At 42.0% G+C, this 200,773-nt stretch carries 204 protein-coding genes, 1 tRNA gene and 3 riboswitches; of the genes, 85 read left to right on the top strand and 120 right to left on the bottom strand.

All coding sequences use genetic code 11. From position 1 onward, the window contains the following. Positions 1-184: 184 nt before the first annotated feature. From P8629_RS06010 to tsaE, 11 genes are all read right to left on the bottom strand, one after another. Entirely contained in the window at positions 185-1,507 is a 1,323-nt protein-coding gene (locus P8629_RS06010) for an adenylosuccinate synthase (RefSeq protein ID WP_278165222.1), read from the bottom strand. A gap of 23 nt (positions 1,508-1,530) precedes the next feature. After that, positions 1,531-2,700 (bottom strand): ATP phosphoribosyltransferase regulatory subunit, encoded by a 1,170-nt coding sequence (locus P8629_RS06005; protein WP_278165221.1) that lies wholly within the window; start codon positions 2,698-2,700, stop codon positions 1,531-1,533. A 10-nt stretch (positions 2,701-2,710) separates the two neighbouring features. Continuing rightward, positions 2,711-2,899, bottom strand: a complete 189-nt coding sequence (locus tag P8629_RS06000; RefSeq protein WP_278165220.1) for a DUF2065 domain-containing protein — start codon at positions 2,897-2,899, stop codon at positions 2,711-2,713. 118 nt (positions 2,900-3,017) lie between these two features. Then, positions 3,018-3,872, bottom strand: coding sequence for a protease modulator HflC (hflC, locus tag P8629_RS05995; RefSeq protein WP_278165219.1), 855 nt, complete (start codon positions 3,870-3,872; stop codon positions 3,018-3,020). A gap of 1 nt (position 3,873) precedes the next feature. Beyond that, the gene (hflK, locus tag P8629_RS05990) at positions 3,874-5,091 is read right to left on the bottom strand and encodes an FtsH protease activity modulator HflK (RefSeq protein ID WP_278165218.1); all 1,218 of its coding nucleotides are present in this window, start codon (positions 5,089-5,091) and stop codon (positions 3,874-3,876) included. A gap of 314 nt (positions 5,092-5,405) precedes the next feature. Next, on the bottom strand, positions 5,406-6,713 hold the full coding sequence (hflX, locus tag P8629_RS05985) for a ribosome rescue GTPase HflX (RefSeq protein WP_278165217.1): 1,308 nt from the start codon (positions 6,711-6,713) through the stop codon (positions 5,406-5,408). 193 nt (positions 6,714-6,906) lie between these two features. After that, positions 6,907-7,176 carry an RNA chaperone Hfq gene (gene hfq / locus P8629_RS05980; RefSeq protein WP_442908691.1) on the bottom strand — a complete coding sequence of 90 codons (270 nt, stop codon included), beginning with the start codon at positions 7,174-7,176 and terminating at the stop codon, positions 6,907-6,909. 162 nt (positions 7,177-7,338) lie between these two features. Further along, a complete protein-coding gene (miaA, locus tag P8629_RS05975; RefSeq protein ID WP_278165216.1) occupies positions 7,339-8,313 on the bottom strand; it encodes a tRNA (adenosine(37)-N6)-dimethylallyltransferase MiaA in 975 nt (324 codons plus the stop codon). Then, a complete protein-coding gene (gene mutL / locus P8629_RS05970) occupies positions 8,314-10,185 on the bottom strand; it encodes a DNA mismatch repair endonuclease MutL (protein WP_278165215.1) in 1,872 nt (623 codons plus the stop codon). It abuts the gene before it with no gap. Positions 10,186-10,377: 192 nt separating this feature from the next. Continuing rightward, entirely contained in the window at positions 10,378-11,904 is a 1,527-nt protein-coding gene (locus P8629_RS05965; RefSeq protein ID WP_278165214.1) for an N-acetylmuramoyl-L-alanine amidase, read from the bottom strand. Between the two features lie 33 nt (positions 11,905-11,937). Further along, on the bottom strand, positions 11,938-12,492 hold the full coding sequence (gene tsaE / locus P8629_RS05960; protein WP_278165213.1) for a tRNA (adenosine(37)-N6)-threonylcarbamoyltransferase complex ATPase subunit type 1 TsaE: 555 nt from the start codon (positions 12,490-12,492) through the stop codon (positions 11,938-11,940). Positions 12,493-12,561: 69 nt separating this feature from the next. Here tsaE and queG point away from each other — a divergent pair, with 69 nt between their 5' ends. Continuing rightward, entirely contained in the window at positions 12,562-13,776 is a 1,215-nt protein-coding gene (gene queG, locus P8629_RS05955; RefSeq protein ID WP_278165212.1) for a tRNA epoxyqueuosine(34) reductase QueG, read from the top strand. Positions 13,777-13,884: 108 nt separating this feature from the next. Then, positions 13,885-16,179, top strand: coding sequence for a bifunctional diguanylate cyclase/phosphodiesterase (locus P8629_RS05950; RefSeq protein ID WP_278165211.1), 2,295 nt, complete (start codon positions 13,885-13,887; stop codon positions 16,177-16,179). Here P8629_RS05950 and P8629_RS05945 read toward each other — a convergent pair. Next, positions 16,176-17,534: an anti-phage deoxyguanosine triphosphatase gene (locus P8629_RS05945; protein ID WP_278165210.1), complete on the bottom strand. Its 1,359-nt coding sequence runs from the start codon at positions 17,532-17,534 to the stop codon at positions 16,176-16,178. The two genes, P8629_RS05950 and P8629_RS05945, sit on opposite strands and share 4 nt — an antisense overlap. A gap of 267 nt (positions 17,535-17,801) precedes the next feature. Here P8629_RS05945 and P8629_RS05940 point away from each other — a divergent pair, with 267 nt between their 5' ends. The 9 genes from P8629_RS05940 to P8629_RS05900 all read left to right on the top strand — a co-directional run bounded on the left by P8629_RS05940 (position 17,802) and on the right by P8629_RS05900 (position 25,220). Then, positions 17,802-18,005 carry a hypothetical protein gene (locus P8629_RS05940; RefSeq protein ID WP_278165209.1) on the top strand — a complete coding sequence of 68 codons (204 nt, stop codon included), beginning with the start codon at positions 17,802-17,804 and terminating at the stop codon, positions 18,003-18,005. A 31-nt stretch (positions 18,006-18,036) separates the two neighbouring features. Further along, the gene (locus P8629_RS05935; protein ID WP_278165208.1) at positions 18,037-18,582 is read left to right on the top strand and encodes a hypothetical protein; all 546 of its coding nucleotides are present in this window, start codon (positions 18,037-18,039) and stop codon (positions 18,580-18,582) included. An 86-nt stretch (positions 18,583-18,668) separates the two neighbouring features. Next, on the top strand, positions 18,669-19,358 hold the full coding sequence (locus P8629_RS05930) for a YoaK family protein (protein ID WP_278165207.1): 690 nt from the start codon (positions 18,669-18,671) through the stop codon (positions 19,356-19,358). A 161-nt stretch (positions 19,359-19,519) separates the two neighbouring features. After that, positions 19,520-20,146, top strand: coding sequence for a PAQR family membrane homeostasis protein TrhA (gene trhA / locus P8629_RS05925; RefSeq protein ID WP_278165206.1), 627 nt, complete (start codon positions 19,520-19,522; stop codon positions 20,144-20,146). 102 nt (positions 20,147-20,248) lie between these two features. Next, positions 20,249-21,967 (top strand): proline--tRNA ligase, encoded by a 1,719-nt coding sequence (locus P8629_RS05920; protein WP_278165205.1) that lies wholly within the window; start codon positions 20,249-20,251, stop codon positions 21,965-21,967. A 261-nt stretch (positions 21,968-22,228) separates the two neighbouring features. Next, on the top strand, positions 22,229-22,456 hold the full coding sequence (locus P8629_RS05915; RefSeq protein WP_278165204.1) for a hypothetical protein: 228 nt from the start codon (positions 22,229-22,231) through the stop codon (positions 22,454-22,456). A 158-nt stretch (positions 22,457-22,614) separates the two neighbouring features. After that, complete coding sequence (locus P8629_RS05910; protein WP_278165203.1) at positions 22,615-23,439, top strand: CPBP family intramembrane glutamic endopeptidase; 825 nt, start codon at positions 22,615-22,617, stop codon at positions 23,437-23,439. A 101-nt stretch (positions 23,440-23,540) separates the two neighbouring features. Further along, positions 23,541-24,668, top strand: coding sequence for a serine hydrolase domain-containing protein (locus tag P8629_RS05905; RefSeq protein WP_278165202.1), 1,128 nt, complete (start codon positions 23,541-23,543; stop codon positions 24,666-24,668). A 255-nt stretch (positions 24,669-24,923) separates the two neighbouring features. Continuing rightward, positions 24,924-25,220 (top strand): DUF6172 family protein, encoded by a 297-nt coding sequence (locus tag P8629_RS05900; protein ID WP_278165201.1) that lies wholly within the window; start codon positions 24,924-24,926, stop codon positions 25,218-25,220. A 75-nt stretch (positions 25,221-25,295) separates the two neighbouring features. Here P8629_RS05900 and P8629_RS05895 read toward each other — a convergent pair whose 3' ends face one another. Together P8629_RS05895 and P8629_RS05890 are read right to left on the bottom strand one after the other, a co-directional pair. Continuing rightward, entirely contained in the window at positions 25,296-25,844 is a 549-nt protein-coding gene (locus tag P8629_RS05895; RefSeq protein WP_278165200.1) for a DUF2058 domain-containing protein, read from the bottom strand. Between the two features lie 83 nt (positions 25,845-25,927). After that, positions 25,928-27,928, bottom strand: coding sequence for a protein-L-isoaspartate(D-aspartate) O-methyltransferase (locus P8629_RS05890; RefSeq protein WP_278165199.1), 2,001 nt, complete (start codon positions 27,926-27,928; stop codon positions 25,928-25,930). Between the two features lie 181 nt (positions 27,929-28,109). Between P8629_RS05890 and P8629_RS05885 the strand changes: the two genes are divergently transcribed. Together P8629_RS05885 and P8629_RS05880 are read left to right on the top strand one after the other, a co-directional pair. Further along, complete coding sequence (locus P8629_RS05885) at positions 28,110-29,045, top strand: DMT family transporter (protein ID WP_278165198.1); 936 nt, start codon at positions 28,110-28,112, stop codon at positions 29,043-29,045. A 272-nt stretch (positions 29,046-29,317) separates the two neighbouring features. Then, positions 29,318-30,433: a choloylglycine hydrolase family protein gene (locus P8629_RS05880; protein WP_278165197.1), complete on the top strand. Its 1,116-nt coding sequence runs from the start codon at positions 29,318-29,320 to the stop codon at positions 30,431-30,433. Positions 30,434-30,568: 135 nt separating this feature from the next. On the opposite strand, the gene P8629_RS05875 is transcribed toward P8629_RS05880, so the two are convergent. After that, a complete protein-coding gene (locus P8629_RS05875; protein ID WP_278165196.1) occupies positions 30,569-31,831 on the bottom strand; it encodes an MgtC/SapB family protein in 1,263 nt (420 codons plus the stop codon). Between the two features lie 133 nt (positions 31,832-31,964). Between P8629_RS05875 and P8629_RS05870 the strand changes: the two genes are divergently transcribed. Beyond that, positions 31,965-33,224 carry an APC family permease gene (locus tag P8629_RS05870; protein ID WP_278165195.1) on the top strand — a complete coding sequence of 420 codons (1,260 nt, stop codon included), beginning with the start codon at positions 31,965-31,967 and terminating at the stop codon, positions 33,222-33,224. Positions 33,225-33,237: 13 nt separating this feature from the next. Here the strand turns inward: P8629_RS05870 and P8629_RS05865 are convergent, their stop codons facing one another. The 5 genes from P8629_RS05865 to P8629_RS05845 form a co-directional block, all read right to left on the bottom strand. Continuing rightward, positions 33,238-33,723: a cation-translocating P-type ATPase C-terminal domain-containing protein gene (locus P8629_RS05865; protein ID WP_278165194.1), complete on the bottom strand. Its 486-nt coding sequence runs from the start codon at positions 33,721-33,723 to the stop codon at positions 33,238-33,240. Next, entirely contained in the window at positions 33,720-35,855 is a 2,136-nt protein-coding gene (locus tag P8629_RS05860) for a cation-translocating P-type ATPase (RefSeq protein ID WP_278165193.1), read from the bottom strand. Before P8629_RS05860 ends, P8629_RS05865 begins: the two co-directional genes overlap by 4 nt. A 196-nt stretch (positions 35,856-36,051) precedes the next feature. Next, the gene (locus tag P8629_RS05855; RefSeq protein WP_278165192.1) at positions 36,052-36,675 is read right to left on the bottom strand and encodes a universal stress protein; all 624 of its coding nucleotides are present in this window, start codon (positions 36,673-36,675) and stop codon (positions 36,052-36,054) included. A gap of 249 nt (positions 36,676-36,924) precedes the next feature. After that, positions 36,925-38,613, bottom strand: coding sequence for a sensor domain-containing diguanylate cyclase (locus P8629_RS05850; RefSeq protein WP_278165191.1), 1,689 nt, complete (start codon positions 38,611-38,613; stop codon positions 36,925-36,927). 170 nt (positions 38,614-38,783) lie between these two features. Beyond that, positions 38,784-39,722: a DUF808 domain-containing protein gene (locus P8629_RS05845; protein ID WP_278165190.1), complete on the bottom strand. Its 939-nt coding sequence runs from the start codon at positions 39,720-39,722 to the stop codon at positions 38,784-38,786. 221 nt (positions 39,723-39,943) lie between these two features. Here P8629_RS05845 and P8629_RS05840 point away from each other — a divergent pair, with 221 nt between their 5' ends. Continuing rightward, on the top strand, positions 39,944-40,756 hold the full coding sequence (locus P8629_RS05840; protein ID WP_278165189.1) for a hypothetical protein: 813 nt from the start codon (positions 39,944-39,946) through the stop codon (positions 40,754-40,756). 352 nt (positions 40,757-41,108) lie between these two features. Here the strand turns inward: P8629_RS05840 and P8629_RS05835 are convergent, their stop codons facing one another. After that, the gene (locus P8629_RS05835) at positions 41,109-41,678 is read right to left on the bottom strand and encodes a hypothetical protein (protein WP_278165188.1); all 570 of its coding nucleotides are present in this window, start codon (positions 41,676-41,678) and stop codon (positions 41,109-41,111) included. 183 nt (positions 41,679-41,861) lie between these two features. Here P8629_RS05835 and P8629_RS05830 point away from each other — a divergent pair, with 183 nt between their 5' ends. Together P8629_RS05830 and P8629_RS05825 are read left to right on the top strand one after the other, a co-directional pair. Next, positions 41,862-42,092 carry a YrhK family protein gene (locus P8629_RS05830; protein WP_278165187.1) on the top strand — a complete coding sequence of 77 codons (231 nt, stop codon included), beginning with the start codon at positions 41,862-41,864 and terminating at the stop codon, positions 42,090-42,092. A 263-nt stretch (positions 42,093-42,355) separates the two neighbouring features. Next, positions 42,356-42,562, top strand: coding sequence for a cold-shock protein (locus P8629_RS05825; RefSeq protein ID WP_011370479.1), 207 nt, complete (start codon positions 42,356-42,358; stop codon positions 42,560-42,562). A 129-nt stretch (positions 42,563-42,691) separates the two neighbouring features. Here the strand turns inward: P8629_RS05825 and P8629_RS05820 are convergent, their stop codons facing one another. Continuing rightward, complete coding sequence (locus tag P8629_RS05820; RefSeq protein WP_278165186.1) at positions 42,692-43,012, bottom strand: hypothetical protein; 321 nt, start codon at positions 43,010-43,012, stop codon at positions 42,692-42,694. A 234-nt stretch (positions 43,013-43,246) separates the two neighbouring features. Here P8629_RS05820 and P8629_RS05815 point away from each other — a divergent pair, with 234 nt between their 5' ends. The 3 genes from P8629_RS05815 to P8629_RS05805 all read left to right on the top strand — a co-directional run bounded on the left by P8629_RS05815 (position 43,247) and on the right by P8629_RS05805 (position 45,428). Beyond that, entirely contained in the window at positions 43,247-43,486 is a 240-nt protein-coding gene (locus P8629_RS05815) for a hypothetical protein (RefSeq protein WP_278165185.1), read from the top strand. 115 nt (positions 43,487-43,601) lie between these two features. Beyond that, positions 43,602-44,549: a ribosome biogenesis GTPase YlqF gene (ylqF, locus tag P8629_RS05810; RefSeq protein ID WP_278165184.1), complete on the top strand. Its 948-nt coding sequence runs from the start codon at positions 43,602-43,604 to the stop codon at positions 44,547-44,549. A 30-nt stretch (positions 44,550-44,579) separates the two neighbouring features. Then, complete coding sequence (locus P8629_RS05805; RefSeq protein ID WP_278165183.1) at positions 44,580-45,428, top strand: 23S rRNA (adenine(2030)-N(6))-methyltransferase RlmJ; 849 nt, start codon at positions 44,580-44,582, stop codon at positions 45,426-45,428. 5 nt (positions 45,429-45,433) lie between these two features. Here P8629_RS05805 and P8629_RS05800 read toward each other — a convergent pair whose 3' ends face one another. The 6 genes from P8629_RS05800 to P8629_RS05775 form a co-directional block, all read right to left on the bottom strand. Further along, complete coding sequence (locus P8629_RS05800; protein ID WP_278165182.1) at positions 45,434-46,324, bottom strand: hypothetical protein; 891 nt, start codon at positions 46,322-46,324, stop codon at positions 45,434-45,436. Positions 46,325-46,329: 5 nt separating this feature from the next. Continuing rightward, complete coding sequence (locus P8629_RS05795) at positions 46,330-47,151, bottom strand: PilZ domain-containing protein (protein WP_278165181.1); 822 nt, start codon at positions 47,149-47,151, stop codon at positions 46,330-46,332. An 8-nt stretch (positions 47,152-47,159) separates the two neighbouring features. Further along, entirely contained in the window at positions 47,160-47,441 is a 282-nt protein-coding gene (locus P8629_RS05790) for a hypothetical protein (RefSeq protein WP_278165180.1), read from the bottom strand. An 82-nt stretch (positions 47,442-47,523) separates the two neighbouring features. Next, a complete protein-coding gene (locus P8629_RS05785) occupies positions 47,524-48,027 on the bottom strand; it encodes a TlpA family protein disulfide reductase (RefSeq protein WP_278165179.1) in 504 nt (167 codons plus the stop codon). Between the two features lie 71 nt (positions 48,028-48,098). Continuing rightward, positions 48,099-48,812 carry a DnaA regulatory inactivator Hda gene (gene hda, locus P8629_RS05780; protein WP_278165178.1) on the bottom strand — a complete coding sequence of 238 codons (714 nt, stop codon included), beginning with the start codon at positions 48,810-48,812 and terminating at the stop codon, positions 48,099-48,101. Between the two features lie 55 nt (positions 48,813-48,867). Beyond that, complete coding sequence (locus tag P8629_RS05775; RefSeq protein WP_278165177.1) at positions 48,868-49,917, bottom strand: DUF2066 domain-containing protein; 1,050 nt, start codon at positions 49,915-49,917, stop codon at positions 48,868-48,870. Positions 49,918-50,139: 222 nt separating this feature from the next. Between P8629_RS05775 and purM the strand changes: the two genes are divergently transcribed. From purM to apbC, 5 genes are all read left to right on the top strand, one after another. After that, a complete protein-coding gene (purM, locus tag P8629_RS05770) occupies positions 50,140-51,183 on the top strand; it encodes a phosphoribosylformylglycinamidine cyclo-ligase (protein ID WP_278165176.1) in 1,044 nt (347 codons plus the stop codon). A gap of 107 nt (positions 51,184-51,290) precedes the next feature. After that, positions 51,291-51,923, top strand: a complete 633-nt coding sequence (gene purN / locus P8629_RS05765; RefSeq protein WP_278165175.1) for a phosphoribosylglycinamide formyltransferase — start codon at positions 51,291-51,293, stop codon at positions 51,921-51,923. 4 nt (positions 51,924-51,927) lie between these two features. Then, complete coding sequence (locus P8629_RS05760) at positions 51,928-52,674, top strand: DUF3108 domain-containing protein (protein WP_278165174.1); 747 nt, start codon at positions 51,928-51,930, stop codon at positions 52,672-52,674. After that, a complete protein-coding gene (gene dcd, locus P8629_RS05755) occupies positions 52,671-53,294 on the top strand; it encodes a dCTP deaminase (protein ID WP_278165173.1) in 624 nt (207 codons plus the stop codon). Before P8629_RS05760 ends, dcd begins: the two co-directional genes overlap by 4 nt. 117 nt (positions 53,295-53,411) lie before the next feature. Next, positions 53,412-54,536, top strand: coding sequence for an iron-sulfur cluster carrier protein ApbC (gene apbC, locus P8629_RS05750; protein WP_278165172.1), 1,125 nt, complete (start codon positions 53,412-53,414; stop codon positions 54,534-54,536). Here the strand turns inward: apbC and P8629_RS05745 are convergent, their stop codons facing one another. Genes P8629_RS05745 through P8629_RS05730 form a run of 4 tightly spaced genes read right to left on the bottom strand, consistent with a single transcriptional unit; the run spans position 54,537 to position 59,387 of the window. Continuing rightward, positions 54,537-56,126, bottom strand: coding sequence for a PAS domain-containing sensor histidine kinase (locus P8629_RS05745; protein ID WP_278165171.1), 1,590 nt, complete (start codon positions 56,124-56,126; stop codon positions 54,537-54,539). Then, positions 56,123-57,373, bottom strand: coding sequence for a hybrid sensor histidine kinase/response regulator (locus P8629_RS05740; RefSeq protein WP_278165170.1), 1,251 nt, complete (start codon positions 57,371-57,373; stop codon positions 56,123-56,125). Before P8629_RS05740 ends, P8629_RS05745 begins: the two co-directional genes overlap by 4 nt. Then, entirely contained in the window at positions 57,363-59,066 is a 1,704-nt protein-coding gene (locus tag P8629_RS05735) for an ATP-binding SpoIIE family protein phosphatase (RefSeq protein WP_278165169.1), read from the bottom strand. The genes P8629_RS05740 and P8629_RS05735 overlap by 11 nt, the downstream gene beginning before the upstream one ends. Positions 59,067-59,084: 18 nt before the next feature. Then, a complete protein-coding gene (locus P8629_RS05730; RefSeq protein ID WP_278165168.1) occupies positions 59,085-59,387 on the bottom strand; it encodes an STAS domain-containing protein in 303 nt (100 codons plus the stop codon). Positions 59,388-59,754: 367 nt separating this feature from the next. Between P8629_RS05730 and metG the strand changes: the two genes are divergently transcribed. From metG to P8629_RS05685, 9 genes are all read left to right on the top strand, one after another. After that, positions 59,755-61,797 carry a methionine--tRNA ligase gene (metG, locus tag P8629_RS05725; RefSeq protein WP_278165167.1) on the top strand — a complete coding sequence of 681 codons (2,043 nt, stop codon included), beginning with the start codon at positions 59,755-59,757 and terminating at the stop codon, positions 61,795-61,797. 32 nt (positions 61,798-61,829) lie between these two features. Beyond that, the gene (gene rsxA / locus P8629_RS05720; RefSeq protein WP_278165166.1) at positions 61,830-62,408 is read left to right on the top strand and encodes an electron transport complex subunit RsxA; all 579 of its coding nucleotides are present in this window, start codon (positions 61,830-61,832) and stop codon (positions 62,406-62,408) included. Next, complete coding sequence (gene rsxB, locus P8629_RS05715; protein ID WP_278165165.1) at positions 62,405-62,977, top strand: electron transport complex subunit RsxB; 573 nt, start codon at positions 62,405-62,407, stop codon at positions 62,975-62,977. Before rsxA ends, rsxB begins: the two co-directional genes overlap by 4 nt. A gap of 11 nt (positions 62,978-62,988) precedes the next feature. Continuing rightward, positions 62,989-65,112 carry an electron transport complex subunit RsxC gene (gene rsxC, locus P8629_RS05710; RefSeq protein ID WP_278165164.1) on the top strand — a complete coding sequence of 708 codons (2,124 nt, stop codon included), beginning with the start codon at positions 62,989-62,991 and terminating at the stop codon, positions 65,110-65,112. Positions 65,113-65,183: 71 nt separating this feature from the next. Further along, the gene (locus P8629_RS05705) at positions 65,184-66,215 is read left to right on the top strand and encodes an RnfABCDGE type electron transport complex subunit D (protein WP_278165163.1); all 1,032 of its coding nucleotides are present in this window, start codon (positions 65,184-65,186) and stop codon (positions 66,213-66,215) included. Positions 66,216-66,217: 2 nt separating this feature from the next. Continuing rightward, entirely contained in the window at positions 66,218-66,874 is a 657-nt protein-coding gene (rsxG, locus tag P8629_RS05700) for an electron transport complex subunit RsxG (RefSeq protein ID WP_278165162.1), read from the top strand. Next, on the top strand, positions 66,867-67,598 hold the full coding sequence (locus P8629_RS05695; protein WP_278165161.1) for an electron transport complex subunit E: 732 nt from the start codon (positions 66,867-66,869) through the stop codon (positions 67,596-67,598). Before rsxG ends, P8629_RS05695 begins: the two co-directional genes overlap by 8 nt. A 16-nt stretch (positions 67,599-67,614) precedes the next feature. Further along, positions 67,615-68,247 carry an endonuclease III gene (gene nth / locus P8629_RS05690; protein ID WP_278165160.1) on the top strand — a complete coding sequence of 211 codons (633 nt, stop codon included), beginning with the start codon at positions 67,615-67,617 and terminating at the stop codon, positions 68,245-68,247. 117 nt (positions 68,248-68,364) lie between these two features. Then, positions 68,365-68,598 carry a DUF2789 domain-containing protein gene (locus P8629_RS05685; protein ID WP_278165159.1) on the top strand — a complete coding sequence of 78 codons (234 nt, stop codon included), beginning with the start codon at positions 68,365-68,367 and terminating at the stop codon, positions 68,596-68,598. Positions 68,599-68,612: 14 nt separating this feature from the next. Here the strand turns inward: P8629_RS05685 and P8629_RS05680 are convergent, their stop codons facing one another. Continuing rightward, positions 68,613-69,134: a hypothetical protein gene (locus P8629_RS05680; RefSeq protein ID WP_278165158.1), complete on the bottom strand. Its 522-nt coding sequence runs from the start codon at positions 69,132-69,134 to the stop codon at positions 68,613-68,615. A gap of 180 nt (positions 69,135-69,314) precedes the next feature. Between P8629_RS05680 and P8629_RS05675 the strand changes: the two genes are divergently transcribed. After that, positions 69,315-69,605, top strand: a complete 291-nt coding sequence (locus tag P8629_RS05675; RefSeq protein ID WP_278165157.1) for a hypothetical protein — start codon at positions 69,315-69,317, stop codon at positions 69,603-69,605. Positions 69,606-69,698: 93 nt separating this feature from the next. Here the strand turns inward: P8629_RS05675 and P8629_RS05670 are convergent, their stop codons facing one another. Next, a complete protein-coding gene (locus P8629_RS05670) occupies positions 69,699-70,313 on the bottom strand; it encodes an FKBP-type peptidyl-prolyl cis-trans isomerase (protein ID WP_278165156.1) in 615 nt (204 codons plus the stop codon). 133 nt (positions 70,314-70,446) lie between these two features. Here P8629_RS05670 and P8629_RS05665 point away from each other — a divergent pair, with 133 nt between their 5' ends. Continuing rightward, positions 70,447-71,055, top strand: coding sequence for a DUF938 domain-containing protein (locus tag P8629_RS05665; protein WP_278165155.1), 609 nt, complete (start codon positions 70,447-70,449; stop codon positions 71,053-71,055). A 58-nt stretch (positions 71,056-71,113) separates the two neighbouring features. On the opposite strand, the gene P8629_RS05660 is transcribed toward P8629_RS05665, so the two are convergent. From P8629_RS05660 to P8629_RS05605, 12 genes are all read right to left on the bottom strand, one after another. After that, positions 71,114-72,016 (bottom strand): sensor domain-containing diguanylate cyclase, encoded by a 903-nt coding sequence (locus P8629_RS05660; protein ID WP_278165154.1) that lies wholly within the window; start codon positions 72,014-72,016, stop codon positions 71,114-71,116. A 330-nt stretch (positions 72,017-72,346) separates the two neighbouring features. Next, positions 72,347-72,802: a hypothetical protein gene (locus P8629_RS05655; RefSeq protein ID WP_278165153.1), complete on the bottom strand. Its 456-nt coding sequence runs from the start codon at positions 72,800-72,802 to the stop codon at positions 72,347-72,349. 50 nt (positions 72,803-72,852) lie between these two features. Beyond that, positions 72,853-73,104, bottom strand: coding sequence for a GlsB/YeaQ/YmgE family stress response membrane protein (locus P8629_RS05650; RefSeq protein WP_278165152.1), 252 nt, complete (start codon positions 73,102-73,104; stop codon positions 72,853-72,855). 12 nt (positions 73,105-73,116) lie between these two features. Further along, positions 73,117-73,311, bottom strand: coding sequence for a DUF3185 family protein (locus P8629_RS05645; protein WP_278165151.1), 195 nt, complete (start codon positions 73,309-73,311; stop codon positions 73,117-73,119). 298 nt (positions 73,312-73,609) lie between these two features. Further along, complete coding sequence (locus P8629_RS05640) at positions 73,610-74,692, bottom strand: hypothetical protein (RefSeq protein ID WP_278165150.1); 1,083 nt, start codon at positions 74,690-74,692, stop codon at positions 73,610-73,612. 246 nt (positions 74,693-74,938) lie between these two features. After that, positions 74,939-75,148: a hypothetical protein gene (locus tag P8629_RS05635; protein ID WP_278165149.1), complete on the bottom strand. Its 210-nt coding sequence runs from the start codon at positions 75,146-75,148 to the stop codon at positions 74,939-74,941. Then, a complete protein-coding gene (gene parA / locus P8629_RS05630) occupies positions 75,145-75,777 on the bottom strand; it encodes a ParA family partition ATPase (protein ID WP_278165148.1) in 633 nt (210 codons plus the stop codon). The genes P8629_RS05635 and parA overlap by 4 nt, the downstream gene beginning before the upstream one ends. Before the next feature lie 243 nt (positions 75,778-76,020). Beyond that, positions 76,021-76,320 carry a hypothetical protein gene (locus tag P8629_RS05625; RefSeq protein ID WP_278165147.1) on the bottom strand — a complete coding sequence of 100 codons (300 nt, stop codon included), beginning with the start codon at positions 76,318-76,320 and terminating at the stop codon, positions 76,021-76,023. A gap of 136 nt (positions 76,321-76,456) precedes the next feature. Further along, on the bottom strand, positions 76,457-77,593 hold the full coding sequence (gene mnmH, locus P8629_RS05620; RefSeq protein ID WP_278165146.1) for a tRNA 2-selenouridine(34) synthase MnmH: 1,137 nt from the start codon (positions 77,591-77,593) through the stop codon (positions 76,457-76,459). Continuing rightward, the gene (gene selD, locus P8629_RS05615; protein WP_278165145.1) at positions 77,593-78,672 is read right to left on the bottom strand and encodes a selenide, water dikinase SelD; all 1,080 of its coding nucleotides are present in this window, start codon (positions 78,670-78,672) and stop codon (positions 77,593-77,595) included. The genes mnmH and selD overlap by 1 nt, the downstream gene beginning before the upstream one ends. Positions 78,673-78,882: 210 nt before the next feature. Further along, positions 78,883-80,889, bottom strand: coding sequence for a hypothetical protein (locus P8629_RS05610; RefSeq protein ID WP_278165144.1), 2,007 nt, complete (start codon positions 80,887-80,889; stop codon positions 78,883-78,885). A gap of 11 nt (positions 80,890-80,900) precedes the next feature. Continuing rightward, positions 80,901-82,127, bottom strand: coding sequence for an ATP-grasp domain-containing protein (locus P8629_RS05605; protein ID WP_278165143.1), 1,227 nt, complete (start codon positions 82,125-82,127; stop codon positions 80,901-80,903). Between the two features lie 540 nt (positions 82,128-82,667). On the opposite strand from P8629_RS05605, the gene P8629_RS05600 reads away from it, so the two are divergent. The 3 genes from P8629_RS05600 (at position 82,668) to P8629_RS05590 (ending at position 86,175) form a co-directional block, all read left to right on the top strand. Next, entirely contained in the window at positions 82,668-83,765 is a 1,098-nt protein-coding gene (locus tag P8629_RS05600) for a histone deacetylase family protein (RefSeq protein ID WP_278165142.1), read from the top strand. A 208-nt stretch (positions 83,766-83,973) separates the two neighbouring features. Further along, the gene (locus tag P8629_RS05595; protein WP_278165141.1) at positions 83,974-85,155 is read left to right on the top strand and encodes a DEAD/DEAH box helicase; all 1,182 of its coding nucleotides are present in this window, start codon (positions 83,974-83,976) and stop codon (positions 85,153-85,155) included. 126 nt (positions 85,156-85,281) lie between these two features. Further along, positions 85,282-86,175: an SMP-30/gluconolactonase/LRE family protein gene (locus tag P8629_RS05590; RefSeq protein WP_278165140.1), complete on the top strand. Its 894-nt coding sequence runs from the start codon at positions 85,282-85,284 to the stop codon at positions 86,173-86,175. A gap of 88 nt (positions 86,176-86,263) precedes the next feature. Here the strand turns inward: P8629_RS05590 and P8629_RS05585 are convergent, their stop codons facing one another. From P8629_RS05585 to P8629_RS05510, 16 genes are all read right to left on the bottom strand, one after another. Next, a complete protein-coding gene (locus P8629_RS05585) occupies positions 86,264-87,643 on the bottom strand; it encodes a dicarboxylate/amino acid:cation symporter (protein WP_278165139.1) in 1,380 nt (459 codons plus the stop codon). 216 nt (positions 87,644-87,859) lie between these two features. Continuing rightward, positions 87,860-88,207: a DUF488 domain-containing protein gene (locus P8629_RS05580; protein ID WP_278165138.1), complete on the bottom strand. Its 348-nt coding sequence runs from the start codon at positions 88,205-88,207 to the stop codon at positions 87,860-87,862. A gap of 159 nt (positions 88,208-88,366) precedes the next feature. Continuing rightward, positions 88,367-88,831: a hypothetical protein gene (locus P8629_RS05575; protein ID WP_278165137.1), complete on the bottom strand. Its 465-nt coding sequence runs from the start codon at positions 88,829-88,831 to the stop codon at positions 88,367-88,369. A gap of 124 nt (positions 88,832-88,955) precedes the next feature. After that, positions 88,956-89,558, bottom strand: a complete 603-nt coding sequence (gene wrbA / locus P8629_RS05570) for an NAD(P)H:quinone oxidoreductase (protein ID WP_278165136.1) — start codon at positions 89,556-89,558, stop codon at positions 88,956-88,958. 300 nt (positions 89,559-89,858) lie between these two features. Further along, entirely contained in the window at positions 89,859-90,536 is a 678-nt protein-coding gene (locus P8629_RS05565) for an MnmC family methyltransferase (protein WP_278165135.1), read from the bottom strand. Positions 90,537-90,749: 213 nt separating this feature from the next. Further along, positions 90,750-91,325, bottom strand: coding sequence for a hypothetical protein (locus P8629_RS05560; RefSeq protein ID WP_278165134.1), 576 nt, complete (start codon positions 91,323-91,325; stop codon positions 90,750-90,752). Between the two features lie 169 nt (positions 91,326-91,494). Then, positions 91,495-91,704 (bottom strand): DUF3820 family protein, encoded by a 210-nt coding sequence (locus P8629_RS05555; protein ID WP_278165133.1) that lies wholly within the window; start codon positions 91,702-91,704, stop codon positions 91,495-91,497. Positions 91,705-91,802: 98 nt separating this feature from the next. Continuing rightward, a complete protein-coding gene (locus tag P8629_RS05550; protein WP_278165132.1) occupies positions 91,803-92,579 on the bottom strand; it encodes a putative bifunctional diguanylate cyclase/phosphodiesterase in 777 nt (258 codons plus the stop codon). 33 nt (positions 92,580-92,612) lie between these two features. After that, positions 92,613-94,028: a sensor domain-containing diguanylate cyclase gene (locus tag P8629_RS05545; protein ID WP_278165131.1), complete on the bottom strand. Its 1,416-nt coding sequence runs from the start codon at positions 94,026-94,028 to the stop codon at positions 92,613-92,615. Positions 94,029-94,119: 91 nt separating this feature from the next. Then, positions 94,120-94,356, bottom strand: a complete 237-nt coding sequence (locus P8629_RS05540) for a DUF3820 family protein (RefSeq protein WP_278165130.1) — start codon at positions 94,354-94,356, stop codon at positions 94,120-94,122. A 76-nt stretch (positions 94,357-94,432) separates the two neighbouring features. Further along, a complete protein-coding gene (locus tag P8629_RS05535) occupies positions 94,433-95,212 on the bottom strand; it encodes a hypothetical protein (protein ID WP_278165129.1) in 780 nt (259 codons plus the stop codon). Continuing rightward, positions 95,205-95,723, bottom strand: a complete 519-nt coding sequence (locus tag P8629_RS05530; RefSeq protein WP_278165128.1) for a hypothetical protein — start codon at positions 95,721-95,723, stop codon at positions 95,205-95,207. The genes P8629_RS05535 and P8629_RS05530 overlap by 8 nt, the downstream gene beginning before the upstream one ends. A gap of 103 nt (positions 95,724-95,826) precedes the next feature. Next, positions 95,827-97,617 (bottom strand): dihydrolipoyl dehydrogenase, encoded by a 1,791-nt coding sequence (gene lpdA / locus P8629_RS05525; RefSeq protein WP_278165127.1) that lies wholly within the window; start codon positions 97,615-97,617, stop codon positions 95,827-95,829. A 12-nt stretch (positions 97,618-97,629) separates the two neighbouring features. After that, on the bottom strand, positions 97,630-98,961 hold the full coding sequence (aceF, locus tag P8629_RS05520; RefSeq protein WP_278165126.1) for a dihydrolipoyllysine-residue acetyltransferase: 1,332 nt from the start codon (positions 98,959-98,961) through the stop codon (positions 97,630-97,632). A 117-nt stretch (positions 98,962-99,078) separates the two neighbouring features. After that, positions 99,079-101,739 carry a pyruvate dehydrogenase (acetyl-transferring), homodimeric type gene (gene aceE, locus P8629_RS05515; RefSeq protein ID WP_278165125.1) on the bottom strand — a complete coding sequence of 887 codons (2,661 nt, stop codon included), beginning with the start codon at positions 101,737-101,739 and terminating at the stop codon, positions 99,079-99,081. A gap of 429 nt (positions 101,740-102,168) precedes the next feature. Continuing rightward, positions 102,169-102,666, bottom strand: a complete 498-nt coding sequence (locus P8629_RS05510) for an RNA pyrophosphohydrolase (RefSeq protein ID WP_278165124.1) — start codon at positions 102,664-102,666, stop codon at positions 102,169-102,171. Positions 102,667-102,963: 297 nt separating this feature from the next. Between P8629_RS05510 and P8629_RS05505 the strand changes: the two genes are divergently transcribed. Next, complete coding sequence (locus P8629_RS05505) at positions 102,964-103,620, top strand: HAD family hydrolase (RefSeq protein ID WP_278165123.1); 657 nt, start codon at positions 102,964-102,966, stop codon at positions 103,618-103,620. Positions 103,621-103,688: 68 nt separating this feature from the next. Here P8629_RS05505 and ffh read toward each other — a convergent pair whose 3' ends face one another. Continuing rightward, complete coding sequence (ffh, locus tag P8629_RS05500; RefSeq protein ID WP_278165122.1) at positions 103,689-105,068, bottom strand: signal recognition particle protein; 1,380 nt, start codon at positions 105,066-105,068, stop codon at positions 103,689-103,691. A 214-nt stretch (positions 105,069-105,282) separates the two neighbouring features. Between ffh and P8629_RS05495 the strand changes: the two genes are divergently transcribed. From P8629_RS05495 to P8629_RS05485, 3 genes are all read left to right on the top strand, one after another. Beyond that, positions 105,283-106,089 carry a cytochrome C assembly family protein gene (locus P8629_RS05495; RefSeq protein WP_278165121.1) on the top strand — a complete coding sequence of 269 codons (807 nt, stop codon included), beginning with the start codon at positions 105,283-105,285 and terminating at the stop codon, positions 106,087-106,089. Between the two features lie 102 nt (positions 106,090-106,191). Beyond that, a complete protein-coding gene (locus tag P8629_RS05490; protein WP_278165120.1) occupies positions 106,192-107,478 on the top strand; it encodes an HlyC/CorC family transporter in 1,287 nt (428 codons plus the stop codon). 12 nt (positions 107,479-107,490) lie between these two features. Continuing rightward, on the top strand, positions 107,491-108,291 hold the full coding sequence (locus P8629_RS05485) for an inositol monophosphatase family protein (protein ID WP_278165119.1): 801 nt from the start codon (positions 107,491-107,493) through the stop codon (positions 108,289-108,291). Positions 108,292-108,360: 69 nt separating this feature from the next. Here P8629_RS05485 and radA read toward each other — a convergent pair whose 3' ends face one another. From radA to P8629_RS05400, 17 genes are all read right to left on the bottom strand, one after another. Beyond that, complete coding sequence (gene radA / locus P8629_RS05480) at positions 108,361-109,734, bottom strand: DNA repair protein RadA (RefSeq protein ID WP_278165118.1); 1,374 nt, start codon at positions 109,732-109,734, stop codon at positions 108,361-108,363. Between the two features lie 51 nt (positions 109,735-109,785). After that, entirely contained in the window at positions 109,786-110,445 is a 660-nt protein-coding gene (locus tag P8629_RS05475; protein WP_278165117.1) for a cytochrome c1, read from the bottom strand. Next, positions 110,446-111,678 carry a cytochrome b gene (locus P8629_RS05470; RefSeq protein ID WP_278165116.1) on the bottom strand — a complete coding sequence of 411 codons (1,233 nt, stop codon included), beginning with the start codon at positions 111,676-111,678 and terminating at the stop codon, positions 110,446-110,448. Continuing rightward, complete coding sequence (gene petA, locus P8629_RS05465; RefSeq protein WP_278165115.1) at positions 111,678-112,286, bottom strand: ubiquinol-cytochrome c reductase iron-sulfur subunit; 609 nt, start codon at positions 112,284-112,286, stop codon at positions 111,678-111,680. The genes P8629_RS05470 and petA overlap by 1 nt, the downstream gene beginning before the upstream one ends. Positions 112,287-112,574: 288 nt before the next feature. Continuing rightward, positions 112,575-113,315, bottom strand: coding sequence for a Nif3-like dinuclear metal center hexameric protein (locus P8629_RS05460; protein WP_278165114.1), 741 nt, complete (start codon positions 113,313-113,315; stop codon positions 112,575-112,577). A 127-nt stretch (positions 113,316-113,442) separates the two neighbouring features. Beyond that, on the bottom strand, positions 113,443-114,744 hold the full coding sequence (gene hisD, locus P8629_RS05455; protein ID WP_278165113.1) for a histidinol dehydrogenase: 1,302 nt from the start codon (positions 114,742-114,744) through the stop codon (positions 113,443-113,445). A 94-nt stretch (positions 114,745-114,838) separates the two neighbouring features. Then, positions 114,839-115,465 (bottom strand): ATP phosphoribosyltransferase, encoded by a 627-nt coding sequence (gene hisG, locus P8629_RS05450; RefSeq protein ID WP_278165112.1) that lies wholly within the window; start codon positions 115,463-115,465, stop codon positions 114,839-114,841. Positions 115,466-115,544: 79 nt separating this feature from the next. Then, positions 115,545-116,801, bottom strand: a complete 1,257-nt coding sequence (gene murA / locus P8629_RS05445) for a UDP-N-acetylglucosamine 1-carboxyvinyltransferase (RefSeq protein WP_278165111.1) — start codon at positions 116,799-116,801, stop codon at positions 115,545-115,547. A gap of 3 nt (positions 116,802-116,804) precedes the next feature. Next, positions 116,805-117,026 (bottom strand): BolA family protein, encoded by a 222-nt coding sequence (locus tag P8629_RS05440; protein ID WP_278165110.1) that lies wholly within the window; start codon positions 117,024-117,026, stop codon positions 116,805-116,807. Positions 117,027-117,070: 44 nt separating this feature from the next. Next, the gene (locus P8629_RS05435; protein WP_278165109.1) at positions 117,071-117,838 is read right to left on the bottom strand and encodes an ABC transporter permease; all 768 of its coding nucleotides are present in this window, start codon (positions 117,836-117,838) and stop codon (positions 117,071-117,073) included. A 1-nt stretch (position 117,839) separates the two neighbouring features. Beyond that, the gene (locus P8629_RS05430) at positions 117,840-118,766 is read right to left on the bottom strand and encodes an ABC transporter ATP-binding protein (RefSeq protein ID WP_278165108.1); all 927 of its coding nucleotides are present in this window, start codon (positions 118,764-118,766) and stop codon (positions 117,840-117,842) included. Between the two features lie 83 nt (positions 118,767-118,849). Next, the gene (locus P8629_RS05425; protein WP_278165107.1) at positions 118,850-119,149 is read right to left on the bottom strand and encodes an STAS domain-containing protein; all 300 of its coding nucleotides are present in this window, start codon (positions 119,147-119,149) and stop codon (positions 118,850-118,852) included. 3 nt (positions 119,150-119,152) lie between these two features. Further along, positions 119,153-119,794, bottom strand: a complete 642-nt coding sequence (locus P8629_RS05420) for an MlaC/ttg2D family ABC transporter substrate-binding protein (protein WP_278165106.1) — start codon at positions 119,792-119,794, stop codon at positions 119,153-119,155. Beyond that, on the bottom strand, positions 119,791-120,267 hold the full coding sequence (gene mlaD, locus P8629_RS05415; protein ID WP_278165105.1) for an outer membrane lipid asymmetry maintenance protein MlaD: 477 nt from the start codon (positions 120,265-120,267) through the stop codon (positions 119,791-119,793). The genes P8629_RS05420 and mlaD overlap by 4 nt, the downstream gene beginning before the upstream one ends. A gap of 45 nt (positions 120,268-120,312) precedes the next feature. Continuing rightward, positions 120,313-121,098, bottom strand: a complete 786-nt coding sequence (mlaE, locus tag P8629_RS05410; protein ID WP_278165104.1) for a lipid asymmetry maintenance ABC transporter permease subunit MlaE — start codon at positions 121,096-121,098, stop codon at positions 120,313-120,315. Next, entirely contained in the window at positions 121,095-121,892 is a 798-nt protein-coding gene (locus P8629_RS05405; protein ID WP_278165223.1) for an ATP-binding cassette domain-containing protein, read from the bottom strand. Before P8629_RS05405 ends, mlaE begins: the two co-directional genes overlap by 4 nt. Positions 121,893-121,989: 97 nt before the next feature. After that, positions 121,990-122,595, bottom strand: coding sequence for a hypothetical protein (locus tag P8629_RS05400; RefSeq protein ID WP_278165103.1), 606 nt, complete (start codon positions 122,593-122,595; stop codon positions 121,990-121,992). Positions 122,596-122,707: 112 nt separating this feature from the next. Here P8629_RS05400 and P8629_RS05395 point away from each other — a divergent pair, with 112 nt between their 5' ends. The 7 genes from P8629_RS05395 to mgtE all read left to right on the top strand — a co-directional run bounded on the left by P8629_RS05395 (position 122,708) and on the right by mgtE (position 128,276). Beyond that, a complete protein-coding gene (locus tag P8629_RS05395; RefSeq protein ID WP_278165102.1) occupies positions 122,708-123,697 on the top strand; it encodes a calcium/sodium antiporter in 990 nt (329 codons plus the stop codon). A gap of 13 nt (positions 123,698-123,710) precedes the next feature. Next, positions 123,711-124,253 (top strand): KdsC family phosphatase, encoded by a 543-nt coding sequence (locus tag P8629_RS05390; RefSeq protein ID WP_278165101.1) that lies wholly within the window; start codon positions 123,711-123,713, stop codon positions 124,251-124,253. Positions 124,254-124,343: 90 nt separating this feature from the next. Then, positions 124,344-124,928 (top strand): LPS export ABC transporter periplasmic protein LptC, encoded by a 585-nt coding sequence (gene lptC / locus P8629_RS05385; RefSeq protein ID WP_278165100.1) that lies wholly within the window; start codon positions 124,344-124,346, stop codon positions 124,926-124,928. A 45-nt stretch (positions 124,929-124,973) separates the two neighbouring features. Beyond that, complete coding sequence (lptA, locus tag P8629_RS05380) at positions 124,974-125,522, top strand: lipopolysaccharide transport periplasmic protein LptA (RefSeq protein WP_278165099.1); 549 nt, start codon at positions 124,974-124,976, stop codon at positions 125,520-125,522. Continuing rightward, positions 125,523-126,245, top strand: a complete 723-nt coding sequence (gene lptB / locus P8629_RS05375; protein WP_278165098.1) for an LPS export ABC transporter ATP-binding protein — start codon at positions 125,523-125,525, stop codon at positions 126,243-126,245. Positions 126,246-126,401: 156 nt separating this feature from the next. Further along, entirely contained in the window at positions 126,402-126,740 is a 339-nt protein-coding gene (gene hpf, locus P8629_RS05370; RefSeq protein WP_278165097.1) for a ribosome hibernation-promoting factor, HPF/YfiA family, read from the top strand. Positions 126,741-126,914: 174 nt separating this feature from the next. Further along, positions 126,915-128,276 carry a magnesium transporter gene (gene mgtE, locus P8629_RS05365; protein ID WP_278165096.1) on the top strand — a complete coding sequence of 454 codons (1,362 nt, stop codon included), beginning with the start codon at positions 126,915-126,917 and terminating at the stop codon, positions 128,274-128,276. A 14-nt stretch (positions 128,277-128,290) separates the two neighbouring features. Here mgtE and P8629_RS05360 read toward each other — a convergent pair whose 3' ends face one another. The 5 genes from P8629_RS05360 to P8629_RS05340 all read right to left on the bottom strand — a co-directional run bounded on the left by P8629_RS05360 (position 128,291) and on the right by P8629_RS05340 (position 133,832). After that, positions 128,291-128,434 carry a hypothetical protein gene (locus P8629_RS05360; protein ID WP_278165095.1) on the bottom strand — a complete coding sequence of 48 codons (144 nt, stop codon included), beginning with the start codon at positions 128,432-128,434 and terminating at the stop codon, positions 128,291-128,293. Between the two features lie 95 nt (positions 128,435-128,529). Beyond that, positions 128,530-128,611: riboswitch (cyclic di-GMP riboswitch) on the bottom strand. 262 nt (positions 128,612-128,873) lie between these two features. Beyond that, positions 128,874-130,448: a peptide chain release factor 3 gene (locus tag P8629_RS05355; RefSeq protein ID WP_278165094.1), complete on the bottom strand. Its 1,575-nt coding sequence runs from the start codon at positions 130,446-130,448 to the stop codon at positions 128,874-128,876. Positions 130,449-130,962: 514 nt separating this feature from the next. After that, positions 130,963-131,037, bottom strand: a riboswitch (cyclic di-GMP riboswitch). Positions 131,038-131,130: 93 nt separating this feature from the next. After that, positions 131,131-131,811, bottom strand: coding sequence for a response regulator (locus P8629_RS05350; protein ID WP_278165093.1), 681 nt, complete (start codon positions 131,809-131,811; stop codon positions 131,131-131,133). An 11-nt stretch (positions 131,812-131,822) separates the two neighbouring features. Continuing rightward, positions 131,823-133,241, bottom strand: coding sequence for an ATP-binding protein (locus P8629_RS05345; RefSeq protein WP_278165092.1), 1,419 nt, complete (start codon positions 133,239-133,241; stop codon positions 131,823-131,825). Positions 133,242-133,286: 45 nt separating this feature from the next. Next, positions 133,287-133,832: a cytochrome b gene (locus tag P8629_RS05340; RefSeq protein ID WP_278165091.1), complete on the bottom strand. Its 546-nt coding sequence runs from the start codon at positions 133,830-133,832 to the stop codon at positions 133,287-133,289. Positions 133,833-134,132: 300 nt separating this feature from the next. On the opposite strand from P8629_RS05340, the gene P8629_RS05335 reads away from it, so the two are divergent. The 6 genes from P8629_RS05335 to P8629_RS05310 all read left to right on the top strand — a co-directional run bounded on the left by P8629_RS05335 (position 134,133) and on the right by P8629_RS05310 (position 139,384). Then, positions 134,133-134,540 carry a DUF1841 family protein gene (locus P8629_RS05335; RefSeq protein WP_278165090.1) on the top strand — a complete coding sequence of 136 codons (408 nt, stop codon included), beginning with the start codon at positions 134,133-134,135 and terminating at the stop codon, positions 134,538-134,540. A gap of 19 nt (positions 134,541-134,559) precedes the next feature. Continuing rightward, positions 134,560-135,432 (top strand): sulfurtransferase, encoded by an 873-nt coding sequence (locus P8629_RS05330; protein ID WP_278165089.1) that lies wholly within the window; start codon positions 134,560-134,562, stop codon positions 135,430-135,432. After that, a complete protein-coding gene (locus P8629_RS05325; RefSeq protein ID WP_278165088.1) occupies positions 135,429-135,641 on the top strand; it encodes a hypothetical protein in 213 nt (70 codons plus the stop codon). Before P8629_RS05330 ends, P8629_RS05325 begins: the two co-directional genes overlap by 4 nt. 61 nt (positions 135,642-135,702) lie before the next feature. Next, complete coding sequence (locus P8629_RS05320; protein ID WP_278165087.1) at positions 135,703-136,218, top strand: DsrE/DsrF/DrsH-like family protein; 516 nt, start codon at positions 135,703-135,705, stop codon at positions 136,216-136,218. A 59-nt stretch (positions 136,219-136,277) separates the two neighbouring features. Beyond that, a riboswitch (cobalamin riboswitch) is annotated at positions 136,278-136,503 on the top strand. A 166-nt stretch (positions 136,504-136,669) separates the two neighbouring features. Beyond that, complete coding sequence (locus P8629_RS05315) at positions 136,670-138,514, top strand: TonB-dependent receptor plug domain-containing protein (RefSeq protein WP_278165086.1); 1,845 nt, start codon at positions 136,670-136,672, stop codon at positions 138,512-138,514. A gap of 3 nt (positions 138,515-138,517) precedes the next feature. Next, the gene (locus P8629_RS05310) at positions 138,518-139,384 is read left to right on the top strand and encodes a cobalamin-binding protein (protein WP_278165085.1); all 867 of its coding nucleotides are present in this window, start codon (positions 138,518-138,520) and stop codon (positions 139,382-139,384) included. Between the two features lie 15 nt (positions 139,385-139,399). Here P8629_RS05310 and P8629_RS05305 read toward each other — a convergent pair whose 3' ends face one another. The 5 genes from P8629_RS05305 to P8629_RS05285 all read right to left on the bottom strand — a co-directional run bounded on the left by P8629_RS05305 (position 139,400) and on the right by P8629_RS05285 (position 144,229). Next, a complete protein-coding gene (locus P8629_RS05305; RefSeq protein ID WP_278165084.1) occupies positions 139,400-139,609 on the bottom strand; it encodes a hypothetical protein in 210 nt (69 codons plus the stop codon). Then, positions 139,610-140,389: a 3-deoxy-manno-octulosonate cytidylyltransferase gene (kdsB, locus tag P8629_RS05300; RefSeq protein WP_278165083.1), complete on the bottom strand. Its 780-nt coding sequence runs from the start codon at positions 140,387-140,389 to the stop codon at positions 139,610-139,612. A gap of 24 nt (positions 140,390-140,413) precedes the next feature. Continuing rightward, on the bottom strand, positions 140,414-140,617 hold the full coding sequence (locus tag P8629_RS05295) for a Trm112 family protein (protein ID WP_278165082.1): 204 nt from the start codon (positions 140,615-140,617) through the stop codon (positions 140,414-140,416). Positions 140,618-140,658: 41 nt separating this feature from the next. Beyond that, the gene (lpxK, locus tag P8629_RS05290; RefSeq protein WP_278165081.1) at positions 140,659-141,666 is read right to left on the bottom strand and encodes a tetraacyldisaccharide 4'-kinase; all 1,008 of its coding nucleotides are present in this window, start codon (positions 141,664-141,666) and stop codon (positions 140,659-140,661) included. A gap of 61 nt (positions 141,667-141,727) precedes the next feature. Further along, the gene (locus P8629_RS05285; protein WP_278165080.1) at positions 141,728-144,229 is read right to left on the bottom strand and encodes a DNA internalization-related competence protein ComEC/Rec2; all 2,502 of its coding nucleotides are present in this window, start codon (positions 144,227-144,229) and stop codon (positions 141,728-141,730) included. Between P8629_RS05285 and P8629_RS05280 the strand changes: the two genes are divergently transcribed. Next, positions 144,230-144,763 (top strand): DUF2062 domain-containing protein, encoded by a 534-nt coding sequence (locus P8629_RS05280; RefSeq protein ID WP_278165079.1) that lies wholly within the window; start codon positions 144,230-144,232, stop codon positions 144,761-144,763. Between the two features lie 4 nt (positions 144,764-144,767). On the opposite strand, the gene P8629_RS05275 is transcribed toward P8629_RS05280, so the two are convergent. Beyond that, positions 144,768-147,155 carry a Lon protease family protein gene (locus tag P8629_RS05275; RefSeq protein ID WP_278165078.1) on the bottom strand — a complete coding sequence of 796 codons (2,388 nt, stop codon included), beginning with the start codon at positions 147,153-147,155 and terminating at the stop codon, positions 144,768-144,770. A gap of 91 nt (positions 147,156-147,246) precedes the next feature. Next, positions 147,247-148,464: an ammonium transporter gene (locus tag P8629_RS05270; protein ID WP_278165077.1), complete on the bottom strand. Its 1,218-nt coding sequence runs from the start codon at positions 148,462-148,464 to the stop codon at positions 147,247-147,249. A gap of 106 nt (positions 148,465-148,570) precedes the next feature. On the opposite strand from P8629_RS05270, the gene P8629_RS05265 reads away from it, so the two are divergent. Further along, complete coding sequence (locus P8629_RS05265; RefSeq protein WP_278165076.1) at positions 148,571-149,515, top strand: 1-aminocyclopropane-1-carboxylate deaminase/D-cysteine desulfhydrase; 945 nt, start codon at positions 148,571-148,573, stop codon at positions 149,513-149,515. 64 nt (positions 149,516-149,579) lie between these two features. Here P8629_RS05265 and P8629_RS05260 read toward each other — a convergent pair whose 3' ends face one another. From P8629_RS05260 to hrpA, 3 genes are all read right to left on the bottom strand, one after another. Next, entirely contained in the window at positions 149,580-150,158 is a 579-nt protein-coding gene (locus P8629_RS05260; protein WP_278165075.1) for a c-type cytochrome, read from the bottom strand. 101 nt (positions 150,159-150,259) lie between these two features. Continuing rightward, positions 150,260-150,472: a hypothetical protein gene (locus P8629_RS05255; protein ID WP_278165074.1), complete on the bottom strand. Its 213-nt coding sequence runs from the start codon at positions 150,470-150,472 to the stop codon at positions 150,260-150,262. Positions 150,473-150,652: 180 nt separating this feature from the next. After that, the gene (gene hrpA / locus P8629_RS05250; RefSeq protein ID WP_278165073.1) at positions 150,653-154,639 is read right to left on the bottom strand and encodes an ATP-dependent RNA helicase HrpA; all 3,987 of its coding nucleotides are present in this window, start codon (positions 154,637-154,639) and stop codon (positions 150,653-150,655) included. A gap of 311 nt (positions 154,640-154,950) precedes the next feature. On the opposite strand from hrpA, the gene P8629_RS05245 reads away from it, so the two are divergent. Then, entirely contained in the window at positions 154,951-155,409 is a 459-nt protein-coding gene (locus tag P8629_RS05245) for a DUF302 domain-containing protein (RefSeq protein WP_278165072.1), read from the top strand. 148 nt (positions 155,410-155,557) lie between these two features. Beyond that, positions 155,558-156,964 carry an ATP-dependent RNA helicase DbpA gene (gene dbpA / locus P8629_RS05240; protein WP_278165071.1) on the top strand — a complete coding sequence of 469 codons (1,407 nt, stop codon included), beginning with the start codon at positions 155,558-155,560 and terminating at the stop codon, positions 156,962-156,964. Positions 156,965-157,013: 49 nt separating this feature from the next. Here dbpA and P8629_RS05235 read toward each other — a convergent pair whose 3' ends face one another. Together P8629_RS05235 and P8629_RS05230 are read right to left on the bottom strand one after the other, a co-directional pair. After that, positions 157,014-157,763 carry a slipin family protein gene (locus tag P8629_RS05235; protein ID WP_278165070.1) on the bottom strand — a complete coding sequence of 250 codons (750 nt, stop codon included), beginning with the start codon at positions 157,761-157,763 and terminating at the stop codon, positions 157,014-157,016. Beyond that, positions 157,760-159,151, bottom strand: coding sequence for an NfeD family protein (locus tag P8629_RS05230; protein ID WP_278165069.1), 1,392 nt, complete (start codon positions 159,149-159,151; stop codon positions 157,760-157,762). Before P8629_RS05230 ends, P8629_RS05235 begins: the two co-directional genes overlap by 4 nt. Before the next feature lie 193 nt (positions 159,152-159,344). Here P8629_RS05230 and P8629_RS05225 point away from each other — a divergent pair, with 193 nt between their 5' ends. Then, entirely contained in the window at positions 159,345-160,043 is a 699-nt protein-coding gene (locus tag P8629_RS05225; RefSeq protein ID WP_278165068.1) for an SDR family NAD(P)-dependent oxidoreductase, read from the top strand. A gap of 5 nt (positions 160,044-160,048) precedes the next feature. Here the strand turns inward: P8629_RS05225 and P8629_RS05220 are convergent, their stop codons facing one another. Beyond that, entirely contained in the window at positions 160,049-160,741 is a 693-nt protein-coding gene (locus tag P8629_RS05220) for a pseudouridine synthase (RefSeq protein ID WP_278165067.1), read from the bottom strand. A 289-nt stretch (positions 160,742-161,030) separates the two neighbouring features. Here P8629_RS05220 and P8629_RS05215 point away from each other — a divergent pair, with 289 nt between their 5' ends. Further along, positions 161,031-163,043: a copper-translocating P-type ATPase gene (locus P8629_RS05215; protein WP_278165066.1), complete on the top strand. Its 2,013-nt coding sequence runs from the start codon at positions 161,031-161,033 to the stop codon at positions 163,041-163,043. A 37-nt stretch (positions 163,044-163,080) separates the two neighbouring features. Continuing rightward, positions 163,081-163,395, top strand: a complete 315-nt coding sequence (locus tag P8629_RS05210; protein ID WP_278165065.1) for a hypothetical protein — start codon at positions 163,081-163,083, stop codon at positions 163,393-163,395. Between the two features lie 70 nt (positions 163,396-163,465). Here the strand turns inward: P8629_RS05210 and P8629_RS05205 are convergent, their stop codons facing one another. After that, positions 163,466-164,095, bottom strand: coding sequence for a hypothetical protein (locus P8629_RS05205; RefSeq protein WP_278165064.1), 630 nt, complete (start codon positions 164,093-164,095; stop codon positions 163,466-163,468). Positions 164,096-164,278: 183 nt separating this feature from the next. On the opposite strand from P8629_RS05205, the gene P8629_RS05200 reads away from it, so the two are divergent. Further along, positions 164,279-164,629, top strand: coding sequence for a hypothetical protein (locus tag P8629_RS05200; protein ID WP_278165063.1), 351 nt, complete (start codon positions 164,279-164,281; stop codon positions 164,627-164,629). Between the two features lie 30 nt (positions 164,630-164,659). On the opposite strand, the gene P8629_RS05195 is transcribed toward P8629_RS05200, so the two are convergent. Genes P8629_RS05195 through P8629_RS05180 form a run of 4 tightly spaced genes read right to left on the bottom strand, consistent with a single transcriptional unit; the run spans position 164,660 to position 166,029 of the window. Beyond that, positions 164,660-165,157, bottom strand: a complete 498-nt coding sequence (locus P8629_RS05195) for a hypothetical protein (RefSeq protein ID WP_278165062.1) — start codon at positions 165,155-165,157, stop codon at positions 164,660-164,662. A gap of 42 nt (positions 165,158-165,199) precedes the next feature. Further along, positions 165,200-165,466 (bottom strand): hypothetical protein, encoded by a 267-nt coding sequence (locus P8629_RS05190; protein WP_278165061.1) that lies wholly within the window; start codon positions 165,464-165,466, stop codon positions 165,200-165,202. After that, positions 165,448-165,732, bottom strand: coding sequence for a hypothetical protein (locus P8629_RS05185; RefSeq protein WP_278165060.1), 285 nt, complete (start codon positions 165,730-165,732; stop codon positions 165,448-165,450). Before P8629_RS05185 ends, P8629_RS05190 begins: the two co-directional genes overlap by 19 nt. Continuing rightward, entirely contained in the window at positions 165,733-166,029 is a 297-nt protein-coding gene (locus P8629_RS05180) for a DUF883 family protein (RefSeq protein WP_278165059.1), read from the bottom strand. A 199-nt stretch (positions 166,030-166,228) separates the two neighbouring features. On the opposite strand from P8629_RS05180, the gene P8629_RS05175 reads away from it, so the two are divergent. The 6 genes from P8629_RS05175 (at position 166,229) to P8629_RS05150 (ending at position 172,352) form a co-directional block, all read left to right on the top strand. Then, positions 166,229-167,482 carry a DUF2254 domain-containing protein gene (locus tag P8629_RS05175; protein WP_278165058.1) on the top strand — a complete coding sequence of 418 codons (1,254 nt, stop codon included), beginning with the start codon at positions 166,229-166,231 and terminating at the stop codon, positions 167,480-167,482. Between the two features lie 187 nt (positions 167,483-167,669). Further along, the gene (locus P8629_RS05170) at positions 167,670-168,044 is read left to right on the top strand and encodes a hypothetical protein (RefSeq protein WP_278165057.1); all 375 of its coding nucleotides are present in this window, start codon (positions 167,670-167,672) and stop codon (positions 168,042-168,044) included. Positions 168,045-168,215: 171 nt separating this feature from the next. Further along, entirely contained in the window at positions 168,216-169,199 is a 984-nt protein-coding gene (gene zntB / locus P8629_RS05165) for a zinc transporter ZntB (RefSeq protein ID WP_278165056.1), read from the top strand. An 83-nt stretch (positions 169,200-169,282) separates the two neighbouring features. After that, positions 169,283-170,689: a cardiolipin synthase gene (cls, locus tag P8629_RS05160; RefSeq protein WP_278165055.1), complete on the top strand. Its 1,407-nt coding sequence runs from the start codon at positions 169,283-169,285 to the stop codon at positions 170,687-170,689. A 17-nt stretch (positions 170,690-170,706) separates the two neighbouring features. Next, positions 170,707-171,450 (top strand): endonuclease/exonuclease/phosphatase family protein, encoded by a 744-nt coding sequence (locus P8629_RS05155; protein ID WP_278165054.1) that lies wholly within the window; start codon positions 170,707-170,709, stop codon positions 171,448-171,450. A gap of 212 nt (positions 171,451-171,662) precedes the next feature. After that, entirely contained in the window at positions 171,663-172,352 is a 690-nt protein-coding gene (locus P8629_RS05150; protein ID WP_278165053.1) for an MBL fold metallo-hydrolase, read from the top strand. An 81-nt stretch (positions 172,353-172,433) separates the two neighbouring features. On the opposite strand, the gene P8629_RS05145 is transcribed toward P8629_RS05150, so the two are convergent. Beyond that, on the bottom strand, positions 172,434-172,859 hold the full coding sequence (locus P8629_RS05145; protein WP_278165052.1) for an FKBP-type peptidyl-prolyl cis-trans isomerase: 426 nt from the start codon (positions 172,857-172,859) through the stop codon (positions 172,434-172,436). A 93-nt stretch (positions 172,860-172,952) separates the two neighbouring features. Here P8629_RS05145 and dnaQ point away from each other — a divergent pair, with 93 nt between their 5' ends. Together dnaQ and P8629_RS05135 are read left to right on the top strand one after the other, a co-directional pair. After that, the gene (dnaQ, locus tag P8629_RS05140) at positions 172,953-173,648 is read left to right on the top strand and encodes a DNA polymerase III subunit epsilon (RefSeq protein WP_278165051.1); all 696 of its coding nucleotides are present in this window, start codon (positions 172,953-172,955) and stop codon (positions 173,646-173,648) included. Between the two features lie 62 nt (positions 173,649-173,710). Beyond that, positions 173,711-174,286: a hypothetical protein gene (locus P8629_RS05135; protein ID WP_278165050.1), complete on the top strand. Its 576-nt coding sequence runs from the start codon at positions 173,711-173,713 to the stop codon at positions 174,284-174,286. 22 nt (positions 174,287-174,308) lie between these two features. On the opposite strand, the gene rnhA is transcribed toward P8629_RS05135, so the two are convergent. Continuing rightward, positions 174,309-174,746 (bottom strand): ribonuclease HI, encoded by a 438-nt coding sequence (rnhA, locus tag P8629_RS05130; RefSeq protein ID WP_278165049.1) that lies wholly within the window; start codon positions 174,744-174,746, stop codon positions 174,309-174,311. 4 nt (positions 174,747-174,750) lie between these two features. Next, positions 174,751-175,533 (bottom strand): class I SAM-dependent methyltransferase, encoded by a 783-nt coding sequence (locus P8629_RS05125; protein WP_278165048.1) that lies wholly within the window; start codon positions 175,531-175,533, stop codon positions 174,751-174,753. A 61-nt stretch (positions 175,534-175,594) separates the two neighbouring features. Between P8629_RS05125 and gloB the strand changes: the two genes are divergently transcribed. From gloB to P8629_RS05110, 3 genes are read left to right on the top strand one after another with little or no spacing between them, the layout of a single operon-like run. After that, a complete protein-coding gene (gene gloB, locus P8629_RS05120; RefSeq protein ID WP_278165047.1) occupies positions 175,595-176,401 on the top strand; it encodes a hydroxyacylglutathione hydrolase in 807 nt (268 codons plus the stop codon). Continuing rightward, positions 176,394-178,007 carry a lytic transglycosylase gene (locus P8629_RS05115; protein WP_278165046.1) on the top strand — a complete coding sequence of 538 codons (1,614 nt, stop codon included), beginning with the start codon at positions 176,394-176,396 and terminating at the stop codon, positions 178,005-178,007. Before gloB ends, P8629_RS05115 begins: the two co-directional genes overlap by 8 nt. 4 nt (positions 178,008-178,011) lie before the next feature. Next, the gene (locus tag P8629_RS05110) at positions 178,012-180,003 is read left to right on the top strand and encodes a lytic transglycosylase domain-containing protein (protein WP_278165045.1); all 1,992 of its coding nucleotides are present in this window, start codon (positions 178,012-178,014) and stop codon (positions 180,001-180,003) included. A gap of 206 nt (positions 180,004-180,209) precedes the next feature. On the opposite strand, the gene cysS is transcribed toward P8629_RS05110, so the two are convergent. Together cysS and P8629_RS05100 are read right to left on the bottom strand one after the other, a co-directional pair. Continuing rightward, positions 180,210-181,580 carry a cysteine--tRNA ligase gene (cysS, locus tag P8629_RS05105; protein ID WP_278165044.1) on the bottom strand — a complete coding sequence of 457 codons (1,371 nt, stop codon included), beginning with the start codon at positions 181,578-181,580 and terminating at the stop codon, positions 180,210-180,212. Continuing rightward, on the bottom strand, positions 181,580-183,259 hold the full coding sequence (locus tag P8629_RS05100) for a glutamine--tRNA ligase/YqeY domain fusion protein (RefSeq protein ID WP_278165043.1): 1,680 nt from the start codon (positions 183,257-183,259) through the stop codon (positions 181,580-181,582). The genes cysS and P8629_RS05100 overlap by 1 nt, the downstream gene beginning before the upstream one ends. Positions 183,260-183,556: 297 nt before the next feature. On the opposite strand from P8629_RS05100, the gene P8629_RS05095 reads away from it, so the two are divergent. The 3 genes from P8629_RS05095 to P8629_RS05085 all read left to right on the top strand — a co-directional run bounded on the left by P8629_RS05095 (position 183,557) and on the right by P8629_RS05085 (position 185,531). Then, the gene (locus P8629_RS05095) at positions 183,557-184,132 is read left to right on the top strand and encodes a peptidylprolyl isomerase (protein WP_278165042.1); all 576 of its coding nucleotides are present in this window, start codon (positions 183,557-183,559) and stop codon (positions 184,130-184,132) included. An 81-nt stretch (positions 184,133-184,213) separates the two neighbouring features. Further along, entirely contained in the window at positions 184,214-184,720 is a 507-nt protein-coding gene (locus P8629_RS05090) for a peptidylprolyl isomerase (RefSeq protein WP_278165041.1), read from the top strand. Between the two features lie 73 nt (positions 184,721-184,793). Beyond that, on the top strand, positions 184,794-185,531 hold the full coding sequence (locus P8629_RS05085; RefSeq protein WP_278165040.1) for a UDP-2,3-diacylglucosamine diphosphatase: 738 nt from the start codon (positions 184,794-184,796) through the stop codon (positions 185,529-185,531). 5 nt (positions 185,532-185,536) lie between these two features. Here P8629_RS05085 and dmeF read toward each other — a convergent pair whose 3' ends face one another. The 6 genes from dmeF to P8629_RS05055 form a co-directional block, all read right to left on the bottom strand. Further along, complete coding sequence (dmeF, locus tag P8629_RS05080) at positions 185,537-186,481, bottom strand: CDF family Co(II)/Ni(II) efflux transporter DmeF (RefSeq protein WP_278165039.1); 945 nt, start codon at positions 186,479-186,481, stop codon at positions 185,537-185,539. A 36-nt stretch (positions 186,482-186,517) separates the two neighbouring features. Next, a complete protein-coding gene (locus P8629_RS05075; protein ID WP_278165038.1) occupies positions 186,518-186,862 on the bottom strand; it encodes a hypothetical protein in 345 nt (114 codons plus the stop codon). 23 nt (positions 186,863-186,885) lie between these two features. Next, the gene (locus P8629_RS05070) at positions 186,886-188,148 is read right to left on the bottom strand and encodes a dicarboxylate/amino acid:cation symporter (RefSeq protein WP_278165037.1); all 1,263 of its coding nucleotides are present in this window, start codon (positions 188,146-188,148) and stop codon (positions 186,886-186,888) included. Positions 188,149-188,266: 118 nt separating this feature from the next. Further along, positions 188,267-188,563 (bottom strand): rhodanese-like domain-containing protein, encoded by a 297-nt coding sequence (locus tag P8629_RS05065; RefSeq protein WP_278165036.1) that lies wholly within the window; start codon positions 188,561-188,563, stop codon positions 188,267-188,269. 54 nt (positions 188,564-188,617) lie between these two features. Further along, complete coding sequence (locus P8629_RS05060) at positions 188,618-189,121, bottom strand: phosphatidylglycerophosphatase A family protein (protein WP_278165035.1); 504 nt, start codon at positions 189,119-189,121, stop codon at positions 188,618-188,620. A 43-nt stretch (positions 189,122-189,164) separates the two neighbouring features. Next, positions 189,165-190,373: an argininosuccinate synthase gene (locus P8629_RS05055; protein WP_278165034.1), complete on the bottom strand. Its 1,209-nt coding sequence runs from the start codon at positions 190,371-190,373 to the stop codon at positions 189,165-189,167. Positions 190,374-190,699: 326 nt separating this feature from the next. Here P8629_RS05055 and asd point away from each other — a divergent pair, with 326 nt between their 5' ends. From asd to P8629_RS05025, 6 genes are all read left to right on the top strand, one after another. Next, the gene (asd, locus tag P8629_RS05050) at positions 190,700-191,515 is read left to right on the top strand and encodes an archaetidylserine decarboxylase (RefSeq protein WP_336618920.1); all 816 of its coding nucleotides are present in this window, start codon (positions 190,700-190,702) and stop codon (positions 191,513-191,515) included. 98 nt (positions 191,516-191,613) lie between these two features. Next, positions 191,614-191,952, top strand: coding sequence for a P-II family nitrogen regulator (locus tag P8629_RS05045; protein WP_278165032.1), 339 nt, complete (start codon positions 191,614-191,616; stop codon positions 191,950-191,952). A 286-nt stretch (positions 191,953-192,238) separates the two neighbouring features. Then, complete coding sequence (locus P8629_RS05040; protein WP_278165031.1) at positions 192,239-192,535, top strand: hypothetical protein; 297 nt, start codon at positions 192,239-192,241, stop codon at positions 192,533-192,535. 34 nt (positions 192,536-192,569) lie between these two features. Continuing rightward, the gene (locus P8629_RS05035; RefSeq protein ID WP_278165030.1) at positions 192,570-193,397 is read left to right on the top strand and encodes a DUF6502 family protein; all 828 of its coding nucleotides are present in this window, start codon (positions 192,570-192,572) and stop codon (positions 193,395-193,397) included. Beyond that, on the top strand, positions 193,387-194,310 hold the full coding sequence (locus tag P8629_RS05030) for a DUF5666 domain-containing protein (RefSeq protein ID WP_278165029.1): 924 nt from the start codon (positions 193,387-193,389) through the stop codon (positions 194,308-194,310). Before P8629_RS05035 ends, P8629_RS05030 begins: the two co-directional genes overlap by 11 nt. 8 nt (positions 194,311-194,318) lie before the next feature. Further along, positions 194,319-195,086 carry a hypothetical protein gene (locus P8629_RS05025; RefSeq protein WP_278165028.1) on the top strand — a complete coding sequence of 256 codons (768 nt, stop codon included), beginning with the start codon at positions 194,319-194,321 and terminating at the stop codon, positions 195,084-195,086. 33 nt (positions 195,087-195,119) lie between these two features. Here P8629_RS05025 and P8629_RS05020 read toward each other — a convergent pair whose 3' ends face one another. The 5 genes from P8629_RS05020 to P8629_RS05000 all read right to left on the bottom strand — a co-directional run bounded on the left by P8629_RS05020 (position 195,120) and on the right by P8629_RS05000 (position 199,449). Beyond that, entirely contained in the window at positions 195,120-195,803 is a 684-nt protein-coding gene (locus tag P8629_RS05020) for a hypothetical protein (protein ID WP_278165027.1), read from the bottom strand. A gap of 105 nt (positions 195,804-195,908) precedes the next feature. After that, a complete protein-coding gene (ntrC, locus tag P8629_RS05015) occupies positions 195,909-197,372 on the bottom strand; it encodes a nitrogen regulation protein NR(I) (RefSeq protein ID WP_278165026.1) in 1,464 nt (487 codons plus the stop codon). A 37-nt stretch (positions 197,373-197,409) separates the two neighbouring features. Then, on the bottom strand, positions 197,410-198,492 hold the full coding sequence (glnL, locus tag P8629_RS05010; protein WP_278165025.1) for a nitrogen regulation protein NR(II): 1,083 nt from the start codon (positions 198,490-198,492) through the stop codon (positions 197,410-197,412). Between the two features lie 26 nt (positions 198,493-198,518). Beyond that, complete coding sequence (locus tag P8629_RS05005; protein ID WP_278165024.1) at positions 198,519-199,175, bottom strand: metal-dependent transcriptional regulator; 657 nt, start codon at positions 199,173-199,175, stop codon at positions 198,519-198,521. Positions 199,176-199,185: 10 nt separating this feature from the next. Next, positions 199,186-199,449, bottom strand: a complete 264-nt coding sequence (locus P8629_RS05000; RefSeq protein ID WP_278165023.1) for a hypothetical protein — start codon at positions 199,447-199,449, stop codon at positions 199,186-199,188. 184 nt (positions 199,450-199,633) lie between these two features. On the opposite strand from P8629_RS05000, the gene P8629_RS04995 reads away from it, so the two are divergent. Further along, a complete protein-coding gene (locus P8629_RS04995) occupies positions 199,634-200,401 on the top strand; it encodes a hypothetical protein (RefSeq protein WP_278165022.1) in 768 nt (255 codons plus the stop codon). Between the two features lie 176 nt (positions 200,402-200,577). On the opposite strand, the gene P8629_RS04990 is transcribed toward P8629_RS04995, so the two are convergent. Further along, a tRNA-Lys gene (locus P8629_RS04990) sits at positions 200,578-200,653 on the bottom strand. Positions 200,654-200,773: the final 120 nt, after the last annotated feature.

The following is a 200,773-nucleotide window of genomic DNA, read 5'->3' as shown; positions in this document are numbered from 1 at the left end:
TTTCCGAAACGAACCAGTTTTGATAAGGTCTCTCAGTTGGAAATAGATACGGTTGTTGAACAACTCAACAACCGTCCAAGAAAATGCTTAGGATACAAAACACCTAATGAGGTGTTTTGGAATAAGAACGTTGCACTTACGAGTTGAATGTATGCTCTAAAATGAAATCATTCATTCAGCGAATTCAAACATCAAATGGATCTTGTAAAATCAATGTTTCAGAGCGATCTGGACCCGTTGAAAGAATGGAAACATCAACCCCCATTTCTTTCTCCAAGAAACGAATATAGACTTTTGCTTCTTCCGGCAGAGCATCCCAAGATTCAATCCCAACCGTCGAGGTATTCCAGCCTTTTAATGTTTCATAATGAGGTTCAACCAAGTCGTACTCATCTGCACTGGATGGCGGTAAAAAGACATCTTTCCCATCTTTCAGGTACTTAGTACAAACTTTGATTTCTTTCAATTCATCTAAAACATCCAGTTTAGTTAGACAAACCCCAGTTAGCCCGTTGACTTGTGCTGAACGGCGTAAAGCCACTGCATCAAACCAACCACAACGACGCTGACGACCGGTGGTCGCACCAAACTCACGACCACGCGTTCCAAGTTCTTTACCAACGGCATCCCCCTTATCTGATGCAACATCATAAAGCAACTCGGTTGGGAAAGGTCCGCCACCAACGCGCGTTGCATAGGCTTTGGTAATCCCTAAAACATAATCTAATTGGCAAGGGCCTATCCCACTTCCGGAGGCAGCCCCACCAGCTGTTGTATTGGAAGAGGTGACATACGGGTAAGTTCCTTGATCGATATCCAACAAGGTGCCCTGTGCACCTTCAAACATCAAGTTTTTACCTTCTTTATTATAAAGGTCAATCAGGTTTGGAATATCGGCTAACATCGGGACAATCAGGTCAGCATAGGCTTGGCACTTTTCCCATAACGTTTCAAAATCAACAGGGTCAACGTTATAGTAGTTTGTCAGCATAAAGTTATGGTACTCCATTGCTGTTTGCAGTTTTTGCTTAAGCTGAGACATGTTTTTTAAGTCTCCAGCACGCAATCCGCGGCGCGCGACCTTATCTTCATAAGCCGGCCCGATACCACGCCCTGTGGTACCAATAGCTTTGTTACCACGAGCCAACTCTCTGGCTTGGTCTAAGGCAACGTGATAATCCAGAATTAAAGGACAAGCATCACTGATTTTCAAACGGTTTTTGACTTTTAGACCGGTTGCTTCCAGTTGGGTAACTTCTTTTTCTAACGCTTCTGGCGCCAGCACAACACCATTACCAATAAAACATTCCACGTCTTCACGCAAAATACCTGACGGAATTAAATGTAAAACGGTTTTTTTTCCATCAATTACTAAAGTATGGCCGGCATTATGTCCACCTTGAAAACGAACTACCGCAGCAACTCTATCTGTTAGTAAATCAACAATTTTTCCTTTACCTTCATCGCCCCACTGCGTACCGACAACGACAATATTTTTTTTAGACATTTCTTTCTCTTTATTCTAACGAATTATTTAACAGATAAAATCCACTGCGAGTCTTGCAGTGTCAAATAACGACTGCCTTTTTCCAAGGCATCGAACGCATAAAAACGTTTCACAATCGTTTTTTGCTGTTTCAATTTTTTAATTTCAGCCTGTAAAGCGGCATCATACACATTAGGCGCATAAATAACCTCTTTGTCTGCTTCTGCAGGCGAAGTCAGTAAGTCCAAAGCACCACGTAAATCCAAGCTAAAGCCGGTTGCCAATTGTGCGGAACCAAACTCTGACCCGATGCCATCGTAACGACCACCGCGCGCTAATTGATACATTTTACGGCCCGCAGCATAGCAACTGAAAATCATACCTGTATGGTACTGATACCCTCTTAAATCAGCTAAATCCATATGGATTTTCAAACCATCAAACCCTGCAAAATGATCTACAACCGACTGAAGGTGAGCCAAATGGCTTTGCATGGCTTCAGAAAGCCCTGCTAATGCTTGCATGTCTTTGGTGACTGTTGGAACTTCTCCACAAAGAGAAAGTAACAATTCGAATGCTTGTTTTTGAGCGTCCGTGACGGTCAATTCAGCAATAAAATCGGTGTACTCAGGAACAGCTTTACGTAACAGAATATCAACCAGCGTTTCTTTTTGAGAGGTTCTTAAGCCTGCAAGATTCATAAGCTCATCAACGACTGAAACATGTCCCAAACTCAATGTCAGATCTTGCAACCCGATGTTACGTAATGAAGAAACCATTAGTTCAATCACTTCGATATCGCTTTCAACGCCTGAATGACCAAACAATTCAGCCCCCACTTCGATTGGGCTGCGAGAGCCTTTCGCTTTGTTATTACGGGTTTTCAATACTTCACCGACATAACATAAACGCTGGATACCTGACTGCTTAATACGATTCGTCGCGATACGAGCAACCTGAGGCGTCATGTCCGCACGAACTCCCATCATCTTACCGCTTTCTTGATCGGTAAAACGGCAAGTATCTACTGCTAAATGTCGGCCTTTACCGGTCAATAACGAATCGGTAAATTCGGCAATAGGAGGAAGTACCAAGTCATAACCTGATAACTCGAAGCCGTCTAGTAATTGACGGCGATAGAACTCAAGCTTTTTTGCCTCTTCCGGCAATAAGTCTTCAATTCCTTCAGGAGTGAACCAAATATTCTGTTGCATTGAACTCTTCTTAACTAAAAATAAATAATAAAATCATACCGATGGTGATGCTGATCAACCCCATCATTCTTAATTTTCTGTCATCCATCTGAACCAGTTCTAGCATTGTTTTTCGCCATACACCAGGAAAAACAAACGGGAGTAACCCTTCTAAAATAAACACCAACGCTATCGCACTGAGTAAGGCTTCTACCAACATGAAGAGTCTCCAGACGGTTTCAAATGAGTCGTTAATCGATTTCTAAAAACTCGGCATAAAAAAGGTGGACTGAACCACCTTTTAAAGAATTAACCGAATTGTTTAGGATTCGTTAACATTATTTTTGCTGATTAAAAAACTTAAAGAAATCAGATTTAGGATCAACCACCATGACATCTGACTTATCTTTGAAGGCTTCTTGATAAGCGGCTAAGCTCTGATAAAAAGCATAGAACTCAGAATCTTTGGAATAGGCCTTAGCATAGATTCCAGCTGCCTTAGCATCCCCTTCCCCTCGAATCGTCTCAGCATCACGGAACGCATCCGCTTTAATAATCGTTCTTTGTCTATCCGCATCCGCTCGGATACGTTCAGCAGCTTCAGCCCCTTGAGAACGTAAATCCTTCGCAACACGGTTACGTTCTGCTTCCATACGCTGGTAAACAGATTCACTCACGTTTTGCGGCAAGTCGACACGCTTAATACGAACATCAATAATATCAATCCCAAAATCGGCAACTGATTGGCGCGTATCAGCCCGAATGTCTTTCACAATGACTTTACGATCTTGTGAAATCACTTCTTGCACTGTACGACTACCAAATTCGGCACGAAGACCATCTTTAATAATCTGAGCCAAACGCATATTCGCCAAACGAATATCTCCATTCATCGCCGTATAGAAACGTTTCGCATCACTGATTCGCCACTGAACAAACGAATCAACCAATAAGTTTTTCTTCTCACTGGTTAAATAACGTTCAGGATCAGCATCCAGCGTCTGTAAACGGGCATCAAATTTGCGCACATTGTTCACAAATGGCGTTTTAAAATGTAGCCCAGGTTTTAAATTATCTTCAACAATTTCACCAAAACGGAATACCAATGCCGTCTCACCTTGTTGAACCGTAAATAATGCGCTGCTTCCAACAAACAAGAGCACTGCAACTAAAATAGATAATGCTGCTTTCATCTTAACGTAGCTCCCTTGTTCTTAAATAATCACGAATATTCCCTTTTTGCTGGGTATTTGACTGTGTATTATTGCTGTTTGATGTATTTGAAGAAGACTGTGTAGTATCAGCCGGGACTCTGAATGGAACAGAATTACCAGACCCTCCAGTCACCATCTTATCCAACGGTAAATATAATAAGTTAGACCCGCTGTCTGAGCCGACAAAGACTTTCGACGTTGCACTCAACACACCTGTAATCGCATCAATATAAAGACGCTCACGTGTGACCTCCGGTGCTTTTTTATACTCACTTAAAATACTGGTAAAGCGGTTTGCCTGACCTGTTGCACGCGCAATCACTTGATCATGATAAGCGCGTGCTTCTTCAATCTGGCGTGCCGCCTGACCTCTTGCCTTCGGCAGGATATCATTGGAGTAAGCTTCCGCTTCATTAATCAGTCTTTCTCTATCTTCTCGCGACTTGACCACATCAGCAAACGCATCTTGAACTTCTTCAGGTGGCTGTGCATCCTGTAAGTTCAGTGAGGTAATCATCAAGCCTGTACTATAATTGTCTAGCTTTTCTTGCGTTAAATTTCTGACCTTATTAACAACCTCATCACGCCCTTCGGTTAAAACGAAATCCATAGTGTTTCGCCCGACAATTTCTCTTAATGCACTTTCGGTGACATCTCGCAAGGTCATGTCAGGTACTGCAACATCAAATAGATATTTCTTTGCATCACTGACTTTGTACTGAACCGCAATACGGATATCGACAATATTTTCATCTTTCGTCAGCATTAAAGCTTCTGATGGCACTGTGCCATTTCGATTACGACTATCAGAGCGGTATCCGATTTCAGCGGTACGAATCTGATCAATATTCACAATGGTGACCGTTTCAATCGGCCAAGGAATATGCCAGTGTAGCCCTGCTGTGGTTTGCTCAGAATAAGCGCCAAATCGTTTAATAACCCCTCTTTCCGGAGAGTCCACTGTGTAGATACCGCTTAGTAACCAAATGATGATTAAAGCAACAACAACCAGAAACGATCCTTTTCCACCTCCGAACTTATCATTAGAACCGCCTAAAAAATCCTGTGCTTTTTTTAAGATCTCTTGCAAGTCAGGATCTTTCGATCCATTTGGTTTTTTTGAATCATTAGGACGATTACCGTTCCCTGAGTTGCCCCAAGGATCTTGTCCAGGTTTTCCCGGCTCATTCCACGCCATTAGTTTCTCCAGAAGATTAAAAATCAGTTGGTCATTTTAAATTTTATCGAGCAAAATGTCATCAATTAATCCGGTCACCGCTAGGATTAATTTTTTCTATAGGGTATTTTGTCTATATTTTTAGGTTTTATCAAGCAACTTCAAAGAACTTTAAATCGAGAAACCGCATCAAATACCTTTTATATAACAGGGTTGATTTGCGCAGATAGAAAGACAAGTTCTTGTTTACTTAGGGCATCAACATAAAGTTATTTGCTGAACGTTGAGAGCAGTACGTCACACCTCATCAACGACCACTCATAAAATTCAGTGTATCAGGCGTCTTTAGCTAGTATTTTAGATTCTAAAATCTCATCCCACTGACGAACCTGTTTCCATTCATTTTCAGTCAGACTCATTTTAAAAACACTATTTCCCTCATCATCAAAGCCTTCCTCTAAAATTGTTCCCAGTGTGTACAGATTTGCACGTTTTTTTCCGGCTTTAACATCCAAAATTAACTCAACAGTGAGGAATTTGCCACGAAAATGTGCCGCCACGGCATCAAGCATTAGCTCAATCCCCTCTGACTCTTTTGCAGAAATCCAAACACGCTCCGGCAAACCCTGATCATTCAAATCAACATGCGGCCTGACATCAGAGTCACTCAAACAATCAATTTTATTAAAAACCGTCAGCTGAGGCACTTCATCTGCGCCAACCTCTTTGATGACTTCTTCAACATCTGACATTTTTTCAACACGATGCGGGTCTGCTGCATCCACTAAATGGATTAATAGATCCGCTTCACTGGTTTCTTCCAAAGTAGAGCGAAACGCAGCGACTAAATCATGTGGGATATGGCGAATAAACCCAACCGTATCCGCAAAAATAACCGGACCGGCTCCTGGAAGATGAACTTTTCTCAGCGTTGAATCCAAAGTCGCAAACAATCGGTCTTCTGCATAAACCCCTGCTCTAGTCATCTGATTAAACAACGTCGATTTTCCAGCATTGGTATAGCCAATAATCGTCACCGTCGGCAAGTCTGATTTCTTTCGTGAGCGACGGCCTAAATTTCGTTGCTGCCGTACCTTCTCGATACGCGCTTCCAGTTGCTTGATCTTACCTTGCACCAAACGACGATCCGTCTCTAGCTGAGTCTCCCCCGGACCTCGCGCACCAATCCCGCCTTGTCGATCCAAGTGAGTCCACCCTTTTACTAAACGCGTTGACATTCGTTTTAGCTGTGCCAGCTCCACTTGGAGCTTCCCTTCGTGCGAGCGAGCCCTTTGCGCAAAAATATCCAAAATCAACCCAACTCGGTCAAGCACCTGACAGTCGAGAAACTGGCTTAAATTTCGCTCTTGGGCAGGACTCAAGGCATGATTTACTATCACCACGTCCGCTTGATGCGTTTCAACGGCGTCTTTTATCTCTTCCGCTTTCCCTTTACCTATAAAGAATTTGGGATCGGGAGATTGGCGTTTCGTTGTAATCAACTCAGCAACTTCTGCCCCGGCAGAATCGACTAATTCATAAAATTCTTCTAAGACTTCGCGGTCTGCTTCATGATAGAAATCAACATGAACCAAGATTGCTTTTTCGAGTTGTTTTTGTTCAAGCCTACCAAATAATTCCATGGATATTGTCGGACACCTGTATTAATCGTAATAGTATTCTCCAGATTAAAAGCAACAAAAGCTTTTAAAAGAGATGTGTAGGGTGAGTATTTCGTACTTAAGAACCCTATATCAGATTTTAATATTTCATGATATAGGGAAGTAGTGGAGATAAGTCTTTAATAGCTGATATCAAAGAAAATAACAAAGAATGTTATTCAGAATCTTTTGCTTCTGTTCCCTGCGCATCAAATTCATATGCTTTTGGGTCGCGTGCAGGCACAATGGTTGAAATAGCATGTTTATAGACCATTTGCGTTACGTTACTACGCAACAGCACGACGAACTGATCAAAAGAATCCACTCGACCTTGAAGCTTAACGCCATTTACAAGGTAAATTGCGACATTAATTTTTTCTTTTCTTAGCGCATTCAAGTAAGGATCTTGTATTGGCAAAGCTTTAGCCACTTTTTTATTCTCCATGATTATTTCCTATATTTATTTTTTATTATTTAATGAAAGTGTTTTAAAAAAAACCGGGAACACTTTAGAACCGCCCTTTTTCATAAGCAAAGGGAAATACACTCTATCGATTAGTTTTCGACCCCAAAAACCATTGAAATCATAACATAAACATTCCATTATTTAAGCATTTTTCATCAAGCTAGACAAGTACGCTAAAACAGCTTCAACCCTATCGTCAACATTTGTTTTAAACGGATCCAGAACCAATAAACCCTGCTCTTTTCTTAGCCAGGTGATCTGGCGTTTTGCCAGCTGTCTGGTTGCCACAATACTTTTCTCTACAAAAGTCTCATAATCAAACTGTTGTGCAAAAAATAGCCAGGCCTGGCGATAACCCACACTGCGGATCGCCGGTAAATCAGCTCTTAACCCTTCAGAAGAGAATACTTTTTCAGCTTCTTTTAAAAAACCATTATTCAACATTTCGTGAAAACGCAGTTCAATCTGTTTATGTAATTTTTGGCGATTTTCAGGAATCAATGCGACCTTAGCCAACTTGAATTCACTCAATCCTGCTTGCTGTCCTTCTTTTTGCAGCTGAGTCAGCGGTTTGCCCGTCAGCTCATAGACTTCTAGAGCACGAATTAAACGCTGCGGATCATTTGGGTGAATGCGTTCCGCGGCTTCAGGGTCAACTTGTTTCAGTTGTTCATGAACCGCCTTTGGGTTTTCTTGCCAGGCCTGGTGAATTTTGGCACGTATCGTTTCATCTGCCGATGGCAGTTTCGCCATCCCCTGTTGCAAGGCATTGAAGTACATCATGGTTCCGCCAGCTAACACAGGTAAATTCCCTCTTAAGAAAATCTCTTTGACCAACTCATGCACATCTTCGACAAAATCGGCTGCTGAATAACTTTCTGTTGGCTCGAGAATATCGATTAAATGATGTGGCACGGCAACCTGCTCATCCAATGTAGGTTTGGCGGTTCCAATATCCATTCCACGATAAATTAGAGCTGAGTCCACGCTGATAATTTCAATTGGAAGATGTTTGGCCAACGCCATCGATAAGCCACTTTTACCTGAAGCCGTTGGCCCCATGATTGCCAGACAGACCTTTTGTTCAATGAGTTCCGCTATATTCACCGACTGCATTTATTGTCCTCTCATAAACAGCCCATCAAGCTGCTCCATACTTAGTTGAACCCAGGTTGGGCGGCCATGATTACACTGAGCAGAACTTTCAGTCGCTTCCATATCCCTTAACAAAGCATTCATTTCATCCAAGGTCAGATAACGGTTGGCGCGAACAGAGCCATGACACGCCATCGTACTTAAAATCGCGTTGATTTTTTCATCCACCAACTGGGTATGCCCAGCGACGGCCAAATCAGCAATCATATCGTTGATTAAGCGTGGAATATCGGACTTTGCCAACAAGCTGGGCACCATCGTGAATTTGAGTTGTTCCGGGCCAAAAGCTTCCGCATCAAAGCCAAGTTTTTGAAATTCATCTTGGTACGTCTCCCACACCTGCACTTGAGAAGACTCTAAGCTCACCACAATCGGCACCAAGAGCGGTTGAGAAATCAAACGATCTTGCTGCCATTGATGCTTCATACGCTCATACACAATTCGTTCATGCGCGGCGTGCATATCAACCAATACCAAGCCCTTTTCATTTTCTGCCAAAATAAAAACACCGTGAATCTGCGCTTTCGCATAACCAAGTGTTGGCGTGCCACCTTGCTGATTACCCTCTTCGCTATGAAAATGATTTTTAATAGATGCTAATGCTTGGTTATCGGGTTCCATTGCATAAAAAGGAACGGATTCCGAGATGCTTGTCCTGCCCATTGATGATGACGGCACTTGGAACTGCATAGCTGACTGAGAAGCTTGAGAACTGAGACGATTAGACTCAACAGGGTGTCCACTTGGGAAATTATTTGAAGGATTTAACGCCGCATTATGTTGATTGGAAGCAATTCCTACCGGCTTTGTGACCGCCTCGCGTACTGATCGGCGTAAAAAATCATACACCCAGCGCCCGTTGGCAAAACGTACCTCATATTTTGCAGGGTGCACATTCACATCCACTAAATCATGAGGGATTTCCAAAAATAACAAGTAGGCGGGATGACGTCCATGATAAAGCACATCGGCATACGCCTGCTTGACCGCATAAGACAATAATCGATCTCGCACGATACGCCCGTTCACAAATAAATACTGCATGTCCGTTTGGCTGCGGTTAAAAGTCGCCTGCCCGACCCAACCGCTCAGCTGGATATCTTGCGCCTCAAAATTCAGCTCAAGACTTTGATCCACAAAAGGCGTGCCCATCAGTTGCTTCAAGCGTTGCTTTAAGGCGGCCTCATCATGCGCAGCATGTACTTGACGCACCACTTTTTGATTGTGTACCAACTTCATGGAAATTTCCGGACGACTCAGCATCACGCGCTTAACCAGTTGGTCAATATGCATAAATTCTGTACGGGCAGCTCTTAAAAACTTCTTTCGCGCCGGCGTATTAAAGAATAAATCTTTAACTTCAACTTGAGTGCCTTGTGGATGTGCGGTTGGAGAAGGATCCGACCAGCGGCCTTCTCCTTCCCCGCTCAATTGCCAAGCCGCATTTTCTCCTTGGAATTTACTGGTCAACGTCAGGCGAGAAACAGAACTGATACTGGCCAATGCTTCCCCTCGAAACCCTAACGTGGAGACTGCTGCCAAATCTTGTACTGTGTGGATTTTACTGGTGGCATGCCGACTGACTGCCAGCATCAATTGAGACTGGCGAATGCCGGCTCCATTATCCGTCACGGAAATCAGTTTTTCACCACCTTCTTCAATCTGAATATCGATTTGAGTGGCGCCAGAATCCAATGCATTTTCCAGAAGTTCTTTCACAACGGAAGCAGGTCTTTCGACCACTTCTCCTGCCGCGATCTGATCGGCTAAATGCGAAGGCAATAAGGCAATATCGAGACTTTTTTCAGTATGAGTGTTAAACAATTGAGACACGGCTTTTCTTTAATGAACAGGTGAAAAAGAGATTTAAAATTAAATCGTAATGATCGATATTATAACGATTTATAACATGATTGATAGAACGGTTATCGGTGGCTTGTAACCAACATCCCCTCTAAACAAAAAACCACCAGGCCTGGTGGTTTTTTGTCAGAGTTTTGACAATACGGAATTAGACCATCAAAATCACAACGTTGCGATAACGTCTTCTGAAACAGGGATACGTAGCTTTTTACCAACGTATAAACGATCTGCTTTTCTAATCCCGTTAATTTTTTTCAACTTATAGGTTGAGATATTGTAGTTCTCTGCGATTTCAGACAACGTATCTCCGCTTTGAACACGATAGTGAACATAAAGCTGTTCTCCCCAGCGAGGTTTCGTTGCATTGTGTTTAACAAACTTATCTAATCCGCTGACGATAGATTTCGCCATTTGTGCTTGAAAGCGATCTGAACTCAACTTTCTCGCTTCAACTGGGTTTGAAATAAATGCCGTTTCAATCAAAAGAGACGGCATATCAATAGATTTCAACACCGCAAAGTCGGCTGATTGGACTGATTTTTTATGTAGCCGAACCGAACGCGCCATTTCACCAAGTACTGATTGACCTAGTTTACGACTGGCACGAATATTTGCAGAGCGTGTTAAATCAGACAAAACAAACGCAACATCCGCATCACGCCCTTTTAACTTCACATCCTGAAGCGAAGCATTTTCAGATTTTGCCAAAATACGCGCCATCACACTACTCGCTCCATTTGTCGACAGGATATAAACAGACCCGCCTCGAGCACGTGCATCCGGGAAAGCATCGGCATGCAAAGACAAGAAAATATCAGCCTCTTTTTTATGAGCGATACGCACACGTTTGTGTAGCGGAATAAAAACATCTCTATCTCTTGTCAAAACAGCACGCATACCCGGTTGCGCATCAATATATTTTTTCAATTTTTTAGCCAGTTTCAAAACAACCACTTTTTCACGCAAGTTGTCATGACCAATCGCCCCAGTGTCTTTTCCACCATGTCCGGCATCAATCGCAACAACCAACTCTTTATTTCTCACGCGAAAAACATCACTGCCGTTGTTTAACATGGAGCGCGTCGCATGATTGTCGGCAACATCCTCTTTGCGAGAGGTTTTATTTTCTTTAGGTGTAGTCACTTCAGCAATTTTGCGGGTCAACTGCTTAGCGGCTTCTTTTTTATTCGGTGCCTTTTTGGCAATGACTGTTTTCTTAACGACTTTCTTAACAGGTTTAACAGACTTTTTTGCAATTTTTGTAACGGCTTTACGATTCGACACATCAATAACAACACGTTCGGCACCGCTTTTGTTTTTGGCCAAGGTAAAATAATCATAATCAAAATCATCACGCAAATCTAAAACAACCCGAGTACGCTTAGATTGATTTTTGACACGCGCTTGCTTGACACGCGCATCCAGAAATTTCATTTTAGAAAACGTTAAATCATTTTTTGCTTTATAGAAATCAACCACAATTCTAGCAGGGTTTTTCAGCGTCGTAATTTCAAAACGGTGGTTTTGTTTAATTTCAAACACCACTCGAGTTTTATCTTCACCCTGTCCCATTCGCATCTTAACCAAAGTGGTTTTGGCGAATGCGGAAGAAGACATCACAACCCCTAACATGACCGCGGCTGCAATCATGAAAGTGTTAAAGCGATTTACGTTGTTTTTTCTGATCATGGTACTACCCACCGATATTTTGTTTTGATTATGCTAGTCATAACCAAATTTCATGCCAACTTTTTCTGTCAGCTTTTTGACGAAACCATTTGAACGTTCTCGGCAAGCTGAAATTCTCGCTTTTCGTGCCTCACCGACGACAATTAATTCAATTAAAACATCCGCTTCAGGAAGGACTCCCTCACCTTTAGTCGGCCACTCCACCAGGGCAACAAAAGGCGGGGTTAATAAATCCCGAATGGCTAAAAACTCCAACTCTTCTGGATCACATAAACGATAAAGATCAAAATGCTGAATCGTTCCCAAATCCGTTTGATAATTTTCCACTAACGCATAAGTTGGGCTTTTTACTTTCTGCTCAGGGAGAAAGGATTGCACAAAAGCGCGTGAAAAGAAAGACTTACCTGCACCTAAATCACCTTTTAAGTATATCATCCACCCCAAATCAAATGCTTTTTGTTCTTCGCACAACTGCGCAAAAACTTGCGCCAAATGCTGAGTTTGTGCTTCAGCTTCCAGTAAGAAACTGGCTTTGAGCGCACAAGCATCAGTACTTTCAGGGAGCGTTGTAGATTTGGTAAAATTCATCACTAGGGGTTCTCAAAAGCCACTAAAATAGAGTCATCATTCTTTATCATCGAACCAAAGCGATCCTCCATGCAAAAAAACGCTTCAAAACCAATGAAAAAATCAGCTGATTTGCCATTATACCAGCTTGCAGAAAAGATTAAACACTGGGCGATTTCGCTTGGATTTGCTGATATCGGAATCACCGATATTGACTTAAGCCGGTATGAATCTAGTTACTTTGAATGGCTAGAAAATCGCTTTCATGCCGACATGGACTATATGGTAAAACATGGCACCAAACGCACGCGTCCGCAGGAGTTGGAACCCGGCACCCGAAGAGTCATCAGTGTTCGCATGAATTATTTTGATTCAGAAGCCCAGTCCCCTATCACGCAACTGCAAGCCAGCGACCACGCTTACATTTCCCGTTACGCGTTGCACAAGGATTACCACAAATTAATGCGAAAACGCTTACAACAACTGGCTGAAAAAATTAATCAAGCGGTTGAAAAAGACTTTCACTACCGTGCATTTTGCGACTCGGCGCCGGTATTGGAGCGCCCGTTAGCTGAAAAAGCCGGGCTTGGTTTCATTGGTAAAAACAGTTTAATCATTCATCCTCGCGCCGGCTCTTGGTTTTTTTTAGGGGAGCTGTATACCAATCTTCCGTTACCCATTGACCCTCCTTTTGAGAAACAAGGTTGCGGACCTTGTACAGCTTGCATTCAAGAATGCCCGACTCAAGCCATTGTCGCAGATGGCGTGGTAGACTCTCGTCGCTGCATTTCTTATTTGACCATTGAAAACAAAGGCTCCATTCCAGAGTCTTTGCGAGAAAAAATGGGCAACCGTATCTATGGATGTGACGACTGCCAACTGGTCTGCCCTTGGAATAAATTCACCCAAGATACGCATGAAACTGCTTTCAAAGCCAACTCCTTACTAGATGCCAGCACATTACTTGAGTTATTTCACTGGTCTGAAAAAGATTTTCTCAAACAACTTGAAGGCTCCCCTATTCGCCGTATTGGCTTTGAACAATGGCAAAGAAACTTGTGCGTTGCTCTAGGAAATGCTCTCGAAACCCCTGCCCTCAGTCAAAAAATCATTACGGCTTTGGAAACACATCAAACGGATTCTGACTTGGTCAACGAGCATAAAAATTGGGCATTAAACCGTCAAAAGCACTTTATAGAGTCGCCTGAAAAAACAACCAGGCCTGGGCATTTTTCAACCCCTTCAAAACCGAATAAAGCCAAAAAATATTATTTACCTAAAACCATTCCTGTGCAGGAGCATTAACCCCCTAAAACTAAGGTGATAAGCAGCTTCTTATAATGCTTGAATATCTTTTCAATTAGGGTAAAGTTGCATTCAACAATTGAATCTACAAAATAGAACTTTTCATTTATGAACCAAATTAAAGCCAATATCTGGAGCTTGTTTTACCTAATTTCTATCAGCAGCTTAGGCTTGTTAATTTGGTTATCAATCAATACTTTTCAGCACGAAAAAAAAGAACTGCGCGACCACCTTTTAGTGGACACAACGTTCTTATCAAAAATGGCGCATGCCTCGCTCGCTGAAAAAGAACTTACCTTGCAAGTCCTCGGGGCTCGATTACTTGAAAACAATATCTATCTAAATAAAGAAGCCGCCCAAAAAATTCTCGACAAAACGCTAGAGCTAATGCCTACCTTAAATGGGTTTGGTATTTTTTATCCGAATGGTAGCATTCTTGCTAGTAGCTCCAACATTAAACAAGAAAACACCCCGAATCTTAAAACTCTTGCGGCCACTAAAGACAGTTTTGCGAGAGCGCTCCAAAGCGACAGAATGGTCATTGGAAAGACCTATTTTTTTACCCCCCTTAATGAATGGGTCATTCCAATACGAAAATCGCTCCGTGACTCTCAGGGTAACGTGTTAGCCGTGATGACAGCGGGATTAAGGTTAGGAAAAAAAGGGTTTGTTAATAAAGAATATACTTTGAAAAACCGTAACATTTTGGTTGTAAATGATATCACCAAGAACCGAGTCTTACTAACTGGCTTTTCTAACGATGCTTATCCAAAATTGTATCGTGAGCCAATATCTGATCAAACCTTAAAAAACGTCAATCAATATTTTAAAAAAGAATATAACTTGTCCATTGAAGACGTCAAAAAACGAACAAAAACCACTTTCTTAGAGTTTTACTCTGTAAACACAATGAATGAAGTTTCGGCGTCAACAATCTACGACCCTTATTATCAGATTTGGTATGTTCTGTTTGAAGACAAAACAAAACTATACAGAGATGTCTCAGAAACCATTCTTATTTATTTTTTAATATTTTTCGTTGTGATGATTTTGATTTATCAGTTATTTAGAATCATTGCGCGCAATGAGAAAGAGACGAAACAAAAATTGGTGCATCAATTAACGCATGACCGGTTAACAGGCCTACCAAACCGGGAATACCTTGATGTCGAATTGAAAGATCAACTGTCAAACCCGAATAATCATTATGATTTATTATTTTTAGATTTAGATAATTTTAAAGACATTAATGATAATTTTGGTCATGAAATTGGAGATCAAGTTCTGACGGAAGTCGCAAATCGTTTTAAAAAAGTTCTTGGCAACCAAGGTTGGTTAATTCGCTTCGGTGGTGATGAATTTGTCTTTATCAAACTCCCGGTCAAAACACGGCTTTCTTTCTTTGCCGAACAAGTCATTGCATCACTTGCTGCCCCTCTAATCATAAAGGACATGAGTTTTAATGTAGGTGCCAGTATCGGAATGGCCTCTTATCCCAGTGATACAGATGACCTCCAAACACTGTTAAGTTATGCCGATCTGGCAATGTATGACGCGAAAAAACATAAAAACACTTTTGCCCACTTTTCAGATCACTTACGTGAAGGTGCTTTACAAAAAGTGTTAATCGAACATTTATTGAAACAGGCGATTCACGATAATGAAATTACCATTGCCTATCAACCACAACTCAACGTAAAGAAAGAACTTATTGGTGTAGAGGCTTTGGTTCGATGGCACAATAAAACGTTGGGTGAGGTTCCTCCTTGCACTTTTATCCCCATTGCGGAAGAAACGGGAATCATGCCTGAATTAGGACGACACATTGCTTATTTAACCCTTTCGGAAATGGGGCGATTACAACAACAGTTACAAGAAACTTTTCAAGTGTCTATCAACATTTCCGTTCGTCAATTTATGTCTATTGGATTTTACGAGGACGTTACCCGACTGATTGATGAGAGCGCCATTAAACCAGAATCAATTATGATTGAGGTAACGGAGTCCATTTTTATGGAAGAGTTGGACTTTGTTATAAACATTTTGGAGAAACTAAAGTCGTATGGAATCATGCTTTCCATGGATGATTTTGGTACCGGTTTTTCATCTCTAAGCTTGTTGAGAACGCTACCTCTTAATGAACTTAAGATCGATAAGAGCTTTATCGATGATGTAGTACAAGAAGAAAAAAATCACGGACTGGTTGAAAACATCATTGAAATCGCGCAAAAACTGAATATGCAAACGGTGGCCGAGGGAGTCGAAAGAGAGGCTCAAGCCGAAGTGCTTGCGCAATTTGGCTGTGATATTTATCAAGGATATTACTTTTCCAGACCACTCAGCTATTCACAACTGGAAGTTTATCTAAAAACCACCCCTATTGGAAAACTCGGAAAACTTTAAATACGGTCGAAAATAGATCCTTGAGAGGCCGTAAAAAACTTCTCATACATCCTTGAAGCATAGGTATTGGTCATACCCGCAATATAATCAGAAAGCACTCTGAGTTGCTCTCTTTCTGATTCTGAACTGACAAATTTTTCATAGGTATTGCGTGGCAACAAAGCTTCAGGGTTAGCGCGTAGTGATTTAAATAAATCCAACACAATCAACTGGCCCTTATACTCCATTCCCTTCACTTCCGGCAAGGTGATTACATGCACATAAACAAATCTCTTCAACAGTTCGAGAACGGCCATCTCCGAGTCACCTAACTTAGCTTGGTAACGTAATAGAGGGTGTTCAAAAACCGTATTTTCGTCCATATAGATACTTTCCACCATAATCCCGACCATTTTACTGATGGCATGTTTTCGATCTTTTGAGCGTGAACTAAATAATCGTTCAGACATGGTGTTATCCCATAATGGATACTGTTTGAAAACCGGGTTTTCCATCACTTCAGCTTGCCATAAATCACGAGAAACCATTCCCATGGCAACGGCATCTTCCAAGTCATGAATACCATAGGCAATATCGTCTGCCAGTTCCATAACCGTGGTGTCCAACGCTTTATATTGAGTTTTATGAAAGCCTTTTTCATCCGGCTTCAATTGGGTAAATAACGTTTTATCTGCCTCAGAAAACATCCCCAGCACCCAGTCGAATTGTTCTTTTTCTTCTAAATACACGCTGGCTTTAGGTGGGTACCAGCGGCTCATATCTAAGGTGCGGAAATCAAACGCGTCTTTTTCCTGCATCTGAATCTGATAATCTTTATTCAATGCCACTACATCATCATAAATAGCAGGATACTTCAGCACGCCTAATGTCGCCCGACGAGACAAATCAATCCCGTTTTTCGGTGTATATTCTCCAAGTCGAGATAAAATCCGTAAGGTTTGCGCGTTACCTTCAAAGCCACCATGACGACGCATCATATAATTCAACGCCACTTCACCGCCATGACCATAAGGCGGGTGACCTAAGTCATGCGCTAGACAAATCGCTTCAATTAGATAGAAAGACGGCAACCAATCCATGTACGCCTTACCATCCCCCACGGTAATGAGTTGTTCAACCAACCCAGAGCCGATTTGCGCCACTTCCATTGAATGCGTTAATCGAGTTCGGTAAAAATCCGATTCATTCAATCCAAAAATCTGCGTTTTGGCCTGTAACCGTCGAAAAGAAGCGGAATGGATCACCCGTGCGCGATCTCGTTGATAAACGATTCGAGCTTCACGAGAAGGCTTCCCTTCCAAAAAATCCGTGTAACGTTGCGTCCAATCTCTTTCTTCTTGGTGCGCCTGATGCATTTGTGCACTCCTGGTACAAATCAAATAGAAGCTCCCATGCCTTCATCGACAAATACGGTCATTCCTATCGTGTTAAATTTCATTTCTGGCGTTATCATACTGAAAACACAGCCATTCCTCTAATTAAATGCATGGAATCCAGTCATCAAAACTAAAATTACCTTTTTCTGTAAAGAAATCAACCCACAAAAAATGAGTAAAAGTACTTGTTCACGTATGAAGATTTGTTAAACTTTATTTTCAACATAATCTATAAGAGTAAAGCCCATGAATCCAATCATGCTTCGTACCGTTTTTATCACCTTCTTTTTATCCAGCTTTTCTGCTTTGATGACAGGTTGTGGCAACCCAGAGTTAGATGACTGTAAAGCCAAAGCCAGTGCTTATTGGGACACCACAAAAGATAACCCGAAAGATAATAAAGCTTACTGGGATGCTATTCAGCGTTGTAAAGACAGATACGACAAATAATCCTTCTTAGTAGACACCTTAAAGCACTAACATGAAATCTTTTAATGGCATCATTCTCTATACGCTATCAGTTTTTGGACTGTCTATCGTCTATTTTTTATATGCCCGAAACACCCTTCCGCCCCAAGAATCAGAAACATTTCTCTCTGAAATTGGTGAAAGCTTTGGTGAAATCGCTTTATGGCTATTGCTGTTTATTTATGCCCGCACCCTACTCAAATTATTATTTGTAAAAGGTGCCCTACAAGACCGAATATTACCTAATGTTGTGTATGAGCCAACCCAAAGCTTGGTTCAAAAAATATTAATCCCGCTTGACCGCACACATGTTTATGTCGGGGTTGCGACTTTAGCCGTTACCTTTCTGCATATTGCCATGGTTGGGTTTCATTTCGAAATTGTGTTATTTCAAGTCGTGATGATTTTATTGATCTGGCAAGGCGTTTTCGGTTTTTTCCTCCGTTGGAAGTTCTCGCCAAAACAGCTCAAGAAATTTTCTTACTTGGTACACGCTCAATTTTTAACCGGCATTATGATCGGCATCTTCGCTTACGTCGGCCACTGGTTGGTAGACTAACCATTTCAACACAAGCGAATAATTAACTTTATATTATTTTAATAACCTATTAATATTAATAATTAATATCAAACATACAGAAAAATATGCCTTACCCCGCTACCGCCACAGAATATTCCAAACCAAAGGTCTTTGTCATTGCGTTTATGATGGCTGCCATCGCCGGTTACATCAACAGCATTATGTTGATTGAATTTGGTATGCCTGTCAGCCAAATGACCGGTATCGCATCTCATATCAGTGAAAGCGGATTTTATTTTGAATGGCAAACTTTAATCACCAGCTTGTTAATTCTGCTCAGCTTTATTGGCGGGGCATTCTTATCGGGATTGATTATCGGCCACAGTCAATACCAAGAAGATAGAAGTTATGGAGTGGCTTTGTTAATCAATAGCCTTGCTTTATTATTATCGACCCTGCTTGCATTTTATTTCAGTACGCTGGCGCTCATTTTCAGTGCCATTGCCTGTGGTTTGCAAAATGCCATGGTTGCTAGCTACAAAGGACTACAAGTTCGCACCACCCATATCACTGGCATTTCAACCGATATAGGGGTTCATCTGGCACACCGTTTTAAAAACAAAACCCCCTTTAATTGGAAAGCTTGGCTACTCTTTTGCATTTTAGCCGGATTTATTCTTGGTGGGTTTTTGGGGATTTTAGGCTTTCAAAGTTTCGATTATTTGGCCTTGGCGATACCTGCCATATCGAATGGTGTGCTCGCCTTACTCTATTTTCATTATCTCAGCACCACCTCAAAAGCCCAACAACGATAAACCAACCTCTTCGCGCCTGATAAAAATGACCAGGCCTGGCTATTTTTGACTTTAAATAGAAGATTTAATCATATGATTTCTTAGTGCTTAATACTTAACACTTTGTTACACTCATATCACATTTTAAACCGATGCTAGTTTATAAAGGTCGCTAAAGCGTTATGTATTACTCAGAAAGATTTAACAGCATTACTCACCTGATCGGCACCATTTTTTCGTTAATGGGGCTGGGTGCTCTCATGACGGTCAGCTTTTATGAACAAAGATTATTGCTGTTTATCGGCTTTCTAACATTCGGTCTAACGTTAGTCATGCTTTATAGTTTTTCTACGCTTTATCACAGTCTACGTGACCCCTTCGCCAAACGTATATTTCAAAAACTTGATCATGTCGCCATTTATTTACTGATTGCCGGAACCTATACCCCTTTTACCTTAGTCACATTAATTGATGGCAGCGGCATCAATATGCTCATTGCTGTCTGGTCACTGGCATTTATCGGCATCAGTCTCGACCTGCTCCTCAAAAAACGTATTGAACTGATTCAAATCGCTATTTACCTCATCATGGGCTGGTTAGTCGTGGTCGATTTCTCAGAGCTCAAAGAAGCCCTCCCTGCCGCAGGTATTTTTTGGCTCACCGCAGGAGGGATTGCTTACACTGTCGGCATCACTTTTTACGTTCTAGATCATAAAAAAACCCTACGTCATGCACACGGCATCTGGCACCTATTTGTACTGACGGGTTCCATTAGTCATTTCATTGCCATCATTGGTTATGTGCGCTAAATAATTCCTAAATCATCTGCGCCACTTTTCAATTAAAGCAGATGCCATTCATGCTAAAATAGCCGTTTTTTAAAACGTTATTTAAAGAGTCTCATTTAAACCATGAAAACATCATCGCTTTTACTTGCTACCACGCGTGAAACCCCAGCCGACGCCGTTGTTATCAGTCACCAACTTATGCTCCGTGCCGGCATCATTCGCCCACTGGCAGGCGGGTTGTATAACTGGTTACCTCTTGGGGTACGTGTCCTACGCAAAGTTGAAGCGATTGTTCGTGAAGAAATGAATAAGGCGCTTGCGCAAGAAGTCTTAATGCCTGTCGTACAACCGATGGAGCTTTGGGAAGAATCAGGCCGAGCGGAAGCGTATGGCCCTGAACTGCTGCGTTTTAAAGACCGTCATCAACGAGAGTTTGCGCTAGGCCCAACACATGAAGAAATCATTACCGATTTAGTGCGCAAAGAAATTCGCAGTTACAAACAACTGCCTGCCAACTTCTATCAAATTCAAACCAAGTTCCGTGATGAAATCCGTCCTCGTTTCGGTGTGATGCGCTCTCGTGAATTCATTATGAAAGATGCCTACTCGTTCCACATGGACAAAGACAGCCTGCAAGAAACTTATGAAGAAATGTACGACACCTACAATCGAATCTTCACACGTTTAGGCTTAGACTTCCGTCCAGTGCAAGCCGATACCGGTTCCATTGGTGGAGAAGGTTCTCATGAATTCCATGTATTGGCGGATTCAGGGGAAGATGACATCGCTTTCTCAAGCGATTCCGATTATGCCGCAAACATTGAACTGGCAGAAGCACTCGCCCCTCGTGGAGAACGCGCTGTAGCATCAGAAGAATTAACCAAAGTTGAAACGCCTAACAAACACAGCATTGAAGACGTGTGTGACTTCCTGCAACTGAAGAAAAAGAAAGTGGCGAAAACGCTGGTGGTGAAAGGTGCAACAGAAGACCATCCAGTGGTCGCCCTTGTGATTCGCGGCGACCATGATCTGAATGAAATTAAAGCAGAAAAACTGGATTTAGTGGCAGAACCTTTTGAAATGGCCACTGATGAAGACATTCAAAACGCCGTGGGCTGTAAAGCCGGCTCCATTGGTCCGGTCAACTTAAGCATTCCAGTTATTGTCGACCGCACGGCGGCACATATGGCCGATTTTGTTTGCGGTGCGAACGAAGATGGGTTCCACTTTACCGGTGCGAACTGGGACAGAGATGCCACACCAACGTTAGTGGCCGATATCCGTAATGTGGTTAAAGGCGACCCAAGCCCTTGCGGCAAAGGTAAAATTGAAATCCGTCGCGGAATTGAAGTCGGTCACATTTTTCAATTGGGCAACAAGTATTCTGAAGCATTGAACGCCACGGTCTTGAATGAAAACAGTCGTGCTCAAATTCTGGAAATGGGATGTTATGGCATTGGCGTCACCCGTGTTGTGGCAGCCGCTATCGAACAGAACTATGATGACAAAGGCATTATCTGGCCAGAAGCCATCGCACCTTTCCAAGTGTGTATTGTACCAATGCAAATGCACAAATCCCCTCGCGTGGAAGAAGCTGTGATGGCGCTTTATAACGAACTGACAGCCAAAGGCATTGAAGTACTGCTGGACGACCGTAAGGAACGCCCAGGCGTGATGTTCAACGATATGGAGCTGATTGGAATTCCACATCGCATCGTTATCGGTGAACGTGGTCTGGATAAGAATGAAATTGAATACAAACATCGCCGGGATGAAAAATCTCAAGATATTCCGGCAGATGACTTCATGAACTTCCTTATGGAAAAACTCGGTCAAAACTAACGTTTTATAAAGCGGCTTTTTAGCCGCTTTTTTGGTTTAGTGACACTTTAAATAAGGTTACTCTGATTTCAGCTATTTTAGTTATTTAACAAATATAGTTTTGATACATGTTTGATGAAAAGATGACTGATTCCTGAAGATTCAGAAAATCGTATTTTCACTTACTTAACTTCATTTGTCATTGGGTGTATAGTAAAAAAGAGTGAACAAATCACTCAAGTATTTTTTAATTTACGCTATGACTAATTCAGAGGTGAACGTATGAAAACACAACTGATTGGAATACTGTTGGCTGCAATCTTCAGCTCGACTGCTTTTGCAGCAGATGACCAAAGCCCCGTTGAAGTAAAAGGTTCGGGTTCTGCTATAGGGGCTGGTTTTGAAAACTGGGCGAAAGACGTTTTAAAATATGGTGGTCCAGGCGGGCAAGTGCTTGCATCTGAAGTAACCGCTTGGATTAAGGAAAGCAATAAAATAGGTAGACAATAGCGGTCATCCCTTTATTTCCATGTCCTTTTAAGTAAAAATAGCGGCTAATACGGCCGCTGTTTCATATCTGCCACACCCCTGTGGTTTTAAATTATATATTTAATGGTTTCAAACATTTCGCTATACTAATAATCTCTAGTATCAAGAGAATCTCTGCCATGTCGAAATCAGCTTCTCCTTTAAACCAAGACAACATTTCCCTGCTCGACTTACTTCCTTTTTTGATTATTACATTTGGTATCTCTTGGGGCATCCTAGGACTTTATATTGCTTTACCTGAACTAATGAACACTTGGTTTGGAAACATTACCGGACAGCACCTTCTTTTTTTTCTAGCGATTTATGCACCGGCAATCGCAGCAATTCTTGTTGTCTTTTATCATGCTGGTTGGCGGGGACTGAAACGATATTTCAGCCGTCTTATGTTATGGCGTAGCTCACCCTTATGGTATGTTTTTTTAATTTTAGGGATTCCTCTGGTCTTTTTCATCGGTGCCGCTATAAAAGGCACGGTATTCTCGACACTCCTTATCTCCTCATCTTTTCAATTATTATTAGTTATGCTCTTTATTACGCTACTTAAAGGACCTGTAGAAGAATTAGGCTGGCGGGGGTTAATGCTTCCTTTATTGCAACGAAAGTTAATGCCCTTCTGGGCCGGCTTGATATTAGGCATTATTTGGGGGATATGGCATCTTCCTGCCTTCTTTTTAAGTGGAACTCCTCAAGGTGCTTGGGATTTCATGCCTTTTATCACCGGCTCTATTGCGATTAGTATTATTATCACCGCTCTATTCAATGCGTCAAATGGAAGCATTCTGCTCGCTGCTTTGTTCCACTTTCAGCTTATTAATCCATTTTGGCCTGACGCACAACCCTACGACACTTATATACTCATGATTCTGGCACTGATTATTGTCTGGTATAACCGGAAAACCATGTTTTCCAGAGAGAAAGCGATGACAGAAGTGATTCCGTCTTAATGCGTTTTCGATATTCATCCAAGCATTACTTACTTTTGGTTGTAATCTTACCTTGGATATTTGGTTACAAAGTTGTTTATGCTGAGTCCCTAAAAAAGGAGTTGAATAATCAAAAAACGTCGCTCCTCCTGAATCAAAAATTTCAGACCGAGCTAAATGCATTAAGAGAGAAATATCATTTCCCAGGTGCAACAGCGGCCTATGTATTACAGGATGGAACCCTAGGTCTAGCTGCAACCGGCCTTGCCGATAAAAATACCCAAACCCCCATGACTCCGAACACTCGAATGTTATCCGCCAGTATTGGGAAAACGTTTGTGGGTGCAACGGTGATTGCTTTAGTAAATGAAAAAGAACTGAACCTTAACACCCCTATTTCATACTGGTTAGGCGACCGCCCGTGGTTTGATCGTTTACCCAATCATGCCGATATCACTTTAAAACAATTACTGACACACAGCTCAGGATTACCTGATCATGTCAACAGCACTGCTTTTATAAACACTGTCCGCAACCATTGGCAAGAGAAAGAAAATTCTTTTCCTCCTGAAAGATTAATCGATTTCATTCTCGATCAACCGGCTTTATTTCCCGCTGGAAAAGGCTGGGCATACAGCGATACCGGCTATATCTTAATCGGACTGATTATCCAGCAAGTGACGGGCATAGATTACTATGATCAAATACAAAAAAGATTTTTAACACCGCTTAATTTAAAATTCACCAGCCCAGCTAATCACCGAAAACTCCCAGGCCTGGCGGCAGGCTATACCAGCCCCCATAATGTATTCGGTTTCCCTGTTAAAAGCACAACGGAACCAGGTGTCATGGCATGGAACCCTGCTATGGAATGGACGGGAGGAGGTTTAATCACAACCGCTCAAGACTTATCTCATTGGGGCGCTGCGCTATTTAAAGGACAGGCAATGTCAGGCAATTACCTACCTCAACTGCTGAATGCTGTTCCTATTCAAACAAAAAATAACAATAAAGGATATGGCGCGGGAGTGACCATTCGGGAAACCTCAAATTTCGGTGAAATTTACGGCCATGCGGGCTGGATTCCTGGCTATATTTCTAGCCTTCGTTACTACCCTAAGTACAAAGTGGCCATTGCGTTTCAGATCAACACAGATGTGAATGTCAAACAACACCTATCCGAGATTGAAACCAGGCTTGCGAATAGTATTTTATCTAGCCAAAAAAGGGGAAGTCCGAAAAATAATTAAATGCGAAGAAGTATAAGCAGAAAAAGAAATATAACGTTTTTGCTCGTTTTCGATAATTTACACATTTACTCTTCAGAAGGGAAAGCGTAAACTTCCTTCTTAATGAATTAACCGATTGATTTGGCTTTTAAATGGCGAATAATCGACAGAAACATCCTTTGCTCTGACCATCTAGTCACCCCCGTCAGTGCAAACTTATTGCAAGCGTATATGATTTATTTAACCTTGCTACTTCTAACCTCTTAGAGACCTTAAATGAAAAAAACCTTTAAACTAACAGACGAAAAAATCAAACCTGCCAGACTGGTAGAAGCTGTAAAACATGAAGTGCGTAAATATCTAAAACGCGAACGCAGAAGAAACCTTCCAGCGGGAACGGACTATTGGGATTTTGATTGTAAATTCGGTGCCACTGAAGCTGACAGCAAAAAGATTCATGTCAAAGAAATTGATGAATGCATCAACCAAGCAGAAGCTGATAAGCTGGAAAGCTTTTATTTGGAAATCATTGCCAAAGCAGCTACCAGAGGTCAAGCTCCGGCTGACGAATAAACGGTTCAATTATCGAAATACCCAGGCCTGGCTGATTTTAGAGTGTTTTAACGCTCAATTAGCCTAACTTGGCTTTTACCAGATCAAATCATCCGGCACTTCAAATTGTGCATAGTACTCTTCATCTTCTTTGGAAAGCGTGTCGTCTTTTTGGGCGAGTGGAATCAGTACGCTTGAATCACGCTGTGCCACTTTTTCGATAATGGTTTCAGGCAACAAGGCATAACCACCTTTAAACTTCGCAATACGAATCTTATCAGCCACCAACCGTTTATGCGTGTCCGCATTTACATTCAGCGTTTTGACCGCCGTGCCATCGACAAAATTATAGGCAATGTCGCCATCGACATTTTTTAGACGATTCGAATCAATCAACTGATACAACTCTGCTTTTGCGGCTTTTTGCGCTTGCTGTTGTTGGCGTTCTTGGTTCAGCTGTCGATCACGCTCGGATTTTTGCTGTGCCGCTTCCGCAGCGAGCTTGGTCGCTTCGGTTTGGGTCGTCTGCCCTTTTTTACTTTTGTTTTGCTTAGATTGCTGATACTTTTCTCGTTTGACTTTTTTGGCCTTTTTTTCGTCCACCAAGCCCGACTTTTTCAGCTGATCAAATAACGATCCTGCCATTTCTTTTTGCCTATCTATTCATTTTTATGGCGGCTATTTTACATGATTCACCTCAACAATAAATGATAAAGGCTCTGTGTTCACTAAAGACCAAATGGATAGGTGTCGGGCATTCCACTAATTTCCTCGGTCGTTAAAGGCGTAACGGCTCTGGTTTGATCAATCCAGATATATTCATCAAATTGAAGGGGTAAAACGGCTTCAAAATAATGGCTTGCCAGTTCGGTTTCAGGGCGATAAATCACCCCGATGGCACGCTCTAGTTTCGGCTTATTAAGCTCTTGAATTAATTGGGGATTATTATCCCGTAATGGTAAGATCAGACCGGACTGTTGGGTTTGATGAAATACATTTTCATAACTTTGCGGATGGGAAGGTTGCACTTGTTTGATTTCCATCGGCTGATCCCAGTTAGATGCAGCTGCCACCGTACCATGGTCGGTTCCGAAACCAATTCGATAAGAATCCTCACCAAACGCTTGTCGGCACAATTGCCCAATATTATGCTCGCCGCGTTTGGACATCTCGGTTGCAGAGGCATCTCCAATATGAGAGTTGTGTGCCCAAACCACTGCTTTAGCGCCATACCCTTTTGCTTGCATGACACGGTTTAACGTATCAAACATATGCTGGTCTCGTAAGTTCCAAGAAGCCCGAGAGCCATAATACATGACTCGATAATAGCGTTCTGCATTGGCAATCAATTCGGCATTTTGGGCCGCATCTAAAAACCGCCCTCCATCATTGAGCAGAAACGATTGCCGTTTTTGGTATAGTTCAGTCAACATCTGCGCCACGTCGTTTTCACAATCTTGATACTGATCACGCAGTGCTGCTTTACCATAGGCGGCTGGGTCTGCTTCCCACGGACTTAAACAACCATAGCGCCAACGCGCCACTTCAGCCAAGTCAGGATCAAGTTTTTCCAAGTATTCCACCACTGCATTAATGGAGGTAAACAAGCTATACATATCCAACCCATAAAACCCGGTGCGATCTTGGCTGGGCAATGTTTTATTGTATTCATGCAGCCAATCGATAAAGTCCCGTGTTTCGATATTACGCCACATCCAAGTTGGAAAACGAGAAAATGCGGTCCATTCTGCGGGGGACGTATCTCGATGACGCACGTAATGATCAATTTGGGCCGCATCAGGCCAGTCGGCTTCGGCTGCAACAATGGTAAAGCCTTTTTCTTCAATTAATCTCTGAGTAATACGCGCACGCATCGAATAAAACTCTGAGGTGCCATGACTGGCTTCGCCAATCAAAACCACTTTGGCATCGCCAATACGCGCCAGTAGATTATCTAAATTGGCCTCTTCTGGTGATTGGAATGGCTCACTGTTTTGTAAAATCAAATTCGGTAACGATTGATTAACAATGGGTCTTGTCTGAATAACGCGTGGGGGAACTTGATGAGCAGAATTGGTTTCGATTTCCCAGCCCTGCTCACCGATTAATGGAACAAAGCGAACATCAGCAAGTTTTTCAAAATCAAACTGATCTTGAGTTTGGCGCGTGATTCGAACCAGTTCTTGAATGTTTTTGTGCGACCCGACCGGCACGACCATGCAGCCGCCAAGGGTGAGTTGATATTTAAGACTTTCTGGAATACTCGGAGCGCCAGCTGACACTAAAATCGCATCAAAGGGTGCAAATTCTTTCCAACCGGTCGTGCCATCCCCACTCATGACATTTACGTTGTCATATCCTTCCTGGGAGAGACTTTTAGCAGCTTTTTCGGCCAGTTCATCAATTCGCTCGACAGTATAAACCTGACTGGCTATTTCTGCTAATACCGCTGCGGCATAGCCCGATCCACCGCCGATTTCAAGCACCTTTTCTCCGCCTTTTAGCCTCAATGCTTCAACCATATATCCCACTATGTAAGGTTGGGAGATGGTTTGCCCAGCGCCAATCGGTAAAGGAGAATCTCGATAACTCAAATCACGCATGTCTTCCGGAACAAACGCTTCTCTTCTAACAGCACGCATCGCTTGCAGAACCTTAGTGTCTTGAACACCTCTCGCTTGAATTTGATCATTGACCATCAAATAACGTGTTTTATCAAAGTCAATCATACTCACCCCCTATACAAACTGAACAGGCTTTATAACTTTCATTAAAAGAGACAATAAAAACCATATTAAAAAGATACGCCTAAATACGGAAAATCTCAAGCAGAGCTACACAAAACCTTTGCTTCCCTATTTTCAAGCATTAGAATAGTCTTATTTATCCTCATCTCATTTTAGGAACCTTATGACACCCGCTTTATTCGCACAAACCGCTTTATTCACTGTATTGGCGATGATTGCCTTTGCCGCCAATGCAGTGATCTGCCGCTGGGCATTAGATGGTGGCTGGATTGATCCAGTGAGCTTTACCAGCCTGCGTTTAGGATCGGGCGCGGCGATGTTATTTATCGTCATGAGCTTATTCGCATGGAAAGGTTCACGAAACAAAGCAAACAATCTCGATGACACACATGTCAGTAAAGGAAGCTGGAGAGCAGCGTTTATTTTATTTGTCTATGCTTTGACCTTTTCTTATGGTTATGTCGCCATCAGTACGGCAACAGGTGCGCTGATTTTAGCGGGCGTGGTACAGCTGACCATGATTGGATATGCGTTGCGAAATGGTGACAAATTGCATGGTGCAGAATGGGTAGGTGTGGCATTAGCGCTGCTGGGATTGCTGTATTTAATGTACCCCAAATTGACAACGCCTTCTTGGTGGGGCTTAGTGATGGTCGTAATCTCGGCCTATACTTGGGCATTATATAGTTTGAATGGCCGACAGTCCTTAGCCCCCTTAAAAGATACTGCCTATAACTTCTATCGCACTTTACCGATGATCGCCATCGCCAGTTTGGTCAGTTTGGTCAGTTTATTGTTTATCGATATGGTTCATTTAACCCCTTTTGGGGTGGGTATGGCGATCTTTTCAGGGGGTGCTACTTCCGGTTTGGGATACATTCTTTGGTATAAAGCGTTGCCTCGCATTTCCTCAAGCCTTGCATCAGCGGCTCAATTACTGGTGCCATTATTTGCCGCCATTGGCGCAACCTTACTCATTTCAGAACCGATTACATTACGTTTAACCATCGCCGCAATCTTAATGTTAGGCGGGCTTGGTTTGGTTTTGATTGGTCGAAATCAACATCGCAAAGCCGCACTAAAGAAAATGACCCAATAATTACTCCCTAAAAAACAGCCAGGCCTGGCTGTTTTTTACTGGTTTGTTTAACGCCTAGATTCAAAGCCAAGCACATATCCCACTACAATACCTGCCCCTTAATTATTTTTATGACACCTGAAGAAGTCAGCCGGCAAGATAAATTCCCTTAATAATCAAATAATTATTAAGAATAACCCTAAAAACTTTATTGACTGCGTCATTTAACTTATCTACTATGAAAATCAATCGACATAACTAAAACTCAATCTCGAATAAGAGGCGGCGAACGAATGCAGATTAAAAAAATTATTCAAATGTTAATGGGAACATTGTTGTTATTCAGTGTCTTTACAACCAGTGTTCAAGCCTGTACTGGCATTCGCCTCCTCACCGAAGAGGGTTCTACGGTTTATGGCCGAACTAATGAGTGGGGAGCGTTTGATCTCAATTCAAGAGTTGCGGCCATTCCTAAAGGCTATCACTTTAGAGGGTTAACACCGGATGGCAACAATGGTAAACAATGGACCGGGAAATATAATTTTGTCGGCCTAGATGCCCTTGGCAAAGATGTGTTCATTGATGGGATGAACGAGAAAGGACTTGCGGTGGGCTTCTTTTATCACAAAGGCTTTGCCCATTACATGGAATACGATAAAAGAAAAGCTGACAACACCATCACTGCGACCGATATGGTTTCTTATATTTTGTCTCAATTCAAAAACGTCGACCAAGTGAAAAAGGCTCTGAAACATATTCGTGTCGTAGCGGTTGAAGAAGCATCGCTTGGGGTACCTGCCTATGCACATTGGATGGTCACAGAATCCTCTGGAAAATCCATCGTTATTGAGTATTTAGATGGCAAACTGAAAACCTACAAAAATCCATTAGGTGTCATCACCAATAACCCAACTTACGACTGGCAAATGACCAATCTTCGTAATTACTTAAACTTAAGCATTGAACCTGCTCCGAGCAGAAAAATAGCAGGCGTTGAGTTTACACCGCTAAGCGGTGGAAGCGGTATGGTCGGACTGCCGGGAGATTTTACGTCCACATCCCGATTTGTCCGTGCGGCGGTTTGGTCTCATACCGATCAGCCATTGAAAAATTCTAATGATGCGGTTTACGAGCTTTTTCGAATTCTTGATAACTTTAATGTGCCGCTGAAGTCTGCCGAAGGGTCGGATAACAAAGAAAAAGATGTCAAAGGTATGCGTAGCTCAACACAATGGACAACCGCTTGGGATCTTAAACATCAAGTGCTCTATTTCCACACTCAATATAATCGACGCATTCGTGAAGTGGCTCTCAATAAAATTAAATTTGTCCCTAACACCATCACTCATACGCCGATGGATCAAAATAAACGACAAGATATTCAAAACATCACAGAGCATTTAAAATAAAAGAGATTCACCCAACAACGACGATTTCAAAATAAATCGTCGTATTAAAACGGCAGAAAGCAGCATTAAAGAGAATAATCAGTGATCGATTGAAAAACAGCCAGGCCTGGCGATAATTGATTTTCAACAGTTTAATTACCAAACCCAAATCCAAACAGACAAGAGCCCACCTAAGCTACTGACCACTAAAGGCAAACTGACTTTTAATGCCATTTCCTTTCCGCCAATAAAACTGGCCATCGTCGCTTTCACAAAATTGTTACTCGCGGCAGCAATAACCAACCCTGTCACAGTGATATTTAAAGCTAAACTATCCTGACTCATTCTGGTCAAAGATAAAGTAATGGCATCGACATCAAAAATACCGGATGCAGCAGCTAAAGACAATATACCGGCATCACCATAGGTTTGCTTTAAAAATGCGCTCAGTAACATAATCAGCACCAGAACGCCTCCGAAGACTAGTGCTACCTTTAGGTCCAAAGGGTTGGTTAACACGGAAGAAGTATCAATATTTTTCTCAGTCTTACTTCGCCAATATAAAATGACTGGGAAATAAATCAATAACGCCATGACCATTGCGGGTAACCACAACATGGCAACCAAATTTAAATTAAACGCGCCCGCCACCAATAGCATACGAGGCAGCATGGTTCCACAGGCTAATAGCACCCCCATCGATAACATCGCACTCATACGGGTATCTTTACGCGCCAATTGTGAAAACCGAAGTGTCACAGCAGTTGAGGCTGACAAGCCACCAAACAACCCGGTAAACACCACCCCTCTTTTCGCGCCCCCAATTTTAATGGCAAAATACCCCACAAAAGAAATCAGCGCAATCAGTACAACCATCCAACCGATTACATAAGGATTCAGCACTTTCCATGGCCCATATCCTTGATCCGGTAAAATCGGTAGTAATACAACCGAAAGTAGCAAAAGCATGATGCCTGCTCGTAGCTCTTTTCCCTCCAAAGCACTTACCCAACGATGCAAAACGGGTTTATAGCCGAGTAATAACGTCATCACGACAGCTGAAATAGCTGCCAGAATCACTTGATCCATCACCGCCAATGCGCCGAGAATAAAGGTTAATAGCGCTGCGATAAGCGTGGTAATACCGACATCTGGATTTTTTTTCAGTGTTACAACATAGGCTGAAACCAAAACCACCGCTAACCCAATAAAAACCACACCAAAAACAAAGGCACTCAATAACTGAGAGAGTAAAGCGGTCACCCCGCCAAGCAATCCAATCAAGCCGAAAGTGCGCACTCCAGCAATACGAGTTCCCTCGATAAACTCTCGTTTTTTCCAGCCTCGTTCTATGCCAATCAATAATCCAATGGCGAGCGCAACGGCCAACGTATAAAACAATTCTAAAGAAGTACTCATTTTTCAATATTATCCATACATTCCACTACGCGATTATCATTATTTATTGATATCATTGGATTTTTAAGCGCATTATTTTTAATATACACATAGTCAATCAAGACAGTGGCTCTTTAATCACTTAGGCGAATTCATGACACAATCAAAAACTAAACTCGGTTTTAATGCCACGTGGTCCATGGCTGTGGGTGGCATGATTGGTGGTGGCATATTCTCAACCCTGGGTGTGGTAGTTGCCATTGCAGGCGCCTGGGCTTGGATGAGCTTTTTGGCAGCAGGCTTAATCGCTTTAGCTGCCGGTTACAGCTATGTTAAGCTCGCTACTTTTTATAATGAGGGTGGTGGTGCTTTCACCTTTCTACGTGAAATCCATGCTGACAGCTTTGCAGGAAGCTTAGCTTGGGTTTTGATTATTGGGTATGTTTTAACAAATGCCGTCTATGCTTTCACCTTCGGACAATACCTTGGCAACTTATTAGAGCTTGATAGCATTTTCCCTCGTGCTTTTGCTGTTGGGATCATCGCCTTGTTTATCGCTTTGAACCTAAAGGGCGTAGCTGAAGCGGGTGGCGTAGAAATCTTCCTTGTCTGGTTTAAATTGGTGGTACTAATTGGTTTATCAGTTTGGGGGGTATCTCAATGGGATATTCCAATGTTGTCGCAAGGAGTTACTGTGCCTGATGCAGGGTTAGGCGCTGCTTTATTCGGTGCTGCCGCTGTCTTTATGGCTTATGAAGGGTTTCAACTTCTCACCTACGATTACAAAGATATCGACACCCCTAAAAAGCTCCTACCACGCGCCGTAATATCTGCCATTATCGTCGTCATTCTGGTTTATATTTTAGTTGCGCTTGGAACCGCTATGTTGATTGGTTCTGATGAAATCGTCAAACATAAAGAAGTGGCCATAGCCATCGCAGGTGAAAAAGCATTTGGGGTAACAGGATTGATTATTGTAACCATCGCAGCGGCGTTTTCGACAGGTTCTGCCATCAACGCAACGTTGTTTGCCACCGCAAGGCTAGCACATAAGGTTGCAAAAGCTCATGAACTTCCAGCGGCAATCAGTCACACAAATTCAGCGGGCATTCCAGATAAAGCGGTGATTTGGTTAGGCAGTATTGCCGCGGTGCTTGCAGCGATTGGAAGTCTAGCCTCATTGGTCGAGGCTGCCAGCTTGGCTTTCTTATTTACCTTTACGGTGGTTTGTGGCTTGGCATTCAAACAAAATGCGGGATCTCGTATAATCACTGGATTTGGTGTGCTTTCGGCTGCCGCCGCTTCAATTGCATTGATTGATCAGTTAATTAAAACCAACTTACCCGCACTAATATTTCTTATGGTTGTGATTGCCATTGCTATTTTCGGGCGCCAACCATCTTACGCTATTTAAAAAACTCGCGCTTTTAAGCGACTGCTTTCTGCCATTTAGCTTTTTGCCGAACTTTATACCATTCATGGTTTAGCACTAATAAAATCGGGAAAGGTAATAACAGCCATAAGTTTTCAAGCGGCACCGTTGCGGTATTAAAGATAGATTGAACCGCAGGCACATATAAAATGGCTAGAATAAAGACCATTTCCATCGCAACCCCAAACCAAATCATTTTATTGATATGGGTTAAATGCCAAAGCGAGTCTTCCCAGGATCTTAACGTAAAGAAATTGGCCATTTGACAAGTGATTGCCCCCAACAAGGTCATTGTCATTGCTTGACGGTGAAACTCTTGTGAAAGCGATAAATCACCATACTGCCAACCATTCAAAAATAAGAATCCTAAAAAGGCAAACATGGCAGTCGCCCCCTCAAACATGCCGGCCATAAAATACCCCCGTTTAAACACCTCCCAATCTAAGATTTTTTCGTGTTTTCCAATCGGCGGGCGTTTCATAATATGTTTTTCAGACTTTCGGCACCCAACCCAAGCCCCGGTAGTTGATCCGTTCCCAAATCGATGAGCAGGATTTGAATCACGGATAACGGCATCGGTATCTTTAAAAAGAACTGTAAGACATAAGGCACAATTTCAGGCACATTGGAACTGAGAATATAAGTGGTCAACTTTTTAATATTGAAATAAACTGTCCGTCCCTCTTCGACTGCCGACACGATGGACTTGAAGTTATCATCTAACAAAACCATATCACCTGCTTCTTTTGCTACATCCGTTCCAGATCCCATCGCAATACCTATATCGGCTTGTTTGAGGGCGGGTGAGTCATTTACACCATCGCCCGTCATCGCCACGACTTCACCATTTGCTTGTAATAATTTGGCAATGCGTAATTTCTGCGCGGAAGCCATCCGGGCAAAGAGGATGTGTTTGGTTTTTAATTTTTCTTGTAACACGGTGTTGGATAAATGTTTCACTTCCGGACCGGTTAAAACTTCGTCCACCCGTAAACCGATATGCTCCCCAATTGCCCGTGCCGTCACCGGATTGTCTCCGGTAATCATCATGACCTTTATCTGAGCGGAATGACACTGATGAATCGCTTCTTTAACACCAGGGCGAGCTGGGTCAATCAAGCCGGCTAACCCGAGAAAGATCAGATTATCCTCTCCATCCCCTACTTTCATCGCAATGGCCAGCACCCGATAGGATTGTTCCGCTAATTGTTTATTCTTGTTTACAATTTTTGATTTTTCATCGACGGTCAAATCTACCTTTCCTGAGGTAGATTGCACTTGGGAACATAACGGCAAAACGCTTTCAACAGCTCCTTTGACAAACAATTCTTCATGGTCGTTGTTTTGAACCAAGGTAGACATCATTTTTCGGTCGGATGAAAAAGCATACTCTTTGATTTTGTCAGACGGGATAAATACTCCGTGTTTATGAGCTGCTACAACCAACGCAATCTCAGTTGGATCCCCTATCACTGTTCCCTGCTCAAGATTAACCGTTGCGTGAGTATTATTAGCTGCCACTGTCAAAAACTGCTGAAGGTGGTCATCACTATTTTCTGATGCTTTCTTTTCAAAATTAAGTTGACCAGATTCCAGGTAGCCGCCTCCAGAGATAGAAACTTCACTGCCATCCGCTAGATAAATCGCTTTAGCGGTCATTTCATTTTTAGTTAAGGTACCGGTTTTATCGGTACAAATCACTGTTGCCGATCCTAGCGTTTCTACGGAGTTTAAGTTCTTAATGAGCGCCTGACGTCTTGCCATTCGCTGGGATGCTAAAGATAAAGATAAAGTAATGGTTGGTAATAACCCTTCTGGGACATTCGCAACGATTAAGGACAATGCAAAAATGGCTGAAATTAGAGCACCGCGCTCGGAAAACCACCCCAACAAAAAAAAGACCACGCCGGCTGCTAACGCCAATAACGTTAGAATAGACGTCATATGTCTGATTTCTTTTTCAATCGGAGTGACCGTCACGGCAACTTCCGCCGTCATTCGAGCAATTTTTCCGAATTCAGTGGCACTTCCAGTTGCGACAACAATGGCCACACCGTTCCCATTAGTCACCGCAGACCCGGCAAACACCATATTCTTAGCATCTAATTCGCGCTGTGCCTCTCCGGAGTTTAAACTGCGAGCGGAAGGAGTTGATTCCCCATTCAAAACCGATAAATTCAAATAAAGATCATTGGCACTCAATAAAATCGCATCGGCTGCAATTTTTTCTCCTTCACCCAATTGCAAAATGTCACCGGGAACCACTTTTGTCGCATCAACCGTCTGCCACTCACTATCCCGTAAAACGGTGGCTTCAGATTTAATCAGTTTTAACAAAGCTTCCATCGCCTTATCGGCTTTAAATTTTTGCCAAAATGTAAAGGTCGCATTGAGGAAGACTGCTCCGAATACAGCATAAGCTAAAATATCATTACCCTGGTTCGGTTGGTAATAATCCGCAATCAACGCTAAAACAGCAGCGACTTCCAGTAAAATTGGAAAAAATGAAATATATTCTTTGAGGTATTCAATGCGGTAGTCTTTATGCTTTTTTTGAGCAATCTGATTCAGTCCAAAAGACTGTAACCGTTGTTCGGCTTCCGCTTGAGACAACCCTTCTTCAGTGCTATGTAATGATTTTAAAATCTAATGAACGGGCTGTTTAAAAAGCATTCTTAAGCCTTCCATGGATAAAACAGAATACTGTTGATACTGGATTGGTCCGTTATTTGATTTAATATTTTCTTAGGATAGGAGGCGGCGTTATAAATGACTAAATCCAAGTCATTCTCGACCAAATAGTTATTCATTAAAGCGGGGTTGGTTGTAATACTTGCACGACTTCAACCTGTTGCTTAAGCATTCCAGCCAATTGCACAAAGGGAGCTGCTTCGTATTTAAGCCCTGATTTTCCGGAGGCTTTCTTGATGGTTCGATTATTTTGTAAATATAACTTACCGAGCGCTTGATTCGCCGAGATTAACCCAATCCATAAAAGATAGCAATGCGGATTAATATTCTCCCCTGCAACCAGTAACACTCGATGATAAGAACGAACCTGTGACACATTCTTAACTTTAACGACCGCAATCGCCGTCTCAATACCGGAACGAATGATTTTTTCACTAAAAGAGTGTGTATTAGACTGTTTTCGAGTTGCGCAGAAGACGGTATCAATAGAATAAAGCTGAGCAAAATGCATCAACTGATCAATGACATCCCCTTTTAAAATAACCGTCTCAAAAACAACTTGATTCGCTTCTGCTACCTCTTCTAAGGTGGCCAGCGAAGATTGAAATTTTTCAATGGATTCAAGTCCATTATCAACGAATAGAAAAGTCAAAGGCAGTTCAATCGATTTGGCATAAAAAATGGCGTAAATACTTGCTGCTTCGGACAGCAACGACCCATTCATTAATGACACCACTCGCATAGAAACCTCTTTAAGAATTGACCATCCTATTTATATTAAACCACACACTTTTTGAATTGAAAGCCTTATATTTAAACTTTAAAGCGGAGGGTAGGCAGCCAAGACCTCCAGTTCTGGTGGGTATTTTCATACGTCGCTTTAAAACGACCCTCTTCATGTTTACGCAGTTCAAACACAACCCTAACCAGGATCAACATAACTTTTGCATTTTTGAAGATGATTTAGCTTACCAATCCGTTATCTCACAATTTATCTTATCGCAACTACAATTTTATTTCGGCCGGTCCGTTTTGCATCGTAGAGAGTTTTATCGGCCAATTGAATAATAGAAAGAAAACTCTTATCTTCAGGCAAAAATTCTGCTACGCCAATGCTTGTTGTGATTGAAAAAGTATCATCGTCTTTATGGATCACCATCTTTTCAATAGAAGCTCGGATTCTTTCTGCAACTTTTTGTGCATTTTCAACATTTGTATCTGGCAATAAAATCAAGAACTCCTCTCCACCCATACGGAAAATAAAGTCCTTAGATTTCGTGTTACTTCGCAATAGGTTCGAGATCTTCTGTAGGACAATGTCGCCAACCGAGTGACCATAGGTGTCATTAATTTCTTTAAAAAAATCAATATCAAGCATCATTGCGACTAAATTTTCTTGATATAACTTGTGTGATTTCTCATCCAACTGTTCGCAAAACTGATTAAAAGCGCGTCGATTAGCCACATTTGTTAAAGCATCCGTATTGGCTGAAACTTCAGCTTGGAGTTTTTCTTTTTCAGTACTTTTGACTCGGTCAACCAATGCAAAAGACAATAGAATCGAGTCAATTGCCAATCCATAATCAACCGCCTGATACCCCATGTGACTATACGGAATAACGGCCATAACCGTTAATGCAGTGATACTGGTTCCCACTAAACCAGCAGTCGTGCCCAATAAGAAAAACCTCGCAGTCTTATTGCCTTTTAAGTAACTTAATAAAGCAATTGCAAACACATACAAACTGAAAATCACTGACATTCCAATCGCGAACATGACATGCTCGTGATATCCAATAAAAGCGGTTATTAGCATCACGCTGACAAATAGCCAAATCATGACTTTGGTCAATTTATGCGCTAGAGGAATATATTTATCTAGACTGAGAAAGGCTTTGGCAAACAACAATCCAGCGATGGCAAATAGAAAAATTGTCGTACCCTGTATCCAATTCTGAATAACAGGTGAATCTTGCAATAAAAACTGAAAGGTATAGCCGTTATAACTGACATTCATCGCCAAAAACGACATCAAATAAAGCACATAATAGGCATAGTATCGTAACTGGATACTGGCAAATAAAATAAAATGATACAAAATCATTGCGATAATAATGCCGTAGATAAACATCGACGTCGCATAAATAGAAACATGATTTTTAAACAACGATTCTTTATCTAAAATTGAAATCGGAACGATAAAAGGATCACGGGTTTTGACTTGAAGATACACGGTTGACACACCGGGCTCAAACAGATGTTCAACATTGGGGTATGGATGCTCTGCAGCTCTTTGCTTGAATGGAAACATATTTCCAGTCAAAGAAGTTTGTTGCATTTGATCAGGCGAGATCACTTTGACTTGAATCGAATCCAGCCAAGGTGTTTCAAAAACCAACAAACGGTCCATCGTTGAATTCTTTGGGTTCAGAACCTCAAACTTATAATAGAAAGTTGAACGGGTAAATAAATTAGAACAAATCGCATTGTTCACTGGTTCATATTGAGAATCTGGAACTTTTTCTACGTCTGAAAACGACATCACATTATCCGCATCTTCAAAAAAAAGTACGGATTGACCAATTTGATATTGAGGTTGAGAAATATCGACTGGAGCGACCGCATTTGCTTGAAAGGCAATCCCTAGAAAAAGAAAAAGAAAACTAAAAATTTTAAACATGAACAAGTGCATCAATTATTTTTTAATTATATGTTTGATAATACCATAACCCCTATGGGATTCATCATACTAAATAAAAGTACGCAACGTTAAATGAGCCTCATAGCATTACTCAAGGAAAATAAAAAACAATAGCATTGCCCGGGTTCTGGGCAGATAAGAATAAAAGTTTACTTAGAAGCTGAAAGGCTTTTTTTTAAGCGACTCGCCCCCAAAACAACTAATAAAACGAATGCCCCAACTACCAGGCCAACTAAACCATTGCTTCCCAGTGAGAATAGCATCGCTCCCCACCCTACCATCTCGTCACTAAAAGCTTCAATAAATGTCTGCAAGAAAGGTGTGCCATGAACAATAATGCCACCCCCCACTAAAAACATTGCAACCATGCCGAGGACTGAAAGGAACTTCATTAATTTAGGCGCGAAGCTAACCATACCATAGCCCAAAGTACGCTTAAAGCGACTAAACCAACCTTGACCAACACTTTTAATTAAAGCAAGGCCTCCGTCGTCTAACCGAACAATCCCCGCGACCAAGCCGTAAACGACGATAGTTATCAAAACAGCCACCACCGACACCGTCAACGCTTGTGTTAAAAAGTCGGCTCCTTGCGTCACCCCAAGAGCAAGCACAATAATTTCAGCAGACAAAATAAAATCGGTACGGATGGCGCCTTTTATTTTTTGTTTTTCAAACGCGACAATATCAACGTTTTCATCTTGTATGGCTTTAGTCAATGCTTGTTGATGCGCTTGATCAGATTCCGCTGCATGAAGCCAACGGTGAGCAATCTTCTCAAATCCTTCATAACAGAGGTAAGCACCACCCAACATCAATAAAGGCGTGATTAACCAAGGCAAAAATGCGCTGATTAACAACGCTAAGGGCACTAAAATCAATTTATTAAGAAAAGAACCTTTCGCTACCGCCCAAACAACGGGTAACTCTCGATCAGCTTTCACGCCAGTAACTTGTTGCGCATTAAGCGCTAAGTCATCTCCCAACACGCCTGCCGTTTTCTTTGCAGCGACTTTGGACAGTATTGCAATATCATCCAATAACGTGGCGATATCATCAACAAGAGCAAGTAATCCAACACTGGCCATATAGCCTCCCCTAACACTTCTTTATTACAAAGATTCTTTAGCCTTTTATTGTTTCAGCTTCAATAAACCGCTCTATTGATCATTGGAAATCATTGTCAGTTTATCAAAAAACATTTTCATCTAAATATATTCATTAAAAATCATTACCTTAAGTGACCTAAAAAGAACTCTCTTATCAATCTAACTCTGAAAATTCTGTGCTAAACTTAAACGATAAAATAATGTCCATAAAAACACTCTGTATGACTTTGAATCCTAATTTTATATTTCTGCTCTTTCTTTATTTGCCCTTTAGTGCCAGAGCAGATATCGATGAAACATCACAACACCTGCGTTATCACGGCGGGCTTAATTTGATTGGGCAGTCCACGCCATTACTAAATAATGGTATGACAGCCTCAGCTGATTTTTGGACTTATTATCAGACTGAAAAATATTCTATTAAACTTCATTTAGAAGGTTCAACAGCACCAGAACCCAATACTGTCGCCAGCGATATTCAATATTCCAATGCCGATAGCGGCACTGCTTTAAATAAAGCCAACGAGGGTCGCATACAACTGTCTGAATTATTCTGGGAATATTATCTATCTCAAAACGACCAGGCAATGCTCGGTATTATGGATGCTTCATATTGGTTAGACCATTCTCAAATAAGCAATGATGAAAACCGTCACTTTATCGGCGCAGCTTTTGTTGGCAACTTAACAATCGATTTTCCGGATTATGCACCAGCCATTGGCGTTATTTTGCAGCCACGTTCTAATGTAAAAGGAACCCTTTATGTTTCAAGCGCACAAGGGTTAGCGGACAATCAACAAAAAAGCTATGAAGCCCTGCTTGATACTCCCGACGATAAAGACGGGGCTTTTATTGCTTCAGAAGGACGTATTGGGAATGATAACGCTTTTATCTCAGTTGGTGTTTGGATCCACACGGGGCCCCATAAAAGTTTAAAACAACCGACTAAAGACGATTTAACTAACTATGGTTATACACAGTACTTAGCAAACAGTTCAACCAATCTACTCTAGAGTCTCGCATTGGCTATACAACCCCAGAGGTTTCAACCATTTCTGAGTTCTATACGTTAACTTATCAACGACAAACAAACTCAGTCAATCCGGGAAGTCGCTATGGCTTAGGCGTTAGTCGCGCCATAACCTCTTCTTATCTACCAAAAGAAACCCAGCAACCAAATCGAACGACAGTTGAAACCTACTGGGCATTTCCAGTTCAAAATCACATTGAAATTACCCCAAGCCTACAACTTTTTAAACCGCCTTTTTCAGACAATACTAACCTTCAAAATGAATCCAGTATTTGGGTAGCCAATCTTCGTATTTACAGCTATTTTTAATTCGTTAAACCTATTTGAATTTATGCTTATGACTTTTGAATGGTTTCAGAAAATTTTAGTTTTAATAACCGAATTTCTTGGCCGTTATCTTTATTGTGATAAATATCATGCATGGGTTCTTCACGAACCAATTCATAATTTTCTTGCATATAGTGTGTACGTTCTTCATAAAAACGTTTCAACATCGAAATATTCAAAGCCCAGCCTTTTGGAAAAGCCACACCACTAACATTCTCTTCAGATTGTAACGATGCCAAGCAAATCAAGGTATCATCCTTTAATTTAGTAAACTGCACGTTCAACCAAGGGCAAGGCACTTCAACTTCTCCAAACTGAGTCACCATCACGATATCTTTGGCAGCTTCTTTACCGTTTTCGGTACATTTATAACACAGTCCAGCACTCTCTAATGCCATCACAAACTCGTTCGCATCTCTCATATCCATAAAACCAATACGCAACAACCCTTCATCCGAACAAATTGCCATGGGATGCAAGGTACCTTTCACAGAAGCCAAAGTCGATAATGCCTTTTGGTTTTTCATGGCTTGCGCCTTGTTGATAATAATGGAATACCCTTCAATTAAAACGGCCATTTAATGACTCCTTTCGACAAAATTAATGTCGTTATTCTAGCACCACTTTTGTATTTGTTAAAAATAGACCGCATAAAAATTCTTTTACCCATTTTAAAAGAACGCATAAATAAAACGATTGACTCTCTTGAAGTCAAAATAAAAAGACTTACACTGCCTTTAATGCTTCAAATCGGGGGTCTTATGAAAAATTTTTTACGCATATTGGTTCAGGATTATGGCTGGATCCACATTTCATTAGGATTATTCGGCAATACGATGTTTTTTATCGGCAGTGTTTTATTCCTGCCATCATTTGAGATATATCGAACGCTGGCAGTTTGGTTGTTTATTGTCGGTTCGTTCTTTATGTTGATCGGTTCTGTCGGGCGTTTGCTGGTTGATCTTTGGGATAGACACTTTTTTAAAAAATAATTTTCAGTCGTAAACCCCATACAGGGCAAGGGATTCCCAAGGTTTCTTGCCTGCAGTCTAAACTTTTACGTAAATAAAGTTTGACAGAATAGTGAAACTAGCGTCTAATGCACTTCACTAAGAAAGAAATTCTATTGTTTATCTGCTCGACTTCGTTGTTTTATTCGTAATTCTCCGTGCTGTGTAGTTTTAAGTACAAGTTTATTTTTCTGATGTTCACGCCGTAAGGCACTCTTTATATTATAAATTTACAGGATATTATTATGTCTAATACAACAGGAACTGTTAAGTGGTTCAACGAATCTAAAGGTTTTGGTTTTATCGAGCAAGAGTCTGGTCCAGACGTTTTCGCTCATTTTAGCGCAATTGTAAGCTCAGGCTTCAAAACTTTAGCTGAAGGCCAAAAAGTTGAATTTACTGTAACTGACGGGCCAAAAGGTCCTCAAGCAGAAAACATCGTTGCTCTTTAATCCTTTACGTTAATTCGTAATCGCTTAAAGCAATTATAAAAAGCAAGGCATCGCGCCTTGCTTTTTTTTCGTCTCAAATAAACCATTCTAGCCAGACCTGGCAATATTTAGTGGCACACTAACTCCCCCTTACTCCACCAAATAATCCATTAACTGAATATACAGTTTTTCCAAGACTTTAATATTGTATTGTGTGGTTTCAATGTCGCAATCAGGATGCGATAAAGCGTCTTTATTCAACTGCCAAACCCGCTTACAGGTTTGAATCGTCGTACGTAATTCATAAGGCGATGGATTCCCCGGTTCACACCAATCGCCCGGCATCATATCAATTTGTTTCGGCGTGAAAGCGTAAACCCTTCCTTTAGCGTTCTTAGCTTGTGCTGATGAAAAAACAGGGCTGTACTGACTGCTTGTGTCTCTTGGCTCTTTTTTCCTTACTCTTGGCATAATCCACTCCTAACTAAGTGCTTAAAAACAATTAAGAAATTTTATACCTCGTGACCAGTATATAACCTACCAATCAGGTAGGAAATAGATATTTTTAATCCCCCCATGCATAACAACCCTTAAAATGTTTAAGGTTTTTCTCCAAAAATATTTTCAATAACATGGTGTTACTCTCACTTAGCCCTTTAATTTCGGTACAATTATTTTTTCTTTAAAACATCAACAAGGATCAGAATGGATATTTGGCAAAAGATTTTTTTGTATTTAGGTGCTTTGATTGGTGCTGCTTTTTTACTGGTCGTCATGATTGTGCTGGGCACAGCTGAAAATGGACAACTGACAACTGAAGGCCTACAACACCTAGAAGGCCCATTGACTTCATTTTACGAACTCTTTAGATGGTTTGTTTATATCTGGCTAGTTGCTGGTGCAGTATTACTATTTCGCTTTCTAAAAGGTATGTTCTCTAGATAGTCTTTTCCCTCCGCTCCATTGTCATTTACCTTTTAGATGATTTATGGCAATGGAAAGCGTTTAAAACGCTATAATTCTTTTTATTTTAAATGCTTAATTAACTTCAGGAATTTGTATGCAAATCCAATGGTATCCCGGCCACATGCACAAGGCACAAAAAGAGATTCGTGAAATCTTGCCACAGGTCGATATGATCATCGAAGTGCTGGATGCACGCATTCCTTATAGTAGTGAAAATCCCATGATCGCGAATTTACGCGGCGATAAACCGACCCTGAAAATATTTAATAAATCAGACTTAGCCGACCCTTCTAAAACAGAAGCCTGGCAAGCTTATTTTGAACAATCTCAAAATATTAAAACCTTAGCGTTGAATGCCCAACAAGCTGACAGAAAAACGCAAGTGCTAGACATCATCAAAAAAATGATTCCTCGCAAATCCGAGTCCGTCAAAGTGATTCACGCTTTGATTATGGGGATTCCAAATGTTGGAAAATCGACCCTTATCAATACCCTTGCCAGCCGCCCTATCGCTAAAACAGGCAATGAACCGGCAGTGACCAAAATACTTCAGCGCATTAAACTGGAAGATGGCATTACCTTATTTGACTCACCAGGGATGCTTTGGTCGAACATTGAAAATGCACACTCGGGGTATCGCTTGGCAATTACAGGGGGAATTAAAGAAACCGCATTTGAATTACCCGACATTGCCAGTTATGCAGCAGAATATTTAATGCAAGCCTACCCTGACCGTTTAAAAGAACGTTATGGGTTAGAAGAACTGCCATTTCATGATCCTGCACCAGATGTTGCTTTCTTAGAGCAAATCGGTCGAAGTCGTGGCTGTCTGGTCAGTGGTGGTCAAGTAAACCTGGATAAGATTTCCCGTATTTTTATTACCGAAATTCGAGATGGCTTATTAGGAAATTTAACTTTTGAAACACCTGATCTAATGGAAGAAGAAAGTCGCTTAGTCGAAGTCCAACGGATTGAAAAAGCTGCAAAAAAACAAGCTCGCCTGGATGCACGTAAACAAAAGAAAAACAAACGTAACCGCTAACGCTTAACTTAGCATTTTCAAAGGAATTTTATGCTCAGCTATTTGCATTCATTTCACGCCGGTAATTTTGCCGACGTACTCAAGCACAGTGTTAGCATTCAAATATTGACCTATTTGATACAAAAACCGAAACCCCTTTATTATTTAGACACTCATTCCGGTACAGGTGCTTTCGCGTTAGATAAAACTGAAGCACAAAAAAATAAAGAATATGAAAACGGTATTGGCAAATTATGGTCACTTGACCCCAACGCTCAAAATCTACCAGGCCTGGTGACTGATTACCTTGCTTTGGCTCATCGCTTCAACCCTAAAAACACACTAACGCTATACCCAGGCTCACCTTGGTTTGCCCAGCAGATCCTTCGTGAACAGGATCGGCTCGGACTGTTTGAACTTCACCCTCGGGAACATACGACCTTACGTCAGAATTTTGCTGGGGATCGTCGAATCCACGCCTTTCAAGAAGATGGTTTTCATGGCTGCATCAGCCAACTCCCACCGAAAGAAAAGCGTGGTTACGTATTGATGGATCCACCCTATGAAGTCAAGAAAGACTATCAAACCGCTATTGCCAGCTTAATTAAAGCCCACAAAAAGTTCTCGAATTGTACTTATGCCTTATGGTATCCAATGGTTGACCGATACCGTATTAACGCTATGGAAAAAACGTTTAAAGACAGCGATATCCGTAATATTCAGTTATTTGAACTAGGCATTAAAAAAGACAGTGATAAAGGCATGACCGCAAGCGGCATGATTATCATCAATCCGCCTTGGACCTTGATGAAAACAATGCAAGAAGGCCTCCCCTTTTTGAGTGCCTTGCTTGCCGGTGAGAATGGTCATTTTAGAGCTGAACAATTGATACCAGAATAACTTTCTCAGAACTGATAACGAACTTTCAGTCCCCCGCCCCAAGTCGGTTGAACTTCATATTGATCTTGCCGATGCCCTTGGCGGTTATAAAAAGCAAAACGATAATCAGCTGAATAATGCCCGAACACATCAACCCCCCAGTGATGACCTGATTGATAGGACAGCATGACATCGCCCTTCCAGCTTTGTAGCTCCGCATAACCTTGTTGTTCAATGGCACTGTCATCCGACAGCTTCGCCATGAATTGTCGATAAGAGATGCCACTGCTGACTTTCCATCGCTCCGTCAAACCATAAGCAACAAATAGACGCGGAAACCCAATCACGGCCGAGAACCCTTGTTTGGCTTTAGCTCGGTAAGCAAGACCCAAAACGGGATACAAGCGACTACGAACCGGGTGATAATTATACATAGCACCTGCCATTAACGATACATCCGAGCGATATTGATACAGCACGAAACTTCGTAGATTCACGCTATAAGAATCATCCATCTCTACTTCATAAGCGGAAGAGGCGCCAAGAACATTGATCCAACGTGCCTTTTTACTCAATGACTTAGCCATTTTTCCTCCGAAACTCACCTTATGTAAATGGTTGATGGGTTGATCTTGACCATTTCCAAACGGCAGTTGGTCAACATCATACCAATCTAGATCCCATTGAGTATAACCAAAATAACCGAGGGCATTTTGCACCAGGAAATCGTAGGAATAATTGGAGAATTTTCCACCGGAATCTTGGATACTTGCTTGGTCTAAATAGCCGTAATTCAAAGAAATTTTCGGTAATAAAGGGTTGGTTGTAGGAGGCGTATTCGCGAAAGAAACGCTGGAGAAAGCCACTAAAAGCGACCATTGAAGCATCGGTAACAATCTGTTTAGATGCTTATTCATTGCTCTTACCTTTTCAAATACTCTTGTGCGATTTTTAGGGCTTCTTCAGGGTCTAAGCCTTGATGCATAAAATCATAAGCCACTTGCTGTTCTTCACTTAAAAAGCGGGATTCAAAATCGGAAATCAGTGTTTTCCAAGCCAGCTTATCTTGTGACTCGGCAGGCGTATGTGCCAAAAGCTTTGCCAACGTTGAGAATGCAATGGCACTTTCATTCATTTGACCGAGGTACTGCTTGAAATCTTCAAACTCTTCTTTTAAGTCCTGCAGCTTCATATCGGCAGTCTGCGAGCTGTCGAAAATGGATTCCACCGATTGTACAAATCGCGCAACTTCTTTTTGATTCGATTCAGACTGCGTTACTGCTAAATTCAAAGCCATACTGGCTTCTTGGAAGTCCGATTCATCAGTGGAGAGCTCAGAGCCATCTTCCATAAAGTTAAACTCAGACAGCTTGGATGTTTGCATCGAAACCAACGCGGTTTCCGCATCCGTCATCACGAGACGATGATGGGCAAGTAACTGATTACTGGTGACATGAGAAATGTGGCAGCCACAAAGGTATTTACCGCTGTCATCTGGCCGGAGATGAATCACCTCAACCCCTTCTAGACAATAAACTTCATCTGTTTGTTCATTTTTAATTCGTAAACTTAATTGCTGTTGCGGCAAAAACAAGTCTGGATCTTCGATAAAGAACCCTAAGCCCGTGAGATTGACATCTGCCCCTACAAAGGCAGCAGAAAAAGTTTCATCTTCATGATTAGTGACCTGAAAAGGTCGAATAAACCGTGAAGATTGCCTTTGCTCAAGATCCATCTGAATCATAAACAGTGTTACCCTTGACTCTTTTTAGCAATCTGCTGCTGATACCCCAATGCTTCACAATCTGCTTGTGGAATCCAACCTAAACAGCTTCTGACTTTTAATGATTGATAATTACGCACAATCGGTAAAATAGTGATTGATCCCCATAATATCTGATACCAACGCCACCCAATGGCAGAAGGTTGTTTTGCCCACCAGAGGTTATTCACCCCAAAGTGCTGGGTCTTAAAGATCAGATGAATGGCTAACCGCCAATATTTTAAGCCGAAGCGAATTTGTGTTGTATTCATAATGACCTATTCTAACATAACGAAAAATGCTCAATTGAGACGACAAAAAACAGTGTCATTTGAAATAATGACAACCCCATTCCTACTTCATCTTATTGAATTTTTTAATAAAATCTTCTAGCATCTTTTGGTCCACCATCCCCGTTCTAGCGGCAACCACTTCGCCTTTTGGAGACACCATATACGTTGTGGGCAGCCCTCTCAAAGGACCAAAATATGTGTTTTTACCATCAATCTTACCAACTTGTCTGACAATCGGAAACTTAATCATTTCTTGATCTAAGAACTTTTGCACAATATCCGTATCGACATCTTCATAATTCACACCTAAAACAACCGCATCATTGTTTTTGTGTGCCTCATGAAAAAAGCCTAACTCAGGCATTTCAACTCGACAAGGGGGACACCAAGTAGCCCAATAATTCACAATAACCCATTTACCCCGGAAATCCGATAATTTAACGGTTTCCCCCTTCAAGGTTTTAAATTCGAAGTTGACCGCAGCTTGTGCCGAAAAACTCCCTGCAATCAATAAGATCGCAAGGAAAGATTGAATAAGTTTGCTTTGTAAGGGTGATTGAATCATTCTTTATCCTTATTGTTGTGCTTTCATAGTTTCAACGGGTTAAGAAATCGTATCTTAACGAGCTTTTAAAACTATGAATGCTTCGTTAATATCTGTTTCACAAAAGGTAACGTCATACGTCGTTTCTCTACAAAAGTGGCTTGCTCCAAAATTCTCAAAACAGACAACAACTCCTGTAAATCCGTCGAAAATTGCTTAATCAAATAATTTCCGACGTCTAAAGGTAGTTCAAAACCGAGTTTTAATGCATGTCTTTGCATCGCCAGCACAATATCCGATTTATTGGTTAGCGGCTTAAGCGTAATCGGAAGAACGGACATCATCGCATGAGTCAACTCAGTTGTTGCAATAGACCAACTCCCTGCCGGATTTACGCCCGACAAAACGACTTTATGTCCAAGCTCTTTTGAACGCATCAACAAACTCGCTAAAGCATGTTCCCATTCTGGTTGACCAATAATATTTTCAACATCATCCAAACAGACCAATAAAGTCTGATCTAATCCATTCAGTACATCAGGAATCAAAGGCAAAGAGTCATCACCTAATGGCAAATAAACACTGGAGGACTTTTTCTCAGTCATAAATCGACATGCCGCCTGTAAGATATGCGTTTTGCCTGACCCTGATTCTCCCTGAAAATAAAAAGCTTCGCCGTTATTACTTTTCAGCAATGTCTGCTGAAACCGATTTAACGCAAGAACAACGCCTTCTTCTTCCGCGATAAACGTATCAAAACAAACTTCTTCTCGTAACCCTATTTTTAAAGGCAGTTGTACAAACACACATTTTCCCTAATTAATTAACTATGAACCAAACCAACATTGATCCAGCATGGATTTACATCCACTTTGCAATGACTTTCCCAATAACAGCGTCATCTTGAATCAGCTGTAAATCCCTCATTCCCTGAAAGTGGTCTAAAAGGCGATTGTAATCGCCTTGGTATACAACTTCAAAAGAGGCCTGGTTTTCTGAAACCCCTAGCAAACGAGCTTGATGTACGATGGGTTTTAAGTTCTTCAATGCTTCTTCTGTTTTTGTCAATCGATCAATAGACGTAATATTTTTAACCACCAACGTCAAAGAACCCAAAAATTCAGCTTGCTCACGATAGGGTGCAGAGTAAGCCTGCATCAACCGCTGTAGTGTATTTTCGAAATAAGTATAAGAAGTACTCCCCGTTGATTCAGATTGCAAAAGACTCTGACCATTCCGATTGAATAACTGCCATTTAAATCGTTCGGAGCCATCCATGCCTGAAATGACTTGGAAACTCAACAAGTATGCGGCATCCGTTCCTTGCAAGATATCGGGAATGCGCTGATTAAAACCATCCGCAGAATCAGGATAAATCCATTGTCCTTCATTTCGAGGCACGTCATAAGGCAAGCCTAACTGATTAGCCTTATTCCTAAAATCCATTTTGGGTGAATAGTTTAAGTTTTGCTGGTTCAGCTTTACCAATGTTCCAGCAATCAGCTGCGACCCCATTACATAGGTTAGCGGGCGATTCGCATAAGGCCAAATCACCAGCCCCTGCTTCTGGAAGTAGTCATAAAAACGTTCTTGGTCAAATTCAAACACCAAAAAAGTACCGACTCTCACCCCATCTTGTTCATAGGGTTCATATCGATAACTTTTCAACCATGCCTTTGGATTTCGAACAAAAGTCTCTGCCTCTGGTTGGAGAATAAATTCAGGGTTACCTGTTAATCGAACCAACTCGATTTTAATAGCATTTAATAAACTATCATCTAAGCTTGCTTTACTGCCTGCCACTCCATTTTGCAAAATGCGGACATCAAATAAATCTGCCTTTTGATTGGCGTAACCGTAAACGGTATGCGTTATCAGCATAAAAAATACAATTGAGACAAAACTTCTCATATCTACCTCATCATTTTTGGTTACAATATAGTATCCGATTTTGCTGTAAAACTCTGGTTAATTCAAAATGGGTTTGGGTAATTAAATACCAAATAATCACGTTAGAGATATTCTACTGTGGTTAAAGCCCTTTTAAAGCATTGAATTCATTTTGAATGCACCATTGAATACAATTAGGCAATAATTTTCATTTAAATTTAAGAAAGTTTTTAAATTCCTCTTATGACAACAAATAACCAATCTATAAGCTACAAAGACGCCGGTGTTGATATCGATGCTGGTAACGCCCTTGTTGAAGCCATCAAACCTATCGCAAAAGCAACTGCCAGACCAGAAGTATCAACCTCTTTAGGTGGCTTTGGTGCGCTATTTGAACTCCCAATGGATAAATATAAAAACCCATTACTCGTTTCAGGAACAGACGGTGTAGGCACCAAGCTTCGTCTAGCCATCGAGAGTGGCAAGCATGACCAGGTTGGAATCGATTTGGTAGCGATGTGTGTCAATGATTTGATCGTGCAAGGTGCGGAACCTCTTTTCTTTCTAGATTACTATGCAACCGGTAAACTGGATATTTACACCGCGAGAGATGTGGTCACTGGTATCGGTGAAGGATGTCAGCAATCTGGTTGTGCATTGATTGGCGGCGAAACGGCTGAAATGCCGGGCATGTACCCTGATGGGGACTATGACCTAGCTGGATTCTGTGTTGGTATTGTTGAAAAAGCTGACTTAATCGATGGAACTAAAGTAAAAGCTGGAGATGTGCTACTGGGACTTGCTTCTTCAGGACCGCATTCCAATGGGTATTCTTTGATTCGAAAAATCATTGAAGTAAACGGCGTTCACCTCAATGAAGATTGTAATGGTGAACCTTTAATTGATGCTTTAATGGCCCCAACACGCATCTATGTAAAATCAATCCTTGCGTTAATGAAGCAAATTGAAATCCACGCCATCTCACACATTACAGGTGGAGGTTTACTGGAAAACTTGCCACGTGTCATGCCAAACAACACCAAGGCGAAAATCGATACCAAAAGCTGGAATCGCCCTGTGGTATTTGACTGGATTCAAGAACACGGTAATGTTGAATTCCACGAAATGCACCGTACACTAAATTGCGGTATTGGAATGGTTGTCGTCGTAGATGAAAAAGACCAACAAACAGCTATTGATGCTTTAACCGCACAAGGCGAAGTGGTTTCTGTCATCGGTAAAATCGAAAGTAGCGAAACAGAAACGCCTGAAGTCGATTTAGTTTAAATTCGCCGTTCTGGAAGCCATACCTAACTTATTCATGGCTTTCAGAAATGGTAATTATTATGCACGCTCCACATTAACTGTTAATTTCATGACTCATGACCACTAAAATGCGCATTGCCGTTTTAATCTCAGGCAAAGGTTCTAACCTTCAAGCCCTCATCGACCAAGCAGATCAAGCACACTATGAAATTGGATTAGTCTTATCGAACCGCCCACATGCTGAAGGCCTTAAAAAAGCAGAGCAAGCCGGAATTCCTACCGCTATTTTAGATCACTCTCAGTTTGAATCTCGTGAAGCATTTGATACCGCGATGATCCAAATCATTGATAATTATAAAATCGAAGTCGTCATTCTCGCCGGGTTTATGCGTATCCTCACCCCCATTTTTACCGATCATTTTTTAGGCAGAATGTTAAACATACACCCCTCTTTACTGCCCAAATACCCAGGATTGAACACACATCAACGCGCCTTGGATGCAGACGATAAAGAACATGGGCTCAGCATTCATTTTGTCACCTCCGAGCTGGATGGCGGCCCTGTCATTCTTCAAGCAAAAGTGCCTATTACGAATGAAGATACTGCCGAAACATTACAAAAAAAAATACAACTTCAAGAGCATATCGCTTACCCTTTAGTGACAAATTGGCTTGCCAGTGGCGATTTAATATTTAAAAATAACCAGGTCTGGTATAAAAACGCCCCTCTTACAACACCGATACAATTAACGGAGCTGTAACACTATGAACTGGCTAAAACGGTTTGCCCCTTATTTTCAATCTAAAGCCACAACATTTCTCTTGATTTCACTGTGGTCTTCAATTGTTTCTGCGGAACAACTTCCCAATTTCAGCGCCAGTTTTGACATTCGAGTTCTGGGATTTCATATTGGTCAAGCACAGCAAGAAATGACCTGTGAGGGAAAACAATGCCTGTTAACCAGCAAAGCAGAGCCTCCTGGATGGGCACGTAAATTTATCAATGAATCAACAGTTGAAAAAATACGTTTGCGCCAAACGGATAATCAACTCAAATGGTTGCAATACAAAAAATTCTTAACGCGTCACTATGATGATAAAACCATCAACAAAACCTACACCCTGGTTCGCAAAGAAAAACTCGATAAAGTCGAATACATTGAAAAAAGTCAGTTTTGGCCAAACCAAAAGCACTTATATGATGTTATTTCAATGGCCTATGGCATCCAATTCCAAGTACTCAATAAAAAACCACTGGATAATCTCTATTTACAAGACGACAAAGTTCAACAAAAAATTAACTTCACCGTAAATAATAAAGACGATGAAATAGACTTACCTTTTCAGGACGACGCACAAACAAAGCTTTTTGCCTTTCATAATGGTAAAATTGACGCCCAACTATGGCTAATGCCAAAACTTAACTACTTTCCGGTTCGGATCATCATCTTAAATAAAGAAGAAGATCGAAAAATTGAATTGGAACTTAATCATAAGCCGACACTCAAATGAAATTAAGCGATAGAGATATTATTCAGCACTTGAAAATTGGGAAAATTGGAATTGATCCAATGCCAGAACAACACAAAATCAAAGGAATCAGTGTTGATTTGCGTTTAGCGAATAAATTCCGTGTGTTCAATGATCACACTGCCCCCTTTATCGACTTAAGTGGCGCATCTGATGAAATGCAGAAAATGATGGACATCATCATGGGTGATGAAGTCGTCATTAAAGAAGGAGAGGCTTTCTTCCTTCACCCAGGTGAATTGGCATTGGCATCAACATTTGAGTCTGTCTCCATCCCTGATGACTTGGTCGGTTGGTTGGATGGACGCTCTAGCTTGGCAAGACTTGGCCTGATGGTTCACGTCACCGCACACCGAATCGATCCCGGCTGGCAAGGACAAATCGTATTAGAAATATTCAATAGTGGAAAACTGCCTTTGGCACTGCGCCCTGGCATGGATATATGCGCCATTAACTTTGAAACCCTCTCCAGTGCGGCAATCAAACCTTACAACAAGCGTGCAGATGCAAAATATCGCAACCAAAAAGGTCCAACAGCCAGTCGTATCACGCAAGACCAAACATCACATCAAGACGAAAGACAACTCGACTTACTGTCTTAATAATACCCTTTCTTTTCTTAACGTTGAGTTTGTCGTCTGCCTTGTTTTCCCCTATTAAATCAGCACAATTGACCAGGCTTGGTCAATTTTTGCAACCGATAGCTTACGGAGATCCATATGAGCATTCTTAAAAAATTATTTGGTAACGGCATTTCAGAATCTTTACAAGAAGCCATTACCAACACGGTTTCAAATTTAGCCATGGAACCTTTTGAAGCTGGCGCCTTAAGTTCAAAAAATATTGAGTCGGCTGACTTGAAAAAAGGATGCCTCACCCTTTCAATCTCGCTGCCCTTTCCGGCAAAAAGCATGTGGCCTGCCTTTGAACAAGCTTTAACGCAAGGCCTGTTAACCCTAGATGGAATAGAAAGCGTATCAATCGATTTCACGACCCGCATTCAAGCCCATGAAGTACAGGGCAATACCACCCCTTTGAAAGGCGTCAAAAACATTATCGCGGTCGCCTCAGGTAAAGGCGGTGTAGGGAAATCAACCACCAGTGTAAATTTAGCACTGGCTTTACAACAAGAAGGCGCACAAGTTGGGATATTAGATGCAGATATTTACGGACCCAGTATTCCAACCATGCTAGGCGTTCATAGTAAACCTGAAACCAAAGATGGTAAGAGCATGGAGCCCCTTTCTGCTTATGGTTTACAATTGATGTCGATTGGGTTTTTAATTAACCCTGATGACCCAATGATCTGGCGAGGGCCGATTGTGACCTCTACCCTCACTCAGTTACTAAATGAAACCAATTGGAAAGAACTCGATTACTTAATCATTGATTTGCCCCCAGGAACCGGAGACGTACAACTCACCCTTTCTCAACAAATTCCGGTGACCGGCTCGGTCATCGTTACCACACCACAAGAAGTGGCATTAATTGATGCTCGTAAAGGCTTACGTATGTTCGAAAAAGTGAACATTCCGGTATTGGGCGTGGTCGAGAACATGAGTACTCATATTTGCAGTCAATGTGGACATGAAGAAGCCATTTTTGGTGAGCATGGAGGTGAGTCACTCGCAAAAGATCATCAGGTCACCTTTTTGGGTGCCTTACCGCTTAATAGCAAAATCAGACAACAAGCGGATGAGGGAAAACCGACCGTTGTGGCCGAACCAGCCAGTGACATTACCTTAAAATATCGTCATATCGCTTATTCTGTCGCCAGCCAAATTGCTTTAAAACGACGTAACTTTAGCTCTGCATTCCCGAATATCGTGGTAGAAAACAGCTAATTAAGTTCCTGATAATTTCACCGGAAAAGTTAAAGTAAACTGTGTGCCTTCCTGTTTGGAAGATACCACTTCAACTTTTCCACCATTCTTGTTCATAAAGTTAGCAACAGAATGCAATCCATGCCCTGAGCCGCCCTCTTTGGTGGTAAACCCGTAGTTAAAGATTTTCTTTAAATCATCGGTTCCAATTCCCTCTCCCGAGTCCTGTACCATTAATTGAATAGAATCCTTATCTTGACAAGTGTGCAGTGTGATCTGTTTTGTTGGGTTATCTGAAGCCTCTATAGCTTCCGCAGCATTTTTAATCAAATTCAATAAAGCCTGAAATAACTGATTATGCGACAATTTCAAAAAAATTGAGGTATTGGCATCCAATACCTGAATGCTAATTTGTTTTTCATTTAATAACGCTTGGCTCGAAAGAATCACTTCTTGTATAAGGTTATACAAGTTAACCACTTCCTTGGCATTCTCAAGTGGTAAGACTTGCTGTTTTGACCCAACGGCATCAATCAACAACGCCAGATCATTTTTCAGCGCAACAGTCGTTTTTGAAAAATGCTTTTCCAAGATAAATTGACAGCTGTTTTCAATCGCTTCAATAAAATTATAAGAGGTTTCTGCGGGCAAACTTAACGACTGTTTTTCTTCACACCACCGTTCTATATAGTTTGCAACCCCTTTAAGTTGGTCAACTCCTGAAGCCAGTACGCCATAAGTGGCATTCATGCTATTCAACGTATTGCCGATATCATGAATTAAATCGCTCTTGGCCTTCAATATGCCTTCTTGATAGTTTTCATATTGAAGACGTCTGGAAAATTGTTTTTGCTCACTAATATCCTTGCCGACAAAATAAAAATAATACCGCTTTTCTTCTTTTACTTTCTTGACTTGAGCGAATGCCCATTTTTGCTTGCCATCTCCATCAAAATAACGCGTTTCACCTGAAAAGGTTTCAAAATATTGCACAATCCCACTTTCATCATTCGACCATAGCACAATATCATGAATCGAGGAGCCGACAACCTGATTATTAGACCACCCCATTTCTTTTGTGCCATGCGAGTTAATATTGATTATTGTCCCTTCTGCATCAAATTTAATGACACTTAAAAGATTATTAAACAACTTATTCTGCACATCCAGGTTTTGCTGAACCCTTTCAATCTGAGCTGTTTTATTTTCTAGTGACGCTCGTAAGTCAGCTAATTGTGTAACCTGTAAAGTCGCTTGTTTGAGCAAAATAGGGCTAGCATTATTTTCCACCAGAATAACTTGATTATCAGTGACATCTAGAAAACGATTTAATAAAGTTTCATCCAGCGTTGAACTGGAGAGGATATAAAATAACGACGGATTAATCTCATGTAAGTGTTGAAGAGCAAACTCACAATCTGTTTTTGAAAGAACCGTTTCATCCATAAAAACGAACAGAAAAGATTTTTCTTGATTAACATCATCAAGCACACTCCTGGCAAGTTCAGAAAAATCATTATAAGCCGTTACGTTATCCAGGTAATACTGTTGAAAATACCTTAAAAAATAAGCATCTTGGGTTAACAGTAGAACACGAGGCATTGAGTTCATGTCATGTCAATCCGAAAAGGAAACTGCAATCGAACCTCGACCCCTTTATCTCTTCCAGCACTATAAAGAGCCGTCTCACCTGAGACACGATTAATAAATTGTTGAACAAGCGTTAAACCAACGCCTGAATGTTTTTCTTTCTTTGAATAACCATCATAAAAAACCTTATTCAGATCAGATTTATTAACCCCTACCCCATTATCAATCAACTTAATAATTGCATTTTCGCCCTCTTTTTCAACCAGCAACCGAATACTGCCCTTAAAGCCTGCTGTTTTGAGTGCTTGGGAAAAAACCGAATCCAACGCATTTCGAATAACCGCACTGACAGCTAAAATCAAACAGCTATAGGGGAGATAAAACGTCACTTCTTGATCGAGATGACACTCTATTTCAAACTGAATATGATCAGGTAAAGCATTTAACTCCGGCATCAGACTTAAAATATAATTCACCAGATCTCTTAAAGAAAAAACCATTACTTTGTCTGAAGACATCGAAAGACGTTGCAATGAACTGACCATCTGCGATAGGTGTTGCGCTTCACCGAAAATCGTTTGGGTAATTTCTTTATAGTCGGGTTTTTGTTCCGGCAAAACCTCAAATTCCGTACTTAAATAAGAGATCAACCCAGCTTGTGCATTCACTTTATCTGCCAGAATGGCTAACAAAGAGTTGGAGACCTCATACATTGATGCGTCAAACAAATTTTGTTTAACCTTATCCCCTAAGGTATGCGTTACCTGCTCAATATAGCGGTCTTTATCCCACGCACGCACAAAGTTCAAAGCCATTTGTTCCACTTCTTCTGTCTGGAATGGCTTGCGAATAAAAAGTACATTCTCTTGTAAAGACTGAGTAATTTCCGACAAATCAAAATCAGAATAAGCCGTTACCATGACAATATAGATACGAGAGTCCATTTCACGGATTTTCTTTGCGGCATCCAAGCCATTCATCCCTGGCGGCATTCGAACATCAATAAAAGCAACTTTAATAGGCGTTTCAGCCTCTAAGCAGGCAGACACTTTTTCAATTGCCTCATCCCCTTGCACAGCCGTATTAAGTTTAAAATGGCTAAATAATTGTGCTTTTGTGTCACCTTTGGAATTAGGTTTAGCTTCAGAGAAAAACGATTCTAATGTATCCAAAGCATCCGCAGATTCATCATCACCTTGAGAAAACAATGACTTATACGCATCAATTTGTCTGACATCGTCATCAACCACCAAAATATTATGAGGCATGTAAAGAACACTCCCATTCATAAATCGCTTCGACTTGTGCACCACCTTGTTTAAAATAAAATTCATCACTAAGCGACTTAATAATCTTAATCCCTCGCCCTGAAAAAACTTTATCCGACACGGATTGCCCCAAATCAAAGTCTACCTTTCCATCTCCATTATGAGAAACAATAAAATGTACTCTCCCCTTCATTGCCGAAAGAGGAGCATGTTTAATCTCAATGGTGATTTCTCCGTCCTCTAACCCACGTAAACTGGATTTTTTTTCATTAAGATAGTCAATAAAACCATTCTCTTTTTGTTTAATGGTTGAATCCAACTTCAGTAAGCCATGCTCTAAGGCATTGCTAAACAACTCACTTAAAATGATATGAAAATCTTCTTTAAAGTTAACTAATGACTGCACGCCCATCATGGCATCAATAATGGATTCAATAGGGTTTTCATTCTGTTTTAAAACATGAATCCCCAAACAATAAAACAAAGACCAATCCGCCGGTGCCGGAATTCTTTCATTCACGGCCTCTAGAATCTCATTAAACTGAGCTTTAAAAATGTCATCAACACTCAATTTAATAATGCTGACATCATCCATAAAAGGCTCAGAGCCACAAAAATTCTGACTGTCTGTCACTAAACGCTGAATATCGAGACCTTCCGTATTAAGAAGAGCATCAACCAAGCGAGAAACACCAAAAAGTTCACCATCACAATTCATCGCCTCAACCACACCATCGGTATATAAAATAAATTGCTCATGACCTTCTAAAGCAACTTCGCTCAACACCAACCCCAGTGATTCACTCGGGGTAATGCCCAATGGAAGACAGGTAGATCTGTATTCCGTTACCTCACGGGTTTTATCATCAATCATAATAAGAGGCTGCATCCCAGCATTCAGCACCTTAGCGGATTTATGACGAGGAGACACTTGAATAACGGTACAACTAAAAAAGACATGTACAGGAAGGATTAGTAAAAGCTTTTCATTCACAACCGAAGCAATTTCTTTCAACGTTCGACCTTTACGAACCATAGAGTAAAACACTTCCGCGACAGGAATGGCACCAATCGATGCAGGAAGCCCGTGCCCAGTAAAATCACCCAACAGGACAACCACATTTCCTGCAGGTGAAATCGAAGACAAAAACACATCCCCGTTAAAAATAGAGGCGGAGGAAATATGCGTTTTCAGCCCAGGCACTTCCTTTCTTGGCCCATGCACAAACTTTTCGAAAATACGCTCAGCTGATTTATGCTCCAACTCTAAACTTGAATGAAGCGAAGACACCAGTTCCTTAGATTTGATTAAATCATTATAAAAATCCAGGTTTCGTAACAAGGATGAAATCTTCGCGAGAAAGAGTTTTTCAGGATAAGGTTTTTGCAGGAAGTCATCAGCACCAGCCTCTAAAATTTCTTGAATCAATTCAGGGTTGGTCGCATTGGTAACAACAAAGATGGGGTAAAACGTTTCTTCTGATAGAGATTTAATTTCTGTCACTAACGACTGGCCTGACAACAAAGGTAAATCAATTTCAGTAATGACTAAGCTTGGATGGAATTGGTTAAACTGATTAAGGGCGTCTTCTCCATCTTTTGCTTCAAAGACGTCATAGCCGGCTTTTTTCAGTGTCAGTTTAAGGTAGAGTCTATTAGAATAAGAAGGGTCAACAATTAGAATACTTGGCATAAACGCAAGAAAGTAGAGTTATGAATTAATCGTGAAAAGTTGATCAAACTTCGCATCACATAATATCCTCATAACCTCATCATTGACGTTAGTAAATTCCACTTTAGAAGACTGCCCCCCGAGTTTTTCACGTAACAATAGCATCATCCCTAAAGCGGAGCTATCCATATAACTTGCCTTTGACAAATCAATCACAAATTTAGAACTGGTATTTAAGTTTTCGTTCAAAGCTTTATTGAATTGATCATAACAACCGATGTCAAAATTTCCTTCAACATAAATATAGACGACATCTTCATTGACCCGACTCGTTAAACTCATTCACCCTCCTCCCAATAACAGCCCTTAAATTACTTTTTATTTTAAACCATCAACAAATTGTTTAACACACTACAATTCGTCATATTTAAACATACTAAAAATTAACTTATATTGGATTTTACCCTTATTTAAAAGTGAAGTTTGAGGTAATACCATAAAAATTATGTATGTTCTACAAAACAAAAGTGTCTTACAATTTTATTTAAGTCAAAATAAAGAGTTTGAAGCGTTTTAATATTGTTTGAAAGTTCTCCATTTATCGAGCCCATTTTATAAAAAAATTCCCATATTCCCTTGGATTACACAAGCTAAAACCTTCAAAAAAGCTTATAATTGTGCGATTGATTTTTGGACTTAGAGTATAGAAATGAGCAATACGAGAAAAATATTAATTACCAGTGCACTGCCTTACGCCAATGGCCCAATTCATTTAGGTCATTTAGTCGAATATATTCAAACGGATATCTGGGCTCGCTTCCAAAAAATGCGCGGGCATGAATGTTATTACGTTTGTGCGGATGATGCACACGGCACGCCGATAATGTTACGTGCTCAAGCTGAAGGCATCGCGCCGGAAGATCTTATCGCACGCATCTCAGAAGAGCACCAAACAGACTTTGCTGGTTTTAATATTAACTTTGATTTTTATCACAGTACCAATTCGCCTGAAAACAAACATTTTGCCAGTTATATCTATACTCAGCTCAAAGAGCAAAACCATATCAGTCGTAAAACCATCAAGCAGTTCTATGATCCGGAAAAGAAAATGTTCTTACCGGACCGTTTCATTAAAGGCACTTGCCCGAAATGTAAAACGGAAGACCAATATGGCGATAATTGTGAAGCCTGTGGTGCAACTTACAGCCCAACCGATTTACTCAATCCAAAATCAGCTGTTTCTGGTGCGACCCCAATAGAAAAAGAAACCGATCATTTATTCTTCGAATTGTCTCACTTTGAAGACATGCTTAAAGGATGGACACATCAAGGTCACCTGCAAACCCAAATCGCCAATAAACTAGATGAATGGTTTGAGTCTGGACTGCGTGCTTGGGACATTTCACGCGACGCACCCTATTTCGGATTTGAGATTCCCGGTGAAACCGATAAATTCTTCTATGTCTGGCTTGATGCGCCAGTAGGCTATATGGCTAGCTTTAAAGCACTTTGTGATAAAACAGGATTAGACTTCGACGAATTCTGGAAAGCGGATTCCACCACAGAGCTATACCACTTTATCGGTAAAGACATTATCTATTTCCATGCTCTCTTCTGGCCGGCTATGTTGTCCGGGGCTGGCTTTAGAACGCCTAATGCAATTTTCTCACATGGTTTCTTGACGGTGGATGGTCAAAAAATGTCTAAGTCGCGCGGCACTTTCATTATGGCTAAGACCTACCTGGATCATTTAAACCCAGAGTATTTACGTTACTACTTTGCCGCCAAACTGAATAGCCGTATTGATGACATTGATTTAAGTTTGGAAGATTTTGCACAACGCGTAAACTCCGATCTTGTCGGTAAAGTCGTCAATATCGCCAGCCGTTGTGCCGGATTTGTGGTCAAAAAATTTGATGGCAAATTAAGCCAGGCCTGGTCAGATTCTGCTTCAACCCTTTATCAAAGTTTCTTAGATAAATCTGAAACCATCGCCAACCTTTATGAACAACGTGAGTATGCTCAAGCCATGCGCGAAATCATGGCCTTGGCTGATAAAGCGAACGAGTATATTGATGAAACCGCACCTTGGGTTTTAGCAAAACAAGAAGGTAAAGAAGCGGAACTTTATGAATCGGTCAGTTTAGGTATCAATCTGTTCCGAGTGCTGATCACCTACTTGGCGCCGGTCATTCCGACGACAGCAGAAAAGGCACAAGATTTCTTACAAATAAAAACTTTAAACTGGACAGACATCAACACGCCTTTAAAGGACCATGAAATCACTAAATTCAAGGCTCTAATGACACGGGTTGAAATGGACGCGATTGAAAAAATGACCGATGCCTCTAAACAGGATATGAAAAAAATGCCGCCAATGAAGCCAGAAATCAAAGACGAAACATCGAATCTAAACCCTATCGCGGACGAGATCACTTTTGACGATTTTGCCAAGGTAGATTTCCGTATTGCCAAAATCGTCAATGCAGAGCAAGTACCAGAAGCGGATAAACTCATCAAGTTGACACTGGATATTGGTGTTGGTGAACGTCAAGTATTTGCAGGCATCAAATCTGCCTACAAACCAGAAGACTTGATTGGTAAACTCACAGTTATGGTTGCCAACTTAAAACCCAGAAAAATGCGTTTTGGCTTGTCTGAAGGCATGGTATTGGCGGCGGGACCAGGTGGAGAAGATTTATTCTTACTCAACCCGGATGAAGGCGCTCAACCTGGCATGAGAGTCAAATAACCGATCACCTCAACTAAAAGATTCATTCATTTATGATGGCATACATTCTCATTATTATCAGCACGGTTTTAGTCAATAACTTCGTGCTGGTCAAGTTTTTAGGCCTCTGCCCTTTCATGGGTGTGTCTAAAAAAACCGATGCCGCTTTGGGAATGGGTATGGCGACCACCTTCGTCATGACATTATCTTCTATCTTAAGTTACCTCATTAACACTTATCTTTTAGTGCCTTTTGGTCTGGAATTCTTGCAAACCATTGGATTCATCCTTGCCATTGCCGCTGTCGTAGGCTTCACAGAAATGGCCATTCACAAAACCAGCCCAGTGCTTTATCAAGTGCTCGGAATTTATATTCCGTTAATCACCACTAACTGTGCTGTGTTAGGGGTTGCTCTGTTAAACGTTGGAGAGCGTCATGATTTTATCGAATCCGCTTTCTATGGCTTTGGGGCGGCATTAGGGTTTACATTAGTGATGATTTTATTTGCCTCAATTCGAGAACGTATTGCGTATGCTGATGTGCCTAAACCTTTTCAAGGCGCGCCTATCGCGTTAATTACTGCGGGACTCATGTCGGTTGCTTTTATGGGATTCGGTGGCCTCGTTAAATGATCTCAGCAATATTGATTTTTTTAGCGCTGGCGATTCTGTTTGGTATTTTATTGGGGTATGCATCTGTTCGTTTTAAAATTGAAGGCAATCCTGTTGCTGAACAAATAGATAACGTCCTACCCCAAACGCAATGTGGACAATGCGGTTTCCCTGGCTGTAAACCCTATGCGGAAGCCTTGGCAAAAGGCGAATCTGAAGTTAACTTGTGCGTTCCCGGTGGCCATGAAGTGATGATTCAGATTTCTGAAATCACCCACCGTGAACCCAAAGAAATGGAAGCGGAACCAGAAAACATTGCTCAAAAAATCGTTGCCAAAATAGATGAAGATATTTGTATCGGTTGCGTTCATTGCATCAAGGCTTGTCCGGTGGATGCTATTCTGGGCGCAACGAAAATGATGCATACGGTGATTGAAAGCGAATGCACCGGATGCGAAAAATGTATTCCAGTTTGCCCGGTAGACTGTATCGCAATGATTCCAGAAGAAGTGACACCTCAAACATGGGGATGGCCAGAACCGACCCCTCAAGAAGCGCCGTTGATTCAAACTTTTCCGCCAAAGGATTAAGCTGATACTTTATGACAACCACCCCGACACGAACCTTTAAACAAAAACTGATTCTCGGTTTGTCTAAGCTTTACCCCATGGCGAAGCGTGCTTTGTATCGTTTTCACGGTGGCGTTTTCCCTCGTTACAATAAAGAACTGTCTTTAAGTCACCCTTTGATCACCGACTTTATTCCTAAAACCTTGGTCCTACCCCTTCAGCAACATGTTGGCGTTATCACCGAACCCTTAGTCACACTAGGTGACTTGGTCTTAAAAAACCAGTTACTCGCCAACACAGAAAAAGGCTTGGCCGCTCCAATACACGCTCCTACATCGGGAAAAATCGTCGCGATTGAAGAACGCACCCTACCGCATGCTTCTGGTTTATCAGGTTTAAGTATTATTTTAGAAAGTGACCAAAAAGATCAAGCCATTGAGAACAGTTTAGACGTGGATGGTTCTATTCCAGAAATGCCCGATAAACTGAAAGCGTTGATTCACAGAGCGGGTATTGTCGGCATGGGAGGCGCAGGGTTCCCTACTTTCGCTAAAATCCCCTCTCAAAAAGGACAAATCAAATACCTTTTAATTAACGGCGCGGAATGTGAACCTTTTATCACCTGTGACGATGTTCTCATGCAAACCCGAGCGAATGACATCGTACAAGGTGCTTTGATTGTAGCCCAGTCTTTAGGGATCGAACATATTCTATGCGGTATCGAAGACAATAAAGGTAAAGCCATCAAGGCGATGCAAAAAGCTGCAAAAGATACAAATGTTCAAATCAAGGTCGTGGTAACGGCTTACCCTATGGGCGGTCAAACGCAACTCACACAAGAGTTAACCGGTATTGAACTGCCGGCCCATACACACGCCATTGATGTCGGTGTTTTGATGATGAATGTCGCGACTTTTGCAGCGATTTATCAAGCGGTCATACACGGCAACCCACTCACCTCAAGGTATGTCACTGTCTCCGGCTTAGGCTTAAACCATCCCTTCAATATCGATGCCCGTTTAGGCTCTTCCTTTAAAGAACTGGCACTTTTAGCCGAGCCCAAAACACCATTGACCTACCCGCTGATTAAAGGTGGGCCGATGATGGGGATTGAAATGCAAAGTAATGACGTCCCGATCATTAAAACCACAAATTGTATCTTGGCCACTCCACCAGAACCGATGGAAGAGCCGATGCCATGTATTCGCTGTGGAGAGTGCATGGATGCTTGCCCGATTAACTTATTGCCACAACAGCTTTACTGGCATAGTCGAAGTCATGAATTTGATAAAGTTGAAGAACTTAAGGTATTTGATTGCATTGAATGCGGTTGCTGTAGTTTTGTCTGCCCAAGTCATATTCCACTAGTGCAGTATTACCGTTTTGCAAAATCTGAAATCAAGCACATCAAACAAGAAGAAGCGACTGCTGAGCTGGCGAAAAAACGTCATGAATTCAGACAAGAACGACTGGAACGCGAAAAGAAAGAACGTGAAGACCGCATTAGAGCGAAGAAAGAAGCCGTCAAGCAAAAAGCCGCACAAAAGGCCAGTGCAGAAACCACTGAAACTGAAAAACCAAAAGCAAATGCGGCGGCAGCCGCCGCTGCTCGTGCAGCAAAAGCTCGCGCCGCGAAAAATGGTAAAGAAACACCCCCTGCTGAACCTAAACTTTCCGCGCGTGACAGAGCCATTGCAGCGGCTAAAAAGCGTACTGATGCAGCCAGCAAGCCCACCGAATCAAATACTACAACACCAACTAAAAAACAGAAAGACAAACCGAAAGACCCTAAAGCAGCCGCCATGGCCGCTGCTAAAAAACGCGCTGCAAAAGCCGCCAAAGAAAAACACTCTACCCAAGCGGATGCAACAGCAAGCACTGAAACGGATGCGACCGATACAACGGACACTATGAAAGACAAACGTGCTGCCGCCGTGGAAGCCGCGCGTCAAAAAGCCGCTGAGAAAAAGCGCGCGAAACAATCAGAACAACCAGAAAACGATTCCTTAGAAACGCCTTCTGTAGCAACCAAACCAAGTGATGAAACAACAGCGACACCCAATAAAGCCAGCGATGCGAAACGCAAAGCCGCAATGGCTGCCGCCAAAGCACGTGCAAAGAAGCAACAGTCTAAAACAACAGAAGAAAAAACGTAAACGTTTAAAACCGTTTAAAAAATACATTATGATGACAAACAGAATTTACAAAGGCTGAAACAGGTTCAAACATGGCAACCATTCCGCATACATCTCCTTTTACCCATAACGCCAGCAGCGTTAGAAAAGTAATGCTACAAGTGCAAATCGCTGCTTTCCCGGCGTTGATGACGCACATCTACTTTTTCGGTTTTGGTATCACCATTCAATGGACGTTAGCGGTACTCACCCTGATTATTGTGGAAACCGCTTTATTAAAATTGCGCAACCGCCCTGTCGCACCCTATATATTTGATTTAAGCGGCCTGATTACGGTAACCGGTATTGTGTTCTGCATTCCACCTGAATCGCCTTGGTGGGTCATTGTGTCAGGGGTGACCTTTGCACTTATTTTTGGAAAACATCTGTATGGTGGCTTAGGCTACAATCCTTTCAACCCGGCAATGTTAGGGTATGCTTTCTTACTGATTTCCTTCCCGGCCGAATTAACCCAATGGACGCTTCCTTCGGAAGTCTCTGGTCATCACATCAGTTTCATTGAATCATTCCACTTAATTTTTACTGGGCAATCATTGAATTTGTCTTTTGACCAACTGACTGGCGCCACGCCATTAGATGAAGTCAAAACCGCTTTAGCCATGGGCGTTCCTGTCACTACCACATTGAACAGCACAAACTTTAATGGGGAACAAATCCCTTATGGCTGGGCTTGGATTAATGTGGCTTTCTTTATTGGCGGCCTGTGGATGCTGTACAAACGTGCTATCCGCTGGCAATATCCGGTTGGGTTTCTTGGAAGCTTAGCCTTGATTGCTTATGTGTTTCATTGGATTGATCCCGACACTTATGCTCCTGCCAGCTTTCACTTATTAACGGGTGGCATTATGTTGGCCGCTTTCTTTATTATTACTGACCCCGTCACCTCCAGCACCACTCCGCTTGGTCGTTTCATCTATGCCGCTGGCATCGCAGTGCTGGTATATGTGATTCGAAATTGGGGTGCTTTCCCAGATGGTATTGCGTTCGGAATTTTGATTATGAACATGTTCGTTCCCTTAATTGACCAATACACGCAGCCACGTGTGGTGGGATATCGGAGATAAGCATGACCGAAGAAAAAGACATCCAAAAAACGATTCAACCCAAACAAGAACTGTGGCAGAAAATGCTACGTGCCGCACGTTTGTTGAGTATTTACACCGTCATTGGCGTCGGAATCTTATTACTCGTCAAACAACTCACCAATGAACCGATTCAGACAGCTGAAAAACAAGTCTTACTGGATACCATCAACCAACTATTACCTTCAAAACAGTATGACAACAACCTGTTAAAAGACACCATTGAAGTCACCGCTCCGAAATACTTACATACGCGAGATCCGGTCACAGTGTATCGGGCACGCAATAATGGCGAGCCAGTTGCATTAATTCTCACCACCCATGCGCCGGATGGGTATAGTGGGGATATCAAAATCATGTTAGCCGTGTATGAAGATGGGCGGATTGCTGGCGTTCGAGTTTTGAAACACAAAGAAACCCCTGGCCTAGGGGATAAAATTGAACTCAAAAAATCCAACTGGATCCTTGGATTTGATGGATTGAAACTGCGTGATGACAACAACGCTTTATGGTCCGTCAGAAAAGACGGCGGTGGGTTTGATCAATTTACCGGGGCGACCATTACACCGCGCGCAGTAATCAAAGCGGTTAAAAACGCGCTCATGTTTATTCAGGATAAAGGAGCGAAATTGTATGAGTAACTCTTCTAACAACGTCCTTACCGATAAATGGGCTGACTATCAAAAGATCGCCCGTAACGGTCTGTGGAACAATAACCAAGCGCTTGTCGCTTTACTGGGCCTGTGCCCCCTACTTGCGGTAACCAACAACACCGTAAATGGGATTGGGCTGGGCTTGGCGACCATGGCCGTGCTGATTGTTTCCAATGGGTTAGTGTCTTTGATTCGAGACCATGTATCCGATGAAGTGCGCATTCCTGTCTTTATCGCCATCATTGCTTCAGCGGTCACGGTGATTGATCTTTTAATGGAAGCTTATCTGCACACTCTGCATGGTATCCTCGGCATTTTTATTCCCTTGATTGTTACCAACTGTGCCATTCTTGGGCGGGCGGAAGCATATGCCTCTAAAAACACTGTCGACAAGTCCCTAGTTGATGCTTTTTTCATGGGCTTGGGCTTTGCACTCGTGTTAATTGTGCTGGGCTCATTACGAGAAATCATTGGCAATGGCACCCTATTCGATCAAATGGATCTGATGTTTGGAGAATCTGCCAAAGCATTAACAATTCACTTGTGGGATGACTACCATCCTGTTCTGCTAGCCATTTTACCGCCGGGTGCATTTATTGGTTTGGGCTTATTGGTCGCCCTGAAAAATGCCATTGAACAACGTAAAGCCGCCAAAGCGCAAAATGTATTAGGGGTTCACGTGTCGGTCAACCCTTTGAGAGCGCCAGAATAAGATTAGATTTCAACCGATGAATAAACAGAAACGCTTAGAAATTTTTCAACGCTTATCCGATGCTATCCCAGAGCCGGAAACGGAACTGAATTACAGTAATCCCTTCGAGTTACTGATTGCAGTTATCCTGTCGGCGCAAGCCACCGATAAAGGCGTCAATATCGCCACCAACAAATTGTTTCCAGTCGCCAATACCCCTGAAGCAATCTATGCATTAGGTGAAGAAGGTTTAAAAGAATACATCAAAACCATTGGCCTGTTTAACACCAAAGGCGCAAACATCATCAAAACCTGCAAGATGCTGATCGACTTGCACAATTCACAAGTGCCTGATAACCGAAAAGACTTGGAAGCACTCCCCGGCGTTGGTCGTAAAACAGCTAATGTTGTTTTGAACACCGCGTTCGGGCATCCTACCATGGCGGTCGACACCCATATTTTTCGGGTATCGAATCGTACCAAGCTCGCGCCGGGCAAAAATGTTTTGGAAGTGGAGCAAAAACTCCTGAAAAACGTGCCGAAGGAATACATTATCCCCGCCCATCATTTACTGATTCTTCATGGCCGTTATACTTGCACGGCTCGCAAACCCAGATGCGGCGCCTGTTGTATTTACGACCTATGCGAATACAAAGATAAAACCGCCTAAAAACAGCCAGGCCTGGGTATTTTTTCTTCTAACCTCACCTATTTCATTCTGGTTTTCATTTTTGTTTTTCAGGTGTAGAATAAATAACCAATTCAGCATAATAAGGAAGATAAACGGATGGATACGTCTAAGCACGATTTAAACGCATTATTCTCACAGTTGGGGCTAGACAACTCGGATGAAGCTATTGAAGCTTTCTTAAGCAAGCAACCTAAACTGTCTCAAGTCACATTACTGCATGAAGCGTCCATTTGGAACCCTTCCCAATCAGCCTTTTTAAAAGAAGCCGTAGAAGAAGATGCCGCCTGGGTTGATGCAGTGAACCATCTGGACACTTTACTGAGAAAATAACAATAAGATAACCGTTATTCTAGAATGGGGAACCAGGGAGAGGATTCGGTTTTTTGATATAGCTCTCGGAAACCTTTTTTCAGACTATCTTCCAAGCCTTTTTCTCGTGCCTGCTGACACCCTCCAAACTGATAGATTTCAGCATAGAGTTCTTTTTTCAACGCCGCTTCCGTCTCCCTCGGATCACGAGTTAAGAACTGTTTGATAAAATTATTGATTGTTAAATTATATTTCTCAATAAACAATCGATTCACTTTCGCTTCTTTTTGAGACGCGCTCACACCGCGACAACGCTGATTAAAATAATCATACTTCAATGCGGTTTTCACCAACATCACATGCAATGCCTCACCTTTCAACGCTTGATCCGTTTCTGCTGATACGGGTAATACAAACAACCACCCTATCAAGACCAATAAATAAATCGCTTTTAATTTTTGCAAACCACTCACACCTTTAAAAACTTCAGATAATAGCAAAACTTTACCATAGAAAAGACCACAACAGGCCAAATCTTCCGTGATTGACCCCTGCATTAATTCCTTCCTGAAGTTAAGCACCCAAGCACGACTTATTAAAGCTCCTTCAACATTACCACCTTCAAACCTAGGCAGCCTAATTACTGACAAATAAAAATCCTATTTAGCAAGAAACGCCCAAACAAATTCAAACATCCCTATAATGGAAATACCGATATTATTTAAGAGCCATTACTCATGAAAAAAACTCTCACCAAATTCGCAGCACCCATTCTTAATATTTTCGACAAAGGCGAAGAACCAGAAAACTACACGCCTTCACACCGAAAAATCCTGCTGATTATGGGCGTTCTATTTTTTATTTTATCGGGCGTGTCCACTTATTTTGGTTTCCGCACAGACGTCATGGCAGCACTCTTTCCCGCCATTCTCTTTGGTGGCATTGGGTTTGTGAGTCTGGTAGTTGCATTATTAGGGAGTAATCGAGCCGTAACGAATATTTGGCAGAGTACACGACAAACGCGTTAAAACAACGTTAAGCAGCTTTAAAGACTTTGCTTTATCTCTAAATAAAAAAAGCCCACAAATGTGGGCTTTTTTAGATTGATATCAAACTTTCGATTAAGAAAGAATATCCAACAATTCCACATCGAAAACCAATGCCGAATAAGGTGCGATTTTGCCACCAGACCCTTGTGGCCCATAAGCTAAATCATGCGGAATGTATAAACGCCACTTTGACCCTTTTGGCATCATCTGTAAAGCTTCTGTCCATCCAGGAATCACACGGTTTACAGGGAATTCAGCAGGCTGACCACGTTCAACCGAGCTATCAAATACTGACCCATCAACTAATGTCCCGTGGTAATGCGTCGACACAACTGATTCTGCCGAGGGTTTGTCGCCATTACCTTCTACCAGAATTTCATATTGCAGACCTGACTCCGTCACCATAATATTGTCTTTTTTCGCATTTTCAGCCAAAAATGCTTCGCCTTCTGCTGCCGCTGCTTCAGCGCGCTCAGCTTCTTTAGCTTGCATCATGTCATTGATTACTTGAAATGCTTCTCTGAATTGCTCATCAGCAATCGGGCTGGCTTTTCCTTGCAAGGCATCCATTAATCCTTGCGCCATGGCTTCTGCATTCAACCCTTCAAACGGGTCAGCCGCCAATTGGTCACCAAACTGACGACCCAAACCATAACTTACAATATCCGGTGTGGTGGTATAAGACATAATTCAATACTCGATTTATTCAAAAAGAAAGAATGATAGCATAAACCACATCAATAGATGAAAAACCAAGCCTGTAAAAGAGCGCTCGATTTTTGGTTATAATCAAACCCAATCAATCAATAAGACACCTGTTATGTTACCACATGAAATATCGAACAAACCTTATGCACAATCCAGCGAAGAGAATAAATTTGTCATCCTCCAAGCCATTCAAGGCTTTTTAACAGAACGCTCATCGGTGTTAGAAATAGCCAGTGGCACTGGGCAACATGCCGTTTATTTCGCAGAACAAATGCCACATATTAAGTGGCAAACCTCTGATTTAACCGACGCTCATGCAGGCATCAAACAATGGATTGCCGATTCTGATTTAAACAATGTTCTACCGCCTCTCTGTTTGAATGTCTCTGAAAATGATTGGCCTGCCACTCGCTACGACGCCCTCTTTAGTGCCAATAGCTTTCATATTATGTCAAAAAGTAATGTTGAAGACTTATTTGCACACTTAAGCCAAGTGCTTAATGCCAATGGCCTTGTTATGATTTATGGCCCTTTTAATTACAACGGGCAATACACCAGCGAAAGCAATGCACGGTTTGATGATTGGCTCAAACAGCGTAATCCACACAGTGGCATTAAAGCGTTTGAATGGTGCAACCAACTGGCAGAACAAGCGGGGTTAAATTTTTTGGAAGATATTGAAATGCCACAAAACAACCGACTTTTGGTTTGGAAAATTTGATTTAAAACAGAAAAAAATATAATTTAAATTCAATAACTTATATTATAAAAACTCCTATTCATACAATAACGACTTGGTTTTTACCATTTTTCTTGGCGGTATATAAGGCTTGATCCACACGCCTCAAAGTCTCTTGGTAAGAATTATCTGTTGGCTTGATGGTTGTCACCCCCATACTGACGCTGACTTTAATGTTATCAACACAAAATGGTTCAAGCCCCTGTTTAAATTCGACGGACAGCTTTTCTGACAGGTGAACGGCTTCTTCCAATTCAATTCCTGCTAAAATCACAATGAACTCATCCCCGCCAAAACGACAGGTAATATCTTTTTTACTTAAATGGGACTGACAGATTCGGGTAACAGCAAGAATAGCATCATCCCCGGCATGATGCCCAAAACGGTCGTTGACTTGCTTTAGATTATCAAGGTCAAACATTAAAATGTCGGTTGGTGTGGCATGTCGCTTAAAGGCTTCAAAATGCAAGGGAAAGTCATGCTCCAATCGTCTTCGGTTGAAAATGCCCGTTAACTGATCGGTGTCACTCAATTCGCGCAATTTGTTTTCCAAATCGTGTCGTTCTGAAATATTACTCGCAACCCATAAAACAACTTCTTCTTCATCAACAAGAAAATCCAGTGCCTGAATACGCCCTTCAAACCAAATGGGGGTTTGCGGCCCTTCATATGGCAACCCTTTCACATCCTTATTACTGAGTTCATATTCTTCAATCAACAGTTTTTTAGATTGCAAAGCCTCTTCAATTTTTCCTAAAAACCAATTCGCTTTTTCCGCTTCTATCAAATCAGCAATATACAACCCGACAAGACCACTGCCATCATGGTAATAACGACTGTCACGGCCCCCGTAAACGGCCACATATTTACCGCTTCTTGAAAACAGAAACGCCGGATCTGGCAAGGCATCAAGCACGGCGGGCATTTGTTCGAGACTAATCATAGAAATTTTCTTTGAAATGAATTTGAGATACTTTAAAAAACATATCGTTATAATTTTTTTATCTTTTTTAATTTATTCTTAGGCAGGTGTTTATTTTATTTTCAACCGGTTACCGTTGAGTCATAAAGTATCGCCAACAGCCCTATTAATTTTACAACAAGAATAATAGCATCAATTTGTTAACATTCATTATCATTTAAAATCCCCGACGCCCCTCTTCCCGTTAAATCATAAACAATCAAACTCAAAGAAGAGCACGGGGATGCTAAGTCAAAATTAATACACTATTGCACCTTCCCCCTCTTTCATCCTAACAAAGGGAGACAGTGACTATTTAGCATCAACTTGAGTCAGCTTATGGTACACACCCAAGCCGACCACAACCACAACTCCAGCGATTAACAGGAACGTTGGATAGATTAGATTGCTAATATCTTTTTTCCCAGCATCAAATATAAACACCAGTGCTTCCAAACAGACAGCGATGGCGATGATAACGAGGAACTTCAATAAGGTGCCTCTTTGTTTTTCAGGAGACTTAGCAACAGTACTGCGAAAGACTTCTTCCTCCAATAAAAACTTGGCAACATCAAAGACAGCCATGCCAATCACAATCAAACCAATTGCATCCAGCAGGGCTTTCACAAGAAGTTCTTTTTCGTGTACAGAAACCCAAATATCCCATAAGGCAACCATCATCATGGTAATACTGATAATACCAAGACTTAAACTGATAAGAGCGTAAACAAAGCGTGCCACCCGATCAGAGATTTTTTTTCCAAGCATCTTCACTCCTATACAAGATTAATGTGCAAATAGTACCTGTTGATATGAAGTTAGGCCTTATTAACAAGACTGAGGACATATAACAAAATAACCGCACCAATCACGGCCATAACAATGCCCCCTAACACCCCGCCGGTAGTGATACCGAACAAACCGAATATGACGCCACCCAATACCGCACCAATAATACCGACTACAATATTACCAATGATGCCAAATCCGCTTCCTTTCATAATAGTGCCCGCAAGCCAACCGACTAAAGCGCCCACGGCTAAAAAAATAATTAAACTAATGATGTCCATATTGCCTCCCGCTTATTTTTTGATGAAAAGATATATGCCAACCACAAAACTGATTGCGCCGCCTATGTAAAGGGTCATAATCTTATCTGTCTCCGCCCCCGTGACCGCTTGTGATATTTCTGAACCGACAGAACCGGATAATTGAAATCCCCAGAATCCAAGACCAATCCCAATAACCATTAAAACAATCCCTAAAATTTTCATCATATTCTCCTCACGTGAACTAACTATTCATCCTGTTTTATCAATTACAGATCATTTCAGATGGACTCTGTATGTGTTATTTTTTAAACAAACACACTAAGTAGATATTAGTATTGTTATTGATATAACACAATGTTTTAATTTAAATAAATCATTAATTTAAAACGTAAAAATGAATTTTTTCTCAGAATTAAGGCATAAAAAACCCGCATAAAGCGGGCGGGCATTTTAAGGCTTAACAAGCACATTCAATTTTCATTCAATCGGCAATCAATTGCTTTTGTATTCTATTCAGGTGACATCACAATTTAGGCGTGAGAATGACGTGCTGACTTAGCGTGTGTAAATCGCGCCAGGCTCGTCCGAATGGCGAGGTCGTAAACACCGCCATCATGCCCGAGTGAACTTTGAGTGCATCCACCCTTTTAACGCAACTCTGAACCATTTCGATGGCCTCTTCTGTGATTGTCTCGCGTAATGCATCAGAAGGATGCCGCTTTTTCTCTGCTGCTTGCCAAACCTGCTCACTTTGCTGATACAGTCGTTTACGGCTATCATGAAGCAACTGCTCTGTTTGATCACACCGTTGTTTAATATCTTCAACATTCATCAAAGACTGAGTTTCACTGATCTGTTTCTGCTTGGCAAATGCAATGAATTCATCAACCGCATGTTGGGTAATACCGATGGCAACACTGGCAAACGTCAAACTGGCCAAGGTTTCTAATGGGCAAAAGAAAATCGGGTCATCCAATAAAGGCTTCTCAAACAATGAAAATGTATATGTTTTTGGCACTGTGACCGAGTCGATACTGAAATCATGACTGCCAGTGGCTTTCATACCAAACACATCCCAAGTCTGATGCTGTATAACCTTATCAGCCGGAACGGCGATCGACACAATTTCATCTTCCTTGCCCACCACCTTACAGTTGGCGGTGAACCAAGTGGCGTAATCAGAACCACTGGCATAGCCCCATCGCCCCGAAACCTCAAACCCATCTGTTATGGCTTTTGCTTCTCCGCTAGGCATACCGGAGCCGGCAATTGCAGCACGCTCCGGTAAAAAAATATCACGCGCCGCTTTTTCCTCAAGAAACCCGGAAAACAATCCGCCACCTGCGCCAATCATCACCAGCCAACCGGTCGCACCATCCGCCGAAGCAACCTTTTCAAACACTTTTAAAGCCGTAGGCAAATCGGTTGTCTCACCTTGATACTTTTCTGAGATGAACAACCGAAACAATCGTTGCTCAAAAAGTGCATCTAATACATCTTCCTGTAATCTTCCTGATTGCTCAGAAGCTTCGGCACCTTGTTTGATAATGGGTAATATGGATTCAACATTTTCTAGTAAGTTTTCGGAAGATGTGTGCTTGAGCATAATGTGATAACTGCCTTAATAAATTAATGATGAAGTGAATTGAACAATACAGGCAGATATTTTAATACAACGCGAACCATTCAGGTCAAACTCTGACTTCCTAGATAATCAAAATCGCGTGCAAGACAAACTCAAGTGGATTTAAAATAATTAGAAATAAAGAAGATAGGGATAAAACCACCTCCCCTAATACACCTTAGGCTCGGCGGTTTTGTATCAGTTGTTATTTAAACTGAGAAAGAAAAATTAATCCGGCCAAACTCGGTTTGATCGCATCGGCTGAATAGACTCTGTTTTTTCAGATGGTTTTGCGGCAGGCTTTTTTGCAGGTGTTTTTTTTGCCGCTGAAGTGGCTTTCGTTTCCGAAACTTCTTCATCCGTTTGTGTGGTTTTTGCTCGTCGTACACTACTGGCTAATTTAGAAGCCGTTGTGGCGCTGTTTTTCGTCGTTGTCATAAGACCTCCTCAATAATATCATCGATTTCTTTCGCGGCCACTTCGCCGCGTTTCCCCATACAATAAACACTCACCCCATCGACAGCCGCATTACGATACACCGCACGACGGCGAACACCGTTTTGTAACGCAGGAATATCAAACTCTTCCAAAGCTTCTTTCATTGCGGTCGACAAAGCACTGCGCGGTTCCAGCTGATTAACCACGATATAAGAATTCAACTGACGGTTTCGGAGCTTGGCATGCTCAACGGCTTCGGCAATGCGAATACTCGCCCATAAATCCACCGGAGACGGTAGAACCGGAATCAACACCGCTTCCGATACCTGCAAGGCAGATTGCATCACCCCCGTTTCTAACGTTGGTGGGCAATCAATCACGATAAAATCATAATCCTTAGCAAAGCGTTCAACTTCGCGCGCCAAATGCCCGCCCACTGAAATGACCGAGACCGGAAACGGTTTATCCTCTGAAGACAAACTGCACCATTGGCTAGCCGACCCCTGGGGGTCCGCATCAATGACCAACACACGCCCCCGATTAATTAAGCCTGCGGCAAAATTCATACTAACAGTGGTTTTACCAGTACCACCCTTTTGATTGGCAATAGAGAAAATTCGTGCCGACATAAAGCTTCCATAAAATTAAAGCCCCGCATAGGGGGATTTTGTTATTCAAAACGACTGGTCACCAAATTAACCAGGCCTGGCCGTTTTTAGATAGCTTTAAGTATTACAGAGTAAGAAGGAAGGAATAGAGTTTTTCCATTCAAATATACGATTGATTATTGAAAAACTTAGGCAAGGTTTCTATGCCTTGAAACAATGCCCTATTGATGTAATTTGATTAAATATTGCGACAATTCAATTAGATTAAACTAAATGCTCGGAAATTAAGGTTTGCATAAAATTTTTATCAAACCCATCATTGCTGACATCGTCAATCCAGCATGGGTTTGGGTCGAACCCTTCATAAAAGGCAAACCCCACTTTATATTCATCACCAAATCGGGCGAACATAAAAACAAACTTATTATTGTTTGCTTTGTTACTCATCGAGCAAGAATTATTATCGGCTACCTCAAACGTGATTGAAGCATCATCATGCTGCGCTAAATAACTTTCAATTTCCGATGACACCAATTGATGTAAATCTTCATAACTTTCGACCACAACAAACTCCTACATTAAGACTTAAAATTCTTTTCCCAGCGAATACTCGGGCAAATTGGTTTCAAACATTCTAAAGCAAGGGGTAGCGTTCGTCTTTAGAAAAATAACTTTTACGTTTAAAAACAACCAGGCCTGGCTAATTTTTCGACAAAGCCTGTTGGCGCAGAAAGTCTTGTACCGCATCAAACTCGCCACTGAAATCAATTTTGCTTTGATGTTTCTGCATTTGATAATCGTACATCGGATCATAGTACTCATTCAGCAGAATATGAATCCAACCGTCATGCCCATCGAAAGTGTTTTGGTTAAGCTGTGTGGTACAGGCCAGCTCGAATTCTGATAAAACTCTCTGGTAACGCTCGCCCCCCAAACGTTTGCGGATGCGCTCAAATGCAGCACGCATAAATTCAGCCCAAGCCTCAAAAGTGGGATACTCTGATTGAGCCTGCTCGACATATTCTTCCCGCGTAATCGCAATGCGTTCTGCCAAAGGCGTTTCCAACACAGCATGGCGCCCTCCTTTGAAAAAATCAAACAGCGATTTAGGAATAGACAGTGAACCGATATTACGCGCCTCATCTTCCAATACCAAAGAAGAATAGCCTTGTGCCTGAAAACGAATCATCGCCATTGCCAAGGTATTCTCAAAATCAATCTGAGTGGGTTGAGGGGTCACATGGCGACCAAAAGCCGAACCACGATGGTTTGCCAACCCTTCCAGGTCAATGGCATTATTCAACGTGTAAATCAATCGGGTTTTTCCACACCCTGTACGGCCACCCAGTACCCAAGGCTGAATACCTGCCTCCAAAAGCGCTTGTGGCATTGCTTCCAAGCGATCAATCAAATAACGGCGAAACGCTTTATAGCCGCCTTTTAGGCGAACAATTTCATAACCGCTGTCCGCTAACCACTGCTGAGCGATTTTGGAACGCATTCCGCCGCGAAAGCAATAAAGCATCGCATCGGGGTGCTTTTCCATAAAAGATTGCCAGCCATCCACGCGCGGCGCACGCACCTGATTATTAACCAATTGATGTCCGAGATTAACCGCTTCATCATGACCTTTTTCCTTATAACAAAGCCCGACTTGCTGCCGCTCATCGTCATTCATCAATGGAAAATTATGCGCCATTTCAAAGGCTCCCTGCGCGAATTCCACAGGTGCGCGCACATCGATTAGAGGAATGCCTTCCAACACGATGCGTTCAAACTCGTTACTTTGTGGTAAATGATTTTGGAATTGGGTCAAAGATTCAATTGCCTGCGTCATTAAGCAATCACCTCAACCACATGACTCTGGCTTGAGGCTTCAACCGTTTTGCCAAACGAATGTAATGCCAATCCATGCTGTTTGGCGACTTGATGAAATTCCGCCACCGCTTCAGATTTAACTGCCACCAAAAGACCACCGGAAGTTTGCGGGTCACATAAAATCGCCTGCTGGTCTGGCGTTAAAGCCGAACCGAACAAAGCACTCGCCTTATGACCAAAGCTGTCGAAGTTACGCTGTGCGCCGCCTGGCGTGCAACCCTGCGCCAAGTAATCGTGTGCATGCGCTAAGAGCGGAACTTTCGCGAAATCGATCTGGGCAGCAATACCACTGCCTTCGCACACCTCGATCAAATGCCCCAACAAACCAAACCCGGTCACGTCGGTCATGGCAGTAACGCTATCCATTTTCGCCAACTCTGTGCCGATACGGTTCAGAGTCGTCATTGCATCAATCGCGACCTGTAAGTGATCCGGTTGTATTTTCTGCTGTTTCTGCGCCGTCGTCAGAATACCAATCCCAATCGGTTTGGTCAGAAAAAGCTCACAGCCCACTTCGGCAGAAGCATTGCGTTTGAGATATTGATTATCCGCTAACCCGGTCACCGCAAGCCCGAAAATCGGTTCTGGTGCATCAATAGAGTGTCCGCCCGCCAAAGGAATGCCCGCGGCTTCACAGGTTGCACGCCCCCCTTCAAGGACTGCTCGTCCCACTTCCGCGGGCAGTTTATCGATTGGCCAACCAAAAATCGCAATCGCCATCAATGGCTGACCGCCCATCGCGTAAATATCGCTGATGGCATTGGTTGCGGCAATCTGCCCAAACGTAAAAAGATCATCAACAATCGGCATGAAAAAATCGGTGGTGCTTAATACCGAAGTACCATTCCCTAAATCATAGGCAGCGGCATCGTCATTGGTCGAGTTGCCCACCAATAAATTCGGATAAAAGGACGTTTTGGTTTGTGTCTCGAGAAGACTTTCGAGCAACTTAGGCGAAATTTTACAACCGCACCCCGCTCCATGACTATATTGAGTGAGTTGAATTGTATTTTCGGACGATTTTTGAACTAGGGTCATGAAAGCTACTTTTGTAAAATTGTTTGAAAACTAACATCAAACATCGATTAGAAGAACCTTCATTTTAACGACTGTCACCCATGACATCCAGTAATAAGGTTCAGCCCTTTAGTCTGGTAGGTTTCTTCTGGAACTCAATTACCCAATAAAGGCAATAAAAACAAAGGGAAGCTCTATCCCTTCCCTGTTTTTTTTAATTCGATAGGGTAACTAAACTTCTGCTGGTTGCCGTTCCGCTGCCCAGCTTTTTAGAGCCATGTCTTGTACATGATCAAGCTCTTCCTTGGGCAGTTCGATAATGTCTGTCTGAACTTGAATCGGGTCGTCATGGAAAATATACAGACGAGAAGCCAGTTCAGGGAAAGGTAAAGACGCTTCGCCGAAACGTTCCCCAAACCCGTGGGTGGAGACCACCACATCGTCTCCCCAGTTTTGACCACTGTCATTATTGGGGTTATAGAAATACACACGCATAACATCATTCTGGTCGAGGCCAACCCGCAACAGAGCGATGGCATGCCAGCCTACAAACTGTGCATTGCTGTCGGTCACGGCTATACCAGCTGGCTGAGGATGTATCACGGGCTGGTTACCATTGTATAAAGGGTGATAACTGCGATAAAACTGTTCAAGATAACTGACATAATCGTTTTTTAGCTTTCCACTAGCGACATCTACGGCGATGTAAAATTCGCGACCTACCCACCAACCGTGAAACTCTGGATTGATCCAACGATGAGGATCTTCTCCACGCCCCACGCAGGCTTGACCCATTGCATTATAAACTCGGTCCAAATGAGGCACCAGCACAATGGAAACCGGATCGGTATCAAGTGGAATATTACTCGCTAGTCCGGCAGCTAACTCCGCTGAGTTAATAGGCTGGCCTTCAAAATTCATTTGTATATTATCAAAACGAGCGGCTTGTGCGATCAGGTGCATTAGAAAATCCGGGTCGTTGTATGACCACATTGAAATGGCACGTGCCGACTGGCAGGTTGGGTTGTTACCTTGCCCAACACCCAACGGCTGACCCAGCAAAGAAATTACACCGGATAACAAGCGCACTCTGGGGGTCACCGCATCGCCATAGGCCGCCATCAGCGCAGATTCAGTCTGTTCCGAAAGCGGCAAATTAAGCTGTCTCCATAGTCCCGGGGCGATAGGCGGTGCATAAAGAATGCCGCGCTCCAATAACATCGCCAGCCCGTATACAGTCTGTGCGGTTTGCGCGTAGATAACTTCTTCAATCAGTTTATGAATCAAATTCTGATAAGTGCGCAAGACATCCAAGCCGGTGCTGCTGAGGCCTAACGCATCTGGTATCAGTTGGCTCTGATCGTTTTGCAATAACCAACGCAGATAGCCCGCGTGGTAGTCAGAGACTAGCCCCACGTCATGCATGGCGCGAGAAAATCCATAGGCTTCTTGCTGGAGAGTAGGAAAGTCCATCGCCTCCAGTCGTGCGTAGTAAGCATCCAGCCCCGGGTCATCGATACACCCCTGAGTGGGGCCAAACAAAGAGCTGATGAGTCGGTCCGAGCCCAGTCGAGCCTCGCCAATATCACCCACCCCTTGCGCCAGCGTTAAAGCGATCTGGGTAACCATGGTTTTCACGCCACCGACTTGAATGGGACGTTGGGCAAGAATACGCCAGATTTCATCAATCAAGCTGCCAAGAATATTGTCGAAACCAATATGATCCAACAGATACTGAAACAGCGCCTGTATTCCATCACCTAATTTACCCAGTCTAGTACGTAACGCCTCATTCGCAGTGCCGAACAAATGATTAAGGTTCAGCGCCAGCACCTGAGTAAGGAAGTGACGTGCCTGTTCAACAGAAACACCTTCATGACTGTATTCGCCGTTGGCAATTGCCAACAGCCGCAACTCGCTCATGCATTCCAGCATAACCAAAGGATCAGAGCCTTGCTCAAGAGTGTTATTCACCAGTCTCGGTAGCAGCGCGCCAGGTTCCGCCCAATCGGTTCCATAGAACAGTCCGGCATCATCCAGTCTCGGTGCCAAAGCATAAAGCTGCTGCACGCCGCCAGGCAGTAATATCATACGACCAGCCAGTTCCAGCACTTGTGTCTGAAAGTTGAGCTTAGCAAAAAGGCTGGCTCGTTCCAGTCGGCCTATGGCACTCTCCAGCTTTTCTTGTAATAGCTGGGTTTGTTTGTCGGCAGCGGCCGGTTCCACGTTGAGGTTCATCAATTATTCCATCAGATATAATAATCCAGGTCTTCCTGGGCTTTAAGCAGATCACGCATACGATACGGATCGTCACCGAAAAAGTATACCAGACCCCAGTGCGTTCCGAAGGCACTCCGTTTCGGTACCTTATTTTGCATAGGTGACTGCAGTTCATGGAATTCGAAATAAGGATCGTTTTCCGTCTCTTCCGGTATTCTAAGTTCGTTGATGACTCGTCGGCGTGGATACACACCGAAACAACCGGCATGCCCCTTAGCGTCGACCACTTCTCGTGGGAAAAAGGCTTTAATTTCCTCGTCAGTGGTTTTTGGATCAAACATCATCACCATCGCCTGGTAAGCGTTGAAGCCATAGGCGCGTTCAATAAGTTCAAAAGCGTTGAAGCCTGGTGGCCGATAAGCCACCTCACCGAAGTACATTTTCCCATCGCTGGTAACGAAATATTCGGGGTGAATGAAACCGAAGTCGATATCAAAGGTTTCAATCAGTTTTTCGATTTCCGCAACCACTTGAGGGCGCCATTTTTCCAAATCTGGAGTGGCCGGCACAAACACCGAGTACCCCAAAGTGACATATTCGGATATATTCAGAAAGTGAATTTTTCGATCCTTGATAAAGGCCTCGACAGCGAACTCCCATCCGTCCAAGTGACTTTCCATCAAAGCCGGAAATTCTTCTTCAGGGATATTGTCCACATCGTCCGGCGTACGAACCACGCGATGCCCCAAACAACCTGCTTTATCAAAGGCTTTCAGATGAATCGGATCATCGGGGTCACCGTCCAGTTTTAAAAGAGCCTGGTTAACGCGTCTTAAGAAACGGATAACATCAGTCTTGTCGTTTGCCTCTTCGAATATACCAACACGAATGCCGCCAAGCTGAGCACGTCGTTTCATCAGCGCCTTATCACGGAACAGCATTGATTGGTTCATGAGGCGCGGATTTTTGAGCAATACCGCATTGATTGCGCCAGCCCACTCCACCGTTTCTTCAAACAATGGAATAGCAACATCCACGCCTTCCTCTTTTAATTTCTCGGCAATTTCCATGGAACTCTCATTGAGTCGCTCGAAATCCCAAGTAATGAAAGGGATACCATTTTCTCTGGCATAGTCTTCAGCCCATTGCGGAGCGACAATAATATAACGACGGTCAAAGTTTTCAATGGCGTTAATGGCGTTTAAGCTCCAGCCAAGAATGGCTACATAGCCTTTATCGGGATTTTTTTTCGTCATAATACATGCCTCCGTTGCGGGGTTGAAGTGAATAGATATAACGCGGGATAGAAAGCCATTGAGAAATTTAACAGCAAACAACAGTACGCGTTATGCAATTGAATGTAATTGAAATAACGTATAAAGAGCGTTAAAAAATTGAACTGTGGTTTTACCATAACACGAAAGCATACTGCTATCAATTTTGCTCTCTGCTTTTAAAAATATGTATTTATTACAAAGACTTTTCCCGTTCGGATACAACGATACTTATCTGTGTTATCCTGAAAATATGAATAGGTAAAGTCTACAAAGACGACTTACCGATGCATTGGTTAATAACGATAAGTGAATGGTCGTGCGAACCTTCTCCAATCTAGCGTAGTCAGCATGAGTGACATTTACATCTTACGCAGCAACCAATTAAAGAGGCGGAAGCGGCATGGGTGGCGGCGGGTTAAAACACGGGTGTGCTAGCCGCAGTATTCAACACCACAGTAAAAAACTGGCAAAACGTTGCTGATTAAGCAGCGCCCCACAGCAATATTAAGGAGGTCGCGAATGGCAGATTCACGCAGTGTAACAGTGTTTTATGACGAAGTTATGCTCGGCCATGACCCTCAAGTAGATTTACCCTTTCTCCCTAGCCGAGTAGAAAAGCGTGTAAGCAATATTCTGAGAGAGCTAAACTTCAAATGGAGTTATCCTGAACACCCTGGACGGCTCACTGCAATCATGGAATGGCTCAAGGAATATCCTATCCCTGGCGTACAAATCAAGGTAGGAGCGCATGCCACATACGAACAACTAGGTCGTGTTCACACCACAACTCACCTAGACCATATGTTCTCCCTCGAGGGTAAACGTGCTTGGCTAGACAAAGACACCACCGCCGTCTCGCCAGAAAGTATTCAGGCAGCGACCTCTGCCGCGGGTAATGCAATCGCAGCCGTCGAATGCGTGGTTAAGGGTGAAACGCAAAGCGCTTTCGCATTGGTTCGGCCACCTGGTCATCATGCCGATGCAGTTCGGGCGCGCGGATTTTGTTTGTTTAACAATGTTGCTGTGGCGGCTGCCCACGCTCAGGCAAAACTTGGTTGCGAGCGTGTTCTAATCGTTGACTGGGATGCCCACCACGGTAACGGCACACAAGATATATTTTGGGCGGATCAAGATGTGCTATTTTTTGACACCCATTGTGCCGCGCCCTTTTACCCGGGTTCCGGAAATTTGAACGAGATCGGTGCTGGTATGGGCGAAGGCTATACGGTTAACGTTCCTCTACCGGAAGCCGCTGGTGATATTGCTCTTGAAAAAGCATTTCGCGAAATACTGATCCCCGCTGCTGACTATTTTAAACCAGATCTGGTTTTAGTCTCCGCCGGTTGCGACCCTCACCACAATGACATGGCGTTGAATATGAGCTACGACGGTTTAGCCGTGCTCACTAGCATCGTGCAGGGGATTGCCGACAAACATTGCGACGGTCGTCTGGCCTTGGTGCTAGAAGGCGGCTATAACCTCACCTCTCTCTCTCGAGGTGTTCATTCAATGTTGACCGTGCTAGCTGGCGGTGATGTGCCTGAATTAATGGAGAGTGGGTTACGCGAGGTTATGCAAGCGGCAGAATTTCATCGCGATGCATTTAAAGACGACTAACCCTTAAATTCATAGCCTGATTACGCGGCAAGCCTTAAAATCTTAAAAACACCCAGGCCTGGCTATTTTTTCTTTAGTGACATTTTCTTGTTAAATGAAGGATAATTGCCCCATTATCCATTTTGGCGAGCTTTTCAAAAAAGTATTCTTTTTTCAAACCCCATACTTAAGCGTCGTCCATTGATTATTTAATAACACAGAGATTTCTATGCCATTTTCAAACCTTGGGTTATCAGCCCCGATTGTTAAAGCCGTTTCCGAGCTAGGCTATGAGGCCCCTACCGACATTCAGAAACAGGCTATTCCGATCATTTTATCGGGTAAAGACCTCATGGCCGCAGCGCAAACGGGCACAGGTAAAACCGCCAGCTTTGTATTACCGCTGTTAGAAAAACTGAATACCGATGACCCCGTACGAGGTCGCTCTATCCGCGCCCTCATCCTCGCGCCCACGCGTGAGTTGGCGATGCAGGTGGAAACCAATGTGGTTGACTATGCCAAGCATTTAAACCTTAGTTCAATGGCGGTTTATGGCGGCACAGACATCGACACGCAAAAACAACGCCTTATGCAAGGCATTGACATTCTGGTCGCCACCCCAGGAAGATTATTAGACTTAGCCTATCAACGCGCCTTGTTTTTTGATGATTTGGAATTTTTGGTGTTGGATGAAGCCGACAAAATGCTCGATATGGGCTTTATTGACGACCTGTATAAAATCACCGATCGTCTGCCCCATCAACGCCAAAGCTTACTGTTTTCCGCCACGTTGACTGAAACTGTACGCTATTTAGCCGCCGACACCGTATCGGACGATGCCGCTGAAATTGCCATTTCCCCGCAAAATAAGACCACGCCGAAAATAAAACAATGGTTGATTACCGTCGACAAAGACACCAAGTCCACCCTATTGAGTCACTTGATTAACGAACAACACTGGGACCAAGCGCTTATTTTTGTTGAGAAAAAACATTCCGCCGCCAAACTCGTTGAACAACTTGGCAAGCGAGGCATTATCGCCGATTCCATTCATAGTGGTCGAAGCCAAGCGGCGCGAGAACAGGTTTTGTCGGAGTTTAAATCAGGGAAATTAAAGTTTTTAATCGCCACCGGCATTGCCGCCCGCGGGATTGATATAGACAATCTCAGCCGTGTTGTGAACTACGACCTGCCTTACCCGGCTGAAGAATACATTCACCGCATCGGTCGAACAGGCCGAGCGGGTGCCGCAGGTGAAGCCATTTCATTGGTTTCAAAAGACGACTTCAAGAATCTCTGTGCCATTGAAAGCCTGTTGGACCATCTTATTGAACGCAAAGAAATAGAAGGCTTTCCAGTTAAAAAAGTCGTGCCGATTTCCATTTTGAACTATCAAAGAAAGCAAAAATAACAAACCACTTCTATCAGTATAAATAACTATAGACCATGATAGAATAACCTTACAAAGCGCTGCTACTGGGTGGCAACTACATGTTGCGTTCAAGGTCAAAGCAAAATATTAATCTTTCAGGAGTTGATGATGAAATCTATCCAAAGCATTACAAAAAGCCTCTTAGTGTTACTGGCTGCATTTTGGTCTGTGACCACACTGGCAAATCAAGAAACTTCAAGAATCATGGTCAGCGATGTTGGTTTTGCAACGCCAGAATCGGTCGAATATGATGCTGCCGAAGATGTTTATTTAGTCACCAATATTAACGGCAGTCCGTTCGAAGCAGACGACAATGGTTTTATTTCAAAACTGAGCCCAGATGGTAAAGTCATTGACCTAAAATGGATTGATGGTACAAGTGACAAAGTACAATTACACGCCCCTAAAGGCATGACGATTATAGGCAATAAGCTGTTTGTTGCCGACATTACTCAAATACGTGTATTTGATTTGCCAAGCGGAAAGCAACTTCCTTCCATTACCGTTGAAGGCAGCAGCTTCTTAAATGGTATTACCGCAGGTAATGGTGATTATGTCTATGTCACCGATACCGGCATGAAACCCGGGTTCAAATCTTCGGGTACCGATGCAATCTATAAAGTATGGGCAAATGGTAAAGTTGAGACCCTCTTAAAAGACCTGAACATGGGCAGACCCAACGGCATTCTGAATGATAACGGCGATATTTACGTGGTATTTTTCAGCACCGCTAAAATGATTAAAATGGATGAGAAAGGCAATATCACAGAAATGCCAAAACCATTCGGTGCACGGTTAGATGGCCTGGTGAAATTACCGGATGGTAGCCTCGCGATGTCAAGCTGGGAAAGCTCGTCCATTGATGTTTATAAAAACGGTGAATACGAAACCATTGCCGAGTTCCTTAACTCCCCTGCTGATATGGGCGTCGACACAAAACGTAATCGTTTACTGATCCCGCTCTTTAATCAAGATAAGGTGTTGATTTTACCTCTATAAAAACGGGTTTCATTTATAGCGTTTATTGACTTAAACAATAAACGCTTATCGAATAACAAAGCCAACTTGTAGTATTTAGTTGAACCGTCTAACCTTTCAAATTCTCTGAAGTCAGAACGTCCTGATCTGTTTTTTCGCGAATATCATTATGCAGAGCTTCTTCTTTTAGCTCCTCTTTAAAAGTTAATTTTGAACCGACCCAACGGTCCATCAACTTGGCCGTCACCAGATCACCAGTCACATTGATGGCTGTTCGACTCATATCCAAAATACGATCAACCCCCATAATTAAAGCGATACCTGCCGCTGGAATTCCAACTGAACTCAACACCATGGCTAAAATCACTATCCCCACACCTGGCGTTGCTGGCGCACCAATAGATGCCCCAACAGAGGTTAAAATAATTAATATCATACCCCCCAGTCCAATATCAATACCAAACACCTGTGCAAGGAATAAAGCGGCAACCCCTTGATACAAGGCGGTACCGTTCATATTTATCGTTGCACCCAGAGGGATTACAAATTGGGATACCGAAGGACGAACATGCAACTTCTCTTCCGCTGTTTTAATTGAAAGCGGCATGACCGCAGCCGAACTTGAGGTTGAAAATGCCAGTAGCAAAACATCTTTGATTGAACCGATAAATTTCAACGGATGCTCTCTGGCAATGACAAAAATCATAATCAAATAAGAGATAAACAATATCAGCAAAGCCAACAAAACCGTGCCGACATAAATTGTCATACCAAACAAAGCATCCATACCGAGTTTGGCGGTTAATTGTGCCAACAAACCAAACACCGCAACGGGCGCCAACAGCATTGCCCAACGCACCACTGTCATACAGACTTCTTGCAATGATCCCAATAAATCCAGCATTGGCTTGGCTTGTGCCGGAGGCATCATAACCAAAGCAACCCCAACCACCATTGCAAAAATTACTACCTGTAACATATTGCTTTCAGCCATCGAGCTCAATGGATTAGAAGGCAATAAAGAAACGACCTTTTGAGGCAACTCTGCAAGATTAATACTCTGTTGCGAAGCTTGATCTAATACGACTGGTGCGATAGACATGTTTGTCTGCAAAGCTTGGCTATCAATATAAATACCCGGCTTAATAACCGAAGCGACAACCAAACCAATGACAATCGCCATGGCCGTTGTCGCGATAAAAAATAAAACAACCTTTAGCCCCATACTGCGAAGTTGTTCAAGATCTTCTGTAGAGGCTAAGCCACGTATAATCGAAGCAAAAATAAGCGGAATCACAATCATTTGAATCAAAGCCAGAAACAGCTTACCTGGAAAAGCCAACCAATCCCCAACTAATGTCGCAGTTGTAGGCTCAATCAAGCCCATTGAAGGCCCAATCATCACTCCCGTAAAGATACCCAAAACCATCCCAATCAATACTTTCAACCACAAGCGGCCTCGTACCATTGACTGAAGATAGTTCGTCATATACTTAAGTGAACGGGGGTACATCGATCCCTTAGTAAAGGGTTGTTTGGTTTCTTCTGAAATAACCTAACTCCACATTAACTGCCTTGCCCTTAATTAAACACGGGTCTATCAAAAAACTGAGCAAACTTAGATAATTAAGAATTTAAAGGATTGCGCCCTCTTTTCTTAATGTATTTAAATGACCAGGCTTGGCTATTTTTTAATCACGCTTTCTTAGACCAGCTTTTCTAAATACTCTTTCAAAATATGGGCATGACTGTGTTTTTTATCTTTTGCACCGTACAGCAAAATGAGGTTTTTCTGACTCACTTCTTGCAGACGCTCTTTCGCCTCTTCTTTATGCTCACTCAGCTCGCTCAAGTATTCTTTTCTGAATTCACCCCATTTATCGGGATCATGGTCAAACCATTTTCGCAGATCGTTACTTGGCGCCAGATTTTTCCAGTGACCATCCAGATCAGCGTCATCTTTTGACACGCCACGCGGCCATAACCGATCAACAAGGGCGTGATATCCCTGCGGCATGTCATCATCATAAATGCGATGTAATTTAATATTCATTCACTCGCTCCCCTTTTCATTGCAATCAATCGGATGATAACCAATAAATCAACGCGATCAGGCTTGCGTGATTTTGACACTTCAAAAAGAAAAGTATTCGCTTTTTTGGGGCAACAGCCTGATTAACCGGCGCTATCAAACACCATATTCAAACGCTGTTTACGGATTTTCTTGTTCATAAGAGACTTTATATGGAAATGCCCAACGACTAATTGCCCACAACAGGACGGCAAATAGCAAATGCGGCACCAGCGATCCCACAATTAATTCCGGGCCCACAGCCAACCCAAAGAATCCCCAGCCGACAAGAGGAAAGAAAAACACCAGAACCAATCCCCATAGCGCCAACGCCAACCACAACGCATTCAGAAAAGTTCGCAGCTTAAACATAACAACATATACAATTGTCCAGAAGGTCACATACGCAATATGAAATAAAATCCCTACCAGAGCGGGCACTTCACCAAATATCATTTGAACAAATGCGAGACTTAACGGTTTAGGCATAGAAGACATTCCGAACTTGGCAGCTGGAATCATCACCATAGAAAGAATCATAGCGATGGCGATACCGACTGCAACGGCAACCACATAGTCTTTTGATGTCATTTTTCTCATTATCATATCTGCACCTCGTATTCATGAAAGACATTTAATTTCAAAGTGAAAACAGATTACTCAACAACAAGCCGTTTTGACTCATGACAAAACATAAAATACCGGTTTAATGCCCGAAAGGTTGTATTTATTAAGCGGATTGTTTCTTCGCGACTTCCGCTACGTGAGCCCCTTGGCACTTGGCTATTTTGATTTCATTTTCTGAAGGTTGTCGGCTACCATCACCACCCGCTAAAGTACTTGCACCATAAGGTGTGCCACCCGTTATTTCATTCATATTGGTCATTTCTTGACAAGAATAAGGAACGCCGACAACGATCATGCCGTAATGAAACAGGTTTGTGTGAAACGAAGTGATGGTCGTTTCTTGTCCGCCATGCTGTGTTCCTGTGGAGGTGAAGACACTACCGACCTTGTTTATCAATTTTCCACCAGCCCAAAGCCCCCCTGTCTGATCCAGGAAGTTGCGCATCTGCGCACACATATTGCCAAAGCGAGTCGGCGTACCAAATATAATGGCATCATAATCCGCTAACTCACTCGTTGTTGCGACCGGTGCGGATTGATCAAGTTTAACGCCAGCCTTTTGAGCTTGTTCATCCGTCATTAACTCAGGCACACGTTTGATTGTCACTTCAACATCCTTGACGCTACGAGCGCCCTCAGCGACTGCTTCAGCCATCGTTTCAACGTGACCATACATGCTGTAGTACAGAACAAGAACTTTCGTCATGTTACTTCTCCTCTCCTATTTAGGTAAGAACCACAATACTAACAGGTTAGTATTCATATTAAATGAGCCATATTGCGTATGTCAACCATCCCTAAAAACGATACCTTTATCTTAGACAAAACTCAATAATTGTTTTAATAAGGCATTGTTTTCATTAATTTTATTAATACAAAAGCAATAAAAAAACCGCTGAACAAAATGCTAAGCGGGTTAATAAGAGGATTAGTGAGCGTTTTAAATTGACCAGGCCTGGTCGATTTTGTTTGGTTTTAATAAAACAATCTAACCTGATCCAATGATTTAAGGTTTTTTCGCAAGGAAAATAGTATGCCGGCTCCCTTTACCCGGTCTTGCTCTCACCATTTTGTTGCTCACTTTGAACCCAGCTTTTTTTAGTTGAGTAATGAACATTGAATCTGGCCCTGCAGACCACACCGCCAGCATCCCTTCAGGGCGTAAACTATTGTATAAGGCACTTAAACCTGCGCTTGAGTACAGCCAATTGTTCTCACTGTTCGTCATGCCTTCCGGTCCATTATCGACATCGAGCAAAATGGCATCAAAATCTGGCTTCTGTTGTTTGATTAATTCAGCAATATCGCCTAATCGTACATGGCTACGCTCATCTGCCAACGGCTTACCTGCACATTCCCCTAGCGGGCCCTGATTCCATTCAACCACTTCTGGAATAAGCTCTGCCACAGTCACCCTTGAGCTAGCCGTCACACACGCCAACGCGGTTGCCAAGGTATATCCCATCCCCAAACCGCCCACTAAAACGTCTGCACTCTCTTTGTTTTTAATATGCGCACAGCCAAGCTTAGCCAATTCCTGCTCGGAGTTATAAACCCGGCTATTCATTAATACCCCGCGCGCACCGGAAAGCTTTATAGAAAATTCATCTTCACGCTGTAATAAAACCAGCTCGCCGCCGTTGTTGGGAATCATCGCTGTCGCGAGTTTATTTAGTTGCTTCATATTATCTCGTAGAGGTTGTGTGTTTGATTGAGTTGCCGTGTGCTTTTTTAGAAAAATATTAGAAAAATATTAGAACAGAAAATAATCAAAAAGTATTTTAAAAAGAGAATAGTTTAGACTTTATCGCTTCAGGCGCAGAGTAAAAACCATGTTAAACCTACCAGGCCTGGCTGTTTTTTCTTTGGTTCAACTGTTCGCTAAGCCTTCTATTCATCAGCCAATCCATGACATCACGGTATCTAACAACCCCCTTTCTGATTTCGGCGCTATCTGTTTCATTCTAACCATAAGGCCTGTTTGGGTTCTTAATACCGTGTATACCGTGTCGGTTCTGATTTCTTTATACACAGAGCTGCCGTATGTCGTATCCACCAAAAAACTGAACGTATTAATTAATCCATCACTTTCCAATTGATAGGCTTGGTGTTTATGGTCGTTTTGTTTTTCGATGTCGTGATATCGACCTTCAAACCGATTCAAAATATACCTTGAATCCACGCCAAACACATTGGCCCAATACTCCATCTTAATGAAGCCAGCATCCATTCTCCATTGGTCACCATATATTTTATAGTCCCCCATTTTGAAACCATCAGGCTTATAAAGATGCGCGAGGTAAACATCCTTTTGATTGTCTACGGCATCAAAGGTAATCGTTGCAATAACTTTTTCTTCCGTTAATGACGAATAGGTCAACGCTAGTAAAACGGCCAAGATGGCATTTAACATCAAGCTGACAATTATCACGAAAACGGGTATTGCTAACACCCTACCAATTAACCGACGCATTGATTTCCTTCTTGTTTATTTAGTTTTTTCCCTAACTCACAATAATCATACTTGATAAAAATAGCTAATCAAAATAATCATTACCCGCATTCAGAGACAAAAAAGCCTGCATAAAGCGGGCTTTTTAGACTTTACTCTGACCCTTTAATTCCGTTTTCTAATTAAAAGCCTATTTTCTTAACGGATCAAGAAGGTGCTTTAAACCATTGTGATCTAACTCATGCATTAAAGCCAATAACTGCCCTAAATTACCAGATGGAAAGCCCTCACGCGCAAACCAATTAAGGTAATTTCCTGGCAAATCAGCAATAATTCGTCCCTTGTATTTGCCGTAAGGCATAGTGACTGTAACGAGTTTTTTTAAGTTCTCTGGATTCATAAGTTAACGTAGTGAGATAAACATATATTAAGTATTTGGACCTTGAGTATACAGATGCATCTTTCTGTAGGGTTTAAGGGTATCGAGCCCCTTTTCCCCTAGACACTATCTAGAAATTCTTTAACAGGAAGTGGTCGACTTTTCAAATACCCCTGGTAAAAATCGCATCCCTGTTTACTCAAAAACGCTTTCTGCGCTTGGGTTTCTACTCCTTCCGCTAATACTTTCAACTCCAGAGAATGTGCCATTGAGATAATGGCACGAATAATCGCACGATCATCTTTATCTGTTTCGATATCATCGACAAAGCTTTTATCAATTTTTAAAATATCGACAGAAAAACGTTTCAGGTAAGAAAGCGAGCTGTAACCGGTGCCAAAATCATCAATCGCAATACTAATCCCCTGATCCTGCAAAGCTTTGAATAAAGGTTGGATAACCCTATTACTCTCAATTAAAGTGCCCTCAGTCACTTCTAATTCTAACAAGCTTGAAGGAAATCCAGTTTGTTGTAAAGCCAATTGAATTTGGCTTTGTAAGTCATCCAAATATAACTGCTGCGCTGATACATTCACTGCCAGGCGTTTGATATTAAAGCCCTGATCAAGCCAAGTTTTCCCCTGAAGACAGGCTTCAAATAAAACCCACTTACCAATCTCTCGAATCAAACCGGTCTCTTCAGCTAATGGAATAAATACCGCAGGAGAAACAAGTCCTCTAGTTGGTGAATTCCATCGAATCAATGCCTCTGCCCCTACAAACTGATTTTCTTTAATACTAAATTGAGGCTGGTAATAGAGTTCGAACTCCTTATTTTGCAACGCTTGCTTCAACTCGGCTTCCAACTCTACCTTTTGCCGAGAAAATTCGGTCAATTCTGGACGATAAAAGTCAAAATTATTGCGACCTTACGATTTTGCATGATAAAGCGCAGCATCGGCATTTTGTAATAAACTTTCTGAAGTTGTGCCATCTTTAGGAAAAACGCAAACCCCAATACTCGCTGATAACTCCAAGTGCGTATCATCCAATATCCACGTTTGGTTAATTAAATTTAAAACCTCTATTGCTAGCTGCTCCGCCTCGATTTTTTTATCTAAAGGGGATAACCAAAAAGCAAACTCATCGCCTCCCAAGCGGGAAAGTGAATCATTTTTGTCTAGATACTCGCTTAATTTTTGAGATAGCTTTTTTAACAACGCATCGCCAGTCGAGTGTCCATAACTATCATTAATATTTTTAAAATAATCTAAATCGAGTAAAAACAGTGCAAAAGATTCACCCGTTTTTTGGCTTAGCAGAATTTGTTGCTGCAACTTTCTTACCATTGAAAACCGATTTGGTAAACGGGTTATCACATCGTAATCCGTTAAAAAATTGAGTTTTTTCTGAGACGCTTTCATTTGACTGAGATCACTGAATATCGCCACATAATTTAACACGCTGTTTTCAGAATCGACCACCCGATTAATGGTTAAGATTTCAGGATAAATTTCACCATTTTTACGTCGATTGTAAACTTCTCCTTGCCAGTAGCCATTGGCGCGAATGCTATCCCATATATTATGGTAATACTCACTGCCCTCTTGATCGTATTTGAGAAAGTTTGGGTCACGGCCTTCCACTTCAGATAAATGATAACCAGTGATGTCAGTAAACGCTTTATTGACGTTCAAAATCTGACACTGCTTATCCATAATCATAATGCCTTCCTGGGTTGCATCAAAAACCACTTTCGCCTGATTTAACTCCTGAATTTGTTCTTTTTCAGTGGATATGTCATTCCATGTCCCGATTACTTCGATCACTCTTCCTTTATGATCACAACTTACTTGCATTTCATCTCGAATATATCGGATATGACCTTGAGCATCATAAACTCGATATTCATGGGTCAAATGCGAATGTGCTTCAATGCCATCAAAGGTTTTTAGCGCTTTTGATCGATCTTCCGGATGAATTTGACTCTGCCACCAATCTTTATGCAAAGACTGATTAACCGAAAATCCCAACAAATTTTTGACATTACCGCTGACATATTTGGGAATAAAACCTTGATCAGTTTTCTTTAAAACATACAGTATGGCTGGGCTGGCATTGATGTAAGCATTTAATTGCATTTTCCAAGATCGGAGCAAAACATAAATCAACACAGTCGTCACTAATACAAAAACCAGCCCCTTATATTGTTGAGCCATAATCAAAAGATGTGGAGATTGGTAGAACAGGAATGAAACCAGCCAATCTGATCCCAAAATCCACAATACCGAGAATATAAAATAGACAAGAGCAAGATAGCTTGGGGAGAGATAAATTTTTTTCATAAGCTGTATTATGCCCCAAAGAACGCACTAAACATTTAAAAATAAGCTATCCGTTTAATACCTTACATCAAAAAATTAATTTGATTCAAGTCTAGCTTTTAAAAAACAATGCAGGAGCAATCCCAGCAATAAGAGTGAAATAGAGTTGTTTTATTTTTTGGATTAAATTAAGTATGAGAGCCAATAACTGCCCTAAATTACCCGATGAAAAGCCCTCTCGTGCAAACCAATTAAGGTAATTCCCTGGTAAATCAGCAATAACTCGACCCTTATATTTTCCATAAGGCATCGTGACCGTAACGAGTTTCTTTAAGTTCTCTAGATTCATAAGTTAAAGCATAAAAAAATCAATCGAGTCTGACCCTTTGATTGATTCTAAATTCTAAAATCTGTAAAGAAAACGGTCATTTATTCTCAATCTTTTCAAGAGGCACATCAATAACTTCACCAGTAATTTCTCGTTCCTTTTCTTGATTAGTATAACCATCGTTTTGGCCTACTTCTCCAACAGAATCAAAAGACTGATGAAGCATGGAGAACAAGCCCTCAATCTCTTTTTTATCTTTTTTATTTTTTAAAAATGCTAACTCAAGCTCGTGGGCACTCAGTTCATCTAAAGATGCTTGTATTTCATGCTCTCTGGCAAGTTTTTCTTGCTCTTTTTTCAATACATCTCTTTCCAACCTTTCAATATCATCACAAAGGTTTTGTAATCCTCTTTTTTTATCGTCAACGATTTTGGCAACTTCTTCACTATCAATTTTTTTTGAATATTCGAAGATTAAATTTTCAATTTCTCCGACCAGCTTTTCAAAAGTATGATTTCTATCTTTGTAAAGAAAAAGCAACTTATCTATGTCATCTTTTAATGCGTTAATCGTGAGAACGTTTGGTGCTAGTGATTTGTTTAAATTTTGTATTTTTCCTTCTAAATCGGAAATTTCATTTTTGAGCTGTAACACCATAGTTGCATAATCAGCTGTTCCCTTTTGAAAAGTAGAAATCAACTTTACTTTGGTTTTGTATTCAGCCACAGCTGCCGCTGCTACAACATTGCTATACTCTCTTTCTCTCTTAACAACATCTGCTGTATGTTCTTGTTCTCTCTTGGCAAGAGATTTATAAGCCTGAATTGAATCTTCAGTATCAACAGAACTCTGCTCTTGTGAGATAAGCTTATTCATCAGCATCTATCCCCCCAATCTTTTTCATCTTAAAATCCCTTTCAGATTTCAAGGTTTTAATCAAAGTTGCAACCTCATTACGCTCGCCTTCCTCCAACGAATCTTTTAATTTTTTTATAGTATGTTCTAGCTCCATAATAACTTTAGACTGCTCATCATTCTTTGCTTTTAATTCATTTGTTCCTTGTTCGAATTTTTCCTTCCATTTGGCGTCAACTTTTCTTTCTCTCCAAATAGCGAAAAGTAAAGAAATTATTAAAAGTCCACCTGACGCTAAGAGGATTTGAGTACTTTTCTGACCATCTTCTTCCAGATACTGTTGCTTCCCTTCACCTACTTGTTTATTTAACTCAGCTATTGTCTCAGCCTGATCAGACACTTTATCTTTGAGATCAGAAATTTGATCTTGTAACTGACTGATTTTAGTGTCTTTATCACTACTACAGCCTGAAAGAGTTACTAGCGAGTACAGTAAAAACACCAAAAACACTGATCTAAAATTTAAGAACATACGGACAACTCTCCACTTTGCTAAAAATTAAATATAAAAATTATGATTACCATAAAATCTATGGTATAAAAAAACCCGCACAAAGGCGGGTTTCATTTAGTACTCAGTGAGATTTTTTCTTTTTCGGTGGCATCAAGTCAGTGATTGTGCCTTCCGCCATCTCGGCTGCGAAACAAAGCGTTTCTGACAGCGTTGGATGCGGATGGATGGTGAGACCAATATCTTGCATGTCGGCACCCATCTCGATGGCAAGCATGGCTTCTGCCACCAGCTCACCGGCGTTAGGCCCGACAATACCACAACCGAGTAAACGATGCGTTTCTGCACAGAACAAGGCTTTGGTAAGCCCTTCATCTCGCCCTAAGCTTAAGCTACGACCCGAGGCGGCCCATGGGAAGGCGCCTTTTTCGTATTCAATGCCTTCGGCTTTAAGCTCGTCTTCGGTTTTACCGGCCCAAGCAACTTCTGGGTCGGTATACGCCACGGATGGAATGCCCATTGGTGTAAAGGCGCTTGGCATGCCGTTAATGACTTCAGCGGCCACTTTGCCTTCATGCACGGCTTTGTGTGCCAGCATCGGTTGACCGACAATGTCACCAATCGCATAAATGTGATCGACATTGGTTTTTTGACGTTCATCCACTTCGATGAAGCCCCAGTCATTCACTTCAACACCGGCTTTATCCGCATCAATCAACTGACCATTTGGCACACGACCGACCGCGACCAAGATTCGATCGAACGTATCGGTTTCCGGGCAGTCTTTACCTTCAAACGTTACCACCAAGCCTTCTTCTTTGGCTTCGACATTAGTAACTTTTGATTTCAGGTAGATGTTTTCGTATTTCTTTTTGATTCTTCTCAGCAATGGCTTAGAAATATCTTTATCCGCACCTGGAATGATGGTGTCACCCAGTTCCACCACGGTGATGTTTGATCCTAATGAATCATACACTTGCGCCATTTCCAGACCGATGATACCGCCACCGATCACCAACATGCGTTTTGGTACTTCTTCTAGTTCCAATGCATCGGTAGAATCCATTACACGTGGATCGTCATGTGGAATGAATGGCAACTTCACCACACGAGACCCAGCGGCAATGATGGCGTTTTCAAACGCGATGGTTTTGGTGCCACCGTCTGCCAAATCAACCGTAACTGTATTGGCTGAGCTGAATTTTCCGTACCCTTGAACCACTTCCACATTACGTGCTTTGGCAAGGCCAGATAAACCGCCGGTCAGTTTACCGATGACGGAATCTTTGAATGCACGCATTTTGTTGGTGTCGATTTTTGGCTCGGCGAATTCAATACCATGTGCGCCCATTTCACGGGTTTCGTTTAAAACCACCGACATGTGTAATAAGGCTTTAGACGGAATACAACCCACGTTCAAGCACACCCCACCGATAGACTCGTAACGTTCGATCATCACCACTTTTTTGCCTAGATCGGCGGCGCGGAATGCGGCGGTGTAGCCACCCGGGCCAGAGCCTAATACCAACACATCGCATTGCATATCGGCATCGGGCAAGTCTGCCGCAGAAACGGCTTGTGGTGCTGGTTTTTCATCTGTTTTTTTATCAGTTTTTTCAGAAGCGGGTTCTGATGCAACGCTTTCTTCAACGTTGGAAGAAACCGTTTCAACATCGGCAATTTCGATTTTACCGACAACCGAGCCTTCTTTAACTTTGTCGCCCACATCAATGTTCATTTCCACCACGCGACCTGCGTAAGGCGCAGGAATTTCCATGGTGGCTTTATCTGACTCTAGGGTTAACAAAGAGTCGTCTTGAATGACTTCTTCGCCAGCAGACACTAATACTTCAATGACATCGACTTCTGCGAAGTCACCGATATCTGGAATCAGGATGTCAACAATCTTACTCATACACTTCTCCGATTACAGAATCAATTGGCGTAGATCAGTTAAATACTGACCGACTGTGGTGGTAAAGCGAACGCCTTCCGCGCCATCGACCACACGGTGATCGTAAGACACACTGAACGGCATCACCAAACGTGGTTCGAATTCAGACCCGTTCCAGACCGGTTGCATTTTGGCTTTGGAAAGCCCCATAATGGCAACTTCTGGTGCGTTAACGATTGGAGTGAACTGAGTACCACCAATACCGCCGAGGCTGGAAATGGTGAAGGTGCCGCCGGACATATCTTTTGGCGATAACTTACCGTCGCGTGCTTTGCCTGAAATTTCCATCAATTCACGAGACAATTCATAAATGCCTTTTTTGTCGACATCGCGCAGAACCGGTACCACCAAACCATTTGGCGTATCGACCGCAACACCGATGTTATAGTAATGCTTCTTAATCAGAGACTGACCGTCTGGCGATAAAGAGCTGTTGAAACCTGGGAAATCTTGCAATGCTTTGACAACCGCTTTCATCACGAAGACCAACGGCGTTAATTTCACGCCTTCTTTTTCGGCTTTCGCTTTCATGCTCTTACGGAAGGCATCCATTTCGGTAATGTCGCATTCGTCAAACTGGGTGACATGCGGCACATTCAACCAACTTGTTTGTAGGAACTTACCAGAGATTTTCTTGATACGACCTAGTTCAACCGTTTCGGTTTCACCGAACTGGCTGAAGTCAATTTCAGGTACGGATGGAATGCCCATGCCGCCTTGTGCTTGACCTGCGCCCGCACCGCCTTGCATAACAGACTTAATAAGCGCTTCGATATCGGTTTGTTGGATACGACCTTTAGGGCCTGTTCCAGACACAGTACTGATGTCGACACCTAATTTACGTGCAAACGCTCTGGCAGAGGGAGACGCATGCGATGCGGCGCCCATAGATTGTGCATTGACAGGCTTGGTTAATGCTTGTGCTGTTGGAGATGGTGTGGCTGGAGCCGGAGCTGATTCTGCTGCCGGTGCACTCTTAGGGGATTCAGCTGCTTTTTGAGGCGCTGGTTTTTCAGCAGGTTTCTCTTCGGCTTTTTGCTCAGCCTTTTCAGGTGCAGCGGCTGCTTCAGACACTTCGATTTCAAAAACCGAGTCGCCTTCAGCAACGCTATCGCCCACTGAAACAGTGACTTTGGTAATTTTTCCGGCGAAAGGCGCTGGGATTTCCATCGTTGCTTTATCTGATTCTAATGTTAATAAAGAATCGTCAACAGCGACCTCATCTCCTTCGGCGACTAAAACTTCAATAACTTCTACTGAATCAAAATCGCCGATATCCGGGATATTAATTTGCTGTGTAGCCATTTCATTTAATTCCTTCTTAGTATTTAACTTGATTGGGTTTGAACAGATCAATCAAGCTAAATGTGAATTCTTTCGCTGCTATGCCTGATAACAGCGATATCTGGTTAGACGTTTCTATTAAGCATGTACGGGATAAGCTTTTTCGCTATCAATCCCGTATTTTTCAATTGCTTTCTGAACCACTTCTGGCTTGATGCTACCGGCATCGGCCAAGGCTTTCAAAGATTCCACTACAACGTAGTAGCGGTTCACTTCAAAGAACTTACGAAGTTGTTCACGCGTATCAGAACGCCCGAAACCGTCCGTTCCTAACACATAGAACTCACCCGGAACATATTCACGAATACGGTTTGGGTAATCGCGGATATAATCCGTTGCCGCAATAAAGGGACCTTTCGCTCCCTTTAATGTGGCTTCACAATAAGAAACTTTTGGCTTTTCAGTTGGGTGCATGGTATTCCAGCGTGTAGTTTCAATTCCATCACGACGTAATAAGTTGAAACTTGGTGCTGCCCAGATATCCGCGGCAACATCCCACTCGCTTTCCAACATTTCAGCGGCTGCAATCACTTCACGGAAAATCGTACCCGACCCCATCAACTGAACTTTGTTTTTATGTTTCGCTTTAGACTTCTTGAAAGAATAAAGACCTTTTAGAATGCCTTCTTCAGACCCTTCTGGCATCGCAGGGTGCGAGTAGTTTTCATTCATACATGTGATGTAGTAGTAAACGTCTTCTTTTTCATTGAACATACGTTTAATCCCATCACGAATGATGACGGCCATTTCATAAGCAAAGGTTGGATCATAAGACAAACAGTTTGGTACATGATCGAATTGAATCAAGTTGTGACCATCCTGATGCTGTAGCCCTTCCCCTTCTAGCGTGGTACGACCTGCCGTCCCCCCCATTAGGAAACCACGTGCACGAGAATCCCCTGCTGCCCAAGCCAAGTCACCAATACGCTGATAACCGAACATTGAGTAGTAGATATAGAAAGGTACCATGCTCACGCCATAATTTGCATAAGCGGTCGCCGCTGCGATCCAGTTAGACATGGCGCCGGCTTCGTTGATTCCTTCTTGGAAAACTTGACCGTTGGCTGATTCTTTGTACCACATCAGTTGGTCTGAATCCATTGGCTCATATAGCTGACCCGCTGGATCGTAGATACCAACTTGACGGAACAAGCCTTCCATACCGAAAGTACGTGCTTCATCTGGAATAATCGGAACACAACGTGGCCCAATTTTCTTGTCTCTTAACAAGATGGAAATGATACGAACAAACGCCATTGTGGTAGACATTTCACGATCTGCCGTGCCGTCTGTTAACATTTTGAAAACAGATAGGTCTGGAACCGGTAATGGCTCTGCGTTATCTTGACGACTTGGAAGATCTCCACCCAACGCTTCACGGTGTTCTTTCATGTATTTCAGAACATCGGAATCTTCGTCTGGACGGTGGAAAGGAATGTCTTTTTCCAACTCTTCATTTGAAATCGGTACTGAGAAACGATCACGAAAGTATTTCATCCCTTCCAAATCTAGTTTCTTCTGTTGGTGCGCCGTGTTTGCCGCTTCACCATACTGTCCCATACCATACCCTTTAACGGTTTTGGCTAGGATAACAGTCGGTTTACCTTTTGCTTCGGTCGCACGCTTATAAGCGTTATAAATCTTACGAGGTGAGTGACCACCACGTGTTAGACGGAAGATTTCATCATCCGTCATGTCTTTTACCAACTCAGCGGTTTCTGGGTATTTACCAAAGAAGTGTTCACGAACGAAGGCACCGTCTTTTGCTTTATAAGCCTGGTATTCACCATCAACGACTTCACCCATACGCTCGATCAGCTTACCGGTGACATCTTTTGATAGCAGACGATCCCAGCCTGAGCCCCAAATGACTTTGGTTACATTCCAACCGGCACCACGGAAAACCCCTTCCAGTTCTTGAATGATTTTGTCATTCCCTCGAACCGGGCCATCCAGACGTTGTAGGTTACAGTTGATTACGAAAATTAGGTTGTCTAGGTTTTCACGCTTGGCAAGCTGTAAAGCACCACGTGATTCTGGTTCATCCATTTCACCGTCACCCAAGAAGGCCCAAACTTTACGCCCTTGAGTTTCTGCTAAACCACGTGCTTGCATGTATTTCATGAAACGGGCTTGGTAGATAGCCATTAGTGGCCCTAAGCCCATTGAAACAGTCGGGAACTGCCAGTAATCTGACATCAACCAAGGGTGAGGATAAGACGATAGACCGTTGCCATCCACTTCTTGACGATAGTTTCTCAGTTGATCCGCTTCTAAACGACCTTCCATATAAGAGCGCGCATACATTCCAGGCGCGGTATGTCCTTGGAAGAAAACCATGTCAGCGCCTTGTTCATGCTTTGGCCCTTTGAAGAAATGGTTCATCCCAACTTCATATAGCGTACAACTGGAAGCATAAGATGCGATATGCCCACCAACACTGGTGTATTTGTTCGCTCTTGAAACCATTGCCATTGCGTTCCAACGTAACAATGCACGCATTTTGCGTTCAATGCCTACGTCACCCGGATAGTTTTCTTGTTCTTCTGGGGCAATGGTATTGATATAAGGCGTGTTTGCCGAATAAGGAATGTCGATACCATGGACACGTGCTTTTTCGATTAATGTGCCAATGATATGTTGAGCCTTGTCAGATCCTTCAAAGGAGACAACAGCTTCTAATGCGTCAATCCACTCTTGTGTTTCTTGTGGATCCTGATCAACGAACTTATCGTTCATAAAATTTAACCTCTTTGGTTGGTTCAAACCTGCTTCAGGGGCTGGGTTTTCCTAAAGCCATTCAGTAGAGCGTAGTTCTTACTTCTACCGCCAACAAAACCGTTTTGGTTTCCAGCTACTTAGTATTTCCAAAACGTATGAACATCTTGGAATGGCTTAAATAAGACAATGTATCAGCCATTTTAGTTCATTAAATGCGCAGGCATAATAACATTTTTTACCTATTTTGCATAACTAAGATGACTGCTTTTCCCAGCATTTTTGTACCAATCGAAGTTGTTTCAATCAAATGAAAACAGTTTGCCAAGAGAGTAATAGATGAATAGTAAAAAGTAACTTATTAAAACTTTGATGGATTTTAATAAGTTATCTTTCGTTTTTAAGAGGATATCAGCTCATTTAAATGAGGCAAGCGGGTTTTGTTAACAATTACCCGACGTATTCTTTTGTCCAGAATTGATGTAAATTCGATTCAAGCTCCGTTAGCGCTTGATGATAGACCGATTGCTTGAATTCAACGACATTTTGAACAGGCACCCAATAGTCCACCCAACTCCAGCCTTCAAATTCCGGCGTTTCATGAGTGTTCAAATTAATTTTATCATCATCACTCAACATACCTAGCAAGAACCAAATCTGTTTCTGACCGATACAGACAGGTTGACTATAATGTCGAATCAAGTGTTTTGGTAAGTCATAAGTGAGCCAGTCTTGAGTTCGCCCTAAGACCCTGACATCAGAGGGCTCTAGTCCAACTTCTTCTTTTAGCTCTCGAAAAACTGCTTGTTGAGGAGTTTCGTGTTCACGAACGCCCCCCTGAGGAAATTGCCAGGCATCTTGGTACAGGCGTTTTCCCCAAAAAAGCTTACCTTCCTTATTTACAATAATGATACCTACATTGGGGCGATACCCATCTGCATCAATCACACATAACCCTTTTATTCTTGTTATTCTTTATATTCAATACGTATAATTATTGCAAGAAAAGACCTTTTTTTTCAATCTCTTTTATCATTATTCGTGATTTTTTTCTAACCATAGCGCTCAAATACAAAGAAAGTGCGTCGCTTTTTTTCAAAACGCACATTATTCCTAAAGATGCCTTTTAAAATACCACGTTCAAATCACATCGCAAGACTATTTTCCGAACAGGCCGATATTCATCAGGTAAAATACCGCTCATTAAAAACAATTCAAACCTAATCAATTTTAAAAAGAATTCTTATGGCTTTAGCAATATTTGATCTCGACAATACATTAATCCATGGCGACAGTGATTACCTTTGGGGGAAATTCCTGGTCGAAAAAGGCGTCGTTGATGCGGATGTGTATGAAAAAACCAATGAACAGTTTTACACCGATTATAAAAACGGTTGTTTGGATATTTATAAATTCCAGCGCTTCTCTCTCGCGCCGCTCACACAACATGACATGAACACGTTAAATGCTTGGCATGACGAATTTATGCAAGACTATATCCGACCGATCTATCAAGATAAAGCACAAGCGCTGGTGGATGAGCATCGAGCAAAAGGCGATCAGTTACTGATTGTGACAGCGACAAATAGCTTTGTAACCCGCCCTATTGGTAATTTATATGGCATTACCGATCTCATCGGCACAGAACCGGAAATTGTTGATAACAGATTCACTGGTGAGGTTGCGGGCATTCCTTCTTTTCAGGAAGGAAAAGTCACCCGATTGAATGACTGGTTAACAGAACACAACCAAAGTTTGGAAGGCAGTTATTTTTATTCTGACTCGCGCAATGACATTCCGTTACTGGAGATTGTTGACCATCCTATCATTGTCGATGCGGATGAGCATTTGACCCAAGTGGCGAAAGAGCGCCAATGGCCTAGCTTGTCTTTCAGAGACTAGAAACAAAAAAACCACCAGGCCTGGTGGTTTTTTATTCATTTTCAACCGTTAAGACAAGTAATTAAAGCTTAACGCATACCTGGCGGTAACATGCCGCCCATGCCGGGTGGCATTTTTCCAGCCATGCCACGCATCATATTTTTCATACCGCCTTTCGAGACTTTTTTCATCATCTTCTGCATCTGAGTAAACTGCTTCATCAATTTATTGATGTCTTGTACGGATGTACCCGACCCATTTGCGATACGTTTTTTACGCGACCCTTTAATAATGGCAGGGTGCGCTTTTTCCTGACGCGTCATTGATTGGATAATCGCTTCTAAGCGTTTAAAATCTTTTTCAACGGCCTCGTTATTGATTTGACCTTTCATTTGACTCATGCCCGGCATTTTGCCCATTAAACCACCAACACCGCCCATGCTGTTGATTTGCTGAAGCTGCTCTAAGAAGTCATCCAAATCAAACTGACCGGATTTTTGGATTTTCTTCGCGAATTTCTGGGCTTTCTTTTGATCGATTTTGCTTTCTGCATCTTCAATCATACTCAGGACATCACCCATCCCCAAAATTCGACCGGCCATACGATCTGGATGGAAAGACTCTAAAGCGTCCGTTTTCTCACCCGCACCAATAAACTTGATGGGTTTACCGGTAATTTCACGAATCGAAAGCGCTGCACCGCCACGGGCATCCCCGTCGGTTTTAGTTAAAACCACACCGGTAAGCGGTAGAGCATCGTTAAACGCTTTTGCCGTATTGGCAGCATCCTGCCCTGTCATGGCATCGACCACAAACAAGGTTTCAATCGGCTTGATTGCGGTATGCAAACGCTGAACTTCTTGCATCATTTCTTCATCGACATGCAAACGCCCTGCTGTATCCAAAATCAATACATCAACAAATTGTTTCTTTGCTTCGGCATGGGCTTTTTTGGCGATATCAACAGGATCTTCATCCGCAGAAGAAGGATAAAAACTCACATCAACCTGTTCTGCCAAAGTTTCAAGCTGCTTGATTGCCGCTGGACGATAAACGTCCGCCGAAACCACCATGACTTTTTTCTTTTCGCGCTCTTTTAACCAACGTGCCAGCTTACCGACCGAGGTAGTTTTACCCGCCCCTTGTAACCCGGCAACCATAATAATGGCAGGCGGTTCCACATTAAAGTTCAAGGGCTCGGCTTCTTGCCCCATGATGTCTGTGAGCTGTTCACGAACGATTTTAATAAACGCTTGCCCAGGGTTTAAGCTGGTGGAAACTTCTTGACCAATCGCTCTTTCCTGAACCTTATCGATAAACGACTTAACAACAGGTAAAGCAACGTCTGCTTCCAATAATGCACGACGAACATCGCGCAAAGCGTCTTTAATATTAGATTCTGTTAAACGCCCTTGCCCGGTAATCGTTTTAAACGATTTGGCTAAACGATCCGATAAATTATCAAACATATTTCTTTTCCCTACACGAAACTTGCTGCAAAGTTGACTTACCATAAAGACAAACAAGTCAGTGCTTTATTTTTAATTTCGTTTCATTTAATGCTAATTTTCGATATTATACGGTTTTATGCGTTAAATATCTAAAAGAGCGTTAACTTCATAGACATTTAATAAGTTATCAAATGTCTCATGCTCTTTCTTTAAACCAATTGGAAGGATTAAGATGGTCATAAGCGCCCTGGTTGCCCTTTTTTCTAGCTTGCTGTATTTATTTGCCACTCACTTACTTTGGCAACGTTTTAAAACAGAAGAGTCCTCAGAACCCAACTTTAACCGTAAAAAATTACTCACTCTGGCTTTATTAGCCGCGATTGTTCACCTCTTTTCTTTTGCGGGTCACCTTTTTACAAAAGATTTGATTTTATTCAGTTTTGGAACCGGTTTATCGCTGATCAGTTGGGTTGCGGTCGTGACCTTACTCATTACTAACTTGAACAAAGCGACGGAAAATCTAGGGGTGTTTATTTTCCCCATTGCCGCATTGACGACCTTATTGCCTTTCGCGGGCGCCACGTTACAACCGTTACCGCTTGAACTGGGCAGCCATGTTTTGATTTCCATTACGGCCTACAGCATCATGGGATTAGCAGCAGCACAAGCGACCTTATACGCCATTCAAGAAAAACGATTTCAAAAGCGCCAACTCAGCATTATCTTTAAAAATTTACCCCCTCTGCAAATCATGGAAAAAACCCTGATTCAGCTGGTCATTATTGGGTTTATCTTTTTAAGCTTTGCCCTGATCAGCGGCGTATTTTTTATGGAAGACATTTTTGCCCAACATCTGGTGCATAAAACATTCTTCGCGATTTTGGCTTGGCTGACTTATGGTTTATTGATTTTTGGTCATTTCCGCTTCGGTTGGCGAGGGCAAAAAGCCGCTTATTACACTATCTGGGCTTACTTTCTATTAATCCTCAGCTATATCGGTACCGAAATCATCTTGTTATTCTTTATGCACAACGGCTAACAAACGATTAAACCGACCATAAATTCGATTTAAAAATGTCATAGCGATTCTATTCCAGAACCGCTATAATTTCCTTTCGATTAACTACCCAAAAGACCCATTTTGAATAGTCTGCCCATATCAGCCCTGTTTGGCATATTAGCCTTATTAATTATCCTTTCTGCTTTATTTTCCGGCACCGAAACCGGAATGATGGCTCTGAACAAATATCGTCTGAAACATAAAGTTAAAAAAGGTCACAAAGGGGCCATTAAAGCCCAAAAACTGCTTGAAACACCAGATCGCTTGCTCGGCGTGATTTTACTGGGCAATAACTTTGTCAATATTTTCGCGTCTTCTGTTGCGACGATTATCGCCATGCGCTTGATTGGGGAAGCCGGTATTGCTCTAGCAGCAGGGATACTGACAATGGTTATTCTGGTTTTTTCTGAAGTCGCACCTAAAACCTTGGCTGCTTTGCACCCAGAACGCATTGCTTATCCGGCTGCTTTCGTCTTAGAGCCGCTGCTAAAAATATTGTCGCCTATCGTCTGGTTAGTGAACTTTTTCGCCAACAACTTCTTACGCCTGTTTGGTGTCAAGGTTAAACGACATGATCCTGACAGCCACTCTCTGAGTCGTGAAGAACTACAAACGCTTATTAATGAGGCCACAGGACGTTTACCGAAACAATATCGAACCATGCTCAGTGGCATTATGCAATTGGAAAGCATTACGGTTGAGGATGTCATGATCCCTAAGCAGGATATTTATGGTATTGATGTTAACGAACCGATTGAAGAAATTGTCAAGCGTATCGTAAAGTCTCCTTTTACCCGCATCCCTGTGTATCGAGACAATTTAGATGAAGACATTTTAGGGGTTATCAATTTACGTAAAGCTCTACCGCTGTTGACGAAGCCGGACTTGTCTTTAAAAGACCTGATTAAGGCGACACGTCCAGGTTATTTCATTCCGGAAACGACGACACTGAACATTCAGTTGTCTCACTTCAACAAACACAAACGCCACATGGGGCTCATTGTGGACGAATACGGAAATCTACAAGGTCTTTTAACGCTAGAAGATTTGTTGGAAGAGATCGTTGGAAAATTCAGCACTGATACACGTGAAAAAGCCTTTACGCGAGTCCACATGCATGAAGACGGTTCCATTACCTTTGATGCCTCTGAGTTCATCCGTGATTTAAATAAAACTTACCATTTCGAGCTACCAACCGATGGTCCTAAGACACTGAATGGACTGATTCAAGAAGAACTTGAAACCTTACCGGAAGTGGGAACTTGTCTGCGTGTTGGCAACTATACACTTGAAGTAATCGAGACGTCTAAGCACGCCATCGAAAAAGTAAATTTAAACGAAATCGACCCGACACAACGGTTTCAATAAAAGGGAAAATGTATGACGCAACTGTTTAACGATGCGAATGAATGGCAAACCTTAAAAAATGGCATTATCGCCCTTGCTAAACAAGAAGTCTTGTCTCGCTTTGAGAAAGTCACCTCTACCACTAAAGCAGATGGATCGGTTTTAACAGAAGCGGATACTGAAATGCAAAAAGCAACAGCCGCGTTCTTACAAAAAAATTGGCCGCAGTTTGATTTTCTAGGCGAAGAATCTTCACCGGAAGAACAAGCGATAGCGCTTAAATCGACTCAAGGCTGTTGGATTTTAGACCCTGTTGATGGCACCAGTAATTTTGCCAGCGGCATTCCGATTTTCAGTGTTTCGTTGGCACTGGTTGTGAATGGGCAAGTGGTCGCCGGCATGGTGTATGACCCGGATCGAGATGAAATGTTTGCGGCTCGCAAAAACATGGGTGCCGAGTTAAACCATCACCCATTAATTGCCACAACTCAGAAAACCGCTTTAAAAAAGTGTATCGGTATTGTCGATTTCAAACGTTTATCACCTGAGCTGGCTTTGAAACTGGTACAAAACCCGCCTTACGCCTCGCAAAGAAGTATTGGGTCAGTTGCCTTAGACTGGTGTTGGATCGCCGCAGGACGTGGACAAGTTTACTGCCATGGCGCCCAAAACATTTGGGATTACGCAGCGGGTTGGTTAATTGTGGAAGAAGCTGGTGGAAAGAGCGCCACGCTGGATGGTGAATCGGTTCTGGTTGATCGCGTTGTAAAACGGTCTGCCGTGGCCGCCACCACGCCTGAACTGTTTAAAGAATGGCAAAGTTACCTAGCATAAAGAAACCGTTATATAAAAAGTCTCTTAATCAAAAACCGCCAGACCTGGCGGTTTTTTTATTGCCAATAATTAAATCAAATCCAAGGCTTGCTGCAAGGTGGAAACCCCTTGGACTTCCATACCGGCAACACCGCCTTTCGGAATGTTCCCATTTGGAACAATCGCGCGTTTGAAGCCATGTTTAGCAGCCTCCAGAATACGTTCTTGTCCGCTGGATACCGGTCGAATTTCTCCCGACAAGCCAACCTCACCGAAAATAATCAATTCTTGTGACAGCGTTTTATTTTTTAAGCTTGAAACAATCGCACTTAAGACTGCCAAGTCGGCGCTGGTTTCTGTGACTTTGACCCCTCCAACCACATTGACATAAACATCCTGATCACCCGCCTGGACACCCGCATGGCGATGTAACACCGCTAATAACATGGCCATTCGATTATATTCCAACCCAACTGTCACACGCTTGGGGGCACCGTAAGGCGAATCATCCACTAAGGCTTGTATTTCAACTAATAACGGGCGAGATCCCTCCCACAACACCATGACAACAGAACCCGGAGAAGGTTCATCAGCCCGTGACAGAAAAATGGCCGACGGGTTTTTAATTTGTTTCATGCCTTTATCTGTCATGGCGAAAACGCCCAATTCATTCACCGCGCCAAAACGATTCTTAATCGCTCGAAGCGTTCTAAAACGGCTGTCAGATTGACCTTCCAGAAACAGTACCGAATCCACAATGTGCTCTAAAACACGCGGCCCTGCCACTTCACCTGATTTGGTCACATGCCCCACGAGAAAAATCATTACTTGATTTTGTTTTGCATAGCGAGTGAGAAACGCGGCTGATTCTCTAACCTGAGAAACGCCACCTGCAGCACTGGAAACATCGGATAACTGCATGGTCTGGATTGAATCAATCACCATAATCGTCGGCTTCTCATTCTGCGCTGCCATTACAATCGATTCGACATCGGTTTCTGTCAACAATCTGAGTTTGTCTTCAGGAAGCCTCATACGTTTTGCACGCATTGCAACCTGCTGCAACGATTCTTCCCCGGTCACATAAAGTACTTTTTGCGATTGGCTCAATTGACAAGAAACTTGTAACAACAAAGAGGACTTCCCAACGCCGGGATCTCCCCCAATCAAAACCACCGAACCCGGTACAATACCGCCACCTAACACACGATCCAGTTCAGACAAACTGGAATCCATACGAGGCACTTCCGACAACTCCACTTCATTCACTGATAAAACGGTACTTTCTACCGCGCCGGCATAGCTGCCAACCGAATGAGAAGTGCTTGATTTGGATTTTGATGCAGAAACTTTAAACTCTTTTAACGTATTCCATTCATGACACGCATTGCACTGCCCTTGCCATTGAGCAAAATCAGCACCACACTCTGTACACACATAAGCCAGTTTCACTTTTTTAGCCATCAAAATCCCCTAATAAAAAAGCCCGCAGAGCGGGCTTTTCAATAATCACTGTTAGTGTTTAATATCTCGCCAATATTCTTTTTTCAGCAAGTAAGCAATCACAATCAACACCAGTAAGAAGAGTAATACCTTCCATCCTAAATCATGACGCTTCAACTTGGCTGGCTCACCAACATATTCTAAGAAGTTTGCAATATCGCGTGTCGCTTGATTGTATTCTTCAGAAGACATATGACGTTGCATACCTTCTAACACATTCGGCATGACGGTTCCGTGAAGTAGTTTATTGTCCCACTCACCGGTTTTCTCATCAATTTCATACCCTCTCAGGAAGCTATAGATATAGTCTGTTCCTTTCAGGCGAGCGATTAAAGAAAGGTCTGGCACTTGTGTACCCAAGACTTCTTTATCGACTCCCGGCAACATACGAGTCATCACCGTATCAACCGCTTTGTTTTGGTTGTAGGTCATATAGGCAACAACCTCTTCATCTTCCCAACCTAAATCACGCGCAATGCGGTTGTAACGCATGTACTTAAGTGAGTGACAAGCCATACAGTATTCAGAGAACAAGATTGCGCCTCTTTTTAAAGAGTCTTTGTCTTCCAAGCTGTTATTGGCTTTTTCTAGTTCAATACTATATCCCCCTGCTGCAAAACCAGTCAAAGGAAGAGTCATTAAAATCGTTAAAGCTGATAGAAATTTTTTCATTTAACTGACCCTCTCTGGTACTGGCTTCGTTCGTTCAGTGGCAGACGTGAACGGCAGAATAATAAAGAATAAGAAATAAGTCGCAGTAAAGATTCGTGCGAGTTTTGTTAACTCAGGTGTTGCTGGCTGTGTTCCTAACCAACCCAATACAAAGAAACTGATTACAAACATCGTTAACAAAACTTTATAAGAAGCCCCACGATAACGAATCGATTTCACTTTACAACGATCCAACCAAGGCATCGCAAACAAGACACCAATGGAGGCTCCCATTGCGATAACCCCTAGCAACTTATCAGGTATTGCCCGCAGTACCGCATAGAAAGGCGTGAAGTACCAAACCGGAGCGATATGATCAGGCGTCTTAAGCGGGTTTGCAGGCTCAAAGTTAGGGGCTTCAATAAAGTAGCCCCCGCCTTCTGGCATATAGAACACCACAAAGGCAAATAAGAACATGAACACTGAAGCTCCAAACAAGTCTTTCACCGTGTAATACGGATGGAAAGTAATCCCATCAATCGGCAGCCCTTGTTCATTTTTATATTTTTTAATCTCAACCCCATCCGGATTGTTTGATCCCACTTGGTGAAGCGCCACGATATGCATAAAGACTAAAATCAACAGCACCAACGGCAATGCAATGACATGTAACGCAAAGAAACGGTTTAGCGTAGCGTCAGAGATAACAAAATCCCCTCTGACCCAAATCGCTAAGTCCGGTCCGATCACAGGAATGGCCCCAAACAATGAAATGATGACCTGAGCACCCCAGTATGACATTTGCCCCCAAGGCAGTAGATATCCCATAAAGGCTTCTGCCATTAGAACCACAAAGAGCAGCATACCAATCAACCACACCAGTTCCCGCGGATTTTTATAGGAGCCGTAAAGCAGTCCCCGCATCATATGGAAATAAATCACAATAAAGAAAGCAGAGGCGCCGGTGGAGTGCATATAGCGTATCAACCAACCCCATTCAACATCTCGCATGATGTATTCAACAGAGTTAAAGGCTTCTGCTGCACTTGGTTTAAAGCTCATTGTCAGCCAGATACCTGTTACAAACTGGTTAACCAATACCAACAGGGCTAAAGAACCAAAGAAATACCAGAAGTTAAAGTTTTTAGGCGCATAGTATTGAGCAACATGGACGTTCCAAGTGCTGACTAATGGATAACGAGCATCCAGCCATGCCAATAAAGAATTTTTAGGTGTCGGGTGTGATGGTTGCATTATGCGACTCCTTCTTCTGGGTTTTCACCAACACGAATAACCGTAGAAGATAAATAATGATAAGGAGGAATAGCCAAATTAGTTGGCGCCGGCACGCCTTGGAAGACACGCCCTGCTAAGTCAAAGCTCGAACCGTGGCAAGGACAAAAGAAGCCGCCTTTCCAACCTTCAGCCATATCAGGAGAGCTAACTGCTGGGCGATATAAAGGCGCACACCCTAAGTGCGTACACACACCAACCACCACTAAGAATTCTTCTTTGATGGCGCGGACTTCATTTTCACAATATTCAGGCTGCTCAGAAGCTTTTGAATGTGGATCTCTTAAAGAGTCATCTAATGTCGGCAGAATATCCAGCATTTCAGGGGTACGACGTACTACCCATACTGGTTTTCCTCGCCATGAAACCGTTAACATTTGGCCAGGCAACAATTGACTGATATCAGCATCAACTGGGGCACCTGCTGCTTTTGCTTTTTCACTCGGCTGCCATGAGCTCACAAAGGGTACGGCAAGAAAAGTCGCACCCGTTGCACCCACAACCCCAGTGGCAGCGGTCAACACTTTTCGGCGTGTTAAATTCGTTTTTTCAGTGTTCTCTGATGACATAGAGACGTCCTCTTTTGTCCATTTTATAGGTAAATTTTCTATTAAAAATTTCAAGCTAACCTGAGTAAACTCAGTGCTGGTGGCATGTTTTGTATTTTTAAATTTTGTCAAAAAGTAGCAAAGCACCCTCAACAAACCTTAAAAATAACCAACTTAGCCGGGGTATTTTACCAAAGCAAAATTAATCGTTACATCAATATCTCTTTATGACCATCAAAAATTATTTTATAAATAAAACTAATCACAATTATAAAAAAAATTATTACCGACTAATACTTAATAACATTCTTAAACAGGGTTATCAATATCAACAAAAACAACTTCTAAATCAAACACTTGAGAAATATGTTCACCCAAAGCTTTAACGCCGAGTCTTTCTGTTGCGTGATGACCGGCTGCTAAGTAATGAATTTTATTTTCTAAGGCTTGATGCGTTGTTTGCTCTGACACTTCACCACTGATATAAACACCAGCCCCCCATTCAATCGCTTTTTCAATATAACCTTGTGCTCCACCACTACACCAAGCGACCGTCTCAACTTCAGATTGACCACCGGGTAAATGTAAAGGCTTACGATCTAGAGTACTCCCAACCGTTTCAATAAATGTTTCGATCGGCACGGACGTTGATAGACGCCCCAACCGAACCAACCCCGGCTCAGGGGTAATATCTTCTAATGACCATAACTCACCTAGCATGGCGTTATTACCTAAGGTTGGATGCGCATCAAGCGGCAAATGATACCCTAGCAAATTGATCTCATTTACCAACAAGGATTGAATACGTTTCTGCTTCATCCCAGTAATCGTGACAGGTTCGTTTTTCCAAAAATAACCATGATGAACAATAATCGCATCTGCTTTTTCTTTAATCGCAGCGTCGATCAAAGCCTGACAAGCGGTAACGCCAGTCACAATTTTAGAAATTTCTGACACGCCTTCCACCTGCAACCCATTGGGCGCATAATCCTTGAAGGTTGACGCTTCTAGAAAATCATCTAAGTATTGCACCAATTCTGTCGTCTTCATACATTCACCTAACGATTATTACTATTAAAAAACACGCTAAAAAAACCGATTACTTTAAACGGGCAAAAAAAATGACCAGGCCTGGTCATTTTTTTGTTTTCTAACAACACGAATAAAGATAAAAAACTTAGTCTTTTACTCTATAACGTGCAGAGGCAGCATGGGCTTGCAAGCCTTCGCCATCAGCCAGAACACCTGCAACTTGCCCAAGTTCATGCGCGCCTTCTGCAGAACACATGATTAAACTTGAACGTTTTTGGAAGTCATACACACCTAACGGAGAAGAAAAACGCGCTGTTCTTGACGTTGGTAATACGTGATTTGGTCCGGCACAATAATCACCTAAAGCTTCTGCTGTGTAGCGCCCCATAAAGATAGCGCCGGCATGCTTGATTTTTGGCAACATGGCTTTCGGGTCATCAATTGATAACTCTAGATGTTCAGGCGCAATATAGTTGATCATCTCAACCGCTTGCGCTTCATTATCTACCACAATAATCGCACCACGATCTGTAATCGCTTTGGTAATAATTTCTTCTCTTGGCAACGTTTTAACTAGTCGGTTCATGCTTTCATAAACTTTTTCAGCAAACTCAGCATCTTGCGTCACTAAAATAGACTGTGCATCTTCATCATGCTCAGCTTGTGAGAATAAATCCATCGCAATCCAATCAGGGTTCGTTTTACCATCACAGTAAACCAGGATTTCAGAAGGACCGGCAATCATATCGATGCCAACCGTTCCAAAGACTTCTCTTTTCGCAGTGGCCACAAAGATATTGCCAGGCCCGACAATCTTATCAACCGGAGGAACGGTTTCGGTTCCATACGCTAACGCAGCAACAGCTTGTGCGCCACCTAATGTAAAGACTCTATCGACTTCACAAATAGCCGCGGCAGCAAGCACCATATCATTAACTTCACCATCTGGTGTTGGCACCACCATAATCAATTCTGGCACGCCCGCTACTTTAGCTGGGATCGCATTCATAATGACAGAAGAAGGATAAGCCGCTTTCCCACCAGGAACATACAGCCCAACTTTATCTAAACAAGTGATTTGTTGACCCAAAAAAGTACCATCTTCTTCGGTATAAGACCAAGATTTCATCACTTGATTTTGGTGATAGCTCTTTACACGTTGCGCAGAAAGCTCCAACCCATCTCTTTGATCTTTTGGAATACGTTTTAAAGCAGCTTCAAGTTCCGTCTTTGGAATTTCAAGATCTGAACCTTTTGCCAACGTCAGACGGTCAAATTTAGCGGTATATTCCAATAACGCTTCATCCCCTCGTTGACGGACATTCTTAAGAACATCTTTTACAATATCATTGACTGAATCATTAGAAACGGTTTCCCAGGCAAGCAAGGCTTCTAATTCAGCTTTAAACCCTTCTGCATTTGCAGATAATTTTCTAATATTTAACATTTTATTTTCCACTTTTTCTTATTTGACCGAGTTTCTTCTTGAAATTCGTATCCATTTTATTATGTTTTACGCTGACAATCTTTTGTCGCTGACACTAGATAGCAGATTTAAATTTTTCAACGATATCATTGATTTGCTTAAACTTGGTTTTATAAGCGTGCTCATTCACAATTAGCCGTGAACTGATGTCGGCAATATGTTCTTCAGGAACCAACCCATTGGCTTTCAAGGTGTTGCCAGTATCAACCAAATCAACAATTTTATCTGCTAGGTCTATTAAAGGGGCTATTTCCATTGAACCATAAAGTTTAATCAAATCAACTTGCTGACCTTTTTTCGCGTAATACGCTTTAGCAGACTGGATATACTTTGTCGCAATCTTTAAACGATGCCCATGAGGTTTAACTTCTTTAGGGCCGGCTACCATCAGCTTACATTTCGCAATCTGCAAATCGAGCAATTCGTGCAAGTTATCAGATGGCGCTTCCATCAAAACATCTTTACCTGCTACACCAATATCAGCCGCACCGTGTGCGACATAAGTCGGAGCGTCCGTTGCACGAACAATTAATAAACGAACATGTTCATGGTTCGTTGGAATAATCAACTTACGCGACTTACTTGGATCTTCCTGTGGAATAATATTTGCGGCTTCTAGTAATGGAAGCGTATCTTTATAAATTCGACCTTTAGATAAGGCAATCGTTAATTGGTCAGCCATAATTCTATCTTCTTATAAACTTTTAAATTGGGTATTCGGTTAAACATCTAATGAACGCTTTGAAAGGCTCATCTCGCTGTTAATTTGCTCGGTAAATATGGGCGCCTAGCTTATGAAATTTCTCTTCAATCAATTCGTAACCACGATCGATATGATAAATTCGACTGACAACCGTTTCACCATTTGCAACCAAGCCAGCAAGAATCAAACTCGCCGACGCTCTTAAATCAGTTGCCATCACGGGCGCACCAATTAAATGATCCACCCCTTTAGTATGCGCGACATTACCTTCTACATGAATATCCGCACCCATTCTTACCAACTCGGAAACATGCATAAAACGATTTTCAAAAATCGTTTCTTCCACATCTGCTTCTCCATCTGCCAAGCAGTTCATGACCACAAACTGTGCCTGCATATCTGTTGGAAAGTCCGGATAAGGGTCCGTGACGATATTGACTGGTTTTAGGGTGCGGTTGCGCATGTCTAATGTAATCGTATCTTCGGTCGAGGTGATCAATGCACCCGCCTCGGTAAACTTATCCAAAACGGCTGTTAAATGCTCTGGCACCACATCTTTCACGGTTACACAGCTTTGTGTTAAGGCAGCAGCGGCTAAGTAAGTGCCTGCTTCAATTCGATCAGGAATCACCCGATACGACACACCGGTTAGCTTTTCAACACCGTCGATCACAAGGGTGTCGGTATCGATACCACTAATTTTGGCACCCATTTTATTTAAAAAATTTGCTAAATCAGACACTTCAGGTTCTTTGGCTGCATTTCTTAAAGTTGTGCGACCTTCCGCTAAGACAGCTGCCATCAACAGGTTCTCCGTTCCCGTCACGGTAACCGGTTCCATTGTAATATCGGCACCAACTAAGCGGTCTGCTGTGGCAATAATATAGCCTTGCTCGACTTTGATTTCGGCGCCCATTTTCTGCATCCCTTCAATATGAATATTGACTGGACGCGACCCAATGGCACACCCACCTGGTAATGACACTTTCGCTTCACCAAAACGAGCCAATAAAGGTCCCATCGTTAAGATAGAAGCACGCATGGTTTTCACCAATTCGTAAGGGGCTTCTTTGGTGGTAATGCTGGAAGCGTCAATTTCGATATTCAACTCTTCATCAAACATCACCTCAACCCCCATCGTTGCAAGCAACTGAATGGTGGTCGTCACATCTTTTAAATGCGGAACATTCGACAATACGACAGGTGTTTCAGACAACAAACATCCCATCAAAATCGGCAAAGCAGCGTTTTTTGCACCTGAAACTTGTACTGAACCAGAAAGTTGACAAGGCCCTTCAATGACTAATTTATCCATAGATCACTCTGGCAATTTGGTTTTTATCGACAAGGCATGCAAAGCGCCACTGGCAAATTCATCCTTAAAAATATCATTGACCATTCTGTGACGCTGCAACGGTGACTTGCCTTCAAAAGAGGCACTGGTCACCTCAATGGCAAAATTACAGTCTTCTCCGCTCATTTGAACTTGAGCATCTTTAATGACAGATTGAATCATTTCACGAATTTTTTCTGGGGACATACTTAATTCTTCTACTTTTTAACTTATTGAAGTCATTTTAAAATTTAGTTGCGTATTTTAACGCCTTTATACAATAAAATCAGATTTATCGCAGTGATGCCTAAAAAGAACAAAGTTGTCACACCTAAACTTAAATAAATAGAGACATCAGACTGCGCAAAAAATCCATAACGAAACCCATCTACCATATAGAAAAAGGGATTAAAGTGTGAAAACACTTGCCAAAAGGCGGGTAAAGCGTGAATCGAATAGAAAACACCACTTAAAAAGGTCAAGGGAATAATGATAAAGTTTTGAAATGCCGCCAAGTGATCATACTTGTCCGACAGGATGCCCGCGGTCATACCAACGCCCCCCATAATCGCAGCACTCAACACAGCAAACAATAAAATCCACAATGGCGACTCCCAAGCAATATCGAACCCGACAATTCCAACAACCAATACGCCTAAACCGACTGCAAGCCCTCTTATGATAGAAGCCCCGACAAAAGCAAGATAGAATTCCAATGGTGAAATGGGACTCAGCATGACAAACGTTAAATTACCATGCATTTTCGATTGAATTAAGCTCGACGAGGTATTTGAAAACGCATTTTGTAAAATGGTCATCATCACCAACCCCGGAATCAAAAATTGGCTATAAGATAAGCCACTAAACACTTCAATCTTGGTGTCGATAACTTGACCAAAAATCAATAAATATAAGAGAGACGAGACAACCGGTGCAAAAACTGTTTGCACGGCAACCGAATAAAATCGACGCACTTCTTTAACAAAAAGCGCCCAACATCCAATCCAATTTGTTTCCATCTTAAGCCTCTCCTGTTAAATCTAAAAAGACTTCTTCTAAAGTCGCATCGCGACTGGTTAAATCTTTCACACTCAAGTGACTTTGTGAAAGCCAGCTCAACATTTGATTTAAAGGCACATTTTTTTCTAACTTAAACATCAGTCCATTGGCATCCTGTTCAATAAAACGCTCTTTTAATTCAGGGGACAATTTTTCTTTTTCAAAGCCAGCTAAAGACTCAAGCACAACTCTCAAATAACGATAATTATGGCGAGATAACAAGTCAGACGTAGCTTCCAATGCCTTTAACTCGCCGCCTTTCACAATGGCGACTTCTTCACACAACGCTTCCGCTTCTTCAAGATAATGCGTGGTCAGAATAATCGTATGGCCTTTTTTATGCAGCTCTTTCGTAAACTCCCAAAGCGTCCGTCTTAAATCGACGTCAACACCCGCAGTCGGTTCATCCAGCACCAGTACTTGCGGGCGATGAACCAAGGCCATTGCAATCAGGACTCTTCTTTTCATCCCACCAGATAATTCATTCGTCACAGCATTCGCTTTATCCGTTAGCGCCAAACGCTCTAACAACTCACTGATCCACATTCTTTGTTCACGGCTTCTTAACCCAAAATAACCACTTTGAATATCAAGTAATTCACGTAACGTAAAGAAAGGATCCGAAATCAACTCTTGGGGGACCACCCCCAGATAACGACGTGCTTGGCGATAATCCGTATTCACATCATGACCATTGACCAATATCTTGCCAGAAGTCGGTTTAACCAATCCCGCCATGCTATTTATCAAAGTGGATTTTCCTGCACCATTCGGGCCCAGCAGGCCAAAAAAACTACCAGGCCTGACATCAAAAGAAACCCCTTTCAAGGCCTCTAAAGAACCATACTGTTTTTTAACAGCTTGAAATGAAACAGCGGGTGCTGACATAAATTAAAACCTCTAAAACCAATTTAGAATTTAAAAAAGAATTGAATCAAAACAAACGTTGATCTAACAATTAGACACGACAACTAAGCAAACTGAAAAACATCGCTTAAATTATACAGATTGACAAGAACCTTCAAATCCTCGGGTAAAGACAATACCTTTAAAGGGTGATCAATTAAGGACTGAAAATATAACAACAATGCCAGACAAGACGAATCGGCTTCTTTTATCATTGAACAATCGACAGTATCGATAGGTTCTAAGCTTTTGATACCTTGTGCATAAAAGCTTGCAACTGCATTCATATCAATATGCCCTGAAAGCTTTATCAGACCATCCTCAGCAATCGCTGCCGTTTCGTGTGACACATTAACCACCATCATTGCTTAGCTCTCTTCTGGCTCGGCCAATTTGGTTTCATTATTTTTAACGACCAAGCTTTCAATCACCTCATCAATACCAAGTTTCTGGAATTCAGATGCAAACGATTTTCGGTAGTTAAGCAGCATGCTTATCCCTTCAATTGAGACATCATATAAAAACCACTTTTGGCTTTTCTTATTCAAATAGGCACGATAAACCACAGTGGACTTATTGCCATCAGCCTGTGTCACTTCCGTTTTTATCGAGGCACGCCCTTCTCGGGTTTCAATCATTTTCTCTACGACAATGCTGGTCACTTTTAACTTTAAGATACTTCTGGAATAAGATCGCAATAGAGTATTCGTAAAAGCATCGACAAAGGCCGCTTGCTGCTTTGCCGTTGCCATTCTCCAATAACGCCCCATCACATATCGTGCCATTTTCGGTGTATCGACATAAGGTAAAACGAACTCATCCGCAAACGTTTTAATCTTTTGAGGATCGGCCTCTAATTCTTCACGTCGGGCATCGACTTCGGTCACAACCGTTTCTGAAAGCTCTTTCACAAGTGTTTCTGGATTGTCCTGTGGAATGACTTGAGCGCAAGCTACCCCACTAGCGCCTAGAAGCGATAACGTTAACAAAAAAGATTTAAAATAATTCATTTTGAGCTGCCCCCACTGTCTGCAAACTTGGTTAAGAACTGACCAATCAACTCTTCAAGTACTAAGGCAGGCTGCACCAAATCTAATTGATCCCCCTCCCTTAAATACACATCATCCGCTCCAGGTTCCAGTCCGATATACTGATCGCCTAACAGACCCGACGTTAGAATAGATGCTGAGGTATCTAAAGGAAGTTCATTGTAATCCGTATCAATTTGCATTGTAACGCGTGCTTGATAAGTGAGTTTATCAACTGAAATATCACTGACTCGGCCGATCACGACACCACTAATTTTAACGGGCGAGCGCACTTTTAAACCACCAATGTTACTAAAAAGGGCATTAATCTGATAAGTCGGTTTGTCCTGAATACCTTGAAAATTACTGACTTTCAAAGCAATCATGACTAAAGAAACCATTGCCAGCAACACAAAAGCACCTACCCAAATTTCAATTATTTTTCGTCGAGTCATTCTGATTATCCTAAAATTTGTTGCTCTTTAATTAAATTAATTTACTTAATGAAACATCATCGCCGTTAAAATAAAATCCAGCCCTAAAACGCCTAAGGAGGAATGAACAACCGTTCGAGTCGTGGCACGGCTTACCCCTTCAGACGTCGGAATAGCGTCATATCCTTGGAACAAGGAAATAACTGCAATTAAAATGGCGAATGCAATGGATTTAATAATGCCGTTAATCACATCATCATTCCAATCAACATGTTCATTCATCTGCGACCAGAAAGCACCTTCATCAACGCCAAGCCAGCCAACGCCCACAAGATATCCGCCTATAATGCCCGTTGCAATAAACATTAAAGAAAGCATCGGTAATACAATTAACGCCGCTGTAAAACGCGGTGAAAAGACAAACTTTAATGGGTCGACCGCCATCATTTCTAATGCTGATAGCTGTTCAGTTGAACGCATTAGTCCGATTTCTGCCGTTAATGCAGACCCTGCCCGACCCGCAAATAATAAAGCTGCCACAACTGGTCCCAACTCTCTTAACAACGAAAGCGCGGTCATGGTTCCAACGGCTTCTTCAGAATTATAATCAACTAAGACGTTATAACCTTGCAAGCTTAAAACCATCCCAACGAACAACCCAGCCGTCAGGATGATCGGCAATGACAGCACACCGGAAAAATATATTTGCTTAACCAGTAAATCCAACCTTAAAAAGGAATAAGGAATGGCGGGTAATAACGACAGCATAAAAATAGTGCCTCGACCGAAGCTGGTAAACAGCTTCAATGCCGATTCCCCTAAACTGGCTAATAAATGAAACAACGGATTCATAATTTTAAATCCTGTAAATAAGGTTTAGCAGGGTAATCAAAAGGAACAGGTCCGTCAGGCAATCCTTGTAGAAACTGTTTGACGTAATCTGAAGAGGATTCCAATAATGACTCTGCTGTTCCTTCAGCAATAATTCGCCCTTCTGACAGAACACAAGCATAATCTGCAATGGACAACACTTCATTAACATCGTGTGACACGGCAACACTGGTTAAATTTAGGCTATCATTTAAGTTGCGAATCAATTCAATCAAAACTCCCATTGTAATAGGGTCTTGCCCAACGAAAGGCTCATCGTAAAAAATCATATCAGGATCAAGCGCTATCGCCCTTGCCAAAGCAACACGTCGCGCCATCCCACCAGACAGTTCAGAAACTTTTAATGCCTGAGCACCTCTCAAACCAACAGCTTGCAACTTCATTAACACCAATGGCCGAATAATTTCTTCTGGTAATCCAGTATGCTCTCTAACTGGAAAAGCAACATTATCAAAGACATTTAAATCGGTTAATAAAGCGCCACTTTGAAAGAGCATCCCCATCTTTCGCCGCAATTCATATAATTTTTTTCTTCTTAACTTATGAACATTTTCGCCATTTACAAGCACTTGCCCTTTATCAGGCTGCAGTTGTCCTGCTATCAACTTTAATAACGTCGTTTTTCCGGTTCCGCTTGGCCCCATAATCGCCGTCACTTTCCCCACTGGAATATTTAACGAGAGATCTTCAAAGATCTTGCGGTCTCCACGGGAAAAACTTAAGTTTTTTATTTCAATAATCGATTCGACTGACATATGATTCAAAGTGCAACTTATAATTTATTTAAACGACTTTATAAAAGTAAGGCAAAAGATATTAACAAAATTTTATTTAAACCCAAAGACAATAAACTTAATACCCCATAATTTCGCCGACAATTTTTAAATTCTTGACTTGGTCAATATCAATAGAATCTCCACCGATAAAGAAAGCTGCTCCTTTCTGGCCTTCTGGTAACGACTGCATAAACTGCTTTAACATTGCAGACTGCACCTTACCATCCCGGCTTAACCCATCAACATATCCCACGGGATCACCGGATACATAACCATCTTCATATTGCCAGCACCAACCGTCTCTTTTGTCCGTCTTAGATACTAATGTCACACTATAACCGCTTAACACTTCGGGAAGATTTTGATTCGTTTCTTTTAACACTACCCCTACTGCGCGCTCTTTTAAAAACCGCTTCACTTTTTCAAGTTGAATGACTCCTTGCTCGGTTAATACATTAGAAACCTCAAAGAAAAACCAAAATGCTTCTTCTTCAAACATGTCAACCAACTCTTCGAGGGCTTCTTCAGTCCATGTTTTCCAGACCGACTCTTCAACCAATACACACTCAAAAAAATTACTATAAAAATCAAGCCGCCAATCTTCTGGCATACCCTCTGGGTAAAAAAAGTCCAACCAAGCTTCTGACTCCCAACCTTGTGTGCCGATGATTAAGTTATCCACGATTCCTTCTCTGACCTTTATAAACTTTATTTATTTTAATTATAAAAAAATATATAATACTGCCTTTACTATTTTTTCAGTTCAAAAAGAAAAAGCAAGCAAAAGACATCACATGACAATCAGCCTTATTCTACCACTAATTACTTTATTCGTTGGGTTAGCCCTCCTCGTCTGGAGCTCAGATCTCTTTATTGAAGGGGCGGCTAGCACAGCGATCCATATGAATATTTCGCCACTGATCATCGGCGTGGTTGTTTTAGGATTCGGAACGTCAGCACCAGAAATTTTAGTTGCCATACTGGCCTCTATCGACGATAGTCCAGGCCTGGCAATTGGTAATGTAGTGGGATCAAACATTGCCAATATCGGTTTAGTTCTTGGGGTAACCGCCATTATCTCCCCCGTTGTCATTAAGTCATCACTGCTTAAACGAGAGTTTCCGATCTTATTAGGTATCTCTCTAATCGGCATCTTACTGATGCTTGACCAGGATCTGGATACAACGGATGGTATTATCCTTCTTGCATTGCTATTGATTGTAATGACCTGGATGATTCGTGCAAACAAAAACATGACCCCCAATGACCCTTTAGCGGAAGAAACCATTGAAGAGCTTAAAGACCTTCCAAAACTAACCAACAAAAAAGCGTTAGTCTTTCTCATCCTAGGATTGTTGATATTAATGATTAGCGCCAAAATGATGGTTTGGGGTGCGGTTGAAATTGCACAGTTCTTCCATGTTCCTGAAATGATTATTGGTCTAACCATTGTCGCCATCGGAACAAGTTTGCCAGAACTTGCCGCAGCAATCACAGCAGCCAAAAAAGGCGAAGCCGACTTAATGATTGGAAACATTTTAGGTTCCAACCTATTCAACTTACTGGCTGTCATGTCGATGCCTGCATTAATTTCCCCTTCGGTTATCGATCATGCAACGTTATTATTAGACTACCCTATAATGTTAGCCTTAACGCTTGCCATGTTACTGGTTGCACTACCTCGTAAAGGGAAAGCCGTCATTACAAAAACAGAAGGTTATATATTGTTAACCAGCTTCATTGGTTATATGTTATTACTTTATTTCAGAAGCGTTGCGGGCTAAAAGGAATTAGAACATGTCTATTGAAAAACACTTAACTGATAAAGCTTCTAAAATTAAACTGCTTATCCTTGATATCGACGGAGTATTGTCTGATAACAAACTGATCTATGGTGACGATGGATTGGAATATAAAGCCTTTTTTACCCGCGATGGACACGGTATGGTGATGTTGCAAAAAAGTGGCATCGAAATCGGTATTATTACTGGGCGTAAATCTCCACTTACCGAAAAAAGAATGCAAGATTTAAAGGTTAAACATCTTTATCAAGGTGTTCCTGATAAGCTTCCGACCTTTTTGAACCTGGTTGAAAAACTCGATTTAAATTTAGATGAAATCGCCTATATTGGTGATGACATCCTTGATCTTCCGATACTCACCCGCGTTGGACTTTCTGTTTGCCCACAAGATGCCGACCATGAAGTCATACCTCGTGTTGATTACATCTCCAAATTTAACGGAGGGCAAGGATGCGTCCGAGAAATATGCGAGCTCATTCTAAAATCCCAAGATTTGTGGCAAGCCCACATGGATTTTTATTTACGCAAAGAAGTCTGATACAATCTTAATCATTACGTAAATCAGCAGTCTCTTATGCTTTAACGATTATTTACGAATGCACAAAGAGACGTTCAATATCAGGCCACCATGTCCAAAAAACTCTCTGTCATTTTATTATTTATTGCTGCTGTAATTGTTTTAACCATCGCGTTCAAACAATCTACGAACAGAGAATCACCTTCAGTCCAAACAAAACCTGTTGCCCTAACACACAGCTGGCAGATCTTTAATTCAACCAGTTGGCAAGTTTCCAAACTCAACCCCAGCGCGAAACAAACGGTGATTTATGCTGACGAAGTCTTTTACCAAAACCAAACCAAACAAAGCCGCTTTAAAAATCCCTACATCATCCAAGATAAAGAAAACACTGCCTACACGATTAAAAGCCAACAAGGCAAAACTTTAAATGATCAAATCGTTCACTTAAATGGCAACGTTGTTATTCAGACAATTGAAAAGCAGCCTGATGCAGAAAATAAAACATTAAAATCTGAACAGATTTCTTATAATACATTGTCAGAAACATTAACTAGCAAGGTTTATACTGAAATAATTGAACCTAATTTAACGGTGAGCGGCGTTGGTTTTAAAGCCAATATGACAACAGGGAAATACCGTTTTCTGTCAGATGTTAAAACACTTTACCAACCCCAAAAAACAGAAAGCCCATGAGTACTTGTAACCTTAAATTTAAATTAAAAAGCAGAAAAAAATTCCATGTCTCATAAAATTTTAACCATCAGCTTTTTGTTGCTTCTTACCACTATCAACTTTCAAGTTTATAGTGCCGAACCGAAAACAGATCCTTCTGAGTCCTTGCCGATTGAAATCAAGGCCGACAGCCTACTGTCACAAGATCAAAAAGGACAAAGCATTTATACTGGCCAAGTAATCATCACTCAAGGGACAACCATCATTCAAGGTGATAAAGTCACCATCTTTCACCCAAACAGAAAAGTGATTAAGGCATTAGTTGTTGGAAAACAGGCAACCTTCAAACGTTTTTTGCCTGAAGAACAACATTGGGTCAATGGTCGAGCAGATATCATCACTTATCATGCAGAAAAGCGTACCGTTTTGCTTGAAGGAAATGCCTACGTCAATCAACAAGGAAAAAACAGTATTTCCGGTCCGGAGATACTCTACAACCTAAACGATAAAACGCTTTCAGCCAAAGGCGACAAAGCAGAAAAGAAACGCATCACTGTTATTTTTGAACCCGAAGAGTCAAACACCACTCAAAAACAACCGGAGTCGCAACCGTAAATGGCTCACTTCTATGCTAGAAAAATCGCAAAAAGTTATAAGCGCCGCCGAGTCGTTAGTTCGGTCGATTTAGATGTTGAAAGCGGTCAAGTAGTTGGGTTACTAGGACCAAACGGCGCGGGAAAAACAACCACTTTTTACATGATGACGGGATTGGTTCCCAATGATGCAGGTGAAATATTCTTAAATGATGAAGAAATCAGCAGTCTATCTATAGATCAAAGAGCAAAGCTGGGCATTGGCTACCTTCCTCAGGAAGCCTCAGTTTTCCGAAAACTGACCGTTGAACAAAATATTAAAGCCATTCTTGAAATGCGTCCTGAACTGACAATGGATCAACAGCAGCAGCAATACCAAGAGTTGATTGATGACCTTCAAATCGGCCACATCACCACACAACTTGGCCAAGCCTTATCCGGTGGAGAAAGACGTCGCGTCGAAATTGCTCGCGCCTTAGCAATGGAACCTAATTTCATTTTATTGGATGAGCCTTTTGCCGGGGTTGATCCGATTTCAGTTAAAGATATTCAAAACATTATTTTGCACTTAAAGATGAAAGGCATTGGTGTTTTGATTACCGATCATAATGTTCGCGAAACACTTGGTGTTTGTGATCAAGCTTACATCCTTCATGCAGGTACAATCCTCGCGCAAGGCGCTCCCCACGAGATTCTGAGCAACGCTGATGTTAAGCGGGTTTATTTAGGTGAGAACTTTCAATAAGTTAACGAAATAACGCTTACAAAACCATTTAATTAAACTGAAAACGCCTTTTACTTTTTTGACTCTATGCTATACTGAAATTGAATCAACAAGCTTAAAGTATCTTTTAAGCTTCCCTGTAAAATCGCAGCAAAAATAAGATTAAGGAGCGATACTATGCAAATCAATATTACAGGCCACCATATCGAAATCACAGATGCTCTTCGTGACTATGTAACAGAAAAAATGCAGAAATTAACAAGACACTTTGATCATGTTACCAATGCTCACGTTATTTTAACGGTAGAAAAACAACAACAAAAAGCTGAAGCAACCGTCCATGCCTCTGGAAAAGATTTGTTTGCAGAGCATACTTGTGATGATATGTATGCCTCGATTGATGCTCTTATTGATAAATTAGACCGTCAGATCATTAAACACAAAGAAAAAATCGGTAGTCACCACCAAAAATCAGGTGGGGTTAAAAATATGACTCCTGAAGAAGAAGAAGCTTAAAATTTACTCTTCTGAAAAAGGGCTTATAAGAGCCCTTTTTTTATGTCTAAATCTTAAGAAAAAAATTCAATCCAGTTATACAGTATCAACCCATAAGTTTTTAGTTGTATTATGCCTTTTTCAAGGCATAATCAGACTAACGATAAATTGACATAATTGTTTCGAGAAATTCCAATGTCTCAAATTCATCATACAATTGATAAACTTCAACTCACTGAACAACTGCACAAAGCCGTTAGTGAACAAAATACCGATTACATTCAACAACTGCTGCAAGGTTTGGTCGCAGAAGAAATCGCAGAAATATTGGAAGCGACCCCCCCTAGAGAACGGTCACAATTATGGGGATTACTCCCTTCTGATACACAAGGGGAAATCTTAGGTCATACCAATGATGAAGTTCGAGCTGACTTACTAAGCCAGCTTGATCATCAACAGATTATTCAATTAACCGAAGCCCTCGAAACAGATGATATTGCAGATATCATTCAATCTTTACCTGATGAAGAAAAGAGCAGTTTATTAGCCAAATTACCTGAACAAAATCGACACGCAGTTCAGACCGCATTATCTTACCCTGAAGATACTGCAGGTGGGCTAATGAGTACCGATTTTATAGCCGTTCGCTCGGACGTTACCCTAGAGGTCGTCATTCGTCTGTTACGTAAAATAGGCTCGTTACCAAAAGACATGGTCGACTTGATTGTCAGAGATCGAGATGGAAAATATCAAGGCACAATAAAACTGAATGACTTACTGGTTCATGACGAAGAAACCCTTGTAGCCGATTTAGTGGATCCCAAACGATTTGCAATTAAAGCCTTGGTACCCGACAAGGAAATCGCTACCATCTTTGAAAAAAATGACCTAATCTCGATTGCGGTTGTCGATGAAAATAACTTTGTGCTGGGTCGAATCACTATCGATGACGTTGTTGATATCATCCGAGAAGAAGCTGAAAGAGCTCAAATGGCCAGCGCCGGGTTAGATGATGAAGAAGATTTATTTGCCCCGCCGCTTCGCTCTGCTAGAAGACGTTCTTTTTGGTTAGGTATTAATTTATTGACCGCCATTTTTGCCTCAATAGTCATTAGTTTTTTTGAAGCGACGATTCAGCAAGTCGTTGCTTTGGCTGTCCTCATGCCGATTATCGCAAGCATGGGCGGAATTGCCGGTACTCAAACGGCAACCATTGTTATCCGAGCGATCGCGACTGGGAAACTGGGGGCAAAGAACAGTCATAAATTGATTTTAAAAGAAACAGCGGTAGGCAGTTTTAACGGTCTATTATGGGCCCTTCTAACCAGCGTCGTTACATGGTTGTGGTTTCAGGACAGTGCGTTAGGGATGATTTTTGGTGCAGCAATGCTAATCAATCTGGTTGCAGCGGCATTCGCAGGCGCTTTAATCCCACTATTTCTTAATAAGATCAAAATTGACCCTGCTTTAGCTTCAGGACTAATGCTTACAACGGTTACAGACTCTCTTGGATTTTTCGTATTCCTAGGGTTAGCAACGATTGTTTTCACAATCTAGCACACCCCTGTCGATTACAACATGTCTATAACAGCAGTCGGATCAACTGAATAAACATAAGAGACAAGCACCATCATCGCAACGACAAAGAAAGTAATCGTTTTAAAGTGAGATTTCTTTTGCGTTCGAAAAATATTTTCTCTTCTTTTAAGCTTCATAACAATCTACTATTACCCTACTTTTGACCTAACCATTAATTTTATTTGTCTTGAGACGGGGCAGAAAACATACGCTTCTATGCTGTCATTTTCTTCTACGCAACCCGGCTATCTTTTTCAAAAAAAAGACCCGTGGCTTTCCGTCCTTACTTCACAGTAAGTTTGGCAAATATGTTTTGATAAGGTGATTAACGTTCATTAAACCTGACTTTCATTCAGGTAACTCTATCATCTTTCGTAAAATTAACTACTAGACAATAACATATTTTTTAAAAGAATCAAATTTTTTTTACGCTTAATCAAATGGTTAGCGATAAAAATTAAAATAAAAATGATTTATCTTCATTATTTATTCAAAATTCTAACCACGATTAATAATCAAGAAGAAAAAATCATACCAAATCAATATTGACATGATTTTTTTAAAGAAAGGATTAACTCAATGCTCACGCGTTGCGGTGAATTGAAGCTCTGGCCAACGCTCTTCTATTAACGTCAGATTGACACGCGTCGGGGCAATATAAACCAACTCACCAGCTGCATCATAAGCAACATTCTCTTTGACTTTCGCTAAGAACTTATCAATCTCAGCCTTATCACCAACCACCCAACGAGCAGTCGAGACATTAACCGGTTCGAATAAACAGGTTACGTTATATTCGTCTTTCAACCGCTGAGCCACCACTTCAAACTGCAGAATACCAACTGCCCCTAAAATGAGATCATTATTGATGATAGGACGAAATAACTGTGTCGCCCCTTCTTCTGACAACTGCGTCAATCCCTTTTGCAAGGCTTTCATTTTCATTGGATCTTTCAGTTGCGCACGTCTGAATAACTCTGGCGCAAAGTTTGGAATCCCGGTAAACTTTAAGTCTTCACCCTGTGTAAAGGTATCCCCGATTTTAATCGTGCCGTGATTATGCAAGCCGATAATATCGCCAGGGTAAGCCACTTCTGCCTGATCACGCTTATTCGCTAAGAATGTAATGGCTTTTGCAATTTTGACATCCTTACCGATTCTGACATGCTTTAAGCTCATGCCCTTTTCGTATTTACCTGACACAATTCGCATAAACGCAACACGGTCACGATGTTTTGGATCCATATTGGCCTGAATCTTAAAAATGAAACCTGTTAACTTTTGTTCGTCTGATTTAACAAATCGATCTTTGGTTTCACGCCCTTCTGGAGCTGGTGCATACTTCGCAAATCCATCCAATAGTTCCTGTAACCCGAAGTTATTGACCGCAGACCCAAAAAAGACTGGCGTCAATGTTCCTTTTAAAAACGCATCCAGTTCAAATTCATGACTCGCCCCTCTGACAAGCTCAATTTCATCTCGAAGTTCTTCTGCCAGACTACCAAGTTTTTCATCCAGTTCAGGATTGTCTAACCCGTGGATCAATACTCCTTCAGAAGCGTTTAAACCATCAGCCGATTCAAACAAACGAACAGTATCATTGTAAAGGTGGTATATCCCCTTAAAGCGTTTCCCCATACCAATTGGCCAAGTCATTGGGGCGCAATTGATTTTCAACACGTCTTCAACTTCATCCAATAACTCAATCGGGTCTTTCCCTTCACGATCAAGTTTGTTGATAAACGTTAAAATAGGGGTATCTCTTAGACGACAAACTTCCATCAATTTAATGGTTCTATCCTCAACCCCTTTAGCGACGTCAATAACCATTAATGCCGAATCAACCGCTGTTAAAGTGCGATAAGTATCTTCTGAAAAGTCTTCATGCCCAGGCGTGTCCAAAAGATTAATCATGACCTCTTTATAAGGAAACTGCATGACGGAGGAAGCAACAGAAATCCCTCTTTCTTGCTCCATTTTCATCCAATCCGACGTAGCGGAACGGTCCGTTTTACGACTTTTAACCGCACCCGCCATCTGAATGGCACCACCATATAACAAGAGTTTTTCGGTAACCGTGGTTTTCCCGGCATCCGGGTGGGAAATAATGGCAAAAGTTCGTCTTTTACTTTTTTCTAATTGCAGTGACATAAATCAACTTATCTACTTATTGGGTATTGGTACGTTTTTGAATAACAAAAACAGCCAGGCCTGGTCGTTTTTATGAGAATATTAAATACATTTTTGGCGGAATTATACCCGATATTAGTGTTGATTCCTAAAGGAATCCTTTACTAAAAATAAAGAAATGGTCGCAAAGAAATTCGTAATAATAGGATGTATTTCAGAAAGATAAAAAAATGGGGACCTAAAGTCCCCCAAAAATTTTCCCCCTAGTGTGGTATTCCCACGTCAGAAATGGGAAAGAGGAAAATTAGTTGCACTCTGAACAAGGTTATAACTTGATAAATAATCAAAAGAAAATGCAATTAAAAAATCATTCAACAACGGAGAACCATAAAAACGATTACCGATTTTATCGTGTACAACGATGTCATTAATTTCTTAAAAGGCTAAATGAAATCCAATCAATAGAATGGATAAAAACAGAACATAATAACGAGATGATATTAAGTGGTTTCACTTAAATTAAACGTGTCGTTAAAAAGGTAACCCGGCCATCTCAGGGAGATCCGTGGCTTTCTGTCTTCGCCTCGCGACGAATTTAGCTTTATCAAATTAAGATGGAATAATCTTAAAAGATTCGATACTAAAAAACAATAGTTTTTTACGTAAATTTAAAAAAAAAGGGGTTTTTTATGCGATTTACAAATCAAGCTGGAAATTCAAACTTGTAACCGACGCCATAAACAGAATAAATCAATTCCTTCTGAGTCAGCTCTTCTGCCAGCTTATGGCGTAATTTTTTGATATGACTATCAACCGTACGATCAGAAACGACACGATTATCGGGATAGATACTGCCAATCAGGTTGCTTCTGGAATAAATACGCCCTGGGCTTGCACTCAATAACTTTAAAATAGCAAATTCAACCATTGATAGACTCACTGTTTTTCCCTGATAACGGACTTGATAACGCTCTTCGTCCATCTGCCAGTCTTCAACTTTTTGACTTTCCATTCGTAATGCACTTCGTCGAAGCAATGCTTTGACTCGTGCGACCAGTTCTCTTGGGCTAAACGGTTTGCAGATATAGTCATCAGCCCCCAGCTCTAACCCTAAAATCCGATCAATTTCTTCTACTTTAGCAGTCAGCATAATAATAGGCACTTGGCTAAAAGCACGCACTTCTTTACAGACTTGCAGCCCATCTTTCCCGGGCAACATAATGTCCAACAAAATTAAATCGACCGGATGTTGTTGAACCCAATCAGAAACGTCCAAACCATTCTCAATACAAACGGTTTTAAACCCACTGTCTTCTAAATATTCTTGAATAATGTTGGCGATTTTGACTTCATCTTCTACTATTAAAATGGTTTCACCACGCATTGACATTCCTTTTAAACAGGTAAGTTAACTGAAACTTTCAAACCGCCTAACTCAGAAGGCGTAACCGAAATAGTGCCCATATGAGCATCAATAATTTGCTGAACAATTGCTAACCCCAATCCTGCGCCACCATGGCGACGGTTTCGAGACCCTTCGGTTCGATACAGTCGTTCAAATAAATGGGCAATCTCCTCCTCATCAACAGAGGGCGCCGAATCTTCAATCGTAAAGACGATGCCGTTTGAACTATGCGTTAACGAAATTTGTATTTTTCCTGGCTCTCCAGCCTTAATTTCCGCATCTGTATAAGCAATACTATTCCACAATAAGTTCGTGACCATTTGTTGCAAGCGAGATTCATCTCCATTTATCTCAACCCCATCTTCAGGCAAACGGGTTGATAACTGTAACCCCTTTTCATGAATCGCATCATCGACCATCGCAATAGAACTTTCGACAACACGCTTAAAATCGACCGGATTCATTTTATAATTCAGCCCACCAATATCATTTAATGTGACCTGATATAAATCATCCACCAAACGGTTCAGCCACAAAACTTCCTCATGGATCTGCTGAAGGTTTGTCTCATTAGCTGGACGAATACCATCTTTAATTGCTTCCAAACTACCTTGCAAGATGGTTAATGGCGTGCGTAATTCATGGGAAATATCGGCAATCCACTGATTTCTACTTTGCTGACTTTTTTCTAGACTGGCGGCAAGGTAATTAAAGTCTTGTTGTAATTGTCCAAACTCATCCTTACGATCATGCTTTAGGCGGGCTGAAAACTTGCCTTGAGATAACTTTCTCATGCCTTGCGTTAATCTCTGGATCGGGGTTAAAAAATGACTGGCGAATGGCAATAAGAGCAACAGCGCGAGACCTGTCATCAAAACGGCACCCCAGGTAAAAACCATGGATTGATCTTTCGTGAATTCAATATCGGTCTTTTCCGTCAGCTCATTTCGATGGTTATAACCGAGCTGCCCCACTTCTTCACGGTCAACAATGATGGACTCATCCATGCCATTTTTAGTCGGCGCCGGACCTATTATTACATTGCCTTCTTTACTGATTAAACTGACTCGACTCTCAAATTCATCAGGATGAATCTCCAACATTTTCGGATACTCTCTTTTTAAAAGAATATCCATTGGAATATAGGTGTGCGTCAAATCAACCCGGTGTGATGCCGTCAACAAACGTTGCCACACATCTAAATTAAGGTCTTTTGTATCAAAAACCCCTTTTTCATCCATGTAGACTTCAATATTGTTTTTGAGGCGCTCAAGACGGAGTTGATCTCGCTTATCGACATATTTAATCATCGTGTTATGAAGGAGGTATTGGTTACCCCACATCATTGACTCGAGCATCAGAAACCCGAACCCAAGTAACACCAAGATCAGCTTTAAACGTAATGTCATAATCGCATCAAATTCTCTTTAAAAGATCGCACAGCACCTTGTCGATTATTTTTTGCCTAACATACGATTCAATGTTGCATCTTTTTTAATATAGTGGTGTTTTAAGGCACCCGCTATATGCAATAAAATAATCGCAGGTAAAATCAGCTCACCAAAAATTTCATGGAACTCTTCAGTGGCTTCATGTAACCACTCGTTTTCAGGCACAATGGCTGGTAAAACAAACCAATCAAAAACCGCCACGTCATCCCCACCGGAGTTGGACATGATCCAGCCAGATAAAGGCATCAACACCAGTGCTAAATACAGCACCCCTTTCACACTGTGCGCTAAAATGTGCTCGAAGCGCGTTGAAGGCAAGCTTTCAGGATTCGGAGAAAGCTTCAGCCACACCACTCTTAAAAGAAACAAGCCAAGAATAATCACCCCTAGCGATTTATGTAAATCATAAAGCTCGCCTCTTTCAGGCCCTTTAGGTAAATCGCCCATATAGATGCCTAACGCAATGACGCCAATAACTAAAATGGCCGTCACCCAGTGATTCACAATACTAACCAAACCAAACTGAGCGGATGTGTTCTTCATTCTCATCTTTTTTTCCTCAAAAATTATTCAGCAGCCAATTACTTGTAAAACGTGCTGCACACTTCAGTGCTTACTTTAACCGATGTATGCAATTTAGTATAAAATTTTAATGCCAATTTAATGTGCAATAACTGTGAACGTATTGTGTATCGTGCTTTCCTCTAAAACTCAGTTATCCAATAAACACATATCTACACCAAAATTCTTTACACAAATTTCGCGTGTTTTCGTTAAACTATTGTGTAATTACAACCGTCAAAGAATACCGAATCTTTCACTATGTTTTACACCACCGAACGAGATAAAATGCGCCAGTTTTATGTTGATACCTGGCAAAAAGCAAGTCAAAATCAATCCATGGATGCAATGGAAACAATGGTCGCGCGCGTCATTGAAATGCACCCTGAGTACCACATGATGCTGACGAATGAAAAGCATCTGGGAAGTGATTACTTGCCGGGACTAGGCGAAACCAACCCATTCTTACATATGGGCATGCACTTAGGCTTGCAAGAACAAGTAGCCCTTGATCGCCCGACTGGCATTCAAGCCATATACCAACAACTGGGAAATCAGATAGGGGACGTGCATGAAACAGAACATGCCATGATGGATTGTTTGGGAGAAGCCTTGTGGCAATCCCAACAACAGCAAGGGCTGCCTGACGAAGAAGCCTACCTGACCTGTTTAAAGAACCTTCTCACCCCTTCTTAACTAAAACTTGGACACCCCAATGCGCTTACTTCCATTACTGTTGTGCCTTTTATTCAGTTCGCCACTTTGGGCAAAACTGCCTGTTTTTGTTTCAGCCGATTGGGTTTACCAAAACCAAAAAAACATTAAGCTGATTGACTTAAGCGCCCGAGACCAGTTTCAGAAATTTCATCTTCCCAATGCCATTTGGGTGAATTATGCTTGGCTCATCAAACCTCAGAAAGAATTACAATTAAGCGGTGGTCCTGATTACATGGCCAAAGTACTCTCCCAACTCGGCATCACACCGAAAGATCAAGTCGTCATTTATGACAACCAAGGCAACTTAGATGCCAGCCGACTGTATTGGGAGCTTCAAAAACTGAATCATGAAAATGTCGCCTTATTAGATGGAGGAAGCGTTGAATGGGTTTTAAAAGGGTATCCCGTGACTCAGAAGATGCCAAAAATCCAACCTGCCAATTATCCAACGCCGCCCCACTCCTTGACCGATCAACTCACGGCCAATAAACAAGAAGTGATAAGCGCCATTCAGCATAAACAAACCGTTTTGCTTGATGCTCGAACCAAGGAAGAGTATTTAGGTTCGCCAAAAGAAAAACGCACCGGACACCTTCCTGGCGCCCAACTGTTTCCATGGCAAGCAGCTGTCGACTTTCGAAATGGGTACCAACAACGTTCACCACAACAACTAACTACCTTTTTACAGCAAGTGGGCATTACCGATAAAGACCAAGAGATTATTTTATACTGCAACACGGCTCATCGAGCCGCGCGTTTGTACCCAATGCTACAAAGCTTAGGATTTAAACAAGTCCAACTTTATGACGGGTCTACCCAAGAATGGGAGCAAGATAAATCTCTCCCTCTTAACACAGGAGCAACCCGATGAATATACAAAGCCAACCACTCAAACGAGCTATACGAAATGGATTATTGATGATGGCAGTCGTCGGAGCCGTCACGCATTTTCAAGGCAGTGAACCATTTGAGGTAATAACGTCCATGTTATTTACCTTTGTCATTGTCACCCCGGCGTTGTGGCTGTCTTACCGATTTACCCAAAAACTGTTACAACGCCAACAAGATAAACCCGAATAAAAATAGCCAGGCCTGGCTATTTTTATCAACTAAAGCGCCTACCAATAAGAGGATACCTATAATGACCCCTGCGACGCCAGCCGACTTTAGCATCATTCAATCCAAAGGAACATTAGATTGGTGTTACCCCCCTATGATCCTCGCCAGCAGCGCTGTTGCCATGGGAAAACAAGCTGAAATATTCTTTACGTTTTATGGTATTAACTGTTTATTGAAAGATACTTCAAAACTGAAAGTCTCTCCGGTTGGGAATCCCGGCATGCCTTTAAAGAGTCCTTTCGGCCCGAACTGGCTTCAACAGATAAACTGGCGGTTCCTGCCTGACATTGTCTGGTCTCTTCCAGGCATGACGTCTGCAGCAACTTGGATGTTTAAACAAACGATCAAAAAGCAAAACCAACTCAGCTTTGAAGCCTTTCGTGATCTTTGCCTAGAAATGGGTGTGAAATTCACGATCTGTCAAATGAGCATGGAACTGTTAGGGTACACTAAAGAAGATATGATCGAGGGCGTTGAGTATGCTGGCGCAGCGACTTACTTCTCTCAAACCCCTCAACAACAAAGCTTATTTATTTAATATGAAATAATTTCATTTTCAGATGAATTTAATTCAGCAAACTCTACTTAAGAAACGATTATAATGCCTCTTTTTTAGGTGCTTCTACTTTAAAAAGTAAAGTTAAACGGGAAACTTGGTGACCAACGCAAGGGTTTATAAAACCGCTTTGCGTTTCCATTCCAGTGCTGCCCCCGCAACGGTAATAGAGAAAACCTGATTCCATGCCATTGAGTTCCCAGAACTTGAGAAGGCGTCAGGAAACTGCTCTTAAGCCCGGATACCGGCCTAAAACCTGACGAATGTCATCCATAGGAACCGATTGCGGTGGGCAATACGGAAAACATATTGAATACGTGATTAATTGACTGAAACTCATACTCGCATTCAACCTTGTTGTTAACGGTTAATGAAGATTAACCGCCGTTTTGCCTTCGTTAAATAATTCAAAAATTTATACGAAGGAAATTCCATGACTTTTAAAGTAAGTCCTTTATCTCTTTTTTTAGGCGTATGCCTAAGTGTCCCTGCAGTGCATGCCAGCACGCAAAATCTTGATAAGATTGTCGTGACAGCCAACAAAACCGAACAGACCCCTCTTTCTGTCACAGCCAATATCTCAATCATTACCGCTGAAGAAATCGAGCAAAAACACTATCAAACTTTGGACGATGCCGTCAAAACCCTTCCGGGAATAACAATCAAAAAATCAGGTGGTTCTGGACAGCAAACTTCCATTTTCTTACGTGGTGCCTCTTCCTCTGACCGACAAGTGTTAATTTTACAAGATGGCATTGAGTTAACGGACCCTAGTGGATTTGGCGCCAGCATTGCCAATATTCAATTAAGCAATGTGGAACGCATCGAAATTATTAAAGGGCCGCAGTCAGGGACTTGGGGTGCCAATGCATCAGCCGGGGTCATTAACATCATTACCAAAAAAGGTGGCAAACACGCTTCTGTCAACCTGAAAACCGGCTCTTTTAACACAAAAGTTCTCAGTTCAACCTTAGGTGCTGGCAATGATAAAGTGGACTTCCTTGTCCATTTCAACCAACATACAACAGATGGGTTCAGTGTGATTCGAAAGTATAATGAATCGCAGAGCCGGTTTGAAAATGATGCGTTTAAGCAAACCGATGTCGGTTTTAAATTAGGACTTTCTCCCGTTAAAAACCATCGTTTTGAAACGACGGTGAATCAAACCGCTGCCACAGCGGATTATGACAGTGGTTCCAATCCTGATGATACGACAAGTAACAGTGTGTATGACAGTACAACAAGACAATTGCAGTATCTGTATTCCGGTCAGGCCGTGAGTACCAAACTCTTTGTTCAAGAACATCATATTGAACGAACCCTGAATGATGCCAACTACGGAACCAGTCAATATAAAGCATCCATTGAGGAATATGGCGGTCAAGCGACATTAGAGTACCGTTCTACAGACCAATTAACCGTTTCTGCGAACAGCAAACACTATCGTAATATCGGATCAAAACAGGATTTTTATAATACAGGCGTCGGGGCTAATAATACCAACCTGTTAACGGATACATTAGTCCTCACAGAAGCGCTACGTTACGACGAATTCAATCGTTTTGAAAATGCCACGACGGGCAAAATAGGTCTTAAAAACCATTTCACATCAAACGTCTTTGTTGGTGTCAATTACGGCACCGGGTACAACGTGCCCTCCTTATATCAATTATCCACCAACAACCCCGTTGAACTAAAACCTGAATCCATTGAAGGGTATGACGTTACTTTAGGCGCCTATAATGCGACGTTGACGTATTTCAAAAGCACAACCGAAGATTTGATCACCGCTCAAGGAAGTTGGCCCTCTAACTATTACGCCAATGCGGCTGGAAAAACCTTGAACGAAGGGGTCGAATTTGATTATCGACAAACCCTTAAAGCGATTGAAACCGATTTTGGTTTTAATGCAACCTGGTTAAATGCAAGAAATAAAGATAACCAAGTTTTGGCGTATCATCCTGAGCAAACCGCCAACCTGACGTTCGATTACTTTGGGCTTCCTCAAACACAAATCGGTCTAGTCACGCATTACACAGGAACTGTCTATTCCGCTGATGATCGACAAGGGGCACAAATTGGCGAGTATTTTGTGACCGATTTAACGGCCAACTTTCATATCAACAGCCACTTATCTCTTTATGGACAGGTGTTGAACCTGTTCAACCAACAGTATGTAGAAGGGGTTGTCGACTATCCTGCAACCAACTCAGTACCCAATTATGTATACTCAACGGGTGGCCTCCAAGCATTTTTGGGTATCAAAGGTAATCTCTAGTTGATGATTAAAAGCATTTTCAGCATTTCTGCCAAACAAACATTACTGCTCAGCTTTTTGCTGAGTAGTTTGCTATGGATGAATGGAGCTCATGCCACTTCATATGAGCGTGTCATCACCCTTTCACCTCATCTTACTGAAATGGTTTATTCTGCAGGTGCAGAGTCTAAACTGGTCGGGGCCATCGCCTACTCTAATTATCCAAATTCAGCCAAGGCACTCCCGATTATTGGAACTTATAATGCTTTGAATCTAGAAAAAATCATTCAGTTAAAGCCGGATATTATCCTTGCCTGGCAATCAAGCAATCAACCGAAAGTACTTGAACGACTCAAGCAGATGGGATTTAAAATCGAACTGTTTGAACCCCGAAAATTAACCGATATTCCCCATGATATTAAGCGCATAGGCACACTTCTAAGTACCTTTCAAGCTGCTGAAATCAATGCCAAAAAATTAACAGCTCAATTGCAAACACTGAAACGGCAATACCAAGATTTACCCAAAATACGGTTTTTCTATCAGATATGGGATGACCCGATGATGACGGTCAATGGAACCGTTTTTATCAGCCAGGCGATTGAAACTTGCGGTGCTGAAAACATTTTTGCACAACAACAAATCCTTGCGCCGGAAGTCGATACGGAAACCGTTTTAAAAAGAAATCCTGATGTGATTTTATTAGGGGGAGAGGATACCGTTCAAAAAATTTGGTATCAAAACTGGTTAAAATGGCCACAAATCAATGCGGTTAAAAACAAACAAATATACCTAATCAACACCAATCATTTCCAACGCCCAACAGCGCGTTTAATCAACCACTTACCCGAACTCTGCCAACAGGTTCAACAAGCCAGACAAGTGCGTTGATTTCAATTTAAAGACTTAGTCACCTTGTACTGCTAGGAAATACACCATATAAGCGCCATACATAACAAGCATCACGATGCTCAATAAGGTAATCGGACGAATCCCTTCTTGCTTTATTTCAATCCCTTCAGCTGCCAGCTTTCGGTTTCGAAAATGGCGTTTAATCATCCAGTAAATAAAATAAATCACTGCCGCCAGCGTTAAAATATTGAGTAACTTCCCCACTTAAAGGGCTCCCTCTGGGTTTAAATCAGCCATAATTTTGCGAACTTTGATTAAGTCCAGTTCGGTATCGACTCCGACCCCTGCTTCACATAGCGCATCTAACACCAATATTTTTTCACCATGCCACAACACACGCAGTTGCTCTAACTTTTCCACTTGTTCAAGCCCACAGACAGGCCATTCTACATAGCGCTTCACAAAACCTGAACGATAAGCATAAAGGCCGATATGACGTCGATATGGCCAATTATCAGGGAGTGTTTTTGGTTCTACACAAAAGGTATCACGCGACCAAGGCATTGGAGCACGGGTAAAATTTAATGCATAGTTATTACAATCGCGAATCACTTTTACCGCATGAGGGTCAAACACCGTTTCTACATCTAAAATAGGTTCGCAAAGCGTTGCCATTAAAGTATTGGGATGCGTCTCAAGCCCTTCGGCAACTTGATGAATCAGGTCTGGCGGCAGCAAAGGTTCGTCACCTTGTACATTGACGAGAATATCATCGTCATCAAACCCTAATACACGAGCGACTTCAGCAATTCGCTCTGTTCCCGATTCATGACGTTCGGAAGTCAAACAAACTTCGGCACCAAATGATTCGCAAATCGTCTTGACCCGGTCAGATTCAGTCGCAATCACCACACGGCTCGCGCCCGATTTTTTTGCTTGCATCCAAGTCCATTCAACCATGGGCTTTCCATGAATATCCATCAAGGGCTTTCCTAGCAATCGTGAAGACTCATAACGAGCAGGAATAATGACAATAAAAGACATAATAATTACCGATTCAATCCCCGATTAAGCACGTTTTTGTTTGATAAAACGTTCTTTTTCTTCCGCTGTCAAAGCACGTGCTTCTTCTTCCAGCATAATAGGAATCCCATCACGAACTGGAAACGCTAAATTTGCAGCGGTAGAAATAAGTTCCTGTTGAGTCTTATCAAACTGCAAAGGGGTTTTCGTTACTGGACACACCAGGATTTCTAATAATTTTGGATCCATAAAATCATTCTCTTTATTATTTGTTGCCTGTTGCTAGGAAATTAAATCGTAAAATCATAGTGCCCTAATTTATGAAACAACTGATGCGCAAAGGTTGCCGGACACAAAGGCTGTACTTCTAAATACCACCAATTAGGTTGAGCGAATGCTCGGCATTTTACAGCATCTTTTTCCGTCATAAGTAAGGGTTTTGTACTTTCAAAAGCTTCAAAATCGGATGACTCAAACGCTTTATGATCTGCAAAACTGGTTGTGTCTGCGTCAATCCCAAGTTCCGACAATGTATTGAAAAATCGCTGCGGATTACCAATCCCCGCCATCGCCTGAGTCTTTTCATGTTTAAAGCTGCTAATCGGCAAAATCATTTTAGGGTTAGCCACCGAGCGAAAATGCTGGGGAACCAGCTTCATAATAGTACTGGAATCACTTGCCAACTCAGATGCATCTCCGCCGTTCCAAACCAAAAAATCGACCATACCTAAACGCTTTCTGGATTCTCGTAAAGGGCCTGCTGGCAAACAATACCCGTTCCCTAACAACCGTTCCGAATCCATCATGACAATTTCAATATCCCGTGCCATTTTGTAATGTTGTAACCCATCGTCGCTGATAATGACATCCAAATCATACTTGGATTCTAATAACGCAATTGCTTCAGGTCGATTAGGCGAAACGGCCACTGGACACTGTAATGATTGAGCCAACAAAACTGGTTCATCCCCTACCATGGTCGGTTCAGAGTGTTCCGTGACCCACTGAGGCCACACTTTGCTTTGTCCTCCATACCCCCGGCTGACAACACCATATTTCAAACCATGTTCTGATAATCGCCTACCTAGCCATTGAATAAAGGGCGTTTTTCCTGAACCACCGACCACGATATTCCCCACCACAATAACTTGCGCAGCAGTTTTTTTGGCAGGCCCGTTTTTTTTAAAGCGTTTTAAACGGCGCGCGGCAACCCAGCAAACCAGTTTTCCAACTGGCCATAATAAGGCTGTTTTCCATGATTGTGTTGGTGTTTGAGACCAAAAAGCAGGCCAACTCATAAAACACTCTCTTTCTGAGGTTGGTTTAATATCATTAATGACTGTCACTCTTTTTATCGGCTTACCGTCCGGCTTTAGACCTTAAATCATCAAAGGTTTCGCACTGGGTTCTGTACCACGTTGAATGTAAGTCACGATAAGTCCCTAAAAATGCCAATGGCACTTGAGCAGACTGTGTTATTTTATACTGAATTGCGCCTCGACAGGCGGTATTTCGCCAAAGAATTTGTTGTTTTTCAAGACGTTTAATAACGGTCTTAGCTGGAAAATGATAACGATTGGCAAATCCACTGGAAAAAACCACTTCCATCGGTTTGACAGCCTCAAGCCATGCAAGCGAAGTCGACGTCCGGCTACCATGATGGCCTGCAATCAACAAATCAGACTGCAATTTGGAACCGATTTTATCTGCTAAAAGTTGCTCCAACCCACGCGTTAAATCGCCTGAAATCAGCGCCGCACCTTTACCATTTCCCGCTTTAAGCACACAAGAAGTATCATTATCTTTCTTGGCGTCAGGCAGATCTTTTCGGGGAGCGAGAATCTCAAAGCCCACTCCCGAAAATGACCAGGCCTGGCCACTTTTGCAGGCAGTAAACTGCTGAGTATGTGCCAATGCATTCAACTGTTTCGGTTGGCCTGAAATCATTTTTAAAACAGGCATTTCTTTTAACAATGTTGCGACCCCGCCGGCATGGTCCATGTCACTATGGCTGACAATCAATAAATCAATATGGGTATGCCCTTGTGATTTTAAATAGGGCAATAACGCTAATTTCGCACCATCTAACTTAGCACTCCATTTTGCACCGGTATCATAAACCACCACTTCATTTGCTGTTTCAAAGACAACCGCTTCGCCCTGCCCAACATCCAAAACCGTCACTTTGACTTCATTACGCGGAACCTTATCAGTCATCGTTGGCAAAAGCATAATCGCCCAGAAACTGAAGATTAACACGGCTAACAAAATCGCTTTTGAAAGTATCTGCTGCCAAACAGTCTCTCGTTTTTTGGGCCATAAAATAAATCCAGCTATGGAAACCCCATACAACAACAGAATTTGCCAGCCGGAAACTTGCCCGATGATCCAATAATCAAACTGTTTTTCTAACAGCTTGAGTCCCCACCATAATACTTGCCATAAAACATTATTCAAATCCATCAGTACATTCGCAAGCGCGCTTGAAACAAAACTCAGCAACACCGTTATGAATAACAATGGCAAAGCCACCAAACTGACAAAAGGCACGGCAATTAAATTTGCCAGAAAACTGGCTACCGCAATCTGATGATAGTAAGCCACTAATAGCGGCATTAATCCAATGGTCAAAGCCACTTGAATCGCGACCATTTTTTGCCAGTTCGGTGCCGCTTTAATTTTTGATAACCTTAAAATACCAAAAATAAGTGCCACGGCCATAAAAGATAACCAAAACCCTTGACTGAGAACGGAACGCGGATCAAATAAAACAATTAAAAATGCCGATAAGGCCAACGCTGACCAAGGTTGGAAATTTCGCCGAATAAACAAAAACAGTAATACAACCATCACCATTAACCAGGCACGCTGAGTTGGAATCGAAAACCCCGCCATCGTCATATAAAGTGTTGCCAAAATAATCGCTCCCACAGAAGCAAAAATGGGTTTGGGGGTTTGGACAACCCATTGCCAGGAAGCAAATCGTATCAATACTTTCCAAAGCAGCGCAAATAATCCAAACCCAAGTGCGGCGACAATACCGACATGCAACCCTGAAATCACCATTAAATGAATGGTGCCTGTTTTTTGAAACAACGCCCAATCCTCTCCCGAGAGCTGACTCTTATCACCATAAATCAATGCTTGGTAAACCCCTTGAAAATCACTCCCTTCGAACAATGACTTTAAATGATGGGCCAATTGATAACGATACTGCCAGATACCGCCATCTTCGAGTAACTCAGCAGAACCTTTATGATTTAAAACATAGCCTCGAGCAACAATTCCTTTTTGAAATAAATAGGTTTCATAATCGAACCCACCAGGGTTTAAACTTGCATGGCGCGGTTTAAGCTTCACTTTAAAACGCCAGGTTTCTCCGGTTTTAGGAATAGACTTTGCGCCATACCAATTAAGCTTGATCTTTGGCGGCAAAAACGCCCAGGCCTGGCTATTTTTATGTGTGGTGTCTTTTAAAGAAGAAAGCTCAAGCAAAAACTTTACTCGAGGTCGTCTTTGTGTGGCACCCATAGATTGGGTTTGGGGTAAATCAAGAATTTTACCTTCGACTTCAATCGGAGTGAAATAAGCACGAGTAGGTAATGAATTTGTCAAAAAAGAATGCAAAAATACCCAGATAAAACCGACAAGAAATCCTATAATAATATGAAATATAATTTCACTGAAAGGCAGTTGATAAGATGGCATCCTCTTTTTATAAAGAGCCGGCATCAACTTTAGGATGATCAGACAGCTGAGCAGCAGAAAACTTATACCCAACACTTCCCAACTGGGGAAACTTGTCAGCTGATAAAAGGCATAACTACTGCAAATAAACCCTAGAACAAAGTAACGAAACATATGCCGAAGAAAATATTCAAAAAATACTCTCCTAATCCTGAAAAAATTAAAAATATGCGCGGGTTGGGTTTTTTAGCAAAATGGCTTGGCAACCCTAATTTATGGCATATTCACCGGCATAACACTGCGAAAGCATTTGCCAATGGTTTATTCTGGATGGCCATCCCCATCCCTTCTCAAATGGTGACATCGGCCGTCACCGCCATTTTAATACGCGCTAATCTGCCCTTGAGTGTCGCCCTTGTTTGGATCAGCAATCCATTTACCATGCCTCCCATATTTTACTTCAATTATCTTGTAGGGACATGGATTCTCGGCACCCAGGCAGAAGCAGGATTGCATTTTCAAATGAGTTGGAATTGGATTTTAACCACTCTAGGAGAGCTTTGGTTGCCGCTTTATTTAGGCAGTGCCGTTGTCGGTACGGTGTTAGCGGTTAGCAGTTATTTTGGATTACATGTATTCTGGAAATGGCATGTGCGTCGTTCCTGGGAACGACGCATGCAAGCTCGACAAAATAAACAAAGTACCTAAGACATTAATCGTCGTGGTTATCGTGCTTTTCGTTCATTTTCTCTAGTGCTTTTAATACACGGGCATTAATACTGCCATCAGGGAAAGACCCATCCTTCTGCTCTTCTCCGACCGCCATATCTGACAATAAACCTAACGCATCATCGATATGACTCATGGCATAAACATGAAATTCACCGGCTTCAACCGCCTGCCTTACTTCCGCATTCAACATTAAGTGCTTGGTATTGGCTTCCGGAATCATAACCCCTTGTGAACCGGTTAAACCGCGCGCTTTACACACTTTAAAAAAGCCCTCAACTTTCTCATTCACGCCCCCGATTGGTTGAATTTCTCCAAACTGGTTTACCGACCCGGTAATCGCCGTATCCTGACGCAAGGGAATTTGAGCAATGGAGGAAATTAACGCAATCAGCTCCGCTGAAGACGCACTGTCCCCTTCAATCCCATCATAGGTTTGCTCCATGACCACCGAAGCACTAAACCCTAATGATTTAAGTTTCATGTAACGACCACGCAAATAGCCGGATAAAATTAACATACCTTTAGAATGTATTGGACCAGCCATTTCAACTTCACGCTCAATATCCACCACGCCTTCATCCCCGGCAGAGGCTTGCGCCGTAATTCGAACCGGTTGACCAAATGATTGGCGCCCCATCGTCAGCACCGTCAAGCCATTCACCATGCCAATGTGGTGACCACTGACTTTAATCAAAACCTGCTCTTCAATAATCGCTCGATGATAATAATCTTCCATCAGGCCGGTATGGAAATCTCGTTGCTGAATAGTCGACTCAATCGTCTCACGAGTGACTTCTTGCTCATCATGTGCACGAGCAAAAGCATTCGCTTCCGCCAACACATCCCGCAAGATTGCTTTATTGGTATACAAGCGTCCTTGTGACTCAACCAAGCGTGACGCATACTCAATCAAACGCTCTAAGGCTGAAGGCATCACCGGTAAATCTTCCCAGGCTTCTACTTCACTGAATAATTGCTGTGCCAGCACCAGTTCATGCTCAGCCGTTCGTTCAAGTTCGACTTCGAATTCAACTTGTACTTTGAATAAACGATTGAACTGAGCATCGATTTCCTGCAAGGCATAAAAGTGCTCTGCCTGCCCGATCAACACCAAAGTCACTTCTAACGGATAGTCTGGCAAGTGATAAGGCACAACACTGCTGGAAGAAGGAATCTCAAACGTCAGACGCTTACTCATTAATGCCGCTTTTAAGTTCGACCAGATTTCTGGGTCTTTTAAAACTGATTGAATGCTCAACATCAAAAACCCACCATTCGCTTTTTGCAACAAACCCGCCTGATGGTTCATCGCTAACGTTAAGGTATCCGTGGCATTGGCACTCGCGGAATTGATCGTATAACCGAATAATTTCGGCATGGTGGCATTCTGCTCATAAATCACCGGAGCATGTTTTAATCCGGTGTGATCTACCAATAAGTTCACTTCAAACACCGACATGCCAGATTGTTCCGCCAACAACTCTTCCATGGAAGTTTGCGCGTTGCTCGTCACTTGCTCGGCAGACTGATCCCAAAATAAATGCAACTTAGAGACAATCGCATTTTGCAAGGCATCCAAATACGCCTTAACACCATAGTTTTCGCCAAACTCCATTTTCAACGCGTCCACTAATGGTTCTAAATGTTCATTTGTAACATCGGTATTCAACTTCTTTCCTGCATCCATATACTCATGCTGCAAATATGGAAAGTGAGTCAATCCTTTGTTTAACGCTTCTTCAACTTGGTCCAGCGCATCTATAAAATGTTTCTGCAACGGGTCGTCCAGTTTTTTCAAATCCGCCATACGCAGTCGTTCGCCTTCAACAACCGCAAACAAAACAAAGTTGTTTTCGTTTTGCTGAACTTCAATGCTTAACGATTCCGCCAAATCCAAGGCCGGCTCCAAAGCGCTTTCTTGTTTTTGTGCTAACTCATTTTCAAGTTGCTGATTTTTTAGCTGATATGCATGTCCATCAAACACCACTGGAAGCTGTGTTTTTAACTGCGTAATTAATTCTTCAATCGCATGCTTAAACCCTAAGCCATGCCCAGCTTTAAAATACAGATACTGAGTTTTATTCGCTTCACTAAAATCAGAAACTAAAACCACATCCTGTGGAATGTCTTTACGTTTGGCTGCTTCTCTCAGCATCGACTTCGTCATGCCGATACGACCGACACCCGGCTCCCCCATAATGAATATATGATTTTGATTACGTCTTAAATGTAAACCAAAATTAAGCGATTGATACGCTCTGGGATGAAACCGTTTCATAAACTCTTTGGTATCCGAAGCTTTCGCTTGAAAATCCCGTGGGTCTATTTGAGTGAATCGATACAATTGGTCGGCAGATAATTTACGCATAGAAATGAAGATCTTAAAAAACAAAAAAGAAACTATAACAAAAAACCCGCTTGTTCAGCGGGTTTAATTAAGTAAGAAAAATTATGGGAACTTAAAACTCTTCTCGTGGAGGATTTGCATGAATTTTATGAATAGACAAGTCAGCCCCTTCATATTGATCTTCATCTGACATACGCAGCCCCATTAACTTGTTGACCAAAATATACACCACGAAACCACTAATCAGTGCCACAGTGATACCTGCTAATGTTCCCAGGATTTGAGACATCATGGAAACGCCGCCTAGACCACCTAATGCGGTGCTTCCAAAAATTCCGACGGCAATTGCCCCCCAAACACCACATAAACCATGAAGTGGCCAAACCCCTAGCACATCATCAATTTTTAAACTCTTCTGTGTCCAGGTGAACGCTTTTACAAACAAAGCTCCCGCAACTAAACCAATGACCAAAGCCCCTAAAGGACTCACGACATCCGACCCAGCACAAATTGCAACCAAACCAGCTAAAGGACCGTTATGGATGAACCCGGGATCTTTATCACCGACAAATGTGGCTGCTAAAATACCACCCACCATCGCCATTAATGAGTTCATCGCCACTAGGCCTTGAATCCCTTCAATCGCTTGAGCAGACATCACATTAAAGCCAAACCAACCGACTGATAAAATCCATGCCCCTAATGCCAAGAAAGGAATGCTGGAAGGTGGATAAACATGACGCATATTACCTTTACTATCATAACGCCCTGTTCGAGAACCCAGCACAATAATGGCTGCTAGTGCAATCCAACCACCGACGGCATGCACAACAATTGACCCTGCAAAATCGTGAAAAGGCGCGCCATAAGAAGCTTCTAGCCAGCTTTGCATGCCAAAGTTACCATTCCAGGCCATCCCTTCAAAAAACGGATAAATAAAAGCGACGGTCAAGAAAGTTGCCAATAAAATAGGATAAAAACGGGCTCTTTCCGCAATCCCCCCTGAAACAATGGCAGGAATAGCCGCCGCAAAGGTCATTAAGAAAAAGAACTTAACCAGTTCATAACCCGATTTATCAGTCATGGATTGTGTTAATTGCCCATCTAGGTTGAAGCCAAGGAAAACCCCATAAGCCACACCATACCCAATAAAGAAATAAGCAATGGTCGACACGCCCAAATCCGTCATTATCTTAACCAGCGCATTGACCTGATTTTTATGTTGAACCGTTCCGACCTCTAAAAAAGCAAAGCCTGCGTGCATAAAGAGTACCAAAATGGCACCCAACAAAATAAACATCACATCCAAACTGGTGGTTAATTGTTCCATTTACTTAGTTCCTATTTGGGTTAAAATTGAACCATATTCTACCAAAAGTTCTGATACGCGTAAGTAATTACCTGCTTAATCTCCCTCAAAAAAAGGTTTTTTACAGATGGAACCTCTCAACACATTACAAGAGTTCACCTCACTAACACCTTTAAACCACGATTTGTTCGACGAAAAAGAAATTCAAGTATGGATGAAAAGAGACGACTTAAATCACCCGACTATCCAAGGGAACAAGCTTCACAAACTAAAATACAACCTAGCGGCAGCAAAACAACAAGGTAAGGAAAGCTTACTGACCTTTGGGGGAGCTTACTCCAATCATATCGCTGCCACTGCCGCTGCTGGAAAATCGTTTGGCTTTAAAACCATTGGGTTCATTCGAGGGGATGAGCTGGAAAACCAACCTGACAAGTGGAGCCCAACTTTAAAAGAAGCGCATAATAACGGAATGCAGCTACATTTTTTAAACCGAATGGATTACCGCCAAAAAACACGCGCTCATTTTTTACAACAACTGCAACAGCAATTTCCTGACAGTTACATTTTACCGGAAGGTGGCACGAATGAGTTGGCCTTACAAGGGTTTGAAGAGTTGTCGCAACAACTGGCAATGCAATGCCCAGACTGGACCCACCTTTACTGCGCAGTCGGTACCGGAGGGACTTTAGCGGGACTGGTCAAATTTAGCGCATCTTTCACCGATCAGCCTCGTCATCTTTTAGGGGTTGCAACACTAAAGCAAGCGAGCTATTTAATCCCGACAATAGAGCAACTTTGTGGCATTCATCACAACCAAAAAGGCGTCACCCAGTGGCAATTGTTACAGGACTATTGTGGGCAAGGTTATGGCAAAGAAAATACAGACATTCATACCGCGCGCATATGGTTTGAAGACCTCTTTGAAATCCCTTTAGACCCTGTTTATACCAATAAAATGATTTATGGCTTCTTGGAAGAGCTGGCTGCTGACAAAATTCCACCTGGCGCCAAGGTCATTCTGTACCACTCCGGCGGACTACAAGGACGCCTACCTGAAATGCAGACATAAAAAAACCCAATTCAAACGAACTGGGTTTTTGATTAAAAGACCGACAATTAAGAACGATAAGAACTTATAAAGTCGTAATATAGCTTGCAACGGCATCAATCTCATCATCCGACATTTGTTGAGCGTTCGGAATCATCATGGCACTCATTGGGCCAATTTCTTTACCAGATCGATAAGTTTTTAGTTTTTCAACCAACGCATCTTCTGCTTGACCAGAAAGCTTCGGACCGACACCCCCTTCACCGTTTGCGCCATGGCAACCGACACAAGTTGAATAGACTTCTTGCCCAGAAACGCTAGTAGCCGCCACCGTTTCGCTCACTTCTTCAGAGGCTTCATTGATGGCTTCTTGTGTAGTTTCACTGACAGATTCAGCAGTATCAGAGATCTCTTCACCTGCCGTATCAGTCGCTTCTTTCACAGAGTCTACCGAATCAGAGACGGCCTCTTTCGTGCCGTCTATTGCATCTTGTGTCGTCTGCTTCGCTTCTTCATAGGCTTCGCTGGTTGATTGCTTAACATCCTCAATCGCTTCAGCAGTTTTTTGTTGTGAATCTTCACTGCAAGCCGTTAAAAAAGCACCCCCCATCATAACCGTAAGGCTTAATGCCAAAGGGGTAGACTTCCATCGATTTAAACGCATAAATACTCCTTTTAATTTATGCTAAATCTCAACATTGAGTTCAGCAAATGCTAACACGAACCGATCTAAATAAAGATCGCTATACCTTTCAAAAAGATAAATTAATTTTCCATTTTATCTTCAGCATCTTCACCAGCGTCTTCAACGGCTTCTTGGGTATCTTCAGCTGCTTCACCCATATCTTCTTTAGCTTCTTGATACGTTTCTTTCATATTATCTTCTGCACTGTCAGAACACCCTGTCAAAGACAAAGTTCCAAACGCAAAAGAAAACAACATAAATAAAGACACTAACTTAGATTGGTTTAAACGCATAACGACTCCTTGTTGATTATGCAAAAAAGTAAGCAAACTAATACTTAATAAATAGTTTTACTTAGGTTTGAGTATATCAGAAACATCTGGAAACTGACAAACATTGCGTTATGACAGAAATCTTTACTCAACACTTTGCCTCAACAATGACAACATATATAAGACTTTCTTAAAATGATATTAAAGTGCTTTCAGCTTTTTTTCCAAACGTTGAATCGAGACGGGCTTTAAGGTTTTCATTGGCTGTGCGAACAAGGATAGACGGAGCTCTTCAATCAACCAGCGAATTTCGACCAGGCCTGGGTGGTTTTGATAAGCAGGCTCTTTTGACAACGCTTCATAGCTATCTAGAATGGGTTGAATCTCTCGAATCGCCTTCTGATCCTTACTTGGATCCACATCAATTTTAGCTAAGCGCTTTTCCAATCCTTGCAAATATCGGGGTAACTGCTTAAACCATTCTTCAGGCGTGACACGCACAAAGTCTTTACTGATTAGTTGATCCAGCTGCGAACGAATATCTGCCACGGAAGCCAACCAACGTGGGTTAACACGCCCTTTTACTTGCTTGGCAATTTTCTGGTGTGCGGTCAAAATAGCATTGACCTGTGAAGCGACTTGCTGAGCCTGTTCGATCCAGTTCGAACGCGCGGTTTCTAAAATCGTTTCAAACTCAACTTGTCGTCGAACCTTTTCTGGATGCGGAATCAATTGTGACAAAGCTCGATCAATCACTTGTTGCGTCAATTCCTGACAAGTGCCGTAAGGGGCATAGCACAAGCAAGCCTTTTGGATAGGCAGTTTTTTCTGTAAATACTTTTCTTTCTCAGCCAATTCTTTTTTCACTAACGCCAATACCGCTTCAGCATGATGTGTTTGCGCCATTTCGTCATCCCCCAGCAACGCCAGCTCAATGGTTTCACCCGAGACTTGCAATGCTGGATACGCGATTATTTCCACACCTTGCGACCGAATGGTTTGAGAAATAGCCAGATCACCAAAATCCCATGCATCAACAACACGGTTTTCCGGTGCTTTCTTTGATTGGTGTTTCTGAATACGAGCATCCACTAAATGCTGATATTCCGATTTTAATGCTTCCAAATCGGCTTTCTCGGCAATTTTCTTGCCTTTATCATCTTGCAAGATAAAGTAAGGTTCTAAATATTCCGGCAAATCAACTTTTTCAAAATCACTGGTTGCCACCTTTTGCTGAGCACGTCGGTTCAATGCCCACACCAACTGAGTCACATAATCGGCTTTACGCCCATCCAGCTTTTTACTGGGAGCCATTTCTTCCAATACCAATGCCGCTGTATTCGGCGCAGGGATAAACTGTTTACGAAGTTGTTTCGGTAACGCCTTAATATAAAAAACCGTTTTCTCTTTCAGCAAGCCCGGTGTCAACCATTCAAAATCTTCAGATTGCACCAGGTTTAATGCTGACAACGGCACTTTTACCACCATGCCATCTTGCGCTTTTCCTGGCTCAAAATGGTAATCCACATCGAGATCCAGCTGATTTTTAATCTGTACTTGGTCCGGATACTCCACGTTCAAACGACTGTCAAACGATTGCTTCAACAAAAAATCTTGAGTCAGATACAACGCTTTTAATGCGTCCGGATCGTTTTTTTCAGTTTTGCGTACCCATTTTTCAAACGCGGGTAGGCTATAAATATGCTCTGGAATATGTTCCGCATAAAAATCGTACAACACGTCTTCTTCTACCAAAAAATCCGGACGGCGCAATTTCGATTCAATATGGTGGATCTCGGCAATCATTTTTTGATTGTGCACAAAGAACGCGACGTTTGAGTTCAACTCCCCTTCTACCAAACCATGGCGCAGGAAAATTTTATGCGATTCTTTCGGGTTGATCGGACCGTAATTACAACGACGGCGGTTCACAATCGGCAACCCATAAAGCGTCACCGACTCAAACGCCCCAACTTGTCCCGCTTTTTTCTGCCAATGCGGATCGGTATAACTGTGCTTAATCAAATGCGGAGCGATTCCCTCCACCCAGTTCACATCAATGATGGCATTATTGCGAGCATACAACTTACTGGTTTCCACCAACTCGCCCGACAACATCCATTTGGGTTTACGTCTAAACATCACGGAACTCGGGTGAATGAATAGCTTGGTATTCCGCGCGCCCAGATAGGTGTTCTCATCATCTCGCATGGCAATATTGCCCAACAACCCCGCCATCAACGAACGATGCACTGCCATTGAATGGGTATCAGACAACCGCTCCGTGACGGTTTTGCCCTGCGTAACTTCTTCATACAAATGTAACTCACCGACTTTAGTGCCAATGCGTTTCAAGCTCATTTCCAACTGAAAAAATAAGTCGTGCCATTCTTTCATTCGCATATAAGACAGAAAATTGGTTTTGCACAGTTTGCGCAATTTGTTTTGACTCAGATGACGTCGTTTATCTTCATAAAAACGCCATAAGTTTAAAAAGAATAAAAAATCCGAGCGCGGGTCTTCAAAGACTTTATGTGCTTGATTCGCTGCCTGACGGTTTGACTCATTCATATCCCGCGGGTCTTGGATACTAATGGCGGCGGCAATAATCAACACTTCGGCCAGCACACCATTTTTCTGCCCCTCCAACACCATTTTTGCCATTCTTGGGTCGAGCGGCAGTTTTGCCAGCTGGCGGCCGCTTTCGGTCAAGCGACGCTTTTCATCCAACGCGCCTATTTCATGCAATTGACGAAAGCCGTCATTGATCACTTTATCTTCCGGCGGTTCGATAAACGGAAAATGCTTCACCGAGCCTAGTTTCATTTGCGTCATCTGCAAAATAACGGTGGCCAGCGAAGTTCGGTGAATTTCCGGAGGTGTAAATTCCGGACGGCTCTTGAAATCATCCTCATCATAAAGTCGAATACACACACCTGAGCTAACTCGACCACAACGCCCCGCACGCTGATTAGCAGAAGCTTGTGAGATTTTTTCAATCGGTAACCGTTGTACTTTGGAACGCACGGAATAACGACTGATTCTGACCAGGCCTGGGTCAATCACAAACTTAATACCTGGCACCGTCAAGGAGGTTTCTGCCACGTTGGTCGATAAAATGACGCGGCGTTTCTGTGACGTTTGGAAAACTTTATTCTGCTCTGCCATACTCAAACGGGCATAAAGCGGTACAACCTCAGTGTTTTTTAAATTCTGTTTACGTAAGACTTCAGCAGTTTCTTTAATGTCTCGCTCTCCCACCTGAAAGACCAGCACATCGCCAAAAGGGTCAACCTCTGACAACTCTTCTAAAGCATGTAAAATCGCCGTTGGAATATCTTGCTCAAACTCATTGCCCTCGTCGTCTTCCACTTTTATCAAAGGGTTATAACGCACTTCCACTGGGTAAGTTCGACCACTCACTTCGATAATCGGTGCGCCTTCAAAAAATTTAGCAAAGCGCTCGGTATCAATCGTTGCCGAGGTGATAATCAGCTTTAAGTCGGGACGTTTTGGCAACAGTTTTTTCAGAATACCTAACAAAAAATCGATATTGATGGAACGCTCATGTGCTTCGTCAATAATAATGGTGTCGTACTGGTTTAGATAAGGATCATTCTGAATTTCGGCCAGCAAAATACCATCGGTCATGACTTTCAATAAACTTTGTTGGTGTACTTGGTCATGAAATCGAACCTGATACCCGACCAGCTGCCCGAGACTTGAACCCAGTTCTTCCGCAATACGCTCTGCCACACTGCGCGCCGCCAGTCTTCTAGGTTGTGTACAGCCAATACGACCAAACACACCCCGCCCAGCTTCTAAACAAATCTTCGGAATCTGAGTAGTTTTTCCTGATCCAGTTTCCCCGGCAATCACCACCACTTGATGTTGCTGAATCAATGTCCGTATCTCGTCACGACGCTCTGCGACGGGCAAATTGTCGTAAGTAATTTTGGGAACTGCTTGCTGATTTTTTTGTGCCGTTGAGACAGATGTGGTTAGTCGTTCACAAAATTTTAGCCAGGCCTGGTCGTTTTTGAGCGCTTCAAAATCGGCCTCAGAGGTTTTTGCATGCACATTAAACCGTTGCAATTGTTTAGACAGAAAAAACCGATCCTTCACCAACGCTTGGTCAACGGCTTTTAATACAGCGGTTTTATCACAAAAATCGATCAATTCAGACATGGAAGCAGGCAAAAGACACTCAGGTTTTAAATAGAAAGCGCATTTTACGCTAGATGGAGCACTTTGCCAAAAATGAGTTCCATTTTGGTCGAGATCGTTGCGGAAAAAAGGCGAAGAAACCAGCTAAGCGTACCAATTTCGGCTTATCGAACTTAGACCATTAGTGGTAATCTAGAAATTATTTGATATTAAAATCAATTAGTTACTATGGTAAAAAATATTATGGTTATTTGACAATCGGTTTAAAGAGGCATAGTCTGATTTGCACAAATATGTTTTTTTCATCACTGACATTCAAGAGGATTAACCGTATGATGCGTTTACGTCTGATTTTGCTGCCGATGTTATTGACTCTCTCTTCTTCAGCATTGGCTGCCGATGGTTTAATCTCGATTAAAAGTCCTTACTCTGCCGGACAAACCATGCAAAAACTTGAAGAGGCGGTCCAAGCAAAAGGGTTAAAAATCTTTGTCAAAGTGAATCATACAGCCGGTGCCAAATCTGTCGGACAAACGTTACGACCAACATCGGTATTGATCTTTGGCAATCCGAAAGGCGGGACGCCTTTTATGCGCTGTTCACAAACAATTGGCATTGATACGCCCTTAAAAGCATTGGTCTGGAAAGATAAAAACTCACAGGTTTGGTTGAGTTATAACGCCCCCGATTATATTAGTAAACGTCACCAAGCAGAAAATTGTCCTGCAATCGCAAAAATATCAAACGTATTGGATCAAATCAGTCATACGGTAACATCCCGAACCCCTTAATCGGACATAAAAAGTAGCTGGCAAGCCGTCATTCAAAAGCGTTAAAACTTCTTGTTTTTAATGTCTTTTGTTTGATCAAAAGCTTTATAATACCGACACTTATCCATCTCTGGTTATTTTCGATTTTTTACCCTAAGGAACACGTCTCTTGAGTACCACATCCACTTCAAATGCTTTGGCTTTTTCAACACTTGATCTTCATCCTGATCTTTTAAGTAACCTGAAAACCTTGGATTATCATTTTTTAACCGACATTCAAGCGCAAAGCTTACCGCCTATTTTGGATGGACAAGACGTCATCGCCCAAGGGAAAACAGGCTCAGGAAAAACCGCTGCGTTTGGTTTGGGCGTGCTCCAGAAATTAGATGTGAAAAATTTTAATGTACAGGCATTGGTGCTCTGTCCAACACGTGAATTAGCTGATCAAGTGGCGACTGAAATCCGTCGTTTGGCCCGTCAGCTACAAAACATAAAAGTATTAACCTTGTGTGGCGGTATGCCGATGGGACCACAAATCAGCTCATTACAGCAAGGCGCACATATTGTTGTCGGGACACCGGGACGAATTCTAGATCACCTCAAAAAAGCACGTTTAACCTTAAATGAAGTGCATACATTGGTGTTAGACGAAGCGGACAGAATGTTGGAAATGGGATTCCAACCTGCGTTGGATGCGATTAACGAGCAGTTACCCGACCAACGCCAAACCTTATTATTCAGCGCAACTTTTCCAAAACAAATTGAAAAAATCAGCCAACAAATAATGCACGCCCCTGTTCGAGTGGAAGTGGACTCCAGACATGATGACAGCACCATTTCTCAACATTTTTATAACGTTGAGAGTACCGAACAACGCTTGCAAGCCCTACGCTTAGTCCTGTTGCAAGCCAAACCGGAATCCAGCGTAGTATTTTGTAACACCAAAAAAGAAGTTCAAATGGTGGCCGATACCTTACGTGATTTGGGATTCAGTGCGCTGGCATTGCATGGTGATTTGGAACAACGTGATCGAGATCAAACCTTAATCCAGTTTGCGAACAAAAGTATTTCCATTTTAGTGGCGACCGATGTCGCTGCTCGAGGCTTGGACATTGAATCACTTGATGCCGTGGTGAACTTTCATTTGGCGCATGACCCAGAAGTGCATGTCCATCGCATCGGCCGAACGGGTCGTGCAGGTAGCCAAGGCATGGCGTGCAGTTTTATCAGTGATAAAGAAAGTTATAAGGTCGCCATTTTATCTGAATACCTGAATCAAGACATTCAGCCTGAACCTTTACCGGATACCAGATTACTCAATCAACCGCCTTTGCAAGCAAAGATGGTGACGTTACTGATTGATGGCGGCAAGAAAAACAAGCTGCGTCCTGGTGATATTTTAGGGGCTTTAACAGCCAATGATGTTTTAAATGCCGGACAAGTTGGGAAAATCAAAATTACCGACAAAAAATCTTATGTGGCCGTCACCCGTTTAATGTTCAAACAAGCGCTTAAACAATTGGGCGCAGGCAAACTGAAAGGCCGCAATTTCCGAGTGCATAAACTCACCCGCTAACCAGTTCAGTTACTGAGCGCCTTCATTCAATAGTACCCAGGCCTGGGTATTATTTGGTTTTGTTAAACAACGAATCAATCAACTCCATTGGCAACGGAAAGACAATGGTGTTTGAACGATCATTCGCAATTTCAGTCAAGGTTTGCAAATAACGCAACTGTAGCGCTTGTGGTTGCTTCGACAAAATTTGAGCGGCTTCAAGTAATTTTTGAGACGCTTGCATTTCCCCTTCCGCATGAATCACTTTGGCACGTCTTGTTCGTTCCGCTTCTGCTTGTTTCGCAATGGCTCGAATCATACTTTCATCGATGTCGACGTGTTTGATTTCCACATTACTGACTTTAACACCCCAAGCATCGGTTTGCTGATCAAGCACCGTTTGAATATCGGCATTCAGTCGATCGCGCTCCGACAGCATTTCATCCAATTCATGTTGACCTAGAACCGAGCGTAACGTCGTTTGTGCCAACTGACTGATAGCATCATTAAAATGCTCAACTTGGATAATGGCTTTATCCGGTTCTATGACACGAAAATAAACCACGGCATTAACATGTACTGACACATTATCACGTGAAATGACATCCTGACTAGGCACATCCATCACAATGGTACGTAAATCGACCTTTTCCATTTGCTGGATAATAGGAATCACCAAAATAAACCCCGGACCTTTGACTTTCCAGAAACGTCCCAGCATGAAAATAACGCCTCTTTCATACTCTCGTAAAATCCGAATGGCACTGATAAAAAACAGCACCACCACCGCGAGCACAATATACAAACTATAGCCTGTCATCTTAACGTCTCCTTTTTTGTCGAATCGATCGGTTTCACGGTTAATGTCAGGTTTTTAAGCCCGGTGACTTTAACCGTTTGGTTCTTTTTCATTGGTATCTGACTGACGGCTTGCCAATGTTCGCCGTGAATCATGACATGTCCTTTATCAACAAAATCTTCCACCACGACACCTTCCCCGCCAACCAATTCTTGGATGCCGCTGACAATCGGCTGACGATAAGATTTGAGTGCGAGATGCACCACTGCAATCAAGATAAGCGCACTGACAGCTGCGAAAGTAATAATGACCGACAGGTCAATACCAAACCCTGGCGCATCGGTATCCATTAGAATAATGGAACCAAACACGAACGAGACAATGCCTCCAATTCCTAACATACCGAAACTCGGCTCGAAAGCTTCGCCCACCATCAGTCCGATCCCCAACAGAATCAACGCCATGCCGGCATAGTTGATCGGTAGAAGTTGAAAAGCATATAACGCCAGCAAAATGGCAATCGCACCAATGGTGCCGGGAACAATGCCACCTGGATTGAGAAATTCAAAAATCAACCCGTACACACCAATCAACAATAATATATAAGCAATATTGGGATTGGTAATCACACTCAAAAATTCACTTCGCCAATCGGGCGCGAACAGAACAATGGATGCATTGGCTGTTTTTAAAATGCGATCTGATCCATTGAATGTTATTTTTTTACCATCGACTTGTTGCAACAAATCAGGCAGATTTTTGGCTATCAAGTCAACTACATTGAGTTTTAATGCGGCATTGGCAGATAAACTGGCCGCTTCTCTGACCGCTTTTTCCGCCCAATCGGCATTACGATTATGTAACTGTGCGAGCCCTTGAATATACGCCACCGCATCATTGATTGCTTTACGTTTACTGGCATCTTCAGAAACAGGTTCGGTGGCTGTTTTTTTAGAATCGTCAGACGGGTTTGGTAAAGAGATACCCCCGATTTGCACTGGCGTCGCAGCGCCAAGATTTGTACCCGGCGCCATTGCCGCGATATGACTCGCGTATAAAATATAAGTACCTGCACTGGCTGCACGCGCACCTGATGGCGCAACATAAGTTGCAACAGGAACGGGAGAATTAGCAATATTTTGAATGATGCTTCGCATGGATGAGCTGAGTCCACCAGGCGTATCCAGTTGAATCACGACCAACTCAACTTGACCTTGTGCAGCTTTATCCAAGGATCGTTCGATATAATCAACCGTCGCAGGTCCAATCGCATCATGAACCGTCAATTGAATGACTTGCCCATCATAAGACTCTGCTGTTGTGGCACTGAATACTGGAGCACTCTGCAAAAGCGCACCCACCAATATCAGTAACGGCATCCATTTATCAAGCTTTACAATGCGATCCATAATCACTCCTTATGCAGCCTTTATCATCCTGACAAGGTTTACAACAAGCTTCTTAGTTTCTACTTTACGCCAATTTATGGAATAATTTCAATAAAATAATAGCCATCGCCCTATCTTGATAGATTACCCCCTTTAATCCTAAACAAGATGTATAGTAGGCTAAATTCAACCTTTTAAAAACCAAGTGAACCCTATGAAAACAGCATTAATTACCGGTGGGAATAAAGGCATCGGACTTGAAACAACCCGTTATTTTTTAGAACATCATTATGAGGTCATTGTATTGGCGCGTGATTTTTCAACGTTTCCATTAGCGGATCATGCTGGCATCACAATGGTGGAATATGACCTCTCTGACATAGAGGGTATTCCTAATTTGGTTAATGAGTTAGATCCGGTTGATGTACTGATCAATAATGCCGGAATTATGTACTCCCTTCCCTATGACGCTTACCCAACAGAAAAGATTCATCATTTGATGAAATTAAACTTGGAAGCACCTGTCATGCTTATGCAAGAAATCGGCAAAAAAATGGCGACATCAGGCGGTGGTCGTATTGTTAATAATGCCTCTATAGCAGGCCAGATTGGTCATCCTGATGTGTGGTACGGTATGAGTAAGGCGGCACTGATTAACGCAACCAAAAGTTTTTCTAAAATTTTTGGGCCAGAAGGTGTTTTGATTAATGCAGTCGCACCCAGCCCGGCTGAAACAGACATGCTGGACGTCATTCCAGAAGCTCGACGCAATGCCTTTAAACAAAACGTTATCACCGGCCGTTTCGCCACGGCAAAAGAAGTTGCTGACACCATCGGTTGGTTAGGAACACTCTCGCCAGAATATATTAATGGGGTCTGTATTGATATCAACAATGGCGCTTTCCCAAGATAAACAACTCAAGAAGGCAACAACTGCTGCAAAGCCAATTTTTCATCATCATCAAGTTCTCTTAACGTATTCACCGCTAGATCGCCAAGAGAAACTTGAGCAATACGAATGCGCTGCAGACGTAACACGCGAAACCCCAGTGCTTTGCACATTCGACGAATTTGCTTGTTAAGCCCTTGTGTGAGAACAATTTTAAAACAACACTCACCTGTCGCTTCCACCTCACAAGGCTTGGTCATCTGTCCCATAATTTCAACACCTTGCTGCATCGTGGTTACAAAGTGTTGCGTCAACGCTTGATCCACCTCAACCCAATATTCTTTTTCATGCGCAAAAGCGGGCTGTAAAATATGGTTCGTCAGTTCCCCTTGATTGGTTAGAATCATCAGCCCTTCTGATGCTTTGTCTAATCGACCCATAGCAGAAAAGTGTTGTGTGAGTCCGGTCGACTCGACCAAATTATTGGCAACCGATTGGTCATGCGTGCAGACCACTCCCACGGGCTTATGGTATGCCACCAAAAAAACAGATGAATGCCAGTCAACCGGCTGTCCATCAAAAAAAACCTGATCTGCCTGCGTCACTTTTTGCCCGATGTCGGCTTTTTGTTCATTAACCGTCACTCGTCCCTCTGCAATCCAGATATCTGCTTGTTTTCTAGATCCGAGTCCCGCTTGGCTGATAAGTTTATTAAGTCGCATAATATTTGATTCTAGGGTGGCAGTCTCTATCTTGTCATTCTTTGTTATTCACTGTTTTTCATTATTTTACCGTTTTTAACTCAAGTGATTCCGCTTACTCTGTTAAGCCAGACCTGGCTATTTTTATACGGTATGGACAAACTGACTATAAACCTTAAATAAAATAAGTAAATGCACTTATTTTGACCTCATAAAGAGAGTGGTTTAGGATAATGACAATATCGCTCCAAAATGATTTTAGTTTAATAATCATCTTCTTGCTTCAACGACAAGCCAATAAGGAGTCCGCATGAACGTTACAACAGCCCACCAGAAACATGGACATGAGCATAGGCACGAACATCAAGGCCATTCCCCTACTATGTTTAGAGATAAGTTCTGGACTTCGTTACTATTGTCCTTGCCTATTATATTTTGGTCGCCGCACATTCAAAGTCTTTTAGGATATCAGGCTCCCCAGTTTACGGGTTCCGATTGGATTGCTCCGCTCCTTTCCACCCTTATTTTCTTTTATGGTGGCCAGGTATTTTTGAAAGGCGCTTGGCAAGAACTTAAAGCCAAACTGCCTGGCATGATGACTTTAATCTCACTTGCCATACTGGTAGCTTTTGTTTTTTCCTGGGTGATTCAATTAGGATTCGTTGATGCGAAATCACTCTGGTGGGAGTTGGCAACCTTAATCGTCATTATGTTACTTGGCCATTGGATTGAAATGCGCTCTATTCATCAAGCACAAGGTGCATTGCACCAATTAGCCAAATTATTACCCGATACCGCCTTGCGGATTAATGAGTCCGGTGAGCAGGAAGTCCCAATCCATGCATTAAATAAAGGCGACCTCATATTGATTCGACCTGGTGATCGAGTACCGGTTGATGGCGACATCCGTAAAGGACAAAGCGATTTGAATGAATCGATGATTACCGGAGAATCCAATTCAGTCAAAAAACAAACAGGCGATGCTGTCATTGCTGGAACCATTAACGGCTCCGGTTCACTTCGAGTCAACGTTACTGGAACGGGTGACGACACCAAACTTAGCGGTATCATGCGTTTTGTTGCCGAGGCTCAAAAATCAAAATCACGGGCGCAACATTTAGCCGACCGTGCTGCACAATGGCTGACAGCAGTTGCCATTGCCAGTGGCGTGCTGACTTTGATTATTTGGCAATTTATCGGTGCTTCCATTGATTTTTCCATCGTACGGGTTGTCACTGTTTTGGTTATTGCGTGCCCTCACGCGCTTGGTTTGGCCATTCCTTTAGTCGTGGCCATTTCAACTTCACTAGGTGCGAAAAATGGCCTGTTAATTCGAGACCGACGAGGTTTAGAAGAAGCGCGTAAACTAGACACGGTTGTCTTTGATAAAACCGGCACCCTCACGCTTGGAGAATTTAGAGTAGTCAAAACGGCATTGGCGGACAATATCGTGGAAGAAGATGCGCTCAGCATTGCTGCCAGCATTGAAGCTGAATCAGAACACCCCATTGCTCGAGGCATCGCGAAAACAGCTGAAGAGCAGAGCCTATCGCTTTTGCCAGTTGAGAATTTTAAAGCCTTAACCGGCAAAGGGGTTTCAGCCACCGTATCGGGACAAGAATATAAAATGGGCGGCGCATCGCTTTTAAAAACGGAAAATATTCAATTTCCCGATGCGCTGCTCAACGCCGCTAAAAATGCAGCTGATAATGGCCAAACAGCTATTTATCTGGTTAAAAACAACCATGCGATTGCGGTTTTCATTATTGCTGATGCAATCCGAGAAGAAAGCCAAGAAGCGGTTGATGCCTTACACAAACGAGGCATTGAAGTAGCAATGCTCACAGGCGATGACTCTGCTGTTGCCTTAAGCGTCGCAGAATCACTTGGTATTGATACGGTATTTTCTGAAGTACTACCAGAAGATAAAGCAGCAAAAATACAAGCCTTACAACAAAAAGGAAAAATGGTTGCCATGGTGGGTGATGGTGTCAACGATGCGCCAGCATTAGCGACGGCTGATGTCGGCATTGCCATTGGTGCCGGCACCGATGTTGCGGTTGAAGCGGGCCATATTGTTTTGGTTCGCTCTGATCCGAGAGACATTCCTAAGATTATTGACTTATCTAGAGCGACTTACCGAAAGATGGTACAAAACCTCTGGTGGGCTGCGGGCTATAATCTCTTCGCAATTCCACTTGCGGCGGGCGCACTCATAACATGGGGCATTCTACTCTCTCCAGCAGTGGGTGCGATTTTAATGTCTTTAAGCACCATTATTGTCGCAATCAATGCACAACTCTTGAGACGGGTGAAACTATAAATATCGTTAAAAAACACAATCAAAAGAAAGGTGGATTATGCCAGAGTCAGAATCTGTCATTGATATTAAAAAGACATTGAAAGCGCGTCAATTGTTAGATCAATTCGATATTAACCTGACTCGCCTCAAAAAAGTCGGGCTTCATAAAGATGAAGACGAAGTGGATACCTTAGAAATGCTTTCAAGTTGTCTTGAAGAAGCCATCGAAAATGGTACGGAAACCTCGATTCTTCAATCCCGAGCAAATCAGTTGGCTCATTATGCATTAGAGCGAGGATATGAACAGCATGAGGTCGAAAACCTACTCACCATGCGCCCAAACCCGAATGGCAAACGATTACCAAACGATTAAACTTACTTAAACACCCACAAAAAAACCGCATTTAAGCGGCTTTTTATGGGGCTTTCTTACACGTATTGTTTTAACGATTACGCATCATCGTCATTGCTTTTTGGCGCAAGTCTTGAAGTTTTTTCATCTGATTTTCTAAACGAACAATTAATGACTTACCTTTTGGGCCAGTTGCTTCAATTTTTGCTTTTACGTTTTTTTGTAGGTCTTCCGCCATTTTTCGAATGTCAGGATCTTGAAATACTTTTTGCTGACGCGCCTGAAATTCTTTCTGGCTTGCTTGAAACGATTGGATTTCAGCCTGAGTTGGCTTTTCTTTACTGTTTTGATATTTATCAACCATCTCATTCATTTTTTTCAATTCTTTATCTGCGTCATACCCGCCCTGTGACATTTTTTCAGAGACTTTAGCCTGCAACGCATCTCGCTGTTTTTGAAGCTCCGGCGAGTCTTTATAAACCTGCTGTTGAACTTTTTGCAACTCTTTCTGCGTCTGTTGCAATTGCTGTTGCGTTTTTTGCAACTCCATCATCATGGATTGTTGTTCTGGCGTCATTTTCGGCATTTGTTGCATGCCTCCACCGTGCGGAGCAGGTGCCGGTGCAGTCGGCTGAGCTTGAACTTGAGACATGACAGACACGCCTGTCATAAAGGCAATTGCCGTTAAAGTTTGACGAAGCGGCGTTTTCAGAAAATACATAACAATCCTTCTCTTTTTAGTTTTTTTAATTGATCAATAGCACACTAGCATAGACCGCGATAAAATGAAACCACTCACAATAATTTTACGTAGTTTTTAAAAGAACAATTATAAAACATAGTGCCCTATTAAGCTCGTTAAACCGGCTTATTTCAGGGAGATTTTCTGCACAATGGAGAAAGCATGATGAAACTATTACGCACACTCACTGCTTGGAAAACACCTGACTTTAAAAGCGTGTTGAACGAGCAATTACAACAAATTGAAAAAACACAGCTGCCTCTACAACAAGGGCTAGCCCTCACCAACCGTGTAGCAGACACAGACATCAGTTTTATGCTCCTCAATGCTGAAGAAACTCAACAGGCTCTGTTAGTGACCGTGCTGGTATTTTATAACGGCATCGAAGCAGGCGACTGTTGTTCAGACGATCCAACCCCTGTTTGCGAACAACCTGAACAGTGCACTATAAAATTAACAATTCATAAACCAAATGGAAAAACAGATATCTCTCTACGAAAGGAGAATGAATAAACAGCCAGGCCTGGCTATATTTTGAGACAGTTATTCAGGTAGCTTTACTTCAATATCAACTGAATTGACATTGGTATTACGATCCTTATCAGTTTGCACCCCAAACTTAACGTTCAAGTCATCTTTTTGAATACCTAGGTTAAGATTATAAAGATCGTCTTCTTTTCCTTCATAACCATACTTAAAATGTCGTTGAGTGACTGGTTTTTCAGGCAAAAGTTCATTAATAGACTGTGGGGATGTTGAGCTTGGAGGGGTTAGAGAGTCTGGTTTGGGGATATCATCAACTAAGTTATCACTACCAGCCTGAGAACGCGGCTTAATCCTCAAATCTAACTCAGCCTGTTTCTTTGATTGTTTTTCATTAATGACAGGATCAGAGGCCTGCTCCTGCGCTTTTACTTCTTCCAATTCCGGCAAAGGAGAATCTACCAAGGTTGATTCTTGCTGTTGATAGACTATCCAGCCCCAAGCCGACAATCCTCCAATCAGACTCAACAAAATAGTATTCTTTAAAAATCGGTACATACTTTTCTGTAGACACCACCATCATTTAATTCGTGCGACCTTTTAATTTAAATGAGGATTGGAAGATTCCTTTTTACTTATCAGTTTGACGAGAAAAGGGGTTAGGAAATTATTACATAAAAAATAAGCCATGGCTTCTCTTGTATCGCCGCCATTCAAGCTTTTCAAGGTTTGCGTAATTTCAAGTCCCGGATCTCGTAATCGTAATCGTGCTTTAGCAACGTCTAAAGGCAACTTTCTAGCGCCTCTAGAACGTCCTTCAAGCATTGCCGTTACTTGATTCAGTTTCGCTATTTTTTGGCTACCCATGCTGCCACCTTTGCTACGATAAAAGATAGTATGAACGTTAGAACAGATACAACAAAATAAGAACCAACGTCACCAATATACTCCTCCAAAGCCAACTTAACGCCCCACAAAGAAAACAAAAAACCAAACACGACGAGAAGAGAAGAAATCAAAATATAAGCCAAACTCCATGCACTTTTATGGAGAGATAGCCTCATTTCTTCAAACTGTGCCTCTAACAGCTCAACAACTGAAATAATAAATTCTGAGAGAGTAACTTTCGACATTTATTTTTTATTCATCATTAAGGCAATTAAAAATCCAACACCAAAACTAATAGCTGTACTTTGTAAAGGATGCGTTTTTATTTCACTTTCAACGGCGCCTAAACCATCTTTTCCCTTAGTCTTCAAATTGTCTAACTGTTCTTTCAAGTCATCAATATGAAGCTCTTCAAACATCTTAGACTTTCCTTCGATTGCTTTTTCTTGAGCCAATTCTTTAATCGTATTAGAAAGCTGATGTATATCACCTTTAAGGGCTTCAATATCTTTCTTTAACTGCGTTACTTCTTGAGTAGCCATATCTTTCTCCTATTTCGTTTGTTCACGAATCTTTAAAATCCATACAACCTAAATAAAAAATAGGTTAATTTCAGTATAATGATTTTAATTAAAGAAAACAAAAAGATATTTTAATTTTAAGAAGTTCATGCGGTTACTGTATAAGTAATACATTAAATCTTACGCTACTGATAACCTCCTTCAAATACAAGGAATGCTAATGAAAGATCGTCTAAGTTTTCTTTTGAATCGCATAGGAGAGCGCCTCTGGATCAAACCACTTTTGATGTGCTTATTATCGATTGCTATGGTTTTTTTAGCCCATTTAGCAGATCAAACACCATTAGAACAACATGTCCCCGAAGTCAGCATAGACTCCATTGAAACACTGCTTGCGATTATCGCTGCAAGCATGTTGGTCATTGCAACCTTTGCTGCTGGTTCAATGGTATCAGCCTATGCATTGACCAGCCATATCACAACCCCTCGTTCTTTTTCATTAGTTGTTTCTGACGATGTGTCTCAAAATGCTTTATCCGTTTTTATTGGTGCCTTTATTTTCAGTATCATTGCTTTAATTGCTATAAAAAATGAATATTACGGAACGGCCGGAAACTTCAGCTTATTTGTCCTCACTTTGGTAACCTTTGCCTTGGTCATTATTACATTTGTTAGATGGGTTGATGGCATTGCTCATTTAGGCAGACTGGAAGAAACCGTGGCAAAAGTGGAAAAAGCAACACACAATGCTTTTCAAAAACGTCTGATGGCACCGCGCTTAGGAGGAAGTACAGTCAAGCCACTACATGAAAATACCACGCCCATTTACGCCGACCAAATTGGCTATATTCAAAGAGTCGATATTGAAAAATTACAATCTGCTGCTGAAGCCGCTAAACTCATTATTGTTGTCGAAGCGCTACCTGGCACATTTACCGCGCCAGGGCGAAAACTTGCTGTGATAAGCAGTAAGCAAAATGAACTTTCTCAACTGGATATCACGCCTATTCTCGCTGCATTTTTAATCGGCAACGACCGAAAGTTTGACGAAGATCCAAGATTTGGGTTGATTGTACTCTCAGAAATTGCTAGCCGAGCTCTCTCGCCAGCCGTAAATGACCCTGGAACCGCCATTGACATCATCGGTCGAATGGTCAGATTATTTTCTTTCTGGGGTGAAGGTCATATGCAACAACCTGTTAAAAAACCCTTATTTGACAGAGTTCAGGTACCGGAACTATTGATACAAGATATGTTTGATGATGCGTTTACGTCTCTTGCCAGAGATGGGGCTGAATTGATTGAAGTTTCGTTACGTTTACAAAAAGCTTTTTTAGCCCTGTCAACGACTCAAGATCCAGCGATTCAAAAACAGTCAAAAACACATGCCCAGATGGCACTGGAAAGACAGGAAAAAGCATTACAAAGCTCATATGATTTAGAACGCATAAGAGCATGTAGCAAATTAATATAATTGCCGTAAAAAATACCCACCACTGTATTTAGAAATCATTCACGTTAATAAATGTCTGCAATTTTTAGTGATTGACTAAGTATTTTTCCTCAACTATGATTAATAGATGATAGTGAAAAGATCTCTATATTGGATTTGAGAGAGTCACTGTCATTTAGTGATATCTCAAACATAAGGAGTTACGACGATGAAGCATTCAATAATTGTTGCTGCACTTGCAGGTGTGCTTTCTTTAAATGGCGGAGCCTTAATGGCAGCCCCTGGAGATGGTTCTTCTCAAATATATGGCAGCCAGCTGATGACCCAACAAGAAATATCTGATCACCGAGCAAAACTGCGTGCTGCCAAAACACAAGCGGAAAGAAACCAAATCCGCCAAGAAAACCATGAACGCATGCAACAGCGCGCTAGAGAACGTGGTGTGCAAATGCCTGATATGCCACCTCAAAACCGAGGCCACATGAATCAAGGCCAAGGCATGGGAAATGGTATGGGGCAAGGAATGGGAAATGGTATGGGTCAAGGTAATGGCCAAGGAATGGGGTCAGGTAAAAACCAATAACCCCCCTTCTAACTTCAATATGGCGTACGACGTGCGCCATATTATTTTCTCTTTTTAAAATCACATCGATCATTCGTATAAAAGTTAATTGACTTATTTTTTCTTCCCTTCAAAATGAAGCTAAGGTTCATTAACCGTTTCCTTTAAGAAAACTAAAATAAGGCAACAACCATGCTGCAACAACCACTCAACGAAGGACTTATCCATGCTTATTTATTCGATGGTACTGGCAGTGGACAATTTTTAGACTGGCAGGCTGTCCATGAGTGGACGCCATCGCAAGGTAAGCTTTGGTTGCACTTCGACTATACGGGCGCTTTTTCTCAGGAGTGGATTAGCAATCAGAGCGGGTTAGAACCGCTTGCGGCGGAGGCTTTATTAACGGAGGAAACTCGGCCTCGAGCAGTCACACTGGGTGATGGATTGTTAATCGCATTAAGGGGCGTCAACCAAAACCCTGATTCAGATCCTGAAGACATGGTTTCCGTTAGGCTCTGGATCGATAATGACCGCATTATTTCAACTCGAAAACGTGACTTGCTGTCTACACAAGATATTCTAGCGCAACTTAAAAAAGGAAAAGGGCCTTGCGACTGTGCTGAATTTTTAGTCTCTTTGACAGACCGTCTGGTTTGGCGAATGGGTGACACCATTAATTTATTTGAAGACCGAGCCGGGGAGTTAGAGAGTCACGCCCTTTCTGAAACCCGTGAAAACTTGCGTTTCGATTTGGCGACATTACGCCGACAGACCATCACACTTCGACGCTACCTGGCACCACAGAGGGAAGCGCTCAGCCGGTTAATGGTTGAAAAAGTCAGCTGGCTCAATGAAACACGCCGCCTGGAAATTCGCGAAATCAGTGATCGACTCGTACGCCACATTGAAGATATTGACACAGTAAGAGAAAGAACCGCTGTAACTCATGAACAATTATTAAGTCGCGTCTCAGAACAACTCAATGAAAGGATGTATGTGCTGTCAATCATTGCCGCTATTTTTCTACCATTGAGCTTTTTTACAGGATTATTCGGTATCAATGTGGGCGGTATTCCTGGAGCCAATAACCCCAATGCTTTTTTTATTTTTGTGGCATTATTGATCGTAATCATTGTGTTACAGTTACTATTGTTCAAACGAAAAAAATGGCTCTAGAGTGAAACAGGGATGTATTTAAACTAGTCAGGCCTGATCGTTTTTAATTTCTGCCCCCCCCTAAAAGATGAGAATGAATCTTTATGCAGTATGAAACAAGTGAATTAGTCATTGGTCTTTACCTACTGAATATCGTACTGGTTCTAATTACCATTTTTCATATGCTTTACCAGCGTCGTTCACCGCAGAACCTAGTGGCTTGGATTCTTGCATTGATCCTACTGCCTTTTGTTGGGATTTTCTTTTACGTTATTTTCGGTTCACGAAAGCTTCTTTACAAAAAAAACAAGCCTAATATTTCTTTAGAGGCACGACTCGACGCACATCCAAAGAAAGGATTAGCCAAGCTTAATGATACCCTGCTAAGTGCCAACCAAATTAACAGCACCACTGCCGGCAACAAAATAACCTTTCACCAAAGTGCCGTCGAAACGTATCAACAGTTTGTGCAAACATTAGAAAGCGCTGAGTCACAGATTTACTTGGAAACCTATTCTTTTGAACTAGATATCACCGGACAGGAAATTTTAGCGCTACTGGTTCGAAAAGCCAGCGCAGGGGTTAAGGTTAGACTATTAATGGACGCCGTTGGCTCCTTGAGTATTTACAGAAATCAACAACAACTTAACGCTCTGACTGATGCAGGTGGCCAATACAGTTTTTTTCAACCTTTATTCAAAAACATTCTGAACAGCCAGCTGAACCTAAGGAACCATCGTAAAATCTACTTAATAGACAGTCGTACCCTTTTTACCGGTGGGATGAACTTATCTAACAATTATTTTGGGTCGCAAATCAACGAACCTAAAGAAGGGTATTGGGTCGATCTATTGTTCAAAATGGAAGGCCCGATCGTTGACCACTACCAAAAAATTTTTAATGAAGACTGGCATTACACCACACAAGAGCGCTTGCTTGTAGAGAAGACTTCTTTCTCTGAGCCGACGACTGGCAGAGGCTTTATGCAGACCATTCCATCAGGTCCCGACATTAATAGCGATACCTTGTTTGAATCGATTTTACAGAGTATTTACTTCGCTAAACGTCAAATTGTCATTGTCACACCCTACTTTATTCCCGACAGTGCAATCGTAAACGCCTTGATGATTGCCATCAAGCGTGGAGTGAAAGTCATTTTGATTACTCCTGAAACCTCAGACCACCTTATTTTTGACTTAGGGCGAGGGTCTTTTATGAGGGAATTTTTGGAGCACGGCGGCGAAATTCACTGTTACGCGCATGGCATGATGCATGCAAAACTGGTACTCATCGACGATAAAGCCGCGTTGTTTGGCTCAGCCAACTTGGATTACCGTTCTTTATTCATTAACTACGAAGTCACCAACATTACCTATTCCAAACAATTTATTACCCTACTGTCAGACTGGATTGATAATTTAATCAGCCAGAGCGTTACTTACCAACCGGCAGATACCAAACTTCGCCTTCTGTTAGAGAACTTGGCAAGAACCATCGCACCGATTTTATGAGACCTTAATAATCAACCATGTATAAGCCTAAGATAACACCGATATCGCATCACTTACAGTCTGTAAACAAATCCGGTCTACCAAATCATTTTGGACTCTTGACATGGAATCTACACAAAGTCGATTTTGCACACTTTATTCATCGGCCGATAGAACAATTATTACCGATCGATCCCCCTCACCTATTATCATTACAAGAAGCGGTTGCGAGAGGATCCCAACATAAATTCTTTAATCTGCCTTTTTTCATGGCCCCCAATATCGAGACCAAAAAAAAGCATTTTGGCGTGTTAACCGCTTCGGCTTTTGAAATGAAGGCACATCACCAATGCTTGACACAAAGCAGAGAGCTTGGCTGGATGACGCACAAAACCGCTTTGATTACCGAACATACCTTACAGAATGGCGAAACCTTAACCCATGTAAATATTCATGCTATTAATTTTGTTCCGCATGGCGCTTTTAGAAAAGAGCTGCAACTAATTTTGCATCTTCTGTCGGACAAAAAAGGCCCAATGATTCTCAGTGGTGACTTTAACACTTGGAATAAAACACGCGTCAAAACGCTCAATACAGCGATTACACAACTCAATCTCACGGAAGTGTCTTACCCTACGCACCAAGCGATCAAAACCCTCAACCGGCAACCACTCGATTATGTGTTTTATCGAGGCCTGAAAGTGGAAAAATCCGAAGCTTTAGAGGTTCCTGACATTTCCGATCATAATCCACTCATTGTTCATTTTTCCGTTTTATCCTGATTGTCACACCGTTGAATTCATATTTTCGAACTGTTATTGATTACGACCGATAAGTTGTTTTATTGCAGGTGTTTCTTTCACATTTGTTGCAATATTAGCGTTTGTTTATTTATTTAAAAAAAGGGATAATGCATGGTTACTAAATTGTGAAAACATCCTCAACAAACCTTTAAAAAAAGGTTGTTTTGCACCTGAACAAAGGAGTTTCTAATATGAAAATTAGACAATTGTTTGATTACGACACTTGGACATACACTTATCTACTTTGGGATGAAAAGACCAAAGAAGCTGCCGTAATCGATTCGGTTCTGGAAAAAGTTGATCGTGATGAACAGCACATTAAAGAATTGGGATTAAACGTTAAGTATCTTTTAGAAACCCATATCCACGCCGACCATATCACAGGTGCGGGTCCGCTTAGAAAGCGCATGGGAGGTCAGCTCGTCGTACACAAGCATTCTGGTTCAGAATGCGCCGATATCTTAGCCGTGGATGGCGATGTTTTTAAACTAGGCGATCAAGAAATTCGCGCATTACACACGCCTGGTCATACCAATAACGACATCACTTACCAGATTGATGGCGCCGTTTTCACCGGTGATACCCTTATGGTAAGAGATTGTGGTCGAACGGATTTCCAACTGGGTGATAACAAAGCCATGTACCATTCTTTAACAGAAGTCTTGTTTAAACTACCCGACGACACCATGGTGTTTCCTGCGCACGACTATAAAGGATTCAGCCAGTCAACGATTGGAGAAGAGAAGCAATTTAACAACCGGGCGGGAAATAACAAGTCTTATGAAGATTTCTCAACCATTATGGATAACTTAAATCTGCCAAACCCGAAACGCATCGATATTGCAGTACCGGGCAATATGAAGTGCGGAGACGTCGCTTAAGCCGCCCTTTTCTATTTTATGGTTATAAAAAAAAAAGCCCCGAATTCGGGGCTTTTTTATAGATATTACATTCATATCGCTTTAAGCGACTTCAACAACCTCAACACGATATTCTAGAGTTTGATTTGCTAATGGATGATTGCCGTCCAAGTAAACTTTGTCTTCTTCAATTTCCACAATGCGAAACTGAACCACATTCCCTTCAGGGTCTTCAGTTTCAACTGTCTCGCCTACTTTAATCTCAACCGAGTCATCAAAGTTTTCAGGCGATGCAAAAACAACCAAATCCTCGCGCGTGACGCCATAAGCCTTTTCCGGTTCAATCGTGACTTTCGCTTCAAAGCCAGGCTCTTCTCCTTCTAAAAAGGTTTCAAGTCCTTCAACGATTTCACCTTCACCGTGAACATAATGAACTGGCTCTCCACCAAAAGTACTGTCTAAAAGGTCACCTTTATCATTCTTGAGTTCATAGTGAAAAGTGACTTCACTACCTTTTTTAATTCTCATACTTATCACTCTCAAATTACATTAAAATACAAATATTGAATAGGGATATTCTACCCGAAAAAAACCATCAATATTAAAGAGAAAGACTCAAGCATGCGCCAAATATTGCTAGATACGGAAACGACTGGTTTCGACCCAAAAACTGGGGACAAGATTATTGAAATCGGAGCGGTTGAGCTCATTAAACGCAAACTCACCCACAACAACTATCATCAGTACATCCAACCAGAAAGAGAGGTTCCGATTGATGCCATTGAGGTACACGGAATCACCGATGAATTCCTGGTCGGAAAACCGATTTTTGCAGAGGTCGTTGATGAGTTTATGGAATTTGTTTCCGGAGCAGAACTGATTATCCACAATGCCCCTTTTGATGTCGGGTTCATCAACCATGAGCTGTCACAACTGCCCACCAACAAATGGGGGAAAATCGAAGATCATTGCACGATTATCGATAGTTTAAAAATGGCTCGAAAAGCTTACCCTGGCCAACGAAACTCATTAGATGCTCTTTGTAAACGATTCTTAATCGATAATTCTAACCGTACCCTCCACGGCGCTTTACTCGATTCCGAAATTCTTGCCGATGTTTACCTCGCAATGACGGGTGGACAAACCGATTTGGTTCTGGCAGATGAAGAAGGAAGTTCAAGTGACGCTTCTCGAGTGAATTTAAATACCCAGCGTGCACCACTCAAAGTATTGAAAGCTTCAGCTGATGAACTGGTAGCTCATAATGGGAAGCTACAACAAATCAGCGAAAAATGCGGAGAATCGATTACTTGGTAAAGGAATAAGAACAATTCTGACCAGGCCTGGCTAATTTTCACCCCCTAAAATAGATGAAACTCATGAGATTAAGACAACAATTATTTACATCAGACGACGCACGAAAAATCTTTTTAGAACCCACTGCTTCATGGCAAACCGTTGCTGGCAATCCTCCTTCACAACAAAATGGTATCAACCATCTATTTTTCTATGATGAAGAAGCAAAAGAGTTTCTCGATGCTTTTCATGAAGAAGATAAAACGGAACAATTGGATGCGTTGGGCGATATGCTGTTTGTGGCTTGGGGAATCACCCATCATTTAAACTTGCCAGAGCCCATGGCGGCTTCGCAAATGTCGATTCTGTATGTGCTGGATAAAATGCAACTTGCAAACCCATTCGCTACCTCACAAGCGGTTTTTGAAGAAGTCGTTCGTTCCAACTTTTCTAAGTTTTGCAAGAATCAGGCAGAAGCAGAAGCAACTGTCAAACATTATGATGAGCGGTTAGGTGTCAATGTCGTCTATGATCAAATCAATGACTTTTTTGTGATTCGATCCAATCAAGATCAGACTGGAACAGACGGTAAGCAATATCGAAAAGATAAAATTTTAAAATCGGTTCATTTTTCAGAACCTGATTTTTCTCACATTTAGAGATCACTTTTTGGGGTACGGATTAACCCGTTAACTCGTCCATGGCTTGGTTTGCCAGGTCATCAACACGTTCATTTTCATCGTGTCCAGAATGCCCTTTTACCCAAGCCCAACTTACATCATGGGGTTGCAATGCTTCGTCCAAGGCTTGCCATAAGTCTTGGTTTTTCACTGGCTTTTTCGCAGCCGTTTTCCAATTATTCTTTTTCCAGTTCATCATCCACTGCGTAATGCCGTTTTTAACGTATTGTGAATCGGTTGTGAGTTTGACTTTACAAGGTTTTTTCAGAGCCTTAAGTCCTTCAATAGCAGCAGTCAATTCCATCCGATTATTCGTCGTATCAAATGCAGCACCTTTTAATTCTTTTTCGACCGTACCAAACCTAAGCAAGGCACCCCAACCTCCTGGCCCAGGGTTTCCGCGACACCCCCCATCGGTGAAAAGCTCAACTTCTTGCATAAATTCATGAATCCTTTTTTAAACTATTACGCTGCGCTCGGTGACTACGATTAGAGACAACCGAACGCCCTTTATTAACGGCTAACCAGTTTGATACACGCCAATTCAAGCCTACCGGGGTGGGAGAAAACACACGTTTTTTCGCTAAAATACAATAGGTGTTACCAAAATTAAGCCCCATTTTTTCTAGCAAACGTTCGATGAACTCAACTGGTTTCCAACGATTTTCTGATGCGTCTGACTTCATCAAACAACTTAGAGAAGTATAAGACACCATCTCGATGTCATACCCTAACACGTTCAACCAATCAATGATTCGGTGTGCTCGAACCAAATTTGCTTGTTTAAAATGACGGCGATGCTCACCAAATAGATTACGCATAATACGACAACCAGCAGGGTTAAACCCTGTTATCAACACATTGCCTTCCGCAATCAAAACATCATCGACTTGTCTTAAAACATGATAAGGGTCGGTCACGGATTCCAAAGTATGAGGTAAGACCACTGCATCAATGGAATCACTTTTCAAAGGCAGAAAATCGATATTGGCTTCAATAAACTTTGCGCCTTGAAAACGTAACCAATGGTTGTCAATCATCACCTTATTGCTCACTCGGCTATTCGACAACAAATCATCTGACGACACGATTCCAAGCTGAACCAAGTACAACCCAAAAACTTGCTCCAAAGCCTGTTCAATTAAAGCCTTCTCTTGTTGTAATAAAGAGTGCCCTTTTGGCGATTGAAAAAATCGATACAAAAAGGATTGAAATCTTCGATTCATCATCACTTTTGAAACACAGATTTGTTAGAATGAAGTCATTATATCAATTAACAGGTCTAACATGAAAATCGTTGGTTTATCGACGCTGTCCGACAATTATACTTGGGTGATTCAATCTGAAAATCCTGCGGAAATCCGCGCCTGGATTGTCGACCCTGGGGAAAGCAAAAAGGTTATTCAGCATTTTGAAGAAAACCAACTTCAACTTGCTGGCATTTTGTTAACCCATCATCATTACGACCATACAGATGGTGTTAAGGACGTGATGTCGACACTGGGTGAAGTACCGATTGTCAGTAATGCACAAGGACCTTTTAGTCCTGTGACCTACCCTGTTAAAGATGGAGAGCAAATTCAAGTTCTAGAAGAAACCTTTCAAGTCATTGCAACGCCTGGACATACAGATGAGCACATTAGTTTTTATCACCCAGAAGCACTTTTCAGTGGGGATACCTTGTTTACAGGCGGTTGCGGAAAAATATGGCAACATCCGCCTGAACTGATGGCTGACTCTTTATTAAAGCTTAGAGCACTAAATGATGACTGTATGGTTTACTGTGGCCATGAGTACACTTACGCGAACCTTAATTTTGCCAATACCGCAGAACCGAACACACCGGCTATTCAAAAACGTCTAGCGGATGTCAAAATGAAAACGCAACAGAAAATCCCTTGCGTCCCTGCTCCACTTGGGTTAGAAAAGAAAACCAATCCTTTCTTACGCTTCGACACTCTCCCGTTGAAGCAAACCTTGATGGACAGACAATCTCAACCAAAAGATCAACCAGGTGCCCTGTTTGCAGCCTTAAGAGCTTGGAAAGACGAACTAGACCAAACCGATATCCTTGAGGCAGGTTTAAATGAATAGATATACTTTTTTTTCGCTGATTGTAATCAGCGCACTTGTATCGGGGTGTAGCAATTTCCCCCACCATAATCAAGACAATAGTTATGCTGTATCTAATGATACCGGTATTCCAAAATTGCCCATTACTGATACAGCGGAAACCTATGCTTTTGAGAAAACCATCCATAACTCAACTGACCGTTTTTTAGCGTTAAAAACTAACGATGATCTGTCGAACCAACTAGATCAAGCCTTGATTCTATTAAATGACAAACCTACTTATGATGATTTGTGGCAAGAACTGAGTGAGCACTTATTTTTAGCGCCCGCGAATAGCGAACACTTCAAAGATTACATGAATTATTATGAAAATAAAAAGGCATATCTGAAACGCGTATCGGTAAGAGCAAAACCGTATCTTTACTTCATTCTAAATGAAGTCAACCGTCGACATATGCCCTATGAAATCGCTTTATTACCGGTTGTTGAAAGTGGTTACTATCCTTATGCTCGCTCATATGTAAATGCTTCCGGCTTATGGCAGTTTATGCCGGCAACCGGTTATATGTTTGGACTACACCGAAACTGGTGGTATGACGGGCGCCAAGACATCTACAAAAGCACGATTGCGGCACTCGATTATCTGCAGGCACTCTATAAACAAAATAATTATGATTGGCTATTGGCACTGGCTTCATACAATGGCGGCTATGGCAATGTTTTGAAAGCGCAAAAACGCTATTTAAGAAAACACCCAAATGGCGAACCGTCTTTTTGGAATATCCGTCGTTATTTACCAAAAGAAACACAACATTACGTTCCGCAATTACTGGCCATTTCAAATTTAATCATGCATCGCGAGACTTATGACATTGAACTGGAACCGGTCCCTAACGTTCCCTTTTTCAAGCGTGTTGAGATTTCGAACCAGATTAGTTTGCCTAAAGTAGCAAAATCAACTCAAACACCGCCTGATATTTTAAAAGTTCTTAACCCTGGTTACCTTCGTTTAGCAACACCACCAAGTGGTTCTCACTCGGTATTACTGCCCATCGATGTTGCTGATGCGTTTGAAGTGGATTACCAGCAACAACCTCATTTCTATGAAGTTAACTGGATGCGACACACCATTCGTTCAGGCGAAAGTTTAAGTGTTATCGCGGCTAAATATAATACGTCCAGCCGTGAAATCAAAAAATTGAATCACATGAAAAACAGCTTTTTGCGCGCGGGGAAAACGCTCTTAATCCCGTTACCACAAAGCCACAGGCTGGCGCAAACACCCTTAAAAAAATCGAATAAATATAATGGCAAAAGACATTTCCATAAGGTTCAATCAGGAGAAAGCCTTTGGACGATTGCTCGTTATTACAATACCTCGCCTCGCAAACTTTGTGAATGGAATCGAATCAGTATTCGTGAACCGATTCGAAAAGGACAGAAGCTCGTCATCCGTTCAGACCGTTATGGCCGAAAAGTGTCACATACCCTAAAAGAAGGTGAAAGCCTGTGGGTGGTTGCAAAAAAATACCAAGTCACCACACAAGAACTTTGTAACTGGAATGGCATCAAAAAGTCAGCAGTCTTGCGTCCAGGTATTAAAATAAAAGTATGGATCAAAAGTTAACGTAATGCATTTTGCAGCACGAATCCCTAAAACCCTACTTGTTTTATGTGTCTCTTTAAGCCTCTCTTTCAATCAGGCTATTGCAAGTATTGACCATGCAAAACTCACAGACAATCAAAAAAAGTTTCTCGATGCCTATGAAGCGATCAAAGCCAATGATCGCCCTTTAATTTCAAAGTATAAATCTCAACTTAAAAATTACCCGCTCTACCCATACCTTGTTTACTTAGACTATAAATACCATTTTAAAGATACGCCAAGTGGTGTAATCGAGTCTTTTTTAAATAACACCCCCAATAGTCCACTTCCTTTTTTTTTAAAGTCCAAATGGTTACATTATCTTGCAGAAACCTACCAATGGGATTTGTATCTCAAACATTACAAAGAGGATGAATATCGCTCTGTCTCTTTAGAGTGTTACTTCATCCAAGCCAGCATTACTCGCAACCGAGCCAACCAAGTTCAGAAAAAAGCTCAAACACTTTGGAAAACGCATATTTCTTTACCAAAAACATGCAACCCAGTTAAACGCTTTCTAAGAAAAGAACATTTGATTACGGGTTCAATGGTTTGGTCTAAAGCCAGACTGGCAATGGAAAAAGGCAAAATTAACCAGGCCAAAAAAATTGGTCGTGACTTATCTAAAATGGGACGTCGTTCCTTGAATTTTTGGATTGCAACTTACAAAACCCCCAAAAAAGTCACTCGAGCGATTCCGGCTTATATCAGCCCTGTCATTCGACAAGCTATCTTTATGCAAGGGATACAGAGATTATCTTACTCCGAACCGGAGCTTGCGCTGAAAACGTTGACGCAGCGTTATGAACAATATGGTTTAAATCCAACCGAGCTAGCAGATCTTCAAAGCAAAATCAGTTTACGTTTTGCTTACCAGTATCACCCAAAAGCCAGTGAGTATTTGGCACAGATTGAACGAGTGAGCAAAAATAAAAGAACGTTAGATTGGGAACTTCAAGTAGCGATCCGTGAGTCTAATTGGATCGATTATCTAGACATGTATGCCTTATTGTCAGAGAAACAACAAAACGAAACACGTTGGCGCTATTGGAAAGCGCGTGCCTTAGACGAGCTCAACCAAACAAAAAAAGCACTGCCAATTTTTAAATTACTGGCACAACAACGTAACTTTTACGGCTTTATGTCCGCTGACCGTTTAAACCAACCGTATCAATTCAACCCAACACCAAGCCAGAAAAAAAGCTTAACCAAAATGGCACAAAAATACCCGCAACTCAAAGTAATCCAAGAGTTGATTGCAATCAACTGGAAGCTAAGTTTAAAACGAGAATGGTATCACTTACTTGACCACATTGATAAGGATGACTTTGAAGCCATTGCAAACTTTATGTCTGATTGGAATCAACATAACTTGGCTATTCAGACCATTTCAAAAGTCAAAAAATGGGATGACTTATCTTTACGTTTTCCAACGCCTTATAAGCAACCTGTGTTGCAAGCAGCCGACAAAAACACCATTGATCCAGCTTGGGTCTATGGGGTCATTCGGCGCGAAAGTGCTTTTTCCGCCAATATCAGCTCTGCAGTTGGTGCGGTAGGACTCATGCAATTAATGCCGAAAACAGCTCGATACATCGGACGTAAACTGGGCTTTAAAAAACGACAATACACACATTTAACCAGCCCGGAGTCAAATATCAAACTGGGCAGTGCTTATTTAAGTTACCTGCACAAAAAATATAATGGCAGTCGTGTTTTAGCCACTGCTGCTTACAATGCAGGGCCTCATCGGGTCGATCAATGGATTCCGAAAGATACCATCATGTCTGCTGATCAATGGATTGAAACGATCCCATTCTCCGAAACACGCGCTTATGTCAAAGCCGTTTTGGAATATACAACGATTTTTAAATCTATGCTGAATAAGAAATACGATCGATTAGAAAACTTCATGCATCCAATTGGATTACCGAAAACCCTCTCAGCTCATAAAACGAATAGAAAGCCTCAATCTTAGGCAAAAAAAAAGCTCTAGGGACAACTAGAGCTTTAAATACATTATTTCTTTTACAAGAAATAATCAGAGGAGGATACTCATGAAGAAACATGAATAGGTGTATTCTATTAGGAAAAACTTATATTGTCAAACACTAATATCAAAAAAAGTTAAAAATAACATTAACTTATTTCCAACACCAAAAGTAAGGCTTAAATGACTAAGTACTAAATCTTACGCCAAGTGGTTCCTTCTGCACTGTCCAATAACTCAATACCCTGCGCCAGAAGCTGGTCTCTAATCTCGTCTGATCGTGCAAAGTCTTTATTTTTACGCGCTTCGGCTCTTTCGGTAATCAAAGATTCAATCACCTCTTCCGTCAAATCCGAGTCTGATGGTTGGGATTTAAAGAAACTCTCAGGTGCTTGCTCTAATAACCCCAGTTGGTTTGCCAATTTCTTTAACAAAGCAGCCAGGCCTGGTGATTTTTGTTTATTAACCTCTTTAGCCAGTTCAAACAAAACCGCCATTGCCTGTGGTGTATTAAAGTCATCATTCATTGCCGCCATAAAGTCGGCTTCCAGCTTTGAATCCGCCGGTTCGGCTTGGGCAACAGGGACAAGCTCCAGTGCAGAATATAAGCGTCCTACACTGGCTTTAGCGACGTCCAAATTCTCTTCCGAATAATTGACTGGGCTGCGGTAGTGACTGGCCAATAAGAAATAACGAATCACTTCAGGGTGGTATTGTTTTAACACTTCACGAATCGTGAAAAAATTTCCAAGGGACTTGGACATTTTCTCGTCATCAATTCGAACAAACCCACAATGCATCCAACTGTTCACATAATGCTCACCAGTGGCACATTCAGATTGAGCAATTTCATTCTCATGATGCGGGAAGCTTAAATCCAAACCACCGCCGTGAATGTCAAAATGATTCCCCAAACATTTGGTCGACATAGCAGAACATTCGATATGCCAACCAGGACGTCCATCCCCCCAAGGAGATTGCCAGGCAGGTTCATTTTCCTTTGAGGCTTTCCACAACACAAAATCCAACGGATCTTTTTTAACCGAATTAACTTCCACTCGAGAGCCAGAAGCTAACTCTTCAATATTTTTACCTGAAAGACGTCCATAATCTTCATCCGATTTAACATGAAAATACACATCGCCATTTTCTGCTGGATAAGCAAAGCCTTTCTCGATGAGTGTTGAAATCATGGTTTCGATTTCATTCATGTGCTCTGTGGCTTTGGGTTCCATATCAGGGCGCAATACATTCAAGGCTTTTTCATCATCATGCATCGCGTCAATGAAACGAGACGTTAAGGACTGAATAGACTCTTTGTTTTCCAATGCACGCTGAATGATTTTATCGTCAATATCGGTAATATTTCGAACATAAGTCACGTCGTAGCCCAGTGAGCGTAAATGCCGCACCACCGTATCAAACACTACCATGACTCGGGCATGCCCAACATGACAATAATCATAGACGGTGACACCACAGACATACAGCCCGACTTTATTCGGCTGAATCGGCGTAAAGGTTTCTTTTTGACGTGTTTCCGTATTATAAATTTTCAAGGCCATTACTTTTGGCTCCAAGTATCTCTTAGTCCGACCGTTTTGTTAAAAACGAGTTTCTCACTAGGTTCGTTATCGCGGCAGAAGTACCCTTCGCGCTCAAACTGATAAGCGGTTTCTTTTTCTGCAAATTGCATCGCGGGCTCAACAAAGCCCTGCTTGACAATCAATGAATCCGGGTTGATCACGGCTTCAAAGTCTTCTTCTTTCACCGGGTTCGGCACCGTGAATAAACGATCATAAAGTCTGAATTCAGCCGGCAATGCTTTTGAAGCTTCCACAAAGTGAATGACTCCTTTCACTTTACGCCCATCTGCAGGGTTTTTACCTAAAGTCTCTGGGTCATAAGTTCCATACACGGTGGTGACATTTCCTTCCGCATCCGTTTCCATACGCTCGGCTTTAACAATATACGCATTACGTAGTCGTACTTCTTTATCGATTGCCAGACGTTGCCATTTTCTATTGGGTGCTTCTTCAACAAAATCGGCACGATCAATATACAATTCTTTACCAAAGAAAATCTCACGTTTTCCCATGGTTTCATTCTGTGGATGTACTGGGGCATTGATGGATTCCACTTCGTTTTCAGGATAGTTCTCAATCACTAACTTTATTGGATCAATTACACCCATTGTACGAGGTGCGACCACATTTAAATCGTCTCGAATGGCGGCTTCTAAAATTCCCATTTCCGTCATGCTATCGACCTTTGAAATACCAATACGTTCGGCAAAGTCACGAATGGCAGTCGGCGTCACACCACGTCGACGCAACCCTGAAATGGTTGGCATGCGCGGATCATTCCAACCTGAAACCAAATTATCTTCTACCAGCTGATGCAACTTTCGTTTTGACATCACGGTATATTCAAGATTCAAACGAGAAAATTCATATTGAAATGGGCGGTCAGGCTTATTGAAATCATTTATATGCTCTAACACCCAATCATATAAACGGCGATTATCTTGGAACTCTAAAGTGCAAAGGGAATGTGTCACCCCCTCAATTGCATCTGAGACACAGTGGGCAAAATCATACATAGGATAAATACACCAAGCATTTCCTGTCTGGTGATGCTCAGCATAACGCACACGATAAAGCGTCGGGTCTCGCATACACATAAAAGAAGAGGTCATATCGATCTTTGCGCGAAGGACACACTCCCCTTCTTTAAACTCTCCGTTTTTCATCTTGGCAAACATCGCAAGATTTTCTTCGACCGACGTTTCACGATAAGGGCTGTCTTTACCCGGCTCTGTTAGCGTTCCGCGATAAGTACGCGTCTCTTCAGCATTCAAAAAGCACACATACGCCAAGCCCTTTGAGATTAACTCAACCGCATAATCATGAAACTGCTGGAAATAATTCGAGGAATAACAAGGTTCCCCCGCCCAATTAAAGCCAAGCCAAGCAACATCTTTTTTGATTGCTTCAACATATTCCACGTCTTCTTTTGCTGGGTTGGTATCATCAAAACGTAAATTACAGTCACCCTGATAATCTTCTGCCAACCCAAAATTCAAACAAATCGACTTCGCATGGCCAATATGTAAATAACCATTAGGTTCAGGCGGGAAGCGCGTATGGACTTTGTTGTATTTGTGAGTAGCAAGATCTTCATCTATGATGTTTCGGATGAAGTTTGTCGGTTTATCAACTGCAACTGTCGTGTTTTGACTCATGTTCAAAAAAACCTATCAAATGTAGAATATGGAAAAGGCCTGGCAATTACTTCAACTCAGACGGAGACCCAATTCGGCCAGCCATTCATTAAAATAATTCAAGCTAGAATAACGCGTAATTATAGCATTAATGCACTTAGAAAATGAGTCCGATCATTCGCAAATCATGTTTATCGAAACATTTAAAGCCGTTTTCAAGCCTTTCGTCATAGAGAAAAGGCTTCACGCTAAATTCATCATGTTAAAATGCTGATGACAAATCATAATCTATCGTTACAAGGCGAAACGGAGAAAATCATGACAAGAAGATTGGCATTCATCACTTTATTTTTAAGCTTTTTCAGCTTCAACAGTTTTGCTGCGGACAAAACCAACCCACAGGTTCTCATTCAAACCAATATGGGAAACATCATTATGGAGCTTTATCCAAATAAGGCGCCTAAAACGGTTGAAAACTTTCTTCGCTATGTCAACGAAGGTTTCTATGATGGAACCATATTCCACCGAGTAATTTCTAATTTCATGGTTCAAGGCGGCGGCTTCACGCCTGACATGACAAAAAAGATCACCCATAGCCCAATTCATAATGAAGCGGACAACGGCCTGAGAAATCGCATTGGTACTGTTGCAATGGCCCGCACCAATGATCCACATTCGGCCTCTTCCCAGTTCTTTATTAACGTTGCGCAAAATACCTTTTTAGATTTTAGAGAAAAAACACCTCGAGCTTATGGCTATGCCGTTTTTGGGCGTGTCATCAAAGGCATGAAAGTGGTTAACCACATTCGTAACGTCAAGACTGGCTTCCACAACGGCATGGGCGATGTTCCCGTCAACCCAGTAGTGATGACCAAAGTTACTCAAATTAAATAACCGAATCCCTTTGTTAAAAATAGCCAGACCTGGCTGTTTTTTAACAGAAACACTTAAAAGACTTTAAAAGGAAAATTTACAATGACACAAGTCACTTTCCAAACAAACATGGGCGATATTACCATTGAAGTGGATCATGAAAACGCACCGATTGGTGCTGAAAACTTTGTTCATTACGCCATGGATGGTTTTTACAACGGGACGATTTTTCATCGAATCATTCCCGGCTTCATGGTACAAGGTGGTGGCATGCTGCCAGGCATGGAAGAAAAACCATCTGGTGATCCGATTGAAAATGAGGCGGATAATGGCCTCAAAAATGTTCGAGGCGCTTTATCTTATGCGCGGACAATGGATCCGAACTCTGCAACCACGCAGTTTTTCATGAACCTGGTCGACAATGACTTCTTAAACCATACCTCAAAAGACATGAACGGCTGGGGTTACGCTGTCTTTGGTCGTATTATTGATGGGCTAGAGGTCATCGATAAAATGGCGCAAGTTGAAACCACTTCTCGCCGTGGTCATCAAGACGTCCCGGTTGAAGATATTGTTATCGAAAAAACCATCGTTAAAGAAACGGATTAATCTTATCCGTACTATTCATTTACCTACTACGGGGAACTCCCTGACGTAGGTAAATGATGCCATGAGGAATTACATGCCTTATACCTTATTTACCGCTGACATTCATTTACATCCTGACGACACGCATCCTACTAACCAGGCATTCTATCAATTCTTAGAATCCGAGGTGCCTAAAGCTGAGGCACTCTATATTCTGGGGGATTTGTTTGAGATGTGGGTCGGAGATGACATCGGCATAGAAGCGTATTCTACCGTTATCAACCTCTTTAAAAAACTCACTGACAACGGTACGCCAATTTATTTGCTTTACGGTAACCGGGATTTTTTAATGCGTCGAGAATTTTGGCAAGCAAGCGGCATACAATTTCTAAAAGAACCTACCGTCATTACGCTTTACAACCAAACGCTTCTGTTACTGCATGGGGATGCTTTGTGTACTGATGACAAAGCGTTTCAAAGAATGCGTAAAATCCTTCGTAATCCAATCATCATGTGGTTGTTTCTTCGCTTACCCAAAAAGAAACGTCTTCAGATTGGAGACTCTATGCGACGTAGTTCACAACAACACACACAACAAAAGTCGGAAAGCATTATGGATGTGAACGCCCAAGCGGTTGAGCAACTGATGCGCCAGCACCCCAATTGTGATCATTTAATTCATGGACATACTCATCGTCCCGCCCACCATCCTTTTATTGTTAACCAGCAGCAAAAGCATCGTTGGGTATTAGGAGATTGGCGACCAGAAACGCAGGTTTTGAAACTATCCTCTACCGGCACTTTCGAACTCATTGAACCGGCACTGATTTAACTTGATTAATCGACGGGATTAACTTCTATCGTGATATGCTTCAATTGCCAAAACGCTTCCAGCTTCGCTTTATAGTATTCAGGCGATTTCGGATCCTCTGATACTAATCCGATAATAATCGCATAATCATCCGCACTCACTTTCCAGGCATGAAAATCAACTACCTTGTCAGAGGAATTCTCTTCCAACTTTTCAATAATTTTATCAGTGATTTCAGCAGAAAGACTGTGATCCAATAAAATGATGGAGGTTTCTTTAATCAACTTCTTAGCCCAGATAAAGATGATAATGCCGCCGACTACGCCCATCATCGGGTCCATCCAATTCCAACCGAGCCATTTTCCAGCCAATAAAGCCGCAATTGCAGCAAGAGATGTCAACGCATCGGCCAACACGTGTAAATAAGCAGCCTGATGGTTATGATCTTTGCCATGAGGGTGCGCGTTAAGACCCTCTTCAGAAGCGTTCATTGTTTGTTGATCATCATCGCCATTATGATCATGATGCAATAATAAAGCAGAAACGAAATTGACCAACAACCCAATCGCCGCCACAATTAAAGCTTGATTAAAGGCGATTTCATGTGGGGAAATAAATCGTGTGATCGACTCTACCACCATCATCACGGCTACAATAATCAAGAAAATAGCACTGCTATAAGCCGCTAACACGGACACTTTTCCAGTACTAAAGCTGAATGTCGGGTCTTCTTTTTTGGCCATTGCATAACGCCAGGCAAATAGCGTAATACCGAATGCAACCATGTGCGTACTCATATGCCAACCATCTGCCAGCAAGGCCATAGAGCCATACCAGGTTCCCGCGACAATCTCAGCCACCATTGTCACGGCAGTAATCACTAAAACAATCCAAACCTGACGTTCATTCTTTTTTGAATAACGAACAAAATTGTGGGAATGTTGGAAGCGACGAAGCGTATCTTGATTCATTTAATACCTAATAGTATATTGCTAAATCCATTTATCTTAAGAAGCCAACATCAGCATTTTAAAGTCAATTTCTCCGTCCTCAGACACGGTAAAACGAACTTTATCATGAATAACACCTTCATCAACCTGGTCTGCACAGCTCCAGTTCATTTCCCAAGGATAACTGTATTCCAGACGGTATAAATTATCCTTTTGATGCTGCACTTTTTCCACTACCATCCCCCCTGAATAGCTTGCAAAATGGCTAATATGAGAGAGGTCTTGCACTAACCCGATATCAATTTCAGCAATGTGTTTTTCTAAAATGGTTTTTAAAAAATCATTTTGCTCAGCACCATGTTCCAAGCTAAGGTTTTTCAATTCTGGAAAGTTAACGTTCATCTTAGTCCTACTTGTTCAATCTTTTAGAAATGTTTTGAAACCAATACTTGCTCTTCCCCTTCAGTACGAGCAATGATGACCGCTCCCACAGAATCACTGAATATATTGACCGTGGTTCGCATCATATCTAACAATCGATCAACCACCAACAGTAATCCAATCGCTTCAGCTGGTAAGCCAACCGCAACCAAAATAATACTGATGGCAACCAAGCTCGCTGACGGAATTCCCGCCACACCAATAGAGGTCGTTAACGCAATCACCACAATTAAAAACTGGGTAGAAAAGTCCAATGGCACACCAAACAATTGTGCGATAAATACGGCGGCAACACACTCATACAGAGCCGTTCCATCCATATTGACCGTTGCCCCCAACGGTAAAACAAAACTCGACACTCGGTTAGAAACTCCGGCTCGAGTTTCTACCGCATTCATGGTGATGGGTAACGTTGAGGAAGAAGAACTGGTTGAAAAGGCCGTCAACAAAGCAGGCGCCATTGCTTGAAAATGTAGCCAAGGGTTTTTCACCCCCCCAAGAAAACGTAGCAACAATGGCAGTACGATTAAAAAATGGATCCCTAAAGCCAAAGTGACAGTCAAAAAGAACAGCGCCAAATTTTCAAACTGTTCAAATCCAGTTTTTGCCACTGAAGCGGCGACCAAGCCAAATACCCCAATCGGAGCAAATTTCATTACCCAAGCCGTCATCATCATCATCACTTCAAAAACCGCTTGCCAGAAATTGCTTAAGGTTGTTTTCAGCTCCCCTTTAAGCTGGGTAATGAAGTAACCGAATAACAAACTAAAGAAAATCAACCCGAGCATTTGACCTTCAGCGGCAGCATCGACGATATTGACGGGAATCATACGTAAAAACACGTCCACAACATCTCCAGCTGATTTCCCTGCGACCGCACTCATGATTTGCTCATTGCTTTCTAAAACCGGAATCCCACTTTCTGAAACACCCGGTTGAATCAGGTTCACTAGCGTAAGCCCAACCAAGATAGCCATAAAACTGGTTAAAACATAATACCCAATGGTTTTGCTTCCCAAACGGCCAAAGCCGCCCTGCTCACCAATATTAGCGACCCCTGTAATAATGGCTGACATCACCAGCGGAACCACAATCATTTTCAAAGCATTCAAGAACAAAGTTCCGATGAATGTATAGATTGCCAGCCATTGAATCCCACCAATCGTGCCGTCTGCTCCAGTCCAAATCCCCATGATGACTGCGAATACCAAGGCGATTAATATCTGCCAATGTATGGCTAATCTCATAATTTCCCCTAAACCTAGTTAAGAATTTCTCTTCAATTACATACAAAAAAAGCACCAGGGCTGGTGCTTTTTAATCATTATTTATAAATGACTGCGCTGTCATTTAAAAGGAGTTACCTTATTCATCCGGACATTGATACCAAGCTTGGTAAGGCCCCATGTTATAGACTTCATCAAACCCTAACGACAGTAAGATTTGCATCGCCATATGAGAGCGCTGCCCTGAACGACAAAATACAATCACTGGCATATCTTTATTCAACATACTGTCACCAACCCGATCAATATCCTGAAGAGGAATATTAACCGCGCCAGGCAACTTACTCATAGCAAACTCTTCTGGTGTGCGGACATCGACAAACTGTGCGTTTTTCTCTTTAATTAATCGCTTAACATCTTCACATGCAGTAAACATACTTTCTTTATCTCTTAAATCATTAATGAATAGGACAAAATATACCTTAAAGCCCTATAAAAAACCAGTTTGCAAAGCCCAAATAATAATTATGGCATAACAAGCAGCGATTATGTCATCCAGCATAATGCCGGCCCCGCCACTCACTTTTTGGTCAGCCCAATTAATAGGCCATGGCTTTGCAATATCAAATATTCTAAATAAAATAAAGGCGAGACCCCAGTATAACCAGCTTTGTGCGGGCAACAATAAAATGACCAACCAAATTCCTGCAAACTCATCCCAGACAATACCGCCATGATCGTGCACGCCAATTTGGCGAGCAGATTCACCACAAATATAGTTCCCGGCTAACAAACTAAACAGAAAAAGACCCCAAGCAGCAAATTCATTCCACAATAATAAAGGAATAAACACCAACATGCCGACCAAGGTGCCAAGCGTTCCGGGTCCTTTTGCAATCAACCCCGAACCAAACCCGAACCCTAAAAACATTACGGGATGACGTATTAGCTGAGCAAACGTTGGCGCGGGCACTGCTGACTTAGAACTTGGCATATTTCGCCTTTTCAATTCAAACTAATTGGAATATATCAAAGCCTTATCGACGTTTTTTGGCTGCCGTTCTCAGACGCAGAGCATTCAGCTTAATAAAGCCTTCAGCATCTTTATGATCATAAGCACCACCATCGTCTTCAAACGTTGCAATCTCTTCGTCAAACAAACTGTTATCAGAAGTACGACCAACCACAATGACATTTCCTTTATATAATTTAAGGCGCACATCACCTGATACATAGTGCTGTGACTGATCAATCAAGGCTTGAAGCATCTCACGCTCTGGGCTAAACCAAAAACCGTTATAGATCATTTCCGCATATTTAGGCATAAGCTCATCTTTTAAATGCGCAGCGTTGCGATCCAACGTTAAAGATTCAATGGCGCGATGTGCTTTTAACATAATCGTTCCCGCAGGGGTTTCATAACACCCACGCGCTTTCATTCCGACAAAGCGGTTTTCAACGATATCGTCTCGCCCGATACCATTCTCTCCACCGACTTTATTCAGATATTCCATCACGGTTGCCGGAGACATAGATTCGCCGTTAATCCCAACAATATCACCCTTCTCATAAGTAATGTCTAGATAAGTTGCTTTGTCAGGTGCATTCTCAGGAGAAACGCTCCATAGCCACATATCTTCTTCAGGTTCATTAGCTGGATCTTCAATAATCCCACCTTCATAAGAAATATGCAGTAAGTTTGCATCCATAGAATAAGGCGATTTTTTGCCTTTTTTCTTTTCAATGGCAATATTGTGCTCTTCTGCATAGGCCATCAATTTTTCACGAGATAACAAATCCCACTCACGCCAAGGCGCAATAATTTTTACATCCGGCATTAAAGCATACGCATTCAATTCAAAACGAACCTGATCGTTCCCTTTCCCTGTCGCGCCATGAGAAACAGCATCTGCACCCGTTTCTTGCGCGATCTCAACCAAACGTTTTGAAATCAACGGACGCGCAATAGACGTTCCTAAGCGATACTCGCCTTCATACATCGCATTGGCGCGCATCATAGGGAATACAAAGTCACGAGCAAATTCTTCACGCAAATCTTCAATATAAATTTCTTTAATTCCCATTGCTTCAGCTTTAGCGCGAGCCGGTTCAACCTCTTCACCTTGACCGATATCTGCAGTAAAAGTCACCACTTCGCATTGGTATTCTTCTTGTAACCACTTGGCAATAATTGAGGTATCTAAACCACCGGAGTAAGCTAAAACAACTTTTTTGATTTGCGACATGCTTTTTCCTTATAGAGTAATTCTTTTAATCGCGCGAATTATACAATAAAACCAATTGTTTTTTTAATGGGAAAGCCTATTAAATTCAATAATTTTTAAGAAAATCAAAAAATAAATCGCTTTATTGAGACATTTCATTTCGGTTCTATAAAATCATTTAAATGTTGGCAAGTGATGAACAAATCCACACATTGTTTGTTATCTAATATAATATTGCCCTTTATACATTTTAAATGGGCTACTTCATGCGTTTTTTGGATTTTTTCAGAGTCACTCCACAATATCTCATTCCACAGCATTTGCTATCAAAGGGCATGCATTGGTTTATGCAAGTTAAACAACCCTGGATTAAGAACAACACCATCAAACTATTGACTAAGTTTTACAAGATTGACATCCAAGAAGCGGCCGATGAAGAAATTGAAAACTATCCTCACTTCAATGCCTTTTTTACACGTGCACTCAAACCTGAAGCTCGCCCTATTGACACCACAGAGAACGCATGGTGCAGCCCTGCCGATGGTGTCATTAGCCAATCTCAAACCATTAATGGCAAAACGCTCATTCAGGCAAAATGTCATGAATACTCTTTAGAAGCGTTATTAGGTGGCGACATAGAGTATGCCCAACACTTTATCAATGGTGATTCAGCCGTGATTTATTTATCACCGAAGGATTACCACCGCATCCATATGCCAGTAGACGCTAAATTACACTCAATGACCTATGTACCTGGAGACTTGTTTGCTGTTAACCCGACGACCGTGCGTAATGTAGAAGGACTCTTCGCACGAAACGAACGACTAATCATCCGCTTTGAAAACGAGCACGGTGTTTTTTGCTTGATTATGGTGGGCGCTATTTTCGTCGGCAGTATGGAAACCGTTTGGCAAGGTAAAATCACGCCAGATTATCAGCCAACAATCCAACACTGGGACTATCAAGAAGATGGGTTATCTTACTTAAAAGGTGACGAGATCGGGCGTTTCAACATGGGCTCGACAGTCGTTCTTCTCTCGCCATTGAACAAAATGCCAGGCCTGGGGAAAATAGAAAAAAATACCCCTATCCAAATGGGCCAAATGCTGGCACAATATGCAGAATACAATTTTTCAACTCAGGATGAACATTCCCCTGAATAAACAATAAAAATTATTGAGTTGCCCAGATGGCTCTTAACGTCTGGTAATATCTATTGCACTATTTATAAATAAAATCCCAACGATAAGGAATTGCTCTTATGAAAATGGTTACATCAATTATTAAACCGTTTAAATTAGATGATGTTCGTGAAGCACTGCATGACATTGGCGTCCACGGTATGACGGTTACTGACGTTAAAGGATATGGTCGTCAGAAAGGTCATACTGAAATGTACCGTGGTGCTGAATATGTAGTCGATTTCTTACCAAAGTTAAAAATTGAAATTGCCGTCAGTGAAGATAAAGTTGACCAAGTCATTGAGACCATTACCGATACAGCGCAAACAGGCAAGATTGGTGACGGTAAGATTTTTGTCACCACCATTGAGCAAACAGTTCGTATCCGTACTGGAGAAACTGGGCCAGAAGCTCTTTAAGCTCTAAAGCGCTTAACTCAATCTCAAAAGCCCGCATATGCGGGCTTTTTTTATTCACCTCTTTCCATTTTCCTTTGTAATCCTCTGATCACCCCTCCCTTTAAATGTTATTTTTTTACATTTTTAATTGACAGACGCTTCCTCTCCAAATACACTGTTTTTGAATTATGTGAAAACTTCACATTTATAAAATTTTTCTCTAACAATTTCTGGAGTATTTAAAATGAAAAAAGTTATTTTAGCTTCCCTTGTCTTCCCTCTTATGACAGCCTTAGCATCAAACAGCATGGCAGAAGACATGACTCAGGATCAACTTCAAACACAACAACAAATCACAGAACAATCGAAACTTGAGTTACAATTACGTAACAGAGAACAAGTTCGCTCGCAGAATCAGACACAAATGTCTTCTGAGGATGCATTAAGAACGCAAAATAGAGTAATGGTTCAAACTCAATTAAAATCACAACGTCAATTACAGGTAATGAACCAGTATCAACAACAAATTAGACAAAACAGACAGGCAATGCAAAACGTTCAAAGCATGCAACGACTACAAGCTTCTGCACGCGCTGCACATTAATTAACAATTAATTAACTGGACTTTATACTACTTTATGCAAACACCACACTCTTCTGAACTGGACAAGGTATTGGCTAAAACAATTAAAACCATGTTAAAACCATTGGTTAAATTGCTTTTAAGCCGTGGCATTACCTACCCCAACTTATTGGAACCACTCAAACAAATTTTTGTTGAAGTGGCAGAAGAGTCGTTTGCTTTAGAAAATAAACGACAAACAGACAGCCGAGTGAGCTTAATTACTGGCGTGCACCGAAAAGAGGTCAAACGCTTAAGAGAGATGATTTCTAACACACAATCGCTCCCTGAGATCAAAGCTGGCTTAAGTGCCCAAATCATGTCCGAATGGACGGGAAATGATGATTTTCTATCCAAATCTGGTCAACCTCTGCCTTTAACCAAACAAGGCAAAAAACACTCTTTTGAAGCATTGGTTTTCACTGTTTCCAAAGACAAACACCCTCGTTCAGTGCTAGATGATTGGCTCAATCAGGGAATTGTTTCTATCAACGAAGAAGGGTTAATCTGCTTAAATGAAGCCGGCTTCGTGCCGACAGAAGATGAAACAGAAAAACTGTTTTTTGCAGGCAAAAACATTGGTAATCACCTTTCCGTCGTCACTAACAACCTGGATAAAACGCAGCCAGCCATGTTTGACAGAGCGGTCTATTACCGTTATTTATCCCCTGAATCTTTGCATACAGTTGAAACGATTGCAAAAGAGAAGTCTTTAGCGCTCCTCTCTGAAATCAATCACTTAGCACATGAACTTCAGCAGAAAGATGAAAATAATACGTCTGCTGTGTCGCAATTTCATTTTGGTAGCTATTTTTATCGTGACGAGGAGAACCATGAAAAGTAATTTTCTAACCAATACTCTCCTAATCGCCGGTTTTCTTTTATTACTGGGATGCCAAACAACGCCATCTCACCTTGGCTCGACGACCACCGTTGTTCAAAACGATTCGGGCATAGGGGGAACCGGACAAAAACTGACCGCTCAAAACACCGATCCAACTGGGGGCTTTGGTGGCACGGGGCATAGCTCAAGTGGCTTTGGCGGAACAGGTGTCATCGGAACCATTACAGAGTTTGGAAGTATCTGGGTTAATGATATTGAAATTGAATACCCGGATACTGTTTCAATCACAAGCCCTTTAGGCACCTCTGAGGCTCAACGTTCATTAAAGTTAGGACAACAGGTAATTTTAGAAACCAAGCCAACTAACCAAGAGACGATCACAACGCACATTGAGCTTTATTACCCGGTTGCAGGTCAAGTCCGTCAAATAACAAAAAATCAAATCCAAGTCGAAAACACATGGATCACATTAACGGATGACACACAGTATGATGATATTTCATTAATCGAGGAGCAATACATTGCTGTTAATGCCTTCCAGGCCTCGAATGGACAGTGGATTGCAACACGTATTAATGACAACCCCAACCGAGTGTCATTACAACAGCCTTTGCCGAAACTTACTTTCAGCTCAGACGTGAAGCGTTTTGTGGTTCAAACGGAACTGAAGTCTGTCTTTAAGGCTTTAAAGCGGTCTGAACCGGTGCAGTACCAAGGCTATAGTGAATTGGAGCACGATCAGATTAAAGCTGAAAAAAATGCCCGTTTAAAAGCACAACAAATCAGACAACAACGTCAAGCCCTGATTCAGCAGCAACAAATTAAAAACAGCTCTAAACAAGTTCATGATTTACAGCGCTTGTTAAAACAACAGAATCAGGGCAGTCTTCGACAATTGAAACAAGGTAAATAAGAAGCAAAATGGCCATCAAAATGATTCCAACAAACTTAAAGATGAAAAAAATTAACGCAACATTACCAGCCGCACTACTTTTGACTTATTTTTACTCGGTTCCAGCGTGGGCGGCAGACACTGAAGCACAACTTTTATTAGGTGGGTTTTATGCCAGTGGTCAAAGTGACATCACTGCCAGTTCTGACAGTGAAGTAATCGGTATTCCAATAGGTCTGAATGTACAAAAAGGTCGCTGGTCTGGTAGTGTACTCACTAGTTATTTAAACACCTACCGCAAAGATGACACTCTAACCAACCAATCAGAGTCAGGCGTCGGCGATACTTTTATTACCCTAGGCTACGACTTAACTCAAATGCCTTGGATAACAGTGTCCTTAAACCATAAAATCCCGACAGGTTCGGTTACAAAAGGGTTAAGTACAGGGGAATCCGACACCGGTGTTCAGCTGGATTACTTTAATACACTCAGCGCGTCAAATTCGGTTTTTGCATCCGTGGGGTATAAATCGGTAGGACGCGTTTCCGGAGTGGCCATGCAAGACCCAATAAATGCCAGCGTAGGTGCAAGTCAATTTATAACAAAATCCGTTTATATCGGCGGCTCTATCGACTACAACGAGAGTATTTATAAAGAATTAAAAGACACAACGGGCGTTAGTTTATTTTCTGGCATTAGCCTAAGCAAACGACATCAACTCCTGTTGACGACCTACTACGACAACACTGACAGCTATCAAATCAGCGCGAACCTCAGTATTAGCTTGTTTGACTAAACATCCTCAAAAACAGCCAGGCCTGGCTGTTTTTTACCAAATCGAAACACCGACTTGATTCACTTGAGCAGTATTCTGTTTAGATTCTCCTAGAGGTATAACCTGCCACTCCCAGGAATCGGTGACATCAGGCAACACAACCTCCCAAGCGGGATCGAACTGATCAATCAATTCACCAGAGACGTTATATTCAAAAACCTGACGATCTGCAATCAAACAACGCGTGCCTTGAAAACTTTCTAACAGGTCCAAATGAGCTTGAATCATCGCTTTTCCAAGTTCGTCAGCAGCTGTCTCGTCCAGATCATAATACTGCATCAGCCATCGAACCGGGATTAAAGGAAGCTGTGTTGCCAAATTTAGCGAAACCAAACAGTCCGTCTCATTAGGTAACGACCAGCTCGTTTCGTTTTCCAACGATAATTCACCTTTAAAAAGCATTGATAAGCGGCATGATACATCTGCCTCTTCTAAGAACACATTCGGGTAGATCGCCGCTGTTTTACGAGCCTGTTTTAAAAAGACCAGATCGACCAACACCACTGTTTGAAACTGCTGAGAAAGCGAATCTAACGGAATATCATTTAAAGAACCCGCCCCCATAATGACGATTGTTCGTTTTTGTAAACACTGCTCCGCCGCTTTAAAAATTGCCTGTTGGCACTTTTGATAATGAGATTGCCATTGGGAAAAACACCGTTTATGCCTCGCTTCCATCGCAACCGCTTCAAACAGGTAGCCTCTTTTTTTGACATATGAGATTGAAGGCCTCGTGGTGATAAACTGAAAAACTTCTTTGATCAAACCGAGGCAACCCTTGTCCTAGTCATCCAGCCCGAGTGCTTGGGTTTTGCGCGTCAAAGTATTTCGCCCCCACCCCAGTAGCTGAGCCGCTTTTTGACGATGATTCATGCTATGTTTCATCGCCACTTCAATCAGCACTTTTTCAAAAATTTTCTCGGCTTCCGTATGCAGTTCTGTTTGTCCGGCATTGAGGAAGTGTCTTGCCCATGACTGCAAAGGCGTTTCCCAGTCATCTGAATTTTCAGAGCCCCCTGATTCACTCATAGACATCACTAACGGCTCAGAACCGTTTTGCAACTCTAATGGCAAGTCTTCCATATGAACCGTTTTGTCCGGTGCCATAATGGTAATCCAAGTGCATAAGCTACGTATTTGTCGTACATTCCCAGGCCAAGGCAAATCAACCAGATATTTTTCTACGGCTTTGCTTAATCTTTTCTCTTCTAAGCCGTAAGACTTGGCTTCTTCGGCCAGATAATAACGAACAATAGGAAGAATATCTTCACGTCTTTCACGTAACGCTGGGACTTTAATTCGAATCACATTCAACCGATAGAGTAAATCTTCACGGAAACGACCTTGTTTGACGAGCTCTTGCATATTCTGATGCGTTGCCGCCACAATTCTCACATCGGTTTTAATCGGGATTTTCCCGCCCACACGATAGAAAGTGCCGTCATTTAACACACGCAATAAACGTGTTTGTAAATCTACTGGCATGTCACCAATTTCATCTAAAAATAACGTGCCGCCATTCGCCTCTTCAAATCGCCCAACACGCTGTGTATGCGCCCCGGTAAACGCACCTTTTTCATGACCAAATAGTTCAGACTCAAGCAAATCCCTAGGGATGGCTGCAGTATTAATTGCCACAAATGGCCGATTGGAACGGCCACTTAATTCATATAACGCTCTCGCCACCAATTCTTTCCCTGTCCCAGTTTCACCCGTAATCAAAACCGTTACATCCAGTTGCGAAACGCGTCCTAGGATTCGGAACACTTCCTGCATCGCCGGTGCAGAGCCGATAATATTCAACGGCTGTTTGGTCTGCTTCACTTTGCGAACGCGCTTGCCACCAGATAGCTGGCGCTTTACCGCGCGATCGATAATCATCAGAGCATCGTCAATTTCAAAGGGCTTAGGCAAATATTCAAAAGCACGACTTTGAAACGATTTCACAGCCGTGTCCAAATCAGCATGCGCCGTCATGATAATCACCGGGATATCTTTATCATGTTCATGGATGGCTTCCATAAACTCTAACCCGTCCATTCCCGGCATACGAACATCGGAAATAACCACAGTCGGACGTTCCGTCGGTAAAAGGCGTAGAGCTTCAAATGCAGAATCAAACGAACGTACTTGATAAGGACGATCTTCTAAGGATTCATTTAAAACCCATCTTATGGATGCATCGTCATCTACAATCCAAACAACCGGATGATCAGACGAATTAATGTCAGTGTGGTCTTGTTGCATGTACTTTCCTATTTCTTGTTATTTCCGATTAGAGGGGTTAATGATGTCGCTTACCTTCAAGACGATTGTGATCAAAAGGTAAATAAATATTAAATACCGTATTGCCTGGTTCACTACTCGCGACAATCAAGCCACCATGTTGACGTACAATGTTCTGCGAAACCGACAACCCCAGCCCTGAGCCGTCTTTCTTGCTGCTCACCATAGGATAGAAAATTGAATCAAAGACATCTATAGGAATCCCTTCTCCCTCGTCGATGACACTAATCACCGCAACCAAAGGATAGGTTTTGGTGCCTAGGGTGAACTTGGATTCAACACGTGTTTTGAATGTCAACATTCCACCATGTTTTTCCATCGCTTGAATCCCATTTTTAGCTAAATTCAAGAGCGCTTGAACCATCGCTTCGAAATCCATCGAAATTTCAGGGATACTTGGATCGTAGTCCAATTTAATAAAAACATTGTCAGGCTTTTCGCCTCGAATCACATCAATGACATAACCAATCAGTTCGTGAATATTAAAGGGTTCTTTATCAGAATCTCCTCTAGGGCCCAACATACGGTCCACCAGATTCTGTAAGCGTTTTACTTCCTTTAAAATCACTTCTAAAAACTGATCGGCTTTATCATTATCCGGAAACCGCTTTTGTAACAGCTGCGTCGAGCCATAAATACCTGCCAGCGGATTTTTAATCTCATGCGCTAGCGTTCTGACCAACAGGTTTCCTGCTTCGTACTGATGCCAACGCTCGTCTTCTTCTGCAATGCGATGATGACGTTCCGTATTATAAAGCTCGATTAACCAGCCGTCTTCATTGTCCATTTCATAATACGAAATCGTGCAGGTCACATGAATTTTCTGGGCATCCGGCAATCGAATCGTATATTCATGAATCGTTAAACGACCTGTTCCACATGCATGAATATCATCCAGCAGCTTCGGTAAAATATAACGCCAGTTCATGCCGATCACTCTTTGCGAGCTCAATTGCAGTAGCTCAGCTCCGGCTAGATTAATAAAACCAATATTCTCGTTTTTATCAATCCAAACAACGGCGGTCGTTAACCCAGATAGAATTTCCTGCTCGCTGACTTGTTGCTCAATCTGATTTGTCATGATCCTACTGATTTCCTTTTATTCGACTAAGCGACAAATATCGATTGAGCCAATCGATAATCCAACGCATGCTGCTCACCGTTTACTTCAATAGATAAAGGGCCCTCAAAAGGCGCTTTCTGATGCACGATGATTCCTGCATCCTTGACCAGGCCGATTGAAAATAAATAACGTAATTCTTCAGGTGAACGATTTTGAATCCGAACCACTCTTGCTTTAGAAGAAACATCCAATTCTGCCAAGCTGATCATTGATGGCTGCACCATTTCACCCTTTTCATTTGGAATGGGAGATCCATGCGGATCCTGAGTAGGCCGCCCCAATTCTTCCCACATTCTATTCGCCAATTTATCCGAAATAGCATGTTCCAAAACCTCTGCTTCTTCATCCACTTCATCCCACAGATAGCCTAATCGTTCCACCAAGAACAATTCTAAAACACGATGTCGACGAATCATGTTCAAAGCCACTTTGCGCCCTTTAGCAGTTAAGCTGACGCCATAATAAGGCTCGTACTGAATCATTTTTTTATCCGCTAGCTTTTTGAGCATATTGGATACAGAGGCTTGTGAAATCGCTAGCCGTTCAGCAATAGCAGAGGTGCTCACGCCCTTCTCAGACGTATTCTCTTCTTCCAATTTATAAATAATTTTAAGATAGTCTTCAAGTGCCTTACTGGCCATATTTATAACCCTAAGCGTTTGAAATATCCGTTGCCATCATTTCCTGCACCACACTGGCATCTGGGAAAGCAAAGATGTATAAAATAAAAAACAAAATCAAAAAAACAAACCGAGTGACACCTTGAAAGGTTAAAACCGGGTGACTTAATATAGCAAAAGCAAGCGCACTGACAACAGCCCCCCAGGCAGACAAGGTTGCTGCCAACATAGCCATTAAAACGCCAATTGCCATGGCATAATAGTGCCAGGTAAAAGCCACTTTTTGTTTTTTCATTTCTATCCCCTCAATATAACCTTCTACTTTGCACTATTTTAAAGCATTGCGAAACAAAAATTGACACCTTTACGTTATGAATCTAAAAAGTTTTTAAGGTACAATTTTTCACACGTAAATTTATATCGAACTATCAATCCAACAAATGAGCATTTTGTGCTTATTTTTTAAACAAAAGGTCATTATGAAAAAACCTATTATTGTCATCGGAATGGGAGAGCTTGGAAGTGTATTTGCACGCGGCTTCTTGAAATTGGGCTACCCTGTTCAGCCAGTAAATCGCAACCAATCCATGCAAAGTATTGCTGATGAGATTCCAGACCCAACCGCCGTTTTAATCGCTGTAGGGGAAGCGGATATCCACCAAACGTTACAAGATTGCCCTTCTGTTTGGGCGAACAACCTTATCTTATTGCAAAATGAATTACTAAAACGGGATTGGGAAAATACACAAGTGACCAATCCAACAGTTATCTCTGTTTGGTTTGAAAAGAAAAAAGGTATGGACAGCAAAGTCGTTTTACCTTCACCTGTCTATGGTCAACACAGCAAGATGGTCTTCAATGCATTGTCGCAACTAGATCTGCCTTCTGTACAGTTAGACAGTGAAAAGGAATTATCCTATGAACTCGTTAGAAAAAATCTCTATATCCTGACAACCAATATCGCAGGATTGGTTGTAGGCGGTACGGTAGAATCTTTAATGAAACAGCATAAAGACATCATGAACGCTGTCGCAGACGAAGTACTGGATATCCAAGACGCCTTAACAGGACAGGAAAATGATCGTAAAAAGCTGATGAAGGGTCTTATAGAAGCCTTTGAGGGGGATTTAGATCATAAATGCATGGGGCGCTCTGCACCGGCTCGATTAAAGCGGGCACTTGAACATGCTGATATGTTGAACATTGCAGCACCTTATCTTCATAAGATCGCGCAAACCCATACCTAATTCGATGCCTTGAACATTCTAAAATCTACCAGGCCTGGTAGATTTTAATTTTCTTTCACTCTAAACCCGTTTCAGCTATCCCTTAATCACAGACAAAGAACAACATTAACCAAAACATGGGTCAAAAATTAAAGCAAAAATAGATGGCGTGAAACAAATGAAATAAAGCTAGAAAATGGTGGGTCGTGCGCGATTCGAACGCGCGACCAATTGGTTAAAAGCCAACTGCTCTACCAGCTGAGCTAACGACCCTGATAGAAAGTATTCCAAGAAATGAGATTGCCACTTACGAGATAAATGGTGGGTCGTGCGCGATTCGAACGCGCGACCAATTGGTTAAAAGCCAACTGCTCTACCAGCTGAGCTAACGAC

The sequence above is a fragment of the Hydrogenovibrio sp. 3SP14C1 genome, assembly GCF_029625905.1.
Lineage (GTDB): Bacteria > Pseudomonadota > Gammaproteobacteria > Thiomicrospirales > Thiomicrospiraceae > Hydrogenovibrio.
The sequence above is the reverse complement of the archived record's forward strand: the minus strand, read 5'-3'. Positions and strand labels throughout refer to the sequence as shown.

Coding starts and splice junctions, on each gene's coding strand:
- P8629_RS06010 (WP_278165222.1), bottom strand. CDS start 1,507: ATGTCTAAAAAAAATATTGTCGTTGTCGGTACGCAGTGGGGCGATGAA.
- P8629_RS06005 (WP_278165221.1), bottom strand. CDS start 2,700: ATGCAACAGAATATTTGGTTCACTCCTGAAGGAATTGAAGACTTATTG.
- P8629_RS06000 (WP_278165220.1), bottom strand. CDS start 2,899: ATGTTGGTAGAAGCCTTACTCAGTGCGATAGCGTTGGTGTTTATTTTA.
- hflC (WP_278165219.1), bottom strand. CDS start 3,872: ATGAAAGCAGCATTATCTATTTTAGTTGCAGTGCTCTTGTTTGTTGGA.
- hflK (WP_278165218.1), bottom strand. CDS start 5,091: ATGGCGTGGAATGAGCCGGGAAAACCTGGACAAGATCCTTGGGGCAAC.
- hflX (WP_278165217.1), bottom strand. CDS start 6,713: ATGGAATTATTTGGTAGGCTTGAACAAAAACAACTCGAAAAAGCAATC.
- hfq (WP_442908691.1), bottom strand. CDS start 7,176: ATGGAGAATAAAAAAGTGGCTAAAGCTTTGCCAATACAAGATCCTTAC.
- miaA (WP_278165216.1), bottom strand. CDS start 8,313: ATGCAGTCGGTGAATATAGCGGAACTCATTGAACAAAAGGTCTGTCTG.
- P8629_RS05965 (WP_278165214.1), bottom strand. CDS start 11,904: ATGATCAGAAAAAACAACGTAAATCGCTTTAACACTTTCATGATTGCA.
- tsaE (WP_278165213.1), bottom strand. CDS start 12,492: ATGAATTTTACCAAATCTACAACGCTCCCTGAAAGTACTGATGCTTGT.
- queG (WP_278165212.1), top strand. CDS start 12,562: ATGCAAAAAAACGCTTCAAAACCAATGAAAAAATCAGCTGATTTGCCA.
- P8629_RS05950 (WP_278165211.1), top strand. CDS start 13,885: ATGAACCAAATTAAAGCCAATATCTGGAGCTTGTTTTACCTAATTTCT.
- P8629_RS05945 (WP_278165210.1), bottom strand. CDS start 17,534: ATGCATCAGGCGCACCAAGAAGAAAGAGATTGGACGCAACGTTACACG.
- P8629_RS05940 (WP_278165209.1), top strand. CDS start 17,802: ATGAATCCAATCATGCTTCGTACCGTTTTTATCACCTTCTTTTTATCC.
- P8629_RS05935 (WP_278165208.1), top strand. CDS start 18,037: ATGAAATCTTTTAATGGCATCATTCTCTATACGCTATCAGTTTTTGGA.
- P8629_RS05930 (WP_278165207.1), top strand. CDS start 18,669: ATGCCTTACCCCGCTACCGCCACAGAATATTCCAAACCAAAGGTCTTT.
- trhA (WP_278165206.1), top strand. CDS start 19,520: ATGTATTACTCAGAAAGATTTAACAGCATTACTCACCTGATCGGCACC.
- P8629_RS05920 (WP_278165205.1), top strand. CDS start 20,249: ATGAAAACATCATCGCTTTTACTTGCTACCACGCGTGAAACCCCAGCC.
- P8629_RS05915 (WP_278165204.1), top strand. CDS start 22,229: ATGAAAACACAACTGATTGGAATACTGTTGGCTGCAATCTTCAGCTCG.
- P8629_RS05910 (WP_278165203.1), top strand. CDS start 22,615: ATGTCGAAATCAGCTTCTCCTTTAAACCAAGACAACATTTCCCTGCTC.
- P8629_RS05900 (WP_278165201.1), top strand. CDS start 24,924: ATGAAAAAAACCTTTAAACTAACAGACGAAAAAATCAAACCTGCCAGA.
- P8629_RS05895 (WP_278165200.1), bottom strand. CDS start 25,844: ATGGCAGGATCGTTATTTGATCAGCTGAAAAAGTCGGGCTTGGTGGAC.
- P8629_RS05890 (WP_278165199.1), bottom strand. CDS start 27,928: ATGATTGACTTTGATAAAACACGTTATTTGATGGTCAATGATCAAATT.
- P8629_RS05885 (WP_278165198.1), top strand. CDS start 28,110: ATGACACCCGCTTTATTCGCACAAACCGCTTTATTCACTGTATTGGCG.
- P8629_RS05880 (WP_278165197.1), top strand. CDS start 29,318: ATGCAGATTAAAAAAATTATTCAAATGTTAATGGGAACATTGTTGTTA.
- P8629_RS05875 (WP_278165196.1), bottom strand. CDS start 31,831: ATGAGTACTTCTTTAGAATTGTTTTATACGTTGGCCGTTGCGCTCGCC.
- P8629_RS05870 (WP_278165195.1), top strand. CDS start 31,965: ATGACACAATCAAAAACTAAACTCGGTTTTAATGCCACGTGGTCCATG.
- P8629_RS05865 (WP_278165194.1), bottom strand. CDS start 33,723: ATGAAACGCCCGCCGATTGGAAAACACGAAAAAATCTTAGATTGGGAG.
- P8629_RS05855 (WP_278165192.1), bottom strand. CDS start 36,675: ATGCGAGTGGTGTCATTAATGAATGGGTCGTTGCTGTCCGAAGCAGCA.
- P8629_RS05850 (WP_278165191.1), bottom strand. CDS start 38,613: ATGTTTAAAATTTTTAGTTTTCTTTTTCTTTTTCTAGGGATTGCCTTT.
- P8629_RS05845 (WP_278165190.1), bottom strand. CDS start 39,722: ATGGCCAGTGTTGGATTACTTGCTCTTGTTGATGATATCGCCACGTTA.
- P8629_RS05840 (WP_278165189.1), top strand. CDS start 39,944: ATGTCCATAAAAACACTCTGTATGACTTTGAATCCTAATTTTATATTT.
- P8629_RS05835 (WP_278165188.1), bottom strand. CDS start 41,678: ATGGCCGTTTTAATTGAAGGGTATTCCATTATTATCAACAAGGCGCAA.
- P8629_RS05830 (WP_278165187.1), top strand. CDS start 41,862: ATGAAAAATTTTTTACGCATATTGGTTCAGGATTATGGCTGGATCCAC.
- P8629_RS05825 (WP_011370479.1), top strand. CDS start 42,356: ATGTCTAATACAACAGGAACTGTTAAGTGGTTCAACGAATCTAAAGGT.
- P8629_RS05820 (WP_278165186.1), bottom strand. CDS start 43,012: ATGCCAAGAGTAAGGAAAAAAGAGCCAAGAGACACAAGCAGTCAGTAC.
- P8629_RS05815 (WP_278165185.1), top strand. CDS start 43,247: ATGGATATTTGGCAAAAGATTTTTTTGTATTTAGGTGCTTTGATTGGT.
- ylqF (WP_278165184.1), top strand. CDS start 43,602: ATGCAAATCCAATGGTATCCCGGCCACATGCACAAGGCACAAAAAGAG.
- P8629_RS05805 (WP_278165183.1), top strand. CDS start 44,580: ATGCTCAGCTATTTGCATTCATTTCACGCCGGTAATTTTGCCGACGTA.
- P8629_RS05800 (WP_278165182.1), bottom strand. CDS start 46,324: ATGAATAAGCATCTAAACAGATTGTTACCGATGCTTCAATGGTCGCTT.
- P8629_RS05795 (WP_278165181.1), bottom strand. CDS start 47,151: ATGATTCAGATGGATCTTGAGCAAAGGCAATCTTCACGGTTTATTCGA.
- P8629_RS05790 (WP_278165180.1), bottom strand. CDS start 47,441: ATGAATACAACACAAATTCGCTTCGGCTTAAAATATTGGCGGTTAGCC.
- P8629_RS05785 (WP_278165179.1), bottom strand. CDS start 48,027: ATGATTCAATCACCCTTACAAAGCAAACTTATTCAATCTTTCCTTGCG.
- P8629_RS05775 (WP_278165177.1), bottom strand. CDS start 49,917: ATGAGAAGTTTTGTCTCAATTGTATTTTTTATGCTGATAACGCATACC.
- purM (WP_278165176.1), top strand. CDS start 50,140: ATGACAACAAATAACCAATCTATAAGCTACAAAGACGCCGGTGTTGAT.
- purN (WP_278165175.1), top strand. CDS start 51,291: ATGCGCATTGCCGTTTTAATCTCAGGCAAAGGTTCTAACCTTCAAGCC.
- P8629_RS05760 (WP_278165174.1), top strand. CDS start 51,928: ATGAACTGGCTAAAACGGTTTGCCCCTTATTTTCAATCTAAAGCCACA.
- dcd (WP_278165173.1), top strand. CDS start 52,671: ATGAAATTAAGCGATAGAGATATTATTCAGCACTTGAAAATTGGGAAA.
- apbC (WP_278165172.1), top strand. CDS start 53,412: ATGAGCATTCTTAAAAAATTATTTGGTAACGGCATTTCAGAATCTTTA.
- P8629_RS05745 (WP_278165171.1), bottom strand. CDS start 56,126: ATGAACTCAATGCCTCGTGTTCTACTGTTAACCCAAGATGCTTATTTT.
- P8629_RS05740 (WP_278165170.1), bottom strand. CDS start 57,373: ATGCCTCATAATATTTTGGTGGTTGATGACGATGTCAGACAAATTGAT.
- P8629_RS05735 (WP_278165169.1), bottom strand. CDS start 59,066: ATGCCAAGTATTCTAATTGTTGACCCTTCTTATTCTAATAGACTCTAC.
- P8629_RS05730 (WP_278165168.1), bottom strand. CDS start 59,387: ATGAGTTTAACGAGTCGGGTCAATGAAGATGTCGTCTATATTTATGTT.
- metG (WP_278165167.1), top strand. CDS start 59,755: ATGAGCAATACGAGAAAAATATTAATTACCAGTGCACTGCCTTACGCC.
- rsxA (WP_278165166.1), top strand. CDS start 61,830: ATGATGGCATACATTCTCATTATTATCAGCACGGTTTTAGTCAATAAC.
- rsxB (WP_278165165.1), top strand. CDS start 62,405: ATGATCTCAGCAATATTGATTTTTTTAGCGCTGGCGATTCTGTTTGGT.
- rsxC (WP_278165164.1), top strand. CDS start 62,989: ATGACAACCACCCCGACACGAACCTTTAAACAAAAACTGATTCTCGGT.
- P8629_RS05705 (WP_278165163.1), top strand. CDS start 65,184: ATGGCAACCATTCCGCATACATCTCCTTTTACCCATAACGCCAGCAGC.
- rsxG (WP_278165162.1), top strand. CDS start 66,218: ATGACCGAAGAAAAAGACATCCAAAAAACGATTCAACCCAAACAAGAA.
- P8629_RS05695 (WP_278165161.1), top strand. CDS start 66,867: ATGAGTAACTCTTCTAACAACGTCCTTACCGATAAATGGGCTGACTAT.
- nth (WP_278165160.1), top strand. CDS start 67,615: ATGAATAAACAGAAACGCTTAGAAATTTTTCAACGCTTATCCGATGCT.
- P8629_RS05685 (WP_278165159.1), top strand. CDS start 68,365: ATGGATACGTCTAAGCACGATTTAAACGCATTATTCTCACAGTTGGGG.
- P8629_RS05680 (WP_278165158.1), bottom strand. CDS start 69,134: ATGCAGGGGTCAATCACGGAAGATTTGGCCTGTTGTGGTCTTTTCTAT.
- P8629_RS05675 (WP_278165157.1), top strand. CDS start 69,315: ATGAAAAAAACTCTCACCAAATTCGCAGCACCCATTCTTAATATTTTC.
- P8629_RS05670 (WP_278165156.1), bottom strand. CDS start 70,313: ATGTCTTATACCACCACACCGGATATTGTAAGTTATGGTTTGGGTCGT.
- P8629_RS05665 (WP_278165155.1), top strand. CDS start 70,447: ATGTTACCACATGAAATATCGAACAAACCTTATGCACAATCCAGCGAA.
- P8629_RS05660 (WP_278165154.1), bottom strand. CDS start 72,016: ATGATTAGTCTCGAACAAATGCCCGCCGTGCTTGATGCCTTGCCAGAT.
- P8629_RS05655 (WP_278165153.1), bottom strand. CDS start 72,802: ATGCTTGGAAAAAAAATCTCTGATCGGGTGGCACGCTTTGTTTACGCT.
- P8629_RS05650 (WP_278165152.1), bottom strand. CDS start 73,104: ATGGACATCATTAGTTTAATTATTTTTTTAGCCGTGGGCGCTTTAGTC.
- P8629_RS05645 (WP_278165151.1), bottom strand. CDS start 73,311: ATGATGAAAATTTTAGGGATTGTTTTAATGGTTATTGGGATTGGTCTT.
- P8629_RS05640 (WP_278165150.1), bottom strand. CDS start 74,692: ATGCTCAAGCACACATCTTCCGAAAACTTACTAGAAAATGTTGAATCC.
- P8629_RS05635 (WP_278165149.1), bottom strand. CDS start 75,148: ATGACAACGACGAAAAACAGCGCCACAACGGCTTCTAAATTAGCCAGT.
- parA (WP_278165148.1), bottom strand. CDS start 75,777: ATGTCGGCACGAATTTTCTCTATTGCCAATCAAAAGGGTGGTACTGGT.
- mnmH (WP_278165146.1), bottom strand. CDS start 77,593: ATGACGCAGGCAATTGAATCTTTGACCCAATTCCAAAATCATTTACCA.
- selD (WP_278165145.1), bottom strand. CDS start 78,672: ATGACCCTAGTTCAAAAATCGTCCGAAAATACAATTCAACTCACTCAA.
- P8629_RS05610 (WP_278165144.1), bottom strand. CDS start 80,889: ATGAACCTCAACGTGGAACCGGCCGCTGCCGACAAACAAACCCAGCTA.
- P8629_RS05605 (WP_278165143.1), bottom strand. CDS start 82,127: ATGACGAAAAAAAATCCCGATAAAGGCTATGTAGCCATTCTTGGCTGG.
- P8629_RS05600 (WP_278165142.1), top strand. CDS start 82,668: ATGGCAGATTCACGCAGTGTAACAGTGTTTTATGACGAAGTTATGCTC.
- P8629_RS05595 (WP_278165141.1), top strand. CDS start 83,974: ATGCCATTTTCAAACCTTGGGTTATCAGCCCCGATTGTTAAAGCCGTT.
- P8629_RS05590 (WP_278165140.1), top strand. CDS start 85,282: ATGATGAAATCTATCCAAAGCATTACAAAAAGCCTCTTAGTGTTACTG.
- P8629_RS05585 (WP_278165139.1), bottom strand. CDS start 87,643: ATGACGAACTATCTTCAGTCAATGGTACGAGGCCGCTTGTGGTTGAAA.
- P8629_RS05580 (WP_278165138.1), bottom strand. CDS start 88,207: ATGAATATTAAATTACATCGCATTTATGATGATGACATGCCGCAGGGA.
- P8629_RS05575 (WP_278165137.1), bottom strand. CDS start 88,831: ATGATAATGAGAAAAATGACATCAAAAGACTATGTGGTTGCCGTTGCA.
- wrbA (WP_278165136.1), bottom strand. CDS start 89,558: ATGACGAAAGTTCTTGTTCTGTACTACAGCATGTATGGTCACGTTGAA.
- P8629_RS05565 (WP_278165135.1), bottom strand. CDS start 90,536: ATGAAGCAACTAAATAAACTCGCGACAGCGATGATTCCCAACAACGGC.
- P8629_RS05560 (WP_278165134.1), bottom strand. CDS start 91,325: ATGCGTCGGTTAATTGGTAGGGTGTTAGCAATACCCGTTTTCGTGATA.
- P8629_RS05555 (WP_278165133.1), bottom strand. CDS start 91,704: ATGAATCCAGAGAACTTAAAAAAACTCGTTACAGTCACTATGCCTTAC.
- P8629_RS05545 (WP_278165131.1), bottom strand. CDS start 94,028: ATGAAAAAAATTTATCTCTCCCCAAGCTATCTTGCTCTTGTCTATTTT.
- P8629_RS05540 (WP_278165130.1), bottom strand. CDS start 94,356: ATGAATCTAGAGAACTTAAAGAAACTCGTTACGGTCACGATGCCTTAT.
- P8629_RS05535 (WP_278165129.1), bottom strand. CDS start 95,212: ATGAATAAGCTTATCTCACAAGAGCAGAGTTCTGTTGATACTGAAGAT.
- P8629_RS05530 (WP_278165128.1), bottom strand. CDS start 95,723: ATGTTCTTAAATTTTAGATCAGTGTTTTTGGTGTTTTTACTGTACTCG.
- lpdA (WP_278165127.1), bottom strand. CDS start 97,617: ATGAGTAAGATTGTTGACATCCTGATTCCAGATATCGGTGACTTCGCA.
- aceF (WP_278165126.1), bottom strand. CDS start 98,961: ATGGCTACACAGCAAATTAATATCCCGGATATCGGCGATTTTGATTCA.
- aceE (WP_278165125.1), bottom strand. CDS start 101,739: ATGAACGATAAGTTCGTTGATCAGGATCCACAAGAAACACAAGAGTGG.
- P8629_RS05505 (WP_278165123.1), top strand. CDS start 102,964: ATGGCTTTAGCAATATTTGATCTCGACAATACATTAATCCATGGCGAC.
- ffh (WP_278165122.1), bottom strand. CDS start 105,068: ATGTTTGATAATTTATCGGATCGTTTAGCCAAATCGTTTAAAACGATT.
- P8629_RS05495 (WP_278165121.1), top strand. CDS start 105,283: ATGGTCATAAGCGCCCTGGTTGCCCTTTTTTCTAGCTTGCTGTATTTA.
- P8629_RS05485 (WP_278165119.1), top strand. CDS start 107,491: ATGACGCAACTGTTTAACGATGCGAATGAATGGCAAACCTTAAAAAAT.
- radA (WP_278165118.1), bottom strand. CDS start 109,734: ATGGCTAAAAAAGTGAAACTGGCTTATGTGTGTACAGAGTGTGGTGCT.
- P8629_RS05475 (WP_278165117.1), bottom strand. CDS start 110,445: ATGAAAAAATTTCTATCAGCTTTAACGATTTTAATGACTCTTCCTTTG.
- P8629_RS05470 (WP_278165116.1), bottom strand. CDS start 111,678: ATGCAACCATCACACCCGACACCTAAAAATTCTTTATTGGCATGGCTG.
- petA (WP_278165115.1), bottom strand. CDS start 112,286: ATGTCATCAGAGAACACTGAAAAAACGAATTTAACACGCCGAAAAGTG.
- P8629_RS05460 (WP_278165114.1), bottom strand. CDS start 113,315: ATGAAGACGACAGAATTGGTGCAATACTTAGATGATTTTCTAGAAGCG.
- hisD (WP_278165113.1), bottom strand. CDS start 114,744: ATGTTAAATATTAGAAAATTATCTGCAAATGCAGAAGGGTTTAAAGCT.
- hisG (WP_278165112.1), bottom strand. CDS start 115,465: ATGGCTGACCAATTAACGATTGCCTTATCTAAAGGTCGAATTTATAAA.
- murA (WP_278165111.1), bottom strand. CDS start 116,801: ATGGATAAATTAGTCATTGAAGGGCCTTGTCAACTTTCTGGTTCAGTA.
- P8629_RS05440 (WP_278165110.1), bottom strand. CDS start 117,026: ATGTCCCCAGAAAAAATTCGTGAAATGATTCAATCTGTCATTAAAGAT.
- P8629_RS05435 (WP_278165109.1), bottom strand. CDS start 117,838: ATGGAAACAAATTGGATTGGATGTTGGGCGCTTTTTGTTAAAGAAGTG.
- P8629_RS05430 (WP_278165108.1), bottom strand. CDS start 118,766: ATGTCAGCACCCGCTGTTTCATTTCAAGCTGTTAAAAAACAGTATGGT.
- P8629_RS05425 (WP_278165107.1), bottom strand. CDS start 119,149: ATGATGGTGGTTAATGTGTCACACGAAACGGCAGCGATTGCTGAGGAT.
- P8629_RS05420 (WP_278165106.1), bottom strand. CDS start 119,794: ATGAATTATTTTAAATCTTTTTTGTTAACGTTATCGCTTCTAGGCGCT.
- mlaD (WP_278165105.1), bottom strand. CDS start 120,267: ATGACTCGACGAAAAATAATTGAAATTTGGGTAGGTGCTTTTGTGTTG.
- mlaE (WP_278165104.1), bottom strand. CDS start 121,098: ATGAATCCGTTGTTTCATTTATTAGCCAGTTTAGGGGAATCGGCATTG.
- P8629_RS05405 (WP_278165223.1), bottom strand. CDS start 121,892: ATGTCAGTCGAATCGATTATTGAAATAAAAAACTTAAGTTTTTCCCGT.
- P8629_RS05395 (WP_278165102.1), top strand. CDS start 122,708: ATGACAATCAGCCTTATTCTACCACTAATTACTTTATTCGTTGGGTTA.
- P8629_RS05390 (WP_278165101.1), top strand. CDS start 123,711: ATGTCTATTGAAAAACACTTAACTGATAAAGCTTCTAAAATTAAACTG.
- lptC (WP_278165100.1), top strand. CDS start 124,344: ATGTCCAAAAAACTCTCTGTCATTTTATTATTTATTGCTGCTGTAATT.
- lptA (WP_278165099.1), top strand. CDS start 124,974: ATGTCTCATAAAATTTTAACCATCAGCTTTTTGTTGCTTCTTACCACT.
- lptB (WP_278165098.1), top strand. CDS start 125,523: ATGGCTCACTTCTATGCTAGAAAAATCGCAAAAAGTTATAAGCGCCGC.
- hpf (WP_278165097.1), top strand. CDS start 126,402: ATGCAAATCAATATTACAGGCCACCATATCGAAATCACAGATGCTCTT.
- mgtE (WP_278165096.1), top strand. CDS start 126,915: ATGTCTCAAATTCATCATACAATTGATAAACTTCAACTCACTGAACAA.
- P8629_RS05360 (WP_278165095.1), bottom strand. CDS start 128,434: ATGAAGCTTAAAAGAAGAGAAAATATTTTTCGAACGCAAAAGAAATCT.
- P8629_RS05355 (WP_278165094.1), bottom strand. CDS start 130,448: ATGTCACTGCAATTAGAAAAAAGTAAAAGACGAACTTTTGCCATTATT.
- P8629_RS05350 (WP_278165093.1), bottom strand. CDS start 131,811: ATGCGTGGTGAAACCATTTTAATAGTAGAAGATGAAGTCAAAATCGCC.
- P8629_RS05345 (WP_278165092.1), bottom strand. CDS start 133,241: ATGACATTACGTTTAAAGCTGATCTTGGTGTTACTTGGGTTCGGGTTT.
- P8629_RS05340 (WP_278165091.1), bottom strand. CDS start 133,832: ATGAGAATGAAGAACACATCCGCTCAGTTTGGTTTGGTTAGTATTGTG.
- P8629_RS05335 (WP_278165090.1), top strand. CDS start 134,133: ATGCGCCAGTTTTATGTTGATACCTGGCAAAAAGCAAGTCAAAATCAA.
- P8629_RS05330 (WP_278165089.1), top strand. CDS start 134,560: ATGCGCTTACTTCCATTACTGTTGTGCCTTTTATTCAGTTCGCCACTT.
- P8629_RS05325 (WP_278165088.1), top strand. CDS start 135,429: ATGAATATACAAAGCCAACCACTCAAACGAGCTATACGAAATGGATTA.
- P8629_RS05320 (WP_278165087.1), top strand. CDS start 135,703: ATGACCCCTGCGACGCCAGCCGACTTTAGCATCATTCAATCCAAAGGA.
- P8629_RS05315 (WP_278165086.1), top strand. CDS start 136,670: ATGACTTTTAAAGTAAGTCCTTTATCTCTTTTTTTAGGCGTATGCCTA.
- P8629_RS05310 (WP_278165085.1), top strand. CDS start 138,518: ATGATTAAAAGCATTTTCAGCATTTCTGCCAAACAAACATTACTGCTC.
- kdsB (WP_278165083.1), bottom strand. CDS start 140,389: ATGTCTTTTATTGTCATTATTCCTGCTCGTTATGAGTCTTCACGATTG.
- P8629_RS05295 (WP_278165082.1), bottom strand. CDS start 140,617: ATGGATCCAAAATTATTAGAAATCCTGGTGTGTCCAGTAACGAAAACC.
- lpxK (WP_278165081.1), bottom strand. CDS start 141,666: ATGAGTTGGCCTGCTTTTTGGTCTCAAACACCAACACAATCATGGAAA.
- P8629_RS05285 (WP_278165080.1), bottom strand. CDS start 144,229: ATGTTTCGTTACTTTGTTCTAGGGTTTATTTGCAGTAGTTATGCCTTT.
- P8629_RS05280 (WP_278165079.1), top strand. CDS start 144,230: ATGCCGAAGAAAATATTCAAAAAATACTCTCCTAATCCTGAAAAAATT.
- P8629_RS05275 (WP_278165078.1), bottom strand. CDS start 147,155: ATGCGTAAATTATCTGCCGACCAATTGTATCGATTCACTCAAATAGAC.
- P8629_RS05270 (WP_278165077.1), bottom strand. CDS start 148,464: ATGGAACAATTAACCACCAGTTTGGATGTGATGTTTATTTTGTTGGGT.
- P8629_RS05265 (WP_278165076.1), top strand. CDS start 148,571: ATGGAACCTCTCAACACATTACAAGAGTTCACCTCACTAACACCTTTA.
- P8629_RS05260 (WP_278165075.1), bottom strand. CDS start 150,158: ATGCGTTTAAATCGATGGAAGTCTACCCCTTTGGCATTAAGCCTTACG.
- P8629_RS05255 (WP_278165074.1), bottom strand. CDS start 150,472: ATGCGTTTAAACCAATCTAAGTTAGTGTCTTTATTTATGTTGTTTTCT.
- hrpA (WP_278165073.1), bottom strand. CDS start 154,639: ATGTCTGAATTGATCGATTTTTGTGATAAAACCGCTGTATTAAAAGCC.
- P8629_RS05245 (WP_278165072.1), top strand. CDS start 154,951: ATGATGCGTTTACGTCTGATTTTGCTGCCGATGTTATTGACTCTCTCT.
- P8629_RS05235 (WP_278165070.1), bottom strand. CDS start 157,763: ATGACAGGCTATAGTTTGTATATTGTGCTCGCGGTGGTGGTGCTGTTT.
- P8629_RS05230 (WP_278165069.1), bottom strand. CDS start 159,151: ATGGATCGCATTGTAAAGCTTGATAAATGGATGCCGTTACTGATATTG.
- P8629_RS05225 (WP_278165068.1), top strand. CDS start 159,345: ATGAAAACAGCATTAATTACCGGTGGGAATAAAGGCATCGGACTTGAA.
- P8629_RS05220 (WP_278165067.1), bottom strand. CDS start 160,741: ATGCGACTTAATAAACTTATCAGCCAAGCGGGACTCGGATCTAGAAAA.
- P8629_RS05215 (WP_278165066.1), top strand. CDS start 161,031: ATGAACGTTACAACAGCCCACCAGAAACATGGACATGAGCATAGGCAC.
- P8629_RS05210 (WP_278165065.1), top strand. CDS start 163,081: ATGCCAGAGTCAGAATCTGTCATTGATATTAAAAAGACATTGAAAGCG.
- P8629_RS05205 (WP_278165064.1), bottom strand. CDS start 164,095: ATGTATTTTCTGAAAACGCCGCTTCGTCAAACTTTAACGGCAATTGCC.
- P8629_RS05200 (WP_278165063.1), top strand. CDS start 164,279: ATGATGAAACTATTACGCACACTCACTGCTTGGAAAACACCTGACTTT.
- P8629_RS05195 (WP_278165062.1), bottom strand. CDS start 165,157: ATGTACCGATTTTTAAAGAATACTATTTTGTTGAGTCTGATTGGAGGA.
- P8629_RS05190 (WP_278165061.1), bottom strand. CDS start 165,466: ATGGGTAGCCAAAAAATAGCGAAACTGAATCAAGTAACGGCAATGCTT.
- P8629_RS05185 (WP_278165060.1), bottom strand. CDS start 165,732: ATGTCGAAAGTTACTCTCTCAGAATTTATTATTTCAGTTGTTGAGCTG.
- P8629_RS05180 (WP_278165059.1), bottom strand. CDS start 166,029: ATGGCTACTCAAGAAGTAACGCAGTTAAAGAAAGATATTGAAGCCCTT.
- P8629_RS05175 (WP_278165058.1), top strand. CDS start 166,229: ATGAAAGATCGTCTAAGTTTTCTTTTGAATCGCATAGGAGAGCGCCTC.
- P8629_RS05170 (WP_278165057.1), top strand. CDS start 167,670: ATGAAGCATTCAATAATTGTTGCTGCACTTGCAGGTGTGCTTTCTTTA.
- zntB (WP_278165056.1), top strand. CDS start 168,216: ATGCTGCAACAACCACTCAACGAAGGACTTATCCATGCTTATTTATTC.
- cls (WP_278165055.1), top strand. CDS start 169,283: ATGCAGTATGAAACAAGTGAATTAGTCATTGGTCTTTACCTACTGAAT.
- P8629_RS05155 (WP_278165054.1), top strand. CDS start 170,707: ATGTATAAGCCTAAGATAACACCGATATCGCATCACTTACAGTCTGTA.
- P8629_RS05150 (WP_278165053.1), top strand. CDS start 171,663: ATGAAAATTAGACAATTGTTTGATTACGACACTTGGACATACACTTAT.
- P8629_RS05145 (WP_278165052.1), bottom strand. CDS start 172,859: ATGAGAATTAAAAAAGGTAGTGAAGTCACTTTTCACTATGAACTCAAG.
- dnaQ (WP_278165051.1), top strand. CDS start 172,953: ATGCGCCAAATATTGCTAGATACGGAAACGACTGGTTTCGACCCAAAA.
- P8629_RS05135 (WP_278165050.1), top strand. CDS start 173,711: ATGAGATTAAGACAACAATTATTTACATCAGACGACGCACGAAAAATC.
- rnhA (WP_278165049.1), bottom strand. CDS start 174,746: ATGCAAGAAGTTGAGCTTTTCACCGATGGGGGGTGTCGCGGAAACCCT.
- P8629_RS05125 (WP_278165048.1), bottom strand. CDS start 175,533: ATGAATCGAAGATTTCAATCCTTTTTGTATCGATTTTTTCAATCGCCA.
- gloB (WP_278165047.1), top strand. CDS start 175,595: ATGAAAATCGTTGGTTTATCGACGCTGTCCGACAATTATACTTGGGTG.
- P8629_RS05115 (WP_278165046.1), top strand. CDS start 176,394: ATGAATAGATATACTTTTTTTTCGCTGATTGTAATCAGCGCACTTGTA.
- P8629_RS05110 (WP_278165045.1), top strand. CDS start 178,012: ATGCATTTTGCAGCACGAATCCCTAAAACCCTACTTGTTTTATGTGTC.
- cysS (WP_278165044.1), bottom strand. CDS start 181,580: ATGGCCTTGAAAATTTATAATACGGAAACACGTCAAAAAGAAACCTTT.
- P8629_RS05100 (WP_278165043.1), bottom strand. CDS start 183,259: ATGAGTCAAAACACGACAGTTGCAGTTGATAAACCGACAAACTTCATC.
- P8629_RS05095 (WP_278165042.1), top strand. CDS start 183,557: ATGACAAGAAGATTGGCATTCATCACTTTATTTTTAAGCTTTTTCAGC.
- P8629_RS05090 (WP_278165041.1), top strand. CDS start 184,214: ATGACACAAGTCACTTTCCAAACAAACATGGGCGATATTACCATTGAA.
- P8629_RS05085 (WP_278165040.1), top strand. CDS start 184,794: ATGCCTTATACCTTATTTACCGCTGACATTCATTTACATCCTGACGAC.
- dmeF (WP_278165039.1), bottom strand. CDS start 186,481: ATGAATCAAGATACGCTTCGTCGCTTCCAACATTCCCACAATTTTGTT.
- P8629_RS05075 (WP_278165038.1), bottom strand. CDS start 186,862: ATGAACGTTAACTTTCCAGAATTGAAAAACCTTAGCTTGGAACATGGT.
- P8629_RS05070 (WP_278165037.1), bottom strand. CDS start 188,148: ATGAGATTAGCCATACATTGGCAGATATTAATCGCCTTGGTATTCGCA.
- P8629_RS05065 (WP_278165036.1), bottom strand. CDS start 188,563: ATGTTTACTGCATGTGAAGATGTTAAGCGATTAATTAAAGAGAAAAAC.
- P8629_RS05060 (WP_278165035.1), bottom strand. CDS start 189,121: ATGCCAAGTTCTAAGTCAGCAGTGCCCGCGCCAACGTTTGCTCAGCTA.
- P8629_RS05055 (WP_278165034.1), bottom strand. CDS start 190,373: ATGTCGCAAATCAAAAAAGTTGTTTTAGCTTACTCCGGTGGTTTAGAT.
- asd (WP_336618920.1), top strand. CDS start 190,700: ATGCAAGTTAAACAACCCTGGATTAAGAACAACACCATCAAACTATTG.
- P8629_RS05045 (WP_278165032.1), top strand. CDS start 191,614: ATGAAAATGGTTACATCAATTATTAAACCGTTTAAATTAGATGATGTT.
- P8629_RS05040 (WP_278165031.1), top strand. CDS start 192,239: ATGGCAGAAGACATGACTCAGGATCAACTTCAAACACAACAACAAATC.
- P8629_RS05035 (WP_278165030.1), top strand. CDS start 192,570: ATGCAAACACCACACTCTTCTGAACTGGACAAGGTATTGGCTAAAACA.
- P8629_RS05030 (WP_278165029.1), top strand. CDS start 193,387: ATGAAAAGTAATTTTCTAACCAATACTCTCCTAATCGCCGGTTTTCTT.
- P8629_RS05025 (WP_278165028.1), top strand. CDS start 194,319: ATGGCCATCAAAATGATTCCAACAAACTTAAAGATGAAAAAAATTAAC.
- P8629_RS05020 (WP_278165027.1), bottom strand. CDS start 195,803: ATGGAAGCGAGGCATAAACGGTGTTTTTCCCAATGGCAATCTCATTAT.
- ntrC (WP_278165026.1), bottom strand. CDS start 197,372: ATGCAACAAGACCACACTGACATTAATTCGTCTGATCATCCGGTTGTT.
- glnL (WP_278165025.1), bottom strand. CDS start 198,492: ATGACAAATCAGATTGAGCAACAAGTCAGCGAGCAGGAAATTCTATCT.
- P8629_RS05005 (WP_278165024.1), bottom strand. CDS start 199,175: ATGGCCAGTAAGGCACTTGAAGACTATCTTAAAATTATTTATAAATTG.
- P8629_RS05000 (WP_278165023.1), bottom strand. CDS start 199,449: ATGAAAAAACAAAAAGTGGCTTTTACCTGGCACTATTATGCCATGGCA.
- P8629_RS04995 (WP_278165022.1), top strand. CDS start 199,634: ATGAAAAAACCTATTATTGTCATCGGAATGGGAGAGCTTGGAAGTGTA.